The sequence below is a fragment of the Chloracidobacterium sp. D genome, from assembly GCF_018304685.1.
GTDB lineage: Bacteria > Acidobacteriota > Blastocatellia > Chloracidobacteriales > Chloracidobacteriaceae > Chloracidobacterium > Chloracidobacterium thermophilum.
Window position 1 is genome coordinate 105,001 of the sequence record NZ_CP072634.1, and the last position, 230,686, is coordinate 335,686.

Annotated in this window: 189 protein-coding genes, 8 tRNA genes, 2 rRNA genes and 1 pseudogene (2 of these 200 running past the window's edge); 121 read left to right on the forward strand and 79 right to left on the reverse strand. The window is 61.7% G+C overall.

The annotated features are described in order from the left end of the window. The 3 genes from J8C01_RS00415 to J8C01_RS00425 all read left to right on the forward strand — a co-directional run. Positions 1 to 183, forward strand: a 23S ribosomal RNA gene (locus J8C01_RS00415); it begins 2,704 nt to the left of the window's first position. Between the two features lie 41 nt (positions 184 to 224). Further along, positions 225 to 341 (forward strand): 5S ribosomal RNA (gene rrf, locus J8C01_RS00420). A 71-nt stretch (positions 342 to 412) separates the two neighbouring features. Continuing rightward, entirely contained in the window at positions 413 to 1,525 is a 1,113-nt protein-coding gene (locus tag J8C01_RS00425) for an amidohydrolase family protein (RefSeq protein WP_211432013.1), read from the forward strand. Positions 1,526 to 1,572: 47 nt separating this feature from the next. Here the strand turns inward: J8C01_RS00425 and hemF are convergent, their stop codons facing one another. After that, positions 1,573 to 2,532 (reverse strand): oxygen-dependent coproporphyrinogen oxidase, encoded by a 960-nt coding sequence (hemF, locus tag J8C01_RS00430; RefSeq protein WP_041569021.1) that lies wholly within the window; start codon positions 2,530 to 2,532, stop codon positions 1,573 to 1,575. A gap of 113 nt (positions 2,533 to 2,645) precedes the next feature. On the opposite strand from hemF, the gene J8C01_RS00435 reads away from it, so the two are divergent. From J8C01_RS00435 to purQ, 3 genes are all read left to right on the forward strand, one after another. After that, the gene (locus J8C01_RS00435; protein WP_211432014.1) at positions 2,646 to 3,173 is read left to right on the forward strand and encodes a hypothetical protein; all 528 of its coding nucleotides are present in this window, start codon (positions 2,646 to 2,648) and stop codon (positions 3,171 to 3,173) included. Continuing rightward, positions 3,170 to 4,711: a phytoene desaturase family protein gene (locus J8C01_RS00440; protein WP_211432015.1), complete on the forward strand. Its 1,542-nt coding sequence runs from the start codon at positions 3,170 to 3,172 to the stop codon at positions 4,709 to 4,711. Before J8C01_RS00435 ends, J8C01_RS00440 begins: the two co-directional genes overlap by 4 nt. A gap of 95 nt (positions 4,712 to 4,806) precedes the next feature. Continuing rightward, positions 4,807 to 5,544, forward strand: a complete 738-nt coding sequence (purQ, locus tag J8C01_RS00445) for a phosphoribosylformylglycinamidine synthase subunit PurQ (protein WP_211432016.1) — start codon at positions 4,807 to 4,809, stop codon at positions 5,542 to 5,544. Here purQ and nadC read toward each other — a convergent pair. Beyond that, on the reverse strand, positions 5,522 to 6,379 hold the full coding sequence (nadC, locus tag J8C01_RS00450) for a carboxylating nicotinate-nucleotide diphosphorylase (RefSeq protein ID WP_014098605.1): 858 nt from the start codon (positions 6,377 to 6,379) through the stop codon (positions 5,522 to 5,524). The genes purQ and nadC overlap by 23 nt on opposite strands. Positions 6,380 to 6,489: 110 nt before the next feature. Here nadC and dnaN point away from each other — a divergent pair, with 110 nt between their 5' ends. Beyond that, on the forward strand, positions 6,490 to 7,680 hold the full coding sequence (gene dnaN / locus J8C01_RS00455; RefSeq protein ID WP_211432017.1) for a DNA polymerase III subunit beta: 1,191 nt from the start codon (positions 6,490 to 6,492) through the stop codon (positions 7,678 to 7,680). A gap of 65 nt (positions 7,681 to 7,745) precedes the next feature. On the opposite strand, the gene J8C01_RS00460 is transcribed toward dnaN, so the two are convergent. Further along, the gene (locus J8C01_RS00460) at positions 7,746 to 8,963 is read right to left on the reverse strand and encodes a class I SAM-dependent rRNA methyltransferase (RefSeq protein WP_211432018.1); all 1,218 of its coding nucleotides are present in this window, start codon (positions 8,961 to 8,963) and stop codon (positions 7,746 to 7,748) included. Between the two features lie 138 nt (positions 8,964 to 9,101). On the opposite strand from J8C01_RS00460, the gene J8C01_RS00465 reads away from it, so the two are divergent. From J8C01_RS00465 to J8C01_RS00485, 5 genes are all read left to right on the forward strand, one after another. Further along, the gene (locus J8C01_RS00465) at positions 9,102 to 9,821 is read left to right on the forward strand and encodes a Bax inhibitor-1/YccA family protein (protein WP_211432019.1); all 720 of its coding nucleotides are present in this window, start codon (positions 9,102 to 9,104) and stop codon (positions 9,819 to 9,821) included. A gap of 350 nt (positions 9,822 to 10,171) precedes the next feature. Then, the gene (locus J8C01_RS00470) at positions 10,172 to 10,585 is read left to right on the forward strand and encodes a hypothetical protein (RefSeq protein WP_249355456.1); all 414 of its coding nucleotides are present in this window, start codon (positions 10,172 to 10,174) and stop codon (positions 10,583 to 10,585) included. Further along, a complete protein-coding gene (gene csb2 / locus J8C01_RS00475) occupies positions 10,585 to 12,381 on the forward strand; it encodes a type I-G CRISPR-associated protein Csb2 (RefSeq protein WP_249355457.1) in 1,797 nt (598 codons plus the stop codon). Before J8C01_RS00470 ends, csb2 begins: the two co-directional genes overlap by 1 nt. 184 nt (positions 12,382 to 12,565) lie before the next feature. Beyond that, positions 12,566 to 14,281 carry a class I adenylate-forming enzyme family protein gene (locus J8C01_RS00480; RefSeq protein ID WP_211432020.1) on the forward strand — a complete coding sequence of 572 codons (1,716 nt, stop codon included), beginning with the start codon at positions 12,566 to 12,568 and terminating at the stop codon, positions 14,279 to 14,281. A 90-nt stretch (positions 14,282 to 14,371) separates the two neighbouring features. Beyond that, positions 14,372 to 15,136 (forward strand): TIGR00266 family protein, encoded by a 765-nt coding sequence (locus J8C01_RS00485; protein ID WP_014098614.1) that lies wholly within the window; start codon positions 14,372 to 14,374, stop codon positions 15,134 to 15,136. A 24-nt stretch (positions 15,137 to 15,160) separates the two neighbouring features. Here J8C01_RS00485 and J8C01_RS00490 read toward each other — a convergent pair whose 3' ends face one another. The 6 genes from J8C01_RS00490 to J8C01_RS00515 form a co-directional block, all read right to left on the reverse strand. After that, positions 15,161 to 15,610: a cytidine deaminase gene (locus J8C01_RS00490; RefSeq protein ID WP_014098615.1), complete on the reverse strand. Its 450-nt coding sequence runs from the start codon at positions 15,608 to 15,610 to the stop codon at positions 15,161 to 15,163. Beyond that, positions 15,607 to 16,242 carry a lysophospholipid acyltransferase family protein gene (locus J8C01_RS00495; protein WP_211432021.1) on the reverse strand — a complete coding sequence of 212 codons (636 nt, stop codon included), beginning with the start codon at positions 16,240 to 16,242 and terminating at the stop codon, positions 15,607 to 15,609. Before J8C01_RS00495 ends, J8C01_RS00490 begins: the two co-directional genes overlap by 4 nt. A gap of 100 nt (positions 16,243 to 16,342) precedes the next feature. Then, the gene (locus J8C01_RS00500) at positions 16,343 to 17,782 is read right to left on the reverse strand and encodes a S8 family serine peptidase (RefSeq protein WP_211432022.1); all 1,440 of its coding nucleotides are present in this window, start codon (positions 17,780 to 17,782) and stop codon (positions 16,343 to 16,345) included. A gap of 152 nt (positions 17,783 to 17,934) precedes the next feature. After that, complete coding sequence (locus J8C01_RS00505; RefSeq protein WP_014098618.1) at positions 17,935 to 18,567, reverse strand: radical SAM protein; 633 nt, start codon at positions 18,565 to 18,567, stop codon at positions 17,935 to 17,937. Between the two features lie 67 nt (positions 18,568 to 18,634). Continuing rightward, positions 18,635 to 20,230 (reverse strand): glycosyltransferase, encoded by a 1,596-nt coding sequence (locus tag J8C01_RS00510; protein WP_211432023.1) that lies wholly within the window; start codon positions 20,228 to 20,230, stop codon positions 18,635 to 18,637. Next, positions 20,227 to 21,099, reverse strand: a complete 873-nt coding sequence (locus tag J8C01_RS00515) for an SDR family oxidoreductase (protein ID WP_014098620.1) — start codon at positions 21,097 to 21,099, stop codon at positions 20,227 to 20,229. The genes J8C01_RS00510 and J8C01_RS00515 overlap by 4 nt, the downstream gene beginning before the upstream one ends. A gap of 139 nt (positions 21,100 to 21,238) precedes the next feature. Between J8C01_RS00515 and J8C01_RS00520 the strand changes: the two genes are divergently transcribed. After that, a complete protein-coding gene (locus J8C01_RS00520; protein WP_211432024.1) occupies positions 21,239 to 22,267 on the forward strand; it encodes a dipeptide epimerase in 1,029 nt (342 codons plus the stop codon). A gap of 69 nt (positions 22,268 to 22,336) precedes the next feature. Here the strand turns inward: J8C01_RS00520 and J8C01_RS00525 are convergent, their stop codons facing one another. The 4 genes from J8C01_RS00525 to J8C01_RS00540 form a co-directional block, all read right to left on the reverse strand. After that, positions 22,337 to 23,533, reverse strand: a complete 1,197-nt coding sequence (locus J8C01_RS00525) for a M14 family zinc carboxypeptidase (protein WP_211432025.1) — start codon at positions 23,531 to 23,533, stop codon at positions 22,337 to 22,339. Positions 23,534 to 23,566: 33 nt separating this feature from the next. Continuing rightward, complete coding sequence (locus tag J8C01_RS00530) at positions 23,567 to 24,694, reverse strand: citrate synthase (RefSeq protein WP_211432026.1); 1,128 nt, start codon at positions 24,692 to 24,694, stop codon at positions 23,567 to 23,569. A gap of 213 nt (positions 24,695 to 24,907) precedes the next feature. After that, positions 24,908 to 25,924, reverse strand: a complete 1,017-nt coding sequence (gene rfaE1 / locus J8C01_RS00535; RefSeq protein ID WP_014098624.1) for a D-glycero-beta-D-manno-heptose-7-phosphate kinase — start codon at positions 25,922 to 25,924, stop codon at positions 24,908 to 24,910. 125 nt (positions 25,925 to 26,049) lie between these two features. Beyond that, complete coding sequence (locus J8C01_RS00540) at positions 26,050 to 28,245, reverse strand: RelA/SpoT family protein (protein ID WP_211432027.1); 2,196 nt, start codon at positions 28,243 to 28,245, stop codon at positions 26,050 to 26,052. A 114-nt stretch (positions 28,246 to 28,359) separates the two neighbouring features. Between J8C01_RS00540 and J8C01_RS00545 the strand changes: the two genes are divergently transcribed. Next, on the forward strand, positions 28,360 to 29,319 hold the full coding sequence (locus J8C01_RS00545; protein ID WP_211432028.1) for a VWA domain-containing protein: 960 nt from the start codon (positions 28,360 to 28,362) through the stop codon (positions 29,317 to 29,319). Positions 29,320 to 29,445: 126 nt separating this feature from the next. On the opposite strand, the gene J8C01_RS00550 is transcribed toward J8C01_RS00545, so the two are convergent. From J8C01_RS00550 to J8C01_RS00570, 5 genes are all read right to left on the reverse strand, one after another. Beyond that, positions 29,446 to 29,748, reverse strand: a complete 303-nt coding sequence (locus tag J8C01_RS00550) for a hypothetical protein (protein WP_211432029.1) — start codon at positions 29,746 to 29,748, stop codon at positions 29,446 to 29,448. Positions 29,749 to 29,868: 120 nt separating this feature from the next. Next, positions 29,869 to 31,002: a DUF4394 domain-containing protein gene (locus tag J8C01_RS00555; RefSeq protein ID WP_211432030.1), complete on the reverse strand. Its 1,134-nt coding sequence runs from the start codon at positions 31,000 to 31,002 to the stop codon at positions 29,869 to 29,871. A 136-nt stretch (positions 31,003 to 31,138) separates the two neighbouring features. Further along, entirely contained in the window at positions 31,139 to 31,681 is a 543-nt protein-coding gene (locus tag J8C01_RS00560; protein ID WP_211432031.1) for an O-acetyl-ADP-ribose deacetylase, read from the reverse strand. Beyond that, entirely contained in the window at positions 31,662 to 32,561 is a 900-nt protein-coding gene (locus J8C01_RS00565) for an LpxI family protein (protein WP_211432032.1), read from the reverse strand. The genes J8C01_RS00560 and J8C01_RS00565 overlap by 20 nt, the downstream gene beginning before the upstream one ends. 5 nt (positions 32,562 to 32,566) lie before the next feature. Then, positions 32,567 to 33,799, reverse strand: coding sequence for a SurA N-terminal domain-containing protein (locus tag J8C01_RS00570; protein ID WP_211432033.1), 1,233 nt, complete (start codon positions 33,797 to 33,799; stop codon positions 32,567 to 32,569). 162 nt (positions 33,800 to 33,961) lie between these two features. Between J8C01_RS00570 and rpsO the strand changes: the two genes are divergently transcribed. The 5 genes from rpsO (at position 33,962) to J8C01_RS00595 (ending at position 40,983) form a co-directional block, all read left to right on the forward strand. Beyond that, complete coding sequence (gene rpsO / locus J8C01_RS00575; RefSeq protein ID WP_014098631.1) at positions 33,962 to 34,231, forward strand: 30S ribosomal protein S15; 270 nt, start codon at positions 33,962 to 33,964, stop codon at positions 34,229 to 34,231. 298 nt (positions 34,232 to 34,529) lie between these two features. Beyond that, positions 34,530 to 36,704: a polyribonucleotide nucleotidyltransferase gene (pnp, locus tag J8C01_RS00580; protein ID WP_211432034.1), complete on the forward strand. Its 2,175-nt coding sequence runs from the start codon at positions 34,530 to 34,532 to the stop codon at positions 36,702 to 36,704. Positions 36,705 to 36,829: 125 nt separating this feature from the next. Next, the gene (locus J8C01_RS00585; RefSeq protein WP_256444033.1) at positions 36,830 to 37,165 is read left to right on the forward strand and encodes an integration host factor subunit beta; all 336 of its coding nucleotides are present in this window, start codon (positions 36,830 to 36,832) and stop codon (positions 37,163 to 37,165) included. A gap of 68 nt (positions 37,166 to 37,233) precedes the next feature. Then, positions 37,234 to 37,782 (forward strand): HIT family protein, encoded by a 549-nt coding sequence (locus tag J8C01_RS00590; RefSeq protein ID WP_014098634.1) that lies wholly within the window; start codon positions 37,234 to 37,236, stop codon positions 37,780 to 37,782. 39 nt (positions 37,783 to 37,821) lie between these two features. After that, a complete protein-coding gene (locus J8C01_RS00595; RefSeq protein ID WP_211432035.1) occupies positions 37,822 to 40,983 on the forward strand; it encodes a PAS domain S-box protein in 3,162 nt (1,053 codons plus the stop codon). A gap of 24 nt (positions 40,984 to 41,007) precedes the next feature. Here the strand turns inward: J8C01_RS00595 and J8C01_RS00600 are convergent, their stop codons facing one another. Continuing rightward, positions 41,008 to 41,970 carry a hypothetical protein gene (locus J8C01_RS00600; RefSeq protein WP_211432036.1) on the reverse strand — a complete coding sequence of 321 codons (963 nt, stop codon included), beginning with the start codon at positions 41,968 to 41,970 and terminating at the stop codon, positions 41,008 to 41,010. 98 nt (positions 41,971 to 42,068) lie between these two features. Further along, on the reverse strand, positions 42,069 to 42,731 hold the full coding sequence (locus tag J8C01_RS00605) for a hypothetical protein (protein ID WP_211432037.1): 663 nt from the start codon (positions 42,729 to 42,731) through the stop codon (positions 42,069 to 42,071). 254 nt (positions 42,732 to 42,985) lie between these two features. Between J8C01_RS00605 and secD the strand changes: the two genes are divergently transcribed. The 10 genes from secD (at position 42,986) to J8C01_RS00655 (ending at position 52,339) form a co-directional block, all read left to right on the forward strand. Further along, complete coding sequence (secD, locus tag J8C01_RS00610; protein WP_211432038.1) at positions 42,986 to 44,674, forward strand: protein translocase subunit SecD; 1,689 nt, start codon at positions 42,986 to 42,988, stop codon at positions 44,672 to 44,674. An 88-nt stretch (positions 44,675 to 44,762) separates the two neighbouring features. Then, positions 44,763 to 46,043: a protein translocase subunit SecF gene (gene secF / locus J8C01_RS00615; protein WP_211432039.1), complete on the forward strand. Its 1,281-nt coding sequence runs from the start codon at positions 44,763 to 44,765 to the stop codon at positions 46,041 to 46,043. A 558-nt stretch (positions 46,044 to 46,601) separates the two neighbouring features. Next, positions 46,602 to 47,366, forward strand: a complete 765-nt coding sequence (locus J8C01_RS00620; RefSeq protein ID WP_211432040.1) for an energy transducer TonB — start codon at positions 46,602 to 46,604, stop codon at positions 47,364 to 47,366. 146 nt (positions 47,367 to 47,512) lie between these two features. Continuing rightward, positions 47,513 to 48,268, forward strand: a complete 756-nt coding sequence (locus J8C01_RS00625; RefSeq protein WP_014098641.1) for a MotA/TolQ/ExbB proton channel family protein — start codon at positions 47,513 to 47,515, stop codon at positions 48,266 to 48,268. A gap of 3 nt (positions 48,269 to 48,271) precedes the next feature. Continuing rightward, the gene (locus tag J8C01_RS00630) at positions 48,272 to 48,703 is read left to right on the forward strand and encodes an ExbD/TolR family protein (protein WP_211432041.1); all 432 of its coding nucleotides are present in this window, start codon (positions 48,272 to 48,274) and stop codon (positions 48,701 to 48,703) included. Between the two features lie 117 nt (positions 48,704 to 48,820). Next, entirely contained in the window at positions 48,821 to 49,258 is a 438-nt protein-coding gene (locus J8C01_RS00635) for an ExbD/TolR family protein (RefSeq protein WP_211432042.1), read from the forward strand. A 9-nt stretch (positions 49,259 to 49,267) separates the two neighbouring features. After that, positions 49,268 to 50,128, forward strand: coding sequence for a hypothetical protein (locus J8C01_RS00640; protein WP_211432043.1), 861 nt, complete (start codon positions 49,268 to 49,270; stop codon positions 50,126 to 50,128). Positions 50,129 to 50,248: 120 nt separating this feature from the next. Further along, positions 50,249 to 51,502, forward strand: coding sequence for a HesA/MoeB/ThiF family protein (locus J8C01_RS00645; RefSeq protein WP_014098645.1), 1,254 nt, complete (start codon positions 50,249 to 50,251; stop codon positions 51,500 to 51,502). A 162-nt stretch (positions 51,503 to 51,664) separates the two neighbouring features. Further along, positions 51,665 to 51,988, forward strand: coding sequence for a hypothetical protein (locus J8C01_RS00650; protein ID WP_211432044.1), 324 nt, complete (start codon positions 51,665 to 51,667; stop codon positions 51,986 to 51,988). 57 nt (positions 51,989 to 52,045) lie between these two features. Beyond that, on the forward strand, positions 52,046 to 52,339 hold the full coding sequence (locus J8C01_RS00655) for a ubiquitin family protein (RefSeq protein ID WP_014098647.1): 294 nt from the start codon (positions 52,046 to 52,048) through the stop codon (positions 52,337 to 52,339). Here J8C01_RS00655 and J8C01_RS00660 read toward each other — a convergent pair. After that, a complete protein-coding gene (locus J8C01_RS00660) occupies positions 52,334 to 52,936 on the reverse strand; it encodes a DICT sensory domain-containing protein (RefSeq protein ID WP_014098648.1) in 603 nt (200 codons plus the stop codon). The two genes, J8C01_RS00655 and J8C01_RS00660, sit on opposite strands and share 6 nt — an antisense overlap. Before the next feature lie 277 nt (positions 52,937 to 53,213). On the opposite strand from J8C01_RS00660, the gene J8C01_RS00665 reads away from it, so the two are divergent. The 5 genes from J8C01_RS00665 to J8C01_RS00685 all read left to right on the forward strand — a co-directional run bounded on the left by J8C01_RS00665 (position 53,214) and on the right by J8C01_RS00685 (position 58,975). Then, positions 53,214 to 53,288, forward strand: a tRNA-Gly gene (locus J8C01_RS00665). Between the two features lie 146 nt (positions 53,289 to 53,434). Next, positions 53,435 to 55,252 (forward strand): 30S ribosomal protein S1, encoded by a 1,818-nt coding sequence (locus tag J8C01_RS00670; protein ID WP_249355458.1) that lies wholly within the window; start codon positions 53,435 to 53,437, stop codon positions 55,250 to 55,252. A gap of 165 nt (positions 55,253 to 55,417) precedes the next feature. After that, entirely contained in the window at positions 55,418 to 56,659 is a 1,242-nt protein-coding gene (locus J8C01_RS00675) for an NAD(P)/FAD-dependent oxidoreductase (RefSeq protein ID WP_211432045.1), read from the forward strand. Between the two features lie 73 nt (positions 56,660 to 56,732). Continuing rightward, positions 56,733 to 56,808, forward strand: a tRNA-Lys gene (locus J8C01_RS00680). 238 nt (positions 56,809 to 57,046) lie between these two features. Continuing rightward, positions 57,047 to 58,975 (forward strand): LIC_10190 family membrane protein, encoded by a 1,929-nt coding sequence (locus J8C01_RS00685; RefSeq protein ID WP_211432046.1) that lies wholly within the window; start codon positions 57,047 to 57,049, stop codon positions 58,973 to 58,975. A 340-nt stretch (positions 58,976 to 59,315) separates the two neighbouring features. On the opposite strand, the gene J8C01_RS00690 is transcribed toward J8C01_RS00685, so the two are convergent. Beyond that, positions 59,316 to 61,304 carry a hypothetical protein gene (locus tag J8C01_RS00690; RefSeq protein ID WP_211432047.1) on the reverse strand — a complete coding sequence of 663 codons (1,989 nt, stop codon included), beginning with the start codon at positions 61,302 to 61,304 and terminating at the stop codon, positions 59,316 to 59,318. A 197-nt stretch (positions 61,305 to 61,501) separates the two neighbouring features. On the opposite strand from J8C01_RS00690, the gene J8C01_RS00695 reads away from it, so the two are divergent. The 5 genes from J8C01_RS00695 to J8C01_RS00715 all read left to right on the forward strand — a co-directional run bounded on the left by J8C01_RS00695 (position 61,502) and on the right by J8C01_RS00715 (position 66,709). Then, on the forward strand, positions 61,502 to 62,374 hold the full coding sequence (locus tag J8C01_RS00695) for a fumarylacetoacetate hydrolase family protein (RefSeq protein WP_249355459.1): 873 nt from the start codon (positions 61,502 to 61,504) through the stop codon (positions 62,372 to 62,374). Next, positions 62,349 to 63,782 (forward strand): L-seryl-tRNA(Sec) selenium transferase, encoded by a 1,434-nt coding sequence (selA, locus tag J8C01_RS00700; RefSeq protein ID WP_211432048.1) that lies wholly within the window; start codon positions 62,349 to 62,351, stop codon positions 63,780 to 63,782. Before J8C01_RS00695 ends, selA begins: the two co-directional genes overlap by 26 nt. 98 nt (positions 63,783 to 63,880) lie before the next feature. Then, positions 63,881 to 65,152 carry an MFS transporter gene (locus J8C01_RS00705; protein WP_014098655.1) on the forward strand — a complete coding sequence of 424 codons (1,272 nt, stop codon included), beginning with the start codon at positions 63,881 to 63,883 and terminating at the stop codon, positions 65,150 to 65,152. A gap of 16 nt (positions 65,153 to 65,168) precedes the next feature. Continuing rightward, a complete protein-coding gene (trpS, locus tag J8C01_RS00710; RefSeq protein WP_211432049.1) occupies positions 65,169 to 66,143 on the forward strand; it encodes a tryptophan--tRNA ligase in 975 nt (324 codons plus the stop codon). Beyond that, positions 66,140 to 66,709 carry a methyltransferase family protein gene (locus J8C01_RS00715; RefSeq protein ID WP_211432050.1) on the forward strand — a complete coding sequence of 190 codons (570 nt, stop codon included), beginning with the start codon at positions 66,140 to 66,142 and terminating at the stop codon, positions 66,707 to 66,709. Before trpS ends, J8C01_RS00715 begins: the two co-directional genes overlap by 4 nt. Positions 66,710 to 66,718: 9 nt before the next feature. Here the strand turns inward: J8C01_RS00715 and J8C01_RS00720 are convergent, their stop codons facing one another. Together J8C01_RS00720 and J8C01_RS00725 are read right to left on the reverse strand one after the other, a co-directional pair. Further along, entirely contained in the window at positions 66,719 to 67,981 is a 1,263-nt protein-coding gene (locus tag J8C01_RS00720) for an ABC transporter permease (protein WP_211432051.1), read from the reverse strand. Positions 67,982 to 68,011: 30 nt separating this feature from the next. Continuing rightward, entirely contained in the window at positions 68,012 to 69,724 is a 1,713-nt protein-coding gene (locus J8C01_RS00725; protein ID WP_211432052.1) for a YCF48-related protein, read from the reverse strand. 197 nt (positions 69,725 to 69,921) lie between these two features. Between J8C01_RS00725 and J8C01_RS00730 the strand changes: the two genes are divergently transcribed. Continuing rightward, positions 69,922 to 71,430 (forward strand): NADH-quinone oxidoreductase subunit N, encoded by a 1,509-nt coding sequence (locus J8C01_RS00730; protein ID WP_211432053.1) that lies wholly within the window; start codon positions 69,922 to 69,924, stop codon positions 71,428 to 71,430. 9 nt (positions 71,431 to 71,439) lie between these two features. Here J8C01_RS00730 and J8C01_RS00735 read toward each other — a convergent pair whose 3' ends face one another. After that, positions 71,440 to 72,636, reverse strand: a complete 1,197-nt coding sequence (locus J8C01_RS00735) for a geranylgeranyl diphosphate reductase (RefSeq protein WP_211432054.1) — start codon at positions 72,634 to 72,636, stop codon at positions 71,440 to 71,442. 478 nt (positions 72,637 to 73,114) lie between these two features. Beyond that, the gene (locus J8C01_RS00740; protein WP_211432055.1) at positions 73,115 to 74,506 is read right to left on the reverse strand and encodes a BCD family MFS transporter; all 1,392 of its coding nucleotides are present in this window, start codon (positions 74,504 to 74,506) and stop codon (positions 73,115 to 73,117) included. 325 nt (positions 74,507 to 74,831) lie between these two features. Between J8C01_RS00740 and J8C01_RS00745 the strand changes: the two genes are divergently transcribed. Both J8C01_RS00745 and J8C01_RS00750 read left to right on the forward strand, forming a co-directional pair. Continuing rightward, complete coding sequence (locus J8C01_RS00745) at positions 74,832 to 75,125, forward strand: MoaD/ThiS family protein (RefSeq protein WP_014098664.1); 294 nt, start codon at positions 74,832 to 74,834, stop codon at positions 75,123 to 75,125. A gap of 40 nt (positions 75,126 to 75,165) precedes the next feature. Next, positions 75,166 to 75,906: a DUF1684 domain-containing protein gene (locus J8C01_RS00750; protein ID WP_014098665.1), complete on the forward strand. Its 741-nt coding sequence runs from the start codon at positions 75,166 to 75,168 to the stop codon at positions 75,904 to 75,906. Positions 75,907 to 75,963: 57 nt separating this feature from the next. On the opposite strand, the gene hutH is transcribed toward J8C01_RS00750, so the two are convergent. After that, entirely contained in the window at positions 75,964 to 77,484 is a 1,521-nt protein-coding gene (gene hutH, locus J8C01_RS00755; RefSeq protein ID WP_211432056.1) for a histidine ammonia-lyase, read from the reverse strand. Positions 77,485 to 77,626: 142 nt separating this feature from the next. On the opposite strand from hutH, the gene gatA reads away from it, so the two are divergent. The 8 genes from gatA to J8C01_RS00795 all read left to right on the forward strand — a co-directional run bounded on the left by gatA (position 77,627) and on the right by J8C01_RS00795 (position 87,462). Then, a complete protein-coding gene (gene gatA, locus J8C01_RS00760; RefSeq protein WP_211432057.1) occupies positions 77,627 to 79,072 on the forward strand; it encodes an Asp-tRNA(Asn)/Glu-tRNA(Gln) amidotransferase subunit GatA in 1,446 nt (481 codons plus the stop codon). A gap of 41 nt (positions 79,073 to 79,113) precedes the next feature. Beyond that, a complete protein-coding gene (locus J8C01_RS00765; RefSeq protein WP_211432058.1) occupies positions 79,114 to 80,082 on the forward strand; it encodes a HEAT repeat domain-containing protein in 969 nt (322 codons plus the stop codon). A gap of 177 nt (positions 80,083 to 80,259) precedes the next feature. Continuing rightward, complete coding sequence (locus tag J8C01_RS00770) at positions 80,260 to 83,277, forward strand: DUF6079 family protein (RefSeq protein WP_211432059.1); 3,018 nt, start codon at positions 80,260 to 80,262, stop codon at positions 83,275 to 83,277. 52 nt (positions 83,278 to 83,329) lie between these two features. After that, complete coding sequence (locus J8C01_RS00775; protein ID WP_211432060.1) at positions 83,330 to 83,683, forward strand: hypothetical protein; 354 nt, start codon at positions 83,330 to 83,332, stop codon at positions 83,681 to 83,683. Further along, positions 83,680 to 84,126 carry a P-II family nitrogen regulator gene (locus J8C01_RS00780; RefSeq protein WP_211432061.1) on the forward strand — a complete coding sequence of 149 codons (447 nt, stop codon included), beginning with the start codon at positions 83,680 to 83,682 and terminating at the stop codon, positions 84,124 to 84,126. Before J8C01_RS00775 ends, J8C01_RS00780 begins: the two co-directional genes overlap by 4 nt. 18 nt (positions 84,127 to 84,144) lie before the next feature. Then, complete coding sequence (locus J8C01_RS00785) at positions 84,145 to 85,440, forward strand: ammonium transporter (protein ID WP_211432062.1); 1,296 nt, start codon at positions 84,145 to 84,147, stop codon at positions 85,438 to 85,440. A 66-nt stretch (positions 85,441 to 85,506) separates the two neighbouring features. Further along, positions 85,507 to 85,962 (forward strand): DciA family protein, encoded by a 456-nt coding sequence (locus tag J8C01_RS00790; protein WP_211432063.1) that lies wholly within the window; start codon positions 85,507 to 85,509, stop codon positions 85,960 to 85,962. A gap of 216 nt (positions 85,963 to 86,178) precedes the next feature. Then, complete coding sequence (locus J8C01_RS00795; RefSeq protein WP_014098674.1) at positions 86,179 to 87,462, forward strand: S8 family serine peptidase; 1,284 nt, start codon at positions 86,179 to 86,181, stop codon at positions 87,460 to 87,462. Here the strand turns inward: J8C01_RS00795 and J8C01_RS00800 are convergent. The 5 genes from J8C01_RS00800 to J8C01_RS00820 all read right to left on the reverse strand — a co-directional run bounded on the left by J8C01_RS00800 (position 87,430) and on the right by J8C01_RS00820 (position 92,127). Then, on the reverse strand, positions 87,430 to 88,539 hold the full coding sequence (locus J8C01_RS00800; protein ID WP_211432064.1) for a fibronectin type III domain-containing protein: 1,110 nt from the start codon (positions 88,537 to 88,539) through the stop codon (positions 87,430 to 87,432). The two genes, J8C01_RS00795 and J8C01_RS00800, sit on opposite strands and share 33 nt — an antisense overlap. Next, entirely contained in the window at positions 88,511 to 89,896 is a 1,386-nt protein-coding gene (hslU, locus tag J8C01_RS00805) for an ATP-dependent protease ATPase subunit HslU (RefSeq protein WP_211432065.1), read from the reverse strand. Before hslU ends, J8C01_RS00800 begins: the two co-directional genes overlap by 29 nt. 170 nt (positions 89,897 to 90,066) lie before the next feature. Further along, entirely contained in the window at positions 90,067 to 90,468 is a 402-nt protein-coding gene (locus J8C01_RS00810; protein ID WP_041569025.1) for an arsenate reductase ArsC, read from the reverse strand. 31 nt (positions 90,469 to 90,499) lie between these two features. After that, positions 90,500 to 91,555: a polyprenyl synthetase family protein gene (locus tag J8C01_RS00815; RefSeq protein WP_211432066.1), complete on the reverse strand. Its 1,056-nt coding sequence runs from the start codon at positions 91,553 to 91,555 to the stop codon at positions 90,500 to 90,502. Next, positions 91,552 to 92,127, reverse strand: coding sequence for a tetratricopeptide repeat protein (locus tag J8C01_RS00820; protein ID WP_211432067.1), 576 nt, complete (start codon positions 92,125 to 92,127; stop codon positions 91,552 to 91,554). Before J8C01_RS00820 ends, J8C01_RS00815 begins: the two co-directional genes overlap by 4 nt. A 606-nt stretch (positions 92,128 to 92,733) precedes the next feature. On the opposite strand from J8C01_RS00820, the gene J8C01_RS00825 reads away from it, so the two are divergent. Further along, positions 92,734 to 93,714, forward strand: a complete 981-nt coding sequence (locus J8C01_RS00825; protein ID WP_211432068.1) for a MerR family transcriptional regulator — start codon at positions 92,734 to 92,736, stop codon at positions 93,712 to 93,714. A gap of 57 nt (positions 93,715 to 93,771) precedes the next feature. Here the strand turns inward: J8C01_RS00825 and cmr6 are convergent, their stop codons facing one another. The 7 genes from cmr6 to cmr1 are packed head-to-tail and all read right to left on the reverse strand — an operon-like array spanning position 93,772 to position 101,607. Next, entirely contained in the window at positions 93,772 to 94,914 is a 1,143-nt protein-coding gene (gene cmr6 / locus J8C01_RS00830; RefSeq protein ID WP_211432069.1) for a type III-B CRISPR module RAMP protein Cmr6, read from the reverse strand. A gap of 17 nt (positions 94,915 to 94,931) precedes the next feature. Continuing rightward, a complete protein-coding gene (locus tag J8C01_RS00835) occupies positions 94,932 to 95,300 on the reverse strand; it encodes a type III-B CRISPR module-associated protein Cmr5 (protein WP_211432070.1) in 369 nt (122 codons plus the stop codon). A 4-nt stretch (positions 95,301 to 95,304) separates the two neighbouring features. Beyond that, positions 95,305 to 96,363, reverse strand: a complete 1,059-nt coding sequence (locus tag J8C01_RS00840; RefSeq protein ID WP_211432071.1) for a putative CRISPR-associated protein — start codon at positions 96,361 to 96,363, stop codon at positions 95,305 to 95,307. A 32-nt stretch (positions 96,364 to 96,395) separates the two neighbouring features. Beyond that, positions 96,396 to 97,250, reverse strand: a complete 855-nt coding sequence (gene cmr4, locus J8C01_RS00845) for a type III-B CRISPR module RAMP protein Cmr4 (RefSeq protein ID WP_211432072.1) — start codon at positions 97,248 to 97,250, stop codon at positions 96,396 to 96,398. A gap of 12 nt (positions 97,251 to 97,262) precedes the next feature. After that, entirely contained in the window at positions 97,263 to 98,456 is a 1,194-nt protein-coding gene (locus J8C01_RS00850; RefSeq protein ID WP_211432073.1) for a type III-B CRISPR module-associated Cmr3 family protein, read from the reverse strand. Then, positions 98,453 to 100,240 (reverse strand): type III-B CRISPR-associated protein Cas10/Cmr2, encoded by a 1,788-nt coding sequence (gene cas10 / locus J8C01_RS00855; protein WP_211432074.1) that lies wholly within the window; start codon positions 100,238 to 100,240, stop codon positions 98,453 to 98,455. The genes J8C01_RS00850 and cas10 overlap by 4 nt, the downstream gene beginning before the upstream one ends. Continuing rightward, positions 100,237 to 101,607 carry a type III-B CRISPR module RAMP protein Cmr1 gene (cmr1, locus tag J8C01_RS00860; protein WP_211432075.1) on the reverse strand — a complete coding sequence of 457 codons (1,371 nt, stop codon included), beginning with the start codon at positions 101,605 to 101,607 and terminating at the stop codon, positions 100,237 to 100,239. Before cmr1 ends, cas10 begins: the two co-directional genes overlap by 4 nt. Before the next feature lie 428 nt (positions 101,608 to 102,035). On the opposite strand from cmr1, the gene J8C01_RS00865 reads away from it, so the two are divergent. From J8C01_RS00865 to J8C01_RS00975, 24 genes are all read left to right on the forward strand, one after another. Then, positions 102,036 to 104,075, forward strand: a complete 2,040-nt coding sequence (locus tag J8C01_RS00865) for a tetratricopeptide repeat protein (RefSeq protein WP_014098688.1) — start codon at positions 102,036 to 102,038, stop codon at positions 104,073 to 104,075. A 38-nt stretch (positions 104,076 to 104,113) separates the two neighbouring features. Continuing rightward, positions 104,114 to 105,361 (forward strand): ABC transporter permease, encoded by a 1,248-nt coding sequence (locus J8C01_RS00870; RefSeq protein WP_014098689.1) that lies wholly within the window; start codon positions 104,114 to 104,116, stop codon positions 105,359 to 105,361. Then, on the forward strand, positions 105,354 to 108,038 hold the full coding sequence (locus J8C01_RS00875) for a HEAT repeat domain-containing protein (RefSeq protein WP_211432076.1): 2,685 nt from the start codon (positions 105,354 to 105,356) through the stop codon (positions 108,036 to 108,038). Before J8C01_RS00870 ends, J8C01_RS00875 begins: the two co-directional genes overlap by 8 nt. 181 nt (positions 108,039 to 108,219) lie before the next feature. Continuing rightward, entirely contained in the window at positions 108,220 to 108,633 is a 414-nt protein-coding gene (locus J8C01_RS00880) for a PTS sugar transporter subunit IIA (RefSeq protein ID WP_014098691.1), read from the forward strand. Between the two features lie 74 nt (positions 108,634 to 108,707). After that, positions 108,708 to 108,992: an HPr family phosphocarrier protein gene (locus tag J8C01_RS00885; protein ID WP_014098692.1), complete on the forward strand. Its 285-nt coding sequence runs from the start codon at positions 108,708 to 108,710 to the stop codon at positions 108,990 to 108,992. After that, positions 108,982 to 110,724: a phosphoenolpyruvate--protein phosphotransferase gene (gene ptsP / locus J8C01_RS00890; protein ID WP_211432077.1), complete on the forward strand. Its 1,743-nt coding sequence runs from the start codon at positions 108,982 to 108,984 to the stop codon at positions 110,722 to 110,724. Before J8C01_RS00885 ends, ptsP begins: the two co-directional genes overlap by 11 nt. Before the next feature lie 106 nt (positions 110,725 to 110,830). Next, entirely contained in the window at positions 110,831 to 113,311 is a 2,481-nt protein-coding gene (locus J8C01_RS00895) for an endonuclease MutS2 (RefSeq protein ID WP_211432078.1), read from the forward strand. After that, positions 113,308 to 114,057 (forward strand): adenosylcobinamide-GDP ribazoletransferase, encoded by a 750-nt coding sequence (gene cobS, locus J8C01_RS00900; RefSeq protein ID WP_211432079.1) that lies wholly within the window; start codon positions 113,308 to 113,310, stop codon positions 114,055 to 114,057. The genes J8C01_RS00895 and cobS overlap by 4 nt, the downstream gene beginning before the upstream one ends. Then, entirely contained in the window at positions 114,029 to 114,691 is a 663-nt protein-coding gene (locus J8C01_RS00905) for a hypothetical protein (protein WP_211432080.1), read from the forward strand. The genes cobS and J8C01_RS00905 overlap by 29 nt, the downstream gene beginning before the upstream one ends. Positions 114,692 to 114,702: 11 nt before the next feature. Next, on the forward strand, positions 114,703 to 115,332 hold the full coding sequence (locus J8C01_RS00910) for a carboxypeptidase-like regulatory domain-containing protein (RefSeq protein ID WP_211432081.1): 630 nt from the start codon (positions 114,703 to 114,705) through the stop codon (positions 115,330 to 115,332). A 514-nt stretch (positions 115,333 to 115,846) separates the two neighbouring features. Beyond that, a complete protein-coding gene (locus J8C01_RS00915) occupies positions 115,847 to 117,001 on the forward strand; it encodes a hypothetical protein (protein WP_211432082.1) in 1,155 nt (384 codons plus the stop codon). A gap of 21 nt (positions 117,002 to 117,022) precedes the next feature. After that, positions 117,023 to 118,486: a DUF58 domain-containing protein gene (locus J8C01_RS00920; RefSeq protein ID WP_211432083.1), complete on the forward strand. Its 1,464-nt coding sequence runs from the start codon at positions 117,023 to 117,025 to the stop codon at positions 118,484 to 118,486. Between the two features lie 21 nt (positions 118,487 to 118,507). Next, positions 118,508 to 119,008, forward strand: coding sequence for an LITAF-like zinc ribbon domain-containing protein (locus J8C01_RS15545; protein ID WP_014098700.1), 501 nt, complete (start codon positions 118,508 to 118,510; stop codon positions 119,006 to 119,008). 124 nt (positions 119,009 to 119,132) lie between these two features. Then, positions 119,133 to 120,047: a pantoate--beta-alanine ligase gene (gene panC / locus J8C01_RS00930; protein WP_211432084.1), complete on the forward strand. Its 915-nt coding sequence runs from the start codon at positions 119,133 to 119,135 to the stop codon at positions 120,045 to 120,047. Positions 120,048 to 120,077: 30 nt separating this feature from the next. Continuing rightward, positions 120,078 to 120,599 (forward strand): hypothetical protein, encoded by a 522-nt coding sequence (locus tag J8C01_RS00935; protein WP_211432085.1) that lies wholly within the window; start codon positions 120,078 to 120,080, stop codon positions 120,597 to 120,599. Positions 120,600 to 122,324: 1,725 nt separating this feature from the next. Next, on the forward strand, positions 122,325 to 125,786 hold the full coding sequence (locus J8C01_RS00940) for a helicase-related protein (protein WP_211432086.1): 3,462 nt from the start codon (positions 122,325 to 122,327) through the stop codon (positions 125,784 to 125,786). 164 nt (positions 125,787 to 125,950) lie between these two features. Continuing rightward, a complete protein-coding gene (locus J8C01_RS00945; RefSeq protein ID WP_249355460.1) occupies positions 125,951 to 129,247 on the forward strand; it encodes an Eco57I restriction-modification methylase domain-containing protein in 3,297 nt (1,098 codons plus the stop codon). Positions 129,248 to 129,281: 34 nt separating this feature from the next. Next, positions 129,282 to 129,407, forward strand: a complete 126-nt coding sequence (locus tag J8C01_RS15480) for a hypothetical protein (RefSeq protein WP_256444023.1) — start codon at positions 129,282 to 129,284, stop codon at positions 129,405 to 129,407. A 31-nt stretch (positions 129,408 to 129,438) separates the two neighbouring features. After that, positions 129,439 to 130,209: a transposase gene (locus J8C01_RS00950; protein WP_211432088.1), complete on the forward strand. Its 771-nt coding sequence runs from the start codon at positions 129,439 to 129,441 to the stop codon at positions 130,207 to 130,209. Between the two features lie 35 nt (positions 130,210 to 130,244). Then, on the forward strand, positions 130,245 to 130,472 hold the full coding sequence (locus J8C01_RS00955; protein ID WP_211432089.1) for a hypothetical protein: 228 nt from the start codon (positions 130,245 to 130,247) through the stop codon (positions 130,470 to 130,472). 1,060 nt (positions 130,473 to 131,532) lie between these two features. Further along, the gene (panD, locus tag J8C01_RS00960) at positions 131,533 to 131,889 is read left to right on the forward strand and encodes an aspartate 1-decarboxylase (protein ID WP_058868315.1); all 357 of its coding nucleotides are present in this window, start codon (positions 131,533 to 131,535) and stop codon (positions 131,887 to 131,889) included. Positions 131,890 to 131,955: 66 nt separating this feature from the next. Then, complete coding sequence (locus tag J8C01_RS00965) at positions 131,956 to 132,696, forward strand: lysophospholipid acyltransferase family protein (RefSeq protein WP_211432090.1); 741 nt, start codon at positions 131,956 to 131,958, stop codon at positions 132,694 to 132,696. Between the two features lie 113 nt (positions 132,697 to 132,809). After that, the gene (locus J8C01_RS00970; RefSeq protein ID WP_211432091.1) at positions 132,810 to 133,736 is read left to right on the forward strand and encodes a hypothetical protein; all 927 of its coding nucleotides are present in this window, start codon (positions 132,810 to 132,812) and stop codon (positions 133,734 to 133,736) included. A 27-nt stretch (positions 133,737 to 133,763) separates the two neighbouring features. Further along, positions 133,764 to 134,684, forward strand: coding sequence for an ABC transporter ATP-binding protein (locus J8C01_RS00975; protein WP_211432092.1), 921 nt, complete (start codon positions 133,764 to 133,766; stop codon positions 134,682 to 134,684). A gap of 7 nt (positions 134,685 to 134,691) precedes the next feature. On the opposite strand, the gene J8C01_RS00980 is transcribed toward J8C01_RS00975, so the two are convergent. Continuing rightward, positions 134,692 to 135,507 carry an iron-sulfur cluster-binding protein gene (locus tag J8C01_RS00980; RefSeq protein ID WP_187288391.1) on the reverse strand — a complete coding sequence of 272 codons (816 nt, stop codon included), beginning with the start codon at positions 135,505 to 135,507 and terminating at the stop codon, positions 134,692 to 134,694. A gap of 157 nt (positions 135,508 to 135,664) precedes the next feature. Here J8C01_RS00980 and dnaG point away from each other — a divergent pair, with 157 nt between their 5' ends. Both dnaG and J8C01_RS00990 read left to right on the forward strand, forming a co-directional pair. Beyond that, positions 135,665 to 137,593 (forward strand): DNA primase, encoded by a 1,929-nt coding sequence (gene dnaG, locus J8C01_RS00985; RefSeq protein ID WP_211432093.1) that lies wholly within the window; start codon positions 135,665 to 135,667, stop codon positions 137,591 to 137,593. Continuing rightward, entirely contained in the window at positions 137,590 to 139,191 is a 1,602-nt protein-coding gene (locus J8C01_RS00990) for a sigma-70 family RNA polymerase sigma factor (protein WP_211432094.1), read from the forward strand. Before dnaG ends, J8C01_RS00990 begins: the two co-directional genes overlap by 4 nt. Positions 139,192 to 139,230: 39 nt before the next feature. Here the strand turns inward: J8C01_RS00990 and J8C01_RS00995 are convergent, their stop codons facing one another. The 7 genes from J8C01_RS00995 to J8C01_RS01030 form a co-directional block, all read right to left on the reverse strand. After that, positions 139,231 to 140,679, reverse strand: a complete 1,449-nt coding sequence (locus J8C01_RS00995) for a carotenoid oxygenase family protein (RefSeq protein WP_211432095.1) — start codon at positions 140,677 to 140,679, stop codon at positions 139,231 to 139,233. A gap of 10 nt (positions 140,680 to 140,689) precedes the next feature. Next, the gene (locus tag J8C01_RS01000; RefSeq protein ID WP_014098714.1) at positions 140,690 to 141,283 is read right to left on the reverse strand and encodes an HD domain-containing protein; all 594 of its coding nucleotides are present in this window, start codon (positions 141,281 to 141,283) and stop codon (positions 140,690 to 140,692) included. A 13-nt stretch (positions 141,284 to 141,296) separates the two neighbouring features. Next, positions 141,297 to 141,626 (reverse strand): MerR family transcriptional regulator, encoded by a 330-nt coding sequence (locus J8C01_RS15275; RefSeq protein WP_081464871.1) that lies wholly within the window; start codon positions 141,624 to 141,626, stop codon positions 141,297 to 141,299. A gap of 71 nt (positions 141,627 to 141,697) precedes the next feature. After that, positions 141,698 to 142,138 carry an acyl-CoA thioesterase gene (locus tag J8C01_RS01015; RefSeq protein ID WP_211422384.1) on the reverse strand — a complete coding sequence of 147 codons (441 nt, stop codon included), beginning with the start codon at positions 142,136 to 142,138 and terminating at the stop codon, positions 141,698 to 141,700. A gap of 14 nt (positions 142,139 to 142,152) precedes the next feature. Next, positions 142,153 to 143,589: a radical SAM protein gene (locus J8C01_RS01020; protein WP_211432096.1), complete on the reverse strand. Its 1,437-nt coding sequence runs from the start codon at positions 143,587 to 143,589 to the stop codon at positions 142,153 to 142,155. Beyond that, positions 143,582 to 144,382 (reverse strand): prolipoprotein diacylglyceryl transferase, encoded by an 801-nt coding sequence (locus J8C01_RS01025; protein WP_211432097.1) that lies wholly within the window; start codon positions 144,380 to 144,382, stop codon positions 143,582 to 143,584. Before J8C01_RS01025 ends, J8C01_RS01020 begins: the two co-directional genes overlap by 8 nt. A 30-nt stretch (positions 144,383 to 144,412) precedes the next feature. Continuing rightward, positions 144,413 to 144,832 carry a F0F1 ATP synthase subunit epsilon gene (locus J8C01_RS01030; protein WP_014098718.1) on the reverse strand — a complete coding sequence of 140 codons (420 nt, stop codon included), beginning with the start codon at positions 144,830 to 144,832 and terminating at the stop codon, positions 144,413 to 144,415. 188 nt (positions 144,833 to 145,020) lie between these two features. Here J8C01_RS01030 and J8C01_RS01035 point away from each other — a divergent pair, with 188 nt between their 5' ends. Further along, positions 145,021 to 145,434, forward strand: a complete 414-nt coding sequence (locus tag J8C01_RS01035; RefSeq protein WP_014098719.1) for an OsmC family protein — start codon at positions 145,021 to 145,023, stop codon at positions 145,432 to 145,434. 65 nt (positions 145,435 to 145,499) lie between these two features. Beyond that, a tRNA-Gly gene (locus J8C01_RS01040) sits at positions 145,500 to 145,574 on the forward strand. 368 nt (positions 145,575 to 145,942) lie between these two features. Here J8C01_RS01040 and J8C01_RS01045 read toward each other — a convergent pair. Together J8C01_RS01045 and J8C01_RS01050 are read right to left on the reverse strand one after the other, a co-directional pair. Beyond that, positions 145,943 to 146,985: pseudogene (locus J8C01_RS01045) on the reverse strand (RNA-guided endonuclease InsQ/TnpB family protein). A 174-nt stretch (positions 146,986 to 147,159) separates the two neighbouring features. After that, a complete protein-coding gene (locus J8C01_RS01050; protein ID WP_249355461.1) occupies positions 147,160 to 148,626 on the reverse strand; it encodes a S8 family peptidase in 1,467 nt (488 codons plus the stop codon). Between the two features lie 368 nt (positions 148,627 to 148,994). Here J8C01_RS01050 and J8C01_RS01055 point away from each other — a divergent pair, with 368 nt between their 5' ends. Continuing rightward, positions 148,995 to 151,967 carry a sigma 54-interacting transcriptional regulator gene (locus J8C01_RS01055; RefSeq protein WP_211432098.1) on the forward strand — a complete coding sequence of 991 codons (2,973 nt, stop codon included), beginning with the start codon at positions 148,995 to 148,997 and terminating at the stop codon, positions 151,965 to 151,967. Between the two features lie 10 nt (positions 151,968 to 151,977). Here the strand turns inward: J8C01_RS01055 and J8C01_RS01060 are convergent, their stop codons facing one another. The 6 genes from J8C01_RS01060 to glmM form a co-directional block, all read right to left on the reverse strand. Next, positions 151,978 to 154,173, reverse strand: coding sequence for a serine/threonine-protein kinase (locus J8C01_RS01060; RefSeq protein ID WP_211432099.1), 2,196 nt, complete (start codon positions 154,171 to 154,173; stop codon positions 151,978 to 151,980). 167 nt (positions 154,174 to 154,340) lie between these two features. Further along, positions 154,341 to 154,628: a SemiSWEET family sugar transporter gene (locus J8C01_RS01065; RefSeq protein WP_211432100.1), complete on the reverse strand. Its 288-nt coding sequence runs from the start codon at positions 154,626 to 154,628 to the stop codon at positions 154,341 to 154,343. Between the two features lie 42 nt (positions 154,629 to 154,670). After that, positions 154,671 to 155,297 (reverse strand): PNPOx family protein, encoded by a 627-nt coding sequence (locus tag J8C01_RS01070; protein WP_211432101.1) that lies wholly within the window; start codon positions 155,295 to 155,297, stop codon positions 154,671 to 154,673. Then, positions 155,294 to 155,839: a DNA-3-methyladenine glycosylase gene (locus J8C01_RS01075; RefSeq protein ID WP_249355462.1), complete on the reverse strand. Its 546-nt coding sequence runs from the start codon at positions 155,837 to 155,839 to the stop codon at positions 155,294 to 155,296. Before J8C01_RS01075 ends, J8C01_RS01070 begins: the two co-directional genes overlap by 4 nt. 31 nt (positions 155,840 to 155,870) lie before the next feature. Further along, entirely contained in the window at positions 155,871 to 156,659 is a 789-nt protein-coding gene (locus J8C01_RS01080) for a DUF362 domain-containing protein (RefSeq protein ID WP_211424422.1), read from the reverse strand. 71 nt (positions 156,660 to 156,730) lie between these two features. Beyond that, positions 156,731 to 158,104: a phosphoglucosamine mutase gene (gene glmM, locus J8C01_RS01085; protein WP_211432102.1), complete on the reverse strand. Its 1,374-nt coding sequence runs from the start codon at positions 158,102 to 158,104 to the stop codon at positions 156,731 to 156,733. 132 nt (positions 158,105 to 158,236) lie between these two features. Here glmM and glmU point away from each other — a divergent pair, with 132 nt between their 5' ends. Both glmU and J8C01_RS01095 read left to right on the forward strand, forming a co-directional pair. Continuing rightward, positions 158,237 to 159,619 (forward strand): bifunctional UDP-N-acetylglucosamine diphosphorylase/glucosamine-1-phosphate N-acetyltransferase GlmU, encoded by a 1,383-nt coding sequence (gene glmU / locus J8C01_RS01090; protein WP_256444024.1) that lies wholly within the window; start codon positions 158,237 to 158,239, stop codon positions 159,617 to 159,619. 98 nt (positions 159,620 to 159,717) lie between these two features. Beyond that, positions 159,718 to 161,118, forward strand: a complete 1,401-nt coding sequence (locus J8C01_RS01095) for an inorganic phosphate transporter (protein WP_211426199.1) — start codon at positions 159,718 to 159,720, stop codon at positions 161,116 to 161,118. Here J8C01_RS01095 and J8C01_RS01100 read toward each other — a convergent pair. Both J8C01_RS01100 and J8C01_RS01105 read right to left on the reverse strand, forming a co-directional pair. Further along, positions 161,115 to 162,941: an alpha/beta hydrolase gene (locus J8C01_RS01100; protein ID WP_014098731.1), complete on the reverse strand. Its 1,827-nt coding sequence runs from the start codon at positions 162,939 to 162,941 to the stop codon at positions 161,115 to 161,117. The genes J8C01_RS01095 and J8C01_RS01100 overlap by 4 nt on opposite strands. A gap of 3 nt (positions 162,942 to 162,944) precedes the next feature. Further along, positions 162,945 to 164,807: a bifunctional homocysteine S-methyltransferase/methylenetetrahydrofolate reductase gene (locus J8C01_RS01105; RefSeq protein WP_211432104.1), complete on the reverse strand. Its 1,863-nt coding sequence runs from the start codon at positions 164,805 to 164,807 to the stop codon at positions 162,945 to 162,947. A gap of 213 nt (positions 164,808 to 165,020) precedes the next feature. On the opposite strand from J8C01_RS01105, the gene J8C01_RS01110 reads away from it, so the two are divergent. The 5 genes from J8C01_RS01110 to J8C01_RS01130 all read left to right on the forward strand — a co-directional run bounded on the left by J8C01_RS01110 (position 165,021) and on the right by J8C01_RS01130 (position 171,451). Beyond that, complete coding sequence (locus J8C01_RS01110; RefSeq protein WP_211432105.1) at positions 165,021 to 165,446, forward strand: hypothetical protein; 426 nt, start codon at positions 165,021 to 165,023, stop codon at positions 165,444 to 165,446. An 87-nt stretch (positions 165,447 to 165,533) separates the two neighbouring features. Beyond that, a complete protein-coding gene (locus tag J8C01_RS01115; protein ID WP_211432106.1) occupies positions 165,534 to 166,949 on the forward strand; it encodes an efflux RND transporter periplasmic adaptor subunit in 1,416 nt (471 codons plus the stop codon). A 3-nt stretch (positions 166,950 to 166,952) separates the two neighbouring features. Further along, the gene (locus J8C01_RS01120) at positions 166,953 to 170,069 is read left to right on the forward strand and encodes an efflux RND transporter permease subunit (protein WP_211432107.1); all 3,117 of its coding nucleotides are present in this window, start codon (positions 166,953 to 166,955) and stop codon (positions 170,067 to 170,069) included. 6 nt (positions 170,070 to 170,075) lie between these two features. Further along, positions 170,076 to 170,807, forward strand: coding sequence for a Fic family protein (locus J8C01_RS01125; protein WP_211432108.1), 732 nt, complete (start codon positions 170,076 to 170,078; stop codon positions 170,805 to 170,807). Next, a complete protein-coding gene (locus J8C01_RS01130; protein ID WP_014098737.1) occupies positions 170,804 to 171,451 on the forward strand; it encodes an MBL fold metallo-hydrolase in 648 nt (215 codons plus the stop codon). The genes J8C01_RS01125 and J8C01_RS01130 overlap by 4 nt, the downstream gene beginning before the upstream one ends. Before the next feature lie 37 nt (positions 171,452 to 171,488). On the opposite strand, the gene J8C01_RS01135 is transcribed toward J8C01_RS01130, so the two are convergent. Then, a complete protein-coding gene (locus J8C01_RS01135; RefSeq protein WP_211432109.1) occupies positions 171,489 to 171,698 on the reverse strand; it encodes a hypothetical protein in 210 nt (69 codons plus the stop codon). Between the two features lie 241 nt (positions 171,699 to 171,939). On the opposite strand from J8C01_RS01135, the gene J8C01_RS01140 reads away from it, so the two are divergent. The 15 genes from J8C01_RS01140 to J8C01_RS01210 all read left to right on the forward strand — a co-directional run bounded on the left by J8C01_RS01140 (position 171,940) and on the right by J8C01_RS01210 (position 187,970). Further along, positions 171,940 to 172,012 (forward strand) — tRNA-Thr (locus J8C01_RS01140). Positions 172,013 to 172,029: 17 nt separating this feature from the next. Continuing rightward, a tRNA-Tyr gene (locus tag J8C01_RS01145) sits at positions 172,030 to 172,116 on the forward strand. Between the two features lie 12 nt (positions 172,117 to 172,128). After that, a tRNA-Gly gene (locus J8C01_RS01150) sits at positions 172,129 to 172,203 on the forward strand. A 5-nt stretch (positions 172,204 to 172,208) separates the two neighbouring features. After that, positions 172,209 to 172,281 (forward strand) — tRNA-Thr (locus J8C01_RS01155). 90 nt (positions 172,282 to 172,371) lie between these two features. Further along, positions 172,372 to 173,559, forward strand: coding sequence for an elongation factor Tu (gene tuf / locus J8C01_RS01160; RefSeq protein WP_211432110.1), 1,188 nt, complete (start codon positions 172,372 to 172,374; stop codon positions 173,557 to 173,559). Positions 173,560 to 173,570: 11 nt separating this feature from the next. Continuing rightward, positions 173,571 to 173,646 (forward strand) — tRNA-Trp (locus J8C01_RS01165). 63 nt (positions 173,647 to 173,709) lie between these two features. Beyond that, entirely contained in the window at positions 173,710 to 173,982 is a 273-nt protein-coding gene (secE, locus tag J8C01_RS01170; RefSeq protein WP_211432111.1) for a preprotein translocase subunit SecE, read from the forward strand. Positions 173,983 to 174,005: 23 nt separating this feature from the next. Next, positions 174,006 to 174,569, forward strand: a complete 564-nt coding sequence (gene nusG, locus J8C01_RS01175) for a transcription termination/antitermination protein NusG (protein WP_211432112.1) — start codon at positions 174,006 to 174,008, stop codon at positions 174,567 to 174,569. Between the two features lie 136 nt (positions 174,570 to 174,705). Beyond that, entirely contained in the window at positions 174,706 to 175,131 is a 426-nt protein-coding gene (gene rplK / locus J8C01_RS01180; RefSeq protein WP_211432113.1) for a 50S ribosomal protein L11, read from the forward strand. Between the two features lie 95 nt (positions 175,132 to 175,226). After that, complete coding sequence (gene rplA, locus J8C01_RS01185) at positions 175,227 to 175,922, forward strand: 50S ribosomal protein L1 (protein WP_041569028.1); 696 nt, start codon at positions 175,227 to 175,229, stop codon at positions 175,920 to 175,922. Positions 175,923 to 175,936: 14 nt separating this feature from the next. After that, a complete protein-coding gene (rplJ, locus tag J8C01_RS01190) occupies positions 175,937 to 176,527 on the forward strand; it encodes a 50S ribosomal protein L10 (RefSeq protein WP_148263881.1) in 591 nt (196 codons plus the stop codon). A gap of 147 nt (positions 176,528 to 176,674) precedes the next feature. Next, the gene (gene rplL, locus J8C01_RS01195) at positions 176,675 to 177,073 is read left to right on the forward strand and encodes a 50S ribosomal protein L7/L12 (protein WP_014098745.1); all 399 of its coding nucleotides are present in this window, start codon (positions 176,675 to 176,677) and stop codon (positions 177,071 to 177,073) included. A 403-nt stretch (positions 177,074 to 177,476) separates the two neighbouring features. Continuing rightward, positions 177,477 to 181,916: a DNA-directed RNA polymerase subunit beta gene (gene rpoB, locus J8C01_RS01200; RefSeq protein ID WP_014098746.1), complete on the forward strand. Its 4,440-nt coding sequence runs from the start codon at positions 177,477 to 177,479 to the stop codon at positions 181,914 to 181,916. A 64-nt stretch (positions 181,917 to 181,980) separates the two neighbouring features. Then, positions 181,981 to 186,186 (forward strand): DNA-directed RNA polymerase subunit beta', encoded by a 4,206-nt coding sequence (rpoC, locus tag J8C01_RS01205; RefSeq protein ID WP_211432114.1) that lies wholly within the window; start codon positions 181,981 to 181,983, stop codon positions 186,184 to 186,186. Positions 186,187 to 186,323: 137 nt separating this feature from the next. Next, complete coding sequence (locus tag J8C01_RS01210; RefSeq protein WP_211432115.1) at positions 186,324 to 187,970, forward strand: class I adenylate-forming enzyme family protein; 1,647 nt, start codon at positions 186,324 to 186,326, stop codon at positions 187,968 to 187,970. On the opposite strand, the gene J8C01_RS01215 is transcribed toward J8C01_RS01210, so the two are convergent. The 5 genes from J8C01_RS01215 to J8C01_RS01235 all read right to left on the reverse strand — a co-directional run bounded on the left by J8C01_RS01215 (position 187,931) and on the right by J8C01_RS01235 (position 194,190). Next, on the reverse strand, positions 187,931 to 188,152 hold the full coding sequence (locus tag J8C01_RS01215; protein WP_211432116.1) for a DUF5522 domain-containing protein: 222 nt from the start codon (positions 188,150 to 188,152) through the stop codon (positions 187,931 to 187,933). The genes J8C01_RS01210 and J8C01_RS01215 overlap by 40 nt on opposite strands. A 33-nt stretch (positions 188,153 to 188,185) precedes the next feature. Next, complete coding sequence (locus J8C01_RS01220; protein ID WP_211432117.1) at positions 188,186 to 189,427, reverse strand: glycosyltransferase; 1,242 nt, start codon at positions 189,425 to 189,427, stop codon at positions 188,186 to 188,188. After that, positions 189,424 to 190,569, reverse strand: a complete 1,146-nt coding sequence (locus J8C01_RS01225; RefSeq protein ID WP_211432118.1) for a glycerate kinase — start codon at positions 190,567 to 190,569, stop codon at positions 189,424 to 189,426. Before J8C01_RS01225 ends, J8C01_RS01220 begins: the two co-directional genes overlap by 4 nt. Before the next feature lie 4 nt (positions 190,570 to 190,573). Beyond that, complete coding sequence (locus tag J8C01_RS01230) at positions 190,574 to 192,337, reverse strand: ATP-binding protein (RefSeq protein ID WP_211432119.1); 1,764 nt, start codon at positions 192,335 to 192,337, stop codon at positions 190,574 to 190,576. A gap of 143 nt (positions 192,338 to 192,480) precedes the next feature. Continuing rightward, positions 192,481 to 194,190 carry a hypothetical protein gene (locus J8C01_RS01235; protein ID WP_211432120.1) on the reverse strand — a complete coding sequence of 570 codons (1,710 nt, stop codon included), beginning with the start codon at positions 194,188 to 194,190 and terminating at the stop codon, positions 192,481 to 192,483. Between the two features lie 45 nt (positions 194,191 to 194,235). Here J8C01_RS01235 and J8C01_RS01240 point away from each other — a divergent pair, with 45 nt between their 5' ends. Then, a complete protein-coding gene (locus J8C01_RS01240; RefSeq protein WP_211432121.1) occupies positions 194,236 to 195,813 on the forward strand; it encodes a hypothetical protein in 1,578 nt (525 codons plus the stop codon). A 37-nt stretch (positions 195,814 to 195,850) separates the two neighbouring features. On the opposite strand, the gene J8C01_RS01245 is transcribed toward J8C01_RS01240, so the two are convergent. Continuing rightward, on the reverse strand, positions 195,851 to 196,708 hold the full coding sequence (locus J8C01_RS01245; RefSeq protein WP_014098755.1) for a hypothetical protein: 858 nt from the start codon (positions 196,706 to 196,708) through the stop codon (positions 195,851 to 195,853). Positions 196,709 to 196,947: 239 nt separating this feature from the next. On the opposite strand from J8C01_RS01245, the gene J8C01_RS01250 reads away from it, so the two are divergent. The 4 genes from J8C01_RS01250 to J8C01_RS01265 all read left to right on the forward strand — a co-directional run bounded on the left by J8C01_RS01250 (position 196,948) and on the right by J8C01_RS01265 (position 203,415). Beyond that, the gene (locus tag J8C01_RS01250) at positions 196,948 to 199,422 is read left to right on the forward strand and encodes a PP2C family protein-serine/threonine phosphatase (RefSeq protein WP_211432122.1); all 2,475 of its coding nucleotides are present in this window, start codon (positions 196,948 to 196,950) and stop codon (positions 199,420 to 199,422) included. A 166-nt stretch (positions 199,423 to 199,588) separates the two neighbouring features. Beyond that, on the forward strand, positions 199,589 to 200,761 hold the full coding sequence (locus tag J8C01_RS01255) for a radical SAM protein (protein ID WP_211432123.1): 1,173 nt from the start codon (positions 199,589 to 199,591) through the stop codon (positions 200,759 to 200,761). A 422-nt stretch (positions 200,762 to 201,183) separates the two neighbouring features. Beyond that, positions 201,184 to 202,539, forward strand: a complete 1,356-nt coding sequence (locus tag J8C01_RS01260; RefSeq protein ID WP_249355463.1) for an acetyl ornithine aminotransferase family protein — start codon at positions 201,184 to 201,186, stop codon at positions 202,537 to 202,539. A 141-nt stretch (positions 202,540 to 202,680) separates the two neighbouring features. Further along, entirely contained in the window at positions 202,681 to 203,415 is a 735-nt protein-coding gene (locus tag J8C01_RS01265) for a hypothetical protein (RefSeq protein WP_211432125.1), read from the forward strand. A 21-nt stretch (positions 203,416 to 203,436) separates the two neighbouring features. Here the strand turns inward: J8C01_RS01265 and J8C01_RS01270 are convergent, their stop codons facing one another. Both J8C01_RS01270 and J8C01_RS01275 read right to left on the reverse strand, forming a co-directional pair. After that, the gene (locus tag J8C01_RS01270; RefSeq protein ID WP_211432126.1) at positions 203,437 to 204,660 is read right to left on the reverse strand and encodes a DUF1015 domain-containing protein; all 1,224 of its coding nucleotides are present in this window, start codon (positions 204,658 to 204,660) and stop codon (positions 203,437 to 203,439) included. A gap of 48 nt (positions 204,661 to 204,708) precedes the next feature. After that, positions 204,709 to 205,461, reverse strand: coding sequence for a gamma-glutamyl-gamma-aminobutyrate hydrolase family protein (locus J8C01_RS01275; RefSeq protein ID WP_211432127.1), 753 nt, complete (start codon positions 205,459 to 205,461; stop codon positions 204,709 to 204,711). Positions 205,462 to 205,574: 113 nt separating this feature from the next. On the opposite strand from J8C01_RS01275, the gene J8C01_RS01280 reads away from it, so the two are divergent. Together J8C01_RS01280 and J8C01_RS01285 are read left to right on the forward strand one after the other, a co-directional pair. Continuing rightward, complete coding sequence (locus J8C01_RS01280) at positions 205,575 to 205,901, forward strand: FKBP-type peptidyl-prolyl cis-trans isomerase (RefSeq protein WP_014098764.1); 327 nt, start codon at positions 205,575 to 205,577, stop codon at positions 205,899 to 205,901. Further along, positions 205,898 to 206,545: an ElyC/SanA/YdcF family protein gene (locus tag J8C01_RS01285; protein ID WP_211432128.1), complete on the forward strand. Its 648-nt coding sequence runs from the start codon at positions 205,898 to 205,900 to the stop codon at positions 206,543 to 206,545. The genes J8C01_RS01280 and J8C01_RS01285 overlap by 4 nt, the downstream gene beginning before the upstream one ends. On the opposite strand, the gene J8C01_RS01290 is transcribed toward J8C01_RS01285, so the two are convergent. Beyond that, a complete protein-coding gene (locus J8C01_RS01290) occupies positions 206,542 to 207,120 on the reverse strand; it encodes a TlpA family protein disulfide reductase (RefSeq protein ID WP_014098766.1) in 579 nt (192 codons plus the stop codon). The two genes, J8C01_RS01285 and J8C01_RS01290, sit on opposite strands and share 4 nt — an antisense overlap. 154 nt (positions 207,121 to 207,274) lie before the next feature. Between J8C01_RS01290 and J8C01_RS01295 the strand changes: the two genes are divergently transcribed. The 3 genes from J8C01_RS01295 to J8C01_RS01305 are packed head-to-tail and all read left to right on the forward strand — an operon-like array spanning position 207,275 to position 210,296. Next, positions 207,275 to 207,724 carry a hypothetical protein gene (locus J8C01_RS01295; RefSeq protein WP_211432129.1) on the forward strand — a complete coding sequence of 150 codons (450 nt, stop codon included), beginning with the start codon at positions 207,275 to 207,277 and terminating at the stop codon, positions 207,722 to 207,724. A gap of 20 nt (positions 207,725 to 207,744) precedes the next feature. Continuing rightward, entirely contained in the window at positions 207,745 to 209,697 is a 1,953-nt protein-coding gene (locus J8C01_RS01300) for a serine/threonine-protein kinase (protein ID WP_211432130.1), read from the forward strand. Positions 209,698 to 209,720: 23 nt separating this feature from the next. Continuing rightward, positions 209,721 to 210,296, forward strand: coding sequence for an anthranilate synthase component II (locus tag J8C01_RS01305; RefSeq protein ID WP_211432131.1), 576 nt, complete (start codon positions 209,721 to 209,723; stop codon positions 210,294 to 210,296). Here J8C01_RS01305 and ribD read toward each other — a convergent pair. Beyond that, on the reverse strand, positions 210,227 to 211,483 hold the full coding sequence (ribD, locus tag J8C01_RS01310) for a bifunctional diaminohydroxyphosphoribosylaminopyrimidine deaminase/5-amino-6-(5-phosphoribosylamino)uracil reductase RibD (RefSeq protein ID WP_249355464.1): 1,257 nt from the start codon (positions 211,481 to 211,483) through the stop codon (positions 210,227 to 210,229). The two genes, J8C01_RS01305 and ribD, sit on opposite strands and share 70 nt — an antisense overlap. Positions 211,484 to 211,777: 294 nt before the next feature. On the opposite strand from ribD, the gene J8C01_RS01315 reads away from it, so the two are divergent. After that, positions 211,778 to 212,866 carry a hybrid sensor histidine kinase/response regulator gene (locus J8C01_RS01315; protein ID WP_014098770.1) on the forward strand — a complete coding sequence of 363 codons (1,089 nt, stop codon included), beginning with the start codon at positions 211,778 to 211,780 and terminating at the stop codon, positions 212,864 to 212,866. A 16-nt stretch (positions 212,867 to 212,882) separates the two neighbouring features. Further along, positions 212,883 to 213,182, forward strand: a complete 300-nt coding sequence (locus J8C01_RS01320; protein WP_249355465.1) for a 4a-hydroxytetrahydrobiopterin dehydratase — start codon at positions 212,883 to 212,885, stop codon at positions 213,180 to 213,182. 67 nt (positions 213,183 to 213,249) lie between these two features. Here the strand turns inward: J8C01_RS01320 and J8C01_RS01325 are convergent, their stop codons facing one another. Further along, entirely contained in the window at positions 213,250 to 214,341 is a 1,092-nt protein-coding gene (locus tag J8C01_RS01325; protein ID WP_211432132.1) for an NAD(P)/FAD-dependent oxidoreductase, read from the reverse strand. Positions 214,342 to 214,412: 71 nt separating this feature from the next. Continuing rightward, complete coding sequence (locus J8C01_RS01330; RefSeq protein WP_014098773.1) at positions 214,413 to 215,789, reverse strand: hydroxysqualene dehydroxylase; 1,377 nt, start codon at positions 215,787 to 215,789, stop codon at positions 214,413 to 214,415. Between the two features lie 252 nt (positions 215,790 to 216,041). Between J8C01_RS01330 and proS the strand changes: the two genes are divergently transcribed. The 6 genes from proS (at position 216,042) to hisH (ending at position 222,597) form a co-directional block, all read left to right on the forward strand. Next, entirely contained in the window at positions 216,042 to 217,481 is a 1,440-nt protein-coding gene (proS, locus tag J8C01_RS01335) for a proline--tRNA ligase (protein WP_211432133.1), read from the forward strand. 145 nt (positions 217,482 to 217,626) lie between these two features. After that, positions 217,627 to 218,802, forward strand: coding sequence for a M48 family metallopeptidase (locus tag J8C01_RS01340; RefSeq protein WP_014098776.1), 1,176 nt, complete (start codon positions 217,627 to 217,629; stop codon positions 218,800 to 218,802). A 33-nt stretch (positions 218,803 to 218,835) separates the two neighbouring features. Continuing rightward, positions 218,836 to 219,471, forward strand: coding sequence for a hypothetical protein (locus J8C01_RS01345; RefSeq protein WP_211432134.1), 636 nt, complete (start codon positions 218,836 to 218,838; stop codon positions 219,469 to 219,471). Continuing rightward, positions 219,468 to 220,601: a glycosyltransferase family 4 protein gene (locus tag J8C01_RS01350; RefSeq protein WP_211432135.1), complete on the forward strand. Its 1,134-nt coding sequence runs from the start codon at positions 219,468 to 219,470 to the stop codon at positions 220,599 to 220,601. The genes J8C01_RS01345 and J8C01_RS01350 overlap by 4 nt, the downstream gene beginning before the upstream one ends. An 86-nt stretch (positions 220,602 to 220,687) precedes the next feature. After that, on the forward strand, positions 220,688 to 221,983 hold the full coding sequence (locus J8C01_RS01355; RefSeq protein WP_211432136.1) for a VWA domain-containing protein: 1,296 nt from the start codon (positions 220,688 to 220,690) through the stop codon (positions 221,981 to 221,983). After that, a complete protein-coding gene (gene hisH / locus J8C01_RS01360) occupies positions 221,983 to 222,597 on the forward strand; it encodes an imidazole glycerol phosphate synthase subunit HisH (RefSeq protein WP_211432137.1) in 615 nt (204 codons plus the stop codon). Before J8C01_RS01355 ends, hisH begins: the two co-directional genes overlap by 1 nt. Positions 222,598 to 222,693: 96 nt before the next feature. On the opposite strand, the gene ispD is transcribed toward hisH, so the two are convergent. From ispD to J8C01_RS01400, 8 genes are all read right to left on the reverse strand, one after another. Continuing rightward, entirely contained in the window at positions 222,694 to 223,389 is a 696-nt protein-coding gene (gene ispD, locus J8C01_RS01365) for a 2-C-methyl-D-erythritol 4-phosphate cytidylyltransferase (protein WP_014098781.1), read from the reverse strand. Continuing rightward, positions 223,386 to 224,732: a cytochrome P450 gene (locus J8C01_RS01370; RefSeq protein WP_211432138.1), complete on the reverse strand. Its 1,347-nt coding sequence runs from the start codon at positions 224,730 to 224,732 to the stop codon at positions 223,386 to 223,388. The genes ispD and J8C01_RS01370 overlap by 4 nt, the downstream gene beginning before the upstream one ends. Before the next feature lie 158 nt (positions 224,733 to 224,890). Beyond that, positions 224,891 to 225,697, reverse strand: coding sequence for an FHA domain-containing protein (locus tag J8C01_RS01375; RefSeq protein WP_211432139.1), 807 nt, complete (start codon positions 225,695 to 225,697; stop codon positions 224,891 to 224,893). Continuing rightward, entirely contained in the window at positions 225,681 to 225,944 is a 264-nt protein-coding gene (gene xseB, locus J8C01_RS01380) for an exodeoxyribonuclease VII small subunit (protein WP_014098784.1), read from the reverse strand. The genes J8C01_RS01375 and xseB overlap by 17 nt, the downstream gene beginning before the upstream one ends. Positions 225,945 to 225,949: 5 nt before the next feature. After that, positions 225,950 to 226,303, reverse strand: coding sequence for a c-type cytochrome (locus J8C01_RS01385; protein ID WP_014098785.1), 354 nt, complete (start codon positions 226,301 to 226,303; stop codon positions 225,950 to 225,952). A gap of 97 nt (positions 226,304 to 226,400) precedes the next feature. Continuing rightward, complete coding sequence (locus J8C01_RS01390; protein ID WP_211432140.1) at positions 226,401 to 226,844, reverse strand: ferritin-like domain-containing protein; 444 nt, start codon at positions 226,842 to 226,844, stop codon at positions 226,401 to 226,403. Continuing rightward, positions 226,813 to 227,019, reverse strand: coding sequence for a hypothetical protein (locus J8C01_RS01395; protein ID WP_211432141.1), 207 nt, complete (start codon positions 227,017 to 227,019; stop codon positions 226,813 to 226,815). Before J8C01_RS01395 ends, J8C01_RS01390 begins: the two co-directional genes overlap by 32 nt. 394 nt (positions 227,020 to 227,413) lie before the next feature. Further along, positions 227,414 to 228,061, reverse strand: a complete 648-nt coding sequence (locus J8C01_RS01400; RefSeq protein WP_211432142.1) for a DJ-1/PfpI family protein — start codon at positions 228,059 to 228,061, stop codon at positions 227,414 to 227,416. A gap of 104 nt (positions 228,062 to 228,165) precedes the next feature. Between J8C01_RS01400 and J8C01_RS01405 the strand changes: the two genes are divergently transcribed. Next, positions 228,166 to 229,953 (forward strand): amino acid permease, encoded by a 1,788-nt coding sequence (locus tag J8C01_RS01405; RefSeq protein WP_211432143.1) that lies wholly within the window; start codon positions 228,166 to 228,168, stop codon positions 229,951 to 229,953. Positions 229,954 to 229,965: 12 nt separating this feature from the next. Here the strand turns inward: J8C01_RS01405 and J8C01_RS01410 are convergent, their stop codons facing one another. Next, a protein-coding gene (locus J8C01_RS01410) for a DUF4350 domain-containing protein (RefSeq protein ID WP_211432144.1) crosses the window boundary here: on the reverse strand, positions 229,966 to 230,686 show its 3' portion. The gene runs 548 nt beyond the window's last position; the window shows 721 of its 1,269 coding nt (coding positions 549-1,269); its start codon lies off the right edge, out of view; it ends in the stop codon at positions 229,966 to 229,968.

Genomic DNA, 230,686 nt, shown 5'->3' on the forward strand with positions numbered 1-230,686 from the left:
AGCAGCACCGCAGGGTAGCTAAGTTGGGTATAGATAAGCGCTGAAAGCATATAAGCGCGAAGCTAGTCCGAAGATAAGACTTCCCCATCAGGTTGGTAGAAGACTACTACGTTGATAGGCGAGAGGTGTAAGTGCAGTAATGCATTGAGCTGACTCGTACTAATAACCGATCGGCTTAACCACAAAATTTGTCGAATACGAGCTAACCCTTCGGGGTAACGAATTTCGGTGGCCATATCGCGGAGGACACACCCGTTCCCATTCCGAACACGGAAGTTAAGCTCCGTGGAGTCGATGATACTGCGCGGGGGACTGCGTGGGAAAGTAGATAGCTGCCGGAAACATAGGGCAAGGTGTATATAACCTTGCCCTTCCATGTTTAAAGCCCTTGGCTGCTTCCTGACTGCCCATCGTGGCTTTGCTCCGAAAACTTGATCTGCACACACATATCTTACCGCCACGCTGGGAAAACCTGCGCGCCAAATATGGCTATCCCGGTTTCCCACGGCTGGAGTATGTAAACTCACGCTGTGCGCGCATCATGATTGATGACCGCTTTTTCCGTGAGGTGCAGGAAAACTGCTGGCACCCGGAAGCGCGCATCCGGGATTGTCACACCCACGGCGTCACCATGCAGGCGCTATCCACGGTTCCGGTGATGTTCAGTTACTGGGCCAAGCCACAGGACGCCTACGATCTGGCGCGCTTTCTGAACGACCACATTGCTGAGGTTGTTGCGCGTCATCCGACATACTTCGTTGGTTTGGGAACGCTCCCGATGCAATCTCCTGATCTGGCTGCCCGTGAGCTTGAACGCTGCGTCCAGGACTTGGGGCTGGCCGGAGTGGAAATCGGCACTCACGTCAATGACTGGAATCTTGACGCCCCGGAGCTGTTTCCCTTCTTTCAACGTGCGGCTGAGCTTGGCGCAGCGGTTTTCGTCCACCCTTGGGAAATGGTCGGGCGGGAACGCATGCCCAACTACTTTCTGCCATGGCTTGTGGGGATGCCGGCCGAAACGTCCCTGGCTATCTGTTCAATGATTTTCGGAGGTGTACTGGAGCGCCTGCCCCGTCTGCGCTGCTGCTTTGCGCACGGCGGCGGTGCCTTTCCGTTCACGCTCGGGCGCATCACGAAGGGGTGGGCCGCCCGTCCAGACCTCTGCCAGGTGCATATCAGCCAGCCTCCACGCACCTATCTGCCACAAATCTACGTGGATTCTCTCGTTCACGATGCCGATGCCCTGCGCTACGTCGTGAAGGTGTTTGGGATGACGCGCGTCGTCCTGGGGAGCGATTATCCGTTTCCTCTCGGCGAGGATGAACCGGGAAAGCTCATTTGCACGATTGAAGAATTCTCCGACGCCGACCGGGAGCGCCTGCTGTGGAAAAACGCCGTCGAATTCCTGGGGCTGGATGACCAGCGGTTGGGTCTGCCGTCCGAAACGGGATGGCCAACCTGCACGGAGAGTGATGCAGGTGCCGCAGGGATGCCAGATGAGGGAGTACCGGGCGAACCCACCTAGTGGGCCTCCTGTGGTGGTTCCGCCCGGCTGTAGTGAGTGTACAGGACTTATGCCGTTGCCTGTCCCAGACCCAACCAGTCCTGTGGAGTGAAGTAGGTCATCGCTTCGGCTTCGCGTGAACCGGGCGCCGGACGATAGTCATAGAGCCACTTGGCCAGCGGCGGCAGCGACATCAGGATGGACTCCGTACGTCCACGGGTTTCAAGACCAAAAACAGTGCCACGGTCATAGACGAGGTTGAATTCGACATACCGCCCCCGGCGAATGAGTTGAAACTCCCGCTCGGTCTCCCCATAAGGCTCAGGCTGACGGCGTTCAACAATGGGCAGGTAGGCCGGAAGAAAAGCCCGCCCGGCCGTTTGCACAAAGGCAAAAATGGCTTCCAGGTCGGTGTGTTCATCAGCCTTGAGGTAGTCAAAGAAAATGCCGCTCACACCACGGGTTTCATTGCGGTGTGGCAGGAAAAAATACTCATCACACCACTGCTTGAAGCGTGGATAGTAGTCCGGGTGGTGCTCGTCGCAGGCAGCTTTGAGCGTCCGGTGGAAGTGGATGACATCTTCCCGGTAGGGGTAATATGGCGTCAGGTCTGCGCCGCCGCCGAACCACGTACTGCTGCCCTGCTCAAGGTAGCGGAAGTTCGCATGAACGGTTGGCACCATCGGATTGCGCGGGTGAATGACCAGTGAAATGCCGGTGGCGTAAAAGTTCCGGTCTTCGCCGGGCATCATACGGGCAGCCAGTTTTTCGGGCATCAGGCCGTGGACAGCCGAAAAGTTCACGCCGCCCTTTTCAAACACCCGGCCGTCGGCGATCACGCGCGTCCGTCCGCCACCGCCGCCCTCCCGCTCCCAGAGGTCTTCGCGGAATCTGGCGGCGCCGTCGAGCTGCTCCAGGGCGCTGCAAATTTCATCTTGGAGGGCTTTGAAAAAAGCTTCAGCCCGTTCCCGCAAGGTTGGGCCGGTTGCGGTTGGTGCTTCGCTGGATTGCATTTCAGTCGCTATCATGCCAATGAGTCCTCTCTGTAAGGGTGCAACTCTTTCTTTTGTCAAGCTACACCACGCGCTAGGCTTAGGGCAGATGAAATTCACGGACCTCACTGTTTGCCATACCGACTGTCATGTTTGAGCTGGAAACACCAACCGCCATCCCGGAAACCAACTCGCGCCGCACGCTGTTTCTCATCTTGGCCGCCACCTTTGTTGTGGTCTCTGCTGTCGTGGGACTTGTCATGTGGTGGGAAAAGCAGAGCCGTGAGACGGCTGCTGTGAAGATGTCTGAGGGAATGCTGCGGGCGGGAAACCCGGAGTATGATGCCTACCTTCAGCGTGAGGGCATCAAGTTGGTGACACTGGATCGGCTCGTCGTCAACGGAGAGGCCAGTGACCGGTACGAATACATCTGCCGCATCGAGAACCGTGGCGACCGCCCGCTGACCGGCATCGAACTGCGGGTCTATCTTGTTGATATGGAAGAAAAAATCATCGTGGAAAAGCTGGCTTACCCACTTGCCGCCCAAAATCTGAAACAGCTTGCGCCAGGCCAATCCATCACGGCCCGTCCGACGCTGACCGGTGTCAAAACACCGGAAAGTGATGTCCGCGACTTTTTGTGTGTCGTCAACGGCTTGCGCTTTGCCAGGCCATGACCGTTGCACACTCCGAAAGCTGGCAGCCGGAAGTCGTCGTCATCGGCTCAGGCATCGGGGGACTCGCCACGGCAGCGCGCCTGGCCCGCCACGGCGTGCGCGTGCTGGTGCTTGAACAGCACACTGTACCGGGGGGAAGTGCGTCGTACTTCACCCGCGCCGGATACCGGTTTGATGTTGGCGCCTCCCTGCTCTACGGGCTGGGAACCGAAGGGACGATCAACTTTGTCGCCGAAGCTCTGGCAGAAGTTGGTGAAACCGTTGAGACCCGGCGCGATGACGTACAGATTCACTACCACCTGCCGGATGGGATGGAAATCCGCACCCACTATGACCGCGAGCATTTCCTGGACGAACTGACCAGTTATTTTCCACAGGAACGGGCCGGTATCCGCGCCTTTTACGATGCCGCCATGGAAGCCTACCGCGTCATGGCGCGCGTACCACTCATTGCACTCGATGATGTTCCAGGGCTGATCCGTGGCGTGGCCACGTCTCCCTGGGATGCCCTGCGGATGAGCCAGGCGGCGTTGACCACGCTGGGCGATCTGGCCAGACGGTATCTGCGGGATGTCCGGCTGCGGCGCTTCATAGACATCGAGACCTTTTGCTGGGCACTGACCGGTGCCGGCGCCACGCCCCTCGTCAATGCGGCGCTGGTGTTTGGCGACCGCCACGTGAACGGCGTCCGCTATCCGCTCGGCGGATGCAGCGTCATCGCAGAAAAACTGGTGGCCGGCATCGAACGCCACGGCGGGCGCATTCGCTATGGCAGCCGCGTTGCGGCCGGGTTGGTCCGCCAGGGGCGCGTCCAGGGCGTGCGGCTTGCGACCGGTGAGGACATCACGGCCCGCGCCGTCGTTTCCAACGCCACGGTGTGGGACACCTACGGGCGACTCTTCCGGGAACATCCACTGGCCAGCGTGATGTTTCGGGAGCAGTCCCTGCGATATGCCCAGGCGGACAGCTTCACCAGCCTGTTTGGCGGCGTCGCCAGTTCACACCTGCCGCCGGAGACCGTCGTGCACCATATCGTCGTCAACGATTGGGAAGCCTACGACAAACCCCGTGGGATGCTGTTTGTTTCACTGCCTTCGCTGCACGACGCAAGCCTGGCCCCGCCCGGATACCACAACGTCCATGCGTTCATGGTGGACCGCTATGATGACTGGTCGGTACTGACCCAGCTTGCTGCCGGTGGTGGAGGCGTGCGCCGTACCCCGGCCTACCGGGCAGCCAAGGAAGCTGCCGCCCGCCACATGCTGCACATGCTGGAGCGGGTCATCCCGAATGCTTCCGAAGTCGTACAGGTTGTGTCGGTCGGTACGCCGCTGACAAACGAGCGCTACCTGGCGCGAACCCGTGGCACCTATGGACCCTTGCTGCGCCGTGGGCCGGACGTACTGCTCAAGCCACAGGGCGGTTCACCCATTCGCGGTCTCTACTGCGCCGGGGACAGTTGCTTTCCCGGCCAAGGCGTGCCTTCTGTCGCCGCTTCCGGGTTGAGCTGCGCCGGACGCATCCTCCGGGCGTGGTGAGCCGCCTGTGGGCGGATTTGTTTTGTATCGGGGCGCATTGAAAAGTAACGTATGAGCTTTGAAATTTCCCAGCCCTTCCCAGGAAGCCCTGCCTCATGAAGTTCGGCGTCGTCGTTTTCCCTGGCTCCAACTGTGACCACGACACGTATCACGTCATCAGCAAGCTCATCGGTCAACCGGTGCGCTTCGTCTGGCACGCCGAAACGTCTGTTGCCGATTGCGACGTGGTGATTTTGCCCGGCGGTTTTTCCTACGGTGATTATCTGCGCTGTGGCGCCATTGCGAGTTGTTCTCCGGTGATGCGCGCCGTACGGGAGCATGCCGCGCGGGGTGGGTATGTTGTCGGCATCTGCAACGGGTTTCAAATCCTGTGTGAGGCTGGTCTGCTTCCGGGTGTGTTGTTGCGCAATGCCGGGTTGCGGTTCTGCTGTGACCTGGTGCAGGTACGGGTTGAGCGGGCCGACACGCCCTTCACCCATACCTATGCACCGGGGGAAGTCATCACCCTGCCGATTGCACACGGTGAAGGCAACTACTACTGCGCCCCGGAGGAAGTCGCCCGGTTGGAAGCTGAAGGGCGGGTACTGTTCCGCTATGTGGACGCCACCGGGCAGCCCACGCCGGCCGCCAACCCGAATGGATCACTGCATAACATTGCCGGCATTCTGAATGCCGAAGGCAATGTGCTGGGGTTGATGCCCCATCCCGAACGGGCCTGTGAAGAAGCCCTGGGCAGCAGCGACGGCCTCCGGTTCTTCCAGGCGTTGATGCTCACCCTGCGGGATGCTGAGCAGCAACGGCGCAGTGCGGCTACGGTGACAGTTTCAGGCTGATGTCGGCTGCCTTGACACTGTGCGTCAGCGCCCCAACGGAGATGAGATTGGCGCCAGCTTCAGCATAAGCCCGGACATTGTCGAGTGAGATGTTGCCGGAAACCTCGACGAGCGTCTGCCGTCCGGGTGGTTCCAGCTCACGGATGAGCGCCACACAGGCCCGTACCTGATCAACCGTCATGTTGTCGAGCAGGATGACATCAGCGCCTTCAGCAACGGCTTCCTGGACCTGTTCAAGCGTACTGACCTCGATTTCGATTTTGAGCAGATGGGAGGCGTTTTTCTTGGCCAGCCGCAGCGCACGTCCAATGCCACCAGCCAGTGCAATGTGGTTGTCCTTGATGAGAATCCCGTCATCGAGTCCGAACCGGTGATTGTGTCCGCCGCCGACGTGAACGGCATATTTGTCGAGCAGCCGCAGCCCCGGGGCTGTCTTACGGGTATCAGCAATGACGGCGCTGGTGCCTTCAATGGCCTGAACAAACGCATGGGTGAGCGTCGCAATGCCCGACATCCGCTGGAGCAGGTTGAGGGCCACGCGCTCGCCGGCCAACAGCATGTGCGCCGGGCCTGCCACACGCGCAATTTCCTTACCGGCAGGCACCGTATCTCCATCCAGATAGAAGGTCTGAATCTGGATTTCAGGGTCGAACCACTGAAAAACCATTTCCGCAACTTCAATGCCGGCCAGGATGAGTTCCTGTTTGGCCAGAAAACGGCCGCGGGCCCGGACTTCGTGGGTCAGAATGGCATCGGTGGTGACATCGCCGCGTCCGATGTCTTCTGCGAGAAACTGTGCAATGAGGTTTTCAATGGCAACAGGGTCGAGTCTCATGGTGTGTGTCGCTGACCTTGGGTGGGAAAGCTGCCGAGTTGCTTTGCTGTTCACAACGGCGCATAATCGCGTACTTTACGTGAAAATCAAATGAAGAGAGATGGTGTGCCGTGGAATTCTCAGTTGCCAAAGCCGATTTGCTCAAGGAATTGAGCTTTCTCAACAATGTCGTTGAGAAGAAGACGACCATTCCCATCCTATCCAACATTCTCCTGAGTGGGGAAGCGGGCAGCGCACCAGCGGGCAATGTGCTGACTCTTGCGGGAACGGACCTTGACGCCACGCTGAAAACCTCCTGTCCGGCGGCCATCAGGCATAGCGGCACCGCGTTGCTGCCGGCGCGGCGGCTGTTTGACATCGTACGCAACCTGCCGGATGCCGACATCCACTTCAAAAGTGACGGAAGCGGGAACATGACCATCACCTGCGAGCGCTCCCGGTTCCGGCTGTTCAGCCCGGCGCCGGAGGGGTATCCCTCCCTGCCGGAAATACCGGCGCTGCCGCTTTCGGTTTCGTCCGGCATTCTGCGCACGATGATTCCGCGCGTGCTTTTTGCGACTTCCCAGGAAGAATCGCGCTACCAGCTCAACGGGGTGCAGATGGTGGTGGACAGCGCCGCCGCCGATGAGTCCCAGGCTGCTCTGCTGCGCATGGTGGCCACAGACGGACACCGGCTGGCGTTGATTGAGCGGCCCGGTTGTGTCCAGCTCAATGCCGGTGCTCCGGTAGAGAAGAGCAAGGTGGAGAAGGGCAAAACGCGCATCAGCTTCCTGATTCCCAAAAAGACCATGGCCGAAATCGTGCGGCTGGCAGCCGACACGACAGCCACGGAGATTGCTTTTGGTCAGGACGATCGCCATGTGTTCTTTCAGATCGGGGGGCGCACGTTTGCCTCGCGGCTGTTGGCGGGGCAGTTTCCCAACTACGAGGGCGTTATGCCCAAGAGCAATGACAAGACCATTGTTTTTGAGACCGATCTGCTCGTGGCGGCGCTCAAACGGGTTGGGGTCGTCGCCGATGAAACAACTCACGCCGTCAAACTCCACGCTACGGAAGGACGGGTCGAAATTACGTCCCAGTCACCGGAGTCGGGCGAAGCCGTCGAAACCCTGAGCGTGGATTATCCCGGCCCTTCGATGACAATCACCTTCAATGTGGGCTACCTGATGGATTTTCTCGCCGTAGCCCATAGCACGCAGACGCGCTTCGAGTTCAAGGACGAAATCACCCAGATACAGCTCCGCCCGGTGGACGGCGACGGATACGACTACCGCTATGTCGTCATGCCGATGCGGGCTTAGGTAAAACGCCCTTTGGGCGAACCGGCCTGGGGTGAACCGGTCCGGCGTATCGCCGGTGCGGTGGGTCAATCCACGCTGAGCAGCAGGCTTTTCAGATAACTGCCTTCGGGATGAAAAACGCTGACCGGGTGATCGAGTGCCTGCCGGTGGCGATGCAGGATGCGCACGTGGCGGCCGGCCTCGCAGGCGGCCTGAAACACAATCTGCCCGAAGAGTTTTTCATCCACGAAGTGGGAGCAGGAGCAGGTGAGGACCAGTCCGCCCGGCGCGACTTTGGCCATGGCGAGCCGGTTGAGGTCTTTGTAGGCGCGTCCGGCGCGTATCACATCTTCCCGTTTGCGCGCCAAAGCCGGCGGATCGAGGATGATGAAGTCGAAGGCCGCCGCGTCAAGCTGCCGCAGGTAGGCAAACATATCAGCCTCAATGAAGTCGTCATCGGTGACAGAGAAGCCGTTGAGGATATGGTTGCCCTGCGCCAGCCTGAGTGCGCCGCCGGAGCTGTCCACTGACACAACCCGCCGGGCACGTCCCCGGTGGGCATACAGGGAAAAGCCGCCGGTGTAGGCAAAGCCGTTGAGCACCTGGCGTCCCGCCGCGAGGCTTTGCACCAGGGCGCGCATCTCGCGCTGATCGAGAAAGAGACCGGTTTTCTGCCCGTGTTTGATGTCCACGTGGAAGCGCAGCCCCTGTTCGGTGACGACAAGGGGGCCGAAGTCGTGCCCGTAGAGCAGGCCGGTAAAGTCGGTCAGCCCTTCTTCGTAGCGCGCCGCGACATCCGATTTCTCATAGACGGCCCGGGGCTGTGTCAGCTCGACCAGCGTTTCCAGCACAAAGGGCTTGAGGCGTTCCATGCCGAGCGTCGAGATTTGCATTACGAGGACATCGGCATACTGATCCACGATGAGGCCGGGCAGCATATCGCCTTCGCCGTTGACGAGCCGCACGGCGTTGGTCTGGTCCGGGTTGAAATGTTCCCGACGGAAGGCGACGGCGCGGGTCAGGTTGTCCCGGATGGCCGTGTAGGGTTCGGCGTCGCCGAAGGCGACCATCCGGGCGGCAATCGAGCAGCGGCGGTTGACGTAGGCATAGCCCAACCGTTCGCCGTTGGCGGCGCTGACGGCGGCGAGACCGCCATCTTCAAGGTTCTGGGGCCAGTGGGCAATGGCCCCGGAGAAAATCCAGGGATGGCGGTTGCGAACCGACTTTTCGCGGTTGGCGTGCAGTTTGAGGGTTGGAAGGGAGCCGGTGGATTGGGGCTGGAGTGAGCGGGTGGAGTTCGGCATGTGGCAGTCTTCTGCGGGAACTTCTCGTGGAGTGGTACGTTTTTCGGCTAGGATATGGAACGCCGTAACGCCTTGTGAGGCACCCTGTGCAGGCGCAAGGCAGGAGCCATAACAGATTGTACCTGTCGGAGGGAAACGATGAACGACTACCGCTACAACCAACTGGATCGGGGGGTGCCGCCGGCTTACGGTTTCGGCGGCGTGCTGGCGGCGGATGCATCGGTAGCCGCCCGCATGGCGTTTGTTCGTAAGGTCTATGCCCTGTTTCTCGGCGGCATTTTCTGCGCCATGGCGGGGGTGGCGGTGAGCATCGTCACCGGCCTGTACATAGCCGTGGTGCAGTACTACTGGCTGGCGCTGATTTTGCTCATTGGCGCGGTCATTGGGGTTGGCGCGCTCCGCCGGGTCAAAGGCGTCAATCTGGTGGCGCTCTTTGCCTTCACGTTCCTTGAGGGGGTGCTCATTTCGCCGCTCATCCTGTTCACGCTGGGGAGAAGCCCGTTGACGCTGCTGGCGGCGGGGGCGTTGACGGTGGCCACCTTTGGGGGGCTGACGGCTTACACCTTTGTGACCCGCAAGGATTTCAGCTTCCTGGGTGGCTTCCTGTTCACGGGGCTGATTGTGATTCTGGTGGCTTCGCTCATCGGGATTTTCGTTGGTTCGAGCATCTTTTCACTGGCGATTTCTTCGGGGGCGGTGCTGCTGTTTGCGGGTTATGTGCTGTATGACACGTCGAACATCATGCACAACCTGCCCACGGATGAGTACGTCGCCGGTGCCCTGAGCCTGTTTCTGGATTTCTTCGGGTTGTTCATTCACCTGCTCAACATTCTGAATATCCTGGGTGGGGACGAATAGCCTGCCCAGGCTTGCAGGGTAAAGCCTGCCATTGCTTGTGAACCGAGGCCGCCCGCTGGGTGGCCTCGGTTTTTTTGTGGTGTTTTTCGGGGCAAGTGCGGCAGCACTTTTTCAGTGTTCGTTGGAGCTTGACATCATTCGCCGGGGTTGCAGTAAAGTTGCAGCCCAACGACAAAATAATCCGGCAAGTCACTCCCGACCAAACCCAGGATTTTCCGTTTGACGCGGCGAACTGTCACTGGCACAGCCTGGTGGTTGGCCGGAAGCCGATGAAAAACCGATTGCCACTATGATCCTGACTAGATCAAGAGGATTCTGTTCGTCCGCACTTTTTGGAGACGGGGAGGGAGATGATGAATAACCCCTGTAAGGAGTCCTTCACTGAATTCTTCAAAAGGGCAACTGCTGGGTTCACTCCCTATGAATGGCAGCAGCTCGGCCTCTCAGAGAATCAGAAGAAGTTCCTCGTTGCACTTGCATTGTGGAAAATCAAAAAACTCACCGAGAACTCCTTTCGCTTCCGGTCCGGCTGCCATCTCCGCTGCACGGCGCTTGAAAGCTGTGGGCAGAAGGTCAGCATTGATGTTGACATCCAAAAAGCAATCAACGAGGCAGGCTTCAGTGACCAGCCCGTCACGGACGTCTTCTGGCCGCGTGAAGAGTTGTATCGGGAAGGTGCTCCTGAAGCGAATGCAGCCAGCACCTCTGAGGGCGATGAGAATGGCTCGCCAGACGAGGACGACAGTGGTGCCGAGGAGGGCTGATGATGAGTGTAGTCATCCTTCGACAGGAATTCCCACTTGGGCGCTTTCACGCCACGCCTTGGCGCGTGAACCCGTTTGACGATCCCTATGGCGAGTGGCCCCCAAGTCCGTGGCGACTGGTGCGCGCTGTCACGGCGCGCTGGTATCAGTGGGTGCGCGAGGCAGAAATGGATCCCGACCTCGGGAAACTCGAGAAACTCCAGCGCGCGCTGTGCAGTAGTAGATACAGTTTCTACCTACCGCCCGAAGCACGGAAGGGAAACTCGCTGAGGCAGTACCAACCGACGGAGTTAAGGATGGACGCGCCGAACTGGCGTGATCGAGGCGTCTTCGTCAGGACTCCAAAGGTTCCAAAGAAAGGCAAGAAGGGACAGCAGGGCGAGAAGGAACTCTCCGAAGACGAGAAGAAGATCGAGGAGCGGGTCAAGAAACTCGGCATCAAGAGGCTGTCGCTGACGATCGATGACGACGGAAAATGGACGGTCGAGGTCAAGACCCTCAAACAAGCTGCACGGGATGAGGCGAGCATCAGTCGTCTTGAGAACATTCTCGGTCATCCGACGGGTGGTTGGCAACGCATCGCTGACGCCGGAATTCGCAGCTACGGAACCAGCCTCGTGCAGGACAATTACTGGTGCGTGCCACCCGAGGCTTCTGTGTGGTGGTTCATTGAGGGCAATGACTGTGACTGGGATGAAGGGCTGAAGTCGGTACTTGCGAACTGCCTCGAACGAATCACCTACTTTGGGCGTGCCGAGACGCTCACGCGCATTCGCCCAGTAGAACAGTCTGGCGAGATTAAGGCCAACTGCAAACTCACTGAGCAACGAACGGCTGGCACAGTACCCGTGCTGGTACCATGCGCGGAAGCCACCCCTGAAGACATCGAGTGTACGACCGATGACCCCTCAGCCGCAAAGCAAACAGTTCCGCCCGGCGCGCGGTGGCTCTACGCGAAGCGACCCGATCCTCCCGCGTCCCGCGAGTGCCGGCGCGTGCCGGAGCATCGCCCGGATTGTCATCTGATGCAGTTCGCCATTGGCTGGAACGTGGCGCCGGAACGTCGCGCTATCGTGCGACTTACAGCGCGGTTTCGCGGGGCTGTGATCCGTGAGTTGCTCTTGCTGAAAACGAAGGATGCTTCGTCTAGCTGGACGAAAACCAGTCGCGACGTGCGCGAGTCGGTCGCCGACATGATCGGCAAAAACGCTGACGGCGAGCCACTGAATGGCCATTGCCACACGGAGTTCCTGGTGTGGTGCGAGGACGGCCAGCCGACGCGCCTCCTCGTCTGGCGTGGCTCGCGTGCGTTCGATGCCGAGGAGCAGGAGGCAATTCTGCTCGCTGCCAAACGCGATGTGTCTTGGGCTGCGGCTGGTCCAGACTCTGACGAATGGAAGGTGCGGCTTGTTCCACTTGATCGAGCGGTGCCGCCGCCACCGGGCTTCGACGGCCAACCATCAAAGGTTTGGGAGTCAGTAACACTGTACGTCCCTCCGCGCCATTATCTTCGTAGCGGCAAGGTGCGTGCGGGTGAGTCAATCGCCGAACAGATTTGCCGGGAGGTTCGGAAGCGAGAGATTGCACAAGATGTCCAGGTTGATCTCTTGGGCACTCCACAATGGGTGGCTGTGCATGTACCCCCACGGAAGGCAACCGAACGCACATTCATCGGAGATCGCCGAGGTCAAATGGTTCGGTTGCAGTTCACCACACCAGTAGTCGGTCCTATTCGCCTTGGGCACTCCAGCAGCTTCGGCCTGGGGCTATTCCGCCCTGTTGAGGAACCCAGGTAAACGGTTGACTGCTACAGACCCGGCACGAATGCCGCATGCTCAAGTGGACTTGAGGGCCAGCCAACCTCTCCCCAAATGTTTTCCCAAACCCATCTAGGCACACTCAAGCACACATCCACTGCCCTGATTTGGTAAGCTGCTGCCGCCTCACAGCCCTTTTCTGCCAGAGACGGATGAAACTCCCATGCGCGATTTGCTCACCGAGTTTGAACGCGAAGAAATCGTCGTCGAACGCCTCGATGCCTGGGCCCAGACCACGCCCGATGCCGTCTATTTCCACTACGGCGAAGATGACCGAACCCTGACCTTTGCCGAAGTCGCCGCCCTCACGGACCGTATCGCCGGAAACCTCGCCCGCCTCGGCATCACCCGCGGACAGCGCGTGTCCCTCCTGATGCAGAACCCCCTCATCACCACCCTCGCCATGTTCGGCATCTGGAAAGCTGGCGCCGTGTTCTGCCCCATCAACTACACCTTCACCGGCAAACTCCTCGCCTACACCCTCAACGACACCCAACCGGCGCTCCTCCTGACCGAACGCCGCATGGTGCCACGGCTGACCGAAATCGCCGCCGAACTCTCCCAACTGCCCCGTACCGTGGTCTATGACGCACCCGAAGGCACGCACGATTTCCTGCCGCCCACCGAACGGATGCCCCTCCCGGATGCCTTCCAACCCACAGGCTGGACGGAACTGCTTGAACCGGCCGCACGTCCGAACGTCACCCTCCAGTACACCGACCCGGCCAGCATCATCTACACCTCCGGGACAACCGGCCCCTCCAAAGGCGTCATCCTTCCCTTCCGCTGCCTGAACCAGTACTGCTTCCTGGCACGCAAGCTGCTCACCCGCGAGGATGTCATCTACTGCGATCTGCCGATGTACCACATTGCCGGCGCCTTTGCGCTCATCGCCCGCGCCGCCTGGGTCGGCTGCGAAGTCGCCGTCTGGAACCGGTTCAGTCCGCAGGATTTCTGGGCGCGCATCGCCAAACGCGGCGCAACCACTGCCATTCTGCTTGATGTCATGGTGCCGTGGCTGATGAAAGCCCCACCCAGCGAAAACGACCGCGCCACAACGCTGTCAAAAGTTCACTTACAACCGTTGCCCCTCAACCACCAGGAAATTGCCCGGCGGTTCGGCTTCGACATCGTGACCACCGGCTTCGGTCAGACCGAATCCGGCCTCGGCCTCTGCCTGCTCATCGAGGAAATGCCCGAAGGCGAAGGCACACCGCCCGAACTGTGGAAAGGTTCAAACCGCGCACACCTGCGGCAGGTGGCCGGGCAGTTCGGCATCCCGGTCGTCCGGGGCGAAACCGTCACGACCAAAGGTGCCATGGGGCGTCCGATGCCGTTTCACGAAGTAGCCATTCTCGATGCCAAAGGCTACCCCTGCGCGCCCGGCGAAATCGGCGAGCTGTGCTTCCGTCCGAAAATTCCGTCCCTGCTGTTTGATGGCTATCTCGGCAAACCCGAAGCCACCCTCAAGGCCTTTCGCCAACTCTGGTTTCATACCGGCGACGCTGCCTATGTCAACGAACAGGGCGAGTATTTCTTCGTTGACCGCCTCGGAGACCGGCTGCGACGGCGTGGTGAAAACTTCTCCAGCTATGTTGTCGAAGACCTCCTGCACCAACACCCCGACATTGCTCTGTGCGCCGTATTTCCGATCCCCGGCGCGGAAAGCGACGAAGACGACATCGTGGCATTCATCGTTCCCAAGGCCGGCACGGCTCTGACCGAAGCCGCTGTGGAGGCGTGGGCAGCCCAGCACCTGCCCAAGTTTATGCAGCCGCAACACATCCGGCTCGTAACCGAACTGCCCCGGACGCTTACCAACAAGGTGGAAAAGTACAAACTGCGCGCCGAAGTCCTGCGGGAACTGGGCCGCGTCTAACCGGGCCGCGCCCGGCTTGGTGCCAGCCCGTCGGCTGTGCTACGAACCGAAGGCCACCAAGGCGCATTTCCATTCCAGGGAGCCAGGTCCATGCCACAGTCGGATGTCATTGATTACCGGATCGTCGGCGACGATCTGCAGGGCGTCATCATCACGCTCGATCCCAACGAGCAGGTACTGGCCGAAGCGGGCGTCATGCTCTACATGACGGCCGGCATCGAGATGCAAACCACCATGGCCACCGACAGCTCAAAAGGCTTCTTTGGCAACCTGGCCAAAGCCGTCGGGCGGGTGTTTTCGGGGGCCGGGTTCTTCATCACCACGTTCACCAACTACGGTCACGCCCGGGCCGACGTGGCGTTTGCCGCTCCCTATCCGGGCAAGATCATTCCCATTGACCTGGCCAAGTTCGGCGGCGAAGTGCTGTGCCAGAAAGACTCGTTTCTGTGTGCAGCCCGTGGCACCGACCTCAGCGTTGGCTTCCAGCAGCGCCTGGGGGCCGGTTTTTTCGGGGGTGAGGGCTTCATCCTTCAGCGTTTGCGCGGGGATGGCCTGGCATTCATTCACGCTGGCGGGGCCACGATGACCTACAACCTGCGGCCGGGTGAGACGCTGCGCGTGGATACCGGTTGCGTCGTGGCTTTTCAGCCGTCGGTTCAGTTCAATATCCAGTTCGTCGGCGGGTTCAAAAATGCCCTCTTTGGCGGCGAGGGACTGTTTCTGGCATCCCTGACAGGGCCCGGGCAGGTCATCCTGCAAACCCTGCCTTTCAGCCGGTTGGTTGGGCGTATTGCGGCCACGTTGCCACGGGCGACCTCCGGCGGTGGCGGCGGTTTCTTTGGCGACGAAAACTGACGGCACAGCGCCCAAAAAGAAGCATCAGTCCGGCTCCGGGGAAGACGGCGTTGTGGCCGCGAGGTTCCGGTCGTCAAAGGCAGCCGGAAGCAGCGCGGCCAGGGACCACTCGGCTGTCTTCCCTTGGGGCCCGGCGCTGATGATGCGGATGTCGCCGCAGAATTCCCACAGCACCTGCCGGCAGGCACCGCAGGGCGGGGTGGGCGTAGTGGCGTCCGTGGCAATCACGACCGCCTGAAACTGCCGCTCGCCTTCGGAAAGCGCCTTGAAAAGCGCCACCCGCTCGGCGCACACCGTCAACCCAAACGAGGCGTTCTCTATGTTGCAGCCGGTGTAGAGCTTTCCCGACCGGGCCTGAACCACGGCCCCGACGGAAAATCCCGAATAAGGCGCATGTGCCTGCCGCCGCGCCTCCCGGGCCGCCGCAATGAGCACGGCTTCGTCGCACCCGGCGGATGGAGTGGACCTGCTCATGACGCCACTGGGCGCTGCAACTTGCTGGCGATGACTTCCCGGACGGCACGGGCCGCTTCCGCCGTGACTTCCTTCAAATCACGGTCGTCGGCTGAAAAGTACATCGGCGGGTGAAAGTAAACGGTGATTTTGCCCGGCCGCGGCAGCTTGCGGTACATGCTCCATGCCTCGAAGCCGCCGTTGAGCGTCACCGGGACGATGGGCACCCGCAGCTTGACGGCAATCCGAAAGGCGCCGGCTTTGAATTCCTGCAAATCGCCGTGGGGCGTCCGTCCGCCTTCGGGAAAAATCATGACCGCCTGACCGGCACGGAGCAGTTCCTGAGCAATTTTGAGGGCGCTTTTGTCGAAGGGCTTGTCATGGTCAACCGGAAAACACTGGAAATAGCGCAGCAGGGGGCGCAGGTACGCGACCCGAAACACCCGGCTCCACGTCATGAAGTGAATCGGGCGGCGGATGGGCAGCCCAATCCAGAAGGGGTCAGCATAGGCCTGATGGTTCGGAGCCAGAAGTACCGGCCCGGTTTTCGGTACGTGCTCCACCCCGAAGTAGGTCATTCTGAAGAACGGATGAAGCGCCAGTCGTAACGCGGGACGGGTCACATAGACGATGGTACGCTGATGCAGGTTCATCGCTCTTTGAGTGCCATGGGGAACGCCCCCGCCAGAGTGGCGAGGGCGTTGTGTTTTGAACCTGTGAAATGTCTGGGGCCCGTGAAGGGCCTGAGGAAGGCTACTCACCACGTACGCCGAGCGCCCGCGCAATGTTGAGGCGGCCGCCCGTGGCCAGCCGCCCTTCGAGTGCGGCCACCGGCGTCACCGAGCGCAGCAACTGCGCCTTGAGCGCCGTCACCGACAGCTTGGGGTCACGGGCCAGAACGAGCGCCGCCGCGCCGGCCACATACGGCGTGGCCATGGACGTGCCTGAAAAGTGCTTGTAGCCCTGCCCGAACACCGTCACCGGAACAGTGCTATAGATATCCACGCCCGGCGCGGCGAGATGCACCGTTTTCTTGCCATAACAGGAAAACGAGGCCAGGTTGTCGTTGGGCGCAAGGGCCGCGACGGAAAGCACATTGGGAACATCGTAGGAGGCCGGATAGTGCGGGATGCGGTCGTTGTTCGTGCCGGAGTTGCCCGCCGCCGCGACGAAAAGGATGTCGTTGGCATTCGCCGTGCGGATGGCCTCTTCCAGAGCACGGGAGTAGCCGCCGCCACCCCAGCTATTCGACAGGACGCGCACATTGACGCCCCGCTGCTTCATGGCAATGGCGTAGTCAATGCACTCCAGCGCGTCGTTGAGCGTTCCGCGCCCGTTGGCGTCCAGAAACTTCAGGGCCATGAGGCGGACATCCCAGTTGATGCCGGCAATGCCTGTGCCATTGTCGCCCTTGGCGCCGATGATGCCGGCGCAGTGCGTGCCGTGACCGTTGTCGTCGAGCGGGTTACCATTGTTCCCCACGGCATTGTAGCCGTAGTAGTCATCCACGATGCCATTGCCGTCGTCATCAATACCGTTGTTGGGAATCTCACGGGTGTTGACCCACATGTTGTCGGCCAAGTCTTCGTGGGTGTAGTCCACGCCGGTGTCAATCACCGCCACAACAACCTCGCGGCTGCCGGTGGTGACATCCCAGGCCGACACCACAGCGGCATCCACGCCGGGAATGCCCGGCTGGCCGCCCTTGATGGGCTGCCCTTCGTTGAGATGCCCCCATTGCTCAGCGAAGCTGGGATCGTCAGGACGGGTGTCCCCAATGCGGTACACGTAGTTGGGTTCGACATACTCGACGCTCGGATGCTGCCGCAGCCGCTCCAGAAAGGCATCCGTCGCTTGGGCTTCGCCTTCCGGGTACATGCCAAAGGCAAACAGGGGCAGATGGGGATAACGGTACGAGCGGCGGATATTCAGCTCCTCCAGCATTCTGGAAATCACGCCGGGTTTGGCCGTGCGCTTGTACTTGATGATGAATCCGTAGCTTTCAGGACGCTCGGCAACAGTCGGCGTGGAAGCTGAATAGGGGACCTGGTGCTGGCTGGGGCGGGCTTCGATTCGGCAGAACTTCGCCCCACGCGGCTTGGGAGCCGGCAGGCGGCGCATGAGGCCGATTCCGCCGGCTGCCGCAATGACCGCGCAGCCAAGGGCAAGATGCTTGAGAGTGGACGGACGCATGGATTGACCTCCCGTGGCGGAATGACAAGCCGCGTGGCAGAGAAACGCAGCCCAAAGGATTGGGAAAAACGCTACACCGTCAGGGTCAAGACGGCAAGCCGGAGACGGTTGGCCCCGGCTGGCATGTTCCGGCTGCCGGCCCACCGGGCAGCTCAAACGCCGCGCATATCGGCCGGCCAGATCAGTTTGTGCAACTGGGTCTGGAAACGGACCTGAAGCCCATCTGCCAGCAGCCGCTCGACAATCGGCCGCTGTTCCACACCAAAGACCGTTGAAAACAGGACATTCGTCCGTTGTTCGAGCCGGTAAATGCGCAGGATTTCGCGCGCCCAGAAGTAATCGGCCAGGTCGGCCAGCACGAACTTGACTTCATCGCGGCGGGTGATGTGGTCGAGGTTTGACCACAGGTTTTTTTCCACCATGCCGCTGCCGGGGCACTTGATGTCCATGATTTTGATAATCCGGGGGTCAAGGCGGGAAACGTCGCGGTGACCGCCGGTTTCGATAAGGACGGTGTAGCCTTCATCAAGCAGCCGTCCGGCCAGTTCGTAAATGTCTTTCTGCAGAAGCGGCTCCCCACCGGTGAGTTCCACCAGACGGGTCGGATAGGCGCGAATCCGTTCGAGAATTTCTTCGACCGACATGTGCGTTCCGCCCGTGAAGGTGTACTCCGAGTCGCACCAGGTACAACGCAGGTCACACCCGGTCGTCCGCACAAAGGCGCAGGGGAGTCCGGCGTAGCTCGATTCCCCCTGGATGCTGAAGAAGATTTCGGTGATACGCATGGGGACGACACTCTGGTTGGACTTGAATGCAGGTTTCACTGTAGGACGGGGGCCGTTGAATGTGATGCTACATCGTTTCACGAATGGAGCGCCCCGAAATGTACGCCAGCATGCCCCGCAACTGCGCCAGCCCCATCATCCACCGGAAAGTGACAGCGTGGGTGATGGCTGCAAGGCTCAGATGCAGGATTTCACCCGTGGAACGGCGGCGACGGTTCGACACTTCATCACAGAGCAGCCCGCCGAGGCTGTCAGCCAGCCCGATGGACAAAAACAGCGTCAGCAGCGCCACCAGTTCGTCAAAGGTAAAACCACCGGCCAGTGCCGCCACATCCACCAGAATGACGGCCATCCACTCCCAAACGGGAGCAAACAGGACGGTCACAATGAAGACCGGAAGGGCCAGCCGGGCGCGCCAGTCGCCCTGTCCGCTGAAGGTGAGCCCCAGGTGACGGACGATGATGCCAAAGGATTCCTGGGTGGCAGTGGCACGGGCCTGCATCGTTTCATCGAGTGAGTCGAGTGGTGCGATACGGGCCATGACCTCCGGCAGAAACAAGACCCGGCGGGTTTCTTCACTTTTGCGTACCCGGTAGGCCGTCAGCAGCAGGTCCAGGGTGTCGGCGGCATAGCCGGTGCGATAGCCGCCGGCCGCGACAATTTCGGCTTTTTTGAGCAGCGACACCACACCCGGCAGCATGGCGAGGTTCCCCACACCGGCGCGCAGGAGCCACTGCACATGAAAGAGGGTTGCGCGGTCAACCCGTTGCAGGTCATCGAGGGGGCGCTGGTCCGCAGCAGCGCTGACCGACCGCTGCATGGGGGCATACATGGGCGCGATACCGTCGGCCGAGAGGCGGATGTCAGAGCCGCTGGGCGTCGAAGCGTCGCCGTAAAACTCGGCCAGACAGCTTACGGCAACGGTTTGGGTCACGTTTTCAATGAACCCACGCGCCAGCTCGATGAGGGCGTCCGCGTCGAGTGTCACTTGAGTGTCCAAGGCACAGATGAGCGGATAGCGGGAGACATTCAAACCACAGTTGAGGGAATCTTCCCGCCCGGTTTCCGGCTTGGCGACGACCGTCAACCGGGGATGCTTGGTGGAGGCATACAGTGTCAGTTCGGTCTGAACCGGGATGCTTTTCTGGATAATGCGTGAGGTTGGATGCAGGGAGAAAGCTTCCCTCAAACAGGTCAGCGTCCCATCCGGTGAGCCATCGCTGACGACGATGACCTCGAAGCGTGGATAGTCCAGCGCCAGCAGCCGATCCACAGCTTCCACCACTTGCTCCCGTCCACCCTGCACGACCACCACAATCGAAATCGGGCGAATGCGCTCCGAGTTGGGAAGCGTCCACTCCATTTCCACCGCGCGCCGCTGCCGGCGCTGCCGGATTTCCCACAGGGAACTGCCCATCGAAACCAGACGGAGCAGGGCGGCTGCCAGAACGGCCAGCACCAGCGCCGTCGCACCGCTTTTGAGACCGAGCTTAAACTCGAACCCCATGCCACCCGGTGCAGCGACAATAAAAAAAAGCAGGAAGGGCACCATCCACCAAGTCATCAGCCCCACGGCGAGCATGCGACCCGTAAGCGTGGGCGCTGTGGCCAGCCGGGTTTGGGAGCGATTGGTTGCAGGCGCTGGGAGCGCGTCAAAAATCACGAGGTGACTCCTGCAGGAGATGGAAACACCTGGCCCACGACTTGCTCACTGACTTGCCACAGCCGCACCTGGGCTGTCGGGTCCATCGCCGCTGCGCTGGTCGTCGCCGCCCGGCAACGCTCAAAGTAGCGGCCGCTGACGCCCGCGACCTCGTCCGACGTGGCTAAATACACGGAAGTCTCAGCCCCACGCGCTGGTGAAATCCCTACGGCCCACTTGAGTACCTTGGCCGTCAAGCGAAACCAGCCGGTGGTATTGTCGGCAAAGTTGGAAGCCACACCGCCGGGGTGCAAACTGTTGGAGGTGACGCCGGTGCCCTCCAGCCGCCGGGCCAACTCCTGGCTGAACAGAATGTTCATCAGTTTGGATTGGCCGTAGGCTGTCATAGGCGCATAAGGTTTCCGCTCGAACTGGAGGTCATCAAAATCCACGCCCGGCACAAACCGGTGTGCGGCTGAACTGACATTGACCACCCGCGCCGGCGCACTGGCCAGCAGCCGGTCAAGCAGCAGGTTGGTCAGCAGGAAGTAGGAAATGTGATTGAGTGCAAACGTCTGTTCGAGTCCGTCCGGCGTGGTGCGCCGGGTGTCAAAAATCGCGCCGACGTTGTTGACCAGGACATCGAGCCGGGGGTAAGTCGCGCGGAACTCGTCTGCAACGCGCCGGATGTCCTCCAGCCGCGACAAATCGGCCGTGAGGGCGGTGATGTCGGTCTGTCCCGTGTCGGCCCGCAGTTCCTGCACGACCTCGGCGCACTTCCGCTGGTCGCGTCCCACGAGGACAACCGCCAGCCCGGCCCGCGCCAGCCCACGGACGGTTTCCTTGCCAATGCCAGACGTGCCTCCGGTCACGAGCGCAATTCGTTTCATGGCCGTGTGGAATGTAATGGTATCAAAGCAACAGCGTTAGGTTATCCAAGAATCCGCCTCCAGCGTCAATGTTTCTGCATCAGTTTTTTCAATTGATAACCGGTACGGTCCAGTTTTGACGGTGCCGGGGAGGCCGGTCGTGCAACTCATTATCCACCCTCTCACCCTGGAACTCCGGGAACCCTTTGCCCTGGCTGTTGGTCGCCGTACCACGACACCAGCCGTCTGCCTTGAAGTCCATCATGAAGGTTTGGTGGGCTATGGTGAGGTGGCGCTGCCGCCATACCTGGGCTGGAGCCAGGCAGAAGTCTGCCAGGCATTGCACAGGGTTCAGTGGTCGGAACCCATCCATCCACTCAATCTAGACCGCCTGCTGGCAGCGGCGACCGCCGCCATCGGGCCGCTGCCTCCGGCACTGGCGGCGCTGGACATCGCCCTGCATGACCTGTTTGGAAAGTACCTTGGCCAGCCGCTCTATGCACTGTGGGGCTTTGACCTGAGCCGGATTCCACCCACTTCCTTTACCCTGAGTCTGATGTCTCCCGACGCGGCACGGGAGAAAGCCGTGCGGATGGCCGAATATCCGGTGCTCAAGCTCAAGCTGGGGGGCGACAACGACCGGGCGCTGGTGACAGCCGTGCGGGAGGTCACCGACCGACCGCTTTCTGTGGACGCCAATCAGGGCTGGCGCGACCGCTCGGCGGCGCTGGATTTCATTGGCTGGCTGGCCGAGCAGCAGGTGTTGTTCGTCGAGCAGCCGTTTCCCGTTGCGTGTGTGGATGATCACGCCTGGCTGACCGAGCGCAGCCCGCTTCCCATCATTGCCGATGAAGCTGTGCGGACGATGGACGATGTCGTCCGTGCGCCAGGGGTTTATCACGGCATCAACGTCAAGCTGGCCAAATGCGGCGGCCTGCGCGCCGCGCATGCCATGCTCACCGTCGCCCGCGCCCTGGGGCTGAAAACCCTTCTGGGATGCATGACCGAAACTTCCTGCGCCATCTCGGCGGCAACCCATGTTTCACCGCTGGCTGACTGGGCAGATTTGGACGGCGCGGCACTCATTGCCAACGATCCGTTCGAGGGGGCGCAACTGGTTGACGGGCGCATGCTGCCGCCAGCGCGGCCGGGGATTGGTGCCTGCCCAGTACGGCCGCTCTCCGGCTGAGCGCCCCAAACATTCCCAGTCCGGTGTGGTGTCCCGTGTCGGGTTGGAAGAAGTGACGAGGGCTGAAATTTACGAAGGCTGAACAGGTTGCGCCATGGCGCGGAGGGCATCCACGTCAACTTCAGCCTCGATGCGGAAGTCGTGACCTGGCACCGCACGGCCGTCCAGCGACCACCGTTCTCCGGCGTCGTAGTCGCGCAGGTCGCCCACGTCCATGACACGTCCCCGAATGGCATCCACCGGCGTTGACTGCCAGTGGTTGCTGACGTTGATGGCAATGTCGGCGACGATGGGAGGAAGGCTGGGACCAAAGTCGAGCGTCGCTGACTCGAAAATGAGGTCGTAGAAGTAACTCGTGTTGGGCGGCAGCGCCTCGTATGCCGTCGCTTCCACGGCATCGCACTCGTCACCGGCAATGGCGTGAAGTGCACCGAGCAATACCACGGCATTGAGCTGGCGAAGGTAGGTCTTCTCCGGGTCATTGCGCCAGCCTCCCGACTCGACAAGGACGACGCTCGTTCCCCAGCCCTGCATGGCGTCGCCAAAACTGCGCGGCTCGTGCGTGTCGTCAAAGCGCGCCATGTAACCGTCAATGTACGGAGTGAGCATCTGCACCATGGCCGCAGCCAGACGCTTGGCGCGCCGCCGGGCCATGTTGTCCTTGCCCGAGGCGTCGTGCGCCGGCGCCAGAAAGGCCATTGCCGTCAGACGGTGACTGTCGCCGACCGTGTAGCGCGGGTTCTGGTCGTGAAGATTGAAGGCAAAGTCAGGCACGAAGTCGTCGTGCGTCCGCTTGAGAAGCCTTGCCTCCGGTGTTCTGAGGTGGCGGGCGTCACGGTTGAGGTCAATGCCCTGGGCAGTCCGCCGCTGGAAGACTTCCGCGCCATCCGGGTTGAGCATGGGAAGGATGCAGACCTGGACTTCCCTGAGAATCCGGTTCAGGGCTGCGTCCTGGGGAAATTCCACAAGTGCCGCGAGCAGATCGAGAACGGCCAGGGTCGCTGTGGGTTCATCGCCATGCATCTGCGTCCACATCAGCACGCGCCGCTGGCCCTGCCCAAACGTCACCCGGTGAATCGGGCGTCCGGCTGCGGAGCGGCCGCCGACTTCAACCGTCAGACGGGTGTCTTTGGAAGCGAGGTGGGACAGATGTGAGGCCAGCCCCGCCGCCGTCAGGCGGGGCGTGGCCTCCCGAACCATATAGCGGTCATAGTGCGAGGCAAGCCGTTTGACCAGGGTGAGGGTTGCCTCGGATAAGCCCAGCATGGCCGGTGTGCTCCAGAGTCAACCGTGGCAACCCTATCGGTCAGACATCGGGATATATTCGGCTTTTTCCGCCCCGGTATAAAGCGCCAGCGGCCGGATGAGACGGTTGTCACGCAACTGTTCGAGGATGTGCGCCACCCAGCCGGAAATGCGGCTGCACGCAAAAATCGGCGTGAACAAATCCACCGGGATGTTGAGCGTGTAGAACACCGGCGCCGAGAAGAAATCCACGTTCGGGTAGAGCTTCTTGCGCGCAAAGGCCAACTGCTCGATGCGCTCGGCCATTTCATACCACTTCGTGTTGCCGACATCTTCACCGAGCTGCTTGGCAAACTTGCGCAGGACGGTTGCCCGCGGGTCCATCGTCCGATAGACGCGATGCCCGAAGCCCATGATTTTCTTCTTGTTGGCAAAGAGGTTGTCCACGTAGGCTTCCACTTTGTCCAGTTCGCCGATTTCGAGCAGCATTTCCAGCACCCGCTGGTTGGCACCGCCGTGGAGCGAACCGGCCAGCGCCCCGATGGCCCCGGTTACGGCCGAGTGAACGTCCGAGAGCGTCGAAGCAATGACCCGTGCGGCAAAGGTCGAGGCGTTCAGCTCATGATCGGCGTGCAGAATCAGGCACACGTCAAAGACCCGCGCACTCGACGGATGGGGCTTTTCACCCGTAAGGCCATAGAGGAAGCTTTCCGCCATTGAAAGCGACGGGTCAGGTTTGACCGGCTCCAGACCGCGCCGGATGCGGTCATAGGCCGTCGTCAGCGTGGTCATCTGCGCAATGAGCCGCACGGACTTGCGTACGTTGGCGGCGTCGCTGTGGTCGTGTCCGTCGGGGTCGTAGGCGGAAAGGGCGGAAGTTGCCGTGCGGAGCACTTCCATCGGCGTTGCCGTGGGCGGCAGGGTGCGCAGCAGCGTATAGATTTCCGGCGGCACCTCGCGTTCGGCTTGTAGTTGCCGGGTAAAGGCATCCAGCTCGTCCTGCTTCGGTAACTGACCAAACAACAGGAAGTAGGCTGTTTCCTCGAAGGTTGAATTCTCCGCCAAATCCTGAATGTCAATCCCACGGTACGTCAGGCGACCAGCCGCACCATCAATGAAACAAATCGATGATTGCGCTGCCAACACGCCCTCCAAACCCTTGATAAAATCTTCGTGCGCCATGTCCGCTCCTTTGGAGAGTGAGATGGTATGGTTTTTTGGCAAGCTTGCCACAAGGTCTCGAAACTCAACCCGACCGAAGGGGGATTACAAAAAACGAGCTGCGGTTTCCGGTGGCGGGCCGATGCCGAAGTGTATGAACCATAACAAAGCCGCAGGCCGGTGGTCAATGCAGCCCACGTCAGGAAGCCGGACAGGAAGCTGGCAGCAGCCCGTTCAGCGGCCCGCCGGTGTTGCGGCCAGAGCCTGCCCGGCCAGCAGTTCTTCCGGGCGGACAGTCGCCGTGCCGAGCTTGCCCACCACAACGCCGGCCGCCCGGTTGGCCAGATGCGCGGACTGGCAGAGTGTCAATCCGGCGCTCAGTCCAAGGATGAGTGTGGCCAGGACAGTATCGCCAGCGCCCGTTACGTCATAGACCTCGCGGGCCGTAGCCGGAATGTGGTGGATGTGGCCCGGTGCCTCATACAGTGTCATCCCCGCTTCGCCACGGGTGATGAGGACGTGTGCCTGGCCGAGCATGGCCGAAAGGCGTCGGCTGGCAGCTTCCAGTGCAGCCTCATCGGTGACGGACATCTGGGCTATGAGGGCGGCTTCGTGATGGTTGGGCGTCACCACTGTGACCGGCTGGTAGCTGGCAAAGCGTACCGGTTTGGGGTCGAGCGCGACCGGCAGCCCACGCTGGCGGGCATGGGTCAGCACGTGGCGCAGAAACCGTGGGGTGAGCACACCTTTGTCGTAATCCGAAATGGCCACGGCGCTGACTTCCGGCAGCCAGGCGTCCACTTTCTGCATCAGGGCCGTTTCGATGTCCGCCGGGATGGGCTGCCTGGATTCCCGGTCAAAGCGGGCCATCTGATGGGCATTGACCATGACGCGGGTCTTGCGCGTGGTGGGGCGGTTGGCGTCCACGACCAGCCCGTGCCACTCCAGATGCCACCGGAGCAGGGTATCGCGCAGGTGTTCAGCCGCGAGATCATCCCCGACGACGCCCACCACGAACGGCAGTCCGCCCAAGGCGCGAACATTGGCGGCAACATTGGCCGCGCCGCCGAGCACGTAGCTTTCACGCTCGATTTCCACGACGGGCACCGGCGCTTCGGGCGCAATGCGGCTGGCGCGACCCCAGAAAAACTCATCGAGCATGACATCGCCCACGACAAGGATGCGTTGCCCGGACAGGCGGGCGACCAGGGGTTCGTAGGCGTCAGAGGATGCGTCTGCCGGATGGGTCATGCCAAAAACGTAGGGAAACAGCGGTCGCGTGGCGGCCGGGTGGATGATGCTGTGACCGTGCAGACATTACCCGTTTTCGCCGCCTCTTCCAACCAATGCTGTGATGCTGACGGAGGGCTGGCAGGTCAGCGGTCGCTTTCGCCATTGGCGACCAGACGTTCGAGACTGATGACCCCGGAGACGTTGCGAATGGCCCGCATGACGCGCGAAAGATGCTTGGCATCGTGGACATCAAGCGTGATGGTGATGCGCCCGAAGCCATCTGCGCCGACGTGCGCGTGAGATTCCCGAATGTTGGTTTTGATTTCCGCCACGGCGGTCGTGACATTGGCCAGAATGCCCGGACGGTTTTCGGTCGTGGCCGAGAGCGTCACTGGATAGGTGGTTGTGCCTTCCGTTTCAATCACCCAGTCCACGTCAATGATGCGCTCCCGGTTGATCATGAGGTTGGCGGCATTGGTGCAATCGGCGCGGTGAATGGCCACGCCTTTGCCGCGGGTGATGTAGCCGATGATTTTCTCGCCGCGAATCGGTGAGCAGCACCGCGCCCGAAACACCAGAACTTCATCAATGCCGCGTACCTGAATGCGGTCGGGACCCAGCCGCAGGTATTTTTTGACGAGTCTGCCGACTTTGGCCAGACCGTTGGCCGGGGTCCGGGCGTCGAGTTCCGAAAGCCTCGACGGTGGCACAAACTTGGCCAGCACATTCCGGGCTTCGAGCTTTCCATAGCCAATGGCGGCAATGAGGTCTTCATCGCGCTGGTAGCCGTGCTCTTGGGCGGCCCGACTCAGTTCACCGGTTTCTATCAGTTTGCGCAGATTGAGCTTGAGGCGGTCGGCTTCGCGCTCGAGGGACTTGCGCCCGATTTCGAGCGACCGCTGGCGCTCGGTTTCGACCAGATAGCGGCGAATCTTGTTGCGCGCCCGCGCCGTTTTGACCAGTTTCAGCCAGTCGCGGTTGGGTTTTCCGTTGGGCGAGGTCAGAATCTCAACGACATCGCCGTTTTTGAGTTCGTACGACAGCTTGACGATATTGCCGTTGACTTTAGCGCCGACACAGTGCTGCCCAACGTCGCTGTGGATGGCGTAGGCAAAGTCAATCGGGCAGGAGCCGCGTGGCAGTTCCAGCACCTTGCCCTTGGGCGTGTAGGCATAGACTTCGTTGGGATAGAGGTTGATCTTCAGCTCGTCGAGGAACTCCCGTGAATCGGAGACTTCCTGTTGCCATTCAACCAGCCGCTTGAGCCATGCGTATGTTTCCGGGTCTTCCTTGACGGCCGAGCGGCCTTCCTTGTAGCGCCAGTGTGCCGCAATGCCTTCTTCGGCAATTTTGTGCATTTCGGCCGTGCGGATTTGCACTTCAAAGGGATGTCCGATGTCGCCGACCACGGAGGTATGCAGGGACTGGTAGAGGTTGTTGCGGGGGATGCCAATCCAGTCCTTGAAGCGTCCGGGGATGGGTTTCCAGATGTTGTGCACCACGCCCACCGCAGCATAGCAGTCAGCAATGTCCTGCGTGATGACCCGCACGGCCATCAGGTCATAGACCTGGTCAATCGAAATGGCACGTTCCTTGAGTTTGCGGTAGAGGCTGTAGAGACGTTTGATCCGGCCCTGAATCTCCACAACCTTGACATTGTGCTCCGGGAGTTTTTCCTGAAGCGTTGCGCGAACATGCGCCAGGTCAGCTTCCAGCGCCGGACGCCGCTGATCGAGGATGGACTTCAGATGTTGGTAATCGTCAGGGTACAGGTATTGAAAGCTGAGGTCTTCCAGTTCGCCACGGATTTTCCCCATTCCCAGCCGGTGAGCAATCGGGGCATAGATGTCAAGGGTTTCCTGGGCTTTTGCGGCGCGCTTTTCCGGCGGCAGGTAATCGAGCGTCCGCATGTTGTGGAGGCGGTCGGCCAGCTTGACGAGGACCACCCGGATGTCGTCCACCATGGCCAGCAGCATCTTGCGGACGGTTTCCGCCTGGCGGTCTTCGCGTGAGGTGTACTCGATGTTGGAAATTTTGGTCAGCCCATCCACGAGGTGGGCAATTTCCGGCCCGAACTGTTGTTCCAGCTCCTCCAGAGTCACGTGGGTGTCTTCGACCACGTCGTGCAGCAACCCGGTCGTCACACAGATGACATCCAGGCGCATTTCGGCCAGGATGTAGGCGACGGCGAGCGGGTGCATAAGGTATGGCTCGCCGGACTTGCGCACTTGCCCCTTGTGCATCTGGGCCGAAAGCAGGTAGGCCCGCCGCAACAAATCCAGGTCGGCGTTCGGGTGATAGCGTTCAACTTTTTCGGCAATGTCTTCAAATCGAATCACGGTGGTATGCCTCGCACCAATGCCCGCCGCATTCGGAGACCATGGTAGGGATAACTATAACGCGCCGCGCGAAAATTTGCTGTATGACCTGCCCGGACGAGGGGGACGTAGCTGATGGTTGGTAAGTTGGTGAGATACCTCGTGGCATGGGTTGGTTTCTGTTCGGTTGTCGGCCTTCCGGTGGGCAGGGTCAACGCCCTGCCCCAGGAAGAAATTGTCCTGCGCAGCCACCTGGTGACGATAGAAGTGACCGTCACGGATGCCCAGGGGCGCCCCATGACCGGTTTGCACCGCGATGACTTTCTGGTTTATGAAGACGGCCGCCCCCGCCGGATTGCGTTTTTTCAAGCCAACGGCGAGCAGGCACTGCGGCCGCTGGCTGTGGTCTTTGCCTTTGATGTGTCGGGGAGTGTCACGCCTGACGAAGCGGCGCTCCAGCGCCGGGCGCTGGAAGCCTTCCTGGCTGAGCGCCATCCCGATTCGATGTTTGCCCTCGTGACCTTCAACCACGAGGTGCGTGTTCTGGAAGGGTTTACCAAAGACCCATCCAGGTTGTTGACAAAGCTCAGCCGGTTCCGGGACTTCGGTGGTTCAACCCGTCTGTTTGACGCCGTGGACAAAGCGGTGTCCCTGTTCAGGAAAGTACCCAAACAGCGCGGCGGACGGGTGTTGCGCCGGCTCATCGTCGTCCTGACGGATGGTTTCGACAGCGCCAGCAACGTCAATCTGGATGACCTCCTGCGCCGGGTCAACGAGCAGGAAGTCACGGTCTATAGTGTCACCGCGCCTTCCTACACCCTGACGGTCGCCGGGCGGGTACGTGTGCCGACGCCGCTGGATGCCACCCGCCTTGTGCCGCTGACGGGCGGCCGGGACTTTCCCATGACGCCGGGGAAAGATTACAGCGATTCCTTTCGCGCTATCGCCAAGGACGCTGCCACGAGTTACACCCTGGCCTACGAGCCGGGCGACCTGCCGGAGGGCAGAACCGGTTTCCGCCGCATTTCTGTCCGGTTGCGCCATCCCGAAGCCGTGGTGCGCACCAGCCGGGAGGGCTACTACGCCCAACCCTGACCAGACTGTTGCTGGTGGGAGGCGTGCCCTGTCTCTAAGGGGCCTGTCCCGGAAAGGCAAACGGACGGGGTTGCCCCCGTCCGTCGCCGGTTTGGCCCTCCGGTGGGCGGCTCAGCCGTGTGGAGTTCAGCGAAACTCGCCGTTCCAGTTGCCTACCACCGGCTGGTCGCTGGCACTGCCGAAGGGGATCGTCAGGTCAGGTGTCCCACTCGTGTTGCTGTTGCGCAGCAGGAAGGTGCCGTTGCGGAACACGCCCACCGAGTCGAAGCCTTTGCCCGTCCAGTCGCCGGCCACGGGGCGATCCCCGGCCTGGCCAAAGGTCAGTGACACATCGGGAAGTCCGGCGGTGTTGTTGTTTCTCAGCAGGAAGGTGCCGTCGCGGAACACCCCGATGCTGGTTTTGCCGTCGCCGTTCCAGTCACCCGTCACGGGAAGGTCCGTAACCTGCCCGAAGCTGATGGCCCGGTCGGCAAAACCGGCCGAGTTGCTGTCTCTCAGGAAGAATATGCCGTTGCGGAAAACACCAACCGAGTCGAAGCCCTTGCCGGTCTAGTCACCGACCACGGGCAGATCGCCCGGCGCACCATAGTTGAAAGCAATGTCGGCAAAACCTGGCGTGTTGGTGTTTTTCAGGAAGAACCGGGCCTGCGCGGGACGGAAGACACCGATGGTATCCACACCGTCGCCATCCCAGTCGCCGGTGATGGGAATATCGCCCGGAAGCCCGTAGGCAAAGGCCGCATCGGCAATACCGCCTGAGTTGGTATTCCGCAGAAACGCCGTTGCCGTCGTCGGACTATAGACACCAATCTTGGTGACGTCGGTCACCAAGCGACTGGCCAGCGACCCGCCGGAAAGCCCGGTCGTTGTGCCGGGTGACAATTGCAGGAGCAGGGTCGCCCGGCCGGTGACGAGATCAAGGCGGTAAATCTGGACGGCCATACCCGTGCTGGTGAACAGCAGCGCGCTTCCCCCCTGCACCGGTGCATTGCTGGTCTGGGCGCGCACATTCGGGGAAATGTCAAAGCCGTTGATGGTGTCAACGGCCAGCGGCACACCGTTGAAGGTGATGTTGGCGACGAAGGTCTGCGTCCCGGAGTTGGGCGGACTCTGAATGTAGAGGGCGCGGCTGACCGTATCTACCGTGTACTGGGTCGTGACGGTCACTCCGCCAAAAGCGTTGGTGTAGGCCGTAGCGGCCACACCGGTCGAACCTGCGGGCAGCCCGTTGATGTTGCCATCCATCTGGATGCCGGGAGCGCTGGGGTTGCCGTCGAGCGGCAGTCCATCGTTGGGGTTGAGCCGGAAGTTGAGACCGCTGCCCGTGGTGATGCGCAGCCGGTCAACGACGGGGTTGAAGTCCATCCCGTAACCGTTGGCCGGCAGGGCCACCGGTGTTGTGCCATCCGCCTGCACGAAGGCTACGGCCGAGGGGGCCAGCGGGGTACACGCGCCGGTTTTGGGATCAACGAGGTAGAGCGTGCCGTTGGACGCCGAGCTGTTGACACCCAGAGCGTAGAACTGCCCCGTGGCCGGACGGTAGTCCACCCCGACCAGTTGTTCCGTGGCGGCCACACCGGTCACTGGAACCTCGTTGGCCGCCAGGCTGCCGATGCTCACCTGTACCAGGCGCGTGCCGTTCTGGTTGAGCGTGACGGCTATAACGTTTGCCCGGCGTGGCAACGATGTGTCCACTTTGGGCAGGTGCGCGAAAGCAGCCAGCCTGTGGTTGCCCGCCCCGAAGGTGCGGCAGGGCAAAAAGCAACCGTACCGGGTAGGCGGTGTGAGCGTGCGGTCGTTGGAAAGGCTCGGCCAGTCTTCAGGCCGGAGGCGGCCCGGCCACTTGGGCCAGCGCCTGGTGATAGTGCGCAGCCGTGCCTTCCGAAAAGCACATGAGGGTGACGTGCAGCGTCGGGTAGAGGGTCGTCAGCGCCGTCCACAGGGTATGGATGGCAATGGGCGCAGCGCGTTCGACAGGAAAGCCGTAAGCGCCAGTGGAAATGGCCGGGAAGGCAAGCGTTTGCAGACCATGCGCCGCCGCCAGTGCCAGGCTGTTGCGATGACACTCGGCCAGTATTTCGTCTTCTCCATGAGTGCCGCCACGCCATACGGGGCCGACGGTGTGGATGACCCAGCGGGCCGGGAGGCGGTAGCCACGGGTCAGCTTGGCCTGTCCCGGCGGACAACCGCCGAGCGTCCGGCACTCTTCCAGCAGCTCCGGGCCGGCAGCGCGGTGAATGGCCCCATCCACGCCTCCGCCGCCCAGCAGGGAAGGATTGGCGGCATTGACAATGGCATCACCGGCAAAGCGCGTGATGTCGCCAACGGTCACGATGAGACGATCAGGAATCAGTGTGGTCATGCGGTTGGGGAGTCGGCGGGATGCCCAGAATGGTCAGCTTGTGGCGGTTTGCCAGGGCAATGACGGCATCGCGGTCAAAGATGAGCGTCTTGCCGGCAGTCACGGCCAGGGCTGTCGCGCCAGCCGTCAGCATGGTTTCGATGGTCGCCCGTCCGATGACAGGCACATCGAAGCGCATATCCTGCTGTGGTTTGGCCACTTTGACAACGGTGAGTTCGCGCCGGTGGGCGAGTTCTCCGGCACGCAGGATGGCGGCGTCCGTCCCTTCCATGGCTTCGACGGCCACGACGGCGCGGTTGCGTACGACGATGGTCTGTCCGAGGTCCAGCCCGGCGATGACCTGGGCGACTTCCAGCCCGTAGTCAATGTCGGCACGCTCGCGGGCCGTGGGCTGGCGTTTGGTCAGAACACCAGCCGGGGCGAGCAGGTGCGGAACAAAGAGGGTGGAATCCACGAGTTCAATGCCGTCGGCCGCGAGTTCGGCCACCACGGCTCCAAGCAGCGAATCCGTGTTGTTGCGCGCCAGCTTGAGCAGCATCGTCGCCATGCGCCAGTCGGGAAGCGCCCCGCTGAAAATCTGGCGGTGCTTGACCTGTCCCGCCATGATGGCCCGCCGGACGCCTTCCCGGCGGAAGAAGCGGATCATCTTTCCAAGCTGCCCCAGTCCACACCACTCAACCTTCACGCCCGTGCGGTCAATGTCGGGTGACGTTTCTTCCCGGATAGCCGCCACGACCATGCGGACGCCGGCCGCCCGCGCGCCTTCCAGGACGTAAAAGGGAAACTGCCCGCTGCCGGCAATGAGGCCGTAGGTCTCCGTATGACTGGTTACAGTCCCGGGCGCGTCTGGCAGGGCGTCCGACATGGCAGCGACCGGCATGAGCGTCAGCGCCCACCTTCCGTCGGCTTGGTTTCGGAGGGTTTGTCCGTGGCCGGCTTGGACTCCGCCGGCTTGTCGTCTGTGGGCTTCGGCGAGGTGTTCTGGTCGGCGCTTGTCCCGGCCGCCGACTTTTCAGACTTGGGCAGCAGGGCGGAGCCGGCCGGGCGGGCCGAGCCAAAGTTGACGGGGTTATCGAGAATGCGCTGGGCGAGGTAGTTCTCAATCCGGGCGTCGTTGGTAGCCGAGGCCTGGAGCGCTGCCACGAGGATTTGTTCGCGCTGCTGGCGGATGATGTCCACAATCCGCTTCCGAATTTCAGGATTGTCCAGCTTGGGTTCGATGGCTTCCGTCCGCTTGCCGGTCAGCTTGAAAATGTAGAGCCGCCCGTTGGAGCCGGGGATCGGCTCGGTGATCTGCCCTTCGGTCATGCTGAAAAAACGTTTGGCCAGGGCTTCCCCGAAGGTCTGCCGCAGAATGTCTTCCGGGAAAAACCCGGCATCGCCGCTGTTCTGGGCCGTCTGGATGTCTTCCGAGACGGTGCGGGCCACAGTGGCAAAGTCATCTCCGGCTTTGAGCCGTTCGGCAATCTTGGTGATTTTCTCCCTGGCCTGGGCTTCACCGATGGCATCGTTTTTCAGCCCGTTGTCGGCCGGGTCCACGGCGATGATGCCCAGCGAGACCCCCCGTTCGAGGCGGAACTGATCCTTGTTCTGGTTGAAAAACTCTTCGATTTCCTTGTCTGAGGGCGCCGGCACTTTGGCTTTGAGCTTTTCCTGAAGCTTGCTGACGAGCAGCGCATGGCGGGTTTCTGTCCGAAACTCCTCTTCCGTCAATCCGGCTTCCTTGAGTTTTTTCCGGTAGTCTTCTTCGGACAGTCCCTCATCGGCAATCTGCCGCTTGACGGCCTGGTCAACTTCGGCATCCGTGACCTGGATTTGCTCGCGCTGGGCGCGCTGGAGCAGGATTTCTTCGCTGATGAGGGCGTCAAGGGCCTTGAGTTGGGCAGCGGCCAGCTCGATAGGGCTGAGGTCGCTCAACTTGGCATTGGGTTGCTGCTGTTTGAGGGTCTGCTCGATGCGCCGGTTGACTTTGGCGAGCGGAATGACCACGGCATTGACTTTGGCGGCAATCTCGGCGGTGCCGCCGGTCGCACCGTCGGTCTGGTCACAACCGGCAAAAAAAACGGCGCTTCCGCCGGACAGCGCCAGGATGAGAACAAAGGGTGCTAAACGCTTCACAAAGGACTCCTTATGGCGGCAACACAGGTTTGACTCGCACCACACGGTTCTGGTACAAATGCGAGTTTCACATACTAAAGGAAGACGAATCGAAGAGCAATCTAATGTACATCTTGGCGCTCCCGTTCGTTTTACCGGTATCGTTCTGGAGGGAATGTTTTCGTGGCACTGAGCGCAGAAGTCAAACGCAGCATTCTACAGGAATATGGGCGACATGCGACCGATACGGGGTCGTCGGAGGTGCAGATAGCTCTGTTGACCAAGCGAATTGAGGAGTTGACTGTCCACTTCAAGACCCACGTCAAGGACAATCACTCCCGGCGCGGCTTGCTCAAACTCGTCAGCCAGCGGCGGCGGTTGCTTAACTATCTCAAGCGTCAGGACGCCGAGCGTTACCAGCAGGTTATTTCAAAACTTGGCATTCGGAAGTAGGTGTGAAGATGGTTCCGGCGTGGTCGCGGGGCTGATGCGGAGCCAGGCGGTCATCACCGGACACCAGAGTGCAGGGGCGCGACCGGCCCAACCCGTCACTTGTCGGGCGCTTTTCAGCGTACCGGGGATGACGGGTTTTGTCTTTTGGCGTTTCATGCTGTGGAGAAGTCCATTGCCGCCGGGAGCTGACCGTGGCGCGGATAGTCCCGGCGCCGTGCGGCACTTCTGCCGGGCAGAACTTCCCTGCGGTGGCGTCCAGCGGTTTTTCTCAATGGGATGAAGGGAGATAAGACGTTTTATGTATATCAGGCAAGCGATTTCAGTTGGCGGGCGTGAACTCTCCATTGAAACCGGAAAGATCGCCAAACAGGCTGATGGAGCCGTGGTGGTGACTTGTGGTGAAACCGTGGTGCTCGTGACAGCCGTGGCGGCCAAGGAGCCGAGTGCGCGGGGCTTCTTCCCGCTGACAGTGGATTACCGGGAATATGGCTACGCTTCCGGGCGCATTCCAGGCGGCTATTTCAAACGCGAAGGCCGCCCGACCGAACGTGAAATAGTCACGTCCCGGCTTATTGACCGCCCGCTTCGTCCGTTGTTTACCGAAGGCTTTGACAGTGAAACCCAGATCATCGCCCTGGTGATGTCTGCCGACAAGCACAATGACCCGGACGTTCTGGCGATTACCGGGGCCTCGGCGGCGCTCTACATTTCCGACATTCCGTTTGAAACGCCTATTGCCGGTGTCCGGGTGGGGTTGGTGGATGGCCGACTGGTCATCAATCCGACCTACCAGGAAATGCGGGCCTCCAGTCTGAACCTGACCGTGGCCGGCAGTGAAGAGGCCATCGTGATGGTCGAAGCCGGAGCAAAAGAAGTCAGCGAAGAAATCATGGTCGAGGCGCTGCTTTTCGGGCACAACGAAATCAAACGGCTGTGCGCCCTGCAGCACGAACTGCGCGCCAAGGTCGGCAAGCCAAAGCGTCAGGTCACACCCGTGACCTTGGACGAAGCCATTCTGCAGGCCATCGCGGCGGACTACACCGACCGGCTGCGGGCGGCGCTCGATGTGCGCGGACGCGACAAGCTGACGAGCTATGCCGAAGTGGATGCGCTTGAAAAAGAGGTCATTGGACGTTATCCGGCGGACGCGCCCGACCAGCGCGCCATGGCGCAGCGCGTGTTTGAGCACCTGAAAGAAAAAATCTTCCGGGAGGACATCCTGCTCAACCGCCGGCGTCCTGACGGGCGCAAGTTTTCGGAAATCCGGCCCATCGAGATTGAAGTCGGCGTGTTGCCCCGGGCGCACGGCAGCGCTCTGTTTACCCGTGGCGAAACCCAGGCGATTGTCACGGCCACCTTGGGCACGAGCCAGGATGTGCAGTACCTGGACGATCTGGAAGCCGGCGAAATCAAGCGGGATTTCATGCTCAACTACAATTTTCTCCCGTTCAGTGTGGGTGAAACCGGGCGGATGGGCAGTCCCGGACGGCGGGAAGTCGGTCACGGCGCACTGGCGCACCGCGCCCTGCAGGCTGTCCTGCCAACGGATGATTTCCCGTATGTGACGCGCGTCGTCTCCGATATTACGGAGTCCAACGGGTCATCTTCCATGGCCACGGTGTGCGGCGGCGCACTGGCCCTGATGGATGCCGGCGTCCCCATCAAGGCGCCCGTTGCCGGGGTCGCCATGGGGCTGGTGATGGACGACAAACGCTATGCCGTACTGACCGACATCGCCGGCGCCGAAGACCACTACGGCGACATGGATTTCAAAGTGGCCGGGACACGCCACGGCATTACGGCGCTTCAGATGGACATCAAGGTGAAAGGGCTGAATGCCCAAATCCTGGCCGATGCGCTTCAGCAGGCCAAACAGGGCCGGCTCTACATTCTGGAGAAAATGCAGGCGGTACTGCCGGCGCCACGACCGCAGATCAATCCACTGGCGCCGCGGATTCTGACCATGACCATTCCGGTGGCCAAGATTCGGGATGTCATCGGCAGCGGTGGCAAAGTCGTACGTGGCATTGTCGAGAAGACCGGCTGCAAGATTGACATCGAGGATTCCGGCCGGGTCATCATTGCAGCTTCGGACCAGGAAGCCGGGCAGCGCGCCCGGGCCATGATCGAGGCCATCATCGAAGAAGCTGAGCCTGGCAAAACCTATCTTGGTACGGTCACACGTATTGCCGAGTTCGGTGCTTTTGTCGAAATTTTCCCCGGCACGGAAGGGTTGTTACACATTTCGGAAATTGCCAACTACCGCGTCCGGTCGGTGGCGGACGAGCTCAAGGAAGGACAACAGTTGATGGTCAAGTGTCTGAGCGCGGACCCCAGTGGCAAGATTCGTCTCAGCCGGCGGGCCCTGCTCGAAGAAACGTCCACCAGCAATGGGGAAACGGAGCGGTCCGCACCGCCGGAACGTTCAGGGTCGCCGGAGCGGGACAGCGACCGCCGTTCCCGCCGCCGCTGAAACCAGCCGGCAGCCGCGTGGTGAGCTTTTTCCGTAAAGTGAACGTTTTGGAAGACTTGCTGGAACCACAGTGGCTTTGGTAGCGTCTGTCCTGCAAGCTACAAGGCGGGAATTCCAAAACGTTGCTGAACCCTGCTGACGCCCACGTTCAAGGCAGAGCGAGGCTGACTATGACGAAAGCCGACCTGGTGGAAGTGGTGGCGCGGGCTGCCGACTTGACGAAAAAGGATGCCGAAGTCGTCGTTGAAGAGGTCTTCGCAGCCATCATTGAGTCCCTGAATCGCGGTGAAAAGATCGAATTGCGCGGTTTCGGCTCATTTCGTATCCGCCAGCGTAACCCACGCCGTGGGCGCAATCCCAAGACCGGCGACGCCGTGGACATCCCGGCCAAGGCGGTGCCCTATTTCAAGCCGGGCAAGGAGTTACGGGAACTCATCAACCAGCGGATGCCCTCGGCCTGAGACGGTTGCCCGGCTGGGCTCTTTCATCCGTGTGGTGGTCTGCCGGGAGTGGATCAAGGAGACACCTCGTGGACGTGCTGTGGAGTCCGTGGCGTTACCGCTACATTGCGGGGCTTGATCGCCAGCCGGAACATCCGGCCGAGGCGACCACGGCGTGCCCTTTTTGTCGGATTCCGGCGGAAGAGCGGGATGCTGAAAACTTCGTCCTGTACCGGGGACGCCACAACTTCGTTCTCCTCAACATCCATCCCTACATCAACGGCCACGTTATGGTCGTTCCCTATGCCCACGTCGGGAGGTTGTCGGCGCTCCCGACCGAGGCGGGGTATGAAATGTTCGATCTGACCCGCTATCTGACGGAAATCCTGACTCAGGAGTACCGTGCCATGGGGTGCAATGTTGGCATGAATCTTGGACAGGCCGCCGGCGCCGGCATTGCCGACCATCTGCACATGCACGTCATGCCGCGCTGGTTTGGGGATGTGAACTTCGTGACGACCATTGGGGAAACGCGGGTGCTCCCGGAAGAGTTGCCTACGACCTATGCCCGCCTGCGTCCCTACTTTGCCAAACTGGAGGAGAACGGGCTGCCGCCAGGCATTTCCGCCTCCGCATGAGGTGTGCCGTTGGTCCTTTGACCCGTTGGGTGCGTCACCATGCGTGAAATTCTCGAACCGATCGCCCATCAACTCCAGAATCCCCAGGACCTCGACCGCGTGTTGTCGGCAGTAGTACAACGGGCCGCCGAAAGCGTAACGGCCGTGTGCGCGCGCCTGTGGCTGATTCGGCGGGGGGATATATGCCAGACCTGCCAGTGGGCAGCGGACTGTCCCGACAAGCGGCGCTGCCTGCACCTGAAGGCAAACTTCGGGGTTCCCGTCGAAGCTGCTTACCGGCGTGCGCCCCTGGTTGTGCTTTCAGGGGAGCAGTTGGCACGTGGTGGCGTGGTAGCCTGGGCACCGCCGCCTTCAACCGCCGCGATGTTGCTGGACCCCCGGCTGGCCGATGAGCAGGGAGTGGTGTCGTTCATCGCCCATCCGTTGCGCGTCGAAAACCGTGTGCTGGGGCTGCTGGCCGTTTTCGGGGCGCGGATGTTTACAGTTGCAGACTTTGAAGCCTGCGCCATCCAGGCGGCAGCCGCCTCGACGGCCATCCGGGTTGCCGAACTGGTCAACCGCGTACAGCGGGCTGACACCACTGTGCGTGACAAGTCCCGCGAGTTGGAGCAGCAGAGCCGCCTGCTGACCGCCATTCTCACCCACTCGACGGACCGCGCCATTCTTATTGAGGACCTGGACGGCAACATTCTGGCGTTCAACGAGGGGGCACGCCGTGCCTATGGCTATGGCCCCGAAGAGGTCATCGGGCGCGCCACCGCCGACAAACTCCACGCGCCAGAGGACTGGCGCAGCGGCCACGTCAGCAGGATTTACCAGCAGGCACTGGAACAGGGGGCGTATGTCGGAGAAATCCGCCGGCAGCACCAGGATGGACACATCTTTGTCGAACACACGACATTGACTGCACTCCGGGACGAGGAAGGTGATCCGGCCGGGTTCCTCTCCCTTGCGCCGGTGGGCCCTGAGCCGTCCCGTGCGGCGGCTTCGGAGGGCATCCTGGAGGCGCTTGAAGAACTCGCCACCATCCGGCGACCGGAAAACATTGTGGCAGAAACCCTGTTGCAGATGTGCCGGTTGAGTGCGTCTCCGGCGGCTGCCCTGCTGACTTTGGAAGGAAGCGCCCTGGGGGTGCGCGCTGTCCACAGTGAGGCGGCCTTTGTGCCCGGGCTGGTTGGCCGGAAATGGTCTCTGGGGGATGTCCCGGAGCTGTTTCGCGCTCTGGAGCAGGGGCAGGTTGAGCCGCTTGGTGTCTCGGCCGACCGGTTGTTGGCGGATGCCTCTGCTGGCGGTTTGGCCGTCCCGATGCTGCGGCAGCAGGTGCAGTCCGTGGTGGTGCTTGTCGCTCCACAGCGGAAGGATGCCGGACCACTGCTCCAGTTGGCCAAACTGGCGGCGGCATTTCTCAAATGGCAGCTTCTGGCTGAGCAACTCGAAGCACGTGAACAGGCGTTGGTCACGGAAGAAGCCACCCGCAATGCCCGGCATGAACAACTGGCACAGGCGTATGAACAGCTTGCTGAGTCCCACCAGGCCGCCCTGTCCAAGGTGGCCGAACTCGAAGCCGGGCGGCAGAAGCTCCAGCAGTCCCTGCAGGCGGCGACGGATGCCCAACGTACGGCTGAGGCGCAGATCGCCGAGTTGGCGGCAAAGCTGGCCGGGGCCGAGGCCGAACAGGCACGTCTGATGGAAGCCTGCCGTCAGTCAGACGTTTTGGCTGAGCAGGCGCGCCAGGCGGCGGCCGAAGCGGCGGCCCGCTGTGAAACCCTGGTAGCCAGGCAGGAAGCTGCTCTTCGGGAGCGGGACCTTTTTCGGGCACGGGTTGAGCTGCTGGAAGCTGATTTACGCCAGACACGCCAGCACGCCGAGCGCGCCACCTACCAGCACGCTGAAGCCCTGGTTCACATCCACGAGCTGGAAGAGAAGCTGGCTGCCCGCACCCAGGACCTGGAAACTGCTGAGCAAGCCCTGGTCGAGCTGCAGGAGCGGTATGAAGCGTCCCATCACCAGATGACAGAACGGATCGCCCAACTTGAGGACCTGCTCGCTGAAGCCCAGCAATCCATAGCGACACACAGCGCGGAAGCCGAACGCCTCACGGCTCAGGTCCGCGAGTTGACGGAGGAAGTTGCCGCTGCACAGCAGGCACGCCTTGATGCCCAGCACGCGGTTGAGACCCTGCGCCACGACCTGGATACCACCCAGCAGTTGCTTGAAGAAGCCGTTGTGCGCAGTCAAACGGCCGAACACAGAGCGGCGGAACTGGAAGAACGTACCGCCACACTCCTTTCCGAAGTGATTGCTGTTCAGGAGGAACAGGCCCGGCTTATCAGCGAGTGCGAGGGGCTGGAAAGCGCGTTGTCCACGGCCAAAGCCGAGGTTGAGCGGCAAGCTCAGGCCATTGCTCTGTTTGAAAACCATATTGATACGCTCGAACGCTCACTGGCAACGAGCGAGGTGGCCCGTGCCGCACTTATCCAGCGGGTGGAAACACTGCTTGAGGAGCGGACGGTATGGCGACAGACCCTCGATCATCTGGAAGCACGTTTGGCCGAACGCCAAGCCGTGGCACAGGCGGCTGTTTCCGCTCCTCATGTGACCGGCGAAAGCACGTCCGTGGCACTGCCCCTGGCCGAGGGCGAAGTGGCGCGGCTGCGGGAACGGCTGGCCCAGCGTGAGGCGGAAAATGCCTCGCTGCGCCAGCGGCTGTCCCTGCTGCAGGGCACCTACCGGGAAACCGTCGCCGTGTTGCAGTCCCGCCTCGACGATCTCGCCAAACTCAATGCCATCACCGGAGCACACCGCAAACTTGAAGATGTGCTGTTTGAGACTTCTCCACCGTCTTCAACGGCGCCGGTCGTGGTAGTGGCCTGTGACGACGCCGACCTGCGCGCCCGGTTGGCCGCCTGGTGTCAGCAGGCTGGCTACCAGACAAGGCAGGTCATGGACAGTGACGCCACACTGGCGACACTGATGCTGGACCCGCCGCAGAGCATCGTGCTGGCCGGGACGCCAACCCACATCAGCGATGCCTACCGCCGCATCCGGCGGAATCCCGATTGGCGCACCCTCCCGATCGTCGTCATCACACCGGAGTCCTTTGCCGGCATCTCGGCTTCCCCCTCGACCCTGACCCTTGACCAGCAGGCGATTTCACCGGCGTCCCTCCAGAAGGCGCTTCGGCGATGGTCGGCAGCGTAGAGTCCCGACCACTACGGATGACACCTAATGGCCGCTCGAACCAATGGTCCGCACAAGGCGCAGGGCCATTGCCGGTCGAACCCGGTTGGGCATGCTACGGTCTGCGCCAAGGCCAACCTGGAAGGAATACTGCCGCCACTGAAACTGGGCCTGTGGCAAAACGGTCCAGTCCGTACGGCGTCTGGCGCCTACCGCCAGATTGGTTTCCAGACCAAGGACAAGGCGCTCAGAAACCTCCCGAAAGACCGTCGGGTTGAAGACGCCCCGGATGTTTCGCTGCGCCTCCTGGCGCTCGAACCGTACGCCCTGCATCGTAAACAATGACCAGTGCTGTCCGAAACGATGGCCGGCCAGATGGAGGACATCGAGTTGCAGGTCTTTTCCTGAGCGCGCGCGTTCAAGCAGGGCCTGCCAGCCGTGGATGGAGCGCTGCCGGCGAAAGGTGCCGAAGGTTCCCTGAAGTCCAAACTTGAAGGCTTCCAGATGCCCACCCTGGAAAGGGATTTCAACCTCCACGGTGTGTCCAGGGGCAAAGGCCCATTCGACCTCCGGCGCCCAAGCGACACCGGTTGCAGGGCGGCCGATGGAGGGGCGGACGAGGGTGTTGACCTCCAGTTCACCCCGTTCGGCGCCCAGCGGGCGCATAAGGTCAAACAGCATGGGTTCTGGAATCAAAGGAACCTGACGCGGTTTGGGTTTTTCCTGTTCCTGGTACGTGCCTGCGGCAAGGTCCGGGAAGTTTTCGACGCCTTCCCGTCCATCGGCGACGGCATCGTTTGGAACGGAGTCCTGCGTTCCGGCTGGGGCCGGAAAAACGTCTGGAACTGGAACACGTCCCGCCGGTCTGGTGTCCGGTGGCGGTGCAGACAGAGGTGGCAGGTGCTGCCCCTGACCAGTGGATGAAAGTGCACACAGGGCAAGAACATGGGCAAGGCCGGGGACGAGGCTGGCCATCAGCCAGCGCCAGCGGCAAACACACTTTGGCATTGCGGAATCCTCCACGACAGTTCACTGCGGTTGCCAGGAACACCTGCCACGTGCTGGGCCAGGTGTCCTGTGAGCAGGAAGCCACCTTTCAGGTCAGTTCAGATCAGGGTGGTTTGGGTTGTCAGCGTGTGTGGAGGAGGGGCACGCGAGGGAAGCCCTGCCACGGACTCGTATGGTGTTCGATTCCGGTACGGACAGAACCAGACCCGGTGAGGTTCAATGTCCAGGGCCGTGAAGACCAGTCTCCAGAAAATCGGTGCTGGTTGGGGCGGGCGGGTACTTTTGGTCAACCAGTCGGCGGCCGTGGCGCTGTCTGTAGGTTCCGGCCCCGATTGGTACAGCGGCTCTCTGGTGACACAGGGGGTGAACACCCCGTGTCCGTCGTTTTCCAGGTGAATGAAGCGGCCAAGCAGCCCATCGGCCACCAGCAGGTCTGCCAGGTTGTCGGCGTTGACATCCTGGACGGCAAAACCGACGCCATTCGCCGTGATGGTCACCTTATCGGGCTGGCTGCTGAGGCGGACTTCGATCAGGTAGCGCCCATCGGTGGTGGTGTTACCTGAAACGGTGTCTGGCAGGTGGTCGCCGTCGAGGTACGCGATGATATGTCCCACAGGGCCGGCCGGGGCGGTCTGGTTGACCAGGCTGGACGGGCGCTGGGGTACAGTGTTCGGTCGCGACGCCAGAAACGACAGCCCCGGCAGGCCGGCCAGCACCAGACAAAACAGCCAGATTGGATGCCATCGGCGGCAGAACACCATCGTTTACACCTCTGGGCTGGACGACGCCCAGTTGCTCACCAGTGTTTCAGTCAGCCGGTTAAAATACATAAAGTATGAACCAGCACCGCTGATTCCAGGTGTGAGATTTTTGACACACAAGGGGACGGGTTCCACGCAGGCAAAGTCCACCGGTTGGGAAGCATCGCCAAGTTTCTCGAAAGCCCTTGCTGATTTACCTGGTTGCGCTATGCTTGGAACTTTTCCAAATCCTGTAGTCCATCGGAAACTGCAACATGCGCGAAAACGTTCTCCAGCGGGCCCTGGTCATCCTGGCGGTGACGCTGGCCTCCTTGTATGTCATTCTCATCGGCTGGCGCGCCCCACGCCTCGAAGATTTCAAATCCTTTGACCAGATCAAGAAAAACGTCGCCACAAACATCAAGCTGGGGCTTGACCTCAAGGGCGGTTCACACCTCGTCATGCAGGTCATGGTGGACGAAGCCCTCAAGAAGATGTGTGACGACAATGCCGAAAAAGCCAAGGCTATTCTGGAAAACATCGGCATTTCGGTCAAGGAAGCCAGGAGCCTGTCGGCAACCCAGCTTGCCATCACCATCAATGACGCCGGGCGCATAGCAGAAGCGCGGGACAAGGTACTGGAAGATTTTGGCAAGTCGGAATGGAACGCAACGGTCAGTGGGGACACGCTGACCTTCACGCTCAGCGAGCGGGTGGCTCAGGAGTACCGGCGGCGGGCGGTCGAGCAGGCGATGCTCATTATTGAAAACCGCATCAATGCCTTTGGCGTGGCTGAGCCGACCCTGCAACGGTATGGCCCGGAGCAAAACCACCAGATTCTGCTCCAGTTGCCCGGGGTGGACGATCCTGAGCGTGTCAAGAAGACGCTGGTGCTGGAGTCAAACCTGGAGCTGCGTCCGGTGGATGGCACCTACCGTACCTATGCCACACTCGAAGAAGCCAAGGCTGCCGTGGGGGTGCGGACGGATGTGGAAGCCCTGCCCCTTGATGAGCGCGACGAGGACGAAGCTACGGACGAAGACGGCAACCCGGTAACGCGCCGGAACCGTCAGCCCAAGCCTGATACACCCACGGCTTACATGGTCGTCTCCAAAACACCGGTCGTGGTGGGGCGCGACCTGCGCGATGCGTTTGCTGCTTCAGGCACTGTGGATGGTGATGGCGATTACCGCATCATTTTCAAACTCAAGGACGAAGCGGCAAAGAAATTTGGGGAATGGACCGGAAAAAACATTGGCAAGGGATTGGCCATCGTGCTGAATGGCCGCATCAAGTCCGCACCGACGATCCGGGGGCAGATTCGGGAAACCGGCGAAATCACCGGCAACTTCACCAAAGCCTCGGCCGAGGATTTGGCCCTCGTCCTGCGTTCCGGGGCCCTGCCAGCCCGCATTGTGTATCTGGAAGAGCGTACGGTTGGACCTTCCCTGGGGGCGGATTCGATTCGCCAGGGCGTGGCAGCTTCTATTGCCGGTCTGGTGTTTATCCTGGTGTTTATGGTCGTGTACTACCGCCTGTCCGGTGTCAACGCCATCATTTCGCTCATTCTCAACCTGGTGATGCTGCTGGCGGCAATGGCGATGTTCGGTGCGGTGCTCACCTTGCCGGGCATTGCCGGCGTCATTCTGACCATCGGGATGGCTGTGGACTCGAATGTGCTCATCTTCGAGCGCATCCGCGAAGAACTGCGGGCTGGTAAAGCCGTCATCAATGCCGTTGAACTTGGCTTCGACAAAGCCTTCATCACCATCCTGGATACCCACGTCACGACGGTCGTCTCGTCCCTGATTCTGTTCGTGTTCGGCACGGGTCCCATCCGTGGCTTTGCCGTCACGCTTCTGGCCGGACTTCTGGCCAATATCTTCACGGCCACCTTCGTGTCAAAAACGATGTTTGGCTATGTGCTGTCGCGTTCTGAACGTCCGACGGCGCTCAGTATCTAGGCAGAGACGGCCACAGGCAGGGCGGCTGTTCCTTGCAGTGGGACAGGCGCTGTGCCGGGGTCCTGACCTGTGTTTGTGAGATGTCATCATGATGGAACTGTTTCGGAACCCGAACTACGACTTCCTTGGGAAAGCCAAGTATTTCATCGGCTTTTCGGTGATTGTCCTGGTGGCCGGCTGCATCTCCATGGTGGTTCGTGGCTTCAACCTGGGCGTGGACTTTGCCGGCGGCACGAAGATGACCGTCCGCTTTGTGTCGCCGCCGGACGAGAACCGGATTCGTGAAGCGCTCCGCAAGGGCGGCTACACACCGGACAAGGTGGTCATTCAGCGGACTGGCAAGCAGTTGAGCCAGTCTGACCGCAACGAGGTCTTCATCAACACGCCCCAGACCGAAGCCGATGTGGATGGCGACAAGCGGAAAATCACCGAGGCGTTGCAGAAGTACTACGGAGCACCGGCTGACCCTGACAAACTCGACATCAATCTGGTCGGTGCCTCAAGCCTGGCCACGCGGCTGACGGAACTCGATGTGCTGGACCTCAAGAAGACCCTCCCGCCGGGTGAAGCCGAACGTGAGTATCGCCGCTTTGCCGACCATGTCATCCAGACCCGGGACGCTGCCGGGGGCACGCTGGCAGACCTGAAAGCCATTCCGCTCACTGGCTTTGACCCGAAGATGGCCGAAGCCCTCGAACGGGCGGCAACGGTTGGTGCGTTCAACGTCGTCAGTGCGGAAATCGTCGGCCCGCAGGTGGGCAAGGACCTGCGCAACCGGGCCATCATTGTCACCATTGTGGCCTGTATTGGGATGTTGCTGTTTATTGCCTTTCGGTTTGAGTGGGTGTATGGCGTAGCTGCCGTTATCGCCGTCGTGCACGATGTCCTGGTGACACTGGGGCTGTTTTCCCTCTTTCAGTGGGAAATTTCGCTGACCTTCATTGCGGCGATGCTGACCCTGGTGGGCTACTCGATGAATGACACCATCGTGATTTTCGACCGCATCCGGGAGCAGCTTGCCGAACGGCGCCGGGATGACCTGGCCGTCGTCACCAATGATGCCATCAACCAGACGCTGTCACGCACGGTCATTACCTCCGGGTTGACACTGCTTTCGGTGCTGGCCCTGGTACTTTTCGGAGGAGAAGTTCTCAAGAGTTTCTCGTTGGCGCTGCTGGTGGGGATTCTGTTCGGCACCTATTCCTCGATTGCCATTGCCAGCCCCATCCTGCTGTGGTGGAAGCGGTATCTGGCGCAGCGGCAGCCAGCCGCGGTACCGGCGGAAGCCACGACCCGTACCGGCGGTGAAAAGCGCGTCGGTGGTGAAAAGCGTTCCGGGCGGACGGCAAAATCAGCTCCGACCCGGTGAGGCCCTGCCGGGACCGGGTGACGGCCCGGTGGTGGAAGCTGTGGGAGGTCTGTTCCGCTTGCCTGCATCTGAATTTTAGTGGGGGCCGGTTGACCGGGAACTTTTGTGGCGGGCCGCGTGTCAAACCGCATGAACACCCAAGGCGCTGTTCAGATGGTGCCTATCTGTCACAGGTGGTCTGTCACAGATGGCCGGTCTGACGCGGCTGCGGACCGTTTGCGGCCGAAAAAGCCAGTCTGAAAAAGCCGGAGTGGATGCGGTAAGGGGCCCCTGAGCACGGAAAAGTCTTGACTTAATCCCGTGCCGAACAGTAACGTCTGGCGCATTCAAGACACGCCAGAGTGATGTAACGATACTGCCAGCAAGTCGGCTATCGGTTGAGCATTCCAACATTGCATGACCAAGTGCTGGTGCTGAGGCAATGTGACGAAGCCGTTGCACATACCTGATACCCGAATATCGTACAGCTCCATCAGGCTTTACGGCCGACTCCGTCTATATGGGAGCACACCCCTGCTGGTAACGTTCCCGATTGCCTGTGGAAGGTGAGGTAAAGATATGTTCGACACCATGGTTGAGTCCACTTCGCAAGCCAAAGACGCCGGTCGGCGCTCAGCCTTCTTTTTCGTGACGCTCATTATCTGGGTGGTCGGCTTCACTGGCCTGGTAATTTGGCAGGTGTGGACCTATGCCGCCGAACTAAGTCAGTCGGCCAACGATGTAACACTGCTTGCTCCACCACCACCGCCGCCGCCACCGCCGCCGCCACCACCGGCTGCCACGACATCGGCACCTCAGACCAAGGCGCCGATTGTTGACGACACATTTACCGCGCCGAAAGAAGTCCCGAAGGAAATCAAGGAGATTCCAAAGCAGGCCCAACTCCGTTCACGGGTTGGCGATGCTGGTGCCAGTGATGCGGCTGGAATGGTAGGTGGTGTACCGGGTGGTGTACCGGGTGGTGTACCGGGGAGCACGGGGGATGCTGCACCGCCGCCGCCGCCGGATCCGCCCAAAGAAGCTCAGGTGCCTTCTGGCCCTGTTCGGAAAAGTGAAGGTGTTCTCAAGGGAAATGCCATCAACCGTGTGCAGCCGGACTATCCAGCCGTTGCCAAGTCTGCCCGGATACAGGGAGCGGTCGTCGTTGAGATTGTCATCAATGAGGAAGGGCAGGTGATCAGTGCGCGGGCGGTGAGTGGTCCGGCATTGTTACAGCAGGCTGCGGTGAGTGCTGCCCGTCGGTGGACGTTCAAGCCGACCATTCTCAATGGTCAGCCGGTGAAAGTCTCCGGGGCGATTACGTTCAACTTTGTACTCAACTAGGGAGCTCGTGCCATCCGTAAGCGTGTGTATGGGGTGCGCCCCTGTTCTCAAGTGACCAGCGGGGGCTTCCTCTCGCTGGAGAGGAGGCTGTAACGCTCCTGGTCCCTACCTTGGAAGCTTTCTTCTACTTTGGAGGATGACATCTCATGACGTTGCTGTTCACAAAGTTCGGCTTGCTGACTATGCAGGCAGTCATCATGTTTGCTGCTGAAGGCGGCAAGGCCGAAACCGAAGACTTTACCCTGCTCGGCATGATCCGCAAGATGGGGCCGACGGCGTTGGTCGTGGCGATCATTTTGTTCCTCATGTCGGTCTATTCGATTGCCATCATGGTTGAGCGTTTTCTGACCTACACGCAAGCCAAAACCCAATCGCGTGAATTCGCTCCCAAAGTGGCGCAGGCACTGAAGAATGACCGTATTGAGGAAGCCATTAACATCGCTGACCAGCACCGCAAGAGCCATCTGGCGGTGGTTGTCAACGCCGGCTTGCAGGAATTCCGTGCGCATCAGAATGACCCGAATCTTTCCGGTGATGTGATTGAAGCCTCAAAGCGGGCCCTGCAACGGGCGGTCGCCGTCAAGATGGCCGAGTTCAAGAAGGGGCTTTCGGGGTTGGCCACGATTGGTTCGACAGCGCCATTTGTGGGTCTCTTTGGCACAGTCGTTGGGATCATCAACGCCTTCCAGGGGATGAAGGAAGCTGAAGGCGCTGGGATTGGAGCGGTGGCTGGAGGCATCTCCGAAGCGCTGGTTGAGACGGCATTTGGACTCCTGGTGGCGGTACCAGCGGTGTGGATGTTCAACTATTTCACAAGCAAGGTCGAGGCCTATAACGTCGAAATGGAAAATTCATCATCCGAGTTGATTGATTATTTCCTGAAGCGGCGGGGAGTGCGCTAAGCCATGGGCATGTCGGCTGGTGGTGGAAGCAGCTACAACAGCGACATCAACGTGACGCCCATGGTGGATGTGATGTTGGTGCTGCTGATCATCTTTATCGTCGTTACTCCCCTGTTGTCGCAAGGGGTCAATGTCAACTTGCCTGAAAATGACAACCCGGATGAAGACCCAAACATTACCAAGGACACTTCAGTCGTAGTCTCGATTCCACAGGCGGGGCAGTACTACGTTGGGCGTGAGCCGGTCGCCCGGACGGAGTTGGTCGAGCGGATCAAACGCCTGATGCGGGAGAAAGCCAAAAAGGAAGAACAGGTCGTTTACATCCGGGCAGAGAAGACCGTTCCTTACGGCGAGGTGGTGATGACTGTGGACGCCATCCGCAACGCCGGTATAGACCGGATTGGACTCGTCACTGAAAAGCGCAAGAAGAAGTGACCCCAATGACCTGTCCGCCCCTCCCACGGCTGCTGCCGCACATAGGTTGGCACGTGCCGAGGGGCACAAGGTTTGCGGGTCTCAATGAAGGATGCAACCTGTTAGGAGGGGACAACCATGGGGATGTCAACTGGCGGCGGCCCAAGTGGGAGTGACACCAGCGGCCCGCGCCCGGATGTCAACATTACACCGCTGATAGATGTCCTGCTGGTGATGATCATTATCTTTATGGTCATCAAACACAAGGACCCACACCGCTTTGAGAGCAAAATCCCGGAAAAGCCCAAAGAGCAGCAGCAGATGAAAAGTGACACCATCTTTCCGGTGCTGACGATTGATCGGCAGGGTGTCATCCGGTGGAACACACAGGAAAAAACCGAAGAGCAGCTCAAACGTGAGCTGAAAGAGTTTTTGGATAATCGTCCGTCTGATCTTCGGGCGGCTTTTATCAAGGCCCCACGGGATGTCCAGTATGAGCGCGTCATGAAGCTCATTGACCTTGCCAAGGGCGCTGGTGCTTCTCCAATTGGATTGCAGATTGACAACCTCGATTGAATGACTCCCATGACGACACAAACACTGCGTGACTGCTGGACGTGGAGTTCTGCTTGGCACCGGGTTCTTCCCTTGTGCGGGGCGCTGACGCTTGCCTTTGGTTTAGCTGGATGTAACCTCGTCAACAAGTTTGTTGCCAAGGATCTACTGAATGAGGGGGCACGGCAGTACAATAAGGGGCATTACGAAAAGGCAGAAAAGATTTTCAAGGAAGCCATTGAGCGTGACCCCGATTTCCTCCAGGCCAAACTCTTCTATGCCACAGCCATACGCTCTCGCGTCAACAACGAAGACGGTGAAGAGCAAATCAAAGCTGCCAAACAGGCCATCGAGGCCTACATGGAACTCCTCAAACCTGAAAACGAGAAACGACTGAAAGAGCGCGATCGTGACCAGACATACGCCTTTATTGCTGACCTGTACAAAACACTCGACGATCAAAAAAGCTACCAAGAGTGGCTGAAAAAGCGTGCCGAACTTCCCAACCAGAAGCCGACGACAAAGGCTGAGTGTCTTTATTCTATTGGTGTCATCTATTGGAATGAAGCCACAAAAATATCGAGAAAGTACGAAACCCAAGTGCCAGGTAAGCTTCCGGAAGTAGCCAAGCCGGATAAATGGAAGAAAGAAGACATTGATGCGCTCCTACAAGCCGTTCAGACAGGGCTGAAGTACATTGAGGAAGCTATTGCTGCCGATCCGCGGTATGCCAATGCCTACAGTTACAAGTCTCTCCTACTCAAGGAACAAGCCAAAGCCACGGCTGATCCAAAGGTTGTCAACCAGCTCGAACAGGCAGCTCAGGAGGCGGTTGAGAAGTTTCAAGAGCTGAACCGACAGGCGGCGGCTGAGCTGTCTGGCAGCAGCTAAGCTTGTTTTTCCAAAATCCTGTGTTCTGTTGACCGTAGCTTGGAAGCAGCTACGGTCAATCTTTTTGTAACCTCTCCCAACGCTGCAACACTCTGGCTGTGCCTAGCCGGAACTGCGTCTATGGAATCCTTCTTTGAGCGACAGGAACGACTAAGCTGGTGGCGGCAGGATGTCCTGCGGGCGGCACGCATTATGGTGGTTGGGGCTGGCGCGCTGGGCAATGAAACCCTCAAAAACCTGGCTCTCCTTGGGGTGCGATGGATGCTGGTCGTTGACCAGGATGACATCGCCCCTTCCAACCTCAGTCGTACCGTCTTGTTTCAGCCTTCCGACATTGGTCGCCGCAAGGCAAAGGTCGCTGCTGAGCGGACACAAGCCCTCTGCCGTGATAACGGAGGAACGGTCCGCCCACTGGATGCCGACCTGGTGTGGGACATTGGCCTGGGGGTCTTTCGGCGGGTGGATGTGATTTTGGGCTGTGTGGATAACGACGAAGCGCGCTTGGCCATCAATCGCGCCGCGCGCGCCGTGGGCATTCCCTGGATCAATGCCGGCATGCATGAACTGACCGGCAGTGTCACCTCCTTTTCAGGTGAGGCCGGAGCCTGTTTTGAATGTGCTGTGACCCCGGATCAGGTCGCTGATGCACAATCACGGTATGATTCATGCGAGCAGGTGCGCCGGCGCTACCTCGTGGAAGAACGTTTGCCGACCATCCAGGTGACATCCGCACTGACTTCTGCTCTCCAGGTGCAGGAGGCGCTCAAGGTTTTGCACAGGGAGCCGGTGAACTTCGGTGTCCGGTACGTGTACAATGGACTCACCCACGGTTTTCACGCGATTCAGTTGCCTTATGACCCGCACTGTCTGGCGCATGGTCGGCTTGGCTCAGTTGTCGAACTGCCGATTGGCGCCGATGCTTCACTGAGACAGACGCTTGATGTTCTTGAAGCGCATTTCGGTCACGGTGTGACCGTTCACCTCGACCGGCGTTACATCCGCCGCATTGGGTGCCGTCGGTGTGGACGGCCGCTGCTGGTTCAGCGTCCGGCGCATCGGATCTACGATGACGAGTTGGTTTGCGCTGACTGTCCAAGCCCTGGTGATTTTGCTATAAGTGAAGCCATGCCACAGGTGGCCACCGCAGACAGTTACATTGAGATTGTGACCTGTTTTACAGGTGATACCTTTGGGGGAGTCCCTATGACAGATGAGGATGAAAGGCGTACGTTGCGTCAACTGGGAATCCCTCCCCTGCACATTCTGACAGTCGAAGACCGGTGTGGGCGGCGTTGGTCATGCGAGTTGACCGGTGACGTGGCAACGGTCTTGGGAGACTGGGGAGTAGAAACCTTGACCTCCTCACGTGGATAACCGGTTTTGGACGCAGGTCTTGCGTCTCTAACTTGGACGGGTTTCCCTGAAGCGCGGCGTGTGAGCCTAAGCATGGTGGGCGATGGCTTCAAGACCTCTCAGCTTTCAACTTCGGCAGCACACACTCAGGTAGTTTCTTGCCCGTGAAAGGACACGTGCCGTATGGAAGGGGTCGCAGTTTTGGGTTCGCTTCTTTTCATACTGATTATCCTCGTGTCCTGTGGCTTTGAGTTCTATGAACTCTACCAGGTACGCCGTGAGCTTGAAGAAGGAAGCCGCTCCGGGAATCATATTTTGTTTCCACGGCATCATTACGCCGAACTGCACCGGCGGAACTACTATACCCCCCCTTTGCCCGGAGGCGCTGAGCGTACCTTTCGTGTCAAGCGGAAAGAACAACCAGTGCGCTGCGAAGTCTGCCACCAGGACGATTGCTTCGAGGTACGAACCGGTTACTGCACACGCTGCAACTATTACACCCTGTAGTTGGAAGTCCCTTTCTTGCACCACGGGGCTGACATCAGAAGTCGAGGTCGTTTGCCAATGTCCGACGTTGACATCACTTTTCGCAATGAAAACAACGGGAAAGAGGTAGAAGTTACGGTTTCTGATGACATGACGGCAGATGCCATCCTGCGAAACCTCGTTGAAGCAGGTGTCATCCCGAATGTGCCGGGAACGACCCTCGTGTTTCGCAACATGCAACTGCGTCCCAATCAGACCCTGGCTCAGGCTGGGGTTGTTTCCGGGGACACCATTGGGATTTTTCTCAATACTCGCGGTGGGCGGCAGCCGTTGAACTCAGGCAACCGGATAGTGGTTGGTTACTGCTCATGAAATGCCCACCGTGTCGGTTTGGGGGAGAATACGCAGTTCCGGCCGGGCGTAGTGGGCTTGGATGCTACTGCGGATGGTATCTATGTACTCGTCCCGGTAAGTCCAGAACCCTTCAAACCGACGCTTTCCTCCAGGATACCCGTTTTTGACGGACGCCGCCGATTGTGGCTCTGGCAGGCGACACTCGCGGGCAAACAGGGCAATCCGGAAGCGGGTGTCGTCACTGAGAACAATCCAGTAGTCCCGACATGCGGCATCGGCCGGGCGGAAAAACTGAAGGTTCTCAGCAATGAACGGGGGGGCAATGTCTGGTTCACCAATGATCCAGACTTGTTGTGAAGTGCGGGCAATCGCCGCATAGCGTTCCTGCTGGGGCAGAAACAGTGAAAGTTTCTGGAAGGAGGCAACGAAGAGTCCAGAGAGCCGTTTCTCGATGAAGCGGTCCTCAATGTAGTGTGAAATGCTCAACATCAGGGAAAAGTTGAGCGTGCGGAACGTATCGGTCTCCGTGACGGGCAGCCCGCCACCGTTGCGCTCGGCGCGTGCGTCGAGGTGATGCACAATGTCTTCAAACGTTTTGACGATGGGTGCCGACATGGCGAAACTCCCGTGGCAACCGCGCCCCATCGGCGACCGGCGGGAATGGGCTGCCGGGGACATGGCTCGTTGGTCGTGATGGTGTCTCCAACGGCTAAGTGTATTTTCATACACTTTTGGATGGGATACAACCCATGTTCCGCGAAAAAGTGTACTTTTTTTCACTTTGCCGGGAAGCGAGTGGCCTGAGGAGGGGGCGCTGTCGAGAAGATCAACGAAGAGCTTGACAAACCGCCTTTGGCCTGTTTAGCCTGTGTGACGCTTGGCAGGTAGGTTTGCGGGAGTAACTCAGTGGTAGAGTGCAACCTTGCCAAGGTTGAAGTCGCGAGTTCGAATCTCGTCTCCCGCTCCAGACAATCCGACAAAAAGACGACGGCAGCCTTTTGGCGCGTCGTCTTTTTGTTTATGATGTCCGGGATAGCTTGACACCGCCTATGTGAAAGTTGTAGAGTTGCAAGCTTCCACGAGCACAATTTTAAAAAAGAGATTTCCGAACCCATGGCAGACAATGTACAGCCGTCCGGTCCTGAAGGCGTGACGATTAAACCGTTACGCCCGCCGGTCGTTACTTCATCGCCAGCGCCAGAAGAGGCTGCCCCGGAAGTTGAGGCGACAGCAACGTCGGGGATGGAAGCGTCTGAGGATACCGACTTTGCATCTATGCTCGACAACTACGAGCAAACGTCCACTTCGGTTTCACCGGGGGACATCGTGGTTGGGCAGGTCGTCTCGATTACAGAGCGCGGGGTTGTTGTTGATATTGGCTTCAAATCAGAAGGGCTGGTGCCAAAAGAGGAGTTTACCGGACCGGATGGTGAATTGACCGTGGCGCGAGGGGCTTCGGTCGAGGTCATGGTCAAGCAGATTGAAGGCGGAGACGGCTACGTCGAGCTTTCGTATGCCGACGCCCGGCGGCATCACCTCTGGGAAGTCATTGAAAAAGCCTTTACGGAAAACCAGACCGTCACAGGAAAGATCACGGAGCGTACCAAAGGGGGGCTTCAAGTTGACTTGGGGGGCATAAAAGCCTTTTTACCGGGAAGCCAGGCTGATATTCGTCCGCTCCGCAACCTGGATGCCCTTATCGGGCGTGAGATGACCTTCCGCATTCTCAAGCTCAACAAGAAGCGCAACAACATTGTCCTGTCGCGCAAGGTTCTGCTCGAAGAGGAGATGACGGCTCGAAAGGCAGAAACCCTGCGGATGCTTGATGAAAACGTCATCGTCTCCGGGCAGGTCAAAAACCTGACAGATTATGGTGCGTTCATTGACCTTGGGGGAATTGACGGGCTGCTGCACGTGACGGACATGTCATGGGGACGGCTTCCGAAGCCGTCCGATATGTTTAACATCGGTGACACTATTCAGGTCAAGGTGCTCAAGTTCGACCGCGAGCGGGAGCGGGTCAGCCTTGGTTACAAGCAATTGCTTCCCGATCCGTGGGATACAGTGACAGAGCGGTATCGGAAAAACGACATTGTCAAAGGGCGGGTTGTCTCGGTCACAGACTATGGCGCATTTGTCGAACTTGAGGAGGGGGTTGAAGGGCTGGTTCACGTTTCCGAAATGACGTGGTCCAAGCGCATCAAGCATCCTTCCAAGCTGGTCTCGGTTGGTGACGAGGTCGAAGCCATGATTTTGGAAGTTGACCCAGCCAATCGCCGCATCAGCCTGGGGATGAAGCAAATCCAACCCAATCCCTGGGATTCGGTGGCGCAGCGGTATTCGGTGGGTTCACGGGTCAGTGGCAAGGTGCGGAACCTGACCGACTTCGGGGCTTTCGTGGAAATCGAGGATGGTATTGACGGCCTCATTCACGTCTCCGATCTGTCCTGGACGAAGCGCGTCAAGCACCCTTCCGACGTGTTGAAGAAAGGGCAGTCCATCGAGGCTATCATCACCAACATTGACACGGCAAACCGACGCCTGAGCCTGTCCATCAAGGACCTTGAACCCAACGCTTGGGAGCGCTTCTTCCAGAGCCATCGGGTGGGCGATGTCGTGACGGGCAAGGTGGTGCGTCTGGCGGGCTTTGGGGTCTTCGTCGAACTCGAAGAGGGCATTGAGGGCCTGTGCCACATTTCTGAACTTTCCGACCAACGTGTTGACCGGCCTGAATCGGTTGTTTCGGTTGGACAGGTCTTGCCCTTCAAAATCCTCAAGCTGGATGAGTCCAACCGCAAGATTGGCCTGTCGGCGCGTGCGGTAGGCAAGGAAAATGACCCCGAGGATGTCAGCAACTACCTCAACAACGAAAGCATGACCAGCTTGGGTGAAGTGGCCCGTTTCCTACGTGGTGACAAGGAATCACGTTAGTCAGGGCTGTGAGTCAGGCCCGTGAGTCAGGTACGTACTGCGAGCCAGCAGTCCGCATTTCTTTGGGTCGGGTGAAGTCCTGGGGTCGGTTGGTACTGCCTGTTGAATGACGTCATTTGAAGGCGTCACCTTACCGCCACCCATCATCTGCTCTGGTGTATCGGCATGGGAAAGCACCGGGTTCTGATCTTGGGAGGCGGGTTTGGCGGACTCTACACCGCGCGGGCGCTGAGCGCCCTGGGCGTAACCCAAACGGCAGAAGTTACCCTCGTCAGCCGTACTCCGACCTTTCTTTTCCTTCCACTGTTGTATGAAATCCTGACCGATGAGGTGGCTGACTGGCACATTGCGCCACCTTTTGAGGAAGTGTTGCCACGGAACTGCCGGTTTGTCTGTGGGGAAGTACTCGGCGGCGAATTTCAGCCACGTCGGTATGGCGTCCGCGTCCGCTGTGCCGACGGAGAGCAGACCCTTGAGGCAGACACCCTTGTACTGGCACTGGGCAGCGTAGCTGACGACTTTGGCCTGCCGGGCGTCAAGGCGCACACCCGTCCCTTTCGCTCCCTGGCGGATGCCCATGCTCTGAAAAGGTCACTGGTGGAGGCGGTGCAGCACGCGGCTGCTGTGCCACGGGAAACCGTCTCACTGGTCGTCATCGGGGCTGGCCCGAGTGGCGTCGAACTGGCGGCCGTGGCGGCTGACAGGCTTCAGTCCGAACTCCGTCAGGCCGGGCTGCCGCCAACCCGGGCGCATCTGCATCTTGTGGATCGCCTGCCTGAAATCCTGCCCCAGTATGCCTCTGCCCTGCGCCATCTGGCGCACCGTGAGTTGGCGCACCGCCACATCAAGCTGCACTTGGGCGTTGGGGTTGCCTCCTGCTCGTCCGCTGGCGTGGAGCTGGAAGACGGCACACACATTGCCGCCAGGACCATCGTGTGGACGGCCGGCAGTCGTCCGGCACCGGTACTGGCGGAGTTTCCTTTTGTCCGTGACCGACGCGGGCGGATTCCAGTCAGCCGTACGCTCGAAGTTCCCGGTTTTCCAGGTGTGTATGCTTTGGGTGACATTGCCGCCAGCGTCGCAGCGCCGGCAACGGCCCAGGTCGCGGTACGGCAGGCGTTGGTCGTGGCACACAACATTGCCGCGGCGCAGCAGGGGGCGGCTTTGCGGGAGTACCACTACGAACCGCTGGGTGAAATGATGACCCTGGGGCGTGGCTGTGCGGCGGCCAACATCCTTGGTGTGGCGTTCAATGGTGTGGCGGGGTATCTCACGCGCCGTTTGGTGTACCTGCTGGCGATGCCGGAGCCGTGGCATGCCACGCGGGTTGGACTGAGCTGGCTGGGGCAGTCGCTGGAAGAAACCTGGCAGGCATGGTCAGCGCCGGCGCCCACATCGGCTTCCTGAGCAGGGGCAGCGCCCGGCTTGACAAAAACGGCTGGTGCCACCTATACAATTCGGCATACGGTTTGGCACACGTGGGTCGTTAGCTCAGTTGGTAGAGCAGCTGACTCTTAATCAGCGGGTCGTAGGTTCGAGCCCTACACGACCCACCACGCTGCCCTGTTCCCGACCTCACTGGGAGCGCGGGTTTCCCGACTGCTTCCATGGAAGCCTGATCTTCACTCTCACTTCCTCTGTCAGGTAGGGTAACTCAGGGAAAGCCGGTCATCCGATAGATGCCTTGCGTGGCGACGCACCTGCGCCCCATGTAGGTCTCCCTAAGATGCGGGCGGGACGCCCGCACTCCCAGGAATGCCATAAGCAGGCTGGACGCTCACGCCCCCGGTGTTTATGTTGTTTTACCTCGTTGCATGGGCGCTCTTGTTCGGCGTCTGCCTGATGGTCGGGACTTCTGTCCTAAGCTTGGTTGGCTGTCCTTCTGCTATTGAGCGTCCGGCTGACCGTTTGTTGGCAACCCTGTGGGTGGGATTGCTGACCTTGGCGACAGCGTTGCTGGCGTTGTCCATTGTCGCACCGCTGCGTCCGCACTGGTGCGCCCTCGTTGCGGCTGGGTTGTCTCTTCCGGCTCTGTGGTCAAAGGAATCACTTCAGGCACTGAAAGCCTACCGTGGCTTTTGTACGCTGCCAGTTGTTTTGGGCGTTCTAGTTGTATCAAGTGCTTCGGCCTGGCTTGTTTTGCGCGGTACAATCTCTGGAGATGCTCACATCTACCATATTCCACGAGTACGCTGGTATAGCGAATACGGGACACCTTTTGGACTGGCCCTTTTGGAAGCACACCTGGGTCTGACAAGCAGTTGGCATACGCTTACAGCCGTGTTTGATGTAACGCCATTCCGTGGGCGTACTTATGCAGCAGCAAATGGTTTTCTCTGTGCCCTTTTCATGCTGAACTTTCTTGTAGTTGGTCAAAGGATTTATAAAAGGCAAGCACTTGACTCAGATATATTCCTGGCTACTGTATCAGTGGTTTACTTTGCTGCTGTTATTAGAAGGCTGAACCAGATCGTTTACTCTCCCTCTCCAGATATTGCCGTAGTGTTTTCGTTCGCTACAATTACTTGGCTTTTTTGGGTTGAGCCAGATTCTCTGGTACAAAGAGCAAAAGCTGCTTGGCTGGCATCTTTAGGCGCTTTAGGATTAAAACTTTCACTAGCTCCACTACTTGCTACCGTTGCGTTAGCAGAATTTTGGAGAGTAAGAAACTATCCATCTCTGGTGCAGCGATTTATCACTTTGGTAATTGCATACACTCTACCTTTTTTGATGGTCCAGTTTATCTCAACCGGGTACTTTTTGTATCCGGTGACAATCCCGAACTTTTCTCTTGATTGGTCTTTACCCCCGGAAACGGTAGAGTGGGAAGCCAAGTTGCCGGTATTTATCGCCCCTTTCAAGCCAATACCGGACTCGTACCACTCGGCAGTACCGGCAGATTACGGTGAAATGACTCTAACTTTTCTTAGGAATCAAAAGTCTTTCATCTTTCTCTCGATAATCAACTTATCGATATGTTCTTGGATTATATTCATAGTAAGACCAGAGAAAATAATATATCTGATAGCTACAATTGGATTGATAGGAAACGTTTTCATTCTAGCCTCAGGCCCAGATGGAAGATACGGCTTTTCGTATGTCCGTATTGGTCTGGTTTTGCTTTTTGTAATACTGGTCAGATATGTAAATGAGACAAGAGAAAAGATGCCGGAATTTCTTTTCCGTCTAAATTACTTTTATCTTTTCTTGTTTATAACGGCCTTGACATTTCTTCCGCTGCGGGTATCCACCGGGGCTGCGATTCTGGCACTGGTTGGTGGCAGTGCATTGGTGCTGCTCCCTTTTCGTCACTCAGTCTGGTTGCGTACAAGAAGCCTGCCTTGGCAATGGGCACCTCTGGTTGCGGCACTGACAGTTGCTGCTGGAGTAGCTGCGACAGCCTGTGCCAAAGACCAAATTGAAATGGCTATTGAGTCCTATGCTGGAGCTGGTCTGTTGCGCCTGCCGGAAAATTCAGTGTCCACGTGGCTTCTGCCGCCACCCACGATACGCTTTTATCTGACCAGGGGGCCAAACGGAGAACTCATACCGGCGAATTCGCGCTACGAGATAAAGACCGTCAGAGGATACCAATACGTGTATCCAGTCAAAGGACTTTGCGGGGATGCCGAACTGCCCTGCGGCTCGTTTGGCATTCGTCCTGACATCCTCTGGCGCGATCCAAAGCGTGGGCTGGCCGGGGGCTTCTCTCGCGCCGAATAGTGTGCATACCCTAGTAGCAAAGAAGCATCCTATTTATGGAAGTCTGAGCTTCCCTCTTGCTTTCTCAAGTAGGGTAGCTTCAGGGTGAGTTGAAAGCCTGTGATCCCGATATATCCTGCGCGGTGCGCCTCCGCACCTCCTTGGTCAGAAGCGGGCAGAACGCCACACTTGGTTATCCTTGCCGATAGCTTGCGAGATTTCTGGCGTCAGTTCTGCTTGGTGGCTTTTCAGTCCTCAAAGGCTAAGGTAGACACCAAGTGCCCAACCTCTAAGGGCTAACAAATGCCAGGTCCCCTAGTCGACTTACAATTTTCATTTAGGTTTCTCATGTTTTGCAAATCTAGTACTGTAGTAGTACTTCCATTTCATCCAGATCATATACACATCGGAGAGGCTCTTGATTCACTAGAGTGAGGTAAACAACTACACTAGAGTCAGGTAAGGGCAAAATGCATATAGTATCAACTTTACTCAATTGAAAACTACGGAGTGTAGCTGTCTCGTTATTCGAAATAATTTGCCTTGACAGTAAATTATTTCCTTTTTTATTTCTAAACTCAAGTTGGTAGTTACCTTTGGCAGAGATTAAGACTTCATGGTTTGAAATCTCAGTCGGAAACAGGATATTCATTTGTCGGTTGCTTAGGACAGCCCCTGACTTTCTGTAAAAGATGCGGTAGTAATCAATTCTTACTTCTGGATTTCTTCTCAGTTTAGAAAATAGACTATGAGATAAGTTTAGATCAATGATAGCAGCAAATCTCTCTTTAGTAAACAGTTGTCCAGTGGTTAATAACTGAAGTTGCTCATATCGTTTTGCCAGCTCTGGATCGATCAAGTGATTCCTGCCTGTGAATCTGGTCAAAAGGTAGCCATCTGGTATGGGACGCTGGATATGACCCACTCGCCAGTCTTGAGGTGGTGAAGCTAACCCGACACGCGCAAGAAAAGGATCAGACAGGGCATAGATGTCAATGATATATACATTTTGCCCGGCATAGTATCCAAGCAAACCTGTTGCACCATATATGTAAAAATAGTATCCTTCATTACGCAACTTCTTTCCGCAATTCAACCACTCTGATAACTGTCCACCTTCCTGTCCAAGCAAGGGGATAAGCCAAAGAGTGGCATGGTAACTGCGTCCGTCAACAATTCCGCCGATCCCAAGGATTTCTGGATCGAGTTGTGACCCCGAAACATATTTTACTGTTGCCTGTTTAGTGTATATTCCTCTCAGAGGTATTTTGCTAAATAGATACGGCCGACTCATTGAAAATACTAAAAACAAGCTGAAAAAGAAAACCCAGTTGACTACTGGCAAAGGCGTAGCTTTACCTAAAGCAACCAGTGTCACGGCACTCACCAAAGGGGCACTGAACATCCGCCCCCCCATAAAATCACCGCCAATCCAGATGACATAGGCGATGTAAAGCACAATGCCAATGCTAGCCGGAATGGATGAAGGGCACCGCTGCCAAAGTGCGATACTCAACCCGATTACTATCCCCAGCAGGGTTAAGCCATCAACAATGCCTGTTTCTATAAGGTACACCAGTCCGCGTTCCAGGTATTCAATCCGTGGAATACCGGCTGTCTGTTTGGCGTAGAAGGTGTTTGGGAACGGAAAGCCGTAGTAAATGATTGAAAAGATTGTCCAGCCAACTACTGGCAGTCCAGCCGCTGCCAGCATCCTGACTATTTCCCGACGTTGCAAGCGCAAGGCAGTTGCCAATAGTCCGGGAATGACTAAAAGACTATGATCCAGGCGGTTGAACATAACCAACCCAGCAAGCACCCCAAGAGACAAGGCTTGCCTTGGCGTCGGTTGTTGATGAGAACAAAGGATGATAAAGAATCCAGCCAACAACAGGTGCGCGAGTGGATTTTCCAGGCCAGATGTCGAGTAATCAACAAAAGCTTTTGAGCCAACAAGTAGCAAACCGACCAGTGATAGGGTATAGATGTTATCGCGGCTTACCCAGAGCAGCAGAACAGCAGTGCTCAGGGAAAGCAGCATGGAAATAATCAGCGTGGTGTAGTAAGGCTCACGGGTAAGGGCATAGAAAGCTGAGACGAGAAACATCCAAAGGGGATGTGTGTAGGCTTGTACCCGTTCTCCGACATTCCACACCAAGCCGTAACCCTGGACGAAGTTATCTATGGTGCGCAGAGTGATGTATGCGTCATCACACATCCAAGCCGTACGCACCAGAACAACCGTGTAGGCTGCTGCAAAGAAAAAGAGCAGTCTTTTGCGGGAAATAGATTGGTCCAAACTTGGAAAGTAATTTCTTATATTTTCTCTAAATTCAAGCCACTTAGCCATAGGATACCCTAATGGAGACAAGAAACAAAAACCCTATGAACTTACTCTGTTGCTACTGTTGTCTGTATGTGCTGCGATGACCTGAGTCAACAACCTTGCCAAAACAAGAGGTATCGCTAATACAGACATATTAGATTTTTTCCACTTTGCGATGTATTGTTGCATAGAATGCCTTGCTCGGAAAGCCCAGAAAAACCATGCACCTTGGATTGTTCCGTCATCCGTCCCGCCCCTTGCCCTTCACCGGTCTTGTGCTGGACAGCCTGGCCGTGGATGTCAGCCACGCCCTGACCACACCCGGCGATGTCTTCAACCTTGATACCAACGCCCGAATTGCTCTTGTCACCCACGCCCAGGCCGAAGCCGAACGGCAAAGCCAGTCCGTCCTTCCCCTGACCGAAGTGACCTACCTGCCGCCTGTACCGCGTCCGGGCAAAATCATTGCCGTCGGACTGAACTACCGCGACCACGCCGCCGAACAGGGCAAAACACCGCCCACGGAACCCGTCATCTTTGCCAAGTACGCCAGCGCCATAACCGCCCACAACGCACCCATCGTCCTGCCGCCCAACAGCCGCGAAGTGGACTACGAAGCCGAGCTGGCTGTCGTCATCGGAAAAACCGCCCGCTGCGTGCCGCGCGAAGCCGCGTACGACTACGTTGGCGGCTACACCATTCTCAACGATGTCAGCGCCCGCGACATGCAGCGCCAGGACAAGCAGTTTACCCGCGCCAAATCCTGTGACACCTTCGCGCCCATGGGGCCGTGGCTTGTGACGCCAGACGACATTCCCAACCCGCACGCCCTCGACATTTGCCTGACGCGCAACGGAGAAGTCATGCAAGCTTCCAATACCCGGGAAATGATTTTTGACATCCCCTATCTCATCTGGTTTCTGTCACAGTCTATGACGCTCGAACCCGGCGATGTCATCTCAACCGGGACACCCGGCGGCGTCGGCGTGTTTCGGCAACCGCCGGTCTTTCTCCAGCCCGGCGACGAAGTAGCCATCACGGTCGAACATATCGGCACCCTTCGCAACCATGTCGTCGCCAGCGTCGCCGCCTGACGTACGCCAGCGGTTGCGCGCCCTGCCGTCGGTCGAACGACTGGCCCAGGCTCTGGCCCGGTCGCTTGCCGCCGATGCCGCACCAGCCCGCCACACGCCCGCCGAGCGGCGCGCTGCCGCCCGCGAAGCCATTGCCCGCCTGCGCGCCGAACTCCGCCAGCAGCCCGCAACCGAGGCCACACCGGCAGACCTGCTGGCGCGTGGGCTGGACCTCGCCCGGCAGCGGCTGGCCGCCCAGCCGGGCCTGATCCCGGTCATCAATGCCACCGGCGTCATCCTGCACACCAACCTCGGTCGCGCGCCCCTGGCAAAAGCGGCGCTGGATGCCCTGCTGGCCGTCGGACAGGGCTACAGCAACCTGGAATATGACCTGTCCGCCGGCGAACGCAGCCGCCGTGACCGCCACGGCGAAGCCCACTGGCAGGCGCTGCTTGGCTGCGAAGCCGCGCTCGTCGTCAATAACTGCGCCGCCGCCGTGTGGCTGGTTCTCGATACGCTGGCACGCGGCCAGACAGCCCTGATTTCACGCGGCGAACTCGTGGAAATCGGCGGCGGGTTCCGCATTCCCGACATCATGGCCAAAAGCGGCGTCCGGCTGTGCGAAGTCGGCACAACCAACCGTACCCGCCTGTCCGACTACGAAGCCGCACTGGCAAACACGCCGGATGTACGCCTCATCGTCCGGGTTCATCCCTCGAACTTCCGCCTGCTGGGTTTTACGGAACGTCCATCGCTGACAGAGTTGGCCGCGCTGGCGCGCCGGCACAACCTGCTGCTGTTTGAAGACGTGGGCAGCGGACTGCTGGCCGACCTCGCCGGCTGTGGGCTTGACGATGAACCATCTCCGGCGCGCTCGCTGGCCGAGGGCACCGATGTCGTGACCTTCAGCGCCGACAAACTGCTGGGCGGCCCCCAGGCCGGCATCATCGCCGGACGGCAGGCGCTCATCGCGCGCATCCGGCAAAATCCGCTGCTGCGCGTGCTGCGCGCTGACAAGCTGACCTACGCGGCGCTGGAAGCCACCCTGCGGCTGTACCGCACCGGTCAAACGGATGCCATTCCGGTACTGGCCATGATCCGCCAGTCGCCAGCCGACCTTGACCGCCGCGCCCGGCGGCTCGCCCGTTCCATTCGTCGTCAGATACCGCCCGCAAGCGCCACGGTGACGCTGGAAGCCGGCCAGTCCGTCATCGGCGGCGGCTGCGCGCCCCACGTCCAGCTTCCCACGACGCTCATCTGCCTCTCTCCCAGACACCTTGCGGCCGAAGAACTGGCTGCCCGCCTGCGCTGTGGCACACCGCCCATCGTGGCGCGCATCGTGCGAAACAACGTCGTGGGCGACCCGCGTACCGTACTGCCCGCCCAGGAGCGTGATCTGGTGGCAGGCATTGTCAGAAGTCTGGCCTGACGGGCCTTCCGCCCAAAGTCGCTGGCGACGGCCGCAGCGCCTTTCGGTTATGCTTGCCGGACATCGCATGATTTCCGGTCAGATAACCCTTTCCGTCTATGCGCCAGCTTTTGCCTGAACGGTTTCGGCCACTCCTTTCGGCGACGGTGATTGTTTCGGCTTTGGGCTACTTCGTGGACATCTATGACCTGCTGCTGTTTGGCATCGTGCGCGTTCCCAGTTTGCAGGCGCTTGGTCTGGAAGGCCAGCGCCTGCTCGATGACGGCATCCTGCTGCTCGATGTGCAGATGATCGGGCTGCTGCTCGGCGGCATCCTGTGGGGCGTCCTTGGCGACAAGCGCGGACGGCGTTCCGTCCTGTTCGGTTCGATTCTGCTCTATTCCGTCGCCAACTTTGCCAACGCCTTCATCATCGAGCTGGCGGCGCTGCTGCCCGGCGGCGTCACGGCATTCCAACTCTATGTTGTGCTGCGTTTTCTGGCCGGCGTCGGGCTGGCCGGAGAACTGGGGGCAGCCGTGACGCTCGTCAGTGAAAGTCTGCCCAAAGACCTGCGTGGCTACGGAACGGCCATCGTCGCCGGCGTCGGCGTGTCAGGGGCCGTGGTGGCCGCTACCGTGGGCAAGTATTTCTCCTGGCAGGTGGCCTACATGACGGGCGGCATCCTGGGCTTTCTCCTGCTGGCGACCCGCGCCACCCTGCTCGAATCGCGGATGTTTCAGGCGCTTGAAACCCAGGAAGTGTCGCGCGGCGATTTCTTCGCCCTGTTTACAAACGGCGACCGCTTCCGCCGGTTCTTCTGCTCGATTCTCATCGGCGTGCCGCTGTGGTTTGCCATCGGGATTCTCATCACGCTGTCGCCGGAGCTGTCCCGTGAGTTGGGCATTCCGGGCATCACCGCCGGCGAATCCATCAAGTATGCCTACGCCGGACTCGTGGTGGGCGATCTGGCCAGCGGCCTGCTCAGCCAGTATTTCCGCAGCCGGCGGCGGGTCGTCTTTGCCTTTCAGACGCTGACCCTGCTGCTGACCTTCGTCTACGTTGGCTCACGGGGCGCGTCGCCGACCTACTTCTACGGGCTGTGCTTCTGCATCGGCATTGCGGCCGGCTACTGGGCGGTGTTCATCACGATTGCCGCCGAACAGTTCGGCACAAACCTGCGCGCCACTGTGGCCACCAGTGCGCCGAATTTTGTCCGGGCCTCGGTCGTCCCCCTGACGCTGGCGCTCCAGTGGCTGACACACCACACGGCGCTTGGGCTACTCTACAGCGCCCTGGCCGTCGGGATTGGCTGCACGCTGCTGGCCTATCTCGCACTGGCGCTGCTGGAAGAATCCCACGGCAAGGCGCTGGATTTCGTCGAGGCGACATAACCGAGGCAACATAGCGATGACCCAACCAAAACGTTTTCTCTCCGGCATTCAACCTTCGGGCAAACTCCATCTGGGCAACTACTTTGGCGCCATTGCGCAGCATCTGGCGCTTCAGCACGAAGGCGAGGCGTTTTATTTCATTGCCAACTACCACGCGCTGACGACCATCAACAACGCCGCCCAACTGCGTGCGCTGACGCGCGAGGTGGCCGCCGCCTACCTGGCGCTGGGACTCGACCCCCAGCGCGCCGTGCTGTTCCGCCAGTCGGACGTTCCCGAACTGCACGAACTCGCGTGGCTTCTGGCCACCGTGACCGGCATGGGGCTGCTCGAACGCGCCCACGCCTACAAGGACAAGGTTGCGCGCGGGATTGCTCCCAAAGTCGGGCTGTTTTACTACCCGGTGCTCATGGCGGCAGACATTCTGGCTTACCGTTCAAACGTCGTTCCGGTCGGGGCCGACCAGGTGCAGCACGTGGAGATGACCCGCGACATGGCTGGCTACTTCAACCACACCTACGGCGAGGTGTTTGTGCTGCCGGAAGTCCGCGTCAGTGAAGTAGCTGGCATTGTGCCGGGAACCGACGGGCAGAAGATGAGCAAGTCGTACGGAAATGTCATCGAACTCTTTGCTGATGACGCGGCCCTGAAAAAGTCCGTCATGGGGATTGTCACCGACTCCGCGCCCGTCGAAGCCCCCAAGGACCCGGAGCGGAATACGATTTTCCAGCTTTACGCGCTGGTCGCCACGCCGGAGGAAAAGGCTGCCATGGCGGATGCCTTTCGCGCTGGCGGCTACGGCTACGGGGAAGCCAAAAAAGCCCTGCTGGCCAAGCTGAAAACCTTTTTCGGTCCGGCGCGTGAGCGTTTTGCGGCGCTGCTGGCACGGCCCGATGACATCGAGGACGTACTGCGGGACGGTGCCCGCCGCGCACGCGCCGAGGCGCTGGCAACCATCGAGGCCGCGCGTGCGGCCTGCGGTCTGGCATGAAAGGTCCGCGTGATTCGGCGGCCGGGTGGCGGCACCGGGCCCAGACGCTGCGCGTTCCGTTGGGTTTTGTGGCGGCGGCGCTGTTTGTGCTGCTGGCGCAGCCGACGTCGGTTTCCATGGCAATTGGCGGCAGCCTCAGTCTCGTCGGGCTGGGCTGGCGGGCCTGGGCCACCGGCCACCTGCGCAAGGACGAAGTGCTGACGGTGCGGGGGCCCTACCGTCTGGCGCGCAATCCGCTGTACTGGGGAAGCGCCTGGATGACCCTGGGCTGTCTGATAGCTGGCGCGCCCTGGCCGCTCGCTCTGTTGGTTGCCGGGTTGTTTGTCGGGATTTACTGGCCCGTCATGCAGGCGGAAGCCGCGCACCTGTCCCGCCTGTTTCCCGATACCTATCCGGGCTATGCCGCCCGGACTCCGCTTTTCGTGCCCGACCTGCGCCGCCTGGCGGCCGCCTTGGGAGATGGCTTTGACTGGCGGCTGTACGTACGCCACCGCGAATATCAGGCCGGGCTGGGGCTGGCGGCGGTTTTCCTGCTGCTGGGCCTCAAGCTCTGGTGGGCAGGGTGAGGGCGCGGGCTACTCGTACCGCAGCGCCTCGGCCGGGTCGAGCTGGGCGGCCCGCAGCGCCGGCAGGAAACCGGATACCAGTCCGACAGCAACCGAAATACCAAAACCGACGCCGATGGACCAGAGTGGCACCAGCGACGGCACGCTGGGGACAAAGGCGTTGAGTCCGGCGCTCATCCCGACGCCAATCCCGATGCCCAGCGCGCCGCCGATGAGGGAAAGCACCACGGCTTCAATGAGAAACTGCGTCAGAACGTCCCGGCGGCGTGCGCCGACGGCGCGGCGCGTCCCGATTTCCTTTGTGCGCTCCGTGACCGACACGAGCATGATGTTCATCACACCGATACCGCCGACGAGCAGACTGACCGACGCCAGGGAGACGGCAATGATGCCCAGCACAGAGGTGATGCTGTTGAAAGTCTCAAAAATAGCATCGGGCGTGCTGATGCCGAAGTTGTCGGGCTGGTCCGAGCGAAGCCGGCGGCGACGGCGCAGCAGCTCCGTGATTTCGTCGCGCATGGCTTCGAGACGGCCCTCACGGGCGTGGGCAATGATGGTGATGCCACGGTCGCGGAGCAGGTCGGGATACCGCTGGGCCAGATTGGCGTAGGGAATCAGGATTTGCCGGTCTTCCGGCGTATCACCGAAAATGCCGGTCGGACCCTTTTCGACGACCCCGATGACCCGGTAGGAACGTCCTTCAAATTCCACCATTTCGCCGAGCGGGTTCTGCGTGCCAAAGAGCTGTTCGGCGGCGACGGGGCCGAGCACGGCTACGTCCAGCTTGCGGTCGTGTTCTTCCGGGGTAAAAAAGCGTCCCAGGCGCAGGTTCAGCCAGCGCACTTCCGGGTAGTTGGCCCAGACGCCAAAGGCAATCGGGCGAGTGGCTTCGCGCCCCTTGTACTTGAGACGGTACTGCGTGGCACTCGGCCCAAAGCTGCCGACAACAAGCTGCGGGGTGGCGGCACGGACGGAAGGCAGGCGGTTGACGGCTTCGGCATCCTCTTCGGTGAGCGGTTTGCGCTGTCGTTCTTCGGGCGTCACCCGTGAAAAGCGCGGCCCGATGGAATCGTAGCGGCTGATGTAAAGCACCTCGGGCCCAACCTGCGCCGCCAGCTTCGCCGTCCGGTCCTTGACGCCGGTCAGTACCGAGGAAACAGCAATGACCGTCGCCGTGCCCACCAGCACGCCCAGAACAGTGAGCAGGGAGCGGAGCTTGTTGGCCCAGACGTTGATGAGCGCCAGCCAGATGTTTTCAAGAAAGAGTTGCACCGTCAGCGTCCCGGTTTCAGAAATCAGCCATCAGGGACGGTAGCGCAGCACCGTGCCGCCCTGCCCCACGGCCCAGCCGGTTTGCGGATCGAGGAAGAAGGCCCCGTAAATCTGCGTGCCGGCAAGGGTTTTTTCCTCCCGCCAGGTGCGGCCGCCATCCCGTGTCGCCCAGATGCCGACTTCATACGGCGGGGAAGAGCTGTCACGGGAAAGCAGTGCCCCGATAGTCCAGCCCGTACGTTCGTCCAGAAAGTGTGTCACATGAAAGCCCGGCACTGCCATCCGGCGTTCGCTCCACGTCGCGCCGCCGTCGTTGGTGAAGTGCAGGGTGACGAAGCGGGCGTCGCCCCGGTAGAGTTCCGAGACGACACTGCCGCGCCGGGCATCGAGGAAGCGCATCGAGGTGATGTCGGCGCTCGTGGCGGCAAACGGAATCGGGTAGCGCGTCCAGGTTTCGCCGCCGTCCTGCGTCCAGAACACACCGGCCGGGCGCGTAATGCCGCGTCCGAAAAAGTTGCCCGCCACCCAGCCCCGGCGCTCATCGAGAAACTGCACGAGCGTAAACGTCAGGACGACATCGGGGAGACCTTCGGGCCGCTCGATGGCACGCCGCAGTCCCTCGCAGGCCGTCCACGTTGCACCGCCGTCCGTGGTACGGAACACCGCGCCGTAGTTGCCGACGGCAAACCCAACCTGTTCGTTCACAAACCACAGGCTGCGCACATCGAGTTCCGCGATGGGACGCCAGACCGTCCCGCCATCGTCCGTGCGCAGGATGGTGGGTTCAATGCCATCTACGGCTGGATCAAGACCATAGGTGCCGCCGACGGCGGCCCAGCCGGTCTGGGCATTCAGAAAAAACAGACTGGTGATGTTGGCTTTGGTGCCAGTGACCTGTTCGACCCAGTGCCGGCCGCCATCTTCGGTGTGGAGAAGCGTGCCACGCCGTCCGCCAACCCAGCCTTTTTCCGGGCTGATGAAGTAGGCGCAGTGCAGATCGGCGCGGGTGGGTGTGGAAAGGCGTATCCAGGGTGACGGGTCAGGACGGAAATCCGCCCAGGCGGGCGTCACCGGGGCCGCGATTCCTTCCATAAGCAGCGCCGGACGTTCGGCCTGCCGGGGCAACTGCCGCCCCGGGGCTTCCACCGGGGGAGGGGGTGTTTCTCCGGGCGCTGTAGCCGCGTCGCCGGGTTGTCCGCCGGTGCTTTGGTCGCCAGCCGGCAGCGGGCTGGTATCCGGCGGCGGCTTGACGACGGCCGGCGGTGGTGCCGGCTGGCCCTTTGGCTTGATGACCAGCACTGGCGGCGGCAGGGTTTTCGCGGACGTGTCACGCGCTGGCGCGGCCGTCGGTGAGGGAGCACCTCTTGGCGGCGGAAGCGGAGCCGGGAGCGCCGGAGCGCGCGTCAGCGCGGCATCTGCCGGGCCGTCATAGACCGTGATAAACGCATCCCGGACGCCGATGGCACGCGCGTAGCGTTGGGCTTCGGCCGGGCTGGCAAAGCGTCCGACCCGCACCCGGTAAAATGTCCCCTGGGGCAGTTCGACCTTGACGTAGTAGGCCGCCACGCCCCGCGCCCGGTAGGCGGCCACGGTTTCGCGGGCTACCGTTTCATCGTTGACCGAGGCCACCTGGACGGTGTGTGTCCGTCCCTGGCCGTGGCCCCGGCCGTGGCCGATGGACGTTCCCAGCCAGAACAACAGGATGGCAACCAGAATGTATCCGGTGGGCGCGCAGGTTCTCACAGGTGTCTCCCGGCGTGGAAGGCGGCAATGCAAAGTCCTGACCTGGATAACTGCCGTCGCTTCAGAGAAAAAGGCGGACAGATGGACTGGGCCTGTGATGAAACATACAAAAGTTGGCGGGATGTCGCTTGCCGTCGCTTGCACCGGTGATTATGGTGTGGTGTGCGCAAGTCCATTTCGTTTCTGCTCCATCCACGATGCCCGTCAATCCAGACATCAACTATACCGCAGTTCTCCCGGAAATCTGCCTGACCGCTACCGGTTTGGTAGTCATGATGTATGACGCTTTTGCCAGAGAAAGCCGGCGGTGGGCTGGTCTGATCGTGTTGGGCGGGCTGGGTCTGGCCGCCTATGGCGTCTGGCGCTGGGTTGGTCTGTCGCCGGGTTCAAGCTTCAACGGCATGCTGGTGACGGACCCCCTGCGTACCGCCTTTGCCTTTGTGTTGCTCCTTGTGGCGGCGCTCTCGGCCCTGCTGGCGATGCCAACTTTTGGACATCAGTCCAAAAGTGGCGGCGAATACTTTGCCCTGCTGACCTTTGCCACGGTAGGCATGCTGCTCATCGCCGGCGCTGGCGACCTCGCCATGCTGTTTCTGGGTATCGAGATTCTTTCGATTGCCTCCTACGCCATGGCCGGTTTCCGGCGCAGCGATCTGCGGTCGAATGAAGCGGCTGTCAAGTATTTCATTCTGGGTTCGTTTTCGACGGGCTTTCTCGTCTATGGCATGGCGCTGGTCTATGGCGCGACGCGCACGACCAATCTCAAGACCATTCAGATCGTCGTGCAAAACGGCAACCTGACGTCGGAATCACTGCTCCTGACCGGGGCGGCGCTGATGCTGGTCGGACTGTGTTTCAAGGCGGCCGCCGCACCGTTTCACCTCTGGGCGCCGGATGTGTACCAGGGTGCGCCGACGCCCGTGACGGCCTTTATGGCGGCCGGCCCCAAGGCGGCAGCCTTCGTCGCCCTGCTGCGGGTCTTTGCCGAGATGTTTCCGGCTGAAGCCGGGGCGCTGCACCAGACGTGGACGCTCATCCTCGCCACGGTGGCCGTGCTCTCGATGGTCATCGGCAACGTCGTAGCCATCGTGCAGGACGACATCAAGCGCATGTTGGCCTATTCCTCGATTGCCCACGCCGGCTATGCCCTGTTGGGGGTTATCGTCGGCGACTGGAAAGCCACTCTGTTTTACCTCGCCGGCTATGCCGTGATGACCTTGGGGGCGTTTGCCGTCGTGGCCTACGTGGCGCGTGAGGACGACCGCCAGACGCTCATTCTGGACTACGCCGGGCTGGGCTTTCAGGCACCGGGAGCGGCTGTGGCGCTTGCGGTCTTCCTGCTTGCACTGGGGGGGCTTCCGCTGACGGCCGGCTTTATGGGCAAATTTGTTCTCTTCCGGGAAGTCTGGCAGGGGGGCTACGCCGAACTGGTCATCGTTGCCGTGCTCAACAGCGCCGTGTCGCTTTACTACTACCTGCGCCCGATTGTGACGATGTTTTTCCAGGAAGGACGGCAAAATGAGGACGAACTGCCCGACCTGCCGTGGACGCTGACCACGGTGCTGTCAGTGACGCTGGCTGCTGTGTTCTACCTTGGCATCTTTCCGGAACCCATCCTGGCTGGGCTGACGCGCAAAGTGGAATCCGCCCCGGCCGGTGAGCTGCCACGGGCTACGCCGTTGCCACGGGCGATGCCGGGCCGGTAAACGCACGAATCAGGCTGGAGTGGCGTCGAGCCGGGTAGGGCGGTACAGCCCCAGCAGGGCGCGGGTCAGGTGATAGAAGTTCTTGCTCATGATGCGGATGCCGTCGAGCATCGGCATCCGCACCAGCGTTTTGTACATGTAGGATTGAAACGTCAAATCCTGCACGCCACGGTCGCGGCAGATGGCCACGAATGCTTCCCGCCGGGCGTCGTTTTTGTAGTACAGGTTCTGCATCAGTTCGAGGAAGCGGAACGTGGCCCCGTACTTCTTCAGAAAAGCCTTCTGGTAGGCGCGATAGAGTTTTTCGCTGCGCAGATCGTGACGACATTCCAGCATGGCCTCAGCGGCCATCTCGCCGCTTTTCATGGCGTAGAAAATCCCCTCGCCTGAACTCGAGGCCACGAGTCCGGCGGCGTCGCCAACCAGCGCGACGCGGTTCGTCACCCAGCGGTCATAGGGGCGGAGCGGAATGGGCGCGCCTTCGCGCAGCGTGGGGCGTTCACTGATGCCCAGGTGCTGCTTGAAGGCTTCAAGGTGTCCCTTGAGATTGGCGCTGCGAATGGCCGTGCCGGTGCCGACGGCGACGTGGTCGGCTTTGGGAAAGACCCAGCCGTAAAAGTCGGGCGAGTAGCGGCCGTCATAGTAAATGGCACAACGGTCGTTGAGGCGGCGCGCCGTTTCGGTATTGAGGGCAAACCGCTCCTGGACGGCCGCCGCGACGAGACCGCCCTGGTGCAGATCGAAGGTGCGCGCCACGAAGGAATTGGCCCCGTCCGCGCCGATGATGGCATCGGCCACCAGCGTCTGGCGGTTTCCCTGGGGCGTGGTGAAGGTGACGGTCGCGCCGCGTTCGGTGGCATCCACGCCTTCAACCCGTCCCTCGACGACGAGGGCACCGAGTTGACCGGCCCGCTGGCGCAGAAACGCATCGAACGCCTCGCGGCAGACCATGCCGACGTAACCCTGGTGGATGTCCATGGTGACGGCCCGCCCCGACGGGGCATAGACCGCCACGGAGGAGACCCGCCGCTGGATGAGGTGCTCAGGAATGTCGAAATCCCGCACCAGAACCGGTGGAATGGCACCACCGCAGGGTTTGATCCGGGAAAAACTTTTTTCGATGAGTACCGTCTCAACGCCGGCCCGCGCCAACGTGGCCGCCGCCGTGGCCCCGCCCGGCCCCCCTCCACATACAATCACCCGCATAAAACACGCTCCCGGTAATGGATTTCAACGGTGGGAAGCCGGGCGGTTCTGTGCCTGGCCACTTCTGCATCACGGTTTTATGCCGCGCTCCCGGCAAAACCGGGCGAGCTGTCCGGGGTAACGTGTGTAACGCTACAGAGAAAAAGTTTCAAAAGGCGCAGCGTACCTTTGCTCGTTCCCACTCGACTCGGACACTCAAGCTCCATCCTTCCGGCAATCAATTTGCAGGGAAGGAAGCGTCTGCTTGCTGCGTCCCCACTCAACAAGGACACGCTCCTCCCTGCAAACCCGGCCGTACTTCCCCACCAACGGAAGTACGGCTTTATTCCTGACAGAATCAATTTGCAGGGAAGGAAACGTCTGCTTGCTGCGTCCCCACTCAACAAGGACACGCTCCTCCCTGCAAACCCGGGACCGTATCGGGCGCCTTTGTGTCGCCACACGATACGGCAGTCTCTTCAAAGCGCGCTCATCTCAATCATGAGTTCGCGCTGACGGCATCGGCCAGATGCTCGATGCCGCGACGGTCATCCCGCCGTTCCTCCTGCTTTTGGGGCGTCGTCCGCCCCATGGACAGCAACAACCACACGGTGGCCATCAGGGCCAGGGCTTCAAGGGCAAACACACCCTGGTAGGCCAGCCCAATCTGTCCCGTCACCGCTTCCAGTCCGGCGCGTCCGACACCGGCGGTCAACCCGGCCGTGCCCTGCGCCAGTGCCTGAGCAATGCCCCAGACGCCCAGGTAGGTGGCCGCCTGACCGGGGCGCGTCATGTCCATCATCATCGCAAGGGCCCCGACAGCGAAAATCCCGCTGCCCATTCCCAAAGTGAACACCCCAACCCGCAGAACTCCGCTTCCCAGGCCTGCGGCTGCAATAACAAGTCCCAATCCCAACGTACTCAAAAATGCTCCCAGCAATGCAATCTGTTTGCGTGAGAGGCGTCGGGCCAGGATGAAACCGGCAAACAGCATCGAGATGAGTGTGGCTCCGCCCCAGGTCGGCTGAAGGCGGGTTGTATCTGCCAGCGACATCTGCAACACCTGCGCGCCGTAAGGTTCGAGGAGCACATCCTGGGCGTTGACGCCGAAGATACCCAGCGCGACGACGGCGAAGAAAATCTTTGAATCCCGGTCGGCCGTCATAACGGCAATGGTTTCGCGCAGCGTCGGGGGCTTTTCATCCTCAGCCGCCAGATTCCGGTGGCGCGGCTCCATGCCGATGACGGCCGCCAGCATCAGCAGGGCGGAAATCCCTACCACGGTGTAGAACAACTGCCGAAGCACCTGGTCGAGTGCGGCCGTGTCGAGGGCCGTTATGTCGGTGGACAGCTTCGACAGGTTCAAGTCAAAGTACTTCGCAATGACGATGCCCGTCGCCACGATGCCAAAGGCCACCATCATGAACCAGGCCACGGAAATCGTCCGGGCGCGGTGTGGCCCCGACAAATCACTCATCAACGCCAGGTAGGGCACCGAAGCGGCGTTGAGTCCCAGCCCCCAGAGCGCAAATGCCATCCCACAGGCCAGACTGCCCCAGAACGGTTGGGTCCGCATCCACTGCGCCGCATGCAGGATGAGCAACAGTGAGCCGAGGGCGACCAGCATGCCGCCCACGATGTAGGGCGTACGGCGGTAGCCCCAGAGCGGCCGCGTGTCCGAGGCATAGCCAGCCAGCGTGCGCATCGGGCAGACGACATAGTGCGCACAGACGAATATCCCCACGAGCGCTGCGTTGATTTGCCACTCACTGATCATCACCCGGTTCAGGATGCCGAAGACGAGCAGCGCATTCATGCCAATCGCCACATTGAGCAGTCCCAATCGGATGGTCGCCGGTAATGACAAAGGGAGTACGGATGGGGATGACATAGGTTTCAGGCGTTTGGTTGGGGGGATTCAGTTCATCTGCTACCAACCTACTTTCAACTCGGCAGAAGTCAAAGCGAAAGTGTCTTTTTACGAACAGAACTTTTTGACGCCCGGCTTCCCCGGCTTTCCGTGGATGTCATCGGGCAGGTCTCTGCCGGTTCGGTCCGGTTTCGGGGTGCGCCACGGCTTTGTGCGGCGACTGTCCGCCAACCTACTTGAGTCACGGCAAGTCTTGGCGTAAGTATGGAATACGCCGGGTAATCCTCCGGCTGGCGCTGCGTCCTCACCTTTTTCAGAAGCATTGCCTGCGGAGTCGTGTGAACCTATGGCTGTCACCATTGAACTGTCTTCGGTGTATCTTCCCCTGACCGACAACCAGCGCGCCGTTACTGTCGAGGCGACGACGGTCGGCGAGGCGCTACGCAAGCTGACGGAGAAATACACCAAGCTCAGCAAAGAGATTTACAACGGGCGTGGGCTGCGTCAGCCAAGCGTGAGCATTTACGTCAACAGCCGTGACATCAACACCCTGGACGACATCAACACGCGCCTTGAAAACGGCGATGTGGTTACGGTTGTGCCTTCCGTGGGGTGGAAACGCCCGTACGGCACAATATGAACCGTGCCTTCGCCCGGGATGCTCCGGGTGGCAGAGCCGGATGGGAAGCCGTGCTGTCGTCATGCGCCTGAGTCTGACGTGTCTGGTGGGTACGGCGGTCATCCTGTCCGGTTGTGCGTCTGACGCGCCACGTCCTGTCACCACACCGCCGACACCGCCAGCCGCGGCCCCGGTGGCTGATGCCGCGCCCGAACCGCCACTCAGTCCGCTTGATGATCCCCGCGCTCCGGTCGAACGTGTCGCGCAGGCGCTGCTGGCGCAGCGCGAGTTGAAGGACCGGGCCTTCCGGCTGGAGGCTGATTCACCCATCCCGGCCGAACGGCGGACGACCTTCAGGGGGCTGACCTATTTTCCCTTTGATCCCAACTATCGCTTCGTCGTCACGCTCGAACCATGTTCCAAAGAAACCACCATCGAGATGGCGACGAACCGCCCCGGTGAAATCCGGCGCTACCGCTGCGCCGGAGTCTTCCGGTTCAAGGTGGAGGGCGTGGACTGTTCGCTGCTGGTCCTGACGCCGGACCTGGGCGTGCCGGAAGCTGCGGCCGATTTGTTCATTCCGTTTCGGGATACGACCGCCGGCCGGGAAACCTATGCGGCCGGGCGTTACCTTCAGCTCAGACGCCGCCCGACCAACGAATACGTGCTCGATTTCAATCAGGCGTTCCATCCGTACTGCGCATACGGCGGCGCTTACAGTTGTCCCCTGCCGCCGCCGGAAAACCACCTGCCGGTCGCCATCCGGGCCGGCGAGAAGCTGCCGGAAAAGCCGCCAAAGTAGCCTTCGGCCGGCGGGCGTGGGGTTTCTCACTGGTTTGCGCCCGGTGGGGCGGAAGGGTTACGCGCTGTTGCCGGCGACAGCATTCCGGGCTACATCCAGGATGTCCGGCAGGCGCGTCTGGATGGCCTGAATGCAGGGCGTCAGGGGCGTGTCGCCTTCCAGCGGCGGCGCGAGCGTGTGAATGAAATCTTCAACCCGTTGGAGCTGTGGGCTGGTGCGCAGCGGCCGCAGAAAGGGCAGGGCCTGGGTGGCCACCAGCAGTTCAATGGCCAGGATGGCCGCAAGGTTTTCGGCGACCGTCCGCAGCTTGAGCGCCGCCGTCATGCCCATCGAAACGAAGTCCTCCTTGGCGGCTCCGGTGGGCAGCGACCCCACGGAAGCCGGATGGGCCAGTCCCATGTTTTCGTTGCACAGCGCAGCGGCCGTCACCTGCGCCATCATCAGCCCCGACTGGAGTCCCGGCTGCCGCGAAAGAAACGCCGGCAGCTCCGACAAGTCCGGGTTGAGCAGACGCTCGATGCGGCGTTCGGCAATGCCGCCCAGGGTGGCCGCGGCCATGGCGCAGGCATCCAGCGCCAGCGCCACCGGCGCGCCGTGGAAGTTGCCGCCAGAGAGCACCTCACCTGTGTCGGTGAAGACCAGCGGATTGTCGGTGGCGCTGTTGAACTCGGTCTCAAGGGTGTGCTGCGCGAAGTGAAAAACATCCCGCGCCGCGCCGTGTACCTGGGGCATGCAGCGCAGGCTGTAGGCATCCTGTACCCGTGGGCAGTCGCGGTGCGACGCCATAATCGCGCTGCCGTCCAGCAGGGTGCGCAGATGCCGGGCAACGGTGATCTGTCCGGGATGGGGACGCGCCGCGTGAATGCGGGCGTCAAAGGCCGCAGCCGTACCGTGGAGCGCATCGAGCGAAAGCGCGCCGGCGATGTCGGCCAACTCGGCCAGTTCGAGCAACCGGGCCAGCGCCAGCCCGCCCACGGCGCTCATCGCCTGCGTGCCGTTCAGAAGCGCCAGACCTTCCTTGGCCTCAAGGGCAAGCGGGCGCAGCCCGGCGCGGGCCAGAGCGATGTGTCCGGGCAGGCGTTCGCCCTGAAAACTGGCTTCGCCTTCACCGATGAGCACCAGCGCCAGGTGTGCCAGCGGCGACAGATCGCCGCTGGCCCCGACCGAGCCTTTTTCCGGGATGACCGGATGCACACGGGCATTAAGCAGCGCCACAAGTTGTTCCAGAACCACCGGCCGGACGCCGGAGGTGCCCTGCGCCAGCACGTTCGCCCGCAGCAGCATCATGGCGCGGGTTTCGGCTTCAGAGAGCGGCGCTCCGACACCACATGCATGCGAGCGCACGAGGTTGAGTTGCAGCTCCGTCAGCGCCGCCGGGGAGATGGTGACGGATGACAGCTTGCCAAAGCCCGTGTTGACGCCATAGACGATGCGCCCTTCGGCGAGAATGGCGTTGATGAGGGCGCGACTGCGGGCCAGCCGGGCCGGAACGTCAGGGGCAATTTCGACCACTGCCGAGCCGTCGTAGGCGACATGAACGACATCGGCCAGGGTCAGTCCATGACCGCGAATGTGCATTGGGGGGAAACTCCGCAGCAAAAATGGGTGAGAGGTTGGCCGGTGGGGACAGGCGTCGAATTGACCGCAGGGGGATTACCGATTACCGTCACGGCATCCGCCGGCCAGCCACGGCGACGATTTCCAAGTCCTTCGATCAAGCGTGAACGTGGTGAATCTCCTCGATTTCGATATTGACCGCCTGCATGCCGCGTTTCAGGCGCGGACCTGTTCGGCTACCGAAGCCTGCCAGGCGGCGCTGGAAACTATCGCGCAACGCAATCCCGACCTCAATGCCCTGCTTTCGGTGCTCTCTGACCGGGCGCTGCAACAGGCCGCAGAAGTGGATGCCCGGTTGGCCGCCGGCGAACCGCTGCGCCCGCTGGAAGGGGTGCCCATTGTCGTCAAAGACAACCAGTGTCTGGCCGGCACCCGGACGACCTGCGCCTCAAATATCCTGGCCAACTACACGGCAACCTATACGGCCACGGCCGTGGCGCGCCTGGAAGCCGCCGGGGCTGTCATTGTCGGCAAGGCCAATCTGGACGAATTCGCCATGGGGTCGTCGAATGAAAACTCGGCCTTTGGCCCCGTCCGCCATCCGCTGGACGCGACGCGCGTTCCCGGCGGGTCAAGTGGCGGCAGTGCAGCCGCCGTCGCCGCCGGCATGTGTCTTGCGGCAACGGGCAGCGACACGGGCGGCTCCATCCGGCAGCCGGCCAGTTTCTGCGGCATCGTCGGCGTCAAGCCGACCTACGGGCGCGTCTCACGCTATGGCCTCGTCGCCTTTGGTTCATCGCTGGACCAGATTGGCCCGATGACGCGCACGGTACGCGATGCCGCGCGCATGCTCGGCGTGATGGCCGGCTACGACGTGCACGATGCCACGAGTTCGCTGCATCCGGTTCCCGACTATCTTGCCGAACTCGAAGCCGACCTGCGCGGCTGGCGGGTGGGCGTGGTACAGGAAGCCTTCGGTGCCGGGTTGGACGCGGACGTGGAAGCCGCCGTGCGGGAAGCCCTGAAGACTTACGAAAGCCTGGGGGCAACGCTGGTTGAAGTCTCCCTGCCACATCTGGGCTATGCCATTGCCGACTACTACATCATCGCCACGGCCGAGGCGAGCGCGAACCTGGCGCGTTTTGATGGCGTCCGCTACGGCTACCGCGCACCGGAGGCGACCACGGTTCACGACATGTATGCCCTCAGCCGTGAGCAGGGCTTCGGGCCCGAGGTGAAGCGACGCATCCTGCTGGGAACGTATGCGCTTTCATCGGGCTACTATGACGCCTACTACCTCAAGGCCCAGAAGGTGCGGACTCTCCTGCGTCGTGATTTTGAACGGGCCTTTGAGCAGTGCGGGGTGCTCATGATGCCGACCGCGCCAACGCCGGCGTTCAGGCTGGGCGAAAAGACGGACGATCCCCTGCAGATGTACCTGTCTGACATTTACACCGTTACGCTGAACCTGGCCGGTGTTCCCGGCATGAGCCTGCCCTGTGGCACAAGCCGGGAAGGGTTGCCAATTGGCCTGCAAATTGTGGCCCCGGCCTTTGAAGAGACCCGGATGTTCCAGGCCGGGCGGGCGCTGGAGCGTGCCCGCGCGTGACAGCGCGCCCCGGGAAGCCGGAACCGACTGGAGGTGTCAGTATGGTAGCTGTGTCCAGCCGCGGCTGGAGACCGGCGAAGCGGTGGCGCTGGGGACGCCTGGGCGGCGGGCTGTTGCTCGTGCTTGGGCTGTCGCCAGCGCTTGTGGGCGGCCAGTCGCTGGCGGCCGGGGCCGCTCTGATGAAGGAAGCGGTTGCCGACGAACGGCAGGCGAACCTCGAAGCGGCGCGCCTGATCCTGGAGCAGGGGCTGAAGGAAAGAAATCCCGACCACCGATGTGAAGCCGTCATCGCACTGAGCCTGACCCGCGTCGAGAACAATCCCTTTCCGTTGCTTGAAACCGCCCTGGCCGACAAGGATGTGTACGTTCAGGTGGCCGCCTGCGCGACGCTGGCCGGGCTGTCCGATCCGCGCGCGCTGCCGCTGCTCCGGCAGGCGCTTGGCAGCGAGACACCCGAAGTGGCCTTTGCGGCGGCCAAGGCCCTGTATGCCCAAGGGGATGAAGAGGGACGACAGGCGCTGCTCGATGTCGCCATGGGGGAGCGGCAGGCCAGGTCGGGCTACTTTTCGGTACAGCGGCGCAACCTGTTGCGTACGATGAAGACACCGGGTGGTTTTTTTCGTCTGGCCTTTCGCTACGGGATCGGTTTTGCGCCCGTGCCGGGGCTGGGGATGGGACTGTCTTCGCTTGCCGGGCTGCTGGCCGATGCCAACATTTCGGGCCGCGCCCAGGCGATTGCTACCTTGCCGCCCGTGCGGGACGGTGAGACGGTCGCCATGCTGCGCGAGGCGCTGACGGATGAAGACTGGGCCGTGCGTGCGGCGGCCGTCCACGCGCTGGCCGTCAGCGACCAGAGCCTGGCTTTGCGCGATCTCGTGCCGCTGTTGCAGGACAAGAAAGAAGCCGTACGGTATCGTGCGGCGGCGGCGTATCTCCGCCTGGCGACGCCGCCGGCAGCGTCAGCGCGCCCGCCGGCCAAGAAGCCACGTCCGGGGCGTCGCCGGGGTTGAGATGGAGACATGGCACGCCCGTCTCCAGCGGAGTATGATGGTGAAGCTTGCGGCTGACATTTTGGCACCTCGAACGCGCCTGCACTGGTGTGCCGCGAGCTGTCTGCTTTTGGTGCCGGGATCAGACAGGCAAGGCTGGCAGCGATGGTTTTCTTTCGGTTTTTCTGAACAACAGCCATGGCTCAAAAAATTCGTGACTGCCTGAGTGTGGCGGAGTTTGTGCCGGTGGATTTCACTTCTCCGGGCTGGGAAAGTGAACTGCTCCAGCGGGCGCTGTTGACCTACGAGTTTGGGGATGTGTTGCAGCGTTTGAGTGAGCGCCTGTTGGCTCCCACACCGGCCGGGCACCGGGCGTCACTGCTGGTCGGCCCGCCGGCCAGTGGAAAGTCGTTTCTGCTGCGCCTGGTGCATGCGCTGGCCCGGTCTGCCGGCCGACCTCTGGAACAGGCGGCGCGGCGGCTTCAGGACATCCATGCCCAACTTGGTTCCCGGCGCTGGCACGTTGTGAGCATCTATGGGGAGCAGGTCAGCACCTCGGATGTGACCCTCACACCGCTGGACTACCTGGGGCGCTTCATCAGTTACACGCTGGCCTCCAGCGGCTCGGCGGCCGTCGGGAGCAATCTGACAGCGGCTGACATCCTGATGTCCTGCCGTGCCATCCCCGATGAGGAAGGCATCGTCGTGATCATAGACAGCCTCGACGATCTGCTGCGGAACCGCACGCCACGCACGGCCGGCGTCGTGGTGGAGATGCTGGAGTTGCTCAGTCAGGTGTCGCGTCAGTTTCCGCTCTGTGTGTATGTCTCGGCAACCGACATCCTGCTCGACAGTGCCAGGGGACATCGCCTCTCACCCGCTCAGGTGGCGACGCTGCTGGCCAGTTACACGGTTGAATACATCGGGGAAAATGCCATTCCGGCGCTCATCGGCGCGCATCTGCTGACCAAAAATGCCCGGCAGCGCCATGCCGTGACCCAGGTGCGGGAGCAACTGCAACGCAAGCTGCCGGAACTGCACCTCGACGAACAGCGGCTCATCAACCTCTATCCGCTGCATCCGATGGCGTGGGATATTGGGTCACGGCTGCGCCGCTACCTGGGTGGTTTTTCCTTCCCGGCCTTTGCCCTGAAAGCTGCGGAGCGGATTCGGAATCGTCCGGCGGAAAGCCTGTTTACCGTGGATGAAATGTTCGATGTGCTGGAGCCGCTGCTGCGCGCCGCGCCGCCGCTGGCCCACGCCTTCGAGAACTACGACCAGGCGGTGGAAGCCGTGCTGCCGCGCATCAGCCAGGGGCAGCGGCTGCATACGCGCATGCTGCTCAAGGCGATTCTCATGCACTCCCTGGCCGGCATTCCCGCCACAGTGCGCGACCTGACCAATGGCATCCTGTTTTACGATCTCTATGGGCAGAAGCCGACCTACAAGCTGTCGGCGGCATTGCTTCAGCAGATCAGGGCGCTGGCCAAGAATGTCATCGTCACAGGGGATGACCCGGAGACCCGTGAGTATCGTTTTCCGCTCCATCCGGGCGAAGCCCTGACCAATCTGCTGGATGCCCAGGCGGCAAGTCTGTCTGACCACGATCCGCGCCTCAGCCTGGCGCTGCTGGCTGCAGCCAGTCAGCTCTTTGAGGATTTTCCCCTCGGCTTTGCCGAGGGGGGCGACAAACTGTGGGGGCTACGCTGTACGCACCTGTGGCACATCATCCGCCAGGACGTGCTTGGTGTGATCTGGGAACCGGCTCAGGCGAACCGGGGGAGTGACTACCAGATGCGGGTTCATTTTCCGCGCCGGGTCGGGCAGGCGGACTTTGATCTCGAAGCCATCCGGGCGGAAGACCTGGGCGTGCACTGGTTGCCGGGCGCGCTTGATACTGAGGATGTCTGGGCGCTCAAACGCCTTGTGTGTCTCTCTGATCCAACCCTGCTAGGGGGCGTAACGCCGACGGACGAACCAACGCAGCGCCTGTTTGAGGAAGTGCGCCAGGCCGGTGTTGCCCTCTTTCGCCGGAAGTACCTGACCGAGGGCCGCTTCGTCTTTCGGAACGGGACGGTCAGCGATGTGCCGCTGCCCGTCCGCCCGGAACCCTGGCAGATGTGGGAGTGGCTCCTGCCGTTGATCTCGCCGGTTTCGCCTGAAGGCATGCCGGAGGCGCTGTCTCTGGATGCGGCGCTGTGGATTGGGCATCTCGTGGCCCCGACGCGCCAGCGCGTGGAGATGTGCATTCCCGACGATCTTGACCGGGCACTGGCGGAACTGGGCGCGTACTACCATGCCTGGCGGCAACGCGATCTCTCCAAAGCCGTTGAAACGCTGTCTCAGGCACCGGAAGAAGCCACGGATATCTGGGAAGCCATCCAGGTCATCCGCCGCTTTGACCGGGTGGCGGCGCACGTCCGACATGCGCTGATGCACAAATCCATCGCCGAAGAAATGGAAGAAGTGAGCCTGCTGTTTGACAGCGATCTCGATGCGTTCTGGCGCGACCGGGCAACACTGGAGGCCGTCTATAGCTACAGTCAGGCGCAAGCCAGTTGCGAAGCGAAGTTGCGTTACCTCAACGAGAGCTTCCCGACCAACAATCCCGTTGCCGAGCGGATTCGCTCCACGTTCAAGCTCCGGGGGGCGCCGCCCTGGCAGTTGTTTTATCCGAACAACCGCAAGCAGGTGGATTTGGCCTTTGGTGCGTTCCAGCCGGTGTACGCCGAGTTTTACATCCTGCTCCACGCCAGCGCGACTCAGTCGAATGTCATCGAACCGCTCTGTACGCGCCTGGTTTCCAGTCCCGAATGGCGCAACCTGGAAATGCTCACCCAACTCAGCATCAGCCGGCAGGACTTTCTCGTGGACGCCATCAACGAAATCTCAAACCTGTATCAGATGGTGTGTACAGAGCCGGTGGAAGACATCCTGCTCACCCAACCCAAATGCCGCTGTGGGTTTGCGCCGGAAGAAGCCGGCCGGCTCAAGCTGGCGGAGGAACGGGCGCTGAGTCTGGTGCGGCGTGGGCTGGAGATTCACCGCGACATTCTCCGTGGCCAGCGCGATGTGATTCGGGACCGGCTCAAGCGCCGCCGCCAGCAGGTGCCGCCGGAAATCATTCACACCATTGCCGCCCTGGTGGGCAATGACGAGATGCCGCTGCTGGATGATAGAACCATCGCGGTTCTGAATGAGGTGCTGGAAGCGTGAGGCCAACCTCTTGCCAAATCCAGTCTCTTGTCTGGCGGTGACCGGAAAGCCTATGGTCAGAACGGAACGGACCTATCTCGGCAAGCGCGACATGATTTTCGGCTCGCGGTATATCACCCAGACGGATGATGACCGGGTTGAGTACCGCTACATTGCCTCCTGTGGGGAGAGTTACCTGTTTGAGATCATTGGAGATGATGTCTATATCGTGGCCGAAGGGGGCAATCTGGATGAGTTTGAAGCCTATGCCCGCTATCTGGCCGAGGTGGTCTATCCGGGGCAGGCACTCCGCTCTCCCGAAGACCCAACGCAGTCGGGCGCACTGGCTCTGCCGCCAGAGCCACAGGAAGGACCACAGGAACAGATGAACCGCCAGGAACCAGGAGAAACCAAGGCAGTATTATGAAGCTCATCACGGCCATCATTCGTCCCGAACGTCTCCCAGAGGTCAAAAATGCGCTGTTTCGCATTGGTGTCACCGGTTTGTCCGTCCACGGTATCCGGGGACACGGCGGTGAACCCGAAATCATCGAGTATGTTCGCGGACAACGCATCGTGGTTGACTTCACGGAAAAAGTCGCGCTGCGCATTGCCGTTTCCGAGCCTTTCGTGGAACCGACCATCACGGCCATTCTCACGGCGGCACGCACTGGGAACGTGGGCGATGGGAAAATCTTTGTTCAGCCCCTGGAGCGGGTCATCCGCATCCGTACCGGCGAGGAAAATGAAGCGGCCCTGACGCCGCTCACCGCGGACGAGGTGCAGGCGCGGGCGCTCCAGGAAGCCTCCGGCCAGACAGCTTCCGGCCAGACAACTTCCGGGAAGACAACCGACCATTCTGAGCGATAGCACTTTGGGTAAAGCGCCATGAACGAGACAGCGATTTCATCCGGTGATACCGCGTGGCTGCTGGTTTCCACTGCGCTGGTGTTCCTCATGACGCCCGGGCTGGCCTTTTTCTACGGCGGGCTGGTCAGCCGGCGGCACGTGCTCAATACCCTGATGATGACTGTCGGCGCGCTGTGTGTGGCCGCCGTCATCTGGGTACTGATAGGCTACTCTCTGGCCTTTGTGCCCGGCGGGCCGCTGGTGGGCGGACTGGCCTGGGTAGGCTTTCAGGGAGTAGGCGACGCACCCCAGTCCGATTATGCCGCTACAGTGCCTCACCTGGCATTTGCCGCTTTTCAGGGCATGTTTGCCGTCATCACCCCGGCGCTCATTGCTGGTGCCGTGGTCGGGCGCATGGACTTCCGGGCCTTTCTGCTGTTCGTTGCCCTGTGGTGTCTTGGGGTCTATGCCCCGGTAGCGCACTGGGTGTGGGGCGTTGGGGGATGGATTCGCGCTTCCGGGGCGCTGGATTTTGCCGGCGGCACCGTGGTTCACATCACCGCTGGCTGTGCGGCGCTGGTGGCCGCCGCGCTCGTCGGCGCGCGCGCGGATGTCAAGCGTGCGCCTTTGCGTCCGCACAACGTGCCCTTCGTCCTGCTGGGGGCGGGGTTGTTGTGGTTCGGGTGGTTTGGTTTCAACGCCGGTTCGGCGCTCACGGCAGGCGGCCTGGCCAGTCTAGCCCTTGTGACCACGCATCTGAGCGCGGCGGCGGCCGTCCTCATGTGGCTGGCTATCGAAGTCTGGCGCACCGGGAAAGCCACGGCTGTGGGCGCAGCGACGGCTGCGGTTGTGGGATTGGTCGGCATCACGCCGGCGGCAGGTTTCGTGTCACCGTTGGCAGCTCTGGTCATCGGTGGTGTGACCTCGGCCGTGTGCTATGCGGCGATCCAGTGGCGCAGCCGCCTCAGCCTGGACGACACCCTCGATGTCTTTGCCTGCCATGGTGTCGGCGGCATGTGCGGCGCTTTGCTGACCGGCGTCTTTGCCCGGCAGTCGCTCAACGAAGCCGGGGCGGATGGTCTGCTGGCTGGCAACCCGAAGTTGCTGCTGATCCAGTTGATGGCCGTAGCGGCTACGCTGGCCTACACCCTGGTCGTGACGTTCGTTCTGCTGAAGCTCGTGGGTCTCATTGTGCCACTGCGCCTGTCTCCGGCGCAGGAGCGGGAGGGAATTGACCGGTCGGTGCATGGCGAAGCGGCCTATCACGAGACAACTGGCGATGATTTGTTTGACCTGGGCGCGGCTTCGGACAACCTTGACCCGGCCGTGATGTAGTCCTGGGGGTGTCCGGCGTGACCGGGCGCTGTCACTTGTTTTGAAACCGTAGCCTGGTGGGTGTTTGTGGAACCTCTCGCGCGACTTCTCCCAGAGCTGATCCGGCTGTCCAACGGGCAGCCGGAAGTGCTTTCGGCGGCCTGCTGCGCGGCCTGGGCGCTGTCGGTCGGCGACGCCACGCTGCGGGCCAGCCGGGCGGTGGCGCTGACCGACCGCACGTTGACCGTTGCCGTCCAGGACGCCCGCTGGAAACGCCAGCTCGAAGTGCTCGCCCCTCAGATTCTGTTTCGGCTCAACGGTCTGCTGCGGCAACCGCTTGTGACCCGGGTTCACATCATTGTGGACAGAAAGTTCGTGGCGGCTGAAAACCGGCGGCCGGCTCCGGCAGCCCTGCCGCCCGTCACCCTCCCGACAGAGCTGGTGGAGAGTGCCAGCGTCATCCGTGATGAAGCTTTACGCGCCCAATTCCTGCGGCTGGCCGCAGCCTGCTTTGCCCGTGACCGTCTGGCGGAAGGCTCCTGACCGGGTCCGCAGTCTCTCCGCGGCCTGTGTCGGCAAGGTGTCGTGCATCTTCCGTGGCGAAACGTAAACTAAGGGAAACATCCGATTCCGGCTTTTCCAGTCTGGGCGGCCAGCGGCAAGCCCTCTGTACCCATGTTCGTTTGCGCTGTTTGCCAGTATGCACTTGAGGATGACCTGCGTGTTCCTGCTGCTGCGATTTCCCACGTTTCGCGGGATATGCTGCATCTCAATCTGCCTTACTGGGATGAGCGCGAAGGCATCTGCCGCGACTGCCTCGACCGTTTTACCCATGCCCGGTCACGGGTAAGTCTTTATCTGCCCACTCCCGGCGGAACATCTCTGCCCAAGTTCAAAATTCTGCCCACCCCCCTGCGGCTTGGGGCGAGTCCCCGCTACACAGGCCGCGGTGTGACCATTGCTTTTCTGGATTCGGGCTTTTATCCGCACCCGGACATCACCCAGCCGGTCAACCGCATTCTCCACTACCACAACGTGTTGACGCGGCGGGCTGACCCTGCCGAGTTGGCCACGCCGGATGACTCCAGTTGGCATGGTTTGATGACCTCGGTTGTGGCGGCGGGCAATGGCTTCCTGTCCAAGGGGCTGTATCGCGGGATTGCTTCGAGCGCGAAACTGGTGCTGGTCAAGGTCGGCACCACCCGCCGGATTTACCACGACGACATCCGGCGTGGTTTGGACTGGGTGTACCGCCACCGGCACCGCTTTGGTATCCGCATCGTCAACATTTCCTGCGGCGGCGATTATGAAGCCTCGTACCTGACGGATCCGCTCTCCCAAGCGGCCGAACGGCTGGTCAAGGCCGGCGTGGTGGTGGTGGCGGCCAGTGGCAATGCCGGACACCAGCGGGAGCATCCTGTCCTACCGCCGGCCAGTGCTCCGTCGGTCATTGCCGTCGGCGGTTTTGACGACAAAAACACCCTCGACCCCAACGAACACGACGTGTATCACTCCAGTTACGGCGTGACGGTGGACGGTCTTCAGAAGCCCGAAATCATTGCACCGAGCATCTGGATTGCCGCGCCCATTCTGCCGGGGACGCCGACCGCCCAGCAGGCCGCCCTGTATGAGCAACTCAGCCGCGCGCCGGATGGCGAACTCCGCGCCATTCTGGCCCGGCACACCGGGATTGACGCCGAACTCGATGCCGCCGCGCACCTGGAGCCGTACCAACTGCGCCTGCTGGTGGAAGGCAAGATGCGCAACGAAAAGGTCATTTCCGGGCACTACAAACACGTGGACGGCACTTCATTTGCCGCACCGATTGTTTCTTCCATCGTGGCCCAGATGCTGGAAGTCAATCCGCGCCTGACGCCGCAGCAGGTCAAGCGCATTCTCATCCGTACGGCGCGGCGGTTGCCCAACATCGAAGCCGACCGCCAGGGGTGGGGCGTGGTCAATGCGCGGCTGGCCGTGGCGGCCGCGCTCAATGGCGGCGACATCCTGCCTTCAGGGCACGACTTCCACCTCAACGGGCTGTGACCGTTCGCTTTCATTCCCGAACACATCCACGGCCGTGACGAAGTAGAGATAGACCCTGCCGCGTACGCCGGTCAGGTCCTGGAAAGTCGTACGCTGGATGGGGGTGGGCGTCAGCCGGGTCGGTGGGTCATTCGTGCCGCGTTCGCGGCGATAGATGATGTAGCCCCGCAGGTCCTTCTCCGGGCTTGACGGAAAAAAGAGATTGACGATGCCGGCCGCGGAAGCGCCGGTCACGTTGGTTGGGGCGGCCGGCGGGAAGGTGTCCACGGGGCGGACCCGTAACGCCGGCGACGGGCGGCTCTCCACCGGCGCGCCCTGAACGTAGCTCACCGCCCGCACGACGTACTCATACTCCTCGCCAAACGTGAAGTCCGTCTCAGCAAACTGGGGGGTGGGCAGAGGTGCACTGTTGCGCCGGGATTCCACGGCGCTTCCGGCAGCGCGCCGATAGACGTTGAAGCGCACCTCCGTTGCCGGAGAGGCGTCAAGGTTCTGCTCCGGCGGTTGCCACTGAAGACGGATGGCTTCCTGAGTGACTGCGGCCTGCAAATCGCGTGGCGGCTGCGCCACGGACAGCGCCGGATAGACCAGGGCATATCCCGACAGGGGAGACGGGCGCCCACGGGCATCCACCAGCCGGATGGCATACCGAATCCGTTTGTCTTTCCAGCTTGTGTCCTGGGGGTCGAAGGCATCCGCGTAGGCCGGCCCTGCGCCGGAAGACAACTCCTGACCGGTAAGCGACCCGATAAGCCGCGCGTCCTGCACAAAGCGGTCTTCCGGCAGCGCCAGCGGGGCGTTGCGGGGTTCAATCCGGCGCAGAATATCGGCGCGCGCAGCCCGGTCGGTGGCGACAAAGCGCACCACAATCTGGTCGCCGTACTGGGTTGCAGTTGGCTCACCGGCCGCCGCCAGCGTGAAACGCGGCGGAGGCACGGGCGGCCCGACTTTGGCGCAACCGGCGCTGCCCAGCGCCAGCAACAGCCCGCTCCAGGCCAGCCAGAGCCGGACGGTCTGCCGCCAGCCCAAGTGGGGCTGCAACCCCCCGTCAGAGGATGTACTTGCTGAGGTCTTCATCCTGCACGATGTCGGCCAGAACCTTGCGGACGTATTCGGCATCCACGCGGAAGTGCTTGTCTTCCAGGTCGGGCGCCATGAAGGACACCTCATCAAGCACCTTTTCCATCACCGTGTGCAGCCGGCGGGCACCGATGTTTTCGGTGTTCTGATTGACGGTGTAGGCAAAGTCGGCGACGGCTTCAATGGCATCTTCGGTGATCTCAAGCGTGACGCCTTCCGTTTCGAGCAGGGCAACGTACTGTCGGATGAGTGAGTTGCGCGGCTCGGTCAGAATCCGTTTGAAGTCTTCCTTGGTGAGGGGATCGAGATTGACGCGGATGGGAAAGCGTCCCTGAAGTTCCGGGATGAGGTCAGAAGGCTTGGAGACGTGAAAGGCCCCGGCGGCAATGAACAGGATGTGATCCGTGCGCACCATGCCGTAGCGCGTGTTGACCGTCGTGCCTTCGATGATAGGCAGGATGTCGCGCTGGACGCCCTCGCGGGAAACATCGGGACCGCTGCTGTTTTCGCGGCCGGCGATCTTGTCAATCTCATCCAGGAACACGATGCCGGATTCCTCGACGCGCTCGACAGCCAGGCGCGCTACCTGGTCCATGTCCACGAGTTTTTGTTCTTCCTCCTGGGTCAGGTACTCCAGGGCCTCCCGCACGGACATGTTGCGCACCTTTGTGCGCGTTCCCGGAAACATACCCGGCAGCATGTCCCGCAGGTTGATATCCATTTCCTCGATGCCCTGGGGCGTGATGATTTCAATGCCGGAGGGAAAACCACGTTCCTTGACCTCGATTTCCACGAGCCGGTTGTCGAGCCGGCCTTCACGCAACTGCTGGCGGAGTTTTTCGCGCGTCCGCTGGAAGGCGGCTTCATCCTCCGGCGCGGCGGCCTCACTGTCACGGCGGGTTGGGAGCAGGATGTCCAGCAGCCGTTCCTCGGCGTTCTGGCGGGCCTTTTCCTCGATTTCCGCAATCTTTTCCTCCCGCACGAGGTCAATGGCAATGTCCACGAGATCGCGGATGATGGATTCCACATCGCGCCCGACGTAGCCGACTTCGGTAAACTTCGAGGCTTCGACCTTCAGAAACGGCGAGTTGGCCAGACGCGCCAGACGCCGGGCAATTTCGGTTTTGCCCACGCCGGTCGAGCCAATCATGATGATGTTCTTCGGAATGACATCCTGTGCCAGGTCAGGCGGTAACTTCTGGCGGCGGATGCGGTTGCGCAGGGCAATGGCTACAGCCCGCTTGGCAGCGGCCTGACCGACAACGTACTTGTCGAGTTCCTGAACAATTTGGCGGGGCGTCAGATCATCGAGGCGAGGCGTGTCTTCAACCGTGCCGGGGAGGTAAATGACCATGGGTGTCAAGCGGGCGGGATCAGAGGTGTTCTTCCCATCCTGAAACGGTAACGGGGCAGTGGGTCCATGCCCGTGCACATAATCCGATTGCCCGGTCTTGTCAACAGACGGGCGGCGGGAACAAAACCGTCTGGAAAAGGATTCGTTGAACCGCCCGCGTGCCGTCAACCTCACGGCTGGACGTTCTGCAGCCAGGTCGGAATGGCCGCCAGCATTTCGTCGCGCACGCGGCGAAAGTCAGCCAGGTCATCCGTCTGGGCCGGGTCAAAGAAGCTGTGGTGCAGTTTCCGGCCCGAACCCAGCCATACCGGACAATCTCCGGCGGCGGCGTCACAGACGGTCACAACCAGATCAAAGGCCTGATCCTGAAGTTCATCGGCGTGTTTGGAGCGCCCCGCGTGCCGGATACCGATTTCTTCCAGCACGGCCAAGGCTTTGGGGTGCACGTAGCCGGCAGGCCGGGTGCCGGCGCTGAACGCCTGCCACTCACCGGCATACCGGGCATTGACGATGGCTTCCGCCATCTGCGAGCGGCAGGAGTTACCGGTACACAAAAACAGCACCTTCTTCATGCGGTTGTCCCCCGGCTGTCAGTGCCGTGCGTCAGTGTCGCCGTTGCAGCATGAAGTCAGCGTACATGTCAAGCAGCTTCCGGTGCGGCCCGGCCGGCAGGACGGACAGGTGCTGCTTGGCGTCCACCAGATAACGGATGGCAAGGTCGCGGGCAAAGGCAATTGAGCCGGTTTCTTCGAGCAGGGCAATGGCTTCGGGCAACTCTCCATTGAGATCGCGTTTCCCCAGCAACTCCAGGAAGCGGCGGCGGGCCGCGGGCGATGCATGCTGGAGAAAGTGAATGACAATGAGCGTCTTTTTGCCTTCACGAATGTCAAGACCGAGCGGCTTGCCCAGACGTAGCGGGTCGGCCTGCAGGTCGAGCACGTCATCCCAGATTTGAAATGCTGTGCCGATGTTTTCCCCGAAGGTCGCCATGGCTTGCAGATCGGCTTCGTCGGCGTCCGCCGTCAGCATCCCGAAGATGCAGCTTGCCCGGTACAGCGCCGAGGTCTTGCGGGCGGCCATGCGCAGGTAGTCTTCAATGGTCAAATCCGGGCGGCGCTCGAAATAGAGATCGTCAAACTGCCCGTAGCACATCTGTTTCGCCGTCTGGCCCAGGATGTGCACCATCCGCAGGGCATGGTGACGGATGCGGGAGGCCTGCTCGACGGCTTTGGCATAGAGCAGATCACCGACCAGCAGGGAAAGGTTCAGTCCGAAACGGGTGTGGAGCGTGGGGCGGCCGTGCCGTTCAGGGCTGCCATCCATCATGTCGTCGTGGATGAGCGAGAGATTGTGCAGGTACTCCACGGCCAGTGCCGGCGGCAGGGCCGCTTCCAGTGTGCCGCCCGCCGCCTCGGCCGTGGTGATGACCAGAAACGGACGGAGCCGTTTGCCCTTGCCGTCAAACAGGTGCAGGACCGCCTGACGGAGTTCCGGCTGTGTGACTTCGCTCAGGTCCTCGGCAATTGCCGTCTCGACGAGGTGGGCAACCGTCTGAATCCGCTCGACAAGCGGCGCGAAGGTCGTTGGCAGGGAAAGACCGGGCGGTATGATGGACAATCCATTGGTGGTCGGCACCGCGTTGGCGGGCACATGCGTCATGATGGGCGTCTCCCGAAAGAGATTCGACTGGGACGCTCACCCGCCGGGAGGCTGGGCGGGAGGCGGCGGGCGTCATCCGAAATTTTGGGCGATACGTTCAAGTCCGCTACGTTCAAGTCCGCCAGGCGCCGTTCGAGCCGTTGCCGCTCGAACGGGCTGACTTCGGGGAAGTCACGCAAATAAGCGTGGTAAGCCTGATGCGCTCCCTGCCGGTCGCCGGCATATTCCAGCGCGCGTCCCAGCCAGGCGGCGGCGGCGCGGCGCAGTTCGCGGTCTTCCGCTGCATTGGCGACCCGTTGAAAATGTTGGGCGGCTTCAGCATAGGCGCGCTGACGGATACACAACTCACCCAGCGCCTGAACGTCCTGCCAGTCGGTGTCGTCCCCGGCCGTCGCCTGGCGGAGTTCCTGTGTGAGCAGCGCAACGGCCTGGTCTTCAGCCGCCAGACGGGCCCGCCAGAAACGACGGACCAGCCACGGCCCAATCCGCTGGGCCACCCACCAGGTGAAACGCGGGTAGCGCAGGGCCATGCGCGTGATGACCGTCACGACTCGCATCTTGAGAGTTGTCATGAGAGTGACCTTCTTTTGAGCTGGCGATGCGGGAACGTGTCGCGCCATCCTATATGAACCGGCCGGATGTACCAAGCCAGCCAAGGCTACCCTTCAGACGTCGCTGACACTGCTGGCCGGAGCTGCCTGGCCGCCGGTTTCAAACGCAAGGCCGAGGGGGTGCAAACCCGTCCTCGGCCCGATTCGTGTCGGTTGTCCCGACTCCCTAAGTTTTGACGCGCACCGCAACCCCCCAAGCGTCAAGAGACTTGAAAACTCCCCCCGGAGTCGTCGTTCCAAGCCTCCAAACAAGAGCGATGCGCGCCAAGCTCGCAAATACCTCTGAGCGCCGGGCCGTGTCACCGTTGCACGGCAGTGTTTGGGTCGCTCACAGACGGAAAGATATGGAAAACGCTCAAAGCGGTCAAGTCAATTTGTAAGACTTTTTCCGAGGGCTTGGCTGCCGGTTCGGACTGTCTGGCTCAAGTGGCGTGAAATCAAGATTTTGTAAGTTTGCTGGAGAAGTTGGGGTGACTTGACCAAATGCCTTCGATGGCTGTAGAGTAGGCGCGTTCCCGGTTGGAAACGTTCAAAACGTTCACTCTTGTCGGAATTGGGAAACCCGGCGTGCCGCGTTCAAAACACACCATCCAGCCTGTCACCGCCCCACAACAGACCTATTCCACCGCCGAGGTGGCCCGGATGTGGGCCGTCAGTGAGTCCTCGGTCAAACGTTGGAGCGACAGCGGTGCTCTGGCCTGTATTCGGACACCAGGCGGGCACCGGCGCTTTACCCTGCAGGCGTTGCTGGATTTTCAGCGGGCCGGTGGTGTGCTGCGGCACAGCGGTCGAGCCAGCACAGCACCTGGGCAGGGCGACGAGGTGGCAGCAACAGATGCCACGTCACTGGAGGAGGCGTTGGCGGCGCGCGACTGGGCGGCACTTCAGGCGCGGTACTACGAGGTGGCAGTGGCGGGTGACGAACTGGCCGGCGTGGCATTGTTGGAGCGGGCTTACCGGAGCGGGATACCGGTGGTGGCGTTGAAAGAGCACGTGTTGACGCCGGTGCTGCACCTGATTGGCGAGCGGTGGCGGCGAGGGGAACTCAATATCTGGGAAGAACACCTGGCGTCGCAGGTGACACTGGCGGCGACCGAGCATCTGCACCGGCAACTGCCGCGCGCGCCGTTCAACGGGCGGCTGGCACTGTGTGGTTGCCCGGAGGGCGACCTGCACGAAATTGCCCTGCATCTGGTGGTGGAACTGCTGGAAGTGGAAGGGTGGCGGGTGCTGTCGCTCGGGCCGAACACGCCGTTGTTTTCGTTTGCCGATGCCGTCCGGCGGTTTTCACCCCAACTCGTGTGTATTTCGGCGACGATTGTGCACGATCTGGAGCGGCTGCGACGCGACTACGGAGACTTTTACCATACGGCGCGGCAGCACGGAGCGCGGATTGTCATTGGCGGCGCGGCGTTTGCCGATCCGCAGGTGCGGGAAATTTTCATTCACGACTACCAGGCGGCAGGACTGACGGATTTTCTCGACTACCTGCGGCGTGAATTCCCCACATCGGATGTCAAACCCGACCAACTGCGAAAAGCCCGGTGAAAGCCAACGGGCTGGCCGTCCCCGGCAGACAACCGGGGCACACCGCGGTAAGGTTTCTCACTTGGATTTGCCTTTGGGTTTATCCGTCGGTGGTTTGCGCGTGAACGTGTAGTTTCCCTGGTTGACGTTGGCAATCCAGACCTCAATGGTTTCCCCGATGGGAATGTCTGGCGGTGGCTCACCTGCAAATTGACCAAGCAGGTCGTCGTCTGTCTTAAACTTGATTTTCCCTTTGCCGCTGGGGTCTTCCACACGTGTCACCGTGACTTTGTCGTGCTTCCGGTAGCGAGGTGTGGGAGGCCCTCCCGTGGTTGTCTGTGCTGGTTGGTTGCCGGGCCGGAGCAGGCGGCCATAGCCGGCACTGGTTTTGCCGCCGACACCCCACTCCTGAAGCGCATCCACCAGGAGCGATTCCGCCAGTTCAGTCCAGTCTGCCGGGCCGGAAAGTGCAAACAGAAAGTGCGTACCGGGGCGTACCGTGAGAAATGAAACCGGATTGGGGCTGCTGTAGTCATTTGGCCAGTGCTGCCCCAAGTCATCGTAGTAGGGTTTCTGGTGGACGGTCAGCACATCCAGCGCGAAGGGTTTGTCGTCCTGGGCGTTCCGCGGCACGTAAAGCGCATCGTGAAAACTAACAAGCCCGGCCACCGCCCCGGCATCAAAGCCGTGTTTACGAAACAGATCGTCTTCATCGGCATCCGGCGCGCCAAAAAGCGCCCGGTACACAGCTCCTGGACCGCGTTTGATGCGCTTGCCCTGCCAGAGCACACCTTGATACTCGGCGCGTGTTTGTTCTTCGCCGGTTTGTTCCCAGGGCCAGCAGTGGGGATCACTCGGACCAAAAACAGCCGAGACATAGTGGGCAAGCAGCCCTTTGAGGGCCGAGCCGGGAATGACCGGCACGCCCCAGGTGTGGTGCACCGTCAGGCCGACATCTGTAGCGCTGGTGTTGCCATGACCAATGAGCAGGCGGCTGACCAGCTTCAGCTCGAAGGTACGGTCGCCGGGGGCTGAAAAGCTGGCTTTCCACCGCGCGTAGCTTCGAGCGTAGTCAGCAGCAATGGCCATGTCGGCAATCTGCCCAAGCCACTTGGCCCGCTCGCTGTCGGGGACTTTGCCGTCTTTCCCGACTGGCGCCCAAACTTCGTATGCCAGCCCAAAGTGATCAGGAACCTGCTTGTTTGGTAGGATTTGACGCATGGCAAAGCTCCCGCTGCCTATTCAAAAGTTGCCTGGACGGCGCGTTTGAGCCACATCGCCACATGGAGCATGTCACGGGTTGCGATCATGTAGGCGTCGGCGTCGAGTTCGCGCACCCGGCGGGCAAGGTCTTCAGCCTTAACGTTTTCGAGACCAATGACCGCTGCCCCGGCAACGTGTTCGAGCAGCAGCGTCCCTTGCTTGCCAAGCCGCTGCACGGCGGCAATGGCCGCACACAAGCCACTGCGCAGGATGTTGGCACCGAAGTCGTTCACCGCAATTTTGTAGTCTTTCTGGGCATCCTTCGGCACTTGGCCGACGACGGTGTAGGCGTAGAGCGCCCGTTGCTGATCCCGAAACAGCCGTTTTTCAGCGGTTGCTGCCATAGGCTTACCTCACGATGTTGCGCCGGATGTATTCCGCCACGAGTGTGCACTGTTCGCGTCCCTTGGCCGTGGTCTCGACCCGTAGTGGCAGTGGTGGATCATCCCCAAAGCACACTCCCAGTACACCGGCAGCTTCATCCAGCACATGCACCCTGCGATGGCTTCGCGCCTGGTCGTCGTACCGCACCCGTTCAACACATGTGAGCGCACAGAGGCGCTGGACCACCTTCTCCCAGCCCGCCGGGCGATGGTGCGCCACGTCTGAGACTTCATTCTTATCTTTGGGCAGGCGCTCACTGTTCGGCGGCCAGGTCGGCGGTTTGGTGCCTTGCCGTGCCTTGGCCGCTTTGAAAAGCAGGTTGCCGGCTGCGGAGAGGTAGGTGTTGCCGTCTTCTGCTTCTTCGACCAGCGCACGCAACGCCGGGGTAACTTTCAGACGCAACTCAACTTCATGGCTTGGGCGCGGCACGTCGTCAATCCACTCGAAAAAATGCTGGTGGGCCGTAACGAAGTCGGTGTCCCAAGTCAACGGCAGTTGGGGGAGACGTACGAGTTCGCGGTGAAGCTCGTGCATGTACACGACTTCAGTGCCAAGCAAAGCTCCTACAAGGTTGAGAAAGGCAATTTCGGCTTTGAAACCACCTGTGGCGCACAGGATGGGTATCTGGCGTTGGGCGCGGGCCTTTTCGATGGCACGAATGGCCTCATTGACCAGTGACTTGAGTCCGGCCGTGAAGCGGTCAGCGCCATAGCCCAGCCCGGCAATGGTTTGCACGCCAGTTGTGACATTCTGGGAGGTGTAGAAGTCCCAGAGCACCCTGGTACAAAAACGCCCTTCGTCGGTCAGTGAGCCAAACAGGACGAGTTCATCCCCCTCGTCAATCTCCAGGGCGCGAAGCGTGTTGGTTTCCGCGCTGGCCCTGGCGAGATCGGCCTGGCGAAGCCAGGCGATCACCGCGTCGTGAGGAGGCAGTGGGTTTCCGGGCTGCCAGCCGCTCCACGGACGTTCATCCCGGTTGGTAAGCAACGAAGTTCCAACACTGCAAATGATGGTTCGGGACATGGCAGAGTGCTTTGTGGAGAAGTGAAAGGGTTTCAGTTTGTTGCCAGGTTGACATTAACCGGGATGATCCGGCACCGCCCACGTCCGATGGTTGCCTTGCCGCCGAACTGAAGGATGGTTTCTTTTGGTAGCGCAAAGTCCAACACGGCATCGGGCGTCATTTCCGTTTCCGGCCGCCGACTGCGGTCGGCAGCCAACAGTCCAATCAGCAGCGTCTCCGGCGGCAGGCTTTCCTCAAGCCAGAGCGCGCCCTGCGCAACAGTTCGCGTGGCGTCATCCAGACGTACCCGCGCATCCACCTGCGTGGCGGTTTCCCAGAGGAAGGTCAGCGTGTCGTCGTCCACAACGACGAAGCGGCAGGTGAACAGGTCGTCTTCGAGCGCGGCCAGGGCGGCCAACCGTTGCGCCCAGGTTTTTACGTCGGCGGAGGATTCGGCCGGCAGGTCAATGTCTTCCAGGTACAGCCGTTTCTGATACACGCAAACGTTTTCCGAAGCAACCTGCGCGCTCCGACCCGCCATGTGCGGCACCGGAAGCTCAGACGCCACCAGATCACGTTTGGCGAGTCTGAGCAGCAGCGGCGAGCTGACCCAGGTAAATGTCCCGCGAAAGCTGCGTACCGGGAGCGCCAGCAAGCGGGCATCGCCAACGATGAGCGCGCCAGCGTGGGCCGCCGGGTCGTCAGAAGGGCCAAAGACGGCTTCGGTGCGCTCATAGTCCACTTGCCGACACGCATCCCGCAGGACGCCTTTGATGGATGAACCGGGCACAATCGGTATGCCGGTGGCTTTCATCCGGGCAATGGGCAGGTCAATCACGTCGGCTGCATGGCCGGTGCCGGCGTGCAGCGGAGAGAGGGCATGCAGGAGAAACGGTCTGGTCTTCATACCTGAGCCTCGCTATGGCGTGGGCTGTGTGGTGTTTGGAGTTTTGGGCGTGGGATGCCAGATGCCGGGCACAACCCGGCCAAAGCCTTCTTCCGTGCGCGCACCAAGTGCCGCCAGCCACAGGGAACGGGCGTGGGCCGCGTCAAAGGGCTGTTCGTCAACCCGCTCGAAGAAATAGACAGCTCCGGGAGCGACCATACGCGCCGTTGGTTTGGGCGCACCCTTGCCGCTGTGGGCCGCTCGGTTCCAGCCCGATACGTGAAGTGGCCGTGGCACAAAGGCCGCCCGGAGCACAAGGTCATGGGGAAGGCCGGGCAAGCGCCCGACGTACTGACCATCGTGTTGTTCAAAACCATCTGGGAGCCAGCCGCGTGCGAAGGCAAGCGGCGTAACGGCAATGATGCGCAGTCCCCGGCTGCCTGCCTGGAAGGTTTCAAGCAGGCGCGCCGGCGGCGCAAACAGGGTTTCAGGCAAGGTCTCGATGCGCACAAGCCGCGAATCCGAGCCAAGGGTGGCTACCGCATCCACTGCGCCGCCCGGCAGTGTGACTTCGACGCCGATGGCCCACTCTGCATGAAGCTCCAAAGTTTCAAGCACATCGTGCGAAAACAGCAGGCCGTCATCGGTGGTGAGCGTTTCGGGACGGATACCGACGCGCGTCTGCACGCGCCGGGCCGTGGCCGGAAAGGGCTTTTGGGCGGAAACCGGCTGTCCCGTCAGCCAGGCCACGAAATCATCCTGCCGCCACCACCGTGGCGATGGAAGCGGCTTGCCGGCTTCGTCCAGCGCCGGACGCCACAGGCTTTCCCGTGCCGTATCATCATCCCGGCCAAGGGTTGGCGCCCGGCTTGGAATTGGTTGCAGTGGAAAGACTTCGCGGCGTCCTTCAAGCCAGAGCGCATCCAGCGGAGCAGTCCAGACCAGATGGGTCGTGTTCCAGTCGGTATCCGGTGGACGCCGGAGCGTCAGCATCCGCCCCAGTTGCACGGCTGCTGTCTCTTCCAGCCACGTTCTATGGTCGAAAAGCTTCCCGGAGACGGCTTCTGCTGTTCTTCCCCACGCTGTACGCAGGGCGCCCAGGATGGTCGAAGGCCACGGCCAGTCAAGCCCATGCCCACGACCGGAAGCGCTCGTGTACCAGCCGCGTCCGTCCTTGCAAAACAGCCCATCGCGCGGCAGCAGGGCGAGGTAGGTGTAGGTCGTCATGCCGATACCTCGTTCGCCTTTGAACGGCCTTGTTTCCGGGGAAGGGCCCGCGCAAAGGTGCGGGCAACCAGCAACCGCTCGACCCACTCACGAACGCAGGCATGAAGGGTCGGGTAATCAGTGGCGTGGTCAAGTTGCAAACCGACATCTTCCGGTGCAAGCCCGCCCTCTTCGGTACGCGCCAGCGCCCAGCGCACTTCTGCCGCCAGAACCCCTGACCAGCTATCCGGTGTGCCCTGGACGGGCTTGGGAAGCCGCTCCAACAGGTTGGCAATTTCGTAAACCTTGCGCGATGAAAGCCGTTGGGCGAGCAGTTCCGTTGCCTTGTGCAGAAGGGAAGCCGGCCCGTCATCCCAGCCTGCCCGCCAGGCGTACGTGTTGCCGGAGCGCTTTTCCGCAATGACAGCCAAGGCATTGCGGATGTCCTTGGCCAGCCGCTCGGCGCGGCGTCCAAGCGCCAGTAAGTCACCCAAACTCTCCAAAAGGTGCCCGACGCCAAGCCCAATCGAGAGTGTGGGGCGCGAAGCAATGTTGGTACCTGCCGAAGCCATGGCTGTGGCAAAACAGTTGCGGAGGTCTTCTGCACAGGCCAGGGCTTCGGGCAGCGGCAGAAACGCCAGAACGTCATCGCCGCCGGCATAGACCAGCACGCCCCGGTGTTGTTGTTCGACAATCTGGCGCGCCTGCTGGGCAAATCCGGCCAGCGCGCAGGAAAACGCCCGGTGGTCGGCCGCCGAAGTCAGGCTGCTGATGGCCCGGCCCATGTGGTCTCCATCGGCGACCAGGCAGGCCACGTAGGGATATGGCTCGCCGACCTTCCGAAGCACCGGGCTTACATACTGGCTGCCCCAGACGTTCGGGTAGCCAGGAAGGCCCTGCTCTTCAAAGACCGTTTTCCAGCGGTTGGGGAAAAACACACTGGCGTCAAAGGGAAATGGCGCCGCGCACGGCAGGTCGCGCCGCGATACGCGGGCAAGGCCAATCTCCCTGCAGCCTTCTCTGAGCGCGTCAAGCTCGGTTTTTGCACATTGATCGGCACACGCGATCCAGGAAGCCAGAGCAATGTTGACCACAGATACAAACTGGTCTGGCTCTCCGCCAGCGCGTTTGACAAGGCCAACCGCATCGAGCTGCTCGCCGTCCGTAATCCGATACTTGTGAACCAGCTCGGAACGGCGTTGCTCTGGTGGCGCCAGTACGGTTTCCCGTCCCCCGTCCAGGCTTGACTTGGGAACGTTGCCGCGCTGATGGCGCCAGGCAGAAAAATCGCGGAGCAGCTTGCGGCCGGCAACGGCCTGCTCAAGCTGCCGGCGGGTGGTGGCATAGTCGCCAAGCGGCAACCAGCTCGCCGTGAATTCGAGCAGCGTTTCGATCTGCTCGTTCCACAGGTCATCTGTCAGGTTTGGCGTCAGGAGTTTGGCACACTTGGCTTTGACGGGTGCGGCAAGGTCGTCCCGCCAAAAACACATCACCGCCTCGCGCACAGTGCGCGCCAGAGCTTCCGGGTCAGTCCCGGAAGGCACCTCGGCCAGCAGTTTGTTGGGAATGTTCTGGGGCGGCTTTCCGTTTGGCCGAAGCGGGGCCAGGCAGGGAGCAAGTTCGGGGTCGTTTTTTGCCAGCGCCGGAAAAATGAGCTGGGCGTCGCCGCCCACCAGCGCACGGGCCGCTGCGCGTCCCAGCTCGGAAAGCATGTGGCTTCCGTACCAGAGGTCGCGCGTGCGTCGCGCCTGGGCAATGAAGTCCTGGACAGGGCCAAGCGTCACCAGAAGCAGGTGGGCGGTCATGGCGCTACTACCGTTGTTTGGTGTTTCGCGCGAAGCCAGTCAAAAAACGCCTCACGCAAGCTTTGTTTGCCGTCAAGGACGGAAAACTGCGGTGTGTCGCCCGGAGCAACGAGCTGATCAAAGGGGGCGGCACTGTTTGCCACACTGCGCAGGAAGACTTCTCCCGGCGGGTACGCCCGGTTGAGCCACAGGACACATGGGACAAATTGACCATTGGCAAGCGGCAGGGCTTTGACGATCAGAGGGCTGGCGAGGCGGTCATACTCTTCTTTGTCTCCCTGTTGGCGACGCCAGCGCAGCTCAAAGCCATCCGGTTCGTCATAGTGTTTCCCATTGCGCCCCTGCTTTTGGAACTGTCCGATGATGGGCAGCCCGAAGCCGGCGCGCGGCCAGACAGGAGTCCGATTGTGCCGAGGTCGGTGGCTTTGAGTCTTCCCAGTGAGATGCCGCACCTTGTCGGCTTCGGGCCAGTTGGAAATGGATGGGCGGTTAGGTTGTGTCTTGCCAGTGCCCGGCTCACGCGCACGTTGGCCCGGCGGGCCATCTGTGCCCTGCCGGAAGCGCCTGAGCCAGTCAAGGGCAGTTGTCCAAGCCTTCTCGGCTTCTGGCACTGCTTTTCCGATGTGAAGCGTAGCGCCGGCCAGCCAAGGGACATCCGTTGGGCTTTTGCCCGGTGCAGCAAAGATGTCCCGCCCGAAAAGGGAGCGGAACGCTTCCCTAAGCCCTTTTCCCTGGTCTTCTTCCTTGTCTGGCATTTTGGGAAGCCATTTGTCGGCTGCTTCGATGAGTTTGAAGCTGCCCAGTCCACGGCGCGTACGGCTGCCATAGCCGCCGAAAAGAAGCCAGGCACGCAGGGTAGCCCGGATTTCCGCTTCATAACGCGCTGGGACGCGCAGCGTCAGGCAAAACCGTGTTCCGGGCCGGCGGCGGGGAGCGGTTGCCAGACCCTTCTTTTTGTCTTCACGCGCCGGCCAGAGCGCATAGGCCCCGACCGTTGCCTTGGCTTCTTTGGAGTCGTAAAGCTGAATGTCGGTGGTATCAACCTGTCCGGGGTGCGTGACGTGAACGCATAGCTCGACCGCCGAGCGGCCGCCGTGCTCGTCAGCCGCCCGCCCCCAGCGTTCGCTTTCGTCCTTATACAATGCGGTTGGGCAGTCATACTGGTGGGCATACAGCGCGCGCCACCAGAGCCGCAGGTGCCCGCGTATGGTGGCAGCCCGAATGATGTCAACCGCGTCAATGGTGCGGGTTTGCGGGCTGCCGCCCAAGATGGGTGTGACGACCTCGATCGGAAGGGCTATTTCGGCAGCATCCGGTGGTCGCCTGAGTTTGAGCAGACTGGCGTATGTCGGAGCCTTGTTTTCCATCGTCGGCCCTGGTTGATGGCGGCTTGGGTAACTTGAAAGGACAGTCCAAGCGGACCACAAAAGAAGCCTCCGCCCCTTCCGGCCAGCACGCCTGACGGCTGCTTTTCAGGTTGAAACCGTTATGTTTTCGGGCTTTTTCTGCCAGAATAGCATGGCTTTCTGCACCCCGCATCACGCTTTTTCGTTCAGGAAAAACATCTTTTGCCGTGGGCAACACCTCCGCTGCCATCCTCTGCGGGTGTCCAGCCGTCACCAGCCAGTGGGCGAAAGCCGGGGGCGCATCGGGCAGAGTGCTCTGTCGGAGATTGCTGCCGTCATTTCCATGTGGCGACAAGTTCGGTTAGATTTACGGACTGCAACCGCGCCTCGCCGGAGGCGTATGATGAGTTCCAGGCTTCTCCCTGCGCACATTTTGGAGTTTCACCGCCATGTCAGCTTCACGCCTTGCCCTATTGCTTTCAGGCTGCTGTCTCACGGTCGGTTCCCTTGCGGCCCCGGCGTTTTCCCAGCAATCACCCAAGCCACGGGTCGAGAAGCCCCAGCCTGCCGCCTCAACCTCAGCTCCGGCACCGGCCAAAGTGTCCCGTGAGCAGCGCATCCAGGCCTACGAAAAGTTCCTTCAGGCGCGACGCTACATTGCCCAGGCCGACCCGCTCAACGCCATTGCTGCCTTCAAGGAAGTGCTGACGCTCGATCCCACGGCTGCCGCGGCCCACGTCGAGTTGGGCAATCTGTATCTGGAAGGACGCAACCTGCGGGATGCCGAATATCACGCCCGCCAGGCCGTGGCGCTCGATCCCGAAGATGCCATGGCCCACTGGCTGCTCGGACGGGTGCTCTTTTCCCAGTCCATCGGCGCAGCACTCAACCGTGAAAAGGCTCGCGAAGCCGTTGCCGCCTTTGAAACTGTTGCCAAACTGGACGCCCTCAACCTTGAGGTGTACCGCTTGCTCGGCCGGCTCTACCGCGATTTGAACGATACTGAAAACGCCCTCTCCGCCTATGCCAAACTCATCGGTGCCAATCAGGGCGGGCCGGAAGAGTTTGCCGCCGCCACTGAGCTGTATCTCCGCAAGCGACGTTACCGGGATGCCGCCAACACGGCCCGCCAGGCCTACATCCTGAGCGGTGAAAATCCCCAGTGGGGCTACCAGCTTTCACAGGCCCTGCTGTATGCCGGCCAAACCGCCGAGGCCATTGATGTTCTCAAGGAACTGCTTGAAGAAAACGGCAACAACCTGCGGCTCATCCTCAGCTATGCCGAAGCCCTCATGCGCGGCGGACGCTACGCTGAAGCCGAACAGCAGGTGCAGCGCATTCTCTCCGAACGCCCCAACCATCCTGAAGCCCTCTCCATTCTGGCCCAGGTGCAACGGCGCAGCGGGCGGCGCGAAGAAGCCGTCAAAACGCTCCGCCAGGCGCTGGCCGGACAGGACGTGACGGAGACGCTCGCCCAGCAGTACGCCCTGGCTGAAACCCTTGTGGAGTTGGGGCGGACTGAAGAAGCCGTGGCCGCTTACGAATCAGCCCTGCGCAGTGTCTCCAATCCCGACAACACGGTGAGCGAAAGCCAGCGGGAGCGCGCGGAACTCATCCTGATGCGGATTGCCAGCGCCTACAAGGCGGCCGGAAAAGTCGAGCAGGAACTGGCTACTTACGACCGCATGCGCCGCCTGCTCGGCAGTGAAAGCACCCTGGCCGACCTGCTGCTCATTGAGTCGTTGCGCAATGAAGGGAAACACGAAGAAGCTCTCAAGGCAGCTCGCGCCGCCCGGCAGCGCTTTCCCAACGAGCGCCAGTTTGTGTACCTCGAAGCCCAAGTGCTGGCCCGCCTGGGACAGGTTGACCAGGCCCTGAAAGAGTTGTCCAAGGTTGCCGAAGAGACCGACGACGCCGGCGAAGTCGCCCAGATGAAAGCCATCGTGCTCAGCGACGCCAACCGCTTCGAGGATGCCGAACGCCTGGCGCGCCAGGCCGTGCGCTACGACGAGAAAAACATCGCTTACCTTGTCACCCTCAGCTCCATCCTCGAACGCCGCAAGCAGTATGCCGAATCTGAACAACTGCTGCGCACCGTGCTGGCACTCGACCCGGACAACCCCACCGCCCTCAACAACCTGGGCTACTTCCTCGCCGAGCGCAACGAGCGCCTCGATGAGGCCCTGGCCCTTGTCCAGCGGGCAGTCAACATCGAGCCGACGAACAGCTCCTTTCTCGACAGCCTGGGCTGGGTTTATTTCAAACAAAACCGCCTCGACCTGGCCCGGCAGTACATCGAGCAGGCCCTCAGCTACGACCGGCGCAACGCGACCCTCAACGATCACATGGGGGATGTACTGGAGCGCCTGGGCGATCTGGAAGGTGCCCGGCGGTACTGGAAAATCGCCCGCAGCCTGGCCACCGACCCGGAGGACATCAACCGGATTGACGCCAAACTGCAACGCGGACAAACGGCTGAAACCCAGTAAACCTGACCCGGCAGGGCTGGAACCGTGGGTCTGAAACTGTGGGCTACGTCTGGTTCATTGCGCAGCGCTACCTTCGCGCCCGCCGCCGCGCGACGCTGTCCGTAGCGGCCGGGCTGGCCGTGCTGGGCATCACCGTTGGCGTCTGGGCGCTGACCGTTGTCCTCGCCTTCCAGAGCGGAATGGAATCCGAGCTGCAGGGCAAAATCCTGGCCGGAACGGCCCATCTCAACATTCTGCGCCGGGGTGGGCGTCCGCTGCCCGACCCGGCCGGCCTCAAGGCGCAGATTCAGCAGACGCCGGGCGTCCGGTCAGCCACACCAACGACCTACCGGGAGGTGTTGCTGACGAGCGGCTCGCGGGCGGCCGCCGGGGTTTTGAAAGCTGTTGACCTTGCGGAGCCGCCGGAAACACTTGAAGTCACCCGCACCCTCTGTCCGGGAACCAACCTGAAAGACCTTCAGCCGACACGCGGCCCCGAAGGACGGGTGCTCGACGGCATCATTCCCGGCAAACGCCTGGCGCAGGAAGCCGGACTGCGCATTGGCGATCTGGTGGAAGCCCTGACCCCCGGCGCCCGTGGGGAACTGTCGCCCTTTGGCTGGCTGCCGACGACCTACACCTTTCGCGTCGTGGGTTTTTTTGAGTCCGGGTTGTATGAGTACGACGCCGCCTGGGCCTACATTTCCCTCGATGCAGCGCGGCAGCTTACGGGTGAAGAGACACCAGCGACGGTCATTCAGGTCATGCTCGACGACGCGCGCGCCTACCGTGAAGTGGGCGCGGTGCTCCAGTCCCGGCTTGGCCCCGACTACGTCATCGAAGACTGGGCCACACTCAACCGGACGGCCTTTGCCGCCCTCAACCTCCAGCGCCTGGCCTTTGCCGTCGTCATCGGGCTGGTCATTCTCGTGGCGGCGCTCAACATCGTGACGACCCTGATGTTGCTGGTCACGGAAAAACGCCGCGACATCGCCATTCTGCTCGCCATGGGAGCGACGCCGCGCACGATTCTGCTGGTATTTCTGGCGCAGGGATTGGCGCTGGGACTCGCGGGGGCGCTGTGTGGCGGTTTGCTGGGCGCAGCCACGGCCATTATCTGTGACCGCTACGACCTGATTCAGCTCGATGCCCGGATGTACTCCATCGCGTCCGTACCTTTTCGCTTTTCGCTGCTCGATACGGGCATCGTGCTGGGCGTTGCGCTCAGTGTGAGTCTGCTGGCCACGATTTATCCGGCCTGGCGGGCTGCCACCCTCAACCCGGTGGAGGGATTGCGCCATGCGTAGCCGGCGGCACATCGCTTTTCAGCTCGCAGCCTGGCTGGTGGTGGGGTTCACCGGCTGGCTGGTCCTGGAAGCTCCGGCGCAAACGTCGCCCCCGCCCGATGACTGGCTGGCGCGCGCGACGGTGCTGGCCGCCGCGCCCCCCTGTGCGCCGGATGTTGCTGCCGCACTCGATGACCCGCACTGGTACGTCCGTGCTCGCGCCATCCAGACTCTGGGACGGCAACGCTGCACAGCGGCGGTCCCGGCCCTGCTGGCCCACTTCGACCACGAGGATTGGGACAATCAGGCACGCCTGCTCGTGGCGCTGGGGCAGATTGGCGACCCGGCCGGGTTGCCGCCGGTGGCCCGGGCCGCCACGGGCCCGGCCGGCACGCTGCGCACCGTGGCCCTGGCCGCCCTGGGAGGTTTTACGGCCGCCCAGGTCGCGCCGGTGTTGGCCACGGCGCTCGAACAACCGCTGAACCGCGATGAAAAGTGCATTGTTGCCCGCCAGATTGGCGTCTTCCGCCTGGGGGACTGTGTCTCCCGGCTGGCGGACTGGCTCGGGCAGGATGAGGAACTCGACCGCCTCATCGCTGTGGCGCAGTATCGCACCGGGGATCAGGCTGCCGGGCGGCACGTCCTCGAAGTTTTTGACCGTCTCGATGCGCCAACCCGGTTGCAGCTTCTTGGTGATTGGGCGGAACGCCCCGACGTGCGCGCCACAGACCTCCTGCTGAAGGTTCTCCGGTCGGACTCTCCGGAGCACCGGCTGGCGGCAGCACGGGCCTGGGCGGCATACGGCGCGCAGATGCCCATCGCGGAAACCCTGACCGTCCTGCCCGATGTGGACGCCGAGGTGCGTCACGTCCTCGTAACGGCGCTGGGAGGCTGCCCGGCAGAAGAAACCGTGGCGGCCGTCATCGAACGGCTGAAGGCGGACCCCCCGGCGGCGGCCCGAGTGACCTACCTGGACGCACTTGAAGCCCTTGACCGGGAGGTGGTGACGGCGGCGCTGCTGGCGGCCCGGCAGGCACGGCTGCCATTCGCCGAACAGGCTCTGGAAAAGCTGGGCATCACGCCGGAGGCGCTGGCGGCCCGGCTGGCCGTGCCGACGTTGACGCCGACGGCGCGGATCACCCTGGCGGTTCAGCTCGGACAACTCGGCGACCTGCGGGCCTTTGACCTTCTCCGCCAGGCGTTGCTGTCCGGGGATGAAGTGACGCGCTGCGCTGCCGCCGAAGCGTTGGGGCAGTTGCAGGATGCGCGGGCGGTCGAACTGTTGCTCGATGTCCTGGACGATGAGGTGCCACGTGTCCAGTCGGCGGCGGCGGCGTCCCTGGCACGCCTGGGGATGACACCCGCCCGCCTGGTGGCAACGCTGGATGCCCCGAACATCAGCCTGCGCACTGAGGCACTGCGGCTTCTCGGAAGGCTCAGTGACGTTACGACGCTGCCGGCCGTGGCGGCGCAGACGCGGGAAGGGGAGCCACTTCCGGTACGCCTGGCCGCCGTGGTAGCGCTGGGCCGCCTGCGTCATCCAGATGCCGTTCCGGTGTTGGTACGTCTGCTGTCGGCCCGGGAGCCAGCCCTGCGGATGCAGGCGGTCAGCGCCCTGGGCGAGATTGGAGAGGCGCGCGCCGTTGCCGCGCTGCTGCCGCTGCTGCGCGACCCGGATGCGGCGGTGGTGAGCAGGGTCATTACGGCGCTCTCCCGGACGAAAGCCCCGTCGGCTGTGACACCTCTGCTGGCGGCGCTTCAGCACCCGGACTGGCGGGTCCGCGCCGCCGTGGCGCGCAGTCTGGATGCCTGGGAGGACACACGCATTCCGCCGGCCTTGGCAGCGGCGTTGGAAGACCCTTCCGCGCTCGTGCGGTTTCACGCCCGCCAATCGCTGCTGAAACTGGCCGTTGCGCCAGAGACGCTGCTGCCGGTAGCCCTCGGCCAGAGCCGCCCGCGTGGGTGGTATGGCGCTTACGTTACGTTGCAGGAACTGGCGCCCGAATCCGTACGGGATGAACTGCGGCGTTCCCTTGACGCGCCTGATCCGAAAACCCGCGCGCTGGCGGCAGCGCTGGCGCGGCGCTACCCGGACCCAGACATGCTGGCGTTGCTCTGGCAGCGCCTGGACGCCGAAACCCGCTTTGCCGTCCGGTGGTGGCTCGTCCGCGCCCTGGCCGACTTCGGTGAAGCGGCGCGGGAAGGGGCCATGAAGCGCGCCCGGTCGAAACAGCCCCGGTTGCGCGCCGACGCCATGCGCGTTCTGGGTTGGCTTCCGTCCAACCGGGAAAGCCAGTTGGTGTTGCGGGAAGGGCTGGCTGATGCCGAAAACCAAATCCGTTCGGCGGCCGTGGAAGCTTTGGGACGCATCGGCGATGTCGCTGCCCTGGCACCGCTTCTGGCACGTCAGAGTGGGGCTTTCACCGTTGCCCCGGATGAACTGGTGGATGCGCTGCTGGCCTGTGGCGAGGCCGGGCGGGCCGTGTTGCGTCAGGCCGTGGCCGGAAGTGAGCCAGCCATTCGGGCGCTGCTGCTTCAGCGGCTTGGGGCCGATGGGCATCCCGATGCGCTGCCCCTGCTGCTGGAGGGCCTGCGCGATGCGTCGCCCCTTGTACGCCAGGCGGCACGCCAGGGTTTGGCGCGGCAATCGGATGAACGCGCGGCGCAGGCGCTGGCCGCGTTGCCCGATGAACCATAAGCGAAACACGCCCCCGGCGTTGCCATCACACGCTGCCGGCTGCTTGGTTGATGCGTCGCACATGTGTTACAAAACGCAAATGTCATAACGCTCTGCCGATGGGAATCCGGCTGCGTTATGACCGGTACCGGTTACGGCTTCCGGCCGCGTAACTTTCCCGTAAAAACACAGGACGGTCACCATGCCCCGCGTTGGCGGCGTCATCATCACTCACGGACAACTGGCGACGGAGTTGCTCCACGCCGCAGAAATGATTGTCGGCGACATCCGCCACGTGCGCGCTGTCTCGATTGACTGGCACGACGATGTGGATGTGGCGCGGCAGGTCATTGAGCGCGCCATTGCGGAAGCCGATCAGGGATGTGGCGTGCTCATTCTTACGGACCTGTTTGGCGGTACGCCGACCAACCTCGTCATGGCTTACAGCGGGCAGGTGCGGGTGGAAATCGTTACCGGCGTCAACCTGCCGATGGTTATCAAGCTGGCGACGGCACCTTCTGACTGGTCGCTTCTCGATGTTGCCCGGTGTGTGACTGAACAGGGGCGCAAGAACATTCATCTGGCAAGTGAGCTGGTGCAGATGCGGACAAGTTGAGTCTCCTGCTACCCGGGCCGGCTCGATCGCTCTCCATTTTTCCTTGCTTTCCGCAGCATTGTCGAAAGGTCCCCATGCCACTTGAGCGTCTGGTCACGGTGACGAATCCGTTGGGGCTGCATGCGCGTCCCTCGGCGCGTCTGGTGACTGTCGTCAATCAGTTCAAGAGCCGGGTGCTTCTGCGCCGGGCGGATGATCCGAACTTTGTGGATGCCGGAAGTATCCTGAGCGTGATGTTCCTGGCCGCGGCGCGTGGAACACCGCTCGTCATCCGCGTCGAAGGCGAAGATGAAGCGGCGGCAATGGCGGCTGTTGTGGCGCTGTTTTCCGAAGGCCAGGAGTCCTCCCATGTCTTCTAATCCACTGACCAACACCGAACAACACTTCACGGGGCTGGCCGCTTCGCCCGGCGTTGGTTTCGGGCAGGTGGTGCGCCTTGTCCCGCAGAGCCGCCCGCCGTTGTTCATCCATGTGCTGCCGCACCGCGTGACGCTCGAAATCGAGCGCGTCAAACGCGCCATGCAGCGCGCCCGCCGGCATCTGGAAAGCATTCAGCACCATTTTCGGGAGCAGGTCGGACATGGCTCGGCCTATCTGCTTGATCCGTACATTCTCATGCTCGATGACGCGGTTTTGACGCAGGCCATCGAAGACAACATCCGCCAGCACCGCATCAATGCGGAGTGGGCGGTCAAGAGAGCGGTCGAGTCCCTGCTGGCCTCCTTCGACAACATCCAGGACGCCTACCTCGCACAGCGCCGGGACGATATCCGGGACGTTGGTCAGCGGCTCATCGGCATTCTGTCAGGCCAACCAATGCGCATGCCGCAGTTGGATACGCCTTCGATTCTCTTTGCCGATGACATCCTGCCGACCATGCTGGCCGAGGTGAATCCGACGAACCTGAACGGACTCGTGACAGATACCGGCGGGGTGATGACGCACACGGCAATCATTGCACGCAGCCTTGGCATTCCGGCGGTATTTGGCGTTCAGGAAGCCCTCAATCAGGCGACTGAAGGTGCCGCCTGCATCGTGGATGGCTCGCACGGAGAAGTCATCCTGCATCCCCGGCGGGCAACCCAGACCGTCTATCTGGGACGCCGCGCCGCCGAGCAGCGTCTGCGCCGGGACGGGCTGAGTGTGGCGCGGCTGCCGGCGGTGACGCGCGATGGCATCGCCTGTCACCTGCTGGCGAATGTCGAAATCCAGTCGGAACTGCCCGGCGTCGAACGGTGTGGGGCGCAGAGCATTGGGCTGTTTCGCTCCGAGTTCATCGTTTCCAGTGATGCCAGCAGCCTGCCGGATGAAGACACCCAGTGCGCGGCCTATCAGGCGGTCATTACCGCTTCACCTGACCACACCGCGACGATTCGGACGTTTGATTTCAGCAGCGACACCCTGCCGGGCGAAACGCGCATCGTGGAACCGAATCCGGCCCTTGGTCTCCATGGCGTCCGGTGGTGGCTGGCCCACGAAAACGTTGCCAAAACCCAGCTCCGCGCCATCGTGCGCGCGGCGGCGAGCGGGCGCGTACGGATTCTGCTCCCCCGTGTGACCTGCATCACCGAGTTGCGTGCTGCCCGCGAGTTGCTCACGGCGGTCTGCCGCGAACTGGGCGCAGACGACCGGCTCCGCCGGCGGCTCGAACTGGGAGCAATGATTGAAATGCCGGCCGCGGTGTTCATTGCCGACCGTCTGGCGCGGGAAAGCGATTTTCTCTCCATTGGCAGCAACGATCTGGTGCAGTACGTGCTGGCCAGCGACCGGGGCAACGAGCGGGTAAGCTACTTGCAGCAACCGCTGCATCCGGCCGTGCTGGCGAGTCTGAACCTGGTTGTCAGGGCGGCGCAGGAAACCAAAAAACCACTGACGATGTGCGGCGAGATGGCGGCCCAGCCGGTCTGTGCCTTCGCCCTGCTAGGTCTGGGAATCCGCCGGTTCAGCCTGTCGCCAGCGGCCCTGCCACAGCTCAAGTCCACGTTGCGCCGGTTGTCCGTCCGGGATGCCGAACAGTTCATGGCACAGGCGCTGACCCTTGATACGGCCCACGCCATCGAAGCCTGCGCGCAAACCTACCTCAAACCTTGAGAGACGGCGGCCCGCCTCGCGCCGCCAGCGTCGGACTTCCGGGCGTTGACAGCGCGCCCGGTTTTCGTCAGAAGTCACACCAACCTTTGCCTGCGGACGGGTCACGGTGACATCCAGGACGCCCTTTACTGCCGATTTCGAGACGCTGGATTTCGATGCCATCCGGGAACACCTGGCGCGTGAGACGCGAACGCCTTACGGGCGCGAGCTGGCGCGCGACCTGCTGCCCAGCGCCGACCCGTCTGAAGTGCGCTACCGGCTGCGGTTGACGACGGAAGCACGCCATTGGTTGGCCGAGCAGGGGGGCTTCGGAATGGGCGAACTGCCGGATGTGCGCCCGCTGCTGGATCGTCTGCGGCTGGAAAATGCCACATTGACCGTGGACGAAATCCATGCGCTGGCGCGAACCATGGAGGCGGGGCTGCATCTGCGCGCGACGTTGCGCCCGCACCGGGAGCGATTTCCACGGCTCGGCGCGATTGCCGAGACGATTCCCGATTTCCGGGACACCCTGGCGCAGGTTCGCCGCATCGTGGCACCGGACGGACAGCTCGATGAACGGGCCAGCCCGGAGTTGCAGCGCCTCCGCCAGGAACAGCAGGTCCAGCGCGACCGCCTGCAACGGCGGCTGGAGCGGTTGCTCCGCCGCCCCGACCTGGAAGGTGTTTTTTCCGACGACATTGTGACCCAGCGCCACGGCCGGTTTGTCGTGCCGGTGCGGGACGATCACCGGGGAAGGGTGGCCGGGGTCGTCCACGGGATGTCGGGCAGCGGCATGACGGCTTTTGTCGAACCACTCGACGCCATCCCGCTCAACAACGAACTCACCCGCCTGCAGGAGCTGATCGAAGCCGAAGTCCTGCGGCTGCTCCGGGAAGCCACACAGCAGTTGCGTCGCCGGCAGTCCTGCCTGACCGGGCTGGTGGTGGCGCTGGGCGAACTCGACCTGGTTCTGGCCAAAGCCCGTCTGGCCGAGCGTCTGCGCGCCGTCGAGCCAACGGTTTCGGAAACTGGCAGGTTTCAGCTCACGGCCGCGCGGCATCCCTTGCTGATGCTGGCGTTTCAGGCGCAGGGTCGCGAAGTCGTGCCGTTGAGTCTGACGCTGGATGCGGAGCAGCGGGCGCTTGTCGTCAGTGGAGCCAATGCCGGCGGCAAGACGGTCGTTCTCAAAACGGTCGGGCTGTGTGTGCTGCTGGCGCAGTCGGGGTTGCACGTTCCGGCGCAGGCGGCCGAGTTGCCGGTGCTGCGGCAGGTTTATGCCGACATTGGCGATCAGCAGTCGCTGGCAGCCAACCTTTCGACGTTTTCCTCCCACATCACCAAACTGGCCCGGATGGCGGCCGAGCTGACACCGCCAGCGCTGGTGCTGCTTGATGAAGCCGGAACAGGTACGGACCCGGATGAAGGCGCGGCACTGGCGCAGGCGCTCATCGAGCATTTTCGGACGCGCGGGGCCTATGTCCTGGCGACGACCCACTTCAACGCCCTGAAAATCTATGCCGATTCGACGCCGGGCGTCATCAGCGCCGCCGTGGCCTTCGATCTGGAAACCCTGACGCCGACGTATCAGCTTCATCTGAACGCCGTCGGCAGTTCGAGCGGACTCGTCATTGCCCGTCGCCTGGGCCTGCCGGAGGCGCTGATTGAACAGGCACAGGGCTATCTGCGTGAACGGGAGGTCGTTCTGGCGCAGTATGTCGCCGAACTCGAACGCCGGGTGACGGAAGCCCGTGACGCCGCTGCCGCGCTGGACGAGGAGCGCGCGGCGCTGGCTGAACGCTATGCCCGGCTCGAACAGGAATTTCTGGCGCGCGATGCGGCCCGGCAGGCCGATTTCGAGACCCGCGTACAGCAACTTTCCACGGCGTTTGAAGCGCGGCTGGCGTCGCTGCTGGAACGCATCAGCGAAGCCGAAACCCGCGAACGTCTGCGCCGGGAAGCTGTCCGCCAACTGGAAGCCACGGCGGCCGATGTCAAGGCCGACGCCAAAGCCGACAAGCCGCTGGACAAGCCCTCGCTTGCCGCCGAGGTGGCCGCGCGGCGTCCGCAGAAGTCCAAAACCGCGCAGCGGGCGCTGGTGGCGGAGTCGTTGACGGCACAGCCGGTCAGGACGGCGGCCGACCTGCGCCCCGGCGACCGCGTCCGCACGGCCTTCGGGACGGTCGGGCAGGTTGAAGCCATTTCCGGTGAAGAAGTAACCGTCACCAGTGGCGCTTTGCGTCTGAAAGTGCCGGCGACAACCCTGGCCAAGCTCCCGCTGGCAAAGTCCCAGCCGACACCGTCTGCGCCCCCGGCGCGGCAAACGCTCGTGGCCATGCACGATGTGACGCTGGAAGGGCAGGTACCCTCCGAAATCAATCTCATCGGGCTGACGACGGATGAAGCGACCGATGCCCTCGACCGCTATCTGGATCGCGCCGTGCTGGCCGGGCTGACCCAGGTGCGGGTCATCCACGGCGTCGGCACGGGGGCCCTGCGAAAGGCCGTGGAGACCTTTCTGCTGACCCATCCGCACGTGGAAAGCTTTGCCCGCGCCGACCGGCGGCAGGGCGGAGACGGGGCCACGCTGGTGAGTTTGCATCCGTGACCGTCCTGCGTCTGTTTCTGGCGGCAGTGGCGTTTCTGACGCGCCTGCCGATACCGGCCTGGGCGCACGCGGACGGCCGGACACTGGCTGCCGCCATGGTGTTTTTTCCGCTGGTCGGGGCGCTGCTGGGCGCGGGACAGGCGGCACTCATTCTCGTGCTGCACCCGGTGCTTGCGCCGGATGCGCTGGCTCTGCTGCTCATTGCCACGACGGTACTCGTCACCGGGGCATTGCATTACGACGGGCTGGCCGACACGGTAGATGCGCTGGGGGGCGGCTGGTCGCCGGAGCAGCGGCTGGCCATCATGAGAGACCCGCACATCGGAACGTTCGGCGTGCTGGCGCTGGTGGTGGCCGTTCTGGCCCAGTTTGTGGCGCTACGGAGTTTTCAGCACGTGGAATCGCTGTGCCGGGCGGTGATTGTTGCGCCCTGTCTGGCCCGGATGACGATTGTCTGGTTGGCGTGGCAGGAGCCTTATGCGCGGGCTGAAGGCGGCAAGGGACGCTTCATCGAGGCGCTCCAGGGGCAGCAGGTGTTGGGGGCGCTGCTGACCGGCGGGGCAATCGTGCTCGGCGTGGGCGGCTGGCTGGGCAGTCTGCTGTTGGCGTTGGCGGCGGTACTCGTCATGATGGCGGCCTTTCGTTTTCGGCGCTGGCTGGGTGGGATTACCGGCGATGTGCTGGGTGCGGTCAGTCAGACGTGTGAACTTCTGGTCTATGGCGTGTGGGTTGCATTTCGGCCGTGAATCGGCATCCGGCGGCTGGCGCTGGCGGCTGGGCGCGGCTCTGCTGGGGCTGCTGCTGGCTGCCTGCGTCCGTGAGCCGTTTCGCGTCCGTCCCAAAACGGACCCGCCGGTGTCTGAAACCCGGGCCGTGGCCGTTGCGGAAACCGATTACGTTCTGCGCGCCCGTGCCGTCTGGGATGGCAACGAACTCGTGGACCGCTTTGACGCCAATCATCTGACGGCCGGGATGCTGCCGGTGTATGTCTGGCTGGACGTACGCACGGCCGCACCACTTGACCTCAAGGCCTTCCGCTTCCGCTTGCACGATGCAGCAGGGCAAACCTGGCGGCTACTGTCCGTCCGGCAATCCGAAAAGCGGCTGATGAAGTCCTACGGCATCCGCGCCTACAGTGTGGATGGCTACCAGACGTTTCGCCGGCGCTATACCGATTCGTGCTTCCCGACGACGGGCACTGTGGCCGCCGGGGAGCGCGCCGATGGCTTTCTGTTTTTCGAGATACCACGTGCCCGGCGCGACCTCCCGGCCGGGACTCTCTGGCTGGAAGTCGAACGGCGCGGGCCGGGTTCGCACACTGTGACGCGCATCGAACTCCCAGCAGCGGATGTGGTAACGTCGTCTGCACCGAAGGAGTGAGTGTGTGTGGTATGAAGCCTTTACGAGTATTCGCCCTGATGGGGTTGGGGTGGCTGGTGCTGGGCAGCGGCGCGGGCGAAGCGCCGGCGCAGTTTTCGGTGGCGGCCGGCTCGCTGACCGTGCGCGGGCGGGTCCTGGATGCCCAGACAAAGCAACCGCTGGTCAACGCCCAGGTGAATATACGGACGAAATATGACGACTACCGGACGCTGACCGATGCCGAGGGGTACTATACGCTTCAGGTGTCGGCCGGACGGGAGTTGCGCGACTTTGAGCTGATTTTCAGTCACCCGGACTACCGGGAGAAGTACTTTCACACGGCGTTCCAGCCCGTTCTGCGGGATGACCTGATGGCAACCGTCGAACCGCTGCGCGCTCGCGTCAAGTACCGCAAAAACAAGCTGGACATGCCATGTGGTGACCGCAAGGCGCTCATCACCAAGAGCGGCGATACGCTTTCGTGTACCTTTGCCTGTGAGTCGGCGCCGGCTTTGACGGTGCGCCTCCCGGCCGGCAATGAAATGCGTGTGACGGCGGCCGGCGGCTTTTCACTCAGGATTACCGATGAGAAAGTGGAGTTGCGCGGCGCGGAAAACCAGGCGGTGGCTTTGCAGGTGACCGCCGTGATGTTCAAGCGTTAGCTGCCTGGGAGCGCGCTGGGAGCGCGGGCATCCTGCCCGCGTGATGAGTTGAGAGCGCGGGTATCCTGCCCGCATGAATCGAACGGGTGGATTCAACCGTCGCTACGCGACGGGGGTTGGGGGCGTATGTGATCCGTGGGTTGAAACCCACGGCTAAATTCATCCGTCGCTACGCGACGAGCTTGGGAGCGCGGGCATCCTGCCCGCAGGATGAAATGTAAAGCGCGGGCATCCTGCCCGCGTGATGAGTTGGGGGCGTGGGCATCCTTGCCCGCATGAATCGAACGGGTGGATTCAACCGTCGCTACGCGACGGGGGGTGTGTTGGGGGCGTATGTGATCCGTGGGTTGAAACCCACGGCTAAATTCATCCGTCGCTACGCGACGAGCCTGGGAGCGCGGGCATCCTGCCCGCAGGATGAAATGTAAAGCGCGGGCATCCTGCCCGCAGATGAGTTGAGAGCGCGGGCATCCTGCCCGCATTTTGGCCGGACAGTCCGGCAGGGAGGTGCGTCATGACGGATTACTTCGACCGTTTCAGTGAGTGGCGACGCAAAATCCAGCGCAAGGCCGAGGAAGTGGATGCGCAGTTGGGACTGTCGGAGGCCATCGGGAAAACCGTCGAGAAGACGGTAGAGCAGACCGAAAAGCTGACCGAGGAAGTCCGGCGGGCGACCGGACAGCTTTCGGCGAGCTTTCAGCGGGCGGCCGAAAACGCGCCGGAAGTCGTCAGTGAAGTGGTGCAGGAAGTGGTTCATGCCGTCGAGGAAGTTTCGGAGCGGTTGCCCGATGCACAGACCGTGACAGACACCATGGCGCGGGTGGTGGAGACGGTACGCGACGAGTTCAGGAACCTCGATGAAAAGCACCACGTGACGGAAAACCTCAAACAGGCGGCAGAAAAGGTGGCCGACAAAGTGACCGAAGTCGGGGCGGAGACCCTGCGTACCGGTGGCGAGAAGGCCTCCGAGGTGGTGGATCGGGCCGGTGAAGCGTTTGATGCCGTGCGGGAGACGGCGCACAAGTACTACAGCCGGGCGGAAGAGGCCTACAACTTTGGTTCGCGCGTGTTTCATGCGACGGTCGAAACCCGCGACGGCTACCGCAAGGCGCGGGAGTGGGTTGTGGCGAATCCGGGTACGTCGGCCCTGATGGGGCTGTCCCTGCTGTTGGGCTTCCGGTTGGGCGCGGCTTTTCCGGGCTTTGACCGTGTGGTGTTCGGGCAGTCACGGCACTGGCTGTTTCACAGCGGACTTGCTGCCTACGGGGCAAAGCAACTGGCGGAACGCTACATGCGCTTTCTGCGCGAGCAGGAACGGCTGGTGGCCGAAGGCAGGCTGGACGAAGCGGCGCAGGCGCGGGTTGCCTTTCAGCGGAAGGCAGCGCGCTACGTGGGCGCGCCGTTGCTGGGGGCGTTCAACGTCGCCCTGGGGACGGCGCTCTGGGCGGAAATCTTTTCACCGGGACGGATCGTGGGGTTTCCAATCAGCATCGTGCTGGGGGGCAATCCGGTACTGGAAACGGTCTGGCTGTTTGGCAACGGGCTGGTGTGCATTTACACCGGCTATGAACTCGTCATGCTGGCCTTTGAGGATGAAGCCGACGTGCAGCGGGTCGTCCGCGCCATTCGCGCGCTGCTGCCGGAAGCCGACAGCTCGCAGGCGGCCTGAATCCGAAGCCTTTGGATTCACATGCTGGCAACTTTCCGCGAGCGCCTCGCTTCGCCTGAATTTCGCGCGGAACTCAAAAGCGCGACCATCGCATTTGTCATCACCAGCCTGCTGTTTGGCAGCTCGCTGCTGTGCCTGGTGCTGGGCTTCCTAATCCAGCTCCTGCCTGCTTATAACGTTGACCTGCTGGCCGAGGTGCTTTTTGCCCTGTCGCTGGGGCTGGCTGCCATTGCCGGGGTGTACGTCATTCCCAGGCTGGCCCGCCGCGTCCGTATGGAGTTGGCCCGCTTGGACATCAGCTATGCTCCGACGCAGGAAACCGCCTTTTTCGTACTGCTGACAGTGGTTGTGGCGCTATCGGCCTTCAACACCGGCAACAATCTGCTGTACCTGATTTTTGCCATTCTCATCAGCGTTATCGTGGCGTCGGGGATTGTCTCGGAAAGCATGCTGCGCGGGTTGACGGTGGGGTTGCGCTTCCCGGAGCACATCCACGCCGGGCAGGCGGCAGTGCTGGAAGTGAGCGTGGCCAATCAGAAACACCTTGTGCCTTCGATGTCGCTGACCGTAGGCGTCCGGGTGTCGCAAAAGGCCGGCCCACGTCTGCCCGCCCGGGACACGGTCAAACGGTGGTGGACGTGGCGCGGGAAGTCGCCAAACAAGCTGCAGAACAGTTCGCCGGCGGACACGACAAAAATGGACAATCTCGTGCACTTCGTCATCGTCGGGCCGCGCGCCAGAGTACGCCAGACCATCGAGCACCGGTTTCCGGCGCGTGGTCAGTACAACATCACGGGTTTCACGGTGACGACGAAGTTTCCCTTTGGCTTTCTGCAGAAGACGCGCCGTTTTGCAGCTTCCGGGACGATTGTGGTGTATCCGGCAGTGGATGCAGCGGTTTCCGTCCCAAAGGCGTTGTCGGAGGCGCTGGGGGCGCGGGAGACGAACCGGCGCGGGCTGGGGGCGGACCTCTACGCCATCCGGCAGTACCGCGATGGCGACCGGCGGCGCGACATTGACTGGAAGGCCACGGCGAAAACGCGCCGGCTTATGGTGCGTGACCGTCTGCGGGAGGATGAGCGTCGGGTGACGGTGCGGTTTGACCCGCGTCCGGCGCGTGATTTGAGCGATGCCGAGTTGGCGGCCTTTGAAACCGGCGTGACCTATGCGGCGTCGCTGCTGAACCGGTTGGTCAAGTCCGGGGTGCTGGTGCGGCTGGTGACACCGGAGGCGGCCACCGAGTTTGGCAACACGCCACGTCACCTGCACGACATGCTGCGGATACTGGCGGTGGTCGAGCCACGGCGGGAAGTCTCCGCGACCGGAAGTGCGCCGAACCTGCCGACGCGGGAGCCAGCGCCGGAGGTGGTGTTTGCGTGGAACGGCCTGCCGGCCGGCGGGCCGGTTCTGGCGCGTATCAGCTTCGATGACCTGCCGCTGGCGGATGACCTGAAGCCGGAAGATAAGGCGAAAAAAGACGTGTAAGGCCACGTCCGAGGAGCAGCCATGATTGTCTGTGTCAACTGTGGACAGGTGAATGAAACGGCTGCCAGCCGGTGTCTGCGCTGCGGGGCTTCGATCTTTGAGTATCCCAGTTACCTGGGTTCGGCTGGGGTTGCGCCGTCCGGTCCGCCGCCAGCTCCGCCCCCGCCGTCAGTGCCACCGCCGAAGCCTGCACCACCGCCACACAAACAGCCGCTGCCGCCGCCATACGGTTCGCCATACGGTGCATCGCAAACGGCGGCTCCTCCGCCAATGCCGTTGCCGCCGCCGGTGTCTCCGCCGTTGGCACATCCGCTGCCGGTTCAGCCCGTGGTGGTGGTTGGCGGTTTTGCGTGTCCTTATTGCCGGACAACCCTGCCGCCGCGCATTACCTATCGCACGTCACCGGCCGGGTGGGTCATTTTCGCCCTGCTGCTGTTGTTGTGCTGGCCGCTGTTTTGGGTTGGTTTTCTGTTTCAGGAAGAGTGTCTCCGGTGCCGCAACTGCGGCCGGCGGCTGGCGTGAGTTGCCGAAAAAACCATTTGCGCCGGTGCAACGCGCTGCGTAAGGTCTCGCCGTCATGCTGGCCGGATGCCGATGATCACTGGTTTTGCCGGTGACGCCTGAAGCTTGTGGAGAGGGGACTGCGATGAAGATCATTCGGGAACCACACGAAATGCAGCAGACGGCGCTGACGTTGCGGGACAAAGCCATTCGCATCGGGCTGGTGCCGACCATGGGGGCTTTCCACGATGGTCATGTTTCCCTGATGCGGCGCGCCAAGCAGGAAAATGACGTGTGCGTGGTGTCGCTTTTCGTCAATCCGCTGCAATTCAACGACCCTTCGGATTTCGAGCGGTATCCGCGCGATGAAGCGGCTGACCTGGAGATTGCCCGCACGGTTGGCGTGGACATTCTGTTCATGCCGAGTGCGGCGGCGATGTATCCGCCCGACGCACAGACCTTTGTGGAGGTGACGCGGGTTTCGCAACCGCTGTGTGGTCGGCATCGTCCCGGACACTTTCGCGGCGTGGCGACGGTCGTGGCGAAGCTGTTGATGATTACGCTGCCGCGCCGGGTCTATTTTGGTCTGAAGGACTATCAGCAGTGCCGCGTGGTGGCGCAGATGGCGCGGGACCTGTACTTTCCGCCGGATTTGGTCTTTTGCCCGACGGTACGGGAAGCCGACGGGCTGGCGATGAGTTCGCGCAACGCCCGGCTTTCGCCGGAAGAGCGGCGCGCGGCCGTGGTGTTGCCCCGGTCGCTGGAGTTGGCGCAGGAACTGTTTGCGGCGGGGGAAACGAATCCGGCGGTGATTCGGGAGCGGGTGCACGGGCAGCTTATGACGGAGCCGCTGGCCGAGGTGGAGTACGTTGAGGTTGTGGATGCTCAGACGCTGGAACCCATCACGGAGATTACCCAACCGGCGCTGGTGGCCATTGCCGCGCACTTTGGCCGGACGCGCCTTATTGACAGCGTAGTGCTGACGCCGCCGCGTCCTGAACCGGAGCCGTCAGCGCCCGACCCGCTGGACATTTCGGACGTGCCTGGCCGCGCCAAGTAGCCATTCATTGGTCATCGCAGGAGAAACATCATGTCAACAAGCCGGTTGCGGTGGATGGGGGTCGTGTGGGTGCTGGCGCTGGCGCTGGCGCTGACGGTTGGGGTGGGCGCTCAGGATGCGGGGCTTCAGGATGCGGGCCGCACGGGGGAAGGGCGGCAGGGGACGATTGTCAACAGCCGGACGGGCTATGCCCAGCTCCTGGGGCGGCACAAGCTCCAGTTGCAGTGGATAAGCTGGTTTGAGCCGAAAAAGTCCGGTGATCTCACGGTGACGGACCGGCAGGGATTGCTCGTGATACAGGGGGCGCAGCGGGACCCGCGAACCGGGGATTTCGTCGAGGTGGATGGCATTGTGACGCGCGTTGAGGACCGGACGTTTGACTTTCGGGGGAGGATCGTCACGCGCGTGAGCCACATCAACGGTGGCGAGCCATGCCTGCGCGAAGGCGATATGACGTTTGCCATCAAGGGGAAGCGGCGTTTCTGGCGGCTGCAGCAGATGGACAACCCGTGTGATGGCGTGACCGATTACGTGGATATTTTCCTGCGCTGATTGCCGGGAGCACGGGCGTCCCGCCCGCATTGGCCCGTATGGGAATGGGGGCATCACCGCGATCCGTGGGTTGAAAACCACGGCATTCAACCGTCGCTGACGCGACGGGCCTGGGAGCGCGGGCGTCCCGCCCGCATTGGCCCGCATGGGAATGGGGGCATCACCGCGATCCGTGGGTTGAAACCCACGGCTAAAATCAGGCGTCACTACGCGACGATGGAGATTCCAATAAATTCAACCGTCGCTACGCGACGCGGGCCGATGCGGCACGTTTTCCCTGCGCGAGGGGGGCAACCTGGCGGGGTGGTGGCTGCCCGTACGCAACGATGGAGATTGGGGGATGCCCACGGAAATGCGGGGTGGGAATACCTACGGGCCGCGAAGTGGGAACGGGCCGCGAAGTGGGAAACCATGCCGCGTCAGCGGCAACTGAATTTAGCCGTGGGTTTCAACCCACGGATCGGGGGGGCAACCCACGGAGGAGATTTGGGGATGCCCACGGAAATGGGGGGTGGGGATACCCACGGGCCGCGAAGTGGGAAACCATGCCGCGTCAGCGGCAACTGAATTTAGCCGTGGGTTTCAACCCACGGATTCGGGGGGGCAACCCACGGAGGAGATTTGGGGATGCCCACGGAAATGGGGGTTGGGGATACCCACGGGCCGCGAAGGGAAACCATGCCGCGTCAGCGGCAACTGAATTTAGCCGTGGGTTTCAACCCACGGATCGGGGGGGTAACCCACGGAGGAGATTTGGGGATGCCCACGGAAATGGGGGTTGGGGATACCCACGGGCCGCGAAGGGAAACCATGCCGCGTCAGCGGCAACTGAATTTAGCCGTGGGTTTTTCAACCCACAGATCGTGGGGGGCAACCCACGGATCACGTCGCCCCTCCAATTGTTTCCCGTCGCATAGCGACGGATGAGTGCCACCGGCGGGGAGCGTTTCGATGCGTTGCGCAATCCGTGCAGGCGGGACGCCCGCGCGCCCAGGCGCGTCGCGTTAGCGACGATTGAATTTAGCCCGGCGTTTCAACGCCGGGAAAACGGTGTCACATCGCCCCGCGTCGCGTAGCGACGCCTGAAATCCATCGTGGGTTCAAACCCGCGACGGATTTCAACCCCCGGATTGTGTGATGCCCAATGCCCACGCGGGCGGGACGCCCGCGCTCCCAGGAGCCGTGGGTTGTGAAACCCATCATGGGTTGAAAAAACACGCCTCAATTCAACCGTCGCTGACGCGACGGGGGTGTGGGGGCACCGCGTCCGTGGGTTGAAACCCACGGCTAAAATCAGGCGTCGCTACGCGACGAGCCTGGGAGCGCGGGCGTCCCGCCCGCACAGGAACCACAGCTCTGAGAGTGCGGGCGTTCCGCCACACAGAAAAAGCATGGTCATCCCTTTTGCCAGAAGGAAAGCCTCGATTTCCCAAGGCCTTATCCCAGAGCAAGCCTGTCCGGGGCTGTCGTGCTTCAGGGAAAGAGGTTTGCAAGTTTTTCAGGAAACTTGTTGACCCCTCGTTGCCCCTGAGCCTTCACTTTTTGCAATAAACCTGCTGGCGCATTATCTTCCGGGCCAAAGAAGCGACAGAAAAGCCCTACGCGCATTTCAGTGACAGGTGCTGCCCACGGCCCGGCTGATGGCCCGGATGACACCAGCCGGAGGGCAGCAAAGGCAGGCTCTGTCCCTTCACAGAAAACAGCCTCACCTGATGCGGGAAAGATATGCCCCAAATTTACGACAACATCGAGTCGCCGCTGGTTGAAGGGCTGCGCCGCATCCTCCCGGAAGCTGTCGCATGCTCGTTCTGCGTTGGCTATCTAAACCTGCGCGGCTGGGACCAGTTGGCCGACTCCATCGAACATCTGGGCGGCTCGGACGAACATCACGCATGTCGCATCCTCGTGGGCATGCATCGCCCGCCGGACGAGGAAATGCGGCTTTTGCAGGGCATCCATCGCCAGACCGGGGCAACCGGCCAGCCGTCCCTGCCCATTGACGGTCCGACTGCCGCGCGCCTCAGACGCCGCATCACCGAGAGCTTCAAGGAACAGCTTGAATTCGGCGTGCCTTCCAATGCTGCCGAACGTACGCTGCAACAGTTGGCCCGGCAGCTCCGGGAACGAAAAGTCTTCATCCGGGCCTTCCTGCGCTATCCGCTCCACGCCAAGCTCTATCTGGTCAGGCGCAAGGACAAAGTCACGCCGCTCATCGGCTTTGTCGGGAGCAGCAACCTCACGCTGGCCGGGCTTTCCCGGCAGGGTGAACTCAACGTGGATGTGGTTGAGCAGGATGCCGCACGCAAACTTCAGGACTGGTTTGATGAACGATGGAAGGATGACTGGGCTGTTGATCTCTCCAGCGAACTGGCCGAGTTGATTGACCAGAGTTGGGCGCGCAAAGAACTCATCCGCCCTTACTTGATTTACCTCAGAATCGCCTATCACCTCTCGGAAGATGCGCGCCAGGGCGAACATGAGTTCAAGATGCCGTCCATGTTTCGCGATGTGCTGCTGGATTTCCAGAAAGCTGCTGTGTCTCTTGCGGCAAAGAAGCTCCATCGTCATGGTGGTGTGTTGCTTGGCGATGTGGTGGGTCTGGGGAAAACATTGATGGCAACTGCCATCGCCCGCCTGATGCAGGAAGACAGCGGCGACAATACACTGGTCATCTGCCCGCCAAAACTCGCCCCTATGTGGGACCGCTACATGCAGGAGTACCAGATCGCCGGGCGGGTGCTCTCCATCGGACGCGCCATCAGTGAACTGCCCGGCCTCCCGCGCTACCGGCTGGTCATCATTGACGAAAGCCACAACCTGCGTAACCGCGAGGGCGAACGCTACAAAGCCATCCAGGAGTACATCGCGCAGAATGAATCCCGGGTGCTGCTGCTCACCGCAACGCCCTACAACAAGCACTACACCGACATCAGCAACCAGCTTCGCCTGTTTCTCGATGAAGACCGGGACCTGCACGTGCGCCCGGAACGCTACTTCCAGTGGCTGGCACGGGAACGGGGTGAGACAGAAGCCGACTTTATTGCTCGCTTCCAGACTTCCCCGCACAGCCTGCGGGCGTTTGAACAGAGCTTTTTTTCCGAAGACTGGCAGGACCTCATGCGGCTGTTTCTGGTCAGACGCACCCGCCAGTTCATCATCCGGCACTACGCCGAATTTGACGCGGCAAGCGGCCGCCACTACGTCCGGCTCAACGGTCAACCCCACTACTTCCCGGCGCGCCAGCCCAAACGGGTTGATTTCGCAATTGACGAAGCAGACCCCGCCGACCAGTACGCCCGGCTCTTCCGCGATGAAGTGGTGAAGGTCATCGAAGACCTCGCGTTGCCACGGTACGGGCTGGCCAACTACCTCAAGCCCAAGGCTGAAAAAGGCGCTTCCGCCGAAGAAAAGCGCATCCTTGCCAACCTCAACCGCGCCGGCAAGCGCCTGATCGGTTTTTGCCGCACCAATCTCTTCAAGCGCCTCGAATCGAGCGGCCAGAGCTTTTTGCTCTCGGTGCAGCGCCACATGGTGCGGAACCTCATCACCCTCCACGCGCTCGAAAACAACCTGCCCATTCCCATCGGCACACAGGACGCCGCCATGCTGGACACAGCCATGAGCGACGCCGACGAAGCAGCGGTGGAAATTTCCGATTCCGACAACATAGAAGTGACCGAAGCCACGGAAACTCCGGCCCAAAAGAAGGGAACGTGGGACGAGTACCAAAAGCGCGCCGGGGAAATCTACAAAGCTTACCGACAGAATCATCACCATCGGTTTGACTGGCTGGGTTCCAGATTTTTCCTCCCCCAACTGGCGGACGCCCTGCGCTCCGATACACATGCCCTACACCGTATTCTGGAGATCGCGGGGCAGTGGCAGCCTGCGGCAGATACCAAGCTTCATGCGCTGCTTGAGCTGCTCAGAACCCACCGCGATGAAAAAGTGCTTGTCTTCACGCAGTTTGCCGACACCGCGCTGTACCTCCACGGGCAGCTTCGCGCCACCGGCATGGAAGAAGTTGCCGTGCTGACCAACCAGGTGGGCGATCCGGTCACACTGGCCCGCCGCTTCAGTCCCTCCACCAATGGCGGGTTGGCTGCCGGGGAAACCGGACTGCGGGTGCTCATCGCCACCGATGTGCTGGCCGAGGGCCAGAACCTGCAGGATGCACACATTGTGGTCAACTACGACCTGCCATGGGCCATCGTCCGGCTCATCCAGCGCGCCGGGCGGATTGATCGCATCGGCCAGAAGCACGACACGATCCTTATCTACTCATTCTGGCCGGCCGAAGGGGTTGAGAAAATCATCCGCCTGCGCCAGAGGCTTGTCGCCCGTCTCCAGCAGCATCAGGAAGTCATCGGCAGTGATGATTCCTTCTTCGGCGAAGCCGCCGCGCAACGCCTGCGTGACCTCTACACGGAAAAAGCCGGCACGCTCGACGACGAAGGCGCCGATGAAGACATTGATCTGGCCAGCCTCGCCCTGCAGGTGTGGAACAGCGCCTCTGCCGACGACCGGAAGGCATGCCTGTCCCTGCCGCCGATTGTCTCAGCCACCCGTGCATTGCGTTGTAGTGGCGAACGGCCGTTTGCCCCTGCAGACGGCCCGCCCGGCGTCGTCACCTATCTGCGCTACCCGGACGGCACCGATGCCCTCATCCGCGTGGATGAACATGGCAGCCTTGTGTCGCAGTCGCTTTCAGCCATCTTCCGCGACATTGCCTGCCCGCCGGAAACACCTCCGCTGGAGCGGACCGAACAGCATCACGAACTGGTGGCACGCTGCGTCGAGATGGCGACGGAAGAGCATGTCACAGGCGGTCATCTTGGCAGCCTGCGCAGCGTACGGCGCAAACTCTGGGAGCGTTTGAACAAATACCGCGATCGCCTGAAAGCAGGTGAGGGCGAATTGCCCTTCGCCCCTGCCGTCTCACCCGACCGGCTTCAGCAGCTCGATGCGGTGCTCGACATGATTTGGTGGTATCCGCTCAAGAGCGCCGCCCGGGAAGCCATCAGCCGGCAAATGCGGCTGGGCATTGCCGACCCCGATCTGCTCGATATGGTTGCCCGCCGCGCCGGGGAGGACAACCTCTGTGAAATCCGCGAAAAAGAAGCGGATGAATCCGCCGGGCCGCACATCATCTGCTCATTGGGACTGATTGCCACGGGAGCGAAGTGATGAACCATCTGGAGCGCATTCGTCAAATCCTGGAGTCATGCGGGCAACGGCCGAAGGACGTTCCGGCGCTGATCACTTCACTTTTTTGCGAAAAACTGATGTGGGGCCACCCGCATGGGCTGAAGCCGCGCAAACTGCAACTGAACGCCCCTGTCTCGTGCGAAGTGACCGCTGCACCCGTAGCCCAGATGAGCGGGTTGCCGGTGTACATGATGGACTGGCCCGATGACAGACTGCCCACAACCACGGCCCGGCGCGCCGTCCAGCGGGCACTCGCCCCAACCCATGCCGAACATCTGCTGGTGTATGTCGCCCGGAACCGGTGCCAGCTTGCCTTCACCTGGGCGCGCAAACGCTCGGACGGAAAGATTGAACTGCGCACCCTGCCCTACGAAGTCGGCTCGCCGGCCCGCACCACCGTCGAGCGGCTGGCGGAGCTGGCCTTCAGCCTCGATGAACTCCACGCCGGCGAACCGCCGATTACCCGCGTCACCGATAAACTCACCACGGCGTTCAGCGTGGAGGCGGTCACAAAACGGTTCTATCAGGAAGTGGCCAACTGGTACTTCTGGGCACTGGATCACGTACGCTTTCCCCAAGATGCGCCCAAAACCGACGGCAAGGACCACGTAAGCCTCATCCGCCTGATCACCCGGCTGATCTTCTGCTGGTTTCTCAGGGAAAAGGGGCTCCTTCCGGCAAGGCTCTTCGATCCGAAATCGCTGCCCGCCCTGCTCAATGGTTTTGCGCCGGATGAAGACACACCCTCGGTTTTCTACAAAGCCATCCTGCAAAATCTGTTCTTTGCCACGCTGAACACAGAGACGGACAAGCGCGGTTGGGCCAAGGACGGGCAGAACTTCATGGCGCACAACCTCTACCGGCACAGGGAACTGTTCCAGAACCCGGAGACAGCTCTGGAACTGTTCAGGGATATCCCCTTTCTCAACGGCGGTTTGTTCGAGTGCCTCGACCATATCGAAGGCACAAAGAGCAACCCCCGCTACATCCGCATGGACGGCTTCTCCCGGCGTCCTGACAGTCAGCCGGTTGTGCCGGATGTACTCTTCTTCGGCGATGAGCGGGAAGTCGATCTGAGCCACGCCTACGGCGAAACGCGCTACCGCCGCGCCCGCGTGCGGGGGCTGATCCATACGCTGGCTTCCTACAACTTCACGCTCACCGAAAACACGCCGTTCGATCAGGAAGTAGCGCTTGACCCGGAGCTGCTGGGGCAGGTTTTCGAGAACCTGCTGGCAGCCTACAACCCGGAAACCCGTACGACGGCGCGCAAAGCCACCGGCTCCTACTACACCCCGCGTGAGATTGTGGACTACATGGTGGATGAAGCCCTTATTGCCGTCCTGAAAACCAGACTGGAAGCTACATTTCCCGACACCAAAAACGTTGAAGACCGTCTCCGCCATCTTTTCGCGTACAACGACGAACCGCACCAGTTCACGGATGCTGAAGTTGAAGCGCTCATCCACGCCATTGACCATCTGAAGATTCTCGATCCGGCGTGCGGGTCCGGCGCGTTCCCCATGGGCATCCTGCACCGGCTGGTGTTTGTTCTCGGCAAGCTCGACCCCAACAATGCGCGCTGGAAAGAGCGCCAGATTGCCAAGGCCCAGGAAATCCCCGATGCCACCGTACGCGAAAAGGTCATTGCCGACATCGAAGCGTCCTTCACGTCCAACGAACTCGACTACGGGCGCAAGCTCTACCTGATTGAAAACTGCATTTACGGCGTGGACATCCAGCCCATCGCCGTCCAGATTGCCAAGCTGCGTTTCTTTATCTCGCTGGTCGTGGATCAGCGGGTCAATCCGAAGGCGAAAAACCTCGGCATTCGGGCGCTGCCCAATCTGGAGACCCGCTTTGTGGCGGCCAACACGCTCATTGGCATTGCGCGGCCGCGGCAGCTTGCCTTCCGCAATCCGAAGATTGATGAACTGGAGCGCGAACTGGCACAGGTGCGCGCCGCCCACTTCACCGCCAAAACGCCCACCACCAAGCGCAAATACCGCGAACGCGACGCCGCGTTGCGCGCTGAGATTGCCGAAATACTGAAGACTGACGGCTGGGACGACCAAACCGCCCGCCTGCTCGCCGCGTGGGACCCCTACGACCAGAACGCCTCGGCGCCCTTTTTCGATGCAGAGTGGATGTTTGGCATCCGCGACGGCTTTGACATCGTCATCGGCAACCCGCCATACGTACGGCAGGAGGAGATCAAGGAGTTGAAGCCGTTGCTGCAAGCCCAAGGGTATCACTGCTATACCGGCACGGCCGACCTCTATGTGTATTTCTACGAGCGCGCCCTCGATCTTCTTCGCGACGGCGGCATTCTGTCCTTTATTTCCAGCAACAAGTTTTTCCGCTCCGCCTACGGTCAGAAGCTGCGCGAACTTCTCGCCCGCCAGACCATGCACTGCATCATTGATTTCGGCGATGCGCCGGTCTTCACAGCCATCGCCTATCCGACCATTCTTGTCCTGAGCAAAGCACCAACGGCTGACTCCCAACTCCGCGCTCTGAACTGGCAGCCCGGGCCGCCGGTGGAGGAATTTCCCCATATCTTTCGCACCCACAGCTTTCTGCTTGCCCAACGCGAACTTCGCCCCGACGGCTGGCGACTGGAATCACCCGTCGCTCTCCATCTGCTGGACAAACTTCGTGCCGCCGGCACACCGCTGGGCGAACATGTCAACGGGCGGCTTTATCGCGGTATTGTAACTGGCTTGAACGAAGCCTTTGTGGTGAACCGCGACACCCGCAACCGTCTCATCGCCGAACATCCTTCATCCGCCGACGTGCTCAAGCCTTTCCTTCGCGGCCGTGACATCAAACGCTGGCGGGTGGAACCGCAGGATTTGTGGCTCATCTTCACCAGGCGTGGGATCAACATCAAAGAGTATCCGGCTGTTTACGAGCATCTTCTGCCTTTCAAAAAGCGTCTGATGCCCGGTGTGCCCGGCGGCAGGAAGCCCGGCAGCTACGAGTGGTATGAAATCCAAGACAACATTGCCTACTGGCAGGAATTCGAGCGGCCGAAGGTTGTAATTCCAGCCATTGAGAAGACGGTGGCGTATGCGCCTGACCTTGCAGGTCATTACAGTAACGACAAGACGACCATCTGTGTGAGCGAACAGTTCAAATGCCTGCTTGCAATACTGAATTCAAGTCCAATGTGGTGGTTTATTCGTTCTATTGCAGCCACCAAACAGGGCGGATTTTACGAGTTCAAACCGATGTATGTTGGCCAAATCCCTATCCCATCCACCTCACAAGCAGATAAGGCAGCACTGGAGGCATTGGTGGACAGGATTCTGGCGGCAAAACAGGCCAATCCACATGCGGATGTGACGAACCTGGAACGCGAGATTGACGAACACGTCTATCGTCTTTACGGGCTGACGCCGGATGAAATCAGGATTGTGGAAGAGAGTTTGAAGTAACGACCGTGGGGCGGTCTGTAAACGATGCATGTCCATGCCATGCGATGACGTGGGATCGGACGAATGGCTGGTTACGCCCAACCGTCAACCGCGCTGCACATGGCAACCATCCCTGTACCGCGCCCGTAACCTGCACTCCAACCGCCCCGACCACGATTGAGACAACGCAAAACGACGCGAAAATCGTACCAATGCCCTACGACCCCGCCAGACATCACCGTCGTTCCATTCGCCTGCAAGGGTACGATTACACCCGGCCAGGGGCGTATTTCGTCACCATCGTCACGCAGGGGCGGGCGTGTCTGTTCGGCGAGGTGGTGGCGGGCGAGATGCGAATGAACGACGCAGGGCGGATGGTTCAGCAGGTGTGGGATGAATTGGCGTTGTTTTATGAGGGCGTACAGACCGATGCGTTCATTGTGATGCCCAACCATGTGCACGGCATCATCATTTTGACCGGCAACGTACGGGCAACCCCCCACGTCCACCCCGACGAAATGAACGTAGGGGCAACCCCCCGTGGTTGCCCCACAACCCCCCGTGGTTGCCCCACAACCCCCCGTGGTTGCCCCAATCCCCAATCGGGGCCTGGGCAGGCACGGGGGCCTGCCCCAACATCGGGATCGGGGCAGGCACGGGGGCCTGCCCCAACATCGGGATCAGGGCAGGCACGGGGGCCTGCCCCTACCGCCGCAACCGCCCCCACGTTGGGATTGCCGGATGTGGTGCACCGGTTCAAAACCATGACCACCAAACGCTATGCCGACGGGGTACGGGCAAACCAATGGCCACCCTTTCCCGGCCGCCTGTGGCAACGCAACTACTACGAACACATCATCCGTGACGACCAATCCTGGCAGCGCATCCGCGAATACATCCTGACCAACCCCCTGCGCTGGCATCTGGACCGTGAACGGGACATCGGCGCTGACCCATTGGATGTGATTGGGGACGGCACGTGAAAACGTCGTAGTCGTGACGGCACACAAAACGGTGCATGAAAACGTTGGGGAACGTGGTGGTTATGGTTGCGGTAGGGGCGACCGGCCGGTCGCCCCTACCACCCATCACAACCATAGCCATGCATTACGGCGTCTCCCCAACCGCGATGCACAACGCGCGGGCGGGACGCCCGCGCTCCCAGGCGCGTCGCGTAGCGACGATTGAATTTAGCCCGGCGTTTCAACGCCGGGAAAACGGTGTCACATCGCCCCGCGTCGCGTAGCGACGCCTGAAGTCCACCGTGGGTTCAAACCCGCGACGGATTTCAACCCCCGAATCGTGTGATGCCCCATGCCCACGCGGGCGGGACGCCCGCGCTCCCAGGAAAGGATACCCGCGCGCCCAGGCGCGTCGCGTTAGCGACGATTGAATTTAGCCCGGCGTTTCAACGCCGGGAAAACGGTGTCACATCGCCCCGCGTCGCGTAGCGACGCCTGAAGTCCATCGTGGGTTCAAACCCGCGACGGATTTCAACCCCCGGATTGTGTGATGCCCCATGCCCACGCGGGCAAGATGCCCGCGCTTCCAAGCAAGCGGGCAAGATGCCCACGCTCCCAGGAAAGGACGCCCGCGCTCCCAGGCGCGTCGCGTTAGCGACGATTGAATTTAGCCCGGCGTTTCAACGCCGGGAAAACGGTGTCACATCGCCCCGCGTCGCGTAGCGACGCCTGAAATCCATCGTGGGTTCAAACCCGCGACGGATTTCAACCCCCGGATTGTGTGATGCCCCATGCCCACGCGGGCAGGACGCCCGCGCTCCCAGGAAAGGATACCCGCGCGCCCAGGCGCGTCGCGTTAGCGACGATTGAATTTAGCCCGGCGTTTCAACGCCGGGGAAACGGTGTCACATCGCCCCGCGTCGCGTAGCGACGCCTGAAATCCATCGTGGGTTCAAACCCGCGACGGATTTCAACCCCCGAATCGTGTGATGCCCAATGCCCACGCGGGCGGGACGCCTGCGCGCCCAGGCGCGTCGCGTTAGCGACGATTGAATTTAGCCCGGCGTTTCAACGCCGGGAAAACGGTGTCACATCGCCCCGCGTCGCGTAGCGACGCCTGAAATCCACCGTGGGTTCAAACCCGCGACGGATTTCAACCCCCGAATCGTGTGATGCCCTATGCCCACGCGGGCGGGACGCCCGCGCTCCCAGGGACGCATGCGCTCCCGGCAAGAAAAACATGCACGCCACACGCCGGATTCCGCTATGTTTTGCCGACCGAAATTTCTCCAACACATGCGCCGTACCCTTCAGCCAAAGGACGGCACACCCATCTGACCGCCTATGTTCCGCCTGATGCACAAATCCAAAATTCACCGCGCCACGGTGACCGAAGCCAACCTCAACTACACCGGCAGCCTGACCGTTGACCAGGACCTGCTCGATGCCGCCGACATCCTCCCCAACGAAAAAGTCTCCGTCGTCAACATCAACACCGGCGCCCGCTTCGAGACCTACGCCATTTCCGGCCCACGCGGCTCCGGCACCATCTGCCTCAACGGCGCCGCCGCGCGGCTCGGTACACCCGGCGATCTCGTCATCATCATTTCCTACGGGCTGTTTACCGACGAGGAAGCCCGCCACCTCAAACCCCGCGTCGTCAAGGTGGATGCCCACAACCGCCCGCTGCCCGAAGCGTAGGCGCTCCACAGCGCAGGCGCTTCAAAGCATAGGCATTCCATAAGCATCCAGGTCACGCTCCAGCCCGTGCTGCCGGCCCAGCCTTCACCGCTCTTTCAGCGCGTCGTCCACGCCTACAACCAACACCTGCTACGCCGCGCCTTCCACGCCGTCTGGTGGCGCGGCGTTGACGTGTTCACCGCCGAACCACGCCGGCCGCTGCTCATCTACGCCAACCATCCGGGATGGTGGGACCCCCTGCTGGCCTTCTTTGTCGTCCGCCGTACCGGACGCGACGGCTACATGATGGGCGAGGAAACCACGCTCCGTACCTTCCGGTTTTTCCGCTGGATGGGCGGCTTTTCCGTCAACCGCGCCGATGCCCGCGACGTAGCCCGGTCCATCCGCTATGCCAGTGAACGCCTGGCGGCTCCCTCAACCGCCCTGTGGATTTTCCCCCAGGGCGAAATCGTCCCGCCCGACAAACGCCCCGTGACTTTTCTGCCCGGCACAGCCCACATCCTGCGCCGGACAACCGCCTGCATCGCCGTTCCGACCGCCATCCGCTACGAGTTCCACGACCAGCCGCGCCCCGAAGTGTTTCTCGATTTCGGTCCCGGTGAACTGATCCGTGGCGCCGAAGTCCACGACATCACCGCGCTGACCTGCCATCTGCAAGCCCGGCTGACCGAACGCATGGATGCCCTGCGCGATGCCGTCTGGGAACGCCGCCCGGAAGGATTTTCCCTGGCGCTGCGCGGACAACGCTCCATCAGCGATCGCTACGCCGCTGTCGTTGCCCGGCTGACCGGAAAACGCACCGGATGAACAAATCTTTACCCTGCCCACAGACCGGAAGGCTTGCGCCGGCAACATGTCCGTGTCATACAAAAACCGGTTTCAGAAGCCTGATTTCCATTGCCAGCAAGGAGCCAAAGCCAATGTCTGAAGGCGTTTTTTCCGTCCGCCGCCCGGTCTGGTGGGCGGCTGCCGTCGGTGGAGTGTTCGTCTCGGCCGCACTGTTTTCCCCAACGGTACGCGCCGTCGGACAGTCCTTTCTGGACGCTTTCCGCCTGCCGCGTGTCGTCGCCATCGGTCTCGATGACCAGCAGATGACCGCCCTGCGGGAGCGCCTCAACCGCGTACAGTCGAAGTTTGACCTGCCGGCGCTCGTCGCTGAAAACGTCGAAGTCGCAGAGCCAACGGTCAGGTCCGCGCGGGTGAACTCAGCCAGGGAAGCCGGTCAGGTGGCGGGTATGGCTGTCCGTACGCCGGCATGGTTGCCGGAGGGCGTCACCATGCAGGACATGCGCGCCACGTCCAGCGGCGGCGGCGCGCGCTTCAAGGTGGACGTTGGCTTTGCCAATCAGGTGCTCGACTTCCTCGAACTGCGGGATGCCCTGCTGCCGGCTTCACTCGACGGCCAAACCATTGCCTTCCGGCTGGGCGGGCGCGTGGAAACCAGCTTTGCCCGTGGCGACGAACACCGGTTCGCGCTGGTGCAGGCGCGCCTGCCCGAAGTCAGCCTGCCGGAAGGGACATCGCTGACGCCGTTTGGCTACGCCTACCTGCGGATGCTCGGCATGGATGCCGAAGCCGCCCACCGCGTCGCCGCCACGACCGACTGGCGTTCGACCTTCGTGCTGCCCATCCCGGCCCGCTTCCACGATCTGCAACAGGTCATCGTGCGCGGGCAGCCGGGCTTTCTGCTGACACCGCACGCCGTTGAAGAAGCGCCACGGCGCAACCGTCGCTGGCAGCCAGCGCGGGCAACAACGCTGGCCTGGACGGAAGGCGACCAGGTGTTCGTCCTGAGCGGCAACCTGACCGAACAGGAAGCTCTCACCATCGCCGGCGCGTTGCAGTAGGGGCCGGAGCCGGTTCCGGGGCTGGCTGTGACCGCCGGAAACTGGGTGATTGAAGCGGAAGGTCTGCGCAAGGTGTTCGGCCGCAAGGTGGCTGTCGCCGACCTTTCGCTGCGCGTGGCTGCCGGCGAGGTGTTCGGGTTTCTCGGCCCGAACGGCGCGGGCAAGACCACGGCCATGAAAATGCTGCTCGGCCTCGTCCATCCGACGGCCGGGCGCGGCTTCATTCTGGGGCATCCCGTCGGCTCACGCGAAGCGCGCCGGTGGGTTGGGTTTCTTCCCGAACACTTCCGCTTTCACGACTGGATGACCGGCCGTGAGCTGCTCGACTTTCACGGGCAACTGCACGGGCTGCCGGCCGCTGCACGCGCCGGGCGCATCAAGACCCTGCTGGCCGAGGTGGATTTGACCGATGCCGCCGACCGCCCGGTGGGGGCCTACAGCAAGGGCATGCAGCAGCGGTTGGGGCTGGCCCAGGCGCTCATCCATCAGCCCAAAGTGGTTTTTCTCGATGAGCCAACGTCCGGGCTTGATCCCATTGGGCGCATCCTCGTGCGCGACATCATCCTGCGGCTGCGCAATGAAGGCGTCACGGTCTTTTTCAACTCCCACATTCTGGGCGATGTCGAAGCCGTCTGCGACCGCGTTGTGTTTCTCAAACGTGGCCGGGTGGTTCACGAAACCGCACTGCGGGAGGGACTCACACCGGAACTGCACCTGCACCTTGGCGAAGTCTCACCTGAACTCATCCGGGGGCTGGCTGCCTTCGGCCGCGTGCTGCGTACGGCAGAACGTGAAGTCTGGCTGCAACTGGAACAGGAAACCGCCGTGCCGGGCATCGTCCGCTGGCTGGTTGAACATGGGGCGGCGGTCTATGGCGTACGGGTGCAGCGCCCGTCACTCGAATCCCTGTTTCTGGAAACCATGGGGCCGGAAGAACGCGCCGGCTAGCGGTGGCTCACGTCCATTCGAGTTCGTCGGCGCGGAAAACCGGGCCTTCAACACATGCCCGGCGGTAGTCCGTCGCGCCGTCCTGACCCCTGACGGCAACAACGCATCCGACACAGACGCCAAAGCCACAGGCCATGCGTTCCTCAACCGAAACGTAGGTCAGTATGCAGGCCGCAGCCGTCAGCGCCGCCACCCGCTCCAGCATCGGCCCGGGGCCGCAGGCATAGACCACGAACTTCCCGCTGCGTACTTCATCCGCGTGGTCATGAAGAAACCGCTCGAAGGGTGTGGTGACAAAGCCCCTGACGCCGCGTGAGCCATCATTCGTGGCGACATGAACCGGAATACCCAGCGCGGTGAAATCCTCCAGCCCGATGAGGTCCACGGTGGAGCGTCCGCCGAGAAACAGGCGCGTGGCTACCTGTTCCCGCTTGAGCTGTTCGGCCAGCGCAAGCAGCGCTGCACTCCCGACACCGCCGGCAACGAGCAGGGCTTCGCGTCCGCCAACGGCTACGGGGGCAATGTCGAACGGCCGCCCCAGCGGAAGCAGCGCCTGCACGGCATCGCCCGCGTGTACGCGCCGCAACGCCTGAGTGCCGCGCCCGAAGACCTGATAGATGAACTCAACCTGGCTGCCGGCCCCGCTGCGCCGCAGGCGGTAAATCGCCATGGCGCGTCGCCACATGGGGTCAAGTGCACCGGCCGGTTTGAGCATGGCGAACTGTCCCGGCGCAAATGTGAGCGGTTCCGCCGCCGTCAGCGTGAGGTGGCCGTAGCTGCCAAACGTACGGTGTCCGGTGACGGTGAGCCTGATGTCCTGCACGGCAATCCTCCGGTCTGAAAAACCCGTTTTCCGACAAAAACATGCCGCCGCAACATGGTCAACCGGAACGTTCGGCGTGAGCAGGATTTGCTCGGCGGGCTTGCATCCGGGGGCGCTGCAAGGTAGCCATGGGCGTTTCTGAAACAGGTGCTTCACCATGTTGCTCGACCGCCAAACCGTTGACGATCTGCGCGCCCAGGCGGACATCGTGCGCGTGGTTTCCGGCTATGTCACGCTGCGCAAGCGCGGCGCGAACTACCTTGCCTGCTGTCCGTTCCACAGCGAAAAAACGCCCAGCTTCAACGTCCATCCCGGCAAGCAGGTGTTCAAGTGTTTTGGGTGCGGCATCGGCGGTGATGTGTTCACCTTCGTGATGCGCATGGAGAATGTCGGCTTTGCCGAAGCCGTACGCATTGTGGCCGAAGTGTGCGGCCTGCCGCTGCCGGAAGCCCGTCCGGCCGCCCCGCCGGCACACGGGAAAGGGGCGCATCAGGAAGGGGCGCTGCCGGAAGCGGAAGAACGGGAGCGTCTGCTGCGCCTGCACGAGCTGGCCCTGCGGTTTTTCCAGAGCCAGCTTGCCGCCCCGGAACACTACGCTGCCCGCGAGTATCTGGCGCGGCGTGAGGTGGCGCCGTCCACGATTGCCGCGCTCGGCCTCGGCTATGCCCCCGACCGCTGGGATGCGCTGCTGAACTTTCTGCGCAGCCACGGCGCAAGCCTGACCGACCTCGAACGCAGCGGTCTGGTCACGCCACGGGAAAGTGGCAGCGGTGGCTACGACCGCTTCCGGGGACGAATCATGTTTCCGATTGCCGATTCGCAGGGGCGCGTCGTGGCCTTTGGGGGACGCACACTGGGCGACGGCGAGCCGAAGTACCTCAACTCGCCGGAAACACCGCTCTACGTCAAGGGAAAGCACCTGTTCGGGCTGCATCTGGCGAAGGAAGCCATCCGGCGCAGCGGCTTTGCCATTCTGGTGGAAGGCTACATGGACTTTCTGCGCCTGTATCAGGAGGGCGTTCACAACGTCGTGGCGACCCTGGGCACGGCGCTGACGGAGGCGCAGGTGCGCCAGTTGCGGCGGTATCTGGAAACGCCCAAAGTCGTCATCAACTTCGACAGTGACCGCGCCGGACAGGCGGCCACCCGGCGCAGCTTTGAGCTGCTGCTGGAGCAGGGGTTTCGCGTCAACGTGCTCCATCTGCCGGAAGGCAAGGACCCGGATGATTTCGTGCGGGCACAGGGCGTCCGCGCCTACCGCGCCTGCCTCCGACAGTCACAGCCGCTGGTGGAATATCTGGCCGATGCGGCGGGACTGGAGTACGACCTGACGCGCCCGGCCGGGCGGGCCCAGGCCGTCAATGCTGTGCTGCCATACATTGCCAAACTCAACGATCCCATCGAGCGCGCGCTGGCGGCCGAACGGCTGGCTGACCGGCTTCAGTTGGATGTAGGGTTGATTCGTACGGCCCTGGAGCAGTCCGCCCGTGAGCGGCGCACTGAGCTGGCGGTGGAAACCGTCGAGGTGGCGGCCAAGCTGACGCTGGCCGAGCGGCAGGTGCTTCAGGTGCTGCTGTCCCATCCGCCGCTGTGCGAACTGGCCTTTGCCGCACTGGATGACGAACTCATCAGCATGCTCCCCGGGCGCGTGTTTTTCCGTGCGGTGCGGGAGGTCTATCTGAAAGGCGAGCCGTTTGCTTATGCTCCGCTGGCCGCAGCGGTGGCCCGTTGGCAGCGGGCCGAAACCAGCGGAAACGCCCACGGGCAGTTTGATTTCCTTGCGGAAGCCGACCACACGCCAACGCCGCTGGACCGGGAAATGGAAAACTACGTCGCCGAACTGCTGTTGGGTGCTGAGCCGCCGGCCGACGACACGGCGCTGGCAAAGTACCGTTCCATTCTGGAAGACGGGTTGCTGGTGCTTCAGCAGCGGCGGCTGGAACACCAGAGCGCTGCCATGCACCGGAATGTGCAGAAGGCGGCGGAATCCGATGACGAGCAACTTGCCCTGCGCTATGCCCACGAACGGTTGCAGCTCAAACGGGCGCGTCTGGCGGCGCTGCACCATCGGCAGAAAAAGCCATGACCGGTGAGACGACCCAGCCGCTTGTGACGCAAGTGATAACCGCCGCGCGTGGCCGGGCTTTTCTGTCCTATGACGAACTCAATGCCCTGCTGCCGCCGGGGATGACCGATGTTGCGGTCATCGAGGCGCTGCTGTCCGCGCTGGAGCGGCGTGGCATTCGCGTGGGAGAGGAACATGAACGCCCGTTGCCAGCAGGGGCGGTTCCGCGAACCGCCCCTGCCAGCGAAACCGCCCCTACAGCGCCGGCGTCGCCGACCGCCTTTTTTGAAGACCCGCTGCGCCCGTACCTTCAGGAAATGGGACGGATTGCCACGTTGTCCGCCGAAGATGAAGCCGCACTGGTGGCCAGCATCCGCCGCGCTGAGGCGCGGTTTCGGAAGCAGCTTTCCCGCCTGCCGGCCACAGCGGTCCTGCTTATTGAAAAAGCAGAAGCCTTGGCGCAGGGAGAGAGTGCGGCAGCCCGCTGGTTTGATCTGTCGGGAACGGCAGCCGGGCCGGAGCCGGGCGAAACGGCATCGTCGGAAGCTGCTTCTCTGGAGGCGGCCCTTGACGAGGCTGTGGCGCGTATGAGGCAGGCGCTGGAAGCCGTTCAGGATGAGTGGTCTCTGCTGTCCGCCGTGGCCGATCTGCCCGCATCGGCGGACTGGCAGCGCCGCCGCCTGGCCCGGGCGCGGATTCTCCTGTCGCGGGCCGTGCTGGATGTGCCGCTCTCCCGTACCGGCTACACGTCCCTGCTTGAAGCCATGGAAGCCGGACGGCGTACCAACGCCGCGTGGCTGCTGACGGCCGCCGAGCCGGCCGAAGTGGCGCGCACCCTGGCGCAGGCGCGGCAGATGTTTGACCGGGCGGCGGCGGCGCGGCAGCGGCTGGTGGAAACCAATCTGCGGTTGGTCGTGTCGGTTGCCAGGCACTACACGCACCGGGGACTCGGACTGACAGATTTAATCCAGGAAGGCAATCTCGGACTGCTGCGCGCTGCCGAGCGGTTCAGCGGGCAGCGCCCGGAACGGTTTGCTTCCTACGCGACGTGGTGGATTCGCCGCGCCATGGCGCAGGCGCTCAGTGAGCAGCCGCGCCTGATTCGGTTGCCGGCGGCCGTGCGCGCCGAACTCACGCGGCTGCTCGAAGCCATGCACCGTCTGACGCTGGAACGGCGCCGTGAGCCAAAACAGGCCGAACTGGCGGAACATCTGGGCATGTCGCTTGAAAAAGTGCAGATGTTGCTCCAGTTGGCGCAGCCGCCGGTCAGCCTCGAAACACCGGTGGGCGATGAAGAAGACCAGAGTCTGGGGGACTTCATTGCCGATACCCACGCGCCGAATCCGCTGGATGATGCGGCGCGCGTCCGCCTGCGGGAAGACCTCAATGCCGCGCTTCAGTCACTCAATGCCCGCGAGGAGAAGGTACTGCGGATGCGCTTCGGGTTGGGCGCGGATGGCAAAGCCTACACACTCGAAGAAATCGCGCAGTTTTTTGCGCTCCCACGGGAGCGCATCCAGCGCATTGAAGCGGAAGCCCTGCGGAAGCTGCGGCGTCCGGCGCGCAGCCAGCGCCTGCGCCAGTTTCTGGACGATACGGCGCACGATGCGTCGGCCTGACGCCGGGGCCAGGCCACACAATCGGTTGGCGATTGGCCTTTATTTGGCGACGAACTGCCCGTGCAGACCGTAGGGGACAGTATCGCGCAGGTGGAGCCGCGCCAGCGGCCCGCCGGCCACATTCCGGGCGTCAAAAATGGCCAGCCCGCTTGTTCCCCGTCGGGCATCGAACACCATCTGCAGGAGGTAGCCGGCGTTTTCGTCAGTGGTGCCCGGCGTGGGCACGAACACCGGCTCGCCGACGTAGCCGCCGGGGGCGAAACTGTACGTCTGGGTTTCGCCCGTATGGGTGTTGTAAGCCAGAACGCCTTGCAGCGGCGCATTGCCGGTCGGTGCATCAGCCATGGCCATAAAGGCCCAGCGGTGGGGGAGTCCGACCCGCGCCGGGTGGACGCCGGGAAACTCGACGGCGCGTTCCAGCAGGCGTTCCCGGCGGGACGCGCCGGTTTTCAGGTTGATGGTGAAGCGGAAAAGCTGCGAGGCCGCGATTTTTTCAATCTCGACCTGCTGGTACATCGTGCCCGGTTCGAGCGAGGGGAAGGTTTCGTACGCAATGGAATCCACAGTCAGCACATCATCTGCAATGTGGGCGTTGACGTGGTGGAACACAAAACAGGCGTCAGTTTCGTAGGTGCGCATCCGTCCGCCGTGGCGTGGCAGCAGGTGGACTTTCGTCGGGCGGTCAGGCTGGAAGACGAGGCATTCGGCCGCGCCACGAAAACCGAACCAGTAGGGCAGGGGATTGACCGTGACCGGGTTCTGAAAAAATACGGCGTAGTCGTCGGTCAGGGCGAAGTCGTGGATGAAGGCAAAGCCGGGGACTTCCCAACGGTGTTGCGCCGTCACGTTCAGGTTGGCGTCGAGGGTGTACAGGTTGATGGTTGAGGATAGTCCCGGCTGGATGCCGAAGTTGACCATCTCGCCGGTGCGCCGGTCGTAGTGGGGATGTGCTGCAAAGTTGGCGTTGCCGGCGAGCGCCCCGCCCAAGTCATCTTCGCCAATGGTTTCAAGCGTTTGTGGGTCGAGAGCGTAGGGCTTTCCGCCTTCCCACAGCGCCAGCAGTTTTTTGGGCGAGCAGGCCACGTTGGTATTGGCAATGTTTTTGGCCTGGAGGTCAAAGGCATTGGCCAGCCAGCCACCCGGCTTCTGTGTGCCGAAGACGCCGCGTTGCAGGAAGCGTCCGGCTTTGGACTCGGCAATGAAGCCGGCCGTGCGGACGTACCGGTTGCGAAACCGGACCCGGCCGTCGCCGGTGAAGTCAAAGGCGCAGATCATGCCGTCGCCGTCGAACGGATGCTGGACAGACTGGCCGCCGCGTTCAAGCAGTCCGGGCCCATTGCGGTACAGCGTGCCGCAGAGGTCAGCCGGCAGGTTGCCTTCGATGTCGTCAATCCAGTAGTCGCGTTCTTCAGTCAGTGACGTGTAGCCGCACAGCCAGTCGGCGCGGTTCCAGCGGCGGGTGGTGGGTTGGGGAGCGGGAGCAGCCATGGCACCTTCTTCAGGCGTGGGGTTCGGCCTGGGGGGAAGCCAACGATGCCAGACGTTCGAGTTCGGCTACCGTGCGTTCAAGTTCGTTGGCAAGCGGTTGGCACGGCCCGGCGGCAAAGATTTCGACAAGGCGGCGGTAGTACCACAGCGTTCCTTCCCGGCCGCCTTCAAACCGCGACCACAGGGCTTCGCCGACCGTCCGGTAGTCGGCCAGAATCGTGCGCGCGTTGTGAACCTTGTCGGCCAGCGACACCAGCCGTGCCGTGTCAGGCGTCGTACGCAGGTGGGCGAGGTAGGCTTCCTTGCGCGCGCGCCACGGCGGTTTGGGTATCTGATCGGTGTCGGTACAGTGGTCCACAATGGCTGCCACGTCTTCGCCGAAGCGGTGACGGATTTCCTGCCGTATGGCGTCGCCGCCCTGGTCTTCCACGGCGTCGTGCAGCAGGGCCGCAATGGCCTGGTCTTCCGTGCCGCCGTGTTCGAGGACCAGCGCCGATACCGACAGCAGGTGGCTGATATAAGGGATTTCCGTTCCCTTGCGCTTCTGGTGGCGGTGAAGCTGGTGGGCGAAGACCAGCGCCGCATCGTACCGTTCGCTGAGCATGGTTTGTCTGCTATCAAGAATGTGCGCAAAAGTGCGCACGGTTCTCTTCCTGCCCCGACGTGTCCTGTTGACCACCGTCGTATCTGACAGGCGTGACTTTCCCGACTACGGCGGGGACGGTCCCCGCCGCAGCGCCGCCATTGCTGGACGGACTCGCCACGGGTAGGGCAGTTTCGGTTGCCAGCCGTTTCAGGTTCAGCTTCAGGTTCAGCGCCGCGAGGCAGCGGTTGCTGTCCGTTCGGGCCACCGGAATCAGCCTTCCTTCGCGTTCCCAACGCTGCAACGTCCTGACCGGGACACCGGGAAGTTTTGCCGCTTTGCCTGTGCTGATCGTGCTTTCCATGAGCATTATTATACACTATCGCGTACTATACGGCAAGCTAGAGTCCGTCTCCCAAGCCGGTGACTGAATCGTTATGCCGCCTGTCCGGTGGGGCCGGTGGAGAGTGCCGCGTGGATGTCTGCCGGCAGGCGTATGATGCGGCCCGCGTGGTTCGTCGGCAAGTGTGTCGTTTCGCCCGTGGCCAGCAGGGTGTCGTCGGTGGCGCGCCGGATGTCGTAACCAAAGACAACCTGCCGCGAGCGCAGCGCCAGCAGGCGGGTGGTGATGTGGATGTCGTCGTCGTAACGGGCCGGCGACAGATAGCGCACCCGCGCTTCCGCCACGACAAGGCGCAGTCCGGCGGCTTCCATCGCGCGGTAGGCATATCCGCAGGCCCGGCAGTAGTCAGTACGTCCGATTTCCATCCAGACCAGATAGTTGGCGTGATAGACCACGCCCATCTGGTCGGTTTCGGCGTACCGGACGCGCAGGCGCGAAATGACACTGGAAGGCAGGGCTGAATCCGTCGCCATGGTTGCGTGGGGGGTCAGTGCCGCGTTGCTTCCGGCAGCGGGGCCGCCGGAGCGGCGACGCGCTGCCGCAGCGCCACAAGCTGTGCCTCGCGGTCGTCGCGGTAAAACAGGTTGAAGGTGTCGAAGGGGATGATCCGCCCGTCAGGGTGAACGATGTGGACACACGACCGCTTCACCGAGCGGATGTCGAGATTGTGGGCGTCCATAAACTGCACGATGAGAATCCGAAAGACGTTCTCGTAGCTCAGCGATGCCGGGACGTTGACCAGCGGCAGGCAGCAGAGCAGTTGTTTGAGGGAAAGCGCCTGTCCGTCCGGGGAATGGCCCGTGGAGAACGTCCTGAACAGTTGCTCCCGAAATGCCGCCTGGTGCTCGTAGGCGATGGTGTTGTTGCCTTCGCCGGCCAACAACATCTGCGGATCAATGAGTCCGGTCAGCGGGATGATGTCTCCGCCGAGTTTCAGGGCGTAGGCCATGGCCAGACAGTCGGGATGGCAGGGAACGGGCAGGACATCCTGGGGGCGCAGCCAGGAAACCTGCCGCAGCAGTTGCTGCCGTACTTCGCCCAGCGTCAGGCGGTCACGCGCCGGGTCGAAGTGTTCCGTCCGTCCGGCCGCCTGTACCGGCTGGAAGGTCACACCGCGCACGCACGGATGCTGAAGGGCAAAGGCGATGATGTCGCCGATTTCGTCGTCGTTGACGCCCTTTTTCAGGGTGACGACAAGGGTTGTGGAGACCTTCAGCCGGTCGAGCCGTTCCAGCGCGCGCTCACGGACGGCGCGCAGGTCCAGTCCGCGCAGGTCACAGAGGGCGGCGGGCCGCAGGGAATCGAACTGAAGGTACACCTCGAAGCCGGGCATGTAGCCAGCCAGCCGTTCGGCAAAGGCTTCGTCCTGGGCGATGCGAATGCCGTTGGTGTTGATCATCAGGTGCTTGATGGGACGGCGGCGGGCGGCGTCGAGAATCTCGAAAAATGCCGGATGCAGCGTCGGTTCGCCGCCGCTGATCTGCACGATGTCCGGCTCGCCTTCATTGCGTACGACACAGTCGAGCATGAACTCAACCTGTTCGAGGCTGCGATGGGTCGGACGATGGGGCCCCGAATCGGCATAGCAAATCGGACAGGTCAGGTTGCAGTGGTCGGTGATCTCGACAATGGTCAGGCAGCCATGCTGCTCGTGATCGGGACAGATGCCGCAGTCATACGGACAGCCATACCGAATAGGCGTGTTGAACTGCCGGACGAGTTGGCCGGGCTTCAAAAACTGCCGTTGCTGCCGGTAAAACGCGGCATCCGTGGAAATGAGCACCCGTTCGCGCCCGTGCGTCGGGCAGAACTTGTGCATGAACACCCGCTCGCCTTCGATGACAATCTTGGCCTCGACCTTCTGGAAACATGTCGCGCAGATGGCGTTGGTCAGCTCATAGAACAGGTAGGGGCGGTCAGCCATGGGCCGGGCTTCCTTTCGCCGTGGAGTGGGCCGTTGCGGGGGCGTGGGGGAGCGTTGGTCTCCACTGACGCCACAGGCTGATGGCAGCCGCAACCAAGCCGAGCAAAGCCACAAACTGAATGGCCGTCAGTCCGATGAGGTAAGGGAACGGACGCGGCTTGATGAACTCGATGGCGAAGCGGAAGGCGAAGTAGCCGATGAGAAACTGGCGAAACCGCGCGCCGTCCGGTGCGCCGGGCAGCTTCCATGTCCAGAGCAGCCAGCCAAGCCCGGTCAGATAGAGGATTTCATAGAGCTGGGTTGGGTGGCGGCGGAGGCCGTCGCCGAAATCAACGCCCCAGGGCAGGCTGGTGGCGATGCCGCAGGTGCCGTCGGAGAGACCGGTGAGGAAGCACCCGATCCGTCCGATGGCGATGCCCACGATGAGCGGAAAGACGTAGGCATCGCCGGTGGCCTGCGAAACGCCGGCAAAGCGTTTGGCAACTTCGACGCCCAGCCAGCCGCCCAGCAGCCCGCCCACGATGGACTTTCCCTGAAGCCAGATGAGCGGGTTGGCGCGGTGCTGCCAGTAGAGCGGGAAGACTTCCAGCCAGGCGACGAGCTTTGACCCAAGGGTTGCGCCGGCCAGGCAGCCGACGAGCGTCCAGACCGCCTGTTCGACGGTCATTCCGCCGGGTTGCCGGCGGCGGGCGCGCAGGTAGAGCCGAAAGCCAACCGTATAGGCCAGAATTTCACAGACCAGATGAATCGGAATGGTGACGCCGGGCAGCCGCAGGTCGTAGGGGAAGCTCATGGCAGAACACCATTCTGCTGGGAGGTCCGTTCAGCGGGACATGTAGCGTTCGGCGGTTTTGACGCGCACCAGCGCTGCTTCCAGTTCGGCGCGCAGACGGGAAAGGTCTTCATCGGGGCGTTCGGCTTCGGCTTTCCTGAGCGCCAGTTCGGCTTCACGCAGGCGCGTCCGGGCTTCCTCGATGTCAATGTCTTCGGCGAGTTCGGCCCGTTCGGTCAGCACGGTGACGCGGTTGCCCAGAACTTCCACGAAACCCTGCGCCACGAACGCCAGGGTTTCCTTTCCGCCCTGGCGATAGGTCAAAAGACCAGCCACACCAAGTTGTGACATCAGGGCGGCGTGGCCGGGGAGGACACCGATTTCACCATCCAGCGCCGGCAGGACGACTTCATCCACGGTCTGGGAAGGAAACGCCCGTTCGGGGGTAACGATGTCGAGTGTGAGAGACATATCCTTCAAATTGGTCCTTCATGTGCCAGATTTGTCTGTGGCGGCACGATACCAGCCCTGCCCCCGGATTGGAAACCGGTTGCCCAAGACAGTGGTCAGGACAATGAAGTTGGGCATTCCGAGGCAGACCTGCCAATGAAAGTCTGAAAGTGTCGCCGCCTGAGTTTTCTTGAGACAGGAGATTGTTCATGGCTGTTGAAATCACTGGCAAGTATCTCGGCGCTTTGCGCGTTGAAATGACCCACGGCCCCTCCGGGGCACTTCTGCAAACCGTGGCCCCGACGGACAACCAGGGGGACGGAAGCTGTTTTTCGCCAACGGACCTCGTGGCGGCGGCGCTTGGCTCCTGCATGATGACCCTGATGGGTATCGTTGCCCAGCGCGACGGCCTCGACCTTTCCGGCGCACATTTCCGCGTCGTCAAACACATGCAGACGACCTCGCCGCGCCGTGTGGCATCCCTACCCATCACCTTTCACCTGCCGGGTCACATTCCAGCCGAGGCCCGTCCCAAACTCGAACGTGCGGCCCTGACCTGCCCCGTTCACCACAGCCTGCACCCGGACATTGAAAGCAAGGTTGAGTTCCTTTACGACCTGTGAACCGCACATCAACGGGCGTTGACAGGTCACAGGCGGCGGCGTATGTTCTCGCCAGGTCATCCGATGCGGGCGTAGCTCAATGGTAGAGTACCAGCTTCCCAAGCTGGGTGTTGTGGGTTCGAGTCCCATCGCCCGCTCCACATCCGGCGCCAAAAACCACGGCTGCCGAAAGACCACTTGACATACTCCCCTGCCTAAAGGCAGGGGATTCTTGTTCTTGGTTCTGCGAGCGCACTTACTTCATCAGGTTGCCCCTCTAAAGCAGCGGTGCATCTCTCCCCAAGCGTTCCCTCTTTCGAGGCAGTTCCCTTTTGCCCAAAGGTACTGTAGTGGCAAGTAGCGAATAGCGAACAGGGAGCGAGTAGCGAGTAGCGAGTAGCGAGTGAAGCGAGTAGCGAGCAGCGAGTAGCGAGTAGCGATCAACCACTCGCCACTCGCCATTCGCCACTCGCCAATTCCGCCACTCACCACTCGCCTCTGAACCACTCGCCACTCGCCACTTGCTTCCTTATTGAGGACAACTATGGGTTCTAGTGGATAGGGTTTTTACTACCCTATGCTCACAGTGACTACAGTCCTGTGTGGTGTACTGCGGCGGTACGCTGACGACTGCCTTGTCCCACACCTTGCCGTAGTAGTCCAGCCACGCAGTGAATTGAGACCAGCCAGCATCATGAATGGATTTGGCAAGATGATGATTTTTGACCAGGTTCTTCACCTGCAAGTCTTCATACGCCACGACATCGTGAGATGCCACCACGCACCGTGCCTGACTGCCCAGTCTTTACGCTGGCGTTGGACTTTCAGATGCACTTTGCCCAGTCGCTTTCTTTGCTTGTGGTAGTTCTTGGATTGGGATTTTGCCCCCTTCTTGAACTTCCGACTTAATCTGCGCTGGTGTTGCTTTAACCTCCTTTCACTACGCCTCAAAAACTTAGGATACTCTACAGGGTTGCCGTTCTGGTCGGTGTAGAAAGCCCTTAAGCCCAAGTCAATGCCAATCACATTGCCTGTGTATGCTCCCTGCTCTTTGCGCTCCACATCCAGGCAGAACTGAGCATAGTACCCATCTGCCCTGCGTATCACCCGCACCCGATTGATTTTGGAGTTTAGGATATGGTGTCTTGCCTCACCATTGCAGTACAGAGCAAAAGCACCAGCATTGAAGCCATCAGTGAAGGTGATAGACATTCCATCTCCTGACAGCTTCCAGCCAGATACCTTGTATTCCACAGAACGGCAATGCCTCTTGAACTTGGGATACCCTTTCTTGACCGCCTTGTTTCTGCAGTTGGTATAGAACCGAGAAATGGAAGCCCAGGCTCGCTCTGCACTTGCCTGCCTTGCCGCTGAGTTTAACTTCCTGACAAAGTCAAACTCTTTGGCCAGGTCTTTGCAGTGGGCATAGAGAACAGCTTTGTTTACACTCTTGTTGTCCATCCAGTACCGCACACATTTGTTTCTGACAAACTGTGCGGTACGGATGGCTTCATCCAGAGCGTGATACTGCTTTGCTGTCCCGTTGAGTAGCTTGGCTTCCATGACTCTCATACTGCTATTTTATCACAGGTTTGGCTTGATAAAACAGCGTGCGCCTTATATCCCTGCCCTAAAGTGCAGGGCTTTACGGCGTTTTTTCGGTAAAACAGACAACAACAAACAAAAAACGAGGCGGATGAAACCATCCGCCTCGCGTCGTTTGGGCGTCCGTGTAACGCTACCGACTTAGTAGTTACGGAACAGCGCGTTGGCATCCAGCGTGCCGTTGCTGACGCACCGGCCGTTGAGGGATGAAATCCGATAGACGCTGTTCATGATGTTGTTCTTGATGGTGAGACCGCGCGCTGAACGCCGGGCAGCGTAGAGCGCAACCACACCCGTGACGTGCGGGGTTGCCATCGAAGTGCCGCTCAGAGAGCCATACCGGCTCGCCGGCAGCGTGGACTGAATGTTAGAGCCGGGCGCGCCGAGGTCAACACTCGTGCGGCCGTAGTTCGAGAAGGAAGACAGTGCGCCGGTGCTCGTGATGGAAGCCACGGAAATGATGCAGTCGTGGCTGTAGCTGGCCGGGTAGGACGGACGGCGGTCGTTGTCGTTGGACTCGTTGCCCGCTGCCGCCACGAAGAGAATGTTGCGCGCCTGGGCGCGGGAAATCGCATCGAACAGCGCCTGCGAGTAACCGCCGCCGCCCCACGAGTTGTTCGTGGCAACGATGTCCAGCCCATGCCGCACCTTGAGGTCGGTGAAGTAGTCAATGGCGCGGATGGCGTTGGCCGTCGTGCCGCCCTGTGCACCCAGGAACTTGGCCGAAATCATGGTCACGCGCCAGTTGACGCCGACCACGCCGATGCCGTTGTTGCCTACGGCACCAATCGTGCCGGCCACGTGCGTGCCGTGGGAGTCAATGTTGGTCGAACCGGAAGCCGGCCCGTCATACACCGTCCGGTCGTTGTTGGCGAAGTCCCAGCCATGCGTGTCATCCACATAGCCATTGCCGTCGTTGTCGCGTCCATCCACGGGATCGAAGGGGTTGACCCAGATGTTGGCCTGCAGGTCGGGATGGTTGACCTGGATGCCTTCGTCAATGACGCCGACGTAGATGTTGCGTGAACCGGTGCCATTCGTCACCGAGGTGGACCACACGGCGGCGGCTTCACTACCGTACTGATTGCTCGTGCCGCTGCCGGTCCGGTAGCCGTACATGCCCCACATCGAGCCGTTCAGGAAGAGCGGGTCGTTGGGACGCGCTGCCTGAAGCTTGGTGTAAATCCAGTTGGGTTCAACCGACTTGACGGCCCGGTGGCCGCGGAGAATTTCGCACGCTTCCTTGACGCTCAGACCCGGCGGCAGGGTGTCGAGTTCAACCTCACCGGCCGGGCGCTCCATACCGTTGCGCAGGGGCGTGCCAGCTTCGAGCATACGCCGTTCGTCGGACGAAAGCAGCGTTGTCGCACGGGCGGCGCCAATCATGGCGCGCACCTCGGCGCGGCTGCGCTCATCAGCGTCTTCGTAGTACTGGATGATGACCTGATTGGCCACGTAACGCGGCTCACCGGCTACGTCCACCGGGTATTCGTCACCTCCGGCTCCGCCGGCCGACGGCGGCAGCGGGCGGCTGATCTGGCTGAAAGTGGTTGCCGTCATACCTCCGGCAAGCAAAAGCGCAAACGCAAGGGCCAGTGACTTTTTCACGATGAGGATTCCTCCATGGATGAAGCGGGAAAGGATTTGTGGTGCGCAGAACCGTCTGGCGCTGTGCGCATCCTGTGCAAGACAACTTGCGTGCCAAACCTGACGGACTCCCGTTGGAATGACACCCGCTGTGGGCCGGCGGCGCGCCACACTGTGACCCGTGACGCGCCGGAATGCCGGCTTTTTCAAGGTTTTTTCGTCCATGGCACTGGCTTGTGACGCAAAAGGCTTGAGAAAGGGCCGACTTGGCATTACCTTCACGGCCTTGCACCTGAACCGTCAATCGCCGCTAAAGTGTCAAATGACTTGCTGTCAACCTGCTTGACGGCAAGCATCTTGATGGTTATGGAGACTGACTCGTCGCCGCGATGTCTGATGCGCTTTCTGCCAGTGCGCCACGCCTGAGTCGCCATGAGTGGTTGGTCAGTCGGCTGCAATTCGAAATCGGAGAACTTGAGCAAAAGGGGTCGCCGCTGGCTGTCGAACGGCGCTTTGAGCTGGCCCGCCTTCTGGCCGAGGTGCACCGCTTTGACGAAGCGGCACAGGTTCTGGACCGCATCGCCGCACAGGCGGCTGATGCGGAAACCATCGCCGGCGTTCACCTCCAGCGGGCGGACACCTATCTGCGCCGGCACCACATTCCGCGCGCCATTCACGAAGCCAATCTGGCGCTGAAGGTGGGAGAGTCTGAGCGCCTGGAGACTGTAGTGGGGCAGGCGGAAGCCCTTTTGGGACGCATCTACGCGGCCATTGATGAATACGCCATCGCCCGTGAGCATCTGGAGCGGGGGCTGCGTTTGCTGGAAGCGGCCCGCAGGATGCGCGGCGTTGCCGAATGCCGCTGGCAGCTTGCCGTCATGGCCTATCACGAGGGGCGTCCGGCCGAATCGCGTGATGAAGCCGCGCGCGCCCTCGCGCTGCTTGAAGCCCTGCCGGGCGGGTTGGCGGCCCAGGACCCCAGGCTGGTTGGGCAGTTGCTTGACCACCAGGCTTTTATGGCTTTTGAGGCAGGCGATCTCGCCACGGCGCTGGCGCTGCTGGAAAGGGCCCTGTCCCACTGGGCGCAAACCGATGACCGGTTGGCGTTGGGGCGGGCGTATGACCTGGTGGCCGATGTGCGCATGTGCGCCGGCAAGTGGCGCGAGGCTGAAGAAGCCTTGGGGCAGGCGATGTCTCTGGTGGCGGATGACCAGGCGGCTGAAAGCCTGGTACGCCGGACGGCAAGCCGCCTGCGGCTCTGGCAGGGTGATCTGGACGCTGCCGAACGGCAGGCCCGGTTGGCCGTGGAACGGGCGCTGGCCGCCGGACGGGCGGCTGCCGAAGCCGGCGGCTGGGAAGCTCTGGCCGAAGTGCTGCTGGCGCAGGGACGCAACGAGGAAGCCTTGGCGCTGTTTGAGCAGGCCACGCGCATCAACGCCAAAATCAACCGGATCAACCGTCTGCCCATCAGCCACCTGCGTCTGGCCGAAGCCTGTCTGGCCACGGGCGACGCCGTCCGGGCGGAAGCCCATATCCGCCGTGCCCGTGAGCTGTTCGGAGAGACGCCCAAGCTCCACGCTTCGGGTCTGCTCTGTCGGCTCGAAGGGGAGTTGCACCTCGTGCGCAACAATCCCAGTGAGGCTGTCACGGCTTTTACCCAGAGCCTGTCCATGTTTGAAGCGGCCGGCTTTCTCTACGACGCCGCCACGAGTCACCTTGGAGCCGGCCGGGCCTTTCTCGCTCTGGGCAATCCGGCCCGGGCGCGCCTTCACCTCGAAGCCGCCCAGCGGCTCTTTATGGAACTGGGCGCCCAACGTGGCCTGACACAGGCGACGCAGTTGCTGGCCGAAGCCCAACGCGCCGATGAGCGGGACCGTCCACTGGCTCCCGCGCCCAGCCTCGATGCCCTGCTCGTCGAAAGTCTTGTGGCGGCTTCGACAACACCGGATTTGCTGCTGCGCGAACTGGTCATCCTGCTCCGTGATGAACTGCGGGTGAACGCTGCCATTTTTGAACAGATGCCCGATGGACTGCGGCTCCACGCGGGCAGCGCCGGTCCAGCCGAGCGGATGCGCCGTGCTCTGGAAAGCAGCCTGCATGATGAGCGTTCCCTGCCGGACGATCTGACGGTGCGCACGTTCAATGACGTGCGGCCCGGAGCCGATCTCGCTCCCATGCGGCGGTTTTTCCTGTGCCTGAGCGGCGTCATCGCGCCCAACATCGCCACAACCATCGAGGCGCTCGTCCACGTCGTGGAGTTCATTCTCGAAAATCACCGTCTGCGCAACACCGTCCGGGCTTCCCGGGCCATTGCAAGCAGTGAGCCGGCGGCCAACCGCTTTGCCCACCTGGGTCTGGTGTGCGAGTCGCCGGCCATGCTGTCGGTTGTGGAGCGGATTGAAAAAATCCGCTCCTCCGATGTGACGGTGCTCATCACGGGTGAGTCCGGGGTCGGCAAGGAACTCGTGGCCCGGGCGCTCCACGCCACCAGCCGCCGCCGGGACCGGGTGTTTTTGCCCTTCAACTGTGCTGCGATTCCGGCCGAGTTGGTCGAAAGCCGGCTGTTCGGGCACCGCCAGGGAGCTTTTACCGGGGCCAACAAAGACGCCTTGGGCATCATCCGGTCGGCCGCCGGAGGAACGCTGTTTCTGGACGAAATCGGAGAGCTGGCCCTGCACGTCCAGCCCAAGCTGCTGCGCTTCCTGCAGGAGCGCGAAATTCACCCGGTAGGCGAGGAAAAGCCCATCAAGGTGGATGTCCGGGTCATTGCGGCGACCAACCGCGACCTGGAAGCGGAGGTGGCCCAGGGCCGGTTTCGGGAAGACCTGTTTCACCGCCTCAACGTGGTACGTCTGCACGTCCCACCGCTGCGGGCGCGCCGCGAAGACATTGCGCCGTTGGTACGGCATCTGTTGCGCGAGTGCGCCAAGCGGGAAGGGAAAAATGTTGCCCTTTCCGAAGCGGCTCTGGAACGTCTGTGCCAGCTTCCCTGGCCGGGCAATGTGCGGCAGCTCAAAAACGAAGTTGAGCGGGCGGTTGCACTTGCCGAACCCAACGACATCCTGACGCCCGATCACTTTTCACCGGAGTTGTGGCTCGCCACACCGCCGATGCCGAGTGGCGCGCACCGCATTCCGCCGTTGCCGCCGGGCGGTCGCCGTGGAACGGGGGAGCTGGTTCTGCCTTCCCGACCCACGTTGTCAGCGGCCGTGGAGGCGCTGGAGCGCCAGATGATTGCCGAGGCGCTGGAGCGTCACCACGGCAACGTCACCCATGCTGCACGTGAACTGGGCCTGACCCGGCAGGGGCTGATTCTCAAGCGCCGCCGCTATGGCCTTGAAAAAGAACCGCTGCGGGAATGATGCCGGTACACTATGGCAAAGATGGCAAAGGCAGGCCCCACCGGCGAACCGTGCCATCCTGCCCGCAGGAAAAGGCGTGGACGCCATCGGGATGCAGAGCCACGTGGTGCACCCGTTCGGTGTGACCGGTCAGGCACATAATTTCACAGCCGCTTTCGATGTCCCACAGCCGCACGGTCCGGTCGTCGCTGCCCGACAGAAGCCGTTTGCCATCGGCCGAAATGGCCAGACTGTTGACGTAGTTGCCGTGGCCAATGAAGACCTGCACTGGTTTTCCGTCGGCGACCTGCCACAGGCGAATTGTCGAATCAAGGTTGACTGACGCCACCTGCCGGCCATCGGGCGTAAAGACGACCTGCGCCGAGCCGTAGGGAATTTGCCCGGCATCAAGCCGTTTGATGCGCCGCCGCCCTTCACTTTCGGCCGTCTTGACCTGCTTGAGTTCGCTGCCGACCAGCCGCTGGCGGTCATCCGAAATGGACACGCTCAGCGAGTCGTAGGTCGTTTCGTCCGGCGGCAGATAGAGCAGCTCCCGTCCAGTGTGCGTGGCCCACAGGTGGATGTCACCGCTGACGGTCATGACGATGACCGATTGCCCGTCCGGCGCAAAGGTGGCGCAGGCAATTTCATCGGCATGCTTGGTGAACCGGCGGATTTCGCGTCCGGTGGAAGTTTCCCACAGGCGTACGGTTTTGTCCTGCCCGCCGGTCACAATCCATTGCCCGTCTGGCGAGAACGCCACCGTCGTCACCATCGTGTGCCCGAAGAGCCGCCGCAGTTCGCTGCCGCTCTGGGCGTCGCGCAGGCGGAGGCTGTCATCCGCGCCGCTGAACACGGCCAGGCGGTTGTCGGGACTTAGCGCCGCACAGCGTACCGGAAACATGCGCCCGGCGGCAAAACGGGTGATTTCACGCCCGTCTTCAGTCGAAAACATGCCGATGGTCTGGTCACGGCGCGCTGAATGGAAAAACCTGCCATCCCGCGAAAAAGCAATGCTGTTTGGGTAGGTGTGGCCGGTGAAGACGGCAATCTCGCCGAGCTTTTCGGCCGGTTTTACCGGTTCGGGCGCTGGCAACACCAGCCCTGCCAGATTCGGCAGGTGCGGGGCGGGGCCGTTGGTCGCCGATGGAGCCGTGGCCGCCGGGACGCTTTCCGTCAGCGGGGAAGTGATGATTTCCAGGGTTGAGGTCAGGTCGAAGAGCAACGGTACGCTGGGGCCTTCAGCCGTCAGCGCCGGGAGTCCGGCCGGAACCGCCGGTGAGGCGGGGTCCGCCGATGGCGTTGACGCCGGACTGCCCAGGGTGAACTTCCCGGAAGAGTAGCCGAAGGAAGATTCGCCCGTGGCTGCCAGCAGCTCGCTGGCCAGTTCCTCTGCCGTCGGCCGGTTGGCCGGGTCCTTTTCCAGCGCGTGCAGGACAACCCGCTCGATTTCCGCTGGAACGGCCGGGTTGTATGAACGCAATGGCGGCGGCGGATCATTGACCTGCATCCACATCACGGCGACGAAATCATTGTCCGGCGACTCGAACGGCAACTTTCCCGTCAGCATCTGGTACATCATGATGCCCAGACTGTACACGTCCGCCTTGCCGTCGTAGGGCTTGTTGCGCATGCGTTCCGGCGACATGTACTCCGGCGTTCCCATGAGAATGCCGGTGGCCGTCAGGTTGCGCCGGCCGGGTTCTTTTGGGGGACGCGCCAGCTTGGCAATGCCGAAGTCGAGTACCTTGACGACCTCTCCGCGCCGGGTGCGGTGGAGAAAAATGTTATCCGGCTTGATGTCGCGGTGGACGATGCCCGATGCATGGGCTTCGGTGAGCACATCGCACACCGGGATGATGATTTCCACACAGCGTTCGAGTGGAAGCACAAACCGTTCCTGGAGTTCGTCGCTCAGCGGGCGGCCGTCGAGCAGCTCCATCACGAGGTAGGCATGGCCATCCTGGGTGATGCTGAAATCCAGAACAGCCACGGCGTTGGGATGGGAAACCGAGCAGGCCGAGACGCCTTCCTGCCGAAACCGCTCCAGGTTTTCCGGCGTGGTGTTGTGGATGTTGTTGTGCAGCACCTTGACTGCCACAGGGCGGTTGAGGTTCAGATGCGTGGCCCGATAGACCGCACCAAAACCGCCCACGCCAATTTTGGCGTCAAGGCGATACTTGCCATCGAGGGTGACACCAATGAAGGGATCGGGGATGGTCGTCAAGGGCTGGTGTCTCCACGAAGAAAACCTGGGTCTGTGCGGGATGAGAAGCCTATTGTGTGCCAAACCTTGTGGTATGACAACCAAGTTTCTCGTCAACCTTTTGGCAGCCGATTGTAGCAAAAATTCAGATGCAGTGCAGCCGGCCGTGGCGCTGGCAGGGCTGTTTTTCAGTCCGGTGTACCGTGCCGCGCGCCGCCATAGCGAAACTTCAGCACCAGAATCGTGGCGACCAGAACCAGCGTGAGGGTGTTCCACACCATCAGCGGTATGTCCCGGTGGAGCAACCCATAGATGAGCCACAGGATGACACCGGTGGAAAACACAAGGTACATGCCGGCCGAAACGTCTTTGACCGACTTCGTGCGCCAGCTCTGCCACACCTGAAGGGCGAAAGAAAAGCTGGTGAGGGCGCCGGCCAAAAGGCCCAGAACTGTCAGTGTGGCAGAGGAAGGCATAGGTGTGGCACCGGTTGGTTACGGCGCATCCGGTCGGCCTGGTCAGGGTGTCAGCCAGTGGCCACGCCAGCCGGCGGCATGATCGTCCCAGGTGAAGGCGGCCCGCCGGTGGCCGCGGGCCGCAAGCTGGAGCCAGTCCAGCCGGATAACCTCCGTGACACAGACGGCAAAGTTGACAAAGCCGGCTTCACTTTCTTCTGCCGTCGGCGACCGCTCCACCAGTGCCGGCGGTAGTCCGCTGGAGGGGGTATCGGACGGGGTGCTGGGAGCCACTTCAGCCAAGTAACAGCGCCGTGACATCAGCCGGGTGCGCGCCCAGGCGTCTGCGGCCACGGCATCACCCTGGTGAACCACAGTGTTCCCTTTGGCCCGTACCTGAATCTTGCCAGCCGGGTCATAAAACACCCATGCCGTTGTGTGACAGGCCTGTAACAGGCGCACCTTGGGGGCGCGGGCGTCGGTGTGGAATGCCAGTTCGCGGCGGTCCGGGGAAGCGCGCCGCAGGACGACGACCCGCGCATCGCAGTCTGCCGGGCCGGCCGTGGCTACGACGGGCGTGTGAAAGGGATGTCCGGCTTCCCGGACGCCGACTTCAAAAGCCTCCCAGATACTTCTGAGAATGGCGTCGAGATCGGTTGGCAGGTCAGTTGGCAGGTGATGGCCCTTCATCGGAAACGGCTGACACTCGGTTCATTCGGAATGAAGAACCGCCAGAGTAAATCGCGCCCCTGAGTAATGCCAATGCGGGGCGAACTGGCGATGGGCGGTGCAGTTGCGCGCGGTTGGAGGCAGACCCGGTGCCCGATCTGCTCGCCGTTGTGTTCGCGTCCAATTCCCAGGGCGCGGCAGAGCCGGCCCGGGCCGCGCGCCAACTCGTGAACCGGCATCGGGCGCGGCGTCCGGGCCTGCATGCTCTCGATGCCATGCGTCGGCGCAATGGCGCGAATGAGCACTGCGCCAGGGCCGCGCGTATCGGTCGTGAAGTTGAGGCAGTAATACATCCCGTAAATCAGATACACGTAGAGCCGCCCGTAGGTCTCACGCATCAACTGACCACGCGGCCCACGCAAAACGGCATGCGAGGCCGGGTCGTCGGTGTAGGCTTCGGTTTCAACGATGATGCCGCCAGCGTCACCGTGCCAGAGCGTACATCCCAGAAGTTCCTGTGCGACGGTCACGGCGTCACGGGCGAAAAAATCAGCCGTCAGCATTGGGTTCATACCAGTCAGCACGGCGCGTCGGTCAACCGGCCCGCCGCTGCCGGGCAATAGTCTGGAAATAATCCGAACACGGCTCACCGGCAAGCTCCACGGCGCGCAGGTCCACGTCCAGCAGGTCGGTCCCGGTGACAACCTTGCCCACTGGAACAGCCGTGCCTTCATCCGGTTGCCAGTCCCGGCTGATGAACTTGTGGGTCAGGTCCACGACGGCCCCCTCAAACCGTACGCCAAGGGTGAAATAGACATCCACCAGGACACGCTGCACGTCCGGGACGTGGAGCTGCCCACGGGCATGCGGGCTGCGGGCGCGATAGACGGCGCGCGGAAAGAGTCCGTAGAGATTTTTGATGGCGGCGCTGATGAGCGGGCGTCCCTTGAGCGTCGTGCGCTTGAAACCGGCCACGGATACCCGGCAGTCAGCTTCCTCCAGAAGCGCCGGGGCCTGCATCCGGTCAAACCGCTGCGGTTGCCGGGAGGTGTTGGAATAGGCCTTGTGCGACAGCGTATCCGCATCCAGCAGCCGCAGCCCCGGATCGGCCAGTTCGGTCAGCAGCCGGTTGACGCCCAGCCGGGACATGACTTCCGCAAACGTGACCTTGGTGCAGACGCCTTCCAGAATGACGATCTCCGCCCGTGGCGCAACACGCCGGATACCGAGCAGCACTTCCCGCAGCACCGGCAGCCCTACCGTGACCGGAGCCGGGACGGGATAGCCCAGGTTTGGCTTGACAATGACCCGCTGCGCCCCATGCGCAGCCAGCGGCGGTACGTAGTGAAAGGTCGGACTATCGGCTACGACGGTGTCGCTCACGAAATGGCGTTGGCCGCAGCGAAGGCGGCACGATTATGGGCTGGTGGGGGGAGCGTGCAGAACAAGAGGCTCTATCCGGGGTGCCCATTGCCCAGGTCACGCTCGATGGCGGCGGCAACTTGGGCGGCAAGCGTGCCGATGTCTATGCCGTTGGCCGCTTCCAGCATCACCCGCGCCAGATTTTCCGTGCCGGAGTACCGCAGGAGCAGGCGTCCCCGTCCGGCAAGCTGGGCCTCGACTTCCCGCACCGTTGCCGCCACCCGTGGAAGGGTCTCGAAGGGGCGCTTTTCACGTACGGGAACGTTGACGAGCGTCTGTGGGAAGCGGGTCAGTCCGCGCACGGCTTCGCGCAGCGAGCACTGCCGTTCCACGAGCAGGCGCAGAACGTTGAGGGCCGTCAGCAGCCCGTCGCCGGCCAGGCTCTGGCGGGCAAAAATGATGTGGCCCGATTGTTCACCGCCCAGCAGTGCGCCGTGTTCGAGCATTGCCGCCAGCACGGCCCGGTCGCCCACCGGCGTGCGGATGAGGTCAATGCCCCGTTCCCGCAGGGCCAGTTCCAGCCCCATGTTGCTCATGACGGTTGCCACGACACAGCGCGGTGTCAGTTCGCCACGGGCGTCGGCGTCGGTGGCCATGGCGTAGAGGATGGCATCGCCGTCCACCACTTCGCCCTGTTCATCCACAAACAGGCAGCGGTCGGCGTCCCCGTCAAAGGCAATGCCAAGCTGCGCACCGGCTGCACGGGTCACTTCGGCCACGTGCTGGATGTGAATCGTTCCACATCCGTCGTTGATGTTGCGTCCGTTGGCGGCCGCGCCGGTCACAAAGGTTTTGGCGCCGAGCGCCTGGAGCATGATGTTGGCGTAAGGCGCGGCCGCGCCATTGGCACAGTCAACGGCAATGGACCAGCCGGAAAGGTCGAGGTCCGCGCCAATGTGCTGCGTGAGAAACTCCAGATAACTCAACGCATGGGTTGGGTCTTCCCACAACGAAGCCGGAGCTGAACCGGGCGCCTCAGTCTGCGCCGGGGCCGGGGACAGGTTTTCAAGGGCGGCTTCAATGGCGGTTTCCAGCGCGTCGTCGGTTTTTTCTCCCGAAGCCAGAAAGAACTTGATGCCGTTGTCGTGAAATGGATTGTGCGAGGCCGAAATGACAATCCCGGCGTCAAAGCCTTCGGCGCGGGTCAGGTAGGCAATGCCGGGCGTGGGGATGATACCGGCGCAGCTTACTGTGCCCCCGGCCTGTGCAATCCCTTGGGCAACGGCGGCAGCTATCCACGGACTGGATTCACGGGTGTCACCGCCAATGACCAACCGGGGCGTCTGCCCGGTACGCGCCGCCAGCACCTGGCTGAGCGTGGCTCCGATGACGGTCAGAGCTTCTGGTTGAAGTGGGAACTCCCCGGCGCGGCCGCGTATCCCATCGGTACCAAAAAAGCGTCCCATGACAGTGAACTTCGCTGTGGCTGAATTTCGAGCCGCCGGACGCCAAACAACCATAGCGCCGGACTCTTTCTGGAATTTATAGTCTGGCGACGGCATCCGCACCAGCCAAGATTGTGTTGAGGAGCTATCCGTTTGTCTATTCCAGTTACCGTTGTCATATTGGCAGCCGGCGAAGGAACGCGCATGAAGTCACGCCTGCCGAAAGTGCTGCACTCTGTCGCCGGCGATACGCTGCTGGGGCATGTTGCCCGGAGCGCAGCCGCACTGGACCCAAAGCAGGTCGTGGTCGTGGTCGGCCACGGGGCAGAAGCCGTGCACGAGGCTTTTGCCGCCCGTTGGAAGGCGTTGGCCCCGCATATCCCGTTTTCAGTCGTCGTGCAGTCCGAGCGGCGTGGCACAGCCCATGCCCTGCAGGTGACAGAGGAGGCTCTGTCGGCCGTCACCGGCACGCTGCTGGTGCTCTCCGGGGATGTGCCGCTGCTGCGGCCAGCAACACTCCGCCACCTGCTGGCCGTCCATGCCGCAACCGGGGCGGCGGCAACCGTCCTTTCCACCAACCTGGCGACACCGACCGGCTACGGCCGCATCCGGCGCACATCCGACGGAGGCTTTGACCGGATCATCGAGGAACGCGACGCCACACCGGCCGAAAAAGCCATCACCGAAATCAACGCCGGGGTCTATACCTTCCAGCTCGACGGCCTGTTTGACGTGCTGGCCCGCATCTCCAACGACAACGCCCAGGGGGAATACTACCTGCCCGATGCCCTGCGGCTGCTGCGCCAGGATGGGCGGCGCGTCGAGGTGCTGCTGCACCCCGAAGCCGAGGAAGTCTGCGGCGTCAACACCCGCGCCGAACTGGCGGCGGCAGGAGCCATCCTGCGTCGTCGCAAGGTGTCCGAACTGATGGCCGCCGGGGTGACGTTTCTCGACCCGGCAACAGCGTACGTCGAAGTGGATGTCGAGATTGGGATGGACACCGTGGTGTCTCCCAATGTGCATCTCGAAGGTCAGACCGTCATTGGCGAAGATTGCCGGATTCACACGGGCGCACGGCTCGTCAATGCCTGCTTGGGGAACAGTGTGACCGTACGCGACTACTCGCTGGTCTTTGACAGCCGCCTCGATGACCGGGCAACCGTCGGGCCCTTTGCCCACCTGCGCCTGAATGCCCACGTGCAGGAAGGCGCTGTGGTGGGGAACTTCGTGGAGGTCAAGCAGTCGTCGCTGGGTCCCGGAACAAAAGCCATGCACCTGAGCTATCTCGGTGACGCCACGCTTGGGGCTGGGGTCAATGTGGGCGCCGGCACGATCACCTGCAACTACGATGGCAGACAGAAGCACCGCACCATTGTCGAGGACGGCGTCAAAATCGGCAGCGACACCATGCTGGTCGCGCCAGTGCGGGTGGGCGCGGGAGCCGTGACGGGGGCCGGGGCCGTCGTGACCGAGGATGTGCCGCCTGCCACGCTCGTGGTCGGCGTGCCGGCCAAGGTCAAAAAAGTTTTGTCCTGAGCGCCTGTCCGAAACACGGCGTTAACGCGCCTCCTCCAAGCTTCCCTTACGTTTGACATTGCTGTTTTCAGGCTCGGTTTTGAGGGAATCCGGTTCGTATGGATGCATTATTTGGCGAGGCGCTTCCGCCGACGACCCTCGTGCTGCTCCTCGTGTCGCTGGCCGTCGCTTTTGGTTTCGAGTTCGTCAACGGTTTTCACGACACAGCCAATGCCGTAGCCACGGTGATTTACACGAAGTCGCTGCGTCCCTGGACGGCTGTGGTCTGGTCCGGGATTTGCAACTTCTGCGGCGTGTTTTTCGGCGGGATTGCCGTGGCCATGGGCATCGTCTATCTGCTGCCCGTCGAGCTGCTCATTTCAAAGAGCACCAGCGCCGGGCTGGCCATGGCGCTCGCCCTGCTGCTGGGAGCCATTATCTGGAATCTGGGCACGTGGTACTTCGGGCTGCCGGCTTCCAGTTCGCACACGCTGATTGGTGCGATTGTCGGCGTCGGTCTTGCCAATTCGCTTCTGCCCGGCCATCGCTTTGGCGACGGGGTCAACTGGGGCAAGGTCTCGGAAACCGGGCTGTCGTTGCTGATCTCACCGCTCATCGGTTTTTCGCTGGCGGCCCTGCTCGTCCTGCTGTCAAGGTGGCTGATTCCCGACAAGCGGTTGTACGAAAAGCCGGATGAGCACAATCCGCCGCCGCTGTGGATTCGCGCCATTCTCATCCTGACCTGCACCGGCGTGAGTTTCGCCCACGGCTCCAACGACGGCCAGAAGGGCATCGGGCTGGTGATGCTCATTCTCACGGGGATTGTCCCGGCTTCGTTTGCCCTGAACATGTCACTCGATGCCCGGCAGATGGAAGGCGTCCGGCAGGCGCTTGTGCGCATGGATGGCGTTGCGTCCCGGCTGGCCCCGGCCGAAGCCGAGGCACTTCAGTCGGCTGTCGCGCGGGTGCGGGGGACGCTTGATGGTCACACCACGCTGGGGGAGATTCCGCGTGAGCAACGCAAAGACCTGCGCTCGGACATCATCAAGCTCGACGCCACAGTGAAGAAAGTCCTCAAGGCGGAGCCAGCCGCCCTTTCTGCGGCTGAAGCCGGCACCCTCAAGCAGGATGCCGCCCTGCTCAAGTCACTCACCGACTATGCTCCCCTGTGGGTCAAAATCGCCATTGCCCTTTCGCTGGGCATTGGGACGATGGTCGGCTGGAAGCGCATCGTCATCACCATTGGCGAAAAAATCGGCAAAGAGCATCTGACGTACGCACAGGGAGCCTCGGCTGAGCTGGTGGCGATGTCCAGCATCGGGATGGCGTCCTACTTGGGGTTGCCGGTGAGTACGACGCACGTGTTGTCGTCAGGCGTCGCCGGCACGATGGTGGCCAAGGGGTCGGGCCTTCAGGCGGCCACCGTCATCAAGATTGCCTCGGCCTGGGTGCTGACCCTTCCGGCCGCCATTGGGCTGGCCGGCGGACTGTTTCTGTTGTTCCACTGGCTGTTCGTCTAGGGCTTTTGGGCGGCTTTGGGCCTGAACACCCAGCCGCCCTGCTGCATCGTCCAGCCGGGCGGTGCCGTAGCCTTGAGGCGCTCCATAATCTTGGGGACGTACATCTCGTTGTAGCGCAGCCGCGACAGGGCATTCGGGCGCGTGGGGTCGCCGTTCCAGCAGTGCTCGGCGCGGTCGCCGTAGCGTATTTCGCCCCCGTAAGGCGGGTCGGTCGTGGCGGCCAGGAACTCCTCGACGAGATAGACGGCATTGTTGAGGTAGTAGTTATCCATGTCCCCGCAGTAGATGTGGATTTTCCCCTGGAGCTTGGGCCCCAGCGTCTTCCAGTTGCGCCGCAGGATGTCGCCCAGGTCGTAGTGTTCCCGCCAGTACGCCGCTACGGACTTGTCAATGACGCCCGTGCGTTTGTCCCAGATGGGCTTGGGATAGCCGTCGGGCCCGACGGGTGAGTACACCGCCTGCCAGATGTCCCACTGCCCGCCGGAGCGGCCGTTGGAGCCGAGCGCCAGCTCCAGTTGGTTCATCTGCTGGACGGTCGCCTGAAGGTGGCCGAGGTAATCGCGCTTGCCCGGACGCGGGACGGTCTTCCACGGCCCACCGAAAACGTAGGCGTTGTCGTCCGCATAGATGTTGACCGTGGTGTAGGCGCGAAAATCAATCGGGTCGGGACAGGCGGCAAAACAGCCGTTGAAATCGTCCGGGTAAAAGATTTGCGCGGCCAGCGCTTCCCAGCCGCCGGTTGAGCCACCATAGGTGAAGCGTGCCCAGCCCTGCCCGATGCAGCGGAAGCGGCGTTCGATTTCGGGAATCAGCTCGCGCATGATGGCGTCGCCGTAGGGTCCGACGTTGGCCGAGTTGACCGCGTAGGAGTCGTCGTAATACGGGTTGGCGTGCTGGATTTCGACAATGACCAGCCGTGGGAAGTCGGGACTCGTCCAGGTTTTGTAAAAATCGTAGGCCGCCTGCTGCTGAATCCGGTTGTAGCCCGTCAGTTTGAAACGCTTGCTGTAATCCGGCTTGAGGTCGGGGTCGGGCGGTGTTTCCCGAAAGCCATCGAAGGTGTAGGGAAAATGCCCGTGGAACACGCAGAGCGGATAACGCAGGTCGGGATGTTCATCAAAGCCTTCGGGCAGAAGGACGCATGCGCCGAGTTCCATGGGGCGTCCCCAGAACTTCGACAGCAACTCACTGCGGATTTTGAAGTGTTTGATGTACTTCGTGTCCGGCGGGGGCGGAATGGGCGGGATTTCCTGATCGAGGGACAGTTCCACCGTGCCGCCGCGCTGCGGGTTGAGCGTGATTTGCCGTGGCGTGCTGTAGGTGTTGCCCGGCGCGCGGTTCCACTGCTGCCCTTCGCCCCGGTCCATCGGCAGTTTGACGACGTGCCCATCGCTGCGTCGGAACGTCTCGTAGCGGTGGAACAGCACCTGCACGAAGTAGTCGCCGGGCGGGAGGTCGGCCAGGCGGAGCACCGGATAACCGTCAGCCTGGGGGTCGAAGGTCACCACCTGTCCGGGCTGGACGCCGTTGACATCCATGCCGAAAACCTGCTGCGTGTCGAGGTCTTCGCTGATTTGAAAGCGGGGTTCGGCGCTGGGGTCTTTCGAGATGAGCAACAGCAGCCGCCCGTCGCTTGGGGCGCTGAAGCGCGTCTTGGGAAACAGTACCCGGATGTTCAGCGAGGCGTTGGCCGCCGCCTGTCGGGCCGGGCCGAAAGCGCCCAGACCGCCCCACAGTAACAGAACGCCGGCAACCAGCAGCCATCTGACCCGATGTGCCGGCGACATCCGGGCTGACTGAAGCAGGAACAGAGGTTTCGGCATGGTTTATCCAACGGTTTCCCGAAGCACTTCAAAGACTTCCAGTGCGTAGGCGACGCGCCCGAACGGTGCGCTCACCTGTACGCCCTGTACGAGATCGCGCACTTCAGACAACATTTCACGGGCAATGGCCAGCCCTTCCTGCTGTCCGGCTTCCGGCGAGGCGTTAGCCCGGCGCATGCGTTCGAGAATCTCCGGCGCCACGACGACGCCGGGGACTTCATTGCTCAGAAATTCCGCATTGCGGTAGCTCGTCAGGGGCCAAATCCCGGCTATGATGGGAATGCGGCAGTGTTCGATGCGCTTGAGAAAGGCGCGGAACATGCCGATGTCAAAGATGGGCTGGGTGATGGCGAACTCCGCGCCGGCCTCGACCTTGTACTCAAACCGCCGGATTTCGTAGTCCAGGTCAACGGCGCAGGGATTGACACCGACGCCGATGAAATACGAGGTCGGCTGCCCGATGGCATTGCCGCCCAGATCAAGGCCCAGATTGAGTCGCGTGACCATGTTGGTCAGACCGATGGAGTCAATGTCGAAGACGGCTGTGGCGTCCGGGTACGGCCCCATCTTCGGCGGATCGCCCGTGATGAGGAGGATGTTCCGCAAGCCGAGGGCCGCTGCCCCCAGCAGGTCGGAGGTCATCCCCAGCAGATTCCGGTCCCGGCAGCAGTAGTGCGTGACCGTCTCGATGCCGACCTGCTGCTCGATGATGAGCGAGGTTGCAATGGCACCCATCCGCGACTGCGCCCGTGGGCCGTCGGGAACGTTGACGGCATCCACGCCAGCCGCTTTGAGCAGACGCACGCCTTCCAGCATTTTGGTCGGGTCGCAACCACGTGGGGGGACAATCTCCACGCTGGTGACAAACTCGCCCTGCACGATCTTGCGCGCGAACTGGGATTTTTCCTCCGGCGGCGTGATGCGCACATCCGGGCACTTTGTCTCCAGAACCTGTATCACCGGCTCGATCCGCTTGGCCGGCGACAGCGCCCGCACGGCCGCCTTGAGGGTCTTGATGTGCTCCGGGGTTGTGCCACAGCAGCCGCCGATGAACCGTACGCCGGATTGAATAAGTCGGCGGGCGTATTTCGCCATGTATTCCGGCGAGCAGAGATAGATTTTGCGTCCCTGCAGGTCTTGCGGCAGGCCGGCGTTGGGCTGCGCGGACAGAGGTTTTTCCGTAACGGCCGCCATCCGCTCAATGGCTTCCAGCATGGGCTTGGGCCCTACGCTACAGTTGAGACCAATGACATCCGCACCCCACTCGTCGAGCCGTTTGGTGAAGATTTCCGGGGCTGTCCCGTAGCCGGTGGCACCGTCTTCCCCCACGGTCATCTGGGCGACAACCACCATGTCCGCGGACAGTTCCCGGACGGCGGCCAGCGCCTGCCGAATCTCTGTCAGGTCAGTGAAGGTTTCGAGCACGATGAGGTCCACGCCGCCGTCAATCAGCGCCTCGGCCTGCTCGCGGAAAAAGGCTTTGGCTTCGTCAAACGAGGTCGGCCCCCATGGCTCGATGCGGATGCCCAGCGGCCCGATGGAACCGGCCACATACACCTGCGGGCCAACGGCCTCGCGGGCCAGCTTGGCCGCCTTATAGTTGATCTCCTGCACGCGATCCTGAAACCCGTGCATTTCGAGCTTCGGACGATTCGCGCCAAAGGTATTGGTCTGGACAATTTCAGCGCCGGCCTTGACGTATTCGCGGTGCACTTCCTGGACAAGCGCCGGATTGGAAAGCGAAATCTCGTCGTAGCACCGGTTGACATAGACACCTTTGGCGTACAGCAGGGTTCCCATCGCGCCGTCGAAAACGTGGATACCGTCGGCGGCAAGGAGTTCACGGAACGGTTTGAGGACTTTCATAGGCAGCAGACCGACAGGGATGTGGGGGTTGGTTCGGGCTGGAAGTCCCGATTGTCAGGGAAGATGGCTTTCCATGCAACCTGCCGGCGAACGCCCGCCGGTTCCGGCGACCACCGGAGTTGTCCGCTGTCCGCTGATGGGTGCCGGCTTGCTTCCGCCCCTATTGCTTCTGCCTTTGGGCGCGTACTACAGTGATGCCGGAGAAACAACCCCATGCGTGTGCAGCATTCCGGTCAGCACAAAACAGGTTGGCAGCAGGGCTTCGGGAGTTTTTTCCTGCTCTGGCTGCTGTTTGACCTGTGTGTGGTGCACCTGCTTTGCCCGCAGTACTCGGCCGGTGAACTTTTCGGGTGCGCTGTGCCAGCGGTTGTCGCTGTGCCCACTTCGGGAGACCTGGTGCCGGAAGACGGAGGTGTACCGCAATTGACGGCGGTTGCCCTCGGCGGCAGCGTGACCGAAAAAGGCGCTGTGGCACATTCCTGCCTGTGGAACACCCAGTCGGTGGTTGAATCTCCCCCCTTCGTCGTCCCGCCGCTGCACGGTATCCCGCTGGCGGCAGGCGCCCATGGCGACGACCTCCCGGTGTTCTACGCCCGCATGTTTCCCGGCGCGATTTTCCACCCACCACGACATTCCTGACCCAATGCCTGTTTGACGGCGGCTGGCGCCCGAAGCCGGGCCCGGCAGTCTGGCTTTCCACAAACAGATGAGGTCAGGAGTTGTGTCATGACGACGGAAATCATGCCGGAGGTTTCTCCGGCTGTTGGTACAGAAGTGTCCGGCGGCGGAATGGCCCCGGTCGCGCCGCCCCGGTGGGGACGCGGGTGGTCACCCTGGGCGGTTGCCCTGGGGCTTTTGGGAATTCTGGCGCTGGGCGGCTGGTGGCTTGTGGGCGCGCGCCGTTCGGCCGTCGTGGCCACACTGCCGGCAACGCCGCAGCCGAAAGCGGGCACGCCGGCGCTGCGGCTTGAGTCTCTGGACGGCGTACGCCTTGAGCCGGCAGAGACCGCCGCTGTGTCTGCGGAATGGCATGTCACCGGCACAGTCGAACTCAATCCCCAGGCGAATGTTGTGATTGCGCCGCTGGTGTCCGGGCAGGTCAAGCGGGTGCTGGTCACGCAGGGGACGCGGGTGCGGGCCGGACAGCCACTGGTGATTCTCGACAGCCCTGAAATTGCCGACCTGCACGTACGGTTGCACGACGCCGAAACCCGCCGCGACATTGCCGCGCGCAACGTGCAGCGGGTCGAGCGCGACGAAAGCCGGGTGGCGCTTGTGCAGGCGCAGGCGCGTCTGAAGCAGGCGGAAGCCACCTTTGAGCGCATGAAACAGCTCTTCGAGGCTGGCGTGCTGTCGCGGCAGGAGTTGCAGGACGCCGAAACCGCCTATGCCACGGCCAAAGCTGAGTATGACTTTCAGAAAGTGGTCGGTCTGGAGCGTGATTTACGGGAGGCGCGGGCCGCACTTGAAGTCGCCACGGTGGAGGTCAGGCACATCCAGGATCAGCTTGCCGCGCTTGGCGCGCCGGCCGGTGCTTCCGATGACACGGCCCATCCGACGGCAGAAATCACACTCGTTGCGCCGCTCTCCGGTCTGGTGACGGAACGAACGGCAAATGTCGGGGCGTTTGTCCCGGTTGGCACGCCGCTGCTGACGGTCGCTGACCTGCGGACGGTGTGGGTCATGGCGGCCGTTCCCGAAGCCCAGTTGGGGCAGGTACGCCTGGGGCAGCCGGTGACGGTTCACGCGCCAGTGCTTGGGGCAACGCCTGTGCGGGGGCGGGTGGCCTTTATCGAAGCGCAGATCAATGCCGACACCCGTACGGCGCGCGTCCGCATCGAGGTGCCCAATCCCGGCGAGCGTCTGCGGGCGGGGATGTTTGTCGAAGTCGCCCTGCTGTCACCGTCACCGGTAGCGCAGCTTGTCATTCCGGCAGCGGCCGTCCAGCGCATTGGCGCCCGAACGGTGGTGTTTGTCGCGGGAGCCGACCCCCACGAGTTTCACCCACGGGACATTGAGGTTGGGGCAGCTCATGGGGAGCATGTCGTGGTGTTGCGCGGCTTGGAGCCGGGCGAGCGCGTCGTGGTCGAAGGGGCATTGGCGCTCAAAACCCAGCTTGTCGGCCTCGAAGCGGAGGGATAAGCCATGCTTGACCGTATCCTGCGCTTTTCGGCCACCCATCCGCTGCTCATACTCATCGGCGTCCTGCTGCTCGTGCTGGCCGGGCTGGATGCGTTCCGGCGGCTGCCGATTGATGCCGTGCCGGATGTCACCAACAACCAGGTTCAGATACTGACGTCCGCGCCCGCCCTGACACCGCTGGAAATCGAACGCCAGGTAACGTTTCCGATTGAAACGGCGCTGGCCGGACTGACCGGCGTCGAGGAAATCCGCTCCCTGTCGAAGTTTGGTCTCTCGGCCGTCACTGTCGTCTTTGATGATGACATGGACATTTACCGGGCGCGGCAGTTGGTTTTTGAACGGTTGGCAGCCGCGCGCGATCAGATTCCGCCGGGTAGTGGTGCACCAATGCTGGGCCCCATCACAACCGGTCTGGGGGAGGTCTATCAGTATGAGCTGCGCGCCGCGCCCGGCAGTGGTTACGACGCCATGGGGCTGCGGACCATCCAGGATTGGATTGTCCGGCGGCAGTTGCTGGGAACGCCGGGTGTCGCTGAGGTCAACAGTTACGGCGGTTTGAGCAAGCAGTATCAGGTGCGGATTGAGCCATCCCGGCTTCAGGCGTACGGTCTGACGCTGCGGGAGGTCATGGATGCCGTTGTCCGCAACAACGCCAACGTGAGCGGCGGGGCGATTGTCCATGCTCAGGAACAGTTCCTGTTGCGTGGCGTGGGACTGGCGCAATCGGTGGAAGACCTGGCACGGATTGTCGTGGCGACCGGACGCGGTGGAACGCCCATCCTGGTGCGCGACCTGGGTGAGGTTGTCTGTGCGCCACCCGCTGTACGGCAGGGGGCCGTAACGGCCGACGGTGCTGGCGAAACGGTCTGCGGCATTGCGCTGATGCTCAAGGGCGCCAACGCCCGGACGGTGACGCAGAACGTGGCCGAACGGCTGGCCGAAATTGCGCCGACGTTACCGCCCGGCGTGCACATCGTGCCGTTTTATGACCGGGCCGAACTGGTTGGGCGCACCATCCGCACGGTGATCTGGAACCTGACCGAAGGGGCGCTGATTGTCATCGGTGTCCTGGTCCTGCTGCTGGGTCACTGGCCGTCGGCGCTGCTGGTCGCCACGGTGATTCCGCTCTCGATGCTGGGCGCTGCTGTCGGCATGCAGATGCTGGGCCTGTCGGGCAACCTGATGAGTCTGGGGGCGATTGATTTTGGTCTCATCGTGGATGGGGCTGTCATCCTGACGGAAAACAGCATCCGGCGGGTTGCCGAGCACCAGCATGCGCTTGGGCGGCGGCTGACCACGGCGGAACGGCAGGAGGTCGTGGTGGCGGCCTCAAGCGAGGTGCGGCGCGCCACGATGTTCGGCGAGATCATCATTGCCCTGGTGTATGTCCCGTTGCTGGCCCTGCGCGGCATCGAGGGAAAAATGTTTGCGCCCATGGCGCTGACCGTCATGTGCGCGCTGGCCAGTGCGGCGGTACTGTCGTTGACCTATATCCCGGCGATGCTGGTCTTTGTCCTGCGCGGCTCCGTTGCGGAGCATGAAGTCTGGCTCATCCGCCTGGCCAAGCGCGGTTACGGCCCCGTCTTTGCGTGGATGCGGCAGCAGCGCGCCCAGGCCACGGCAGTGGCTTTTGGACTGGTGCTGCTGTCCGGCGCGCTGGTGATGTCGCTGGGGGCGGAGTTCATTCCACGTCTGGAAGAAGGGGCGCTGGCAGTACAGATACAGCGCCTGCCCAGTGTGTCGGTTGCCGAAGCCGTCCGCACGGCCACCGAAGCCGAACGGGTGCTGCTGGAATTCCCGGAAGTGACCAAGGTCGTCACGAAAAACGGCAGTGCCGAAATTGCCACCGATCCGATGGGGATCGAGTTGGGCGACATGTACATCGGGTTGAAGCCACCCGCCGAATGGAAGACGGCCCGAACCCGCGAGGAACTGGTGGCGGTGATGGCCGCGGCGCTGCGGCAGCAGGTTCCCGAAGCGCGTTTCAGCTTCAGCCAGCCCATTGAGCTGCGGGTGGCGGAACTCATTTCGGGCGTCAAGTCGGATGTTGCCGTCAAAGTCTTTGGGGATGACCTGGAGGTGCTGCGTGACCGGGCGGAACGGATTGCCCAGGTGCTGACCCGGATTCCCGGCGCGGCGGATGTCAAACTGGAAACGATCGCCGGCATCCCGCAGGTGCAGATCGTGCCCAACCGCCCGGCGTTGGCGCGGTACGGTCTGAGTGTCGAGGATGTCAACCTGCTGGTGGAATCACTTGTGGTCGGGCGGGAAGTCGGCACGGTCTATGAAGGCGAACGGCGTTTTCCGCTGGTCGTGCGTCTTGGTGAGACCAGCGCCCGCCGGATCGAGGACATTGCCGCCCAGGTGCTTTTGACGCCGACTGGTGCGCGGGTGCCGTTGGCGGCTGTGGCTGAGGTGACGCTGGTCGAGGGGCCCGCCCAGGTGTCACGTGAACACGGCCGGCGCCGGATGGTGGTCGAGTGCAACGTACGTGGGCGGGATGTGGCCGGCTTCGTTGCCGAGGCCCAGTCCAAACTCAAGGCGTCCGTGGACCTGCCGCCCGGCTACCGGTTGGTGTTCGGAGGCCAGTTTGAGAACCTGCAGCGGGCCGCGGCCCGGCTGGCGGTAGTCGTTCCGGTGGCCATGTTGCTGATTTACGCACTGCTTTACACCTCGTTCGGGCAGGCGCGGGCGGCGGCGCTGGTCTTTACCGGCGTGCCTTTTGCCGCCGTAGGTGGCGTGGCGGCGCTGGCGCTGCGCGGTATGCCGTTTTCCATCTCGGCCGGCGTTGGCTTTATTGCCCTGTTTGGCGTGGCGGTGCTCAACGGGCTGGTGTTGGTGTCGGCCATGAAGCAACTGCGGCGGCAGGGCTTGACGCTGGAAGCCGCCGTGCGCGAGGGGGCGCTGACGCGCGTGCGTCCGGTACTGACCACGGCGCTGGTGGCAAGCCTGGGCTTTTTGCCCATGGCTACGGCCACTTCGGCCGGCGCAGAAGTGCAACGGCCGCTTGCCACGGTCGTCATCGGCGGGTTAGTGACAGCCACGCTGTTGACCCTGCTTCTGTTGCCGGCGCTGTATGAGTGGGTGGAGCAGGCAGCAGACACACCAGAAGGGAGATGAGTCAGCGTGGCCGAACTGCCGATTTATCACGATTCCTACCGCCCTTCATCGAACTGGGCGAAGCGACTTGAAGCGGCCCGGCAGGCGCACCCGGCTGCGGCCGTTCTGGCGGCGCAGCCACGGTGGCTGCCGAAGTGGATTGCCGGGCTGGAAGCTTATGCCGTGCCGCCGTTTGATACGGCGTCGGATGCGACAACGCTGGCTGCTCTGGAAAGGGCTGCGCGGTGGCTGCTGGCGCGGGCAACCGCCAAGCCCGGAGACCAGCGCGATGCCCTGACGATGGACGATCTGGAAACGGCCTGCCGCGAACTCGTCGGGGAACAGGGGGACACCGTTCAGGTGTGGCGTACTGCTGCGGGCCGGCCCCAGGTGGAAAACCACCAGCCGGCCGCGCCGGCCGCCTTGCCGGTGCTTTTGGAGATGACCCTCGACTGGTTCACCACCGACGCCTTTGCCGAACTGCATCCCGTCGAGCAGGCGGGTCTGTTTCACCTGCGCCTGCTCGATCTCCAGCCCTTTGCCGCCCGGACAAACACCCTCGTGCGCCTGCTGTCCAGTTTTTATGTCCTGCGGGCTGGCTTTCCGCCCATCATTCCCATCTCCGAAGAACAGTCGGCCTATCGGGATGTTGTCGGGTATGCTTTCCAAATGATCACGCAGCCCGGGGTGGAACTGTTTGCCCGCTGGCTGCTGGCGGCTTACAGCCTCATCGAGACGGAGCAGGAGGAACGACGGTGAGATTTTTCCGTGTCACAACGGGTGTATTTCAGGCGCATACGTACTTTCTCATCTGCGAGCAGACCCGCCAGACGCTGGTCATCGATCCCGGTGAGGAGTTCGACGCCATTGCCGATGCCATTCAGAAAGAACGGCTGGACGTGGTGCGGATTGTGGTCTCTCACGCCCACCTGGATCACTTCTGGAGCGCTGGGGCGCTCAAAGCCATGACGGGTGCGCCGATTCATCTGCATCCGGCGGATGACTTCCTTTACAGGCAGTTGCCAGAGCAGGGGTCGTGGTTTGGGTTTGATCTGGAGGATGCGCCGCCGGTGGATGTGTACTTGAAAGATGGCGACGTACTGACCTTCGGGCGCGAGCAGGTCAAGGTGCGTCACGTGCCCGGACATTCACCCGGACACGTGATGCTGTACAACGAAACCGATGCGTGGGTAGGTGACTGTCTGTTTGCTTCGTCGGTTGGGCGGGTGGACCTGCCTGGCGGCGACGGCCCAACGTTAATCAACTCGATTGAAGAACGCATCGTGACCTTGGGCGAGCACTACCGGATTCATCCCGGCCACGGGCCGTCAACAACGGTGGCCCGTGAGTTGGATGAAAACCCATTCCTGACCGGCCGCATCCCAGGGATGGGCCGACGGTAACCTTCCGGGCCAGCCATCAGCATCGTTGACTGGCACACTAAAACTTTGTGATGCTGATGTCTTCGGCGCGCTCTTCCGGTTTGGTCAGGAAGAAGCCAAGGGCCGAACCGCCAGCCGCCACAAAGCACGCAACAGCAATCCAGAACTTGTGGGTTTCCGTCGAAGACGCCTGGCTCATGTACAGCCAGGCCCCGACGATCGCCAACAGAACCGCAGCACTGAGCAATCCAATCCGCAGAGGGGACATACGCTTAGCCTCCAAGGTGTGACAGGTGGTGGGGGTGAACGTCAGGTGGCTGAAGTGCCTGCGGCTTCAGCTCCCCTTGACGGCTTCAGGTCTTCCAAGTGTAAACATTATCACATGTGGAGATGGCTGTGGCCAAGTCTGCCCGGCAAGGTGGAGAAGAAAGGCGTTGCAATCCATGGACGTTGTGCTACTATCATGGCTTTTCTAGGCAATCATGGTGTGTGTCACCAAGGAGGTTTTTGCCGGCGTAGCTCAGTTGGTAGAGCAACTGACTTGTAATCAGTAGGTCGCGGGTTCGAGTCCCATCGCCGGCTCTTTACAAAAGATCGATGCAGGGGTGGCCGAGCGGTCAATGGCAGCAGACTGTAAATCTGCCCTCCGAGTGAGTTCACAGGTTCGAATCCTGTCCCCTGCACCAGCTTGGACTTGAGCGGGAGTAACTCAGTGGTAGAGTCACGGCCTTCCAAGCCGTTGGTCGCGAGTTCGAATCTCGTCTCCCGCTCCATCCACGCCCATATAGCTCAGTCGGTAGAGCACTTCCTTGGTAAGGAAGAGGTCACCGGTTCAAGTCCGGTTATGGGCTCTTGTAATTTTGTGCGCCGTCCACCCCTGGCAGGTGAGCGACGCCGTATTTTTCGCGGTAACTTACGCGGGCATTTATCGAGGTTTTGACATGTCAAAGGAGAAGTTTGACCGGAGTAAGACGCACGTCAACATTGGGACGATTGGGCATGTGGATCACGGGAAGACGACGTTGACGGCGGCGATTACGTCGGTGTTGGCGAAGAAGAATCCGAAGGTACAGAAGAAGACCTACGATCAGATTGATGCGGCGCCGGAGGAGAAGGCGCGTGGGATTACGATCAACACGGCGCACGTGGAGTACGAGACGGCGACGCGGCACTATGCGCACGTGGATTGTCCTGGGCACGCGGACTACATCAAGAACATGATTACGGGTGCGGCGCAGATGGACGGGGCGATATTGGTGGTGGCGGCGACGGACGGGCCGATGCCACAGACGCGGGAGCACATCTTGCTGGCGCGGCAGGTTGGGGTGCCGGCGATGGTGGTGTTTATGAACAAGTGCGACATGGTGGACGACGCGGAGTTGCTGGATTTGGTGGAGTTGGAGGTGCGGGAGCTGCTGTCGAAGTACGACTTTCCGGGGGACGAGATACCGGTCATTCGGGGGAGCGCGCTTGGGGCGTTGAACGGGGAGGCGTCGTGGGAGGCGAAGATAGAGGAGTTGATGGCGGCGGTGGACAACTACATACCGACGCCGGTGCGGGACATTGACAAGCCGTTTTTGATGCCCGTGGAGGATGTGTTTTCGATATCGGGGCGCGGGACGGTGGCGACGGGGCGTGTGGAGCGTGGTGTGGTGAAGGTGTCGGACGAGGTGGAAGTGGTTGGGATACGGCCGACGCGGAAGACGGTGGTGACTGGGGTGGAGATGTTTCGGAAGCTGCTGGATCAGGGGCAGGCTGGGGACAATGTGGGGTTGCTGCTGCGGGGTGTGGAGCGGCGGGAGATAGAGCGGGGGCAGGTGATAGCGAAGCCTGGGACGATTACGCCGCACACGAAGTTTCGGGCGGAGGTGTACGTGTTGACGAAGGAGGAGGGTGGGCGGCACACGCCGTTTTTCAAGGGGTATCGGCCGCAGTTTTACTTTCGGACGACGGACGTGACGGGGGTGACGGAGTTGCCGGAGGGGGTGGAGATGGTGATGCCTGGGGACAATGTGGCGTTGACGGTGGAGTTGATTACACCGATAGCGATGGAGAAGGGGCTGCGGTTTGCGATTCGGGAGGGGGGACGGACGGTCGGCGCAGGTACGATTTCGGAAATCCTCGAATGAGCCGGCTTTGCAGGGGTATGGTGTCAATGGTCAGCACGTCGGTCTCCAAAACCGAAAGTACGGGTTCGACTCCTGTTACCCCTGCCAATCCATCCCATATCACACCACGTAGGTCTCCGTGCCGAGTTTAGAAGGTGTTTGGGGTATTTCATGGAACGAGCTTCCGAGACAGTAACCGCGCCGGAGAGCAAGCCGTCCGTACCAGTTTCAAAACTGACCGGCTGGTGGTCGTCGAGTATCCAGTTTCTCCGTGACACACGCAATGAACTCAGGAATGTAGTTTGGCCAACCCGCGAAGAGGTCTATGATACGACCCTCGTAGTTATTGGCATCACGACTTTCTTTGGTTTCTTTCTGTGGGGCGTGGATGTTGTAGTGACACGCCTTCTGGAAACGATCCTCAAGTGGTTGGGAGGGGCGTAAACGCGCGCCGACCGAGACAGTCTATGGCAAAGCGCTGGTACATCATTCATACCTATTCAGGGCACGAGAAAAAGGTACGCGAGAGCTTGCAGAGCCGCCTCAAGGCGTATGGCATGGAAAACGAGGTGACGGAGGTGCTTATTCCTTCGGAAACCGTCGTCGAAATGCGTGGCAACAAGCGTGTCGAGACCTCACGGATGATTTTTCCGGGCTACGTTCTCGTGCAGATTGAAACGGACGATGAAACTGGTGAAATGTCGGAGCGTGTCTGGCACACCATCAAAAATACCCCCAAAGTGACCAACTTCATTGGTGGCCAGAAGCCAACAGCCCTTACCGAAGAAGAGGTCAACCAAATCATCAACCATGTCACCGAGACCACGGACCATCCGAAGCCCAAAATTGTGTTCTCCCCCGGAGAGACCGTACGCATCATCAGCGGTCCTTTCACGGGCTTTACCGGAGTGGTGGAAGAGGTCAATGTGGAGCGCAGTACGTTGAAGGTCATGGTGACGATTTTTGGGCGGGCGACGCCGGTTGAGCTGGATTTTCTGGGCGTCGAAAAGCCCAACTTTGCTGAATCCTGAAACCTATCCGGTATTCTGAAACAGTAACCTGAATGTCGTTGCCCGGAGGTTGCTGTCGTAAGGTGGTATTCACCTTTTGTCCTGCCGTGATGCCGCCAATACGGCCGCAAGTAACCAAGTGATTTAGGCGCAAGCTATGGCAAAAAAAGTTACAGCGTATATCAAGCTTCAGGTCCAAGCTGGGAAAGCCAATCCAGCGCCACCAATTGGCCCTGCCCTGGGTCAGCACGGGGTCAACATCATGGAGTTCTGCAAGCAGTTCAATGCTCGCACGAGCGACATGGGGGACCTGAAAATTCCGGTCGTCATCACGGTCTATGCGGACAAATCATTTACCTTTGTGACCAAGACGCCGCCTGTACCCGACCTGATCAAAAAGACACTGGGTATCACTAGCGGCGCAGCCCGACCTGGACGGGAGCGGATTGGAAAGTTGACCATGGCGCAGGTGCGTCAGATTGCCGAGACCAAGCTGCCAGATATGAACTGTGCTTCATTGGAAGCGGCTATTCGCTCGGTCAAAGGGACGGCCCGAAGTATGGGACTTGAGATTGTGGAGTAGGTACAAGCTAGGTACACCACACCGGCAGCGTTGACGGGGCGAGTGATTCAGGGAGCGACGGCAAGGGGTCGCGCTGGCACCTGAGAGGAGACAGTATGGGACGAATGGGCAAGAAACACCGGGCTGCACTGGCACAAATTGAGCCGGGGCGGCTCTACACTCTGGCGGATGCCGTGCCGCTTATCAAGCGGATGGCTTACGCCAGGTTTGATGAGACGGTTGAAGTCACCATGGTTTTGGGGGTTGATCCCCGTAAGGCCGACCAGATGGTGCGCGGGACGGTTGTTCTGCCAAACGGACTGGGGAAAACCAAGCGGGTCGTGGTGATTGCGGCTGGTGAAAAGCAATCTGAGGCCCAGTCTGCGGGAGCTGACGAGGTCGGCGGTGAAGACTTTGTCGAGCGTATCAAGGGCGGCTGGCTGGACTTTGATGTGCTCATTGCCACGCCGGATATGATGAAGTCCGTCGGCACGCTGGGTAAAATTCTCGGCCCACGGGGACTGATGCCAAACCCAAAGACAGGAACCGTAACCTTTGAGGTCGGCAAGGCCGTACAGGAAGTCAAAGCCGGTAAGGTTGAGTTTCGTGTGGACAAAACCGGCGTCGTTCACGTTCCGGTGGGGCGGGTTTCCTTCCCTGATGAAAAGCTCATTGAAAACATCCGTACCCTCATCGAGGCCGTTCTCCGTGCCAAACCGTCGGCAAGCAAGGGGCGGTACGTGCGGGCTGCCTACTGTGGCTCGACGATGGGGCCAGCGGTACCGCTTGCACCATCGGAGTACCATAGCTGAATCCTTAGACCATCGTGAGGAACGTTGATGCCCTGTGGGGAAGCCGGGCGGCCTGTTCCTGCGCGATGCCGGAGTTGGGGGGAACGATGACGCGACAGGGAAAAGTATCAGTCGTTGAGCAATTGGCGGCGGAGTTTCAATCCACCCGCCATGCCTTTCTGGTTGGCTTTCAGGGGATGACCGTGCAGTCCGACACGGCGCTGCGCAGTGAGCTGCGCCGGGCGGGGATGCGCTACCACGTTGTCAAGAACACACTGGCGCGCCGCGCGGCCAAGGGAACAGTACTGGAGCAACTCGGCGAGCAGTTTACGGGGCCGACGGCGGTTGCTCTGGCCCCGGAAGACCCGGTGACAGCAGCCAAACTGCTGCTCAAACTCTTCAAGGAATACCAACAGTTTGTTTTCAAGGCCGGGGTTGTGGATGGGAAAACCATCGGGGAACAGGACATTGAGGCCCTGGCCACGATGCCCTCCCGCGAGGAACTCATGTCCCGTCTGATGTTCCTGATCAACTCTGGAGCACAGCGGATTGCCGCGGCGACAAGTGGTGTGGCGCGCAATGTGGCGGTAGTCACGGCGCAGGTGCGAGACAAAAAAGCAGAGTAACGCCCGGTCGAGTGATAGTGGCCTGGCGTCTGCCAATGGATGTCCCGGAATAGGGATAAGAGCAAGGGGGAGAACGGCGCTGCCCGGTCAGGAGCCTGAATAACCCACGACAGCTCGTGATTTTACGTTTTAGTTCAGAAAGGTAGGATGAACATGTCGGAGAAGTTGACGGCCATTGTCGAGCAAATTGGTTCATTGACGTTGTTGGAAGCGGCGGAACTCGTCAAGCTGATGGAAGCAAGGTTTGGAGTTTCAGCAGCGGCTGCTGCGGTTGCGGTTCCAGCGGCCGCGGCTGCGGCGGGAGGCGCCCCAGCCGCTCCGGCTGAAGAAGCCAAAGATGAGTTCGATGTGATCCTGGCGGCTGCCGGTGCCAACAAGATCAATGTCATCAAGGTCGTTCGCGAAATTACCTCGCTGGGGCTGAAGGAGGCCAAAGACCTTGTGGATGGCGCTCCCAAGCCGATCAAGACTGGCATTCCAAAGGCCGAAGCTGAGGCCATCAAGGCCAAGTTGACGGAAGCGGGGGCAACCGTCGAAATCAAGTAAGGGTGTTTGTCGGCGGCGGGCAATCAACCACCACTGGGCCCGACAAGTCCCGTGGTGGGCTTGCCTTTTGAGCATCAGGCTGACCTGAAGGGCTTGTCCGTTTGAGCCATTCTTGTGGCGGGAGGCGCTTTTGAAGAATCTCAGTGGCGCCAACTGGCTCGTGATGACGGTGTACGCACGAGTAGTTCGACCTTGTCCTCTGACAAGCCGCTGGTACCGGCTTGCTTTGGCAGGTGAAGCCCGCCGGTTTGTGGCCTGTCAATTTTCCCATCTGGTTTCGCTGCACCATTTCCTTGTTGACTTCCTTACTTCACGCGCATCGGAAGCTCGTTTCCGGCGGGCAGGTCTTGGCGTGCCCGCTTTTGGGGTGCTTGCCTGATGCGGAAAGGCATGTCTTTGGCTTATGTCGCACAACGGTAAGGAGACGCGGGCGCGTCACGACTTCTCGAAGATCAAGACGGCAATTCGCATCCCGAACCTCATCGAGGTTCAACGCGAGTCGTACTATCGCTTCCTTCAAATGGACAAGCTGCCCGAAGAGCGTGAAAATATCGGCCTTCAGGCGGTTTTCAAATCTGTATTTCCCATCAAGGATTTCCGTGACACAGCCCAGTTGAGTTTCGTTGAATACTCGATTGGCGAGTGGAAATGCAAGTGTGGCAAAAACGAGGGCTTGCAGTTTCTCCGTTCCAACTGTCACAACTGCGGGGCCGTCATTCAGGTTGATCCACTTTCGGGCGAAGACGTGATTTGTCGTGCCTGTGGCGCGGCCAACAAAAATATCGTCACCACCTGTGACGTATGTGGTGAGCCGGTCGGTCTCAAGCACAAATACGAAGTCCGCGAATGCCAGGAGCGCGGCATGACTTATGCCGTTCCGCTCAAGGTCAAAATCCGCCTGACGCTCTGGGACAAAGACGAAGAAACCGGACAGCGCAGCCTGCGCAACTTTCTGGACGAGGATGTGTATTTTGGCGACATCCCGCTGATGACCGAAAACGGCACATTCATCATCAACGGGACGGAGCGCGTCATCGTTTCCCAGCTTCACCGCAGTCCGGGAGTATTCTTTGAAAAGTCTCCGACCTATCTGGCGAAAGTCATTCCCTACCGTGGTTCGTGGATCGAGTTTGAGTACGACCAGAAAAATCTGCTCTACGTACGGATTGACCGGAAGCGGAAGTTTCTGGCGACGATCTTCCTGCGGGCGTTGGCGCTTATCCAGAAACTCGACATGGAAGCCATCGAGCGGGGCGACTACACCGATGCCCAACTGGAAGAGCGCATCAAGGCGACGACATGTACGGACGTTGAAATCCTGCGGCAGTTTTACCAGGTGGCCACGATGGAGGTCCACCAGGAGAGTCTCTGGTTTCCCATCAGTCCGTTGCTGCTTGATATGCGTCTCACCGGCGGGGTCAAGCACCCCGAAACTGGTGAGACCCTGCTGCGTCCGGGACAGAAAGTAATGCCAAAGCACCTGAAAACCTTTCGTGAGGCTGGTGTGACCAAAGTCGCGGTCAGTGCACCGGACCTCACAGGGGCGACGGCGCTGGCTGATATTGTGGATGTGGCCACTGGTGAGGTTCTGGTTGAGGCCGGGACGGAGTTGACGGCACGGGAGTATGAAAAGCTCTTTGCTGCCGGGGTCGAAAGCTTCGAGGTGTATTTCCCCGAACGGGATGACATCGGAACGATTCTCCAGCAAACACTCAAGAAGGACACCATCCGCCGGCCTGTGGATGCGCTGCTGGAAATCTACCGCAAGATGCGGCCCGGCGATCCGCCCACGATTATGACTTCTTGGGGGCTATTTTACGGGATGTTTTTCGATGCCCGGAAGTTCGATTTCTCACGCGTCGGGCGACTCAAGTTCAACATCAAGATGGGGCATCCCGAACGGGCGAACCTCGACCAGCAAACGCTTTCGCCGCGCGACTTTGTGGATGTCATCACCTATCTGCTCAAGCTGCGCAAAGGGCGCGCCATCGGGCCGGATGGACAGGAAATGACCTACGACGCCGATGACATTGACCACCTGGGCAATCGGCGGGTGCGCGCCGTTGGTGAGTTGCTCGAAAACCAGTTTCGGCTGGGGCTGGTGCGCATGGAACGGGCCATCAAGGACAAGATGTCCATCCACCAGGAGATGCAGCAGGCAATGCCGCGCGACCTCGTCAACGCCAAGCCGGTCATGGCGGCCGTACGGGAGTTCTTTGGTTCGTCACAGCTTTCGCAGTTTATGGACCAGACGAATCCGTTGTCGGAGATCACCCACAAGCGGCGGCTTTCGGCGCTGGGTCCGGGCGGACTCTCCCGTGAGCGGGCTGGCTTTGAGGTACGCGACGTGCATCCGACCCACTACGGCCGCATCTGCCCGATTGAAACGCCGGAAGGGCCGAACATCGGGTTGATTTCGTCTCTGTCGTGCTTTGCGCGGATCAATGAGTTTGGCTTTATCGAGTCGCCCTACCGCAAGGTGGAAAACGGGCGGGTCATTGAGTACGTCCGCATCACCAACGGTGGCGATACCAATCTGCGACCAGGGTCCCATATCCCTCTTTCTGAAGCCGAGGCGGCCAATGCGGCGCTCAAGCCCGACCAGAAGCCGGCAGAATATGAACCTTACCCGTTTTATCTCTCGGCCTGGGAGGAAGACAAATACACCATCGGGCAGGCCAACATCCGGCTCAACGAACGGCTCGAAATTATTGACGAGCGGGTGTCAGCCCGCAAAGCCGGGGAGTTTCGTGAGGTTCCACGGGAAGAAATCCAGTTTATAGACGTATCGCCAAAGCAGCTTGTGTCGGTAGCCGCAGCCCTCGTACCATTTCTTGAGCACGATGACGCCAACCGCGCACTGATGGGTGCCAACATGCAACGGCAGGCGGTGCCTTTGTTGCGCGCAGAAGCGCCCTTGATCGGGACAGGCATGGAGCGGGTTGCGGCGCAGGATTCCGGCGCGGTTGTCATTGCACGCCGCGATGGCATTGTGGACAGCGTGGATTCCGAACGCATCATCATCCGGGTGGATACCACGCAGCCCGGCACGCTCTCGCGTGAGGTGACGGCGGACATTTACCAGTTGGTCAAGTTCCGGCGCTCCAACCAGAGCACCTGCATCAACCAGAAACCCATTGTGCGCGTGGGGCAGCGCGTCAAGAAAGGGGACGTGCTGGCGGATGGCCCCTGCACCGACCAGGGTGAGCTGGCGTTGGGCCGCAACGTGCTCGTGGCCTTTATGCCGTGGCGCGGCTACAACTTCGAGGACGCCATCCTCATTTCGCAGAAACTCGTGCAGGAGGATGCCTACACGTCCGTCCACATCGAGGAACTTGAAATCGAAGCCCGGGACACCAAGCTTGGCCCGGAAGAAATCACCCGCGACATTCCGAACGTTTCAGAATCCAGCCTCCGTGACCTGGATGAATCCGGCGTCATCCGCATCGGGGCCCGCGTCAAGCCGGGTTCGATTCTTGTCGGGAAGGTGACGCCCAAAGGCGAAACCCAACTGACACCGGAGGAAAAGCTGCTGCGCGCCATTTTTGGCGAAAAAGCTGGGGATGTCCGCGATGCCTCCCTGACCTGTCCGCCTGGTATCGAGGGCACTGTCGTGGACGTCAAAATCTTCACCCGCAAGGGACAGGAAAAGTGCAAGCGCTCCCTGGCCATTGAGGCTGAGGAAGAAGCGCGATTGCTCAAAAATCTGGAGGATGAGCGTCGCATTCTCGAAGACGAGCGCAACAAGCGGATTTACGAGCTTCTGGAAGGGCAGCGGGTGGCCAAGGATGTGCTCGTCAACAAGCGGGCCGTACTCGGCAAGGGCGAAGTCCTGACCCGTGACTTTCTCAGGACGCTCGATCTGGCCACGCTCAAGAAAATCGAGCTTCAGAATCCCAAGATTGATGTGGCCGCTGAAATCAAAGAACTTGAAGAGTTCACCAAGCGGCAGTTTGCCATTCTCCAGAGGCTGCACGAAGAGAAGGTCGAAAAACTCAAACGTGGCGACGAACTCCCGCCGGGCGTCATCAAGATGGTCAAGGTGTTCATCGCCATGAAGCGCAAGCTGTCCGTGGGTGACAAAATGGCCGGACGGCATGGCAACAAGGGGGTCATCGCCCAGATTCTGCCGGAAGAGGACATGCCTTACCTGCCTGACGGGCGGCCCGTCGAAATCGTGCTCAACCCGTTGGGCGTGCCGTCGCGCATGAACGTCGGCCAGATTCTGGAAACGCACCTGGGCTGGGCGGCGCACGTACTGGGCGTGCAGTTTGCTACACCAGTGTTTGACGGAGCTTCAGAAGCCGAAGTCAAGCAGAAGCTGGCCGAAGCGGCAGCGCTGCGGGAATCCCAGGGTGAACTGCCGATGATCAACCAGTCCGGCAAGACTGTGCTGTATGACGGCATGACGGGTGAACCCTTCGAGCAGTTGGTCACGGTCGGCTACATCTACATGCTGAAACTCTCACATCTGGTGGACGACAAGATTCATGCCCGCTCCATCGGTCCCTACTCCCTTATCACGCAGCAGCCGCTGGGCGGCAAGGCGCAGTTTGGCGGTCAACGCTTCGGAGAAATGGAGGTGTGGGCGCTTGAAGCCTACGGAGCAGCACACATTCTCCAGGAGCTGCTGACGGCGAAATCGGATGATGTCGCCGGCCGCTCGAAGAGCTACGAGGCGATTGTGAAGGGAGAAACCGACTTTGATCCCGGCGTGCCAGAGTCCTTCAACGTGCTGGTGCGGGAGCTACAGTCGTTGTGTCTCGATGTCGAACTCATCAAGCGCTCGGAGGACTCGAATGGTGCGTCCGCTGAGTCGCCCGCAACCCTGTCGCGTCGCTGAGATGGTCAACCGGTGACGGCTGTTCGGTCTGGCGGCCGTCACATTGCCGCTTTGGAGGTCATTCATGCTCAGACATCAGGACAAGCCAACCGTCGCGCCCGACTTTGAAGCCATTCGGATTTCGCTCGCCTCACCGGAAAAGATACGTTCGTGGTCGTACGGTGAAGTGACCAAGCCGGAAACCATCAACTACCGAACGTTCAAGCCGGAGCGGGACGGTCTGTTTTGCGCCCGTATTTTCGGCCCCATCACGGACTGGGAGTGTCTGTGCGGCAAATACAAACGCATGAAATACCGGGGCGTGGTCTGCGACAAGTGCGGGGTCGAAGTCACCCTGTCGCGTGTGCGCCGGGAACGGCTCGGTCACATCGAGCTGGCGTCGCCCTGCTCCCACGTCTGGTTTTTCAAGGGGCTGCCCAGCCGGATTGGACATCTGCTTGATATTCCCCTGCGTGATCTGGAAAAGGTGCTCTACTACGAGTCCTACATCGTGGTGGATGCCGGCGAAATGACCGACATCAAGGAAAAGGACCTGCTGACCGACGAGCAGTACCGCAAGCTGTTTGACGCCTATCCCGGACAGTTCATTGCGCGCATGGGGGCAGAGGCCATCAAAACCCTTCTCGAACGGGTGGACTGCACAGCGCTCTCCGAAGAACTGCGGCAGAAGATGCGCGAGGAAACCTCCCAGCAGAAAAAACTCAAGCTGGCCAAACGGCTCAAGGTCGTGGATGCCTTCCGGCGGTCTGGCAACCGGCCGGAATGGATGATTCTGGATGTCATCCCGGTCATTCCGCCGGAGTTGCGTCCGCTCGTGCCGCTCGACGGCGGGCGCTTTGCGACTTCTGACCTCAATGACCTCTACCGGCGCGTCATCAACCGGAACAACCGCCTGCGCAAACTGCTCGACCTGAAAGCGCCGGAAGTCATTGTCCGCAACGAAAAGCGCATGCTTCAGGAAGCTGTGGACGCACTGTTTGACAACGGCCGCCGGGGGCGCGTGCTGCGCGGGGCGAACAACCGTCCGCTCAAGTCGCTGTCGGATACGCTCAAGGGCAAGACCGGCCGGTTTCGGCAGAACCTGCTCGGCAAGCGCGTGGACTACTCCGGGCGGTCGGTCATTGTTGTCGGGCCCGAACTTAAGCTCCATCAGTGCGGGCTGCCGAAGAAAATGGCCTTGGAGCTGTTCAAGCCTTTCATTTACCACCAGCTTGAAAAACAGAAGTACGCCCAGACGATCAAGCAAGCTAAGGAAATGGTGGACCGGCAGGTGCCGGAGGTGTGGGACATCCTCGAAGAGGTCATCCGGGAGCATCCGGTGCTGCTCAACCGCGCGCCGACGCTCCACCGTCTGGGCATTCAGGCCTTCGAGCCGGTGCTGGTGGAAGGCAAGGCCATCAAGATTCATCCGCTGGTGTGCACCGCCTTCAACGCCGACTTCGACGGCGACCAGATGGCCGTGCACATTCCGCTTTCCCACGAAGCGCAAATCGAAGCCATGGTTCTGATGCGCGCCGACAACAACATCCTGTCCCCGGCCAATGGGCAACCGATTGCCGTGCCGACGCAGGATATTGTCTTGGGGTGCTACTACCTCACCTATGAGCGCGCTGACGACCCGAAGGGCGGCCGCACCTTTGCCACGCTGGATGATGTGGTCATTGCCCATGACGCCGGCATCGTCAACACGCAATCACCCATCAAGCTGCGCTACGAAGGCGTGCTCATTGACCTGGAGCAGGAACGCAACCAGCAGGACCTGCTGCGCGCCACCCCACGCCACGTCCGGCAGGTTATCAGCACGACAGTCGGGCGCGTGATCTTCAACCAGGCCCTGCCGGAAGGTATGCCTTTCGTCAACGGGGTGCTCAAAAAGAAAGGGTTGCAGTCGCTGGTCAGCTACTGCCAGCTCCACCACGGCCTCGAAACCACGGTCAAGATGCTCGATTCGCTCAAGGCGATTGGCTTTCTCTATGCCACGAAGGCGGGTATCTCCATCGGCATTGATGATCTGGTAACGCCGCCGCGCAAAGCCGAACTCATTGCTGAAGCCGACCGCGAAGTGGCGCGCTTCCAGCGTGAATACGAGGAAGGCAGCATCACGGACGGCGAGCGGTACAACAAGGTGATCGCCACCTGGTCGCAGACGACGGAAGCCGTGGCCAAGGAAATGAACGAGGCCATGAAAGCGGCCGAGAAAAACAACAACGAACTCAACCCGATCATGGTCATGGCGGACTCCGGGGCGCGTGGTTCAGCGCAGCAGATTCGGCAGTTGGCCGGGATGCGTGGGCTGATGGCCAAACCGTCAGGAGAAATTATCGAAAAACCCATTCGCGCCAACTTCCGCGAAGGCCTCGACGTGCTGGAGTACTTCATCTCCACGCACGGTGCGCGCAAGGGGCTGGCGGATACGGCGCTCAAGACCGCCGACTCCGGCTATCTCACGCGCCGCCTGGTGGATGTGGCCCAGGATGTCATCGTGTCGGAGGAAGACTGTGGCACGATTCGCGGCATCTGGGTCGAAGCTATCAGTGAAGGTGGAGAAATCATCGAACCCCTGCGCGACCGAATCATCGGGCGGGTGGCCCTCGATGACATCGTTGACCCGGTGACAGGCGAAGTCATCGTACCTGCCAACCAGGAAATCACTGAAAAGCTCGCCTCCGACATTCAGGATGCTGGCGGTATCGAGCGCGTCAAACTGCGCTCAGTGCTGACCTGTGAAGCGCGCCGGGGTGTATGTGCCAAGTGCTATGGACGCAACCTGGCGACCGGAAAAATGGTTGAGTTGGGTGAGGCTGTCGGGGTAATTGCCGCGCAGTCCATCGGTGAACCGGGAACACAGCTCACCATGCGTACCTTCCACCTGGGCGGCGCAGTGACGGGTTCCTCCGAACAGTCTTCGCACGAAGCACGCAAGGCTGGACGGGTGAAGTTTGAAGACCTGCGGACGGTGAAGGGACGTGACGGCCGACTCGTCGCCATGAACCGCAATGGCTACATCGTCCTCATTGACGAAAACCGCAGCAACCGGGAAATCGGACGCTACCAGATTGTCTATGGCGCGCGTCTGACCGTCACGGATGGGCAGCTTGTGGACGAAGGCGACACGCTGGCCACCTGGGACCCCTACACCTTCTCCATCCTGACCGAGGTCGAAGGCACGGTGCGTTACCACGACCTCATCGAGGGGATCACCATTCAGGAAGACATTGATGCCAATACCGGCAACCGCAGCATGATCGTCCGTGAAGCCACGGATGAAAAGCGGCAGCCGCGTATTGAAATCATCGGCGAAGACGGCAAGACGGTTCTCAAAGCCTACCAGATGCCAGTACGTGCCAACCTGAGTGTCCGCCAGGGGGACCGGGTGATGCCCGGCGACGTGATCGCCAAGATTCCACGTGAATCCACCCGCGCCAAAGACATCACCGGTGGTCTGCCCCGGATTACCGAACTGTTTGAAGCCCGGAAACCCCGCGAGACAGCCGTGATGGCCGAAATTGATGGCGTCGTCAAGTTCGGTAACGTCGTCAAAGGGCAGCGCAAGGTGCAGATCATTGGTGACGACGGTGAAACGCGCGAATACTCGATTCCGAAGGGCGTCAACATGTTCATCCAGGAAGGCGACCGGGTCAAAGCCGGCGAGCCGCTGGTGGATGGCCCGCTCAATCCGCACGACATCCTCGCCATCCAGGGGATGGATGCCCTGCAGCGGTATCTCGTCAATGAAATCCAGGAAGTCTATCGCCTCCAGGGCGTCAACATTGCCGACAAGCACATCGAAGTCATCGTGCGGCAGATGCTGCGATGGGTGCGCGTCAAGGAGGTGGGCGATACCGACTTCCTCATTGATGAACAGGTGGATCGCTTCCGCTTTGAGGACGAAAACAACCGCGTGATCGCCGCTGGCGGGCAGCCGGCCACGGCCGAGCCGCTCCTGCTGGGCATCACCAAGGCTTCGCTTTCGACCGAAAGCTTCATCTCGGCGGCAAGTTTCCAGGAAACGACGCGCGTTCTGACGGAAGCCGCCATTTCGGGCCGCGTGGATTACCTGCGCGGTCTCAAGGAAAACGTCATCATGGGGCGGCTCATCCCGGCCGGGACCGGCATGGAATACTATCGGCGCATTCGCCTGTACGAGGAAAAACCCTTCGTCACAGAGGAAGAGATCACCGAGGCTTCGGCCTACAACTTCGACGATGCTATGACGCAGATCGCCGAAACGGACATCCAGGTTCGCAAGGCCGCCAAGGGGAGCGAATAGCGCAGAGAACGGGGGATATTTTCTCCGGTGACGGACGGCGTGCGTCCGGGTTACGATGCCCGGCGCGCGCTTTTTTGTCTGTTTTGACCGCGCCATGCCCTGTTCCTGCAACCTTCTTTGCGGAGGCAACGGCAATCATGCCAACCGGAGATGAACCGCGCCGTCTGGCGCAGCAGCTACGCGAAGGAACTGCGCCGGTGCTTGAAGCGCCTGCGATTGGAAGCTGGCTACAGTCCTGGGCCCGTCAGCAACCGACGGCGACGGCGTTGGTCGCCTACGACGCTGAAGGGCAACGTACGGCGCTGAGCTACGCGGAGTTGTGGGAAGCTGTCCAGGCCGGCGTCGCCGCCCTGCGGGCGCAGGGTATCGCCCCCGGCGACCGGGTGGCCACACTGGCTCACAATGACGGTGAAACCGTTGTGGCCTATCTCGCCATCTGGACGCTTGGCGCATGTGTGGCGCCGGTCAACATGACCGAAGATGCGGAGCGGCGGCGCTTCATCGTCGGGCACGCCGAAGCCCGGCTGCTGCTCGCGCTGGATGATTACCTGTCCGAAGCCCACGAACTGGCGCGTCAAATTCCGGCGGTGCGGAGTGTCCTCGAACTTCAGGGCGGACGGTGGCGGGCCGCCTTTGCCGGTGCCGGCAATGTGGAGCCGGAGTGCGCACCGGAGCGGGAAGCCCTGATTGTCTATACCTCGGGCACGACCGGTGCGCCAAAGGGGGTGGTGCTCACGCAGGCCAACCTGCTGCTTGATGCCCAAGCGCTGCGTGACTGGAACGGCGTCACCCGGCAGGATGGGCTGATGTGCGTTCTGCCCATCCACCACGTCAACGGCATTGTGGTCACGCTGCTGACGCCGCTGGTTGCCGGTGCGCGGGCGGTCCTCAATCACCGGTTTTCGCCGGCGACCTTCTGGCCGCGCCTTGTGGCGGAGCAGGTACGCATTGTGAGCGTCGTTCCGACACTGCTTGCCTTCTTGCTGGAGCGTCGCCAGCACTTCCTGCCGGAAGCCAAGGCGTTTCTTTCGCACGTCATCTGCGGGGCCGGGCCGCTGACCGTCGAACTGGCACGCCAGTTTGAAGACACCTTTGGCATCCGGGTGCTCCACGGGTACGGGCTGAGTGAAACAACCTGCTACTCGACGATGCTGCCGCTGGACCTGCCGCCGGACGAACACCGGCACTGGATGCAGGCCCTGGGCTTTCCTTCCATCGGGGTGGCCCTGCCGGTCTGCAACGTGGCCATTCACGACGCCACGGGGCAGCCCCTGCCGCCGGGCGTCCGGGGGGAAATCGTCGTGTGCGGGCCGACCGTCATGGTCGGGTATTTCAAGCGCCCGGAAGCGAATGCTGATGCCTTTGCCCACGGCTGGTTTCGGACGGGCGACGAGGGCTTCTACGAGCGCGATGCCCAGGGGCGCGCCTTTTTCTTCATCACCGGACGCATCAAGGAACTCATCATCCGGGGTGGAGTGAACCTGTCGCCTTTTGAGATTGACGCCGTGCTTTCCCACATTCCCGGTGTGAAATGCGGGCTGGCCGTCGGCTTTGAAAACCGCTGGTATGGCGAGGAAGTCGGGGCTTATGTCGTTTTGGAGGAAGGCGTCCAGCTTGACGCTGAAACCATCCTGCGGGCGGCGCGGGAGCGGCTGCCCTTCCACAAGTCGCCCAAAGTCGTCGTGTTTGGCACGGAAATCCCCGTGACTTCCACGGGCAAATACCAGCGCAACAAACTGAAGGCTTACTTTGAACCGTGGCGTGATGCCCAGTTCACCGCATAGGCCGGCTGATCGTGGGCGGGCGTGGACAGTTCCGGCTGCGGCTGCCGGGATGCCGGCTGGTCGCGGTAGGGGCAGTGACGGCAGCCCGAACCACAGCAGCGCCCACGGGCCAGAAGATACCGCGCCGTAAAGACGTAACGGCCGTTTTCAAGGTAGTAGTCGTCGCCTTCGATGAGCGCCATCCCGCTTGACCGATGGGCCGGTGAACGCGGCCATTATGGACAGTCTGTGGGGACGGACGGCGGCGTGCGCCAGAGAATTTCGGTTTGCTGCGCCGAAATGAGCCGGTAGGCAATTCCGCGCCAGATGACCACCCGGCGGAACAGCGACACGACCGTATTGGCAGCATACAGCATGGCCGTCGGGATGTGGAGACAGCAAAACAGGATGCGCCGCCGCCAGTCGCCGATGTGCTGCGCGCCGAGCGCCTGCCGGACGGCCAGCAGGGACAGGGCATCATCCAGCCCGCCGAGCAGCCACAGCCCGACCAGTCCCAGGTGGGCTGTCGACAGCACACCGGCCCAGGCATCCCGCAGCCCTTCCAGCCCGATGCCGAGGACGACGAGCGTAAAGAAGCCGTACCAGAGCAGGGCAATGCGCCACATCGTCGGGTGATAGATGCGGGTGATGAGGATTTGCCGGGTCGTAAACTCCCACAAATCGCGCCAGCCAAGGCCATCGGATGAGGCCACAAGACAGGTTGGAACAAACACCATCCGTCGCCGGTGGGCGCGCAGAGCGGCGCTGGCAACGTAGTCATCGCTGAGTGTTCCACGCCATCGTTCGGCCAAGCGGAGTTGTGCGAACGTCGCCCGCCGGAGCGCCATCGAGCCGCCCCAGACAAAGCTCGATCCGCCGGGTTTGAGGTTGGTCAGGATGACGGTGTTCCAGTGTGCGCGCCACAGGCTGGGCAGATCAGCGTTGTCCAGCGAGTACCACCGCATGCCGCTGGTCGCGCCAACCTGCTCATCGCCAAGGGGTGCGACCAGTTCGCGCAACCAGTCGGGCGGGATTTCGATGTCGGAGTCGAGAAACGCCAGCACTTCACTGTCCGGCCGGGCGGCTGCCACACCAGCCAGCAGGTTGTGAACTTTCTGACCGCTGTCGGTGGCCAGCCCGGCGACAACAAGGCGGAGGCGTCCGGGATGTTGCTGCACCCATTGGGAAAGCTGCTGATAAGCCGGATCGGTCTCGCTTTCGACGACAAACACCACCTCGTAGTCGGGAAAGTCGAGAGCTGACAGACGCGGCAGGCTGCGACGCAGTCCGTCGTCATCACCCTTGCACGGCGCAATGACGGTCACAAAGGGCGCGTAGTCCTTGGGATGCGTCCGTGCGGCAACGAAGCGTCGCACACAGGCAAGGAGCTGGAAGCCTTCCCAGAGCCGAAGCAGGGCGCGGCCCAGCAGCGGTAGCAGCAGCAGGTCAAACCCGTGTGTGACCAGTCCTCCGGTCATAGGGTCTGACCACTCGGCTTCAGCGCCATACCGGCCAGGGCCCTGGCGACACAGCCGGACAGCGTGCGGACGGCCTGGTTGGGTGCATGGGGCGGAAGTTCATAAACGGCCGTAAACCCGGCGGCGCGCCACTGCGCTTCGGTCAACCGGACGCGCCCGGCAAAGGCCACCACCGGCAGGTGGCGCTGCGCGCCCAGTGCAGCCAGAAATCCCGTGGATTTGCCTTGAAGCGACTGTTTATCAAGCTGGCCTTCCCCGGTGAGCAGAGCCGTTGCACGTGTCAGTTCGGCCTGGAAACGCGGGTGTTCGGTCAGCCAGCGTGCCCCCAGTGTTCGTTCGGCACCGAGCCAGGCAACCAAAGCAAAGGCCGTACCGCCGGCCGCGCCAGTACCGGGAAGGTCGCGGACGCGGCGACCGGTCGTGGCTTCAAGGACATCCGCCCAGTGGTGCATGTTGGCTTCGAGCTGCGGCAGTTCGTCGGGCGTCGCGCCCTTTTGTTCGGCAAAGGTATGGACCGCGCCGCTGGGGCCGAGCAGCGGATGCAGCACGTCGCAGGCGACGATGAGATGACCGCCGCGCGCCCGGAAGGTTTCCGGCGGGCTGTCCGGTTCGGGAGCTTCAATCCGCTCCACCTGACTGAGGCCTGCATTGCCGGGAGGCACCGGGCTGCCATGGCGGTCAAGCAGCCGGACACCAAGCGCCTGCAACACCCCGGCGCCGCCGTCCATCGTCGCCGTGTCGCCCAAGCCAAGCACGATGGTGTGCACCTGTGGGCGCGCCATGATGGACCGGAGCAGTTCGCCCGTCCCGCGACTGGAGAGGTGCGCCGGGCGCCGGGCGGTTTCCGGCACGAGATCAAGCCCCGACGCCATCGCCATTTCGGCATAGGCTGTCCCGTCTTCGCCCAGAAGAAACGTGACCGGAATACGCCTTCCAACCGGTGGGTGCACGTTCGTCTGGTGTTTCCGCAGGTGTGGGGAGAGGCGGCGAATGGCATCGAGAAAGCCGCGCCCGCCGTCACTCATCGGAAAGCTTGTGGAGTCGAGCGTTGGATGGGCGCGATGCAAGCCCAAGGCTATGGCCCGGGCCGCCTGCACGGATGAAAGCGTACCTTTGAACCCGTTGGGAGCGATGAGGATCACGCGCTTATTCAGGCTTCTTTTCGGTCAGGACCTGTTTGACAGCATGCAGGAGTTCATTTTCGCTGAAGGGCTTGGCCAGAAACACCGTGTCCAGCGGCAAATCGGTAGCCCGGTCGCGGGCCCCAAAGGAGCCGCTTATCAGGATGCACCGGCAGTTTGGATATTCTCTGGCCATATCCTGAAAGACGCGCTGGGCACCTCCTTCCGGTAGGATGTCATCCGTGACAAGCAGGTGAATGGGTTTTCCGCTCTGCGCCACGATGTGGTGGAGCGCCTCTTCGGCCGTTTGGGCCGAGAGAACCTTGAATCCAGCGTCAGTCAGCCACTCGCAGACGAGTTCGAGCAGGTCCGGTTCATCTTCGACGACGAGCGCCGTCAGACCGACGTAGTTGCCGGTCGGACGCCAGGACAGACGCGCTCTGGGCACCAGGCTCGGATCGGCTTCGGCTATGGGCAGGAACAGGTAAAACGTCGTTCCCAACCCCAGTTTGGACTCCACTTCAATAAAGCCACCGGCTTCGGTCACACAGCCATAGACGGCCGCCAGGCCGAGACCCGTGCCTTTACCGGCTGGTTTGGTGGTGAAAAAGGGTTCAAAAAGCCGGTGGCGCGTTTCAGCGCTCATACCAATGCCGGTATCGGAAACTTCAATGACGGCGTAAGCGCCGGGAGTGGGCGGTGTCGCACAGGCCCGGATGCGTTCCGGGGAGGGAATAAGTTGGTCTTCCGTGAGGAAATGGTGGGTCGTCTTTACGGTCAACACTCCACCCTCCGGCATGGCGTCCCGGGCGTTGACGATGAGGTTGAGGAGGCACTGCGAGAGCTGTCCGGCATCTATGGACACGAACAACGCTTCTGGATGAAGCTGTCTGGTAAACGTCACCCGCGCTGACAGGATACGTTCGGCCAGAAGCGCCGTCTCGGTCACGATGGGATTGATGTCCTGCACGAGGGCAACGGAGTCGCTTTTGCGGCTGAAAATCATAAGCTGCCGCACGAGTTCAGCGCCGCGCTTGGCGGCTGTGAGGATGGCTGACCGCTGCTTGGCAAGGCGGGCGTCGAGCTGGCTGGACCGCGCCCCTATCATTTCGGCATAGCCCTGGATGACGGACAGGATGTTGTTAAAGTTGTGGGCCACGCCGGAGGTCAGTTGCCCGATGGCTTCCAGGCGCTGCATGCGCCGGAACTGCTCTTCCCGCTGTTGCCGGCCGAAGGTTTCTTCGGCCACGGCGACACAAAATTCCCTGGCGCACAGCTCCAGACGGGCCAGGGAGAGGTGCACACTGATGGGGACACCCGCTTTGGTCTGATGCCGCCAGGCCACCGGCTGGGTGAACCTTTCCATCGCCACTTTCTGGCAGGGGGCCTGCACAAGGTAGTCCTGCCAGGCAACAGCCGTATCTGTCGTGGCCAGTTGCCGCACATCCATCCCCACCCACTCATCGGCTGGATAGCCATAGAGTTCCAGTGCGGCAACGTTTCCGTACTCAATCTTCAGGTTTTGAGGGTCGAACGACCAGACTGGCAGCGGAAAGTGGTCGAAAAGCCGGTGCCATGTCCGGGTTGTCAGGGAGGCTTCAAGTGCCTGTAACTGTTCGTCCTGCAGGGCCGCCAACAGGTCTCCGGCACGCATCAGGGTGGATGGAGACAGGTTTCCTGCTTCAAGCAGGGCAGCCAAGGCTTCGTGGTGAAGACCGGCAAGCTGCATCCGGTTCTGGAGAAGTGTGGGCGGAAGTTGTGGCTTCAGCGCTGCCAGCGTTGCTGCCATGTCAAGCTGGTTGCTGAGATAGGCGTTCAGAGAACGAGCGTATGCGGTACGGAGTACGTCAGGGAAGGGCATTACTGTGTCAGGACGGCCAGAACGGTCAGGGATGGAAGACTACACTGTGTCTTACATCCAGGCAATAAGACCTATGGGCCTGTAGCCGCTTGATTCGAATGGGGAGAAACACCAATCAGGCAGCCAGCCGTGCCGGGCAGGGAGGTCAGGCGTAAGCCATAGGCCAGCAGTCCACAGCCGACGGCCCCAGCCGTGAGGGTGCCGAACAACCACCAGCACAGCGGAATCGGTTGCCGTTCGCGGGGTTGGCGGGGCATCCAGATGGGCCACGGGCGGCCGACGTAAAACACCTCAAAGTTGAGCGCCCACAGCGGGACATCGTCCGCCCACTCAGGTGACAGCCCAAAGATGCAATAGGTGTTGGTGTCGTCGTAGGGGCCGGGCCGAAACCAGCAGGCTTTGTCCCGTGCCGACGGGTTGACCGGATCGAGCAGTTCCGCCGGCCGCGCCAGCAGTGCGCTTTCCCGGAAGTAAAAGCCCGGGTCCGTCGCCCAGAAGTATGGCGGCAGACAGCGTTCCAGAAAGAACCGCTGGTGGTCGAGGCTCAATCCCAGCGCCTGCACCCCCAGCCCGACAGCGACGATGACCGCAGCCCCCCAACCCATCACCGTGTGTGAGGGCAGAAAGGCAAAGGTCAGTGACCACAGCGGCAGAATGGGTAACAGATACCGCGGCCCCCAGCACCAGTCGCCGCCGTAAAACGAGATGCACCCGATGAAGCCGACGAGGACCACCGAGGCTGCCAGGGTCATCCGCGCCACCATGGGCGCGTGTGCCCGCAACCCGGCATAGCCAAAGAACGCCAGAAAGATCGGCGGGCTGTACCACAGCACCCCTTTGCCGGGGCTGATGAGGAGTCCCGGCACACCGTAGAGCGGATTGCCCCAGAAGGAAGGATGTCCGGGAATGTCGAACTTGCCAGTGGCGAGGAAATGCCCGAAACGGAGCGTGTTATAGACCCCGAAGACCACCAGCCCAACGCCGCAGGCCAGACTGAAGGCCGTGATGCGTTGCAGTGAAGCGCGTCCGGCGTCCGTCTTCCAGAAGTCCGTCCAGAGGTGGGTCAGCCAGGGACGCAGGTCGCCAGACCAGGGAGGCCAGGTAACGTTCACCCGCGAACACATCAGCGCCAGAAAGGGCCACAGCAGCACGAGGTGTTCGACAAAGTTGACCAGCCAGCCGGCGCACAGCCCCCCGGCAAGGGCATACCTCACCGACTGCCGCTGGGCGCTGCGATAGGCGCACCAGGCAGCGCACAGGACGAAAAACGCCTGCTGGAGGTTGTCAAACGTCGTCGTGGCGCCAATAAACGTCAATGTGGCAAAGGCATTGACCAGTGTCCACACCACGGCGCGACCGGGAGAAACGCCAAGGTCAAGCAGAAAGAAAAACAGCACTACGGCCAATCCCGCGCCAACAAGGGCGCAGGTGAGGGAAAACAGAAAACGCTGGCGTTCGCCTTTCCAGTCGTCGCCGATTTTGCCGAGGGCTACAAGTGGCACGCCCATTGCCGAAGCACCCAGACCATAGTGGCTATACAGCCGCCGGTCTTTTCCCCGAACGCCAATCCACTGGAGCGCCGGGTCGCGCAGGGTCGGTTGTCCGGCTTCCACCAAGCTGCGCGCCACCTCGAAGCGGCACTGACCGTCAATGATGTCAATCCGGCCGGGACTCATCAGGACATAGACCGCCCCGACGAACAAAAACAGCCCGGCAGCCAGCCAATGCGCACAGGATTTCACAAAAAACAATCGTGGAGACGACAGGATTTGAGCTTGCATTCGGGTTTTGGGCGCAAGTATAGTGCACGCCCATGAGGTTTGCCCATGCCTGCTTTCATACACTGTGGCCCCTCACTGTGGCCCCTGCCGCGCTGGGCTGTGGCCGGGGCTTGTGCGCTGGCCGTTGCGCTGCCTCTGTGGACAACACCGTTCCCACCAGTCACCGACCTGCCCCAGCACGTTGCCCAGGTGCGGCTGTGGTTTGAAACCCTGGCCGGAATGCCACACCCGGACGGAACGCGCTACATCATTCAGTGGTGGACGCCCTACAGCCTGACCTACTGGCTCATGGGCGGATTATGGCAGGTGTTGCCGCCGGTGCGCGTCGGGCAGGCGATGTTGCTGTTGCAGGCGCTCGGTTGGGTGTTTCTGGTGCACTGGCTGGCGGCCCGGCGGCAACGCTCGGCGGCTGCGGCGGCCCTGGCCACGACCCTGTTTTTCAACCATACGCTGTACTGGGGGTTTGTCAGCTTCATGACCGGTGGCCCCCTGTTTCTGCTGTGGGTTCACACAACGGCCCGGGACGCTCCTCTGACACGCCGCCGGCAACTGCTTCTGGTGAGCCTGGCAGCGTTACTCTATGCCGCCCATGCGCTGTGGTTTGCCATGGCGCTGCTGTGGTTTGGGGTAATGGCGTGGGGATTGCGACGCCCCTGGCGCACGGTGCTGCACAACGGCCTGTGGCTGCTGCCGCTCGCGGCGCTGGCGGCACTGATGTACAGCCGGATTGGCTATGCCACGACCCTGGTGGGGCACAAAACCATATGGCGCGTGCCGGTGGTCGGGCGGCTGTTCACCCCGTGGTTGCCGGAATCGGTCTATGGCGGCCTGAGCGGTCCCGTGGAGCCGCTGGCGCTGGCCGGGGTGGGGCTGTGGCTGGTTGCCGGATTGGTCCGGCATCGGCGCCAGTGGCGGTCCGCCAGCGATCCGGTCTGGCTGCTGGCTGGCGGGCTGTGCCTGGCCGCCGGGTTGCTGCTGCCTTACCAGTATCAGTACACCATTGAGTTTGCCGAACGCTGGATGCCAGCCGCCGTAACCTGTCTGCTGCTCGGCGCACCGGCTTTGGATGTACCACCGCCCGGCAGCGACACCCGTTCTGTTCCGGCTTGGCCGCGCGCCGTCGCCACAGCGGGCTGTGTCGTCTTCTGCGGCTGGACGGCGCTGGTCTGGCAGGCGTTTCAGCGCGACTACCTGCCCGGTCTGCCCGAAGCGCTGGCGGCGCTTCCGTCCCAACCGCGTGTCGTCGGGCTGGATTTCGTCAAGGAAATTCCGGGCTTCCAGCGGCCTCCGCTGATGCAGATGCCTGCCTATGCCCAGGTGCTGCACGGCGGCGCCTACAGCCTGTCCTTTGCCAAGTTTCCGCAGAGCTTTGTGCGCTATGAAACGGATGCCGTGGTGCGCTGGACGGATGGCCTTGAATGGTCACCCGAACGCCTGACGGAGCGTGACCTGGACTACTTTGATTTTGTGCTGGCCGTGGGCGACCGCTGGGCGCACGAGCGTTTGCAGACGAAGTTTCCCCGGCTTCAGCCCGTCACCGGCGACGACCACACTCCCTGGCGGCTGTACCGCATTGGCGCCCACGCCCGGCACACGCTCATCGTCAGTGAGCATCCCCGATGACACAACGGGAAACACCTGGGGACCCGCCCGTTGCTGTTTACTCGTACTGTTCCTGCCGCCCACGCGGCGAAGGCTGGAAGCTTTCGGGATAGTTGGCGCTCTCGATGAGGTTGAGTCCCGACAGGGCCGGCGCGGATTCCTCCAGAATTTGCTTGGTGATTTCGATATTGGCGAGCAGTTCGTCGAAGTCCAGGTCCGTCGCGCCCGCCCCGTCCAAGGCCGTCATGGTCACGATGTGGTCGTTGATCAGGCTGAACCGGTTTTCAATCGCCTGAAGTTGGGCCTCGACCCGGCGGACGCTGCGCTCGATTTCATCAAAGGTTTTGAGGCGGCGGCGGAGAACATCCAGGTTGTGTTCGAGCAGGGGGCGGGTGGCTGCATCGGCTGTGGTCATCTGGCGCTCAATCTGGATGATCTGGTTTTGAATGGCATTCCGGTTGACCGACCGCAGGTGGGTTTTGCGCCGCCGATAGACATCAAGCAGGTCAACGAACTGCTCCCACATCGTATCCAGGCACTGGATGGATTCCGGGAGTTTTTCGAGTTTGGTGAACTTGAGATAGTTTTCGTAGATTTTGCTTTTCTGGAAGCGCAGATATTCGACCATTTCACGGTCGCGCGGCTCGAAGGTGCGGATGAGTTCTTCCCGCTGCCGCCGCCGAAGCATCTGCCGCTGCCGGGCCGCCCGGCGTTCGACGAGTCGCCGGTAGGCAGTCATTGCCGGAACGACCGTCAGATAGGTGGCTTCCAGCGCCGCACCCGCCACGAGCGGTATCCAGTCTTGGGTGTAGGCGGCCGCCGACAGAAAGAGCACCATTGTCCAGATGTTGTAGGGTTCGCCAGCGGCTTCCTTGACGTAGTTGATTCTTGAGGTAGCAGAGGTCAACCCACTCATGACACTTTGACCTGGATGCGGCCTGTGGTTGCTCGGTGAGAGCAACCAAGTGTCGCACCATCGTCCTGGCATTTCAAGGCGTTCTCACCTCTGCGTGTGAACCACAGCGGAGTTCGGTCGGGAAACTGCGCCGTCGCTCTGCCTGGTCTGGTTTGAAAACCCCGGGAGGCTTACATACAGTCGGCTTTCCCTTGTCCGAGCCACTTGCACACCCTGCTGATCCAACACGAGGCTTGTTCATGGCTGCCCTGCTTTCTGCGCCCTCAAAATCAGCCACAATGCCGCCAACCGCCGTTGGGAAGGACCAGGCGTTGGTGTGGACGAGCTGGGCGACCCTGTTGGCGCTCGTGGTGTTTGCCCTGTGCAGTGGGCAGGTCTATGCGCCTCCCGTGGCGCGCCTGACAGAGCCGGAAGCACTGACCCGCGCCGAACGTCTGCTGGAGCGCCTGCGTCCGGCTGACCTCTCCGGTACACCACTGGCGGCATACCAGACGGCCCGGCAGTGTCAACGGCATCCGATTGATCTGGCGCGGTGGGAGTTTGCTTTTCTTGCGCCGGACAGGAGCCACCTGTACCGCCTGACGTTGAGCGCCACCGGCGACTTCCGGCACTTCGCTGTTTACCGGCGCCGTCTTGCGGCGGAATCCACTGCTGTGTTCAATGATGCCGCCGTACGCCAGCAGGCCGAAGTCTGGCGGGACTTTCTCACGACTGAAGCCAAAGTCACTCCGGTACCCGTGGCCGAAGCCCCACCGGCCGTCCGGGAAAGCCCCTTCCCAGGTTCGGTCCGGGACATCCTGCGGCGTTGGAAAACCAATCACCCGCAGTTGGTCTATGTGGAGGTCAGCTTCGACCGGCAGGGCCTTCAGTCGCTGGGGGTAACGCCGGCGGAGACACCACGCCCCCCGGAGGGCGACATTTTGGGGGGTGTTCTCGTCATCGGGTTTCTCGCGCTGGTGTTCTGGCTTCCGTGGCTCTTTGTGTTTGTGCGTGGAATTACCCGCCGTGAAATGGGATCGCTCACCACGCTCGTTACAAGCGGGGTCCTGGCGACGTTGCTGATGCTTTGGCTCGCAACGCTTCTGGGGGTTACATTGGTCACACACTTTGCCTGGCTGGACCCGTCCATCTCGGAGGAGGGATTTGTTGTCCTGCTGTCAGATGCCGGCTACCGGTGGGTGATATTTTTCATCACCTTGCTGGCGGCGGCGGGCGTGTCGCTGGGGGCGCTGGGTGTAGGGCTGGTTTCTCTGGCCGTGACGGAGTCTTACGACTGGAAGCGCCATCGGCAGTTGCTGGGCGATGTGTATCGCCTGACGCGCCGGGGCGGCCTGACGCCCTTGCAAATACTGCGGCTCAGTGTGGGGAGCGTCGCGCTGGCGTCGTGGGTGCTGGCGCTGGAAACTGGCGTCCAGTGGATGACGGGACAGCCCCTTCTCCCCTGGCATGAGTTTGTTGCTTGGTCGCAAAGTCTGGCTGTCGGGCGGTGGCCGGGCTGGAAAATCATCGGCGAATGCCTGGCCGACGTGTGGCTGACGACGATCTGGCTGCTGCCCCTGATGGCCTTTGCCCGCGACCGCCTTCAGGATCGTTCCACGGGACTGGCGGTTGGAGTGTTGTTGGTCCTGATTGGTCTGCCCTTCGTTGCCAGCACATGGAGCACAATCGTGGGGTATGTCCTGCTGGTCGCAGGGCTGGTCTGGGCGCTGCTGAACTATGGCTGGTTGTCTGTTGTGTTTGGCCAGCTTCTGGTAGGCGGGCTGTTTCCACTGCTGTGGGGGCTGCGGTTTCCAAATGGTTTCGAGCCGGTGTTTCTGTTGGGCGGGATGCTCATCATCCTGCCGCTTGGGGTGCTCATCGGGTTTCGCCGGCCGGAGCGCCGCCTGCGAAAAGAGACTTTCGATCTCGCTCCCCGGTACATCCGCGATCGCCTCCGCCTGGAACGCTGGCGCGAAGACCGCGAAGTACGGTGGCTGATTCACTGCAACCTGCTGCCGCCCTCCGGCTTTCGGGACGAGCGGCAGCGCATCATTGCCGAGTATGCCCACCTGCCTGAACAAGGCCGGGAGTGGTTTATTGTGCTGCCACTGGAGCCGGAGCGGATTGGCGTAGGAATTGGGGAAGTGAGCGGGCAGGAACTCCAGGCTTCCCTGCTGGTGGCGATTGTGCTGGCGGCCATCCGGTCCAAGGCGTCCCACTATTCGGACTGTCCGGCGCGGGTCATCGAGCGCCTCAATGACTTTTTATCCCCCCGCCTGCGTGCGATTGGTTCGCAGGTCCGGCTGCTGTACGGTATCGCCGACTTTCGTACGGGTGAGTTTACCTACTGCAATGCCGGCTATATTGCGCCGGTGGTGCTGCGACCGCGTGCGGGGGAAAAACCGTCGCCTTCCAGCCTGACGGGGGCGCGGAACAGCCCGCTGGACGGACGCACTGATCTGCGGTTTCTGGAAGATCGGGTGCGTCCCGTACGGGGCAGTCAGGTGGTGCTGATGGGCGACTGGCTGGGTGAGGTTTATGGGCTGGAGCCTGATGCGCCCGACCTTGCCTCACGCTACGAAACCCTGTTGGCGTCTCTGGATGCACCGCCGGAGGGCAACCTGCCACGCGCCGTAATTGACTATGCACGTGAGCGCCTTCAGCCAGCGCCCGGTGAATCGTTTGCCAAATCCCCGGCTGAGACCGAAATCACCGTCGTCTGCCTTACCTTCTAAGCTTTGGGGAGTCTGTCACCGGTTCACAAGCAGGGATTCGGCAGCGGCGCGCTGTCTGCTCTTGCCGTGGGTACGCCAAACAAGTACCTTGCGTGGCCGGGTATTTGGCTTGTCTGGCTTGGCCGTAACCCGTGATTGCACCCTGCTTCCCGGAGATGTTGCCGCAATGTCTTTCCTCGATCAGATGACCAAAGAACTGCTCAAGCGGTACGGACGCCTTGCCCTGGGGAAGCCGTTTGCTCCGGCCTTTCTCAACATTCTGGTGACGTCCGTTTGCGACATGCGCTGTATCCACTGCTTTTTCACCGAAGAGTTGGATGACAAAGAGCGCAAAAAGAACCAGATGAAGACGGAAAACATCGTCCGGGTCAGCGAAACCCTGGGGGGCAACCTCTCGGTGCTCGTCATTGCCGGGGGTGAACCGTTTACCCGCGTTGATCTGCCGGACATTGCCCGCGCGTTTTACGAAAACAACCGGCTTGAATCCATCTATCTGATGTCCAACGGGCAAATCCAGAAGCGGATTCTGCCCGATGTCGAACGCATCCTGACTGAGTGCCCGAAGCTTCATGTGACGGTCGCGCTGGGTATTGACGGACTCGAAGCCGACCACGACCGGATTCGGCAGAAACCGGGCAGTTGGGCGCGGGCCATTGACACGGCACGGCAGCTCCAGAAACTGAAGAAAAGTTTTGCGCGGCTCGATGTACAGACCTGCACGTGCGTGATGAACTCGAACCAGGACCGGCTGTTCGAGTGGTACGACTTTCTCAAACACGACCTCCGGCCGGACAAAATCAACGTCAACTACATCCGTCCGCCGGCGGCCCGCCCCGAAGAACTCAACATTGACCTTGAGCGTTACCGGCGGTTGTCCCAGATGATCCTTGAAGATTCGCGCAGCGGACAGGCCAAGAATGTGTACGGCGGGCCGAATGGCGCTTTCAAAGCCGCCGTGGACATTTACATGCACGAACTCATCGCCAAAACCCAGGAAGAGCAAAAAGCCCAACTCCGGTGTTTTGCCGGCACGGCCGGCGGTGTCATCTACGACGAAGGCACGGTGTCGAGCTGCGAAAACCTGCCGCCCATCGGCAACCTGCGGGATTACGACTGGAACTTTTCGGCCCTGTGGTACTCCGAAGCCATGCAGATGCGGCGCGCGCGGGTCAAGGACGGCTGCTTCTGTACGCACGAAAGCAACTGCTACTACCCATCGCTGGCGTTCAATCCGAAGCACCTGGTCAAGATCAAACGTCTCGAACGCGACATCATTGCCGCCCGCAAGCGGGTCGAAGCCGTTGAACAGCAGGCAACCGTCGCCACGGCTTCATCCTGAACCGCGCGGCATATTCAGCCTGGCTGAAAGGCACAGCGGCGGCAGGAAGCGTCTTCCGGCCGCCGTTGCTCTGTTGTGTGTGCTTCCGGTGATTTGTTTTTGCCGGGGGCCTGTGCCTGACCGGTTTGACGGCCGGGTTGCACACCTGCCGTCGGGTTCGTCATAATCGGCTGCGGCTGGTGGCTGTTCCGCCACCTCTTCCGAAGTCACTCCAGGTTGGAATTTTGGGGTTTGTCCGATGCGTACCTTTCGCCGCTATGCCCCATCCCTTCGTTTGCGGGTCGCTCTGACCTGCCTCCCGTTGCGGCGGCGGGCCGATCTTTTTGCTGACTAGCCTTCCTTGGAAATCGGTTGCTCTGTCTGTCACACGCCGGCCGCACCAGGCCTGCCGGTTGCCGATGTGTTTTTTCAAGGAGGTCATCATGTCAGCCGCGATTCCAACGCTTACCAAATTCCCGCAGCTCATCACGGAACTGCCCGGCCCGAAGGCCCGGGCCATCGTTGAACAGGACCATCGCTACGTTTCGCCGAGTTATACACGCCCTTACCCGCTGGTCATCGAGCGCGGCTGGGGCGCGATGATTCAGGATGTGGACGGCAACGTGTTTTTGGACTTCAATGCCGGAGTGGCTGTGCTGGCGACGGGCCATGCCCACCCGGAGATTGTAGCCGCGATTGCCAAACAGGCGGCGGAGTTTGTCCACATTGCCGGGGCGGATTACTACTACCCACAACTTGCGGCTATGGCCGAGCGGCTCCAGACGGAAACGCCGGGGGATTTCCCCAAGCGGGTTCACTTTGGTAACTCCGGCGCAGAGGCCGTCGAATGCGCCCTCAAGGTGGCGATGTATGCCACCCGGCGTCCGAAGTTCATCGCCTTTTTCAACAGCTTTCACGGGCGGACGATGGGTGCGCTGTCACTTACTTCTTCGCGGGCGGCTCAGCGGTTGGGCTTCGGCCGCGCAGCGCTTGATGTCACCCATATCCCTTATGCCAACTGTCTGCGCTGCGCCTACGGCAAAACGCCTGACACCTGCCAGGTGGAATGTGTGAAGGTCATCGAGGAGCGGCTGTTCAAAACCACCTGCCCGAAGGAAGAAGTTGCGGCCGTCGTGGTCGAGGCGGTGCAGGGCGAAGGGGGCTATGTCGTGCCCCCGGCCAAGTTCCACCACGAGCTGCGCCGGTTGTGTGATGAGCACGACATCGTCCTCATCGTGGATGAAGTCCAGTCCGGTATGGGGCGTACCGGGAAAATGTTTGCCATTGAGCACTTCGGGGTCGTCCCGGACGTGCTGTGCGCGGCCAAGGGGATTGCGTCGGGGCTGCCGCTAAGCGCGACCGTGGCGCGGGCTGACCTGATGAACTGGCACGTCGGCGCGCATGCTTCGACCTTTGGCGGCAATCCCGTTGCCATTGCCGCCTCGCTCAAGACCTTTGAACTGCTTCACAACGGCCTGCTCAGGAACGCGGCCGAAATGGGCGAACGGATGCTGGGTGGCCTGCGGCTGGTGCAGGCAAAGTATGCTGACCGGATTGCTGACGTGCGCGGATTGGGACTGATGATTGGCGTTGAGTTTGTCACCGACCGGCGCAGCCTGACGCCTGATCCTGAACTCCGCAACCGCATCGAGCAGGAGTGTTTCCGCCGCGGCCTCATCGTGTTGGGGGCTGGGGAGTCCACAATCCGGTTCTCGCCGCCGCTCGTCATTGATGCCGAGCAGGTGGACTGTGCCGTGGAAATTTTTTCAGAGGCTATCGGCGCGGCACTCAACGGCTGAGCGCCCAGCCACAGCTATTGGTGGGCAGTCTTCGGAGGCTGCCCGCCCTCGCTTTTCAGGCTGTCTCTGGGATAGGTTGCCCTTGATGCGTCCAGCTTCGGCACAGGTCGCCAATCCCGATTGCTGAAAGGATGTTGTTCCATGCAACCAGTCGGTTATGCCCAGCCGCCGCCGACAAAAAAACGCAATGTCTGGCTGTGGGTTCTGGGGGGCTGCGGAGTCCTCACCCTGCTCGGTATCGTGGTCGTCGGCGTGGCTCTCTACTTTGGCTACCGCTTCGTGGACGAAGTCTCCAGGAACCCTGTACGCACGGCGGCCAAGGCCATCGAGATGGTCAATCCCGATATTGAAGTGGTGGCAGTGGATGAGGAAAAGGAACTGGTGACCTTCCGCGACAAGAAGACCGGCACCACGACGACGGTTTCGCTCAAGGAGCTTGAAAAGAAGGCAAAGTCCGGCGATGGAACAGGTAGTCCAGAGCCATCCGCCGGTAGCCAACCGCCGTCCTCGCCGCCGGAAGTCGGTATTGGTGACAAGGATAACCTCCCCAACTGGGTGTTGGTGTATCCGGGTGCGAAAGTCACGGCCAAGGTGACCTCGGGCAGCGGCAGCAAGGTGTCCGGTGCGCTGACCTTGATGACGAGAGACAAGCCCGAAGCCGTGTTCAGCTTCTATGAAACCAAGCTGGACGGTATCGGTTTTTCCGTGACACGCACTGCATCCGGCGGCTACCGGGCGATTGCTGCCAAACGTGACTCCGGGGAGAGTATCAGCGTCATGGTGATGAAAGTGGAGGCTAAGGACCGCCGGGCGGAGGACCGCACGGAGGACGATGACGACTACACGAGTATTGTAATCACCTACAAGTCGGAGTAGTACTGCCTGCCGGTGTCGCTCTCAGCCTTGGACGGCATACATCAGCAGCCCGGAGCGGAGCTTCGGCTCAAACCAGGTGGACTTCGGGGGCATCACCTCTCCCCGGTCAGCAACAGCCAACAACGCCTCCAGCGAAGTCGGGTAAAGGGAAAAGGCGACCGCTGCCTGCCCGGCGTTGACCCGCCGTTCCAGTTCTGCCGTGCCGCGAATCCCGCCGACAAAATCCAGCCGCTTGTCCGTACGGGGATCGCCAATGCCCAGCAATGGTTCCAGCACCTGTGTTTGCAGGCGGCTGACATCCAGCCGCGTCAGGATGTCCCCGTCTTCTGCCGGACGAAAGCCGAAGCTGTGCCACCGGCCGGCGCAATAGACCGAAAAATCACCTTCCGCAGCCGGCGTCGGTGTAGCCGGACGTGGTTCAAATCGGGCTTGCAAAGCCGCGATGAAGTCCGTCGGTGCATAGCCGTTGAGGTCACTGACAACGCGGTTGTAGGGCAGTATCCGCAGTTGGCCCGCCGGGAAAAGCACCGCCAGAAAAAAGTTGTAGGGTGCTTCCGCTGACGGGTGTGGGTCCTGTGCCCGCCATACAGCGCGGGCGCGGCTGGCGCTGGCCGAACGGTGATGCCCATCGGCGACATAGAGCGTCGGGACATCTGCAAAGGCCATACGAACCTGGTCGGCATCCGCCATGCGCCAGACCGTGTGCTGAATGCCATCCTCAGCCGTGAAGTCATACAGCGGCACACCAGAGCAGGTCTGCTCCACGAGCGCCTCCAGCGCCGGTACGTCCCGGTAGACCAGAAAGACCGGCTCTGTGTGGACGCCCAGCGCCAGCAGATGCCGGGTGCGGTCGTCTTCCTTGTCCGGGCGCGTCTTTTCGTGCTTGCGGATCACCTCCCGGTCGTAGTCGTCCACGGCGCAGACGCCGACAATGCCGGTCTGTGCCTGTCCTGCCATGACGAGCCGATAGACAAAGAAACCGGCTTCCTCATCGGTCAGCAGTGGCGCTTCCCGGATGAGCCACTCCAGGTTGGCCCGGGCGGTCTGGTACTGGAGTTCCGCCTCCGGCGGGGTGTCATCCGGCAGGTCCACGTCCGGCCGGGTGACGTGCAGCAGGCTGTAGGGGTTGTTGGCAACCAGCGCACGGGCTTCGTCCCGGCTGACAACGTCGTAGGGAACTGCTGCCACGTCCGCGACGCGGACAGGCTGGGGACGGAGCGCGCGAAAGGGATGAACAATGGCCATGGTGTGTCCGATACCGCCTTGAACGTGCAGGGGATGGGGAAAGACTGGTTACTCCAATGGTGGGCCCTGGCGATGCAGCGCTGCCTCGGCCACGAAGTGCTTGAACAGGGCTTGTGAAAAGGGGTCATGGTCGGCATTGATTTCCGGGTGCCACTGGACGCCAAGCACAAAGTGGTTGGGCTGGGTCCCGATGACGGCCTCGATGACGCCATCCGCCGCCCAGGCGATGGCGCGCAGGTCGCGGCCGAGTTCGTCAATAGCCTGGTGATGGTGACTGTTGACGCGCGCTGTGACACCCCCGGCCAGCTTGGCCAGCAGGCTGTCCCGGTCAATCTGGATGCCATGGGCAACCCGGCGAAAGCTGCCACGCTGCTGATGCTGCATGACGTTTTCGACCTGCGAGGGCAGGTCCTGAAACAGCGTCCCGCCACGGTGTACGTTGAGCAGTTGCATCCCGTAGCAGATGGCAAGGACGGGAAGCCGTCGGGCATCGGCAAGGCGCAACAACTGAAGGTCGGTTTCATCCCGTTCCGGGTGAACCGGGCCGAGTGCGACATGCGGCGCCTGCCCGTAGCGGAACGGGTCAATATCACCGGGATTGCCGGACAAAAGGATACCGTCAAGCACCTGGGCGACGGCGTCAAGGTAGCCCGGCTCCGTCAGCAGCGGGATGAGCAGCGGAATCCCACCGGCGTGCAAAACCGCGCGCGGGTAGGTCGTGCGCAGATGATAGGTGTCCTTGTCGGGGTCAATCCGAACGGTGATACCAATGATGGGCTGCTTCGTGTATGGTGCGGGCATCGTCGGATGTTCTCGTCAGACCTGTTCACCGGCGTGGGCGCAAGCCAGCCTTGGCCCCGCCAGACCACGTAAACTCAGAATGGCGCAGCATCGTGCCAAAGGATGACCATAACGTGACAAACCTTGCAATTACAGACCTGCAAACCGGCGCCGGCGCGGTAGCCGAAAATGGCCATGTCGTCACTGTTCACTACACCGGCTGGCTGCTCGATGGAACAAAATTCGACAGCTCCCACGACCGGCGGCAGCCCTTCGAGTTCGTGCTTGGGTTAGGGCAGGTCATTCGCGGCTGGGATTTGGGGGTTGCCGGCATGCGCGTTGGCGGCAGGCGGCAACTGACCATTCCGCCAGAACTGGCCTATGGTAGCCGAGGGATTGGGCCGATTCCACCCAACGCCACCCTGTGCTTTGAGGTCGAGCTGTTGTCGGTCAAACCGTGAGGACGCTGGTTCTTGTCCCCGGCCATGCCATTTGTCTGAGTCCTGATGCCCCGGACTTGACAGCGGATGACGCCTGGGCGCTTCACCCCTACCAGCGCGGGGAAGGCGGTTGCTACGTGGAGCACATCCGCGAGGGCGTCCGGTGGGCAGCAGAAGATGGCCACCGGTGGCTGGTGTTCTCCGGCGGATATACCCACCGGGAGCATCCGACCCGAAGCGAAGCCGAAAGCTACCGGCAAGTGGCCGAAGCCCAAGGTTGGTGGCACTGCCGGGAAGTTGCCGCGCGGACGCTGACCGAGACCTTTGCCCGTGATTCCTATGAGAACCTGCGCTTTGGTCTGTGGCGCTTCTACGATGCCTTGGGTGCGTGGCCGGCCGAAGTCTTCGTGGTTGGCTGGGCGTTCAAGCAGCAGCGGTTTCAGTGGCATGCCGCCGCCTTGGGCTGGCCCGCAGAGCGGTTTCACTACATAGGCGTCAACAATCCGCCGGACCTGGCTGCGGCCCAGGCTGGCGAATCACAGGCACTCCGCGATTTCCTGGCCGACCCCCACGGTCGGCAGGGGCGGCTGTCCGCCAAACGCCACGCCCGCAATCCATTCGGGCGTCAGCCGCCGGCGCACTGGCAGTCCCTGCTCCCTCATTAGGCCGGCTCCTGGAGAAGTTTTTTGACCTTGCGCTCAAAAATGCCTTCGTTGATGCCGCCGGTAACGGTGTCCCGGATGTTGCCACGCCGGTCAATAAAGACGGTGTAGGGAATGGAGTTGCCAATTCCGAAGCGGGCCGCCGTGGTGCTGTCCGCCATGCCGATGGGGTAGCTGATTTGGCGCTTGGCAAGAAATTCCTTGACGACCTTCGGCCCTTCCTGATCGACCGAAAGGCCGATGATTTCAAGGCCGTCGCCTTTGAGACGACGGTAGGTGGCATCGAAGCCGGGCATTTCGGCAACGCAGGGCGGGCACCAGGTGGCCCAGAAGTTGACGACCACGACCTTTCCACGGTGGGCGCTCAAGTCGAATTTGCCGGCGTTGAAGGTTTCGACGCTAAAGTTGGGCGCAGCCCGCGCGGTTTCCGGTGCCGGCGAAGAAGAAGCCGTTTTGGACGGCGCACCCGATGAAGATGGAGACGGTGAATCCGTCGGCGTGGACTGACAGGCCAGCCCCAGCGTGGTGCCAAGAACCAACACCAAGGTGAGACCATAACGTGGGGTGGGCGTGGACATTGTCATAGATGCTCCAGCATGGTGAAATCCCAGGCAGTCATCATGCGTGAATGTCACCTTCAAGACAACCTGCTTGCTACCGGTCAGACCTTTAGGTAGCGTCAACCTGCGACCGGCACTGCTCATTCCAGCACTGCGCACTGGTGAAAATGCCATGGGGTTCGTTCCGCTTATTCTGGTCGTCATCGTGCTCCTGCCCTTGGTGTGGCTGGAGTTGCGGCGCTACGGCCAGGCGCGGCTGGATGGCAAGGTGTCCGACGCAATGCGGGCGCGGCTGGGCCGCCGGTTGCTGAGCGCCGGTTTGCTGGTTGTCGTCACGGCGCTGGTGGGGTTTGGGCTTGAGTTCCGTACGCTGTTTCAGCCTTCCCAACTGGTGGGCTACTTTCTCATCTGCGGATTGCTGCTGTGTCTGCTCGTGGGCACGATGATCTACGACATCCGTGCCGTGGTGCGCCAGTCACTGCTGGAATTTCACGACCGGGACGCCGAAGCCGCACGTTTCCAGGCGTTTATGGCGCGGGATGCCAGCCTGCCCCACGAACTGTTCCAAAAGGGCAAAGTGGGCGGAGGAGAGCCAGGGCGAACCCGCAAGCCATTGGGCTGAACCTTAGAAAGTACACTGCCATGAGTGAAACCATTGCCATGATACCCCCGCCGCCGCCCAGTGATCCGTTGATTGGACGAACGATTGCCGGGCGTTTCCGGGTCATCAGCAAGCTCGGCGAAGGCGGGATGGGGGCGGTGTACAAGGCGGAGCAGCTCAAGGTCAATCGCCTGTGCGCCATCAAAATTCTCAGTGCTTCCTTTGCTGCCGACCCCGACGCCCTGGCCCGCTTCAACCGCGAGGCGCAGATGTCGAGCGCTTTGAATCATCCCCACGCCGTGACGATTTACGACTATGGGGACGACAACGGCCTGCATTACCTCGCCATGGAGTTTGTCGAAGGCAAAACGTTGTCGTCCGTGCTGCAGCGGGAGGGGCCGCTGCCACTGGCGCGAACCCTGGCGATTGCCCGGCAGGCCTGTGCCGCCCTGGATGCTGCCCACCGCATGAATATCGTGCACCGCGACCTCAAGCCGGACAACATCATGCTGTCCTGCCGCGACGATGGCGATTGGGTGAAAATACTCGACTTTGGGATTGCCAAAATGGCCGGCGACGCCCCGCAGCGCGGGCAGGATTTGACTCAGGCCGGATTTGTGGTAGGGACGCCACTCTACATGTCGCCGGAGCAGTTGGCCGGCGAGCGGCTCGATCCCCGGTCAGACATCTACAGCCTGGCCATCATCATTTACCAGATGTTGACAGGGCAGTTGCCCTTTGCCGGCGACAACATGCAGTCCGTCATGGTCAAGCGGCTGACGGAAGACCCGCTGCCGGTGTGGAAGGTCAACCCCCGAGTGGCGATTCCTCCCGGTGTCGAGGCGGCCCTGATGCGCGCCCTGCAGCGCCACCGTGACCGCCGGACACCCACCGTGCGGGATTTCATCGGCGAGCTGGAAGCCGGATGTGCTGCGCCCGGTGTGGCTGCCCCTGGAGCAACGCAGGCGCAGCCGGCCGCCGGGAGTACATCACCTTTCGCGCCGGGCACCTCTCCCTTTCCGGGTGAGGAAGCCTATCAAACGACCCCAAGTGCTGCTCCGCCGGCTGCCACGCCGTCTCCCAAGTGGGGGGCTACGGAACGCGCGGCTCCGTTGCCAACCGTGGCAGCCGGTCCGCCGCCGGTTGGGGGATCAGTCAGGCAACCGGATGCGGCCGCCGGGCAGGTACCACCGCCGCCGTACCCGGCCGCTCCGCACGCCTACCCTCCGCCGGGGTATCCGCCGGCGCAGGCCGGTTTTCCTTCTGCGGCGCCAGCAGCCAAATCAGGCGGTGGGGTCGGCATGATTCTGGCGGTAGTGGCCTTTGTCGGGGTGCTTCTTCTGGGGGGTGGGGTGCTGGGGGCCTATTTCTTTCTGTGGCCCCGCGATAATGGGCAACAGACGCGGGACGACACGCCGCCCCGACGGAATGGGTCAGCCCAGGACCTGCCCCAGCCTTCCTCCGGTGAGGGCACTGCGCCGTCCAATGTGGCCAAGGAAGCCTTCGCCAGTGGCGTTCAGGCGCTTGCCCAAAAAAGCTACGCCACGGCCGAGCGCCATTTCCGTGCGGCGCTCGATGCCTCTCCCGGATTCGGGAAGGCGCATCTCAATCTTGGCATTGCCCTGTATCACCAGAAGAAGTTTGGGGAGGCGCTCGATCACCTGGCCCAGGCGGCACGCCTGTGCGATGACGAAGCCTGCAAGAACTTCGCCTGGAACTACCGCGGGCGCGCACACTGGGAGCAACGCGAGTACGCCTTGGCCGAAGATGATTTCCGGCAGGCTGTTGCCCACGATGCCAACGATCTGTCGTCGCTGGCGTTTCGCGGCTTTATGCTGCGGCTGGACGGGCGGACGGCCGCAGCCAACGAACTGTTTGACCAGGTGCTGGCGCGCAGTCAGGACGAAAACCTGAAGTCGGTCGTCCGGCGGTGCAAAGGCGCGGCGCTGCCGCCGGCGACCGCTTCCGATGCCGGGATTGGCCCAGGTCAGTAGCGGTTTCAACGCGCCACAGCCCCATGACGCCCACCATCATCATTCTGGATGATGAAAGTTCGGTTGCCTTCACCGTCGCCCACGCCATTGCGGCTCTGGGGTGGAATCCGGTGGTATGTCCGCTGTCGCTGACGGATGCCACCCGGCTAAATGAACTGGCGCCGACGCATATCGTCCTCGTCACCGGCCAGGCTCCGGCGGTATCCCAACCAGTCATAGACATGCTCGTGGCCGCACGGCTGGGGCGCACACCCTTGCTTGGAATTGGCCAGGGGGGGTTGTCCCTGGGAGTGGCGCTGGGGCTTTCGGTGCCACCGGAGCGCCCGGTGAGTCCGGGACTGGTCGAGGTCTGCCACGATGGTTGTCTGGCGTTTGGCAATCTCAAATACCGCTTTCGCGCCTGGGTGCCCCGTCTTCCGCGTCTGGGGTCAGAGAACCTGCCGGAGGCGCTGGAGATGACAGCCGCGACGCCAACCGGCACGCTGCTTGGCTTCCGTCACCGAACGCACCCCTGTGAAGGGGTTTTGTTTCACCCGGAGTCAAGCGGTACGCCGGATGGACTCCAGTGGTTTGCCAATGCGTTTGGCGTCCGCTCGTGATGCCGGTCAGCGGCGGCCCGCGCCGCAGCCAGCAGGTGCGCCATCGTCTGGCTGGCATAGCCGGTGAGGGCAAAGTCTGTGCCGACCGGCTCGATGGTGCCATCCGTCAGGTTCAGGGTTTCTTCGAGCGTGGTCGCACCCTGCCCTCCGATGGCATTCAGTCCGCCGCCGCCAATGATGCGCGGCGCAAGAAAGCAGGTGACTTTGTCAACCAGGCGGGCATCCACAAAGGCTCCGGCCAGCGTGCTGCCACCTTCGACAAGCAGGCTGGCAATACCCTCGGCGAAAAGCCGATTCAGCGCCGCCGGCAGGTGTGGACGGCCATGCTCATCGGCTTCCACGTAAAAAACACGGACGCCGTGCTGTTCGAGCCGGGACAGGTCTTCCAGCCGCTGTGGGGAAGCAACAGTGACCAGCCAGGTTGGACATACCTGGGCCGTCTGGACGACATGCGCCGTCACGGGAAGGCGTACCCGCGCTGAATCAAACACGACCCGGACGAGCGGGCGGTGGCGGTACTGTCCGGTACGGTCCGTAAGCTGCGGGTTGTCGGCCAGAACCGTACCCGTGCCGACCGCAATGGCATCGTAGCCATGCCGTAGCGCCTGCCCGGCCGCGCGTGCTGCGGCACCTGTAATCCACTGGGAAGCGCCGGTGTGGGTGGCGATGCGGCCATCGAGACTCGTGGCCAGTTTGAGATGTACGAACGGGCGCTGTTCGAGCTGATTGATGAGGAAGACTTCATTGAGCCGGGTGCCTTCCACGGGAAGCACGTCCGTCAGCACTTCGATGCCGGCTGCGCACAGCCGGGCAAAGCCGCGTCCGTTGACCTGTGGGTTGGGGTCACGGATGCTGGCTACGACGCGCTTGATCCCGGCCGCAATGATGGCTTCGGTGCAGGGTGGGGTGCGTCCGTAGTGAGAGCAGGGTTCGAGATTGACATACAAGGTTGCACCCTGAGCCAAAGAGCCGGCTTCACGCAGCGCCCAGACCTCGGCGTGGGTGGGTTCCGGTTCATGATAAAAACCGCGTCCCACAATGACCCCGTCGCGGACGACGAGGGAGCCAACCAGCGGGCGGGGGCTGACCCGCCCCCGTCCCTGCTCGGCAAGGCATAAAGTTTCACGCATCAGGGCTTCATGCTGTGTCATACCGGTTCTGTCACGTCCGGCGTTGAGCCGCGTCATGGGTCTTATGGAAGCACAAAGCGGACAGGGGATGCACGACACTACAGCTTGTGCTGTGGTGGTATCGGTCGGCCGGGGGTCGGCATTCACTGTCGCCGAACCATCTCCAGACACAAAGTGTGGTATAGTGCGTGCCAGAAACGGCATCGTCCGGTCTCCTGACGGCAAAGCTGGCACCCAAGTACATTCTGAGGTGAATCATTCGGTTCGTTTTCCTTTCTTGCTTTCGTTGGGTCTCTGCCTTGCTCCCGGAGAAAGGCGCAGTTGCACAGAGAACACTGGGAAGAATTACGTATGTCGCAGTCACTGCCGCCGTCCAACGAGCCTCTGACGGACTTGCTGGTGACGCTCTCTCCGTTCACTCTCCTTCAGAGCTTGTCCCACGAGTTGCGTGCCCCACTTGCGGCAATTTTGGGCTGGACGGAGTGGTTCGCCGAGGGAATCACCGATGCGCAGCAACAACAGGAAGGCATCCGGCATATCCGGTCGGCGGCGGGAAAAATGCTGCAACTTCTCGATGACTACAGTGAACTGGCCCGGTTTGGGGAAGCCGAGGGGCTGGCACCGGCCTCTACGGACTTGCTGGAGACACTGCACCGTATCGGCCATGGCCTGGAGTTGGTGGCCCAGCCGCGACAGCAATCACTCGTGATTGAGGCGGAAGAGCAGGCTCCCGCTGTGACGGTCTCCCCGGCCGTGCGGCAGGCCCTGTGGCTGGTCCTGCGGTATGCCCTTCAGGTGTTGCCGGAAGCGGCCGTGGTGAGAGTGCACTTCAATGCGGCTGGTCAGTTGAGGGTGGAAAGTGCCCAGACGCCGGATGCAAACACCAAGATGGGGGGACTGAAACTGGCACGGCTTCTCATCGCACGTGAAGGAGGAGCGCTGGCCATCGAGCCACGTGATGCCGGGATGAGCATCCTGATTCAACTGCCTGCTCCGGGCCTGACCACTGTGCCGACCCCAACGACGTTGACCAGTCCAGTTGGCGGCGTGGATAAAGGCTCAGCACCGGCCACGAAGGCCAAAAAGGTACTTGTCATAGATGATGATGAAAACCTGCTGAAGCTGCTGGGGGCCGTTGTCAGCGCTGCCGGATATTGCCCCTACCTGGCGACGAGCGGGGTGCGCGGCCTCGAAACGGCCCGGGCCACGAAGCCGGATGTCGTGCTGCTCGATATTGGCATGCCGGGCATGGATGGCTTTGCCACATTCAACATACTGCGTGCCGAGCCGGAGTTGGCCAGATCGAAAATCGTGGCGCTGACGGCCTACACGGGCGCGGCCGAACGGGAACGGATTGCGCTCCACGGCTTTGATGGCTTCATTCCCAAGCCATTCCGGCGCGAGCAGTTGATCCAGGTGCTTTCAGAACTGTCAATCTGAACAAGGGGAACAGCGCATGTCCAGGACACGTCCAATGGTGCTTGAGGCTGCCGAGTTGGAAAAACAGCTCGGTGATTTGCCGGCCTGGCAGTGTCAGTCCGGTCGTCTGGTGCGGACACTGACCTTTCGCAACTTTGCGGATGCCTTGGATTTCGTCAACCGGGTCGGAAAACTGGCTGAAGAAGCCAATCACCACCCGGATATCCTGCTGCACAACTGGAACCAGGTCACGCTGACGCTCTGGACGCACGACGTGGGCGGGCTGACCATGCTGGACATGAACCTGGCCCATAAAATCAATGCCGTTGTCAGCTAGGGCACACAGGGCAATCCCAAAGTAAACAAACTGTGACTGCCAGCGACATTTTCGCCCAAGCAAAGCGTCAGGGCTGGCACGTCCTTTGTGTGAAGCGTTCAGCCGCAGCCACGCCACTGAGAAAAGCCGCCTCGACCCGCCCGCCGAGCAGATAGTCGCCACAGATGTCCAGGTTGAAGTCAGCGACCGCCGTTATGGCGTCCAGGTTTGACAGGGACACTGCCGGGTTGGCATAACGCCACTGTTTGATGTTCACCCACCGGAGTGTCGGCAGGTCAAGCTGGAATTGCTCACTCAACGTGCTTGCCAGAGCCTGGATGACCATTCCTTCCGGCTGGTCAAGCAGGCTGCGGCTCGCTGCCGGACCAAACTGGGCAATGACAACGCTGTCTCCGTCAGGCACCCGGTACGGTGCAAGCCGGTCAAGCCAGGCCAGCCAGCCAATGGGGTAATCCTCGGACGCAGCCCGCAGCGCGCCAACGCCGGGGTATGCTGTGTTTGGTGGCGCGCCCCAGACCACAGTGATACAGGGGTGATACGTCACCTCTTCCAAAGCCTTTTGCAGCACGGTGAAAGGTGCTGGGAGGGGATGGCTGCGCGCCAGAAGCTGGGCAGCCTGTGGCGCCGGAAGCGCCAGGATGACCCAGTCTGCCGGGCGGATGCCGCCCAGGGTCGTGTTGTCTCCACGGGTATGGATGTCCCACCGGCGCAGTGTTGCGTCCCAGGCAATGGCTTCAACGAAGCACTCCCGGACCACCCGGAACTCCCCCATTCGAGCCACAATGGCTTTGGCCAGGGTGGTCATCCCGGAGCGAAACACGTAGCGGTGTGGAAAACCGGGAATGGCACTGACTTCGGGCTGACTGGCGTCCGCCAGAGCCGCAGCCAGGTCGTGAAAGGGGTAACTCACGACCGGGGCCGCCAGAGGTGCCATGGCTTCAGTGACGCCGACTTCGTGCAGAAAATCGGCAAAGGCAGTCGTCTTGACCGTGAAGTACTGTGCTCCGTGGTCGAAAGAGGTGTCCTCGTGGCGACGGGTGGCCATGCGTCCACCCAGCGCGCGGCTTTTCTCCAAAACTTCACAGTTGAAGCCATGCCGCGTCAGAGTGTAAGCCGCTGTAAGTCCAGCCAGGCCCGCGCCAATGATGGTGACGTCCATGACGATTCAGAAGACCGGACGCGCAGTGTCGCGCGTCCGTTTGTTCAGGAAGCCAGTCCCTGGTTTGACGCCTAGCTCGGCGGCGTGCCGCCGTGCCACTGGAGATTGCGCCCGTAAGCATCCATGATCATCTGCGCGGCACGAAAACCGGACAGCGTGGCCCCTTCCATACTCGGTGTGTACCCGTGGTGGGTAAAGTCGCCGCAGAGAAAGAAATTCTCAATGGGCGTTTTCTGGGACGGGCGGCGGCTTTCCGCGCCCGGTTCACAACGATACAGCGCCTGGGGAATCCGCACCACGGTGCTTTTGACGAGATTCGCCTGGGCGACTTCCGGGAAGAGTTCGGTGAGGTCGTCGAGGCACAGGCGGACGATTTCACCATCGTCGAGGTGGAAGAGGTCCTTGGCCGGGGCGACGATCATTTCAATCAGACACACATCATCGGCATAGCCTGGACTCGTGACCGACAGGTTGACGACGAGCGACATCACCGTTCCGATGGCGAATACGGCGTTGTCGAGGGCAATCACCTGGCGGTCAAAGCGAAGCTGGACGGTGATGACCGGGATTTCTTCAACCTGCCAGAGCCGCGAAAAGAAGGGATAACTCCAGGCCTGACCCGGCAGGACCTCCCGCAGCGCGTGCAGTTCCATGGCCGAGACATAGACATCAGCCGTGAGGTATTCACCGTTGGTCAGTTCCAGCCCCAGCGCACGGGGAGCGTCGTTTGAGAAGTCAATCCGCGCCAGCCGGGTATTCGTACGAATGCGGGCTCCACGTTTTTCGAGATAGGCCTGGATAGGTTGAAAGAGCCGCTGGCAGGGGTCGCCATCGAGAAAGCCGATGCGCGTGGCGTTGAACCCCTGGGCAATTGAGGCCATCTGGAAAATGATGACCCGCGCCGAAACTTCATCGGGACGCAGGAAACTGACCGTCCGTGACAGCGGATCGAAAAACCGTCCGATGGCTTCCCGGTTGACGCCCAGGTTGGCTGCCCAGTCGCTGAAGTTTTTGACATCCTGGTTTTCGATGAAGTTCTTGTCGCCAGTAAAGGCCGGTAGCAGACCCGTCAGCAGCTTGAGTTTGTCGCCGAAGCCGAGCAGGTCGCTGCCAATCATCGAACGCAGAATTTCGACGGGTCCGGCCGAGGGCGAAAAAGAGATGTTGGAGATTTTTCCGCCCTTGCTGGCATACACCAGTTGCTGCTTCTTCCACTTGATGCGGTCGGCAATGCCCACCCGCTCCATAAGGGCGATGAGGGATTTGTAGCTGCCCCGGATGACATGCGGGGCCGTTTCAACCCAGTCGCCGTCTTTGTCCAGCCAGGAGGAGACCCGTCCACCCAGCACCGGACGCTTCTCCAGCACTTCCACTTCGTAGCCGTTGTCGGCCAATTCAACGGCACACGCCAGTCCTGCCAGGCCAGCACCAATGACAATGACTTTCATAAGGCAAACAATCCAGTGACAGCAGTCCTGTCTGGCACGCCAGGGGGCATGGCCCTGCCCTGCCAGGACTGCGCTCAACGATACGCGCAATGCAGCCCGCTAAGCTAGTGATTTTCGCCGGCCGCGAATGCGAGCTTCTGAACGCTTCGAGTTGCGCCCGTTGACCTGTCGGCGCGGGCAAGGTAAACACATACCCGGTGCCAGGATTCCCCTGCCTACAAACTCTCTGTTGCAACGCTCCAACTTCTTTCCATGTCTGAACAAAAACTGCCGACGCGCGCCGAGGACTTCAATGAGTGGTACAACCAGTTGGTCCTCCGCGCCGAGCTTGCGGATTACGCCCCGGTGCGCGGTTGCATGATCGTCCGGCCCTACGGCTGGGCGCTGTGGGAAAACATTCAGGCGGCGCTCGACCGCCGCTTCAAGGCCACGGGCCATCTCAACGCTGCTTTTCCCCTGCTCATTCCAAAGAGCTTTCTGGAACGCGAAGCCTCGCACGTCGAAGGGTTCTCGCCCGAACTGGCCGTGGTCACGATTGGCGGTAACAAAGAACTCGAAGAACCGCTTGTGGTGCGCCCAACGTCGGAGACGGTCATCGGGCACGCATACGCCAGGTGGATTCAGTCCTACCGCGACCTGCCGGTGCTTATCAACCAGTGGTGCAGCGTCGTCCGGTGGGAACTGCGGACGAAACTCTTTCTGCGCACGCTGGAATTTTTCTGGCAGGAAGGGCACACGGCGCACGCCACCTTCGAGGAAGCCGAAGCCGAAACCCGCCAGATGCTCGATGTCTATACCGATTTTGCCGTCAACGAGGCGGCGCTGCCGGTCATTCCCGGTATCAAGTCCGAGTCGGAGCGTTTTGCCGGCGCCGACCGTACCTACTCGATTGAAGCCATGATGGGCGACGGCAAGGCGCTCCAGGCCGGTACTTCCCACAACCTGGGGCAGAATTTTGCCAGGGCGTTTGACATCCAGTTTCTTGACCGCGACGGTGAACGGAAATACTGCTGGACAACGTCGTGGGGGATGTCCACGCGGATCGTGGGCGCGATCATCATGGTGCACGGCGACGACCAGGGCCTGGTTCTGCCGCCCCGCCTGGCGCCGATTCAGGTGGTCGTTGTTCCGATTCACAAAAACGAGGACGAACGTGCGCGGGTGATGGAATCCGCCACGGGCCTGTATCAGGAAATGGTCAAGGTGGGCATTCGGGTCAAACTCGATACGCGGGAAGGGTTGACGCCCGGCTTCAAGTTCAATGACTGGGAAATGCGCGGCGTTCCCCTGCGCATCGAGATCGGGCCGAAGGATGTGGAAAAGGGCGTCGTCGTGCTGGCGCGGCGGGATCGTCCAGGCAAGGAGGGCAAGTCGGTAGTGGGCCGTGAAGGTGCCATTGTCACCATTGCCTCCATGCTGGAGGACATCCAACTCGCCATGCTCGCCAAGGCCAGGGCCTTTCGGGATGCCCGCCTCCATGACGTGTCCGACTACAATGCTTTCAAGGAAGCCATCGAGACAGGTTTCGCACGGGTGTGGTGGGATGGCGATGCCGCACTCGAACGTCAGATCAAGGAAGAAACCAGAGCGACGCTCCGGTGCATTCCGCTCGACCAGCCTGACCAGGTGGGAACGTGCTTTATGACCGGGCGGCCGACCCGCACCCAGGCTATCTTTGCACGAGCTTACTAGGGGCGGTTTGAACCGTGGATCAGCTTCAGTCCGTCCGGGCGCTGCTGCCCGGCCGGCTGGCTTGGGTTGCCCGACCGGGCAAAATCAAGCAAGCTGAAACTCCCCATCGGTTTTCCGTAATCATTCGTGTTCAAGGACACCTGCCATGCCGTCTGATGAGCCTCTTTCGCCCCAACCCGAATCGGAAGCAGATTCTGCGCCGGATACGGACCGGGTATCCGGGGAAGCCTCCGGGGAAACTGCGCCGGGCCGAAACCCCACGGCGGCGTCCGGGGAGGCTGCTGCGGCCACGGCGACACCTGCCACTGTTGAGGCTGTAAATGGGACGCCTGACCGGAACCGGGAAGTGCGGTGCCGTTACTGTGGGCAGCGCAATCGCGTCCGCGCCGACTGGACGCCACGGGCCGGCGTCCGCTGCGGCCGCTGCCGGCTGCCGCTGGATGAGCAGACACATCGCAAGTTTCCGGGACTGTCACCGCGCGAGTATATCCACCCGCTCGACTCCCAGGCGCTGGAGACCCTGCAGCTCATTCCGGGCATTGATCCGCTGCTCAAAAAGGCGCTCGAAATCACGGGCGAAACCTACCTGCGGGTGATGTTTACGGCCAACGGCGTCAAGGTTTCGGAAAAACAGTGTCCTGACCTGCATGCCAAACTGGAAGTCGCCTGCCAGACCCTTGGCATCCGGGAGTTGCCGGAGCTGTATCTCAGTGTGACGAATCCCCTGGGTGGCGGCGGGCTGGGCTTCAATGCCTTCACGAGCGGCGTCGAGCGTCCCTTCATCGTGTTGTTTACGCCGCTCATCGAACGGCTCGATGACATCGAGGTGCTGGCCGTCATAGCCCACGAACTGGGACACATCCACTGTCACCACCTGCTCTACAAGGTCGCTGCCGAACTGCTGTTTCAACTTGGCAGCTATGCGCTGTCCCGCGCGCCGCTGCCGCCGGGAGTTTCTGATCTGCTGACTTGGCCCGTGCGCAGTGCCCTGCTGACCTGGTATCAGAAGGCTGAGTTGAGCTGCGACCGCGCCGCCCAGCTCGTCGTTCAGGAGCCGCACGTACTGACCAAACTCATGATGAAGCTGGCCGGGGGGACGCTGACCTCGCGGCTCAATCACGAGGAATTCATTGCCCAGGCCCGCGCCTTCGACCAGCGCAATGAGAGCAACTTCGTTGACCGTTTCTGGACGTGGCAGATTGCCAGTGGGCGCACGCATCCCTTCCCCATCTGGCGGGTGTCAGAAATTCTCAAGTGGACAGAGAGCGAAGATGGCTACAAAAAACTGATGAAGCCCGCCGCGCTCGCCACCCTATCCTGACCGATTCAGCCGGTTTGAGCCGGCACGCAACGCATGAAGGCACTTTCGGCTTCCACTCCGCACGAACCCCGGCCGGACTTTCACGAATGGAAAACCGGCACGATCATTGTCGAACGGACAGGCATCCGGCGTCCGTTGTTTGCCCTGCGGCAGGCTGATCAGGTTCTGGCGCATCTGGTGTGGCAGCGCCGGCGCGCCGGACGGTACGTGGCGCAGGCCGACGGCCTGACGCTCGATGTGAGTGTCGCGCGCATGGGCTATGAACTCACCGTTCGGGATGACACCCAGGGGTTGTCCCGGTTGCGGATCAACCGCCGGCGCAATCCGCATCGCGCCCGGATGACCATCGAGTTACCGGCCGGCCGGTTTTTCGTGCGGCTGCGCCGGGATAATCGCCACCCCGGTGATTTTTCGCTTCACGTACGCCGGGAGTTCTACAAGCACGATCTGCTCGAAGTGCAGTTCGAGCGGGCGCAACTCAACACGCACCACGCTTCGCTGTCACGCCGTCTGCTGACCATCCAGGTGCATCCCGTCATGCGCTGGGAGGCCGTTCACTTCCATCATCTGGTCGCCTTGCTGGTGGGGTGCATCGTGTTCGTCGGCGGACACGATCAGTTCCGCTTCGACCCACGGGTGAATCCGTACATGGTCAAGCGGCGCGGATGAACATCCTGCACGTGAGTTCGGGTGACGGCTTTGGCGGCGGGGAGCAGCACGTGCTGGAACTCGTCCTCGCCTTGGCTGCCCGTGGACATCGGCTGCACGTGGCCACCCCGGCCGACGGGGCTCTGGCCCGAAGGTTGCGCGAAGCCGCCGGAGCGCAGCCATCCGTTGTGCTGCATCCGCTCCGTGTGCGTCATGCGCTTGATCCGGGGGCGATGTGGTCGCTGGTGCGCCTGGTGCGCGCACATCGCATAGACATTCTGCATGCCCACTACGCGCGCGACTATCCGGTAGCCGCCGGCGTCGTCCGCTGGCAACGCCAGTGGGGAAACCACCGCCCGGCCCTGTTTCTGACCCGTCACCACTATGCGCCGTTGAACGGGCATCGGCTGTATGCCTGGTGGTTGAGTGTGGCGGAACGGTTCATTGCCGTATCGGGCTATGTGCGTGACCAGCTCAAGGCATCGCTCGGATGGGATGACCGGCGGTTCGTGGTCATCCCGAACTGGGTGGATTCCAGCCGTTTTCGCCGCCCGGCAGTCTTTGACCGGGCAGGCTGCCGCCAGCGGTTCGGCCTGCCCCGGGACGGGTTTATTGTCGGCTGTCTCAATCGGCTGGAGCCAGACAAGGGACAGGCGACGTTGCTCTTTGCCCTGGAACTGGCCCGTCGCCGGATACCACAGCTTCATCTGGTGCTGGCCGGAAACGCCGATGCTGCTTATCTCGCCCGCTTGCAGCAGCAGGCCCGGACGGCCGGTTTGACGGCTCAGGTGAGCTTTCTGGGCTTCGTCGAAGATGTGCCGGCCCTGCTTTTTGCCTGTGACGTCGTGGCCATTCCCTCCCGGAATGAGGCGTTTTCGCTGGGCGTCCTTGAAGCCTGGGCCGCCGGTGTGCCGGTGGTCGTCTCCGACGTGGGTGGGTTGGCGGAGTTGGTCGCCCACGAAGAAAATGGCTTGCGGGTGGGCGTGCGGGATGTGAAGGGATGGGCGGCTGCCCTGTGTCGGCTGGCCTGTGATACAGTGCTGTGTCAGCGGTTGGTCAGGGCAGGGCAGCAGTCCGTTGGGCGCTACACGCTCAGCCACGCTGTGGTGGCGCTGGAACAGCTCTATCTGGCCCGAGCCACAAAATTCTGATTCAACAAATCGCGGTTTCTACAACGGGATGAGCATTTCGCTCGTCTGAGGTGTCAGTTGTCCAGGTTCAGGTCAGGAACACACCCATGAGAGCCAAGGGATACGTCAGAAACCAGGTCATCCGGCGCGGATTGGCACTGCTTGCCCTGCTGGGGATGGTGACCGGGCCCTTCCCGGCTGCTTTGGCCCAGTCGGGCCGACAGGTTACACGTCCACGGGTTGTCTCTCCGCGTCCACCGGCAGAGCCTTCACCAGCTCCCGAAGGAGAAGACACCGCGCCTCCGACTTCCCGCCCGCGCCCCAGCCTGGGGCGGCGTGGGGAGGACGCCCCACGCCCGTCCGTGCCGTCTCCGTCCGCGCGGCCGCCGGCTGCTGACGTTGACGATGACATCATCACCATTCAGGCGACGCTGGTCACGATTCCGGTTATCGTCAGTGACGACTACAACCGCTACCTGCCGTTTCTGCGGAAAAACCAATTCTCCCTGCTGGAAGACAACGTACCCCAGGAAATCACCTTTTTTGCGTCCGAGCAGGTGCCTTTTCACGTCGCCCTGGTGCTCGATGTCAGCCGCAGCGCCTACCTGAGCATTGACAACATGTGCAGTGCGGCCAATGCCTTCATTGACTACATCCGCCCGGATGACAAGGTCAGCGTCTTTACCTTCTCGGACAAGATTCGGCAGCTCTGTCCCTTTACCAGCAACCAGATGACGCTCCGGCAAGCCGTGGCGAGCGCCAGAATTGAAGGCGGCACCCGGCTCTATGACGCGGCCCAGCAAATTCTGGAGGGCTATCTGGCGCCCATCGAAGGCCGCAAGGCCATGATTCTGCTGACTGATGGTGAGGATACGACGAGCCGGCACTACAAGCCGCGGGATGTTCTCGACCGTGTGGCTGAATCCGATGTGCTCGTCTATACCGTACAGTATCCAGCCGCCGACCCAAGCCTTATTCAACCTTCAATTCAGTTTCCGTTCCCATTCCCATTTCCACTGCCGGGGCGCCGTCCACGCCGTGGCCCGTTCTTCCCGCTGGACGATCCACCCCAGGGGGGCGGCAGCAGCCGGCAGGAACCGTCGGTGATGGGGATTGAGGAGACCTTCCTGCGGGACATCGCCACAATTTCCGGCGGGACGCACAATCCGTTCACCGATGTTGGTACGGCGCGGACGATCTTCAGAAACATTGCCGAGGAGTTACGCCACGTCTATGTTCTGGGCTACTACCCGACACGCGGACTCGACCAGCCGGGGTATCGCCGGGTACGGGTGCGCGTCAATCTCCCTGAAGCCAGAGTGCGAGCGCGTCCTGGCTATGTCGTCACCGAGCAGATGGCCCAGCGCAACCGGACGCCTGTTCCCACCAATGCCCGTGACTGATGCGTAACCCCCGGCTCGTCATTCTCGATTACGGCGTCGGCAACCTGCGCAACCTGGAGCGTGCCTTTGCCCACTTGGGTATTGCAGCCCGGATTTCGTCTGACCCGGAAGTGGTTTACCAGGCAACGCACTTGGTGCTGCCCGGTGTGGGGGCTTTCGGCGCGGCCATGGATGAACTCCGGTCGCGGGGACTCGAACCGGTCGTCCGGTCGGTGTCCCGGTCGGGTGTCCCACTGCTTGGCGTCTGTGTGGGCTTCCAGATGCTCTTTGAGACCGGGCATGAGTTTGGCCGCCACGCCGGATTGGGATTGCTTGAAGGCGAGGTGCTGCGCTTTCCAGCCGAAGTCCGGCCCGTGCCCCACGTCGGATGGAATCAGGTCATCCAGACTCAGGCGCATCCCCTGTGGAAAGGCATTTCCGACGGTGCCTTTTTCTACTTCGTGCATTCGTACTACGCCGCGCCACGGGTTTCCGGGCAGGTTCTGGGTGCTACTGACTACGGTCTGCGCTACGCCAGCGTTGTCGCGTATGACAACATCATGGGCGTGCAGTTTCATCCTGAAAAGAGCCACCAGGTTGGCTTACGCCTGCTCCACAACTTCGCCAGCCTGTAGTCGCACCGCGTGGCCTGCCACGCCTGCCTTGCGGCCTGTCTTGTGCGCACCGGCGAAGTGGAAAGCAGGACAAAAGGGCTGGAGAAGTTGGCGTGGCTACGTTGATTCGCGTGCGAGGCGTTGCCAGAGAAAATCAGCCAGCGGCAGATCGTCCGGGTGGGTGATTTTTAGATTCCAGCGCGGTCCGGGCACGATCCGTACCGGCACGCCCAACCGTTCAACCAGCATGGCGTCATCGGTTGCTGTCACCTGTTCGGCTGCGGCGCGCGCGTGGGCGTCCCGGAGCAGTCCGGTCTCAAAGGCCTGCGGCGTCTGCACCGCATAGAGGGTTGAACGGGGAGGGGTTTCGTAGGCCAACCCGTCCTGTACCAGCTTGATGGTGTCCGTGGCCGGGTGCCCGACCACAGCCGCGCGGTCGGCCCGGGCAGCAGCTATTGTGGCGGTGATGAGTTCTGTCGTGGCAAAGGGCCGTACAGCATCGTGGACTACGACCACTGAGGTTCCGTCGGGGACGGCCGCCAGCGCCAGCCGTACTGATTCCTGCCGCTCGGCTCCACCGGCAACAGCCGTGATGGGTTTTTCAACGGGGAAGGTTTCCAGCAGGGCGGCAAACACCGGCCGCGCCGTCGGCGGCAACGCCACGACGATGTGGCTTACATCCGGGCAGGCCGCCAACCGGCGCAGCGTGTGAATGATGATGGGACGACCGGCAAGTTCGAGAAACTGTTTCGGGCGGTCAGCGCCAAACCGGACGCCAAGCCCGCCGGCCGGAACAATGGCAACAGCCGTCATGCCCGGGCTTCAAGGATCATCGGCATGCCGTACTTCGGACGCAGGGTGATGAGCGGCTCCGGCACGACGCGCGCTTCAGGGGCTAGGCGTAGGCGCCACTTCTGCGCCAGAGTGGCCAGAATGAGTACGCCTTCCATCCAGGCGAACCCTTCGCCAATACAGGCGCGCGGGCCGCCACCGAAAGGAAAGTAACTGAACTTCGGACGTTTTTCCCTTTCTTCCGGCGTCCAGCGTTCGGGGATGAAACGCTCCGGTGCCGGGTAGAAATCTGAGCGGCGCTGGACAACATACGGACTCATGAGAATCAGCGCGCGCGCCGGCAGGCGGTAGTTGCCCAGCGAAAAGGCTTCGAGGGCGCGCCGTCCGAAGACCCAGGCAGGCGGATACAGCCGCATGCTTTCGGCAAAGACCATTTCCGTGTACTTGAGCTTGCCATAATCGGCGGCCGTGGGCAGGCGTCCACCTAAAACGGCATCCACTTCAGCGTGCAGGCGGGCTTCGACTTCGGGATGCTGCGACAGCAGATACCACGTCCAGGTGAGGGCATTGGCCGTGGTTTCGTGGCCGGCAAGGAAGATCGTCATCGCTTCATCGCGGAGCTGTTCATCGGTCATCCCCGTGCCGTCGCCTTCTTCGTCCTGGGCGATGAGCAGCATCGAAAGCAGGTCTCCCCGGTCTTCGCTGGTGCGGCGGCGTTCCCTGATGATGCGATAGACGGTTTCATCCAGCCGCGCCTGCGCTGCACGGAAGCGATGGTTGAAGGGCAACGGGAGTTTTTCGATCAGCTCGAAGAAGGGCAGCGTCATGACGGCGGAAAACAGTTCAATGACGGTCGTCAGTGCCGCTCCAATCTCATCGGATTCATTCTTGACTTCAGCATCAAACAGCGTTTTGGCGACCACCCGCAGCGTCAGCCGCATCATTTCCTTGGCCATGTCGTGTTGTTCGCCGGGCTGCCATTCATCGCGCATTTCGGCCGCATACTGGGCCATGATGCGCGCATAGAGCGCAATGCGCTCCCGGTGAAAGGCCGGCTGCGACAGCCGGCGCTGCCGTTTGTGAAACTCACCTTCGCTGGTGAGCAGACCGTTGCCCAGAAACTTGCGCGCCCGTTGCAGGCCGCGCCCCTTGATGAAGTTTTTGTGGTTGGTAACAAGAATGTCCCGGATGTAGTCGGGGTTGCTCACCATGAACACCCGCTCGCTCCCCAGGCGGAACTGCACGATGTCACCATAGCGGCGATACAGGCCTTGGAAGAACCGGAGGGCGTCCGTCCGAAAGCGGTAGATGTTGGCACCTGGCAGGGTCCGCGCGGCGCGTGGCGCTTCGAGTTGGGCAATCATGGCAACGTTGTTCCCGGCGGATGAAGTCTCTGTCAAGCCACAGGCGTCTGGACGGCATTTGCCGTCGCACGCCCGGCAGCGGCGAAATTGTATGTCCGGTCAAGCCATGACGCAATCGGGAAATTTGAGTTTGGATTCAGTTTTTACCGGCCCGGTTTTTACCGGGATGTACGTGTTTCCCACTGCCTGCCCGTCCGGCGCACGATGAGTTGCGCCAGCTCGATGCCGCTGGCGTTATTCGGCGGCCGGAAGTGGATGCGCCGGGTCTTGCCGACGATGGCGTAGGTGGCCCTCCCTTGGGCGCGCAGGCGGGCCTGCAGGTGTGTTACTTCCGGCCAGGGTAATGTCACCTGTTGCCAGATACCCTGATATTCGATGTGGGATGGGGTAATGGTGAGGTTGACCCGCGCCATGCTCCACGCCAGAAGCAGGGCCAGGATACCAGGCGGCATCAGCAGTACGGCGGTCAACAGGCTGCCAAGCCACAGCGGGAGCAGGAGCAACAACAGTCCAAGCCCATACACCGGGAAGCGCCAGGGGGAAGGCAGCGGGAATTCACAGGTGCCGAGAACATAGGTCTCGCTCTGCGCATTGCCAATCCACTGCGCCGCCGGCCAATCGAAGGTGATGCGCAACCGTGGGCCGCCACATCCGAGTTCGATTTCATCGCCGCTGGTCAGGCTGGCCCGGGTAACGTCGTTGCCGTTGAGGCGCGTGCCGTTGGTGCTTTCCAGGTCTTCAATCCAGATGGCAGTGCCATCAAAGGAAAGTCGGGCGTGGCGGCCGGAAGCTGCCGTGTCGTCGGGGGCCAGGCGTACCTCGCAGCGGTGCGAACGTCCGATGACGACTGGAAGGTGCCGGATGACCTGCTGCTTCCCAGCCAGTCCGCCACACAGATGGTGAACCGTCAGGGTGACGGATGTGGTTTCGGGGAAACGGACGGCGGCTTCATTCATTGTCGGCATCGTCGCCTGTGGGGGCGAAGGGAGCAGTGATGACGCTCCCATCGGCAGACTTGAGAATGATTTCAATCCGCTGCTCGGCCGCCAGAAGCCGGTCACGGCAGTGACGCGCCAGCATCATCCCCCGCTCAAAAAGATCGAGCGCCGCTTCCAGTGGAAGCTGTCCGTCCTCCATCTGCTGGACAATCTGCTCCAGTTCGGCCAGAGCCGCCTCGTAGGTGAGCGATTCGGGTGCTTTGGGAGTTGGCATCAGTCCTAGAGCGTGCGCAGGTAAGCGATGAGATCATCGAGTTGCTGGGCCGTGTACTTGCTACCAAAGGCCGGCATTCCGCCGCCGCCTTTCTGAATCTGGGCTTTGACGACGGCAACCGAAACCGGGCGATTGGTGGCCGGCATTTTCCTGCCTTTGAACAATCCCTGCAAGCCGGGCCCGATATTGGTCGTTTTGCTCGTTGCACTGTGGCAGGGGGCACAGGTTTCAGCAAACAACTGCCTGCCGGTGGCGGCGTTTCCGGTTGCTTTGCCTTTTTGCGCAACGGCCGCGGTCAGGCTGGTCGCCAGAGCGCCAAGCAGCGCGAGTGCCAGCAGGAGTGATTTGAGAGTGGTCATAATGTCTCCGGGGAGTAAAAAGCCCCTGCCGACACACACGTGGGCAGGGGCGGGAGTTGTGGCACAGGGTTAGCCCAAGTTGGACTGGTTGGACAGCCTATTTAACGACCGGCCCCTGAAGCAGCGGGTCCTTCTGGAGAACGAAACGCAGGAGTGCGGCATGCTGCGCCTCGGCCGCGCCGATACCGGCCAGCACCGGAATCAGTTCTTTGTCCGAGAATGACGTCAGGACCCCGATGTAGGCCCCAGCCGCCTGCTCTTCAAGCGTCAGGGCAAATTCGAGAATGTCCGTGGCTGACTTGATGTTCGGCACGGCTTCCGCAATGGCTTCATATTCCTTGGGGTCTTTCTTCGGCTCAACGGGCGTCCCGCCAAACTTCTTGATGACACTGATAAGGGAGTCCCGGTGCGCTTCGTGGTGGCTCATAAACAGCTTGGCCGCCGCCAGCGCCGGACCTTCGAGCAGTCCCGTACTGGCGCCGACGCCATAAGCGGCAATCGCCTGGTGTTCAAGGTTGAGCGCCACGTTGGCAATCTTCACGTCGCCGGCCCTGTCCGCGCCCAAGGGCTACGGATGGCGTCAGAAGTGAGCTGCCGAGCATGGTGAAGGCGCTGGCCCCGAGGCCCACCACGCCCGCCTTGAGCGCCGCCCGGCGGCCGCGTTGAATGAGTTCACCGACTTCCAGGTACTTGTTGGTCAGGTCGCGTTCTTTCATTGGAATCACATCCTCCGAAAATGTGAAAAAACTGCGTTACAACGATGTCGAACGGTGTGACGAAACCGCACGACGGCTTCTTGAGTGCGCGTATGCCGCACATGGCAGACATACGACCAGTGGTTTGGCCCGGATGAATGTTTTTTGGAAACACTCCCCGCGGCCACAGAGTTGCGGGAGGTTTATTGCATCGAACATCAGGATGCAAAGTTTTTGGGGCTTTCAAGCCAGGGAAGCCCCACGGGCGAACCCTCTGATGCCTGCCGGGGGTGCAGGATTGTGTTGTGAGGGATTACCATGGCGGCGCATGTCGGCTCTGGCTGCTGCCGTACGGACACGCCGCGCTGGATTGGCCATGGGGGGCTTTCCATGGGCGGCTACGGCCCATGGGCGGCTACGGCGCGGCGTCCCGGCGGAGGAAAGCCTCGGCGCGTGCCACAATTCCGGGGCCGGCTGTTTCCGGTGTCCCGGCCGTGAAGGGTGGCTGGGGTGCATATTCAATAAAAAGCTGCATGAGTTCGGCCGTTTCCTGCCCGCATTCGAGCGCAGCGAGTGTCAGAGCGGCGTCAATCCCGGCCGAAACACCGGCCGCCGTGAGAATGTTGCCCCGGCGGACAACACGCGCCTGGCTGGGCGTGATGCCAAACTGCCGCAGCGTCTCGCGGGCTGACCAGTGGGTGGCCGCTTCGCCGCCGGTGAGAATCCCAGCCGCAGCCAGAATCAATGAGCCGGTACACACGCTGAGCGTCCAGCGTGTGGTGGGATACATGCGGCGTAACCACGCCAGGGTGTCCGGGTTGCGCATTTGCGCCGGTGCGTTGCCGCCCGGAACCACGAGGATGTCTGCCCGTGTGACCTCATCACAGATCAGGTCGGCATGAAGGCGCAGAAAGGTTGAGTCAACGGTGACGGGTCCCCGTTGCCGGGCGACAAACTGCACGACCGCACCCGGCAGCCCACGCAAAATCTCGTAGGGGCCAATGGCATCGAGAGCCGTCATGCCGGGATAGAGATAGACGACAATGGTGCAGGTGGATTCCATGGACCAAAGGGCAGTGTGCCAACCAAAGGTTTGACAGAGAATCAGGGCAGACCATAGCATCGGACGGCTTTCCCGAACATCATCACACGCCCTTCCGTTGGAACATGTCCCTTTTTGTCCGTCTGTTCCGTACGAAATCCGTGGCGCGCATCCAGGCGGATGCGGCGTCCGGCCTGAGTGATCACGAAACCGGCAGCACCCTGGCCAAGGAACTCACCACCTTTGATTTGACGGCCCTGGGCATTGCCGCCGTCATTGGCGCCGGGATTTTTTCAACCGTCGGTAATGCGGCCTACAGCGGCGGCCCGGCCGTATCGCTGCTGTTCATCTTCACGGCCGTTGCCTGTGGTTTTGCGGCCCTGTGCTATGCCGAGTTTGCCTCGATGATCCCGGTGGCCGGGTCGGCCTACACCTATGCCTACGCCAGTTTTGGGGAACTCGTCGCCTGGATCATCGGCTGGGACCTCATTCTGGAATACGCCATCGGCAACATTGCCGTGGCCATTTCCTGGAGCGAGTATTTTTCCAACCTGCTGGCCGGGTGGGGCTATCCCATCCCATCCTACTTCCGCATGGATTTTCTCACCGCCAGACGTGGCTTTGCGGCAGTCAACGAACTGCTCGGCCAGGGACAAAGCCTCGAAGTCATCCGGGGGATGGATGGCATGGCGTCCCAAGTTACGGCCTATGAAGCCTGGCTCAATGCGCCGCGTCTGGGGGAGCTGCCCATCGTCTGCAATCTTCCGGCGCTCGCCATCGTGACGCTGATTACGGCGCTGGTGTACGTCGGCATCCGCGAGTCCAAGCAGGTGTCCAATGCAATGGTGGTCTTCAAGGTCGCTGTCGTGGTGTTTGTGATCGTCGTGGGGGCCTTCTACATCAAACCGGAAAACTGGACACCCTTTGCGCCCAACGGCTTGGCCGGGGTGCTCAACGGCGTGGCGGCCGTGTTTTTCGCCTACATCGGCTTTGACGCCATTTCGACAACGGCCGAAGAATGCCGCAATGCCCAGCGTGACCTGCCACGCGGGATCATCTACTCGCTGCTCATCTGCACGCTGCTCTACGTCCTGGTTTCCCTTGTGCTGACCGGCATGGTGCCCTACACCAAGCTCCAGGTGGCCGACCCGATGGCGTTTGTCTTCGGCAGAGAAGGGGCGAACCTGCTCATTGTCGAGCGTATCGTTGCCATCAGCGCCGTTGTGGCCACAACCACCGTGCTGCTCGTCTTTCAGATTGGTCAGCCGCGCATCTGGATGGCGATGGCGCGGGACGGTCTGCTGCCCAAGGTGTTTGCCCGGGTTCACCCACGGTTCAAAACGCCGGGGTTTGCCACCATTGTGACCGGGTTTCTGGTGGCGATTCCCTCGTTGTTTATGAACCTGACCGAAGTCACTGACCTCACCAGCATTGGGACGCTCTTTGCCTTCGTGCTCGTGTGTGGCGGGGTGCTCATCCTGGAGCAGACCGCGCCTTCCGCAGAACGGAAGTTTCGCGTGCCCTACATCAACGCCAAGTACATTGTGCCGGCCGGAGTCTTGGCGGCCGGGCTGGTCTTTGCCCTGTATCCGCCGGCAACCGCCGTGGCGCGCGATTTTCTGACCGTCACACCGGCCGCCGGGGAAAGCTGGCTGGGAGCCGTTTCGCACAAGGTACCCTTCCTGGTCTTTGCCGTGGGAACGCTGGCGTTGGCCGGGCTGTGCTTTCTCAAGAATCTTTCCCTGATTCCCGTCCTGGGGTTGCTGCTGTGCGGTTATCTGATGACGGAGCTGGGAATCGTCAACTGGCTGCGGTTTCTGGGATGGCTGGCGGTTGGTCTCGTCATTTATTTCGGCTATGGCTTCCGGCACAGCCGTCTTGAAATGGAAGCCGGGGAGCAGGTTTCCGGCTGAAAGACGGAGGCGCTAGGGGGGAAGCCGGGCGTCCAGCGCGCGCAGCCGCTGTGCCAGGCGGAGTAACTCGGCATCGCCTATCGTTGCCCGTCCCTCGATGACGGCCTGGCACCGCTCGGTGACGGCACGCCACTCACTCATCGGATGCCCGGAACGTTCACTCGCCGCAAGGCACAACTCTTTGAGTGGTGCTGTTGTGGGGAGTCCCGTGTAGTGGCACAGCCGCCGGTGAAAGCGCCGGTACAGGTTTTCAATTGCCAGATCGCGTGCGGCGGCTGCTTTCTGAATCCGGGCCATGGCGGTGACAAACTCCAAGGCATTCGTGCGGGGTTTGACCGGCAGCCGCACCGGTCGTCCGAAACGGCGTCCCAGGGTGTAGGCTGCCAGGAGTCCCAGGGCGACGATGTGCCACACCATCCAGGGAATGGGTGTTCCCCGGAAATAGCCCAGCAGACCGAGCAGCCCGCCGTTGGTGGCGCGGTAGCCGTGATGATAGTCGTCAAAAACCACCTGTCCAGCGTTGTCGCGTGTTGCCAGCCGCACGAGATTGAGCAGAAAGCGTGCATTGTCGCCTTCGGCCAGACCCTGGTTGGCAATGACGAAAGGATCGCCGACGTAGATGATGCGTCCCGCCCCGTAACGGACTTCAGCAACGGCTGGAGTGTCCTGAACGCCGGCCAGTGGGACACAGGCCGTCATCTGAAGCGGAAAAGAAGGCTCATCCTCTATCTTG

Bases quoted from the DNA above. Each gene is read 5' to 3' on its own strand.
- hemF (WP_041569021.1), bottom strand. From the start codon at position 2,532: ATGATAGCGACTGAAATGCAATCCAGCGAAGCACCAACCGCAACCGGC.
- J8C01_RS00435 (WP_211432014.1), top strand. From the start codon at position 2,646: ATGTTTGAGCTGGAAACACCAACCGCCATCCCGGAAACCAACTCGCGC.
- J8C01_RS00440 (WP_211432015.1), top strand. From the start codon at position 3,170: ATGACCGTTGCACACTCCGAAAGCTGGCAGCCGGAAGTCGTCGTCATC.
- purQ (WP_211432016.1), top strand. From the start codon at position 4,807: ATGAAGTTCGGCGTCGTCGTTTTCCCTGGCTCCAACTGTGACCACGAC.
- nadC (WP_014098605.1), bottom strand. From the start codon at position 6,379: ATGAGACTCGACCCTGTTGCCATTGAAAACCTCATTGCACAGTTTCTC.
- J8C01_RS00460 (WP_211432018.1), bottom strand. From the start codon at position 8,963: ATGCCGAACTCCACCCGCTCACTCCAGCCCCAATCCACCGGCTCCCTT.
- J8C01_RS00465 (WP_211432019.1), top strand. From the start codon at position 9,102: ATGAACGACTACCGCTACAACCAACTGGATCGGGGGGTGCCGCCGGCT.
- J8C01_RS00470 (WP_249355456.1), top strand. From the start codon at position 10,172: ATGATGAATAACCCCTGTAAGGAGTCCTTCACTGAATTCTTCAAAAGG.
- csb2 (WP_249355457.1), top strand. From the start codon at position 10,585: ATGATGAGTGTAGTCATCCTTCGACAGGAATTCCCACTTGGGCGCTTT.
- J8C01_RS00480 (WP_211432020.1), top strand. From the start codon at position 12,566: ATGCGCGATTTGCTCACCGAGTTTGAACGCGAAGAAATCGTCGTCGAA.
- J8C01_RS00485 (WP_014098614.1), top strand. From the start codon at position 14,372: ATGCCACAGTCGGATGTCATTGATTACCGGATCGTCGGCGACGATCTG.
- J8C01_RS00490 (WP_014098615.1), bottom strand. From the start codon at position 15,610: ATGAGCAGGTCCACTCCATCCGCCGGGTGCGACGAAGCCGTGCTCATT.
- J8C01_RS00495 (WP_211432021.1), bottom strand. From the start codon at position 16,242: ATGAACCTGCATCAGCGTACCATCGTCTATGTGACCCGTCCCGCGTTA.
- J8C01_RS00500 (WP_211432022.1), bottom strand. From the start codon at position 17,782: ATGCGTCCGTCCACTCTCAAGCATCTTGCCCTTGGCTGCGCGGTCATT.
- J8C01_RS00505 (WP_014098618.1), bottom strand. From the start codon at position 18,567: ATGCGTATCACCGAAATCTTCTTCAGCATCCAGGGGGAATCGAGCTAC.
- J8C01_RS00515 (WP_014098620.1), bottom strand. From the start codon at position 21,099: ATGAAACGAATTGCGCTCGTGACCGGAGGCACGTCTGGCATTGGCAAG.
- J8C01_RS00525 (WP_211432025.1), bottom strand. From the start codon at position 23,533: ATGCTGGGCTTATCCGAGGCAACCCTCACCCTGGTCAAACGGCTTGCC.
- J8C01_RS00530 (WP_211432026.1), bottom strand. From the start codon at position 24,694: ATGGCGCACGAAGATTTTATCAAGGGTTTGGAGGGCGTGTTGGCAGCG.
- rfaE1 (WP_014098624.1), bottom strand. From the start codon at position 25,924: ATGACCCATCCGGCAGACGCATCCTCTGACGCCTACGAACCCCTGGTC.
- J8C01_RS00545 (WP_211432028.1), top strand. From the start codon at position 28,360: ATGGTTGGTAAGTTGGTGAGATACCTCGTGGCATGGGTTGGTTTCTGT.
- J8C01_RS00560 (WP_211432031.1), bottom strand. From the start codon at position 31,681: ATGACCACACTGATTCCTGATCGTCTCATCGTGACCGTTGGCGACATC.
- J8C01_RS00565 (WP_211432032.1), bottom strand. From the start codon at position 32,561: ATGCCGGTCGCTGCCATGTCGGACGCCCTGCCAGACGCGCCCGGGACT.
- pnp (WP_211432034.1), top strand. From the start codon at position 34,530: ATGTATATCAGGCAAGCGATTTCAGTTGGCGGGCGTGAACTCTCCATT.
- J8C01_RS00595 (WP_211432035.1), top strand. From the start codon at position 37,822: ATGCGTGAAATTCTCGAACCGATCGCCCATCAACTCCAGAATCCCCAG.
- J8C01_RS00600 (WP_211432036.1), bottom strand. From the start codon at position 41,970: ATGCCAAAGTGTGTTTGCCGCTGGCGCTGGCTGATGGCCAGCCTCGTC.
- J8C01_RS00605 (WP_211432037.1), bottom strand. From the start codon at position 42,731: ATGGTGTTCTGCCGCCGATGGCATCCAATCTGGCTGTTTTGTCTGGTG.
- secD (WP_211432038.1), top strand. From the start codon at position 42,986: ATGCGCGAAAACGTTCTCCAGCGGGCCCTGGTCATCCTGGCGGTGACG.
- secF (WP_211432039.1), top strand. From the start codon at position 44,763: ATGATGGAACTGTTTCGGAACCCGAACTACGACTTCCTTGGGAAAGCC.
- J8C01_RS00620 (WP_211432040.1), top strand. From the start codon at position 46,602: ATGTTCGACACCATGGTTGAGTCCACTTCGCAAGCCAAAGACGCCGGT.
- J8C01_RS00625 (WP_014098641.1), top strand. From the start codon at position 47,513: ATGACGTTGCTGTTCACAAAGTTCGGCTTGCTGACTATGCAGGCAGTC.
- J8C01_RS00630 (WP_211432041.1), top strand. From the start codon at position 48,272: ATGGGCATGTCGGCTGGTGGTGGAAGCAGCTACAACAGCGACATCAAC.
- J8C01_RS00635 (WP_211432042.1), top strand. From the start codon at position 48,821: ATGGGGATGTCAACTGGCGGCGGCCCAAGTGGGAGTGACACCAGCGGC.
- J8C01_RS00640 (WP_211432043.1), top strand. From the start codon at position 49,268: ATGACGACACAAACACTGCGTGACTGCTGGACGTGGAGTTCTGCTTGG.
- J8C01_RS00645 (WP_014098645.1), top strand. From the start codon at position 50,249: ATGGAATCCTTCTTTGAGCGACAGGAACGACTAAGCTGGTGGCGGCAG.
- J8C01_RS00650 (WP_211432044.1), top strand. From the start codon at position 51,665: ATGGAAGGGGTCGCAGTTTTGGGTTCGCTTCTTTTCATACTGATTATC.
- J8C01_RS00655 (WP_014098647.1), top strand. From the start codon at position 52,046: ATGTCCGACGTTGACATCACTTTTCGCAATGAAAACAACGGGAAAGAG.
- J8C01_RS00660 (WP_014098648.1), bottom strand. From the start codon at position 52,936: ATGTCGGCACCCATCGTCAAAACGTTTGAAGACATTGTGCATCACCTC.
- J8C01_RS00670 (WP_249355458.1), top strand. From the start codon at position 53,435: ATGGCAGACAATGTACAGCCGTCCGGTCCTGAAGGCGTGACGATTAAA.
- J8C01_RS00675 (WP_211432045.1), top strand. From the start codon at position 55,418: ATGGGAAAGCACCGGGTTCTGATCTTGGGAGGCGGGTTTGGCGGACTC.
- J8C01_RS00685 (WP_211432046.1), top strand. From the start codon at position 57,047: ATGTTGTTTTACCTCGTTGCATGGGCGCTCTTGTTCGGCGTCTGCCTG.
- J8C01_RS00690 (WP_211432047.1), bottom strand. From the start codon at position 61,304: ATGGCTAAGTGGCTTGAATTTAGAGAAAATATAAGAAATTACTTTCCA.
- J8C01_RS00695 (WP_249355459.1), top strand. From the start codon at position 61,502: ATGCACCTTGGATTGTTCCGTCATCCGTCCCGCCCCTTGCCCTTCACC.
- selA (WP_211432048.1), top strand. From the start codon at position 62,349: ATGTCGTCGCCAGCGTCGCCGCCTGACGTACGCCAGCGGTTGCGCGCC.
- J8C01_RS00705 (WP_014098655.1), top strand. From the start codon at position 63,881: ATGCGCCAGCTTTTGCCTGAACGGTTTCGGCCACTCCTTTCGGCGACG.
- trpS (WP_211432049.1), top strand. From the start codon at position 65,169: ATGACCCAACCAAAACGTTTTCTCTCCGGCATTCAACCTTCGGGCAAA.
- J8C01_RS00715 (WP_211432050.1), top strand. From the start codon at position 66,140: ATGAAAGGTCCGCGTGATTCGGCGGCCGGGTGGCGGCACCGGGCCCAG.
- J8C01_RS00730 (WP_211432053.1), top strand. From the start codon at position 69,922: ATGCCCGTCAATCCAGACATCAACTATACCGCAGTTCTCCCGGAAATC.
- J8C01_RS00735 (WP_211432054.1), bottom strand. From the start codon at position 72,636: ATGCGGGTGATTGTATGTGGAGGGGGGCCGGGCGGGGCCACGGCGGCG.
- J8C01_RS00740 (WP_211432055.1), bottom strand. From the start codon at position 74,506: ATGTCATCCCCATCCGTACTCCCTTTGTCATTACCGGCGACCATCCGA.
- J8C01_RS00745 (WP_014098664.1), top strand. From the start codon at position 74,832: ATGGCTGTCACCATTGAACTGTCTTCGGTGTATCTTCCCCTGACCGAC.
- J8C01_RS00750 (WP_014098665.1), top strand. From the start codon at position 75,166: ATGGGAAGCCGTGCTGTCGTCATGCGCCTGAGTCTGACGTGTCTGGTG.
- hutH (WP_211432056.1), bottom strand. From the start codon at position 77,484: ATGCACATTCGCGGTCATGGACTGACCCTGGCCGATGTCGTTCATGTC.
- J8C01_RS00765 (WP_211432058.1), top strand. From the start codon at position 79,114: ATGGTAGCTGTGTCCAGCCGCGGCTGGAGACCGGCGAAGCGGTGGCGC.
- J8C01_RS00770 (WP_211432059.1), top strand. From the start codon at position 80,260: ATGGCTCAAAAAATTCGTGACTGCCTGAGTGTGGCGGAGTTTGTGCCG.
- J8C01_RS00775 (WP_211432060.1), top strand. From the start codon at position 83,330: ATGGTCAGAACGGAACGGACCTATCTCGGCAAGCGCGACATGATTTTC.
- J8C01_RS00780 (WP_211432061.1), top strand. From the start codon at position 83,680: ATGAAGCTCATCACGGCCATCATTCGTCCCGAACGTCTCCCAGAGGTC.
- J8C01_RS00785 (WP_211432062.1), top strand. From the start codon at position 84,145: ATGAACGAGACAGCGATTTCATCCGGTGATACCGCGTGGCTGCTGGTT.
- J8C01_RS00795 (WP_014098674.1), top strand. From the start codon at position 86,179: ATGCTGCATCTCAATCTGCCTTACTGGGATGAGCGCGAAGGCATCTGC.
- J8C01_RS00800 (WP_211432064.1), bottom strand. From the start codon at position 88,539: ATGAAGACCTCAGCAAGTACATCCTCTGACGGGGGGTTGCAGCCCCAC.
- hslU (WP_211432065.1), bottom strand. From the start codon at position 89,896: ATGGTCATTTACCTCCCCGGCACGGTTGAAGACACGCCTCGCCTCGAT.
- J8C01_RS00810 (WP_041569025.1), bottom strand. From the start codon at position 90,468: ATGAAGAAGGTGCTGTTTTTGTGTACCGGTAACTCCTGCCGCTCGCAG.
- J8C01_RS00815 (WP_211432066.1), bottom strand. From the start codon at position 91,555: ATGACGCATGTGCCCGCCAACGCGGTGCCGACCACCAATGGATTGTCC.
- J8C01_RS00820 (WP_211432067.1), bottom strand. From the start codon at position 92,127: ATGACAACTCTCAAGATGCGAGTCGTGACGGTCATCACGCGCATGGCC.
- cmr6 (WP_211432069.1), bottom strand. From the start codon at position 94,914: ATGCGTCAAATCCTACCAAACAAGCAGGTTCCTGATCACTTTGGGCTG.
- J8C01_RS00835 (WP_211432070.1), bottom strand. From the start codon at position 95,300: ATGGCAGCAACCGCTGAAAAACGGCTGTTTCGGGATCAGCAACGGGCG.
- J8C01_RS00840 (WP_211432071.1), bottom strand. From the start codon at position 96,363: ATGTCCCGAACCATCATTTGCAGTGTTGGAACTTCGTTGCTTACCAAC.
- cmr4 (WP_211432072.1), bottom strand. From the start codon at position 97,250: ATGAAGACCAGACCGTTTCTCCTGCATGCCCTCTCTCCGCTGCACGCC.
- J8C01_RS00850 (WP_211432073.1), bottom strand. From the start codon at position 98,456: ATGACGACCTACACCTACCTCGCCCTGCTGCCGCGCGATGGGCTGTTT.
- cas10 (WP_211432074.1), bottom strand. From the start codon at position 100,240: ATGACCGCCCACCTGCTTCTGGTGACGCTTGGCCCTGTCCAGGACTTC.
- cmr1 (WP_211432075.1), bottom strand. From the start codon at position 101,607: ATGGAAAACAAGGCTCCGACATACGCCAGTCTGCTCAAACTCAGGCGA.
- J8C01_RS00865 (WP_014098688.1), top strand. From the start codon at position 102,036: ATGTCAGCTTCACGCCTTGCCCTATTGCTTTCAGGCTGCTGTCTCACG.
- J8C01_RS00875 (WP_211432076.1), top strand. From the start codon at position 105,354: ATGCGTAGCCGGCGGCACATCGCTTTTCAGCTCGCAGCCTGGCTGGTG.
- J8C01_RS00880 (WP_014098691.1), top strand. From the start codon at position 108,220: ATGCCCCGCGTTGGCGGCGTCATCATCACTCACGGACAACTGGCGACG.
- J8C01_RS00885 (WP_014098692.1), top strand. From the start codon at position 108,708: ATGCCACTTGAGCGTCTGGTCACGGTGACGAATCCGTTGGGGCTGCAT.
- ptsP (WP_211432077.1), top strand. From the start codon at position 108,982: ATGTCTTCTAATCCACTGACCAACACCGAACAACACTTCACGGGGCTG.
- J8C01_RS00905 (WP_211432080.1), top strand. From the start codon at position 114,029: ATGGCGTGTGGGTTGCATTTCGGCCGTGAATCGGCATCCGGCGGCTGG.
- J8C01_RS00910 (WP_211432081.1), top strand. From the start codon at position 114,703: ATGAAGCCTTTACGAGTATTCGCCCTGATGGGGTTGGGGTGGCTGGTG.
- J8C01_RS00915 (WP_211432082.1), top strand. From the start codon at position 115,847: ATGACGGATTACTTCGACCGTTTCAGTGAGTGGCGACGCAAAATCCAG.
- J8C01_RS00920 (WP_211432083.1), top strand. From the start codon at position 117,023: ATGCTGGCAACTTTCCGCGAGCGCCTCGCTTCGCCTGAATTTCGCGCG.
- J8C01_RS15545 (WP_014098700.1), top strand. From the start codon at position 118,508: ATGATTGTCTGTGTCAACTGTGGACAGGTGAATGAAACGGCTGCCAGC.
- panC (WP_211432084.1), top strand. From the start codon at position 119,133: ATGAAGATCATTCGGGAACCACACGAAATGCAGCAGACGGCGCTGACG.
- J8C01_RS00935 (WP_211432085.1), top strand. From the start codon at position 120,078: ATGTCAACAAGCCGGTTGCGGTGGATGGGGGTCGTGTGGGTGCTGGCG.
- J8C01_RS00940 (WP_211432086.1), top strand. From the start codon at position 122,325: ATGCCCCAAATTTACGACAACATCGAGTCGCCGCTGGTTGAAGGGCTG.
- J8C01_RS15480 (WP_256444023.1), top strand. From the start codon at position 129,282: ATGCCATGCGATGACGTGGGATCGGACGAATGGCTGGTTACGCCCAAC.
- J8C01_RS00950 (WP_211432088.1), top strand. From the start codon at position 129,439: ATGCCCTACGACCCCGCCAGACATCACCGTCGTTCCATTCGCCTGCAA.
- J8C01_RS00955 (WP_211432089.1), top strand. From the start codon at position 130,245: ATGAAAACGTTGGGGAACGTGGTGGTTATGGTTGCGGTAGGGGCGACC.
- panD (WP_058868315.1), top strand. From the start codon at position 131,533: ATGTTCCGCCTGATGCACAAATCCAAAATTCACCGCGCCACGGTGACC.
- J8C01_RS00970 (WP_211432091.1), top strand. From the start codon at position 132,810: ATGTCTGAAGGCGTTTTTTCCGTCCGCCGCCCGGTCTGGTGGGCGGCT.
- dnaG (WP_211432093.1), top strand. From the start codon at position 135,665: ATGTTGCTCGACCGCCAAACCGTTGACGATCTGCGCGCCCAGGCGGAC.
- J8C01_RS00990 (WP_211432094.1), top strand. From the start codon at position 137,590: ATGACCGGTGAGACGACCCAGCCGCTTGTGACGCAAGTGATAACCGCC.
- J8C01_RS00995 (WP_211432095.1), bottom strand. From the start codon at position 140,679: ATGGCTGCTCCCGCTCCCCAACCCACCACCCGCCGCTGGAACCGCGCC.
- J8C01_RS01000 (WP_014098714.1), bottom strand. From the start codon at position 141,283: ATGCTCAGCGAACGGTACGATGCGGCGCTGGTCTTCGCCCACCAGCTT.
- J8C01_RS15275 (WP_081464871.1), bottom strand. From the start codon at position 141,626: ATGGAAAGCACGATCAGCACAGGCAAAGCGGCAAAACTTCCCGGTGTC.
- J8C01_RS01015 (WP_211422384.1), bottom strand. From the start codon at position 142,138: ATGGCGACGGATTCAGCCCTGCCTTCCAGTGTCATTTCGCGCCTGCGC.
- J8C01_RS01020 (WP_211432096.1), bottom strand. From the start codon at position 143,589: ATGGCTGACCGCCCCTACCTGTTCTATGAGCTGACCAACGCCATCTGC.
- J8C01_RS01025 (WP_211432097.1), bottom strand. From the start codon at position 144,382: ATGAGCTTCCCCTACGACCTGCGGCTGCCCGGCGTCACCATTCCGATT.
- J8C01_RS01030 (WP_014098718.1), bottom strand. From the start codon at position 144,832: ATGTCTCTCACACTCGACATCGTTACCCCCGAACGGGCGTTTCCTTCC.
- J8C01_RS01035 (WP_014098719.1), top strand. From the start codon at position 145,021: ATGGCTGTTGAAATCACTGGCAAGTATCTCGGCGCTTTGCGCGTTGAA.
- J8C01_RS01055 (WP_211432098.1), top strand. From the start codon at position 148,995: ATGTCTGATGCGCTTTCTGCCAGTGCGCCACGCCTGAGTCGCCATGAG.
- J8C01_RS01065 (WP_211432100.1), bottom strand. From the start codon at position 154,628: ATGCCTTCCTCTGCCACACTGACAGTTCTGGGCCTTTTGGCCGGCGCC.
- J8C01_RS01070 (WP_211432101.1), bottom strand. From the start codon at position 155,297: ATGAAGGGCCATCACCTGCCAACTGACCTGCCAACCGATCTCGACGCC.
- J8C01_RS01075 (WP_249355462.1), bottom strand. From the start codon at position 155,839: ATGCTGACGGCTGATTTTTTCGCCCGTGACGCCGTGACCGTCGCACAG.
- glmM (WP_211432102.1), bottom strand. From the start codon at position 158,104: ATGGGACGCTTTTTTGGTACCGATGGGATACGCGGCCGCGCCGGGGAG.
- J8C01_RS01095 (WP_211426199.1), top strand. From the start codon at position 159,718: ATGGATGCATTATTTGGCGAGGCGCTTCCGCCGACGACCCTCGTGCTG.
- J8C01_RS01100 (WP_014098731.1), bottom strand. From the start codon at position 162,941: ATGCCGAAACCTCTGTTCCTGCTTCAGTCAGCCCGGATGTCGCCGGCA.
- J8C01_RS01105 (WP_211432104.1), bottom strand. From the start codon at position 164,807: ATGAAAGTCCTCAAACCGTTCCGTGAACTCCTTGCCGCCGACGGTATC.
- J8C01_RS01110 (WP_211432105.1), top strand. From the start codon at position 165,021: ATGCGTGTGCAGCATTCCGGTCAGCACAAAACAGGTTGGCAGCAGGGC.
- J8C01_RS01115 (WP_211432106.1), top strand. From the start codon at position 165,534: ATGACGACGGAAATCATGCCGGAGGTTTCTCCGGCTGTTGGTACAGAA.
- J8C01_RS01120 (WP_211432107.1), top strand. From the start codon at position 166,953: ATGCTTGACCGTATCCTGCGCTTTTCGGCCACCCATCCGCTGCTCATA.
- J8C01_RS01135 (WP_211432109.1), bottom strand. From the start codon at position 171,698: ATGTCCCCTCTGCGGATTGGATTGCTCAGTGCTGCGGTTCTGTTGGCG.
- tuf (WP_211432110.1), top strand. From the start codon at position 172,372: ATGTCAAAGGAGAAGTTTGACCGGAGTAAGACGCACGTCAACATTGGG.
- secE (WP_211432111.1), top strand. From the start codon at position 173,710: ATGGAACGAGCTTCCGAGACAGTAACCGCGCCGGAGAGCAAGCCGTCC.
- nusG (WP_211432112.1), top strand. From the start codon at position 174,006: ATGGCAAAGCGCTGGTACATCATTCATACCTATTCAGGGCACGAGAAA.
- rplK (WP_211432113.1), top strand. From the start codon at position 174,706: ATGGCAAAAAAAGTTACAGCGTATATCAAGCTTCAGGTCCAAGCTGGG.
- rplA (WP_041569028.1), top strand. From the start codon at position 175,227: ATGGGACGAATGGGCAAGAAACACCGGGCTGCACTGGCACAAATTGAG.
- rplL (WP_014098745.1), top strand. From the start codon at position 176,675: ATGAACATGTCGGAGAAGTTGACGGCCATTGTCGAGCAAATTGGTTCA.
- rpoB (WP_014098746.1), top strand. From the start codon at position 177,477: ATGTCGCACAACGGTAAGGAGACGCGGGCGCGTCACGACTTCTCGAAG.
- rpoC (WP_211432114.1), top strand. From the start codon at position 181,981: ATGCTCAGACATCAGGACAAGCCAACCGTCGCGCCCGACTTTGAAGCC.
- J8C01_RS01210 (WP_211432115.1), top strand. From the start codon at position 186,324: ATGCCAACCGGAGATGAACCGCGCCGTCTGGCGCAGCAGCTACGCGAA.
- J8C01_RS01215 (WP_211432116.1), bottom strand. From the start codon at position 188,152: ATGGCGCTCATCGAAGGCGACGACTACTACCTTGAAAACGGCCGTTAC.
- J8C01_RS01220 (WP_211432117.1), bottom strand. From the start codon at position 189,427: ATGACCGGAGGACTGGTCACACACGGGTTTGACCTGCTGCTGCTACCG.
- J8C01_RS01230 (WP_211432119.1), bottom strand. From the start codon at position 192,337: ATGGCAGCAACGCTGGCAGCGCTGAAGCCACAACTTCCGCCCACACTT.
- J8C01_RS01235 (WP_211432120.1), bottom strand. From the start codon at position 194,190: ATGCAAGCTCAAATCCTGTCGTCTCCACGATTGTTTTTTGTGAAATCC.
- J8C01_RS01240 (WP_211432121.1), top strand. From the start codon at position 194,236: ATGCCTGCTTTCATACACTGTGGCCCCTCACTGTGGCCCCTGCCGCGC.
- J8C01_RS01245 (WP_014098755.1), bottom strand. From the start codon at position 196,708: ATGAGTGGGTTGACCTCTGCTACCTCAAGAATCAACTACGTCAAGGAA.
- J8C01_RS01250 (WP_211432122.1), top strand. From the start codon at position 196,948: ATGGCTGCCCTGCTTTCTGCGCCCTCAAAATCAGCCACAATGCCGCCA.
- J8C01_RS01255 (WP_211432123.1), top strand. From the start codon at position 199,589: ATGTCTTTCCTCGATCAGATGACCAAAGAACTGCTCAAGCGGTACGGA.
- J8C01_RS01260 (WP_249355463.1), top strand. From the start codon at position 201,184: ATGTCAGCCGCGATTCCAACGCTTACCAAATTCCCGCAGCTCATCACG.
- J8C01_RS01265 (WP_211432125.1), top strand. From the start codon at position 202,681: ATGCAACCAGTCGGTTATGCCCAGCCGCCGCCGACAAAAAAACGCAAT.
- J8C01_RS01270 (WP_211432126.1), bottom strand. From the start codon at position 204,660: ATGGCCATTGTTCATCCCTTTCGCGCGCTCCGTCCCCAGCCTGTCCGC.
- J8C01_RS01275 (WP_211432127.1), bottom strand. From the start codon at position 205,461: ATGCCCGCACCATACACGAAGCAGCCCATCATTGGTATCACCGTTCGG.
- J8C01_RS01290 (WP_014098766.1), bottom strand. From the start codon at position 207,120: ATGTCCACGCCCACCCCACGTTATGGTCTCACCTTGGTGTTGGTTCTT.
- J8C01_RS01295 (WP_211432129.1), top strand. From the start codon at position 207,275: ATGGGGTTCGTTCCGCTTATTCTGGTCGTCATCGTGCTCCTGCCCTTG.
- J8C01_RS01300 (WP_211432130.1), top strand. From the start codon at position 207,745: ATGAGTGAAACCATTGCCATGATACCCCCGCCGCCGCCCAGTGATCCG.
- J8C01_RS01305 (WP_211432131.1), top strand. From the start codon at position 209,721: ATGACGCCCACCATCATCATTCTGGATGATGAAAGTTCGGTTGCCTTC.
- ribD (WP_249355464.1), bottom strand. From the start codon at position 211,483: ATGACGCGGCTCAACGCCGGACGTGACAGAACCGGTATGACACAGCAT.
- J8C01_RS01315 (WP_014098770.1), top strand. From the start codon at position 211,778: ATGTCGCAGTCACTGCCGCCGTCCAACGAGCCTCTGACGGACTTGCTG.
- J8C01_RS01320 (WP_249355465.1), top strand. From the start codon at position 212,883: ATGTCCAGGACACGTCCAATGGTGCTTGAGGCTGCCGAGTTGGAAAAA.
- J8C01_RS01325 (WP_211432132.1), bottom strand. From the start codon at position 214,341: ATGGACGTCACCATCATTGGCGCGGGCCTGGCTGGACTTACAGCGGCT.
- J8C01_RS01330 (WP_014098773.1), bottom strand. From the start codon at position 215,789: ATGAAAGTCATTGTCATTGGTGCTGGCCTGGCAGGACTGGCGTGTGCC.
- proS (WP_211432133.1), top strand. From the start codon at position 216,042: ATGTCTGAACAAAAACTGCCGACGCGCGCCGAGGACTTCAATGAGTGG.
- J8C01_RS01340 (WP_014098776.1), top strand. From the start codon at position 217,627: ATGCCGTCTGATGAGCCTCTTTCGCCCCAACCCGAATCGGAAGCAGAT.
- J8C01_RS01345 (WP_211432134.1), top strand. From the start codon at position 218,836: ATGAAGGCACTTTCGGCTTCCACTCCGCACGAACCCCGGCCGGACTTT.
- J8C01_RS01350 (WP_211432135.1), top strand. From the start codon at position 219,468: ATGAACATCCTGCACGTGAGTTCGGGTGACGGCTTTGGCGGCGGGGAG.
- J8C01_RS01355 (WP_211432136.1), top strand. From the start codon at position 220,688: ATGAGAGCCAAGGGATACGTCAGAAACCAGGTCATCCGGCGCGGATTG.
- hisH (WP_211432137.1), top strand. From the start codon at position 221,983: ATGCGTAACCCCCGGCTCGTCATTCTCGATTACGGCGTCGGCAACCTG.
- ispD (WP_014098781.1), bottom strand. From the start codon at position 223,389: ATGACGGCTGTTGCCATTGTTCCGGCCGGCGGGCTTGGCGTCCGGTTT.
- J8C01_RS01370 (WP_211432138.1), bottom strand. From the start codon at position 224,732: ATGATTGCCCAACTCGAAGCGCCACGCGCCGCGCGGACCCTGCCAGGT.
- J8C01_RS01375 (WP_211432139.1), bottom strand. From the start codon at position 225,697: ATGCCGACAATGAATGAAGCCGCCGTCCGTTTCCCCGAAACCACATCC.
- xseB (WP_014098784.1), bottom strand. From the start codon at position 225,944: ATGCCAACTCCCAAAGCACCCGAATCGCTCACCTACGAGGCGGCTCTG.
- J8C01_RS01385 (WP_014098785.1), bottom strand. From the start codon at position 226,303: ATGACCACTCTCAAATCACTCCTGCTGGCACTCGCGCTGCTTGGCGCT.
- J8C01_RS01395 (WP_211432141.1), bottom strand. From the start codon at position 227,019: ATGAAAGAACGCGACCTGACCAACAAGTACCTGGAAGTCGGTGAACTC.
- J8C01_RS01400 (WP_211432142.1), bottom strand. From the start codon at position 228,061: ATGGAATCCACCTGCACCATTGTCGTCTATCTCTATCCCGGCATGACG.
- J8C01_RS01405 (WP_211432143.1), top strand. From the start codon at position 228,166: ATGTCCCTTTTTGTCCGTCTGTTCCGTACGAAATCCGTGGCGCGCATC.